Source organism: Agrobacterium sp. T29 (assembly GCF_006970545.1).
Taxonomy (GTDB): Bacteria; Pseudomonadota; Alphaproteobacteria; order Rhizobiales; family Rhizobiaceae; genus Agrobacterium; species Agrobacterium leguminum.
In genome coordinates this window covers 623,728-851,738 of record NZ_CP040640.1, presented here as the reverse complement: position 1 = coordinate 851,738, position 228,011 = coordinate 623,728, and the positions used below count along the sequence as shown (strand labels likewise).

Annotated in this window: 221 protein-coding genes, 1 tRNA gene and 2 pseudogenes (1 of these 224 running past the window's edge); 111 read left to right on the top strand and 113 right to left on the bottom strand. The window is 60.8% G+C overall.

Annotated elements, in window-relative coordinates:
- The 3 genes from FGF54_RS04365 to aspS form a co-directional block, all read right to left on the bottom strand.
- Positions 1-1,631, bottom strand: the 5' portion of a protein-coding gene (locus tag FGF54_RS04365) for a methyl-accepting chemotaxis protein (protein WP_142779024.1). Its footprint begins 475 nt before the window's first position; 1,631 of the gene's 2,106 nt are visible here — the first part of the coding sequence; the start codon lies at positions 1,629-1,631; the stop codon falls past the left edge of the window.
- A gap of 103 nt (positions 1,632-1,734) precedes the next feature.
- Complete coding sequence (locus FGF54_RS04360) at positions 1,735-2,211, bottom strand: aromatic acid exporter family protein (protein WP_125145901.1); 477 nt, start codon at positions 2,209-2,211, stop codon at positions 1,735-1,737.
- 1 nt (position 2,212) lies between these two features.
- Entirely contained in the window at positions 2,213-4,000 is a 1,788-nt protein-coding gene (aspS, locus tag FGF54_RS04355) for an aspartate--tRNA ligase (protein WP_142779023.1), read from the bottom strand.
- A 191-nt stretch (positions 4,001-4,191) separates the two neighbouring features.
- Here aspS and FGF54_RS04350 point away from each other — a divergent pair, with 191 nt between their 5' ends.
- From FGF54_RS04350 to FGF54_RS04315, 8 genes and pseudogenes are all read left to right on the top strand, one after another.
- Positions 4,192-5,463 carry an MFS transporter gene (locus FGF54_RS04350; RefSeq protein WP_142779022.1) on the top strand — a complete coding sequence of 424 codons (1,272 nt, stop codon included), beginning with the start codon at positions 4,192-4,194 and terminating at the stop codon, positions 5,461-5,463.
- Between the two features lie 82 nt (positions 5,464-5,545).
- Positions 5,546-6,706 (top strand): ribonuclease D, encoded by a 1,161-nt coding sequence (gene rnd / locus FGF54_RS04345; RefSeq protein WP_020808974.1) that lies wholly within the window; start codon positions 5,546-5,548, stop codon positions 6,704-6,706.
- A 30-nt stretch (positions 6,707-6,736) separates the two neighbouring features.
- Positions 6,737-6,994 (top strand): annotated as a pseudogene (locus tag FGF54_RS27785) (hypothetical protein); the annotation flags it as partial.
- 210 nt (positions 6,995-7,204) lie between these two features.
- The gene (locus FGF54_RS04335) at positions 7,205-8,233 is read left to right on the top strand and encodes an adenylate/guanylate cyclase domain-containing protein (RefSeq protein ID WP_059752500.1); all 1,029 of its coding nucleotides are present in this window, start codon (positions 7,205-7,207) and stop codon (positions 8,231-8,233) included.
- 154 nt (positions 8,234-8,387) lie between these two features.
- Positions 8,388-9,746, top strand: coding sequence for an esterase-like activity of phytase family protein (locus FGF54_RS04330; RefSeq protein ID WP_142779021.1), 1,359 nt, complete (start codon positions 8,388-8,390; stop codon positions 9,744-9,746).
- A gap of 124 nt (positions 9,747-9,870) precedes the next feature.
- The gene (locus FGF54_RS04325) at positions 9,871-10,218 is read left to right on the top strand and encodes a hypothetical protein (RefSeq protein WP_065654053.1); all 348 of its coding nucleotides are present in this window, start codon (positions 9,871-9,873) and stop codon (positions 10,216-10,218) included.
- Positions 10,219-10,392: 174 nt separating this feature from the next.
- Positions 10,393-10,740: a hypothetical protein gene (locus tag FGF54_RS04320; RefSeq protein ID WP_142779020.1), complete on the top strand. Its 348-nt coding sequence runs from the start codon at positions 10,393-10,395 to the stop codon at positions 10,738-10,740.
- Positions 10,741-10,895: 155 nt separating this feature from the next.
- Positions 10,896-11,528, top strand: a complete 633-nt coding sequence (locus tag FGF54_RS04315; protein ID WP_142779019.1) for a DapH/DapD/GlmU-related protein — start codon at positions 10,896-10,898, stop codon at positions 11,526-11,528.
- A gap of 47 nt (positions 11,529-11,575) precedes the next feature.
- On the opposite strand, the gene ppx is transcribed toward FGF54_RS04315, so the two are convergent.
- Genes ppx through FGF54_RS04295 form a run of 4 tightly spaced genes read right to left on the bottom strand, consistent with a single transcriptional unit; the run spans position 11,576 to position 17,284 of the window.
- Positions 11,576-13,099: an exopolyphosphatase gene (gene ppx, locus FGF54_RS04310; RefSeq protein ID WP_003520777.1), complete on the bottom strand. Its 1,524-nt coding sequence runs from the start codon at positions 13,097-13,099 to the stop codon at positions 11,576-11,578.
- Positions 13,096-15,399, bottom strand: a complete 2,304-nt coding sequence (locus FGF54_RS04305) for an RNA degradosome polyphosphate kinase (protein ID WP_371733923.1) — start codon at positions 15,397-15,399, stop codon at positions 13,096-13,098. Before FGF54_RS04305 ends, ppx begins: the two co-directional genes overlap by 4 nt.
- Positions 15,396-16,124, bottom strand: coding sequence for a DnaA regulatory inactivator HdaA (gene hdaA, locus FGF54_RS04300; RefSeq protein WP_080852290.1), 729 nt, complete (start codon positions 16,122-16,124; stop codon positions 15,396-15,398). Before hdaA ends, FGF54_RS04305 begins: the two co-directional genes overlap by 4 nt.
- Positions 16,125-16,126: 2 nt before the next feature.
- Positions 16,127-17,284, bottom strand: a complete 1,158-nt coding sequence (locus FGF54_RS04295; RefSeq protein ID WP_142779018.1) for an AI-2E family transporter — start codon at positions 17,282-17,284, stop codon at positions 16,127-16,129.
- Positions 17,285-17,527: 243 nt separating this feature from the next.
- On the opposite strand from FGF54_RS04295, the gene FGF54_RS04290 reads away from it, so the two are divergent.
- The 4 genes from FGF54_RS04290 to FGF54_RS04275 all read left to right on the top strand — a co-directional run bounded on the left by FGF54_RS04290 (position 17,528) and on the right by FGF54_RS04275 (position 21,257).
- Positions 17,528-18,322, top strand: a complete 795-nt coding sequence (locus FGF54_RS04290; RefSeq protein ID WP_142779017.1) for a class I SAM-dependent methyltransferase — start codon at positions 17,528-17,530, stop codon at positions 18,320-18,322.
- A 123-nt stretch (positions 18,323-18,445) separates the two neighbouring features.
- Positions 18,446-19,519: a phosphoribosylformylglycinamidine cyclo-ligase gene (purM, locus tag FGF54_RS04285; protein WP_142779016.1), complete on the top strand. Its 1,074-nt coding sequence runs from the start codon at positions 18,446-18,448 to the stop codon at positions 19,517-19,519.
- Positions 19,516-20,190 carry a phosphoribosylglycinamide formyltransferase gene (gene purN, locus FGF54_RS04280; RefSeq protein WP_142779015.1) on the top strand — a complete coding sequence of 225 codons (675 nt, stop codon included), beginning with the start codon at positions 19,516-19,518 and terminating at the stop codon, positions 20,188-20,190. Before purM ends, purN begins: the two co-directional genes overlap by 4 nt.
- 131 nt (positions 20,191-20,321) lie before the next feature.
- Complete coding sequence (locus tag FGF54_RS04275) at positions 20,322-21,257, top strand: omptin family outer membrane protease (protein WP_142779014.1); 936 nt, start codon at positions 20,322-20,324, stop codon at positions 21,255-21,257.
- A 57-nt stretch (positions 21,258-21,314) separates the two neighbouring features.
- On the opposite strand, the gene FGF54_RS04270 is transcribed toward FGF54_RS04275, so the two are convergent.
- On the bottom strand, positions 21,315-21,932 hold the full coding sequence (locus FGF54_RS04270; RefSeq protein WP_142779013.1) for an NUDIX domain-containing protein: 618 nt from the start codon (positions 21,930-21,932) through the stop codon (positions 21,315-21,317).
- A 55-nt stretch (positions 21,933-21,987) separates the two neighbouring features.
- Positions 21,988-24,210 carry a molybdopterin-dependent oxidoreductase gene (locus tag FGF54_RS04265; RefSeq protein ID WP_168208007.1) on the bottom strand — a complete coding sequence of 741 codons (2,223 nt, stop codon included), beginning with the start codon at positions 24,208-24,210 and terminating at the stop codon, positions 21,988-21,990.
- 41 nt (positions 24,211-24,251) lie between these two features.
- Here FGF54_RS04265 and FGF54_RS04260 point away from each other — a divergent pair, with 41 nt between their 5' ends.
- Positions 24,252-25,115 carry a 23S rRNA (adenine(2030)-N(6))-methyltransferase RlmJ gene (locus FGF54_RS04260; protein ID WP_137452099.1) on the top strand — a complete coding sequence of 288 codons (864 nt, stop codon included), beginning with the start codon at positions 24,252-24,254 and terminating at the stop codon, positions 25,113-25,115.
- Positions 25,116-25,119: 4 nt separating this feature from the next.
- On the opposite strand, the gene FGF54_RS04255 is transcribed toward FGF54_RS04260, so the two are convergent.
- Positions 25,120-26,067 (bottom strand): lysylphosphatidylglycerol synthase domain-containing protein, encoded by a 948-nt coding sequence (locus FGF54_RS04255; protein ID WP_003520764.1) that lies wholly within the window; start codon positions 26,065-26,067, stop codon positions 25,120-25,122.
- Positions 26,068-26,274: 207 nt separating this feature from the next.
- On the opposite strand from FGF54_RS04255, the gene FGF54_RS04250 reads away from it, so the two are divergent.
- Positions 26,275-27,048 carry a ribonuclease gene (locus FGF54_RS04250; protein ID WP_142779012.1) on the top strand — a complete coding sequence of 258 codons (774 nt, stop codon included), beginning with the start codon at positions 26,275-26,277 and terminating at the stop codon, positions 27,046-27,048.
- A 112-nt stretch (positions 27,049-27,160) separates the two neighbouring features.
- Entirely contained in the window at positions 27,161-27,757 is a 597-nt protein-coding gene (locus FGF54_RS04245; RefSeq protein ID WP_142779011.1) for a glutathione S-transferase, read from the top strand.
- A 117-nt stretch (positions 27,758-27,874) separates the two neighbouring features.
- Here FGF54_RS04245 and FGF54_RS04240 read toward each other — a convergent pair whose 3' ends face one another.
- Entirely contained in the window at positions 27,875-28,531 is a 657-nt protein-coding gene (locus FGF54_RS04240; protein WP_142779010.1) for an outer membrane protein, read from the bottom strand.
- Between the two features lie 348 nt (positions 28,532-28,879).
- Between FGF54_RS04240 and FGF54_RS04235 the strand changes: the two genes are divergently transcribed.
- The 5 genes from FGF54_RS04235 (at position 28,880) to FGF54_RS04215 (ending at position 33,115) form a co-directional block, all read left to right on the top strand.
- Positions 28,880-29,668, top strand: a complete 789-nt coding sequence (locus tag FGF54_RS04235) for an SDR family oxidoreductase (RefSeq protein ID WP_142779009.1) — start codon at positions 28,880-28,882, stop codon at positions 29,666-29,668.
- A complete protein-coding gene (gene uvrC, locus FGF54_RS04230; RefSeq protein ID WP_168208006.1) occupies positions 29,665-31,710 on the top strand; it encodes an excinuclease ABC subunit UvrC in 2,046 nt (681 codons plus the stop codon). Before FGF54_RS04235 ends, uvrC begins: the two co-directional genes overlap by 4 nt.
- Before the next feature lie 103 nt (positions 31,711-31,813).
- Positions 31,814-32,401, top strand: coding sequence for a CDP-diacylglycerol--glycerol-3-phosphate 3-phosphatidyltransferase (gene pgsA / locus FGF54_RS04225; protein WP_003520759.1), 588 nt, complete (start codon positions 31,814-31,816; stop codon positions 32,399-32,401).
- Entirely contained in the window at positions 32,401-32,655 is a 255-nt protein-coding gene (gene moaD / locus FGF54_RS04220; RefSeq protein WP_078054084.1) for a molybdopterin converting factor subunit 1, read from the top strand. The genes pgsA and moaD overlap by 1 nt, the downstream gene beginning before the upstream one ends.
- A gap of 4 nt (positions 32,656-32,659) precedes the next feature.
- Complete coding sequence (locus tag FGF54_RS04215; protein ID WP_142779008.1) at positions 32,660-33,115, top strand: molybdenum cofactor biosynthesis protein MoaE; 456 nt, start codon at positions 32,660-32,662, stop codon at positions 33,113-33,115.
- A 111-nt stretch (positions 33,116-33,226) separates the two neighbouring features.
- On the opposite strand, the gene FGF54_RS04210 is transcribed toward FGF54_RS04215, so the two are convergent.
- Positions 33,227-34,123, bottom strand: a complete 897-nt coding sequence (locus FGF54_RS04210) for a branched-chain amino acid ABC transporter permease (RefSeq protein ID WP_142779007.1) — start codon at positions 34,121-34,123, stop codon at positions 33,227-33,229.
- Between the two features lie 52 nt (positions 34,124-34,175).
- Here FGF54_RS04210 and FGF54_RS04205 point away from each other — a divergent pair, with 52 nt between their 5' ends.
- Together FGF54_RS04205 and FGF54_RS04200 are read left to right on the top strand one after the other, a co-directional pair.
- Positions 34,176-34,736: a CGNR zinc finger domain-containing protein gene (locus tag FGF54_RS04205; protein ID WP_210247426.1), complete on the top strand. Its 561-nt coding sequence runs from the start codon at positions 34,176-34,178 to the stop codon at positions 34,734-34,736.
- Positions 34,733-35,245 (top strand): hypothetical protein, encoded by a 513-nt coding sequence (locus tag FGF54_RS04200; RefSeq protein ID WP_142779005.1) that lies wholly within the window; start codon positions 34,733-34,735, stop codon positions 35,243-35,245. Before FGF54_RS04205 ends, FGF54_RS04200 begins: the two co-directional genes overlap by 4 nt.
- Positions 35,246-35,563: 318 nt before the next feature.
- Here the strand turns inward: FGF54_RS04200 and ndk are convergent, their stop codons facing one another.
- Together ndk and FGF54_RS04190 are read right to left on the bottom strand one after the other, a co-directional pair.
- Positions 35,564-35,986: a nucleoside-diphosphate kinase gene (gene ndk / locus FGF54_RS04195; RefSeq protein WP_003496769.1), complete on the bottom strand. Its 423-nt coding sequence runs from the start codon at positions 35,984-35,986 to the stop codon at positions 35,564-35,566.
- Between the two features lie 103 nt (positions 35,987-36,089).
- A complete protein-coding gene (locus FGF54_RS04190) occupies positions 36,090-36,785 on the bottom strand; it encodes a glutathione S-transferase family protein (RefSeq protein WP_142779004.1) in 696 nt (231 codons plus the stop codon).
- Between the two features lie 258 nt (positions 36,786-37,043).
- Here FGF54_RS04190 and FGF54_RS04185 point away from each other — a divergent pair, with 258 nt between their 5' ends.
- Together FGF54_RS04185 and FGF54_RS04180 are read left to right on the top strand one after the other, a co-directional pair.
- On the top strand, positions 37,044-38,090 hold the full coding sequence (locus FGF54_RS04185) for a GGDEF domain-containing protein (protein ID WP_168208005.1): 1,047 nt from the start codon (positions 37,044-37,046) through the stop codon (positions 38,088-38,090).
- A gap of 69 nt (positions 38,091-38,159) precedes the next feature.
- Positions 38,160-40,043 (top strand): ABC-F family ATP-binding cassette domain-containing protein, encoded by a 1,884-nt coding sequence (locus FGF54_RS04180; protein WP_142779003.1) that lies wholly within the window; start codon positions 38,160-38,162, stop codon positions 40,041-40,043.
- Between the two features lie 35 nt (positions 40,044-40,078).
- Here the strand turns inward: FGF54_RS04180 and FGF54_RS04175 are convergent, their stop codons facing one another.
- Positions 40,079-42,019, bottom strand: a complete 1,941-nt coding sequence (locus FGF54_RS04175; protein ID WP_142779002.1) for a bifunctional diguanylate cyclase/phosphodiesterase — start codon at positions 42,017-42,019, stop codon at positions 40,079-40,081.
- A 110-nt stretch (positions 42,020-42,129) separates the two neighbouring features.
- The gene (locus tag FGF54_RS04170) at positions 42,130-43,317 is read right to left on the bottom strand and encodes a GGDEF domain-containing protein (RefSeq protein ID WP_142779001.1); all 1,188 of its coding nucleotides are present in this window, start codon (positions 43,315-43,317) and stop codon (positions 42,130-42,132) included.
- 334 nt (positions 43,318-43,651) lie between these two features.
- On the opposite strand from FGF54_RS04170, the gene FGF54_RS04165 reads away from it, so the two are divergent.
- Positions 43,652-44,578, top strand: coding sequence for a Gfo/Idh/MocA family protein (locus FGF54_RS04165; protein ID WP_142779000.1), 927 nt, complete (start codon positions 43,652-43,654; stop codon positions 44,576-44,578).
- A 31-nt stretch (positions 44,579-44,609) separates the two neighbouring features.
- Here the strand turns inward: FGF54_RS04165 and FGF54_RS04160 are convergent, their stop codons facing one another.
- The 3 genes from FGF54_RS04160 to FGF54_RS04150 all read right to left on the bottom strand — a co-directional run bounded on the left by FGF54_RS04160 (position 44,610) and on the right by FGF54_RS04150 (position 47,812).
- A complete protein-coding gene (locus FGF54_RS04160; RefSeq protein ID WP_142780132.1) occupies positions 44,610-45,638 on the bottom strand; it encodes a sensor domain-containing diguanylate cyclase in 1,029 nt (342 codons plus the stop codon).
- A gap of 205 nt (positions 45,639-45,843) precedes the next feature.
- The gene (locus tag FGF54_RS04155; protein WP_003520745.1) at positions 45,844-46,293 is read right to left on the bottom strand and encodes a DNA polymerase III subunit chi; all 450 of its coding nucleotides are present in this window, start codon (positions 46,291-46,293) and stop codon (positions 45,844-45,846) included.
- 25 nt (positions 46,294-46,318) lie between these two features.
- The gene (locus FGF54_RS04150; protein ID WP_059753150.1) at positions 46,319-47,812 is read right to left on the bottom strand and encodes a leucyl aminopeptidase; all 1,494 of its coding nucleotides are present in this window, start codon (positions 47,810-47,812) and stop codon (positions 46,319-46,321) included.
- 298 nt (positions 47,813-48,110) lie between these two features.
- On the opposite strand from FGF54_RS04150, the gene FGF54_RS04145 reads away from it, so the two are divergent.
- The 7 genes from FGF54_RS04145 (at position 48,111) to FGF54_RS04115 (ending at position 56,594) form a co-directional block, all read left to right on the top strand.
- Entirely contained in the window at positions 48,111-49,280 is a 1,170-nt protein-coding gene (locus FGF54_RS04145) for an LptF/LptG family permease (RefSeq protein WP_142778999.1), read from the top strand.
- Complete coding sequence (lptG, locus tag FGF54_RS04140; protein WP_078054093.1) at positions 49,277-50,365, top strand: LPS export ABC transporter permease LptG; 1,089 nt, start codon at positions 49,277-49,279, stop codon at positions 50,363-50,365. Before FGF54_RS04145 ends, lptG begins: the two co-directional genes overlap by 4 nt.
- Complete coding sequence (locus FGF54_RS04135) at positions 50,365-52,746, top strand: LPS-assembly protein LptD (protein WP_142778998.1); 2,382 nt, start codon at positions 50,365-50,367, stop codon at positions 52,744-52,746. The genes lptG and FGF54_RS04135 overlap by 1 nt, the downstream gene beginning before the upstream one ends.
- A 297-nt stretch (positions 52,747-53,043) precedes the next feature.
- Positions 53,044-53,991 (top strand): peptidylprolyl isomerase, encoded by a 948-nt coding sequence (locus tag FGF54_RS04130; RefSeq protein WP_003520739.1) that lies wholly within the window; start codon positions 53,044-53,046, stop codon positions 53,989-53,991.
- A 26-nt stretch (positions 53,992-54,017) separates the two neighbouring features.
- Positions 54,018-55,040: a 4-hydroxythreonine-4-phosphate dehydrogenase PdxA gene (pdxA, locus tag FGF54_RS04125; RefSeq protein ID WP_142778997.1), complete on the top strand. Its 1,023-nt coding sequence runs from the start codon at positions 54,018-54,020 to the stop codon at positions 55,038-55,040.
- Positions 55,040-55,870, top strand: a complete 831-nt coding sequence (gene rsmA, locus FGF54_RS04120; protein ID WP_142778996.1) for a 16S rRNA (adenine(1518)-N(6)/adenine(1519)-N(6))-dimethyltransferase RsmA — start codon at positions 55,040-55,042, stop codon at positions 55,868-55,870. The genes pdxA and rsmA overlap by 1 nt, the downstream gene beginning before the upstream one ends.
- A 73-nt stretch (positions 55,871-55,943) precedes the next feature.
- Positions 55,944-56,594, top strand: a complete 651-nt coding sequence (locus tag FGF54_RS04115; RefSeq protein ID WP_142778995.1) for an alpha/beta hydrolase — start codon at positions 55,944-55,946, stop codon at positions 56,592-56,594.
- A gap of 32 nt (positions 56,595-56,626) precedes the next feature.
- Here FGF54_RS04115 and FGF54_RS04110 read toward each other — a convergent pair whose 3' ends face one another.
- The 9 genes from FGF54_RS04110 to fabD form a co-directional block, all read right to left on the bottom strand.
- Entirely contained in the window at positions 56,627-57,025 is a 399-nt protein-coding gene (locus tag FGF54_RS04110) for a type II toxin-antitoxin system VapC family toxin (protein WP_142778994.1), read from the bottom strand.
- Entirely contained in the window at positions 57,025-57,258 is a 234-nt protein-coding gene (gene vapB / locus FGF54_RS04105) for a type II toxin-antitoxin system VapB family antitoxin (RefSeq protein WP_031233980.1), read from the bottom strand. Before vapB ends, FGF54_RS04110 begins: the two co-directional genes overlap by 1 nt.
- 93 nt (positions 57,259-57,351) lie before the next feature.
- The gene (gene gmk / locus FGF54_RS04100) at positions 57,352-58,014 is read right to left on the bottom strand and encodes a guanylate kinase (protein ID WP_003502089.1); all 663 of its coding nucleotides are present in this window, start codon (positions 58,012-58,014) and stop codon (positions 57,352-57,354) included.
- Between the two features lie 5 nt (positions 58,015-58,019).
- Positions 58,020-58,907, bottom strand: a complete 888-nt coding sequence (locus FGF54_RS04095; RefSeq protein WP_003520732.1) for a YicC/YloC family endoribonuclease — start codon at positions 58,905-58,907, stop codon at positions 58,020-58,022.
- Between the two features lie 68 nt (positions 58,908-58,975).
- On the bottom strand, positions 58,976-60,196 hold the full coding sequence (gene mltG / locus FGF54_RS04090) for an endolytic transglycosylase MltG (RefSeq protein WP_142778993.1): 1,221 nt from the start codon (positions 60,194-60,196) through the stop codon (positions 58,976-58,978).
- Positions 60,197-60,525: 329 nt separating this feature from the next.
- Positions 60,526-61,788: a beta-ketoacyl-ACP synthase II gene (gene fabF, locus FGF54_RS04080; protein WP_142778992.1), complete on the bottom strand. Its 1,263-nt coding sequence runs from the start codon at positions 61,786-61,788 to the stop codon at positions 60,526-60,528.
- Between the two features lie 248 nt (positions 61,789-62,036).
- Positions 62,037-62,273 (bottom strand): acyl carrier protein, encoded by a 237-nt coding sequence (locus tag FGF54_RS04075; protein WP_003502080.1) that lies wholly within the window; start codon positions 62,271-62,273, stop codon positions 62,037-62,039.
- A 350-nt stretch (positions 62,274-62,623) separates the two neighbouring features.
- Entirely contained in the window at positions 62,624-63,361 is a 738-nt protein-coding gene (gene fabG / locus FGF54_RS04070) for a 3-oxoacyl-[acyl-carrier-protein] reductase (RefSeq protein ID WP_142778991.1), read from the bottom strand.
- A gap of 82 nt (positions 63,362-63,443) precedes the next feature.
- Positions 63,444-64,388, bottom strand: coding sequence for an ACP S-malonyltransferase (fabD, locus tag FGF54_RS04065; RefSeq protein WP_142778990.1), 945 nt, complete (start codon positions 64,386-64,388; stop codon positions 63,444-63,446).
- A gap of 224 nt (positions 64,389-64,612) precedes the next feature.
- Between fabD and FGF54_RS04060 the strand changes: the two genes are divergently transcribed.
- From FGF54_RS04060 to rplI, 5 genes are all read left to right on the top strand, one after another.
- Positions 64,613-65,656, top strand: coding sequence for an aldo/keto reductase (locus tag FGF54_RS04060; protein WP_142778989.1), 1,044 nt, complete (start codon positions 64,613-64,615; stop codon positions 65,654-65,656).
- A gap of 293 nt (positions 65,657-65,949) precedes the next feature.
- Positions 65,950-66,411, top strand: coding sequence for a 30S ribosomal protein S6 (gene rpsF / locus FGF54_RS04050; RefSeq protein ID WP_003520723.1), 462 nt, complete (start codon positions 65,950-65,952; stop codon positions 66,409-66,411).
- Positions 66,412-66,427: 16 nt separating this feature from the next.
- Positions 66,428-66,676 carry a 30S ribosomal protein S18 gene (gene rpsR, locus FGF54_RS04045; protein WP_003502063.1) on the top strand — a complete coding sequence of 83 codons (249 nt, stop codon included), beginning with the start codon at positions 66,428-66,430 and terminating at the stop codon, positions 66,674-66,676.
- A 187-nt stretch (positions 66,677-66,863) separates the two neighbouring features.
- Positions 66,864-67,838: a DUF2232 domain-containing protein gene (locus FGF54_RS04040; RefSeq protein ID WP_080852341.1), complete on the top strand. Its 975-nt coding sequence runs from the start codon at positions 66,864-66,866 to the stop codon at positions 67,836-67,838.
- Positions 67,839-67,852: 14 nt separating this feature from the next.
- Positions 67,853-68,428 (top strand): 50S ribosomal protein L9, encoded by a 576-nt coding sequence (gene rplI, locus FGF54_RS04035; RefSeq protein ID WP_142778988.1) that lies wholly within the window; start codon positions 67,853-67,855, stop codon positions 68,426-68,428.
- Between the two features lie 259 nt (positions 68,429-68,687).
- Here the strand turns inward: rplI and FGF54_RS04025 are convergent, their stop codons facing one another.
- Genes FGF54_RS04025 through FGF54_RS04015 form a run of 3 tightly spaced genes read right to left on the bottom strand, consistent with a single transcriptional unit; the run spans position 68,688 to position 71,972 of the window.
- On the bottom strand, positions 68,688-69,755 hold the full coding sequence (locus tag FGF54_RS04025; protein WP_142778987.1) for an HlyD family secretion protein: 1,068 nt from the start codon (positions 69,753-69,755) through the stop codon (positions 68,688-68,690).
- 19 nt (positions 69,756-69,774) lie between these two features.
- Complete coding sequence (locus tag FGF54_RS04020; RefSeq protein ID WP_168208004.1) at positions 69,775-71,520, bottom strand: MFS transporter; 1,746 nt, start codon at positions 71,518-71,520, stop codon at positions 69,775-69,777.
- Positions 71,517-71,972, bottom strand: coding sequence for a MarR family winged helix-turn-helix transcriptional regulator (locus tag FGF54_RS04015; protein ID WP_003520717.1), 456 nt, complete (start codon positions 71,970-71,972; stop codon positions 71,517-71,519). The genes FGF54_RS04020 and FGF54_RS04015 overlap by 4 nt, the downstream gene beginning before the upstream one ends.
- A 312-nt stretch (positions 71,973-72,284) precedes the next feature.
- Between FGF54_RS04015 and FGF54_RS04010 the strand changes: the two genes are divergently transcribed.
- On the top strand, positions 72,285-73,781 hold the full coding sequence (locus tag FGF54_RS04010; protein WP_003520716.1) for a replicative DNA helicase: 1,497 nt from the start codon (positions 72,285-72,287) through the stop codon (positions 73,779-73,781).
- Between the two features lie 43 nt (positions 73,782-73,824).
- Here FGF54_RS04010 and FGF54_RS04005 read toward each other — a convergent pair whose 3' ends face one another.
- From FGF54_RS04005 to FGF54_RS03990, 4 genes are all read right to left on the bottom strand, one after another.
- Entirely contained in the window at positions 73,825-75,540 is a 1,716-nt protein-coding gene (locus FGF54_RS04005; RefSeq protein ID WP_142778986.1) for an ABC transporter ATP-binding protein, read from the bottom strand.
- A 188-nt stretch (positions 75,541-75,728) separates the two neighbouring features.
- A complete protein-coding gene (locus FGF54_RS04000; RefSeq protein WP_142778985.1) occupies positions 75,729-76,031 on the bottom strand; it encodes an AzlD family protein in 303 nt (100 codons plus the stop codon).
- Positions 76,028-76,732 carry an AzlC family ABC transporter permease gene (locus FGF54_RS03995; protein ID WP_142778984.1) on the bottom strand — a complete coding sequence of 235 codons (705 nt, stop codon included), beginning with the start codon at positions 76,730-76,732 and terminating at the stop codon, positions 76,028-76,030. Before FGF54_RS03995 ends, FGF54_RS04000 begins: the two co-directional genes overlap by 4 nt.
- Before the next feature lie 135 nt (positions 76,733-76,867).
- Complete coding sequence (locus tag FGF54_RS03990) at positions 76,868-77,725, bottom strand: AraC family transcriptional regulator (RefSeq protein WP_065654096.1); 858 nt, start codon at positions 77,723-77,725, stop codon at positions 76,868-76,870.
- Positions 77,726-77,920: 195 nt separating this feature from the next.
- Here FGF54_RS03990 and alr point away from each other — a divergent pair, with 195 nt between their 5' ends.
- The 14 genes from alr (at position 77,921) to rarD (ending at position 90,098) form a co-directional block, all read left to right on the top strand.
- Positions 77,921-79,096 (top strand): alanine racemase, encoded by a 1,176-nt coding sequence (alr, locus tag FGF54_RS03985; RefSeq protein WP_142778983.1) that lies wholly within the window; start codon positions 77,921-77,923, stop codon positions 79,094-79,096.
- Positions 79,097-79,161: 65 nt separating this feature from the next.
- Entirely contained in the window at positions 79,162-79,431 is a 270-nt protein-coding gene (locus FGF54_RS03980) for a type II toxin-antitoxin system ParD family antitoxin (protein ID WP_127757618.1), read from the top strand.
- Positions 79,397-79,738 carry a type II toxin-antitoxin system RelE/ParE family toxin gene (locus FGF54_RS03975; RefSeq protein WP_246666954.1) on the top strand — a complete coding sequence of 114 codons (342 nt, stop codon included), beginning with the start codon at positions 79,397-79,399 and terminating at the stop codon, positions 79,736-79,738. The genes FGF54_RS03980 and FGF54_RS03975 overlap by 35 nt, the downstream gene beginning before the upstream one ends.
- 6 nt (positions 79,739-79,744) lie before the next feature.
- Positions 79,745-81,151, top strand: a complete 1,407-nt coding sequence (gene radA, locus FGF54_RS03970) for a DNA repair protein RadA (protein WP_003520708.1) — start codon at positions 79,745-79,747, stop codon at positions 81,149-81,151.
- Positions 81,152-81,240: 89 nt separating this feature from the next.
- The gene (locus FGF54_RS03965) at positions 81,241-81,828 is read left to right on the top strand and encodes a CvpA family protein (protein WP_035261832.1); all 588 of its coding nucleotides are present in this window, start codon (positions 81,241-81,243) and stop codon (positions 81,826-81,828) included.
- Positions 81,829-81,966: 138 nt separating this feature from the next.
- Entirely contained in the window at positions 81,967-83,475 is a 1,509-nt protein-coding gene (gene purF, locus FGF54_RS03960; RefSeq protein WP_003520704.1) for an amidophosphoribosyltransferase, read from the top strand.
- 146 nt (positions 83,476-83,621) lie between these two features.
- Entirely contained in the window at positions 83,622-84,380 is a 759-nt protein-coding gene (locus FGF54_RS03955) for an SDR family NAD(P)-dependent oxidoreductase (protein WP_142778982.1), read from the top strand.
- Between the two features lie 217 nt (positions 84,381-84,597).
- Positions 84,598-85,983, top strand: coding sequence for a cysteine--tRNA ligase (cysS, locus tag FGF54_RS03950; RefSeq protein WP_142778981.1), 1,386 nt, complete (start codon positions 84,598-84,600; stop codon positions 85,981-85,983).
- A 312-nt stretch (positions 85,984-86,295) separates the two neighbouring features.
- Complete coding sequence (locus FGF54_RS03940) at positions 86,296-86,604, top strand: endonuclease domain-containing protein (RefSeq protein ID WP_246666953.1); 309 nt, start codon at positions 86,296-86,298, stop codon at positions 86,602-86,604.
- A complete protein-coding gene (locus FGF54_RS03935; RefSeq protein WP_003520697.1) occupies positions 86,601-87,074 on the top strand; it encodes a GFA family protein in 474 nt (157 codons plus the stop codon). Before FGF54_RS03940 ends, FGF54_RS03935 begins: the two co-directional genes overlap by 4 nt.
- Positions 87,074-87,538, top strand: a complete 465-nt coding sequence (locus FGF54_RS03930) for a GFA family protein (RefSeq protein ID WP_142780128.1) — start codon at positions 87,074-87,076, stop codon at positions 87,536-87,538. The genes FGF54_RS03935 and FGF54_RS03930 overlap by 1 nt, the downstream gene beginning before the upstream one ends.
- Positions 87,535-88,020, top strand: coding sequence for a GFA family protein (locus FGF54_RS03925; protein WP_142778979.1), 486 nt, complete (start codon positions 87,535-87,537; stop codon positions 88,018-88,020). The genes FGF54_RS03930 and FGF54_RS03925 overlap by 4 nt, the downstream gene beginning before the upstream one ends.
- Positions 88,017-88,973: a prolyl aminopeptidase gene (gene pip / locus FGF54_RS03920; protein ID WP_142778978.1), complete on the top strand. Its 957-nt coding sequence runs from the start codon at positions 88,017-88,019 to the stop codon at positions 88,971-88,973. Before FGF54_RS03925 ends, pip begins: the two co-directional genes overlap by 4 nt.
- A 216-nt stretch (positions 88,974-89,189) precedes the next feature.
- The gene (gene rarD, locus FGF54_RS03915; protein ID WP_035237103.1) at positions 89,190-90,098 is read left to right on the top strand and encodes an EamA family transporter RarD; all 909 of its coding nucleotides are present in this window, start codon (positions 89,190-89,192) and stop codon (positions 90,096-90,098) included.
- Between the two features lie 54 nt (positions 90,099-90,152).
- Here the strand turns inward: rarD and FGF54_RS03910 are convergent, their stop codons facing one another.
- The gene (locus FGF54_RS03910) at positions 90,153-91,913 is read right to left on the bottom strand and encodes a penicillin-binding protein 2 (RefSeq protein ID WP_142778977.1); all 1,761 of its coding nucleotides are present in this window, start codon (positions 91,911-91,913) and stop codon (positions 90,153-90,155) included.
- A gap of 251 nt (positions 91,914-92,164) precedes the next feature.
- Positions 92,165-92,785, bottom strand: a complete 621-nt coding sequence (locus FGF54_RS03905) for a TIGR00730 family Rossman fold protein (protein ID WP_003520687.1) — start codon at positions 92,783-92,785, stop codon at positions 92,165-92,167.
- A gap of 156 nt (positions 92,786-92,941) precedes the next feature.
- On the opposite strand from FGF54_RS03905, the gene FGF54_RS03900 reads away from it, so the two are divergent.
- The 6 genes from FGF54_RS03900 (at position 92,942) to FGF54_RS03880 (ending at position 100,685) form a co-directional block, all read left to right on the top strand.
- Positions 92,942-94,948 (top strand): LysM peptidoglycan-binding domain-containing protein, encoded by a 2,007-nt coding sequence (locus FGF54_RS03900; protein WP_142778976.1) that lies wholly within the window; start codon positions 92,942-92,944, stop codon positions 94,946-94,948.
- Positions 94,949-95,058: 110 nt separating this feature from the next.
- Entirely contained in the window at positions 95,059-96,945 is a 1,887-nt protein-coding gene (locus FGF54_RS03895; RefSeq protein WP_142780127.1) for an ABC transporter ATP-binding protein/permease, read from the top strand.
- Between the two features lie 164 nt (positions 96,946-97,109).
- On the top strand, positions 97,110-97,808 hold the full coding sequence (locus FGF54_RS03890; RefSeq protein WP_003520681.1) for a phosphatidylserine decarboxylase: 699 nt from the start codon (positions 97,110-97,112) through the stop codon (positions 97,806-97,808).
- A 22-nt stretch (positions 97,809-97,830) separates the two neighbouring features.
- Positions 97,831-98,700: a CDP-diacylglycerol--serine O-phosphatidyltransferase gene (pssA, locus tag FGF54_RS03885; protein ID WP_035237101.1), complete on the top strand. Its 870-nt coding sequence runs from the start codon at positions 97,831-97,833 to the stop codon at positions 98,698-98,700.
- A gap of 172 nt (positions 98,701-98,872) precedes the next feature.
- Positions 98,873-99,004 (top strand): hypothetical protein, encoded by a 132-nt coding sequence (locus tag FGF54_RS27705; RefSeq protein ID WP_256366666.1) that lies wholly within the window; start codon positions 98,873-98,875, stop codon positions 99,002-99,004.
- Between the two features lie 388 nt (positions 99,005-99,392).
- Positions 99,393-100,685 (top strand): PleD family two-component system response regulator, encoded by a 1,293-nt coding sequence (locus FGF54_RS03880; protein WP_020811513.1) that lies wholly within the window; start codon positions 99,393-99,395, stop codon positions 100,683-100,685.
- Between the two features lie 224 nt (positions 100,686-100,909).
- Here the strand turns inward: FGF54_RS03880 and FGF54_RS03875 are convergent, their stop codons facing one another.
- Entirely contained in the window at positions 100,910-101,671 is a 762-nt protein-coding gene (locus FGF54_RS03875; RefSeq protein WP_142778975.1) for an SOS response-associated peptidase, read from the bottom strand.
- 35 nt (positions 101,672-101,706) lie between these two features.
- Positions 101,707-102,030 carry a YnfA family protein gene (locus FGF54_RS03870; RefSeq protein ID WP_059752367.1) on the bottom strand — a complete coding sequence of 108 codons (324 nt, stop codon included), beginning with the start codon at positions 102,028-102,030 and terminating at the stop codon, positions 101,707-101,709.
- A gap of 132 nt (positions 102,031-102,162) precedes the next feature.
- On the opposite strand from FGF54_RS03870, the gene FGF54_RS03865 reads away from it, so the two are divergent.
- The 9 genes from FGF54_RS03865 (at position 102,163) to FGF54_RS03825 (ending at position 108,122) form a co-directional block, all read left to right on the top strand.
- A complete protein-coding gene (locus FGF54_RS03865; protein WP_142778974.1) occupies positions 102,163-102,579 on the top strand; it encodes an NUDIX hydrolase in 417 nt (138 codons plus the stop codon).
- 98 nt (positions 102,580-102,677) lie between these two features.
- Positions 102,678-103,115, top strand: a complete 438-nt coding sequence (locus tag FGF54_RS03860) for a TIGR02301 family protein (protein WP_142778973.1) — start codon at positions 102,678-102,680, stop codon at positions 103,113-103,115.
- A 105-nt stretch (positions 103,116-103,220) separates the two neighbouring features.
- Positions 103,221-103,478, top strand: a complete 258-nt coding sequence (locus FGF54_RS03855; RefSeq protein WP_003501987.1) for a hypothetical protein — start codon at positions 103,221-103,223, stop codon at positions 103,476-103,478.
- Between the two features lie 14 nt (positions 103,479-103,492).
- Entirely contained in the window at positions 103,493-104,260 is a 768-nt protein-coding gene (locus tag FGF54_RS03850; RefSeq protein WP_142778972.1) for a hypothetical protein, read from the top strand.
- Between the two features lie 122 nt (positions 104,261-104,382).
- Positions 104,383-105,231, top strand: a complete 849-nt coding sequence (locus FGF54_RS03845) for a folate-binding protein YgfZ (RefSeq protein ID WP_142778971.1) — start codon at positions 104,383-104,385, stop codon at positions 105,229-105,231.
- 2 nt (positions 105,232-105,233) lie between these two features.
- Positions 105,234-105,857, top strand: coding sequence for a YfbR-like 5'-deoxynucleotidase (locus FGF54_RS03840; RefSeq protein ID WP_035260757.1), 624 nt, complete (start codon positions 105,234-105,236; stop codon positions 105,855-105,857).
- Positions 105,854-106,372: a tyrosine phosphatase family protein gene (locus tag FGF54_RS03835; protein ID WP_142778970.1), complete on the top strand. Its 519-nt coding sequence runs from the start codon at positions 105,854-105,856 to the stop codon at positions 106,370-106,372. Before FGF54_RS03840 ends, FGF54_RS03835 begins: the two co-directional genes overlap by 4 nt.
- Positions 106,373-106,447: 75 nt before the next feature.
- Positions 106,448-107,269, top strand: coding sequence for a mechanosensitive ion channel family protein (locus tag FGF54_RS03830; RefSeq protein WP_142778969.1), 822 nt, complete (start codon positions 106,448-106,450; stop codon positions 107,267-107,269).
- A gap of 166 nt (positions 107,270-107,435) precedes the next feature.
- Positions 107,436-108,122 (top strand): metal-binding protein ZinT, encoded by a 687-nt coding sequence (locus tag FGF54_RS03825; protein WP_003520665.1) that lies wholly within the window; start codon positions 107,436-107,438, stop codon positions 108,120-108,122.
- A gap of 52 nt (positions 108,123-108,174) precedes the next feature.
- Here FGF54_RS03825 and FGF54_RS03820 read toward each other — a convergent pair whose 3' ends face one another.
- The 3 genes from FGF54_RS03820 to FGF54_RS03810 all read right to left on the bottom strand — a co-directional run bounded on the left by FGF54_RS03820 (position 108,175) and on the right by FGF54_RS03810 (position 111,031).
- Complete coding sequence (locus FGF54_RS03820; RefSeq protein ID WP_142778968.1) at positions 108,175-108,993, bottom strand: ABC transporter permease; 819 nt, start codon at positions 108,991-108,993, stop codon at positions 108,175-108,177.
- Positions 108,990-109,778: an ABC transporter ATP-binding protein gene (locus FGF54_RS03815; RefSeq protein ID WP_003520663.1), complete on the bottom strand. Its 789-nt coding sequence runs from the start codon at positions 109,776-109,778 to the stop codon at positions 108,990-108,992. Before FGF54_RS03815 ends, FGF54_RS03820 begins: the two co-directional genes overlap by 4 nt.
- A gap of 209 nt (positions 109,779-109,987) precedes the next feature.
- Positions 109,988-111,031 (bottom strand): ABC transporter substrate-binding protein, encoded by a 1,044-nt coding sequence (locus FGF54_RS03810; protein ID WP_035259422.1) that lies wholly within the window; start codon positions 111,029-111,031, stop codon positions 109,988-109,990.
- 290 nt (positions 111,032-111,321) lie between these two features.
- On the opposite strand from FGF54_RS03810, the gene FGF54_RS03805 reads away from it, so the two are divergent.
- From FGF54_RS03805 to FGF54_RS03790, 4 genes are all read left to right on the top strand, one after another.
- On the top strand, positions 111,322-112,881 hold the full coding sequence (locus tag FGF54_RS03805; protein WP_142778967.1) for a VOC family protein: 1,560 nt from the start codon (positions 111,322-111,324) through the stop codon (positions 112,879-112,881).
- Positions 112,882-113,140: 259 nt separating this feature from the next.
- Positions 113,141-115,912 carry a DUF2339 domain-containing protein gene (locus FGF54_RS03800; RefSeq protein ID WP_168208003.1) on the top strand — a complete coding sequence of 924 codons (2,772 nt, stop codon included), beginning with the start codon at positions 113,141-113,143 and terminating at the stop codon, positions 115,910-115,912.
- The gene (locus FGF54_RS03795; RefSeq protein ID WP_142778966.1) at positions 115,909-116,553 is read left to right on the top strand and encodes an HD domain-containing protein; all 645 of its coding nucleotides are present in this window, start codon (positions 115,909-115,911) and stop codon (positions 116,551-116,553) included. The genes FGF54_RS03800 and FGF54_RS03795 overlap by 4 nt, the downstream gene beginning before the upstream one ends.
- Before the next feature lie 11 nt (positions 116,554-116,564).
- Positions 116,565-117,407 carry an MOSC domain-containing protein gene (locus tag FGF54_RS03790; protein ID WP_142778965.1) on the top strand — a complete coding sequence of 281 codons (843 nt, stop codon included), beginning with the start codon at positions 116,565-116,567 and terminating at the stop codon, positions 117,405-117,407.
- Between the two features lie 120 nt (positions 117,408-117,527).
- Here the strand turns inward: FGF54_RS03790 and FGF54_RS03785 are convergent, their stop codons facing one another.
- A complete protein-coding gene (locus FGF54_RS03785) occupies positions 117,528-118,262 on the bottom strand; it encodes a class I SAM-dependent methyltransferase (protein WP_142778964.1) in 735 nt (244 codons plus the stop codon).
- Positions 118,263-118,443: 181 nt separating this feature from the next.
- Between FGF54_RS03785 and FGF54_RS03780 the strand changes: the two genes are divergently transcribed.
- Complete coding sequence (locus FGF54_RS03780) at positions 118,444-119,658, top strand: MFS transporter (protein WP_168208002.1); 1,215 nt, start codon at positions 118,444-118,446, stop codon at positions 119,656-119,658.
- On the opposite strand, the gene recO is transcribed toward FGF54_RS03780, so the two are convergent.
- The 11 genes from recO to rpoZ all read right to left on the bottom strand — a co-directional run bounded on the left by recO (position 119,659) and on the right by rpoZ (position 129,330).
- On the bottom strand, positions 119,659-120,438 hold the full coding sequence (recO, locus tag FGF54_RS03775; protein WP_142778963.1) for a DNA repair protein RecO: 780 nt from the start codon (positions 120,436-120,438) through the stop codon (positions 119,659-119,661).
- A gap of 56 nt (positions 120,439-120,494) precedes the next feature.
- Positions 120,495-120,872 carry a response regulator gene (locus tag FGF54_RS03770; RefSeq protein ID WP_059752326.1) on the bottom strand — a complete coding sequence of 126 codons (378 nt, stop codon included), beginning with the start codon at positions 120,870-120,872 and terminating at the stop codon, positions 120,495-120,497.
- 138 nt (positions 120,873-121,010) lie between these two features.
- Positions 121,011-121,763: a Crp/Fnr family transcriptional regulator gene (locus FGF54_RS03765; protein WP_035262671.1), complete on the bottom strand. Its 753-nt coding sequence runs from the start codon at positions 121,761-121,763 to the stop codon at positions 121,011-121,013.
- A gap of 346 nt (positions 121,764-122,109) precedes the next feature.
- Positions 122,110-123,060, bottom strand: coding sequence for a GTPase Era (era, locus tag FGF54_RS03760; RefSeq protein WP_168208001.1), 951 nt, complete (start codon positions 123,058-123,060; stop codon positions 122,110-122,112).
- A 76-nt stretch (positions 123,061-123,136) separates the two neighbouring features.
- The gene (gene rnc, locus FGF54_RS03755) at positions 123,137-123,856 is read right to left on the bottom strand and encodes a ribonuclease III (RefSeq protein WP_035218055.1); all 720 of its coding nucleotides are present in this window, start codon (positions 123,854-123,856) and stop codon (positions 123,137-123,139) included.
- A complete protein-coding gene (gene lepB / locus FGF54_RS03750; RefSeq protein ID WP_003496938.1) occupies positions 123,853-124,599 on the bottom strand; it encodes a signal peptidase I in 747 nt (248 codons plus the stop codon). Before lepB ends, rnc begins: the two co-directional genes overlap by 4 nt.
- A 208-nt stretch (positions 124,600-124,807) precedes the next feature.
- Complete coding sequence (gene acpS / locus FGF54_RS03745; RefSeq protein ID WP_142778961.1) at positions 124,808-125,212, bottom strand: holo-ACP synthase; 405 nt, start codon at positions 125,210-125,212, stop codon at positions 124,808-124,810.
- The gene (locus tag FGF54_RS03740) at positions 125,209-125,787 is read right to left on the bottom strand and encodes a DUF2062 domain-containing protein (RefSeq protein WP_035262677.1); all 579 of its coding nucleotides are present in this window, start codon (positions 125,785-125,787) and stop codon (positions 125,209-125,211) included. The genes acpS and FGF54_RS03740 overlap by 4 nt, the downstream gene beginning before the upstream one ends.
- Before the next feature lie 439 nt (positions 125,788-126,226).
- Positions 126,227-126,373 (bottom strand): DUF3563 domain-containing protein, encoded by a 147-nt coding sequence (locus FGF54_RS03735; RefSeq protein ID WP_168208000.1) that lies wholly within the window; start codon positions 126,371-126,373, stop codon positions 126,227-126,229.
- A 197-nt stretch (positions 126,374-126,570) separates the two neighbouring features.
- Complete coding sequence (locus FGF54_RS03725; protein ID WP_065654813.1) at positions 126,571-128,805, bottom strand: bifunctional (p)ppGpp synthetase/guanosine-3',5'-bis(diphosphate) 3'-pyrophosphohydrolase; 2,235 nt, start codon at positions 128,803-128,805, stop codon at positions 126,571-126,573.
- Between the two features lie 132 nt (positions 128,806-128,937).
- The gene (rpoZ, locus tag FGF54_RS03720) at positions 128,938-129,330 is read right to left on the bottom strand and encodes a DNA-directed RNA polymerase subunit omega (protein WP_035262680.1); all 393 of its coding nucleotides are present in this window, start codon (positions 129,328-129,330) and stop codon (positions 128,938-128,940) included.
- Between the two features lie 392 nt (positions 129,331-129,722).
- Between rpoZ and FGF54_RS03715 the strand changes: the two genes are divergently transcribed.
- Positions 129,723-130,292 (top strand): NYN domain-containing protein, encoded by a 570-nt coding sequence (locus tag FGF54_RS03715; RefSeq protein WP_003521125.1) that lies wholly within the window; start codon positions 129,723-129,725, stop codon positions 130,290-130,292.
- Between the two features lie 217 nt (positions 130,293-130,509).
- Positions 130,510-132,009, top strand: coding sequence for a methyl-accepting chemotaxis protein (locus FGF54_RS03710; RefSeq protein WP_137452137.1), 1,500 nt, complete (start codon positions 130,510-130,512; stop codon positions 132,007-132,009).
- 194 nt (positions 132,010-132,203) lie between these two features.
- On the opposite strand, the gene smpB is transcribed toward FGF54_RS03710, so the two are convergent.
- A complete protein-coding gene (gene smpB / locus FGF54_RS03705; protein WP_142778958.1) occupies positions 132,204-132,686 on the bottom strand; it encodes an SsrA-binding protein SmpB in 483 nt (160 codons plus the stop codon).
- A 161-nt stretch (positions 132,687-132,847) separates the two neighbouring features.
- Positions 132,848-133,732, bottom strand: coding sequence for a 4-hydroxy-tetrahydrodipicolinate synthase (gene dapA, locus FGF54_RS03700; protein ID WP_142778957.1), 885 nt, complete (start codon positions 133,730-133,732; stop codon positions 132,848-132,850).
- 465 nt (positions 133,733-134,197) lie between these two features.
- On the opposite strand from dapA, the gene FGF54_RS03690 reads away from it, so the two are divergent.
- The gene (locus FGF54_RS03690; RefSeq protein WP_168207999.1) at positions 134,198-136,270 is read left to right on the top strand and encodes a lytic transglycosylase domain-containing protein; all 2,073 of its coding nucleotides are present in this window, start codon (positions 134,198-134,200) and stop codon (positions 136,268-136,270) included.
- A 333-nt stretch (positions 136,271-136,603) separates the two neighbouring features.
- Here FGF54_RS03690 and FGF54_RS03685 read toward each other — a convergent pair whose 3' ends face one another.
- Positions 136,604-137,650, bottom strand: coding sequence for a porin (locus FGF54_RS03685; RefSeq protein ID WP_142778956.1), 1,047 nt, complete (start codon positions 137,648-137,650; stop codon positions 136,604-136,606).
- A 604-nt stretch (positions 137,651-138,254) separates the two neighbouring features.
- On the bottom strand, positions 138,255-139,361 hold the full coding sequence (locus FGF54_RS03680; RefSeq protein ID WP_142778955.1) for a porin: 1,107 nt from the start codon (positions 139,359-139,361) through the stop codon (positions 138,255-138,257).
- 259 nt (positions 139,362-139,620) lie between these two features.
- Here FGF54_RS03680 and FGF54_RS03670 point away from each other — a divergent pair, with 259 nt between their 5' ends.
- Complete coding sequence (locus tag FGF54_RS03670) at positions 139,621-139,896, top strand: hypothetical protein (RefSeq protein WP_142778954.1); 276 nt, start codon at positions 139,621-139,623, stop codon at positions 139,894-139,896.
- An 83-nt stretch (positions 139,897-139,979) separates the two neighbouring features.
- Entirely contained in the window at positions 139,980-140,504 is a 525-nt protein-coding gene (locus FGF54_RS03665) for a chloramphenicol phosphotransferase CPT family protein (protein WP_142778953.1), read from the top strand.
- Positions 140,505-140,599: 95 nt separating this feature from the next.
- On the opposite strand, the gene FGF54_RS03660 is transcribed toward FGF54_RS03665, so the two are convergent.
- A tRNA-Ser gene (locus tag FGF54_RS03660) sits at positions 140,600-140,690 on the bottom strand.
- A 162-nt stretch (positions 140,691-140,852) separates the two neighbouring features.
- Here FGF54_RS03660 and FGF54_RS03655 point away from each other — a divergent pair.
- Together FGF54_RS03655 and FGF54_RS27155 are read left to right on the top strand one after the other, a co-directional pair.
- Positions 140,853-141,194 carry a hypothetical protein gene (locus FGF54_RS03655; protein ID WP_020812132.1) on the top strand — a complete coding sequence of 114 codons (342 nt, stop codon included), beginning with the start codon at positions 140,853-140,855 and terminating at the stop codon, positions 141,192-141,194.
- Positions 141,195-141,283: 89 nt separating this feature from the next.
- Positions 141,284-141,460: a hypothetical protein gene (locus tag FGF54_RS27155; RefSeq protein WP_003524115.1), complete on the top strand. Its 177-nt coding sequence runs from the start codon at positions 141,284-141,286 to the stop codon at positions 141,458-141,460.
- A gap of 1 nt (position 141,461) precedes the next feature.
- Here the strand turns inward: FGF54_RS27155 and FGF54_RS03650 are convergent, their stop codons facing one another.
- On the bottom strand, positions 141,462-142,262 hold the full coding sequence (locus tag FGF54_RS03650) for an aldolase/citrate lyase family protein (protein WP_142778952.1): 801 nt from the start codon (positions 142,260-142,262) through the stop codon (positions 141,462-141,464).
- Positions 142,263-142,269: 7 nt separating this feature from the next.
- The gene (locus FGF54_RS03645; RefSeq protein WP_142778951.1) at positions 142,270-143,487 is read right to left on the bottom strand and encodes an NAD(P)/FAD-dependent oxidoreductase; all 1,218 of its coding nucleotides are present in this window, start codon (positions 143,485-143,487) and stop codon (positions 142,270-142,272) included.
- A 306-nt stretch (positions 143,488-143,793) separates the two neighbouring features.
- Between FGF54_RS03645 and FGF54_RS03640 the strand changes: the two genes are divergently transcribed.
- Positions 143,794-144,141, top strand: coding sequence for a hypothetical protein (locus FGF54_RS03640; protein ID WP_035240153.1), 348 nt, complete (start codon positions 143,794-143,796; stop codon positions 144,139-144,141).
- A 156-nt stretch (positions 144,142-144,297) separates the two neighbouring features.
- Positions 144,298-145,410: a pyridoxal phosphate-dependent aminotransferase gene (locus FGF54_RS03635; RefSeq protein ID WP_142778950.1), complete on the top strand. Its 1,113-nt coding sequence runs from the start codon at positions 144,298-144,300 to the stop codon at positions 145,408-145,410.
- Positions 145,411-145,592: 182 nt separating this feature from the next.
- On the opposite strand, the gene FGF54_RS27415 is transcribed toward FGF54_RS03635, so the two are convergent.
- A complete protein-coding gene (locus FGF54_RS27415; protein WP_142778949.1) occupies positions 145,593-145,796 on the bottom strand; it encodes a hypothetical protein in 204 nt (67 codons plus the stop codon).
- A 49-nt stretch (positions 145,797-145,845) separates the two neighbouring features.
- Positions 145,846-146,109: a sel1 repeat family protein gene (locus FGF54_RS03625; protein WP_003524109.1), complete on the bottom strand. Its 264-nt coding sequence runs from the start codon at positions 146,107-146,109 to the stop codon at positions 145,846-145,848.
- A 599-nt stretch (positions 146,110-146,708) separates the two neighbouring features.
- On the opposite strand from FGF54_RS03625, the gene FGF54_RS03620 reads away from it, so the two are divergent.
- From FGF54_RS03620 to FGF54_RS03595, 7 genes are all read left to right on the top strand, one after another.
- Complete coding sequence (locus FGF54_RS03620) at positions 146,709-147,047, top strand: DUF2147 domain-containing protein (RefSeq protein WP_003524108.1); 339 nt, start codon at positions 146,709-146,711, stop codon at positions 147,045-147,047.
- Between the two features lie 161 nt (positions 147,048-147,208).
- Positions 147,209-147,805, top strand: a complete 597-nt coding sequence (locus FGF54_RS03615; protein ID WP_142778948.1) for a hypothetical protein — start codon at positions 147,209-147,211, stop codon at positions 147,803-147,805.
- Positions 147,806-147,964: 159 nt separating this feature from the next.
- Positions 147,965-148,147 (top strand): hypothetical protein, encoded by a 183-nt coding sequence (locus tag FGF54_RS27150; RefSeq protein ID WP_020809511.1) that lies wholly within the window; start codon positions 147,965-147,967, stop codon positions 148,145-148,147.
- Between the two features lie 10 nt (positions 148,148-148,157).
- Positions 148,158-148,331, top strand: coding sequence for a hypothetical protein (locus tag FGF54_RS27145; protein WP_003509979.1), 174 nt, complete (start codon positions 148,158-148,160; stop codon positions 148,329-148,331).
- A 105-nt stretch (positions 148,332-148,436) separates the two neighbouring features.
- The gene (amn, locus tag FGF54_RS03605; RefSeq protein ID WP_142778947.1) at positions 148,437-149,942 is read left to right on the top strand and encodes an AMP nucleosidase; all 1,506 of its coding nucleotides are present in this window, start codon (positions 148,437-148,439) and stop codon (positions 149,940-149,942) included.
- Positions 149,943-150,008: 66 nt separating this feature from the next.
- Positions 150,009-150,239: a type II toxin-antitoxin system VapB family antitoxin gene (locus FGF54_RS03600; RefSeq protein ID WP_035218145.1), complete on the top strand. Its 231-nt coding sequence runs from the start codon at positions 150,009-150,011 to the stop codon at positions 150,237-150,239.
- Positions 150,236-150,625, top strand: coding sequence for a PIN domain nuclease (locus FGF54_RS03595; protein WP_142778946.1), 390 nt, complete (start codon positions 150,236-150,238; stop codon positions 150,623-150,625). The genes FGF54_RS03600 and FGF54_RS03595 overlap by 4 nt, the downstream gene beginning before the upstream one ends.
- 3 nt (positions 150,626-150,628) lie before the next feature.
- Here FGF54_RS03595 and FGF54_RS03590 read toward each other — a convergent pair whose 3' ends face one another.
- From FGF54_RS03590 to FGF54_RS03580, 3 genes are all read right to left on the bottom strand, one after another.
- The gene (locus FGF54_RS03590; protein WP_035218150.1) at positions 150,629-151,099 is read right to left on the bottom strand and encodes an OsmC family protein; all 471 of its coding nucleotides are present in this window, start codon (positions 151,097-151,099) and stop codon (positions 150,629-150,631) included.
- 64 nt (positions 151,100-151,163) lie between these two features.
- Complete coding sequence (locus FGF54_RS03585; protein WP_168207998.1) at positions 151,164-152,537, bottom strand: aspartate aminotransferase family protein; 1,374 nt, start codon at positions 152,535-152,537, stop codon at positions 151,164-151,166.
- A gap of 284 nt (positions 152,538-152,821) precedes the next feature.
- Entirely contained in the window at positions 152,822-153,730 is a 909-nt protein-coding gene (locus FGF54_RS03580; RefSeq protein WP_142778944.1) for a diacylglycerol kinase family protein, read from the bottom strand.
- A gap of 235 nt (positions 153,731-153,965) precedes the next feature.
- Here FGF54_RS03580 and FGF54_RS03575 point away from each other — a divergent pair, with 235 nt between their 5' ends.
- Complete coding sequence (locus tag FGF54_RS03575; RefSeq protein ID WP_142778943.1) at positions 153,966-155,210, top strand: MFS transporter; 1,245 nt, start codon at positions 153,966-153,968, stop codon at positions 155,208-155,210.
- Positions 155,211-155,492: 282 nt separating this feature from the next.
- A complete protein-coding gene (gene mgtE, locus FGF54_RS03570; RefSeq protein ID WP_142778942.1) occupies positions 155,493-156,869 on the top strand; it encodes a magnesium transporter in 1,377 nt (458 codons plus the stop codon).
- A 232-nt stretch (positions 156,870-157,101) separates the two neighbouring features.
- Here mgtE and FGF54_RS03565 read toward each other — a convergent pair whose 3' ends face one another.
- Positions 157,102-157,938 carry an undecaprenyl-diphosphate phosphatase gene (locus FGF54_RS03565; protein WP_142778941.1) on the bottom strand — a complete coding sequence of 279 codons (837 nt, stop codon included), beginning with the start codon at positions 157,936-157,938 and terminating at the stop codon, positions 157,102-157,104.
- A gap of 120 nt (positions 157,939-158,058) precedes the next feature.
- Entirely contained in the window at positions 158,059-158,448 is a 390-nt protein-coding gene (locus tag FGF54_RS03560; RefSeq protein ID WP_003524094.1) for a helix-turn-helix domain-containing protein, read from the bottom strand.
- Positions 158,449-158,551: 103 nt separating this feature from the next.
- Between FGF54_RS03560 and FGF54_RS03555 the strand changes: the two genes are divergently transcribed.
- Entirely contained in the window at positions 158,552-159,568 is a 1,017-nt protein-coding gene (locus FGF54_RS03555; RefSeq protein WP_142778940.1) for a zinc-binding alcohol dehydrogenase family protein, read from the top strand.
- An 88-nt stretch (positions 159,569-159,656) separates the two neighbouring features.
- Here the strand turns inward: FGF54_RS03555 and FGF54_RS03550 are convergent, their stop codons facing one another.
- Both FGF54_RS03550 and FGF54_RS03545 read right to left on the bottom strand, forming a co-directional pair.
- Positions 159,657-160,397, bottom strand: a complete 741-nt coding sequence (locus FGF54_RS03550) for a pentapeptide repeat-containing protein (protein ID WP_142778939.1) — start codon at positions 160,395-160,397, stop codon at positions 159,657-159,659.
- Positions 160,398-160,854: 457 nt separating this feature from the next.
- Positions 160,855-162,519, bottom strand: coding sequence for an electron transfer flavoprotein-ubiquinone oxidoreductase (locus FGF54_RS03545; RefSeq protein WP_142778938.1), 1,665 nt, complete (start codon positions 162,517-162,519; stop codon positions 160,855-160,857).
- Between the two features lie 576 nt (positions 162,520-163,095).
- On the opposite strand from FGF54_RS03545, the gene FGF54_RS03540 reads away from it, so the two are divergent.
- Positions 163,096-163,671, top strand: a complete 576-nt coding sequence (locus tag FGF54_RS03540; protein ID WP_142778937.1) for a 3'-5' exoribonuclease domain-containing protein — start codon at positions 163,096-163,098, stop codon at positions 163,669-163,671.
- Positions 163,668-164,654, top strand: coding sequence for a nucleotidyltransferase domain-containing protein (locus FGF54_RS03535; protein WP_142778936.1), 987 nt, complete (start codon positions 163,668-163,670; stop codon positions 164,652-164,654). The genes FGF54_RS03540 and FGF54_RS03535 overlap by 4 nt, the downstream gene beginning before the upstream one ends.
- Before the next feature lie 105 nt (positions 164,655-164,759).
- Here FGF54_RS03535 and FGF54_RS03530 read toward each other — a convergent pair.
- Positions 164,760-165,060 (bottom strand): annotated as a pseudogene (locus FGF54_RS03530) (cation transporter); the annotation flags it as partial.
- A 122-nt stretch (positions 165,061-165,182) separates the two neighbouring features.
- Positions 165,183-165,896, bottom strand: coding sequence for a DNA helicase (locus FGF54_RS03525; RefSeq protein WP_142778935.1), 714 nt, complete (start codon positions 165,894-165,896; stop codon positions 165,183-165,185).
- Between the two features lie 382 nt (positions 165,897-166,278).
- Between FGF54_RS03525 and FGF54_RS03520 the strand changes: the two genes are divergently transcribed.
- The gene (locus tag FGF54_RS03520; protein WP_246666952.1) at positions 166,279-167,052 is read left to right on the top strand and encodes a hypothetical protein; all 774 of its coding nucleotides are present in this window, start codon (positions 166,279-166,281) and stop codon (positions 167,050-167,052) included.
- Between the two features lie 58 nt (positions 167,053-167,110).
- Here the strand turns inward: FGF54_RS03520 and FGF54_RS03515 are convergent, their stop codons facing one another.
- On the bottom strand, positions 167,111-168,031 hold the full coding sequence (locus tag FGF54_RS03515; RefSeq protein ID WP_003524087.1) for a cation diffusion facilitator family transporter: 921 nt from the start codon (positions 168,029-168,031) through the stop codon (positions 167,111-167,113).
- A 182-nt stretch (positions 168,032-168,213) separates the two neighbouring features.
- Between FGF54_RS03515 and FGF54_RS03510 the strand changes: the two genes are divergently transcribed.
- The gene (locus FGF54_RS03510; protein ID WP_142778934.1) at positions 168,214-169,002 is read left to right on the top strand and encodes an SDR family oxidoreductase; all 789 of its coding nucleotides are present in this window, start codon (positions 168,214-168,216) and stop codon (positions 169,000-169,002) included.
- 18 nt (positions 169,003-169,020) lie between these two features.
- On the opposite strand, the gene FGF54_RS03505 is transcribed toward FGF54_RS03510, so the two are convergent.
- Positions 169,021-169,998: a sensor domain-containing diguanylate cyclase gene (locus tag FGF54_RS03505; RefSeq protein ID WP_168207997.1), complete on the bottom strand. Its 978-nt coding sequence runs from the start codon at positions 169,996-169,998 to the stop codon at positions 169,021-169,023.
- A 405-nt stretch (positions 169,999-170,403) separates the two neighbouring features.
- On the opposite strand from FGF54_RS03505, the gene FGF54_RS03500 reads away from it, so the two are divergent.
- The 3 genes from FGF54_RS03500 (at position 170,404) to FGF54_RS03485 (ending at position 172,988) form a co-directional block, all read left to right on the top strand.
- Complete coding sequence (locus tag FGF54_RS03500; RefSeq protein ID WP_137452152.1) at positions 170,404-171,702, top strand: Hsp70 family protein; 1,299 nt, start codon at positions 170,404-170,406, stop codon at positions 171,700-171,702.
- Between the two features lie 43 nt (positions 171,703-171,745).
- On the top strand, positions 171,746-172,645 hold the full coding sequence (locus tag FGF54_RS03495; protein WP_142778933.1) for a uracil-DNA glycosylase family protein: 900 nt from the start codon (positions 171,746-171,748) through the stop codon (positions 172,643-172,645).
- 151 nt (positions 172,646-172,796) lie between these two features.
- A complete protein-coding gene (locus FGF54_RS03485) occupies positions 172,797-172,988 on the top strand; it encodes a hypothetical protein (RefSeq protein WP_003509784.1) in 192 nt (63 codons plus the stop codon).
- Positions 172,989-173,244: 256 nt separating this feature from the next.
- Here FGF54_RS03485 and FGF54_RS03480 read toward each other — a convergent pair whose 3' ends face one another.
- Entirely contained in the window at positions 173,245-174,180 is a 936-nt protein-coding gene (locus FGF54_RS03480) for a DMT family transporter (RefSeq protein WP_059753763.1), read from the bottom strand.
- 440 nt (positions 174,181-174,620) lie between these two features.
- Here FGF54_RS03480 and pepN point away from each other — a divergent pair, with 440 nt between their 5' ends.
- From pepN to FGF54_RS03465, 3 genes are all read left to right on the top strand, one after another.
- Positions 174,621-177,269, top strand: a complete 2,649-nt coding sequence (gene pepN / locus FGF54_RS03475) for an aminopeptidase N (RefSeq protein WP_142778932.1) — start codon at positions 174,621-174,623, stop codon at positions 177,267-177,269.
- Positions 177,270-177,401: 132 nt separating this feature from the next.
- Positions 177,402-177,722: a carboxymuconolactone decarboxylase family protein gene (locus FGF54_RS03470; RefSeq protein ID WP_142778931.1), complete on the top strand. Its 321-nt coding sequence runs from the start codon at positions 177,402-177,404 to the stop codon at positions 177,720-177,722.
- Between the two features lie 237 nt (positions 177,723-177,959).
- The gene (locus FGF54_RS03465; protein ID WP_142778930.1) at positions 177,960-180,296 is read left to right on the top strand and encodes a PAS domain-containing sensor histidine kinase; all 2,337 of its coding nucleotides are present in this window, start codon (positions 177,960-177,962) and stop codon (positions 180,294-180,296) included.
- Between the two features lie 216 nt (positions 180,297-180,512).
- Here FGF54_RS03465 and FGF54_RS03455 read toward each other — a convergent pair whose 3' ends face one another.
- Entirely contained in the window at positions 180,513-183,482 is a 2,970-nt protein-coding gene (locus tag FGF54_RS03455; protein ID WP_142778929.1) for a bifunctional [glutamine synthetase] adenylyltransferase/[glutamine synthetase]-adenylyl-L-tyrosine phosphorylase, read from the bottom strand.
- Positions 183,483-183,769: 287 nt separating this feature from the next.
- On the opposite strand from FGF54_RS03455, the gene FGF54_RS03450 reads away from it, so the two are divergent.
- Positions 183,770-184,633, top strand: coding sequence for a MipA/OmpV family protein (locus tag FGF54_RS03450; protein ID WP_168207996.1), 864 nt, complete (start codon positions 183,770-183,772; stop codon positions 184,631-184,633).
- A 75-nt stretch (positions 184,634-184,708) separates the two neighbouring features.
- On the opposite strand, the gene FGF54_RS03445 is transcribed toward FGF54_RS03450, so the two are convergent.
- The 19 genes from FGF54_RS03445 to FGF54_RS03355 all read right to left on the bottom strand — a co-directional run bounded on the left by FGF54_RS03445 (position 184,709) and on the right by FGF54_RS03355 (position 205,347).
- Positions 184,709-186,430, bottom strand: a complete 1,722-nt coding sequence (locus FGF54_RS03445) for an SDR family oxidoreductase (protein WP_142778928.1) — start codon at positions 186,428-186,430, stop codon at positions 184,709-184,711.
- Positions 186,431-186,491: 61 nt separating this feature from the next.
- Positions 186,492-186,917 carry a thiol-disulfide oxidoreductase DCC family protein gene (locus tag FGF54_RS03440; protein ID WP_142778927.1) on the bottom strand — a complete coding sequence of 142 codons (426 nt, stop codon included), beginning with the start codon at positions 186,915-186,917 and terminating at the stop codon, positions 186,492-186,494.
- Positions 186,918-187,120: 203 nt separating this feature from the next.
- A complete protein-coding gene (locus tag FGF54_RS03435; RefSeq protein ID WP_142780120.1) occupies positions 187,121-188,530 on the bottom strand; it encodes a HAMP domain-containing sensor histidine kinase in 1,410 nt (469 codons plus the stop codon).
- 9 nt (positions 188,531-188,539) lie between these two features.
- A complete protein-coding gene (locus FGF54_RS03430; RefSeq protein WP_031233368.1) occupies positions 188,540-189,298 on the bottom strand; it encodes a response regulator transcription factor in 759 nt (252 codons plus the stop codon).
- Between the two features lie 313 nt (positions 189,299-189,611).
- On the bottom strand, positions 189,612-191,180 hold the full coding sequence (locus tag FGF54_RS03425; protein WP_142778926.1) for a Do family serine endopeptidase: 1,569 nt from the start codon (positions 191,178-191,180) through the stop codon (positions 189,612-189,614).
- Positions 191,181-191,336: 156 nt separating this feature from the next.
- Positions 191,337-191,804 carry a cytochrome c-type biogenesis protein gene (locus FGF54_RS03420; RefSeq protein WP_142778925.1) on the bottom strand — a complete coding sequence of 156 codons (468 nt, stop codon included), beginning with the start codon at positions 191,802-191,804 and terminating at the stop codon, positions 191,337-191,339.
- Entirely contained in the window at positions 191,801-193,792 is a 1,992-nt protein-coding gene (locus tag FGF54_RS03415; protein WP_142778924.1) for a heme lyase CcmF/NrfE family subunit, read from the bottom strand. The genes FGF54_RS03420 and FGF54_RS03415 overlap by 4 nt, the downstream gene beginning before the upstream one ends.
- Positions 193,789-194,301: a cytochrome c maturation protein CcmE gene (gene ccmE / locus FGF54_RS03410; RefSeq protein WP_080817359.1), complete on the bottom strand. Its 513-nt coding sequence runs from the start codon at positions 194,299-194,301 to the stop codon at positions 193,789-193,791. Before ccmE ends, FGF54_RS03415 begins: the two co-directional genes overlap by 4 nt.
- Positions 194,298-195,461, bottom strand: a complete 1,164-nt coding sequence (gene ccmI / locus FGF54_RS03405) for a c-type cytochrome biogenesis protein CcmI (RefSeq protein ID WP_168207995.1) — start codon at positions 195,459-195,461, stop codon at positions 194,298-194,300. The genes ccmE and ccmI overlap by 4 nt, the downstream gene beginning before the upstream one ends.
- Positions 195,462-195,622: 161 nt before the next feature.
- Complete coding sequence (locus FGF54_RS03400; protein ID WP_031233367.1) at positions 195,623-196,051, bottom strand: membrane protein; 429 nt, start codon at positions 196,049-196,051, stop codon at positions 195,623-195,625.
- Positions 196,052-196,156: 105 nt separating this feature from the next.
- Complete coding sequence (locus FGF54_RS03395) at positions 196,157-197,557, bottom strand: HAMP domain-containing sensor histidine kinase (protein ID WP_003521230.1); 1,401 nt, start codon at positions 197,555-197,557, stop codon at positions 196,157-196,159.
- Positions 197,547-198,218, bottom strand: coding sequence for a response regulator transcription factor (locus FGF54_RS03390; RefSeq protein ID WP_003509815.1), 672 nt, complete (start codon positions 198,216-198,218; stop codon positions 197,547-197,549). The genes FGF54_RS03395 and FGF54_RS03390 overlap by 11 nt, the downstream gene beginning before the upstream one ends.
- 94 nt (positions 198,219-198,312) lie before the next feature.
- Positions 198,313-198,567 carry a hypothetical protein gene (locus FGF54_RS03385; protein ID WP_003497070.1) on the bottom strand — a complete coding sequence of 85 codons (255 nt, stop codon included), beginning with the start codon at positions 198,565-198,567 and terminating at the stop codon, positions 198,313-198,315.
- 137 nt (positions 198,568-198,704) lie between these two features.
- The gene (locus FGF54_RS03380) at positions 198,705-198,911 is read right to left on the bottom strand and encodes a hypothetical protein (protein ID WP_168207994.1); all 207 of its coding nucleotides are present in this window, start codon (positions 198,909-198,911) and stop codon (positions 198,705-198,707) included.
- A gap of 34 nt (positions 198,912-198,945) precedes the next feature.
- Positions 198,946-202,746 (bottom strand): glycoside hydrolase/phage tail family protein, encoded by a 3,801-nt coding sequence (locus tag FGF54_RS03375; RefSeq protein ID WP_142778921.1) that lies wholly within the window; start codon positions 202,744-202,746, stop codon positions 198,946-198,948.
- Between the two features lie 15 nt (positions 202,747-202,761).
- Positions 202,762-203,196, bottom strand: a complete 435-nt coding sequence (locus tag FGF54_RS03370) for an NlpC/P60 family protein (RefSeq protein ID WP_142778920.1) — start codon at positions 203,194-203,196, stop codon at positions 202,762-202,764.
- A complete protein-coding gene (locus FGF54_RS03365; RefSeq protein ID WP_142778919.1) occupies positions 203,193-204,077 on the bottom strand; it encodes a DUF2163 domain-containing protein in 885 nt (294 codons plus the stop codon). Before FGF54_RS03365 ends, FGF54_RS03370 begins: the two co-directional genes overlap by 4 nt.
- Complete coding sequence (locus FGF54_RS03360) at positions 204,074-204,712, bottom strand: TIGR02217 family protein (RefSeq protein WP_142778918.1); 639 nt, start codon at positions 204,710-204,712, stop codon at positions 204,074-204,076. Before FGF54_RS03360 ends, FGF54_RS03365 begins: the two co-directional genes overlap by 4 nt.
- Positions 204,713-204,768: 56 nt before the next feature.
- Positions 204,769-205,347 (bottom strand): phage tail tape measure protein, encoded by a 579-nt coding sequence (locus FGF54_RS03355; protein WP_142778917.1) that lies wholly within the window; start codon positions 205,345-205,347, stop codon positions 204,769-204,771.
- 111 nt (positions 205,348-205,458) lie between these two features.
- Here FGF54_RS03355 and FGF54_RS03350 point away from each other — a divergent pair, with 111 nt between their 5' ends.
- A complete protein-coding gene (locus FGF54_RS03350; protein ID WP_078054312.1) occupies positions 205,459-205,686 on the top strand; it encodes a DUF4160 domain-containing protein in 228 nt (75 codons plus the stop codon).
- Positions 205,679-206,083, top strand: a complete 405-nt coding sequence (locus FGF54_RS03345) for a DUF2442 domain-containing protein (protein WP_065654181.1) — start codon at positions 205,679-205,681, stop codon at positions 206,081-206,083. The genes FGF54_RS03350 and FGF54_RS03345 overlap by 8 nt, the downstream gene beginning before the upstream one ends.
- Before the next feature lie 5 nt (positions 206,084-206,088).
- Here the strand turns inward: FGF54_RS03345 and FGF54_RS03340 are convergent, their stop codons facing one another.
- Genes FGF54_RS03340 through FGF54_RS03330 form a run of 3 tightly spaced genes read right to left on the bottom strand, consistent with a single transcriptional unit; the run spans position 206,089 to position 207,061 of the window.
- Positions 206,089-206,298: a rcc01693 family protein gene (locus tag FGF54_RS03340; protein WP_125144629.1), complete on the bottom strand. Its 210-nt coding sequence runs from the start codon at positions 206,296-206,298 to the stop codon at positions 206,089-206,091.
- Positions 206,295-206,654, bottom strand: a complete 360-nt coding sequence (locus FGF54_RS03335) for a gene transfer agent family protein (protein ID WP_059753802.1) — start codon at positions 206,652-206,654, stop codon at positions 206,295-206,297. Before FGF54_RS03335 ends, FGF54_RS03340 begins: the two co-directional genes overlap by 4 nt.
- Positions 206,654-207,061 carry a phage major tail protein, TP901-1 family gene (locus tag FGF54_RS03330; RefSeq protein ID WP_003521219.1) on the bottom strand — a complete coding sequence of 136 codons (408 nt, stop codon included), beginning with the start codon at positions 207,059-207,061 and terminating at the stop codon, positions 206,654-206,656. The genes FGF54_RS03335 and FGF54_RS03330 overlap by 1 nt, the downstream gene beginning before the upstream one ends.
- Before the next feature lie 90 nt (positions 207,062-207,151).
- Here FGF54_RS03330 and FGF54_RS03325 point away from each other — a divergent pair, with 90 nt between their 5' ends.
- Positions 207,152-208,351, top strand: coding sequence for an MFS transporter (locus FGF54_RS03325; protein ID WP_168207993.1), 1,200 nt, complete (start codon positions 207,152-207,154; stop codon positions 208,349-208,351).
- A gap of 7 nt (positions 208,352-208,358) precedes the next feature.
- Here FGF54_RS03325 and FGF54_RS03320 read toward each other — a convergent pair whose 3' ends face one another.
- The 11 genes from FGF54_RS03320 to FGF54_RS03270 form a co-directional block, all read right to left on the bottom strand.
- Positions 208,359-208,754, bottom strand: a complete 396-nt coding sequence (locus tag FGF54_RS03320) for a DUF3168 domain-containing protein (protein WP_142778916.1) — start codon at positions 208,752-208,754, stop codon at positions 208,359-208,361.
- Positions 208,751-209,086 (bottom strand): phage head closure protein, encoded by a 336-nt coding sequence (locus FGF54_RS03315; protein ID WP_020808625.1) that lies wholly within the window; start codon positions 209,084-209,086, stop codon positions 208,751-208,753. Before FGF54_RS03315 ends, FGF54_RS03320 begins: the two co-directional genes overlap by 4 nt.
- Positions 209,087-209,089: 3 nt before the next feature.
- The gene (locus FGF54_RS03310) at positions 209,090-209,659 is read right to left on the bottom strand and encodes a head-tail connector protein (protein WP_142778915.1); all 570 of its coding nucleotides are present in this window, start codon (positions 209,657-209,659) and stop codon (positions 209,090-209,092) included.
- A 178-nt stretch (positions 209,660-209,837) separates the two neighbouring features.
- A complete protein-coding gene (locus FGF54_RS03305) occupies positions 209,838-211,106 on the bottom strand; it encodes a phage major capsid protein (protein ID WP_137003130.1) in 1,269 nt (422 codons plus the stop codon).
- Between the two features lie 30 nt (positions 211,107-211,136).
- Positions 211,137-211,709, bottom strand: coding sequence for an HK97 family phage prohead protease (locus tag FGF54_RS03300; RefSeq protein ID WP_142778914.1), 573 nt, complete (start codon positions 211,707-211,709; stop codon positions 211,137-211,139).
- A gap of 28 nt (positions 211,710-211,737) precedes the next feature.
- Complete coding sequence (locus FGF54_RS03295; RefSeq protein ID WP_020808622.1) at positions 211,738-212,058, bottom strand: DUF6107 family protein; 321 nt, start codon at positions 212,056-212,058, stop codon at positions 211,738-211,740.
- A gap of 195 nt (positions 212,059-212,253) precedes the next feature.
- Positions 212,254-213,420 carry a phage portal protein gene (locus FGF54_RS03290; protein WP_142778913.1) on the bottom strand — a complete coding sequence of 389 codons (1,167 nt, stop codon included), beginning with the start codon at positions 213,418-213,420 and terminating at the stop codon, positions 212,254-212,256.
- 255 nt (positions 213,421-213,675) lie between these two features.
- Positions 213,676-213,984, bottom strand: coding sequence for a Dabb family protein (locus FGF54_RS03285; RefSeq protein ID WP_003522330.1), 309 nt, complete (start codon positions 213,982-213,984; stop codon positions 213,676-213,678).
- 58 nt (positions 213,985-214,042) lie between these two features.
- Positions 214,043-214,681, bottom strand: a complete 639-nt coding sequence (locus FGF54_RS03280) for a hypothetical protein (RefSeq protein ID WP_142778912.1) — start codon at positions 214,679-214,681, stop codon at positions 214,043-214,045.
- A gap of 569 nt (positions 214,682-215,250) precedes the next feature.
- Positions 215,251-216,510 carry a DNA-packaging protein gene (locus tag FGF54_RS03275; RefSeq protein ID WP_168207992.1) on the bottom strand — a complete coding sequence of 420 codons (1,260 nt, stop codon included), beginning with the start codon at positions 216,508-216,510 and terminating at the stop codon, positions 215,251-215,253.
- Complete coding sequence (locus FGF54_RS03270; RefSeq protein WP_142778911.1) at positions 216,507-217,034, bottom strand: hypothetical protein; 528 nt, start codon at positions 217,032-217,034, stop codon at positions 216,507-216,509. The genes FGF54_RS03275 and FGF54_RS03270 overlap by 4 nt, the downstream gene beginning before the upstream one ends.
- Positions 217,035-217,518: 484 nt before the next feature.
- Between FGF54_RS03270 and FGF54_RS03265 the strand changes: the two genes are divergently transcribed.
- The gene (locus FGF54_RS03265) at positions 217,519-219,159 is read left to right on the top strand and encodes an alpha/beta-hydrolase family protein (RefSeq protein WP_168208116.1); all 1,641 of its coding nucleotides are present in this window, start codon (positions 217,519-217,521) and stop codon (positions 219,157-219,159) included.
- Positions 219,160-219,182: 23 nt separating this feature from the next.
- Here the strand turns inward: FGF54_RS03265 and FGF54_RS03260 are convergent, their stop codons facing one another.
- On the bottom strand, positions 219,183-220,022 hold the full coding sequence (locus tag FGF54_RS03260) for an SDR family oxidoreductase (RefSeq protein WP_142778909.1): 840 nt from the start codon (positions 220,020-220,022) through the stop codon (positions 219,183-219,185).
- 142 nt (positions 220,023-220,164) lie between these two features.
- Between FGF54_RS03260 and FGF54_RS03255 the strand changes: the two genes are divergently transcribed.
- Positions 220,165-220,533, top strand: a complete 369-nt coding sequence (locus FGF54_RS03255) for a helix-turn-helix domain-containing protein (protein ID WP_078051554.1) — start codon at positions 220,165-220,167, stop codon at positions 220,531-220,533.
- Between the two features lie 231 nt (positions 220,534-220,764).
- Here FGF54_RS03255 and FGF54_RS03250 read toward each other — a convergent pair whose 3' ends face one another.
- A complete protein-coding gene (locus FGF54_RS03250; RefSeq protein ID WP_003522324.1) occupies positions 220,765-221,196 on the bottom strand; it encodes an Lrp/AsnC family transcriptional regulator in 432 nt (143 codons plus the stop codon).
- 144 nt (positions 221,197-221,340) lie between these two features.
- On the opposite strand from FGF54_RS03250, the gene FGF54_RS03245 reads away from it, so the two are divergent.
- Positions 221,341-222,441 (top strand): saccharopine dehydrogenase family protein, encoded by a 1,101-nt coding sequence (locus tag FGF54_RS03245; protein WP_142778908.1) that lies wholly within the window; start codon positions 221,341-221,343, stop codon positions 222,439-222,441.
- 154 nt (positions 222,442-222,595) lie between these two features.
- On the opposite strand, the gene FGF54_RS03240 is transcribed toward FGF54_RS03245, so the two are convergent.
- Entirely contained in the window at positions 222,596-224,056 is a 1,461-nt protein-coding gene (locus FGF54_RS03240; RefSeq protein ID WP_142780117.1) for a YdiU family protein, read from the bottom strand.
- A 168-nt stretch (positions 224,057-224,224) separates the two neighbouring features.
- Here FGF54_RS03240 and FGF54_RS03235 point away from each other — a divergent pair, with 168 nt between their 5' ends.
- Both FGF54_RS03235 and FGF54_RS03230 read left to right on the top strand, forming a co-directional pair.
- A complete protein-coding gene (locus FGF54_RS03235; protein ID WP_142778907.1) occupies positions 224,225-225,940 on the top strand; it encodes a glycoside hydrolase family 32 protein in 1,716 nt (571 codons plus the stop codon).
- 68 nt (positions 225,941-226,008) lie between these two features.
- On the top strand, positions 226,009-226,182 hold the full coding sequence (locus tag FGF54_RS03230) for a hypothetical protein (RefSeq protein ID WP_078051557.1): 174 nt from the start codon (positions 226,009-226,011) through the stop codon (positions 226,180-226,182).
- On the opposite strand, the gene FGF54_RS03225 is transcribed toward FGF54_RS03230, so the two are convergent.
- On the bottom strand, positions 226,173-227,582 hold the full coding sequence (locus FGF54_RS03225; protein ID WP_210247430.1) for an MFS transporter: 1,410 nt from the start codon (positions 227,580-227,582) through the stop codon (positions 226,173-226,175). The genes FGF54_RS03230 and FGF54_RS03225 overlap by 10 nt on opposite strands.
- 179 nt (positions 227,583-227,761) lie before the next feature.
- On the opposite strand from FGF54_RS03225, the gene FGF54_RS03220 reads away from it, so the two are divergent.
- Complete coding sequence (locus FGF54_RS03220) at positions 227,762-228,010, top strand: hypothetical protein (protein WP_142778906.1); 249 nt, start codon at positions 227,762-227,764, stop codon at positions 228,008-228,010.
- Position 228,011 lies beyond the last annotated feature (1 nt).

Sequence of the window (228,011 nt, the reverse complement as noted above, 5' to 3'; positions counted from 1 at the left end):
TGGAAGGCAATCTCGTCGATGACGCCGATGATATTGCCGATACGGCCTGACGATTGCTCGATCTTCTCCATCGCCATGATCGTATCGACAACGAGGTCTGCCGTGCGGCTGGCGTCCTCGTCGGTCGAATGGGCGACCGCGCGGGCTTCCACCGCACGCTCCGCCGAAATGCGGATATTCGCCGTCAGTTCATCCAGCGCGGCGGCGGTTTCCTCCAGCGAGGCGGCCTGCTGCTCGGTGCGGCGCGCGAGATCGGCGGCACTCTGGCTGATTTCCTGACTGCCGCCATCAATCGCCACGCTAGACTGCACGACGCCGGACATGGCGGCATCGAGCTGGCGGATCGTACGGTTGAGATCGTGACGCAGGGCTTCGAAATCCGGGGCGAAAGGCTCGTTCAGTTCGAAGGAGAGATCGCCGTCGGCAAGGCGGCGAAGTGCGGCCGCAAGGCCGGTCGTCGCCTGCATCAGCCTTGCCTGCGCTTCGGTTTCCGCCTCGCGCTGGAACCGGGCCTTTTCGGCTTCGGCCTGCTGCCGGGCCGCGAGCGCCTGCGCCTCCAGTTCGATTTTTGCGATGGCCGCCTGCCGGAAGATTTCCAATGCGTGGGCCATGGCGCCGAATTCGTCCCGGCGGTGTAGACCGGGAACGGCAAATTCCGTTTCGCCCTCGGCCAGACGGCGCATCGCTCCGGTAATCGCGGTCGCCGGGCGGGTTATCGAACGGCCGATGAGATAGACCCCGACAAAAAGGCTCGCGACGGTGAGCGCGATAAGGGCGACGACAATCGAAACCGTTCTATCCGCCGCGGCGCTGTTCTCGAGAGCGCTTGCTTCCCGCTCCTGCCGGTAAATGGTGGAAATCTCTGCGACCACGGGCAGCAGCGCATTATAGGCGGAGGCGACGGTTTCGCGCGCCTTCTCCTCCTCCAGCACGGCCTGAGCATAAAAGCGGAAGGAGGCGGTGTATATTTCCAGTGCATCCATGATGCGCTGACGCTCGGCGCCCGGCCGATATTCCAGCTTCACCAGCGCCTTGAAGGTCTCCACCTCGGCCGCGTGTTTTGCGACATAGGCCTCATCCCGCCGCAGGATGAAATCCTTTTCGTGCCGGCGCATCATCAGCATGCTGGCGCGGATTTCGGCATTGGCGACGACGTCGATGATTTTTTCGATGGAATTCACGCCATTGCGCATGGCGCCCTCAAGGCCCTCGGCAGGCGTGAGGCCCAGTTCCGCGTTCTTGGCGACCAGCGCCTTCATGCGGTCGGAATAGGTCGAAGCACCCTGCGCGAGCGTTTCGAGCCGCGTCCGGGTCTGCGGTGTAGCCTCGTCTGCAAGATGGTTCAAAGATTGCCGAACCTGGCCCATCGTCTGGTCAAACCGCGCAACGGATTTCATATCGCGGGTCAGCAGAAAATCTCTCTGGTGAAGACGGCTTTCATGCAAGCCGTCCTCCAGCGCCGCCAGCACCCCGTCCCGCTCGATCAGCGTCTCTTCGGCGACGCGATAACGCGCCTCCATCTGTCTTTGCCAGAGCAGCATGCCCGCGATGACGGCGATCCCGCACAGCGCAGCCAGTGCGAGCATGGATACGCGATGCGCAATTTTAAACGTCGAGATCAGCGAAAACATTCAACCCTCGTTTGCAGATTTCACGATGGGATGAATGATTGAGAAGGTTTAAGAACTCCTCTACCGGATTTGTCAGTTTAATTAAGGTTTTATGACAAGACCGCTAGAGCTTCAGCCGCTCGCGAAAGAAGACGAGCGCTACGGCCACACCGGTCGCCACACCCACGATCACATCGACAAAACGGACAAAACCGGCAGCCTGCGGCCCCATCAAAAGCACCAGCATGGCCGAGGCACCAGCCTGTATCGGCACGACCGGCGGCAGACCGAACATGGACGCAAGAATCATGGCGATGAAGGTCGCCGAGGCCAACCGGATTTCAGCGAAGTCATGCGGGACAAGGAGCGCAATCTCTCCGACGAGAATGCCGATGGTGACACCGACCATCAGGCCAAGGCCCTGACGAACATGGCTTGGAATTCCCGGAGCAAGGCAGATAAGCGCGCTGATTGCGGCAAAGACGGGTTGCGGGTGGCCCAGCCACCGGTGCGCGACCCAGAACGCAAAAGCGGCCGCAAGTGCGGCCGCCAATGCACGGGTGAAGGCTGCACGAACGCGGTCGAGCAGCGTCTTCACCATATCAGTCTTTCTTGGACGGAACGACGCGCAGCGCCAGCTCACGAAGCTGGGTCGGCGTTGCTGGCGACGGCGCGTTCATCAGGAGGTCCTGCGCCTGCTGGTTCATCGGGAACAGCGTGATTTCGCGCAGGTTCTTCGCGCCGACCAGCAGCATGACGACGCGGTCGATGCCGAATGCGCAGCCACCATGCGGCGGCGCACCATACTGGAAGGCGCGGTAGAGACCGCCGAAGCGCTCTTCCACATCGCTCTGCGACAGGCCAACCTTTTCGAAGGCCTTGACCATCAGCTCAGGCGACTGGTTACGGATCGAGCCGGAGGCGATTTCGAAGCCGTTGCAGACCGCGTCATACTGGAACGCCTTGATGGAGAGCGGATCCTGCCCTTCCAGCGCTTCCAGACCGCCCTGCGGCATCGAGAAGGGGTTATGGGCGAAATCGATCTTCTTTTCTTCCTCGTTATATTCGAAGAAGGGGAAGTCGACGATCCAGCACATTTCGAAGCGGTCGCGGTTGATCAGGTTCAGTTCGTCGGCAGCGCGGGTGCGCGCCTCGCCTGCGAATTTGTAGAACTTGGCCGGATCGCCGGCGACGAAGAAGCAGGCATCACCCGCCTCAAGGCCGAGCTGCGTGCGCAGCGCCTCAGTGCGTTCTTCGCCGATGTTCTTGGCGAGCGGACCGGAACCGCCGACCTTGCCGTCCTCTTCCTTCCAGAAGATGTAGCCGAGGCCGGGCTGGCCCTGAGACTGTGCCCATGCGTTCATGCGGTCGCAGAAAGCGCGCGAGCCGCCGGTCTTGGCCGGAATGGCCCAGACCTGAACCTTGGGGTTGGAAGCGATCATGTTGGCGAAGACCTTGAAGCCCGAACCGTCGAAATGTTCGGTCACGGCTTCCATGACGATCGGGTTGCGCAGGTCCGGCTTGTCGGAACCATATTTGCGGATCGCCTCGTCATAGGGAATGCGCGGCCACTGTTTCGTAACCGGCTTGCCTTCGGCGAATTTCTCGAACACGGCCGTCATCATCGGCTCCATCGTGGTCCAGACATCTTCCTGGGTCACGAAGCTCATTTCGACGTCGAGCTGGTAGAATTCGCCCGGCAGGCGGTCGGCGCGCGGGTCTTCATCGCGGAAGCACGGCGCGATCTGGAAATAACGGTCGAAACCGGCCACCATCAGAAGCTGCTTATACTGCTGCGGCGCCTGCGGCAGCGCGAAGAACTTGCCTTCATGGATACGCGACGGCACGAGGAAGTCGCGCGCGCCTTCCGGCGAGGAAGCGGTGAGGATCGGCGTCGTATATTCGGCAAAGCCGGCATCGGCCATGCCGGTGCGCATGGCGGAGATGATCTGCGTGCGCTTGACGATGTTCTTGTGCAGCGTTTCGCGGCGAAGATCGAGGAAGCGGTATTTCAGGCGAACGTCTTCAGGATAGTCAGGCTCGCCGAAGACCGGCAGCGGCAGTTCCTTGGCAACGCCGAGAACCTCGATTTCCTGCGCGTAAAGCTCGATCTCGCCGGTCGCCATGCCCTTGTTGACGGTGTCTTCCGAGCGCGCCTTGACGAGGCCGTCGATGCGGATGACCCATTCGCCGCGCACGGTTTCGGCAACCTTGAAGGCCGGGCTGTCCGGATCGGCGACGACCTGGGTGATGCCGTAATGGTCGCGAAGGTCGATGAAGAGAACGCCGCCATGATCTCGCACGCGATGAACCCAACCGGAAAGGCGAACGGTTTCGCCGACGTCGGACTTGCGGAGAGCGGCACAGGTGTGGCTGCGGTAACGATGCATTTTTTTATCCTGGAACGTGTCGTGGGCCCGATGGAGGCCAGATGGGCGGCACTGTCGAAATTTGCCGGAAAAGCGCATGGCCAGCCTGATTTGTCAAGGCAAAGCACAACAATGTCGCCTTCAGCCTGTCCTTTCCCCTGCCTTCGCTTTAGATAGGACTAATCCAGCCCGCCAAACCGAGTCGGCCCGCAATGAGCCAGATCAGACCTCTTATCCCGCTTCTCGTCACCGCCGGTATCCTGATCGGCGGCAACGGCCTGCAGGGAACCTATATAGCACTGCGCGGTCTCTCCGAAGGGTTTTCCGCCAGCACCATCGGCCTCATCAGCGCCGCCTACAGCTTCGGTTTCGCGCTTGGCTGCATTTCGGTGACACGGCTTCTGCGCAAGATCGGCCACATCCGCACCTTCGCCACCATGGCGGCCGTCGCATCCGCCGCAGCGATCGCCATGCCGCTCCTCATCCATCCCCTGTTCTGGATGCTGATGCGCTTCGTCACCGGCATTGCCGTCGCCTGTCTTTTCGCGGCCATCGAAAGCTGGATCAACGCGCAGGTCACCAATTCCAATCGGGCGCGCACGCTCTCCATCTATCGTTTCGTCGATCTCGGCTCCGTCACGCTTGCGCAATATATCATTCCCGTCGCCGGCATCGACGGACCGGTGGTGTTTTCGCTGATCGCCATGGCGCTGACGCTGTCACTGGTGCCTATCTCGCTTGCCGACAAATCCAACCCTGCGCCGCCGAAACAGATACCCTTCAATCTCTTCGCGGTGTGGCGCATCTCGCCGCTTGCCGTGGTCGGCTGCGTGGCCGTCGGTCTCAGCATGGCGGCGTTTCGCAATATCGGCCCGATCTATGCCGAACAGATCGGGCTTTCCGTCACCGCCATCGCCACCTTCATGAGCGCCGGCATCATTGGCGGCGTGGTGTTGCAATATCCGCTCGGCGTCTATTCCGACCGTTATGACCGGCGCATCATCATTCTCGCCACCACGGCGGGCTCGGTCGTCGTCGGCCTGTTTCTCGCCTTCTTCGCCGGAACCGATGAGTGGAGCAACATCATCGGCGTCTTCATCTTCGGCGCCTTCGCCCTGCCGCTTTATTCGCTGAGTTCCGCCCATGGCAACGACCATGCCAGGGAAGGCGAACACGCGATGATGTCGGCCGGACTGCTGTTCTTCTGGTCGGTGGGCGCAACCGTCGGGCCGCTGCTCGCCTCCGTGCTGATCGACCAGTTCGGCCCGAAGGCGCTGTTCAGTTATACGGCCGCGATCCAGATCGTTTTCATCGCCTATACAATCTACCGGCTGCAGGTGCGCGAAGGTGTGCCCGTGGAGGAGCGGAACTGGCGGTTCAGCTCGCTTTTGCGCACCTCAGCCTATTTCCAGAAGCTCGCCGCGTCTCCGCCACCCAAAAAGGATGAACCGGAGCCCCATCCGCCCGAGAAAAACGATCCTTGAGCCTTCAAAAGCGGGCTTTGTATTGACATGCGCCCGGCAAAGGGAAAGTAAGACGGATAATTTTCACGATTGGCCAATAACAATGATTGAAACGACTGCCGCCCTCGCCGAAGCCTGCACGGAACTGGCGAAATCGGAATTCATCACCATCGACACCGAATTTCTGCGGGAAACGACCTTCTGGCCGGAACTCTGCCTCGTGCAGATGGCAAGCCCGACGCTCGAAGTGCTGGTCGATCCGCTGGCCAAGGGTCTCGACCTGACCCCGCTTTTCGAACTGATGGCCAATCCTGCCGTCGTGAAGGTTTTCCACGCGGCGCGACAGGATATCGAGATCATCTACCATCTCGGCGGGCTTATTCCGCACCCGATCTTCGACACGCAGGTCGCCGCCATGGTCTGCGGTTTCGGCGATTCGATCTCCTACGACCAGCTGGTGCAGAAGATCAAAAACGTACAGATCGACAAATCCTCGCGTTTCACCGACTGGAGCCGCCGTCCGCTGACCGAAAAGCAGCTGGATTACGCGCTGGCTGACGTGACCCATCTGCGCGATGTCTATCTCTCGCTGAAAGCCCAGCTCGAGCGCGAAGGCCGCTCGCTGTGGCTGACCGAAGAGATGGATATTCTCGAGTCTCGCGACACCTATGACATGCATCCCGACGATGCCTGGCTCAGGCTGAAATCGCGCCTGCGCAAACCGACGGAACTTGCGATCCTCAAATTCATCGCCGCCTGGCGCGAGCGTGAGGCGCGCTCCCGCAACGTGCCGCGCTCGCGCGTCCTGAAGGACGATGCGATCTTCGAAATCGCCCAGCAGCAGCCGAAGGACGCCGAGGCGCTGTCGCGGCTTCGCACCATTCCCAAGGGCTGGGAGCGCTCCGCCTCCGGCACCGCCATCGTCGAAACGGTGAATGCGGCGCTGGCGCTGCCGAAAGAGGAAATGCCGAAGGCGCCGCGTCACAGCCACGCACCGGAAGGCTCCGGCGCTGCCGTGGAACTTTTGAAAGTTCTGCTGAAGCTGACGGCGGACAAGCATGGCGTCGCCGCCAAGGTCATCGCCAATAGCGACGATCTGGACAAGATCGCCGCCGAGGGCGAAAAGGCAACCGTGGCGGCGCTGACCGGCTGGCGGCGGGAACTCTTCGGCGATGTGGCCCTGAAGCTCATCAATGGCGAAGTGGCCCTGCGTTTCGCTGGCAAGAAGGTCGAGGCGGTGGAGGTTGCGGCAAGCGAGCCGTAACCGCCCGCCGCTTTCCACCCCAACGGCGACGTCGTCGACCGCTATAATCGCGACCCGAAAGGCATGGGCTGCGGCTTGAGCGGCTGGAAGGAGAACATTCCCTTCGATGTCGACGGCCGCACCTGCGCCGCCATCACCTTCGCCCGTAAGGGAGAAACCCTGTTCGGCCGGGCCTGGATCGACGGCAACCGGCTGCGTTTTTCCGCCTTCCCCGTCCAATGGTCGAACCGCTCGCCGGATGACCGGCCGCAATCCCCGCTTGAAACCGTCTATTACCGAACATCCTATCAGGCGTATAAGGGCGGCAATGCCGATTTTGCGGCAACAGCGCAACAGCCTTACCAATCCTTCATGCAACCTTACCGATTGCTCACTTTTTGCGGCGCTTTTTCCACATTAATGTCGCATATGACCTGAACAGAAGCTTCGCCCGAAGGGAGCGGCCTGCCCTTCTTTCCCAAGACCAAAGCCTTCCCTTCCCGAGACCCAAGAACCGACATGAGAAAATTGCTGCCCATTCTGGATTACGTGGTGCTCTTCGTTGCCGTGGCCGGCAGCGGCGTGGCCTACGCCTTTCTGGAATATGGCGGCGGCGCATTGATCGGCGCGACCTATGCGCTGTTTGCCTGCGCACCCATCCTCGCCTTCGAGCGCGGTTACATCATGCCCGGCCTGTCGCGGCAGGTGAGCGCCCTGCCGACACCGGCCTATATCGCTGTCGGCCTCGTCATCTACGCCATCCTCGTCTTTTGCGGCTTCGGGCTTGGCGGCACGATCCTGTGGTTGAGCGGGATATTTCCAGGCACCTGGAAGCGCGCCGTCCATGCCGAGGTGCAGACGCTGATCTTCACCCTCATTGTCTGCGGCATCATCGTCTTCATCATGCGGGTGCGCGAGCTTCTCGGCCGCGATATCTTCATCGACCTCATCCTGGGGCGTTATCGCCGGCCGGTCAGCGAAGACCGCGTCTTCATCTTCATCGATCTCGTCGGCTCCACCTCCTTCGCCGAGACCCATGGCGACCTGAAGGCCCAGGAATTTCTCGGCGAAATTTTTGCAAGCTATGCCGCACCGGTCAGAAAACACGGCGGCGTCATCGACGACTATATCGGCGACGCCGCCATCATCACCTGGCCCTATCACATGGCGATAAGGCGGGCGGCCTGCGTGCGCTGCGTCTTCGATATTCAGGCGACCATTGAAAACACCCGCGACATGTGGCTCTCCCGCTTCGGCGAGGTGCCGCGCCTGCGCTTCGCCATCCATGGTGGGCCGGTCATCACCGCGGAAATCGGTGTCGATCACCACAAGATCACCTATTTCGGCGATACGGTGAACACGACCTCGCGGCTCGAATCGCTGAGCAAGATGCTCGGCCACCCGGTGCTGATTTCCGCCGACCTTGCCCATCAGCTGGTGCTTCCGAAGGGCGTGCGCAGTGAATATCTGGGCGAACATGCGGTGAAGGGCCGTGGCCAGACGCTCGGCGTCTGCACGCTCAGCCAATATCAGGCGCCCGCCGCATAAGGGCCATCGACGAAAAAAAAGCCGTGCGGCCCGTTTGCCGATGATGGCCGTCATCAAAATTCATCAAAGCTTCAAACGGCAATCACCTGCCTGTCATGCGACGCCCCTATCGCGTCAATCCTGTCTTCAACAGGTATTGAGAGGGGTCTCCATCATGAAGCACATTCTTTTCGCACCTTTCGCGGTTCTCGCGCTCGCCGCCGCGGCGCATGCGGCAGAAAAGGAATTTCCGGCAAAGCTTGTTTCGCACGCCATTCTGCCTGCCAACACCATGATCGCCGCACCCGCCGATGCGCCGGAGCACCTCAAGACCTCCGCCAAATTCACCACGGCCGACCGCAAGCGCGCCGAGGGCCTCGGTACCGTGCCCGGCAAGGACGGCGTGCGTCTGACCGGCCTTTCCATGCCGTTCAACGGCCAGCCGATGCAGGGCTTTTCCGGCATCAGGGCGATGCCGGACGGCAGCTTCTGGAGCCTTTCCGACAACGGTTTCGGTTCCAAGCTCAATTCCAGCGACGCCATGCTGATGCTTCACCATCTGAAGTTCGACTGGGACGCCGGCAAGGTCAACGCGCTTGAAACCGTGTTCCTCTCCGATCCCGACATGAAGGCGCCCTTCCCCATCGTTCTGGAAGGCTCGAGCAAGCGTTACCTGACGGGCGCGGATTTCGACGTCGAATCCATTCAGCCGGTCGCTGACGGTTTCTGGGTCGGCGAGGAATTCGGCCCCTACATTCTGAAATTCACCCGCGACGGCAAGCTGACCGATGTGATCTCGACCAAGGCCGGCGACATCGAGGTGAAATCTCCCGACCATCCGGCTCTTGCCCTGCCCGGCAATCCCACGCAGAAAATGCCCGCTTTCAACCTGAAGCGTTCCGGCGGTTATGAGGGCATGGCGCTCTCCAAGGACGGCTCGAAGCTCTACGGCCTGCTGGAAGGCCCGCTCTACATGGCCGACGGCCAGGTGGAAAAAACCGAAGACGGCGCGACCGCGCTGCGCATCATCGAACTCGACACCGCCAAGAAGGCGTGGACCGGCCGCAGCTGGCTTTATCCGCTGGCGGAAGGCGGCGAGGCAATCGGCGACTTCAACATGCTGGATGACACCACCGCCCTCGTCATCGAGCGCGACAACGGCGCCGGCACGGCCGACAAGGCCTGCGCCGACCCCAAGGCTCCGGCTGCGGATTGCTTCGCCCGCCCTGCCAAGCTGAAGCGCATCTACAAGATCGAATTCAACGACGCCAATGTCGGCAAGGCCGCCCGCAAGATCGGCTATATCGACCTGATGAAGATTTCCGACCCGGATAACAAGAAACGTCAGGGCGGCGGCAACGGCTATTACGACATGCCTTTTGTCACCATCGAGAATGTCGACCGCGTCGATGCCACCCATATCGTCGTCGGCAACGACAACAACCTGCCTTTCTCGGCCGGCCGTGCGCTGGACAAGGCTGACGACAACGAATTCGTCCTGCTGGAGGTCAAGGACCTGCTCGAGGCGAAATAAGACGAAGGCTGCTGTCACTTGCTTTGACGGCTGCGAATGATCCGGACGGAGCGCCCGGCAGACACAAATGTCTGCATGGCGCTCCGTTCCGATTTTCCAGAGCTAACGGAAAAGAAGACGTTTCATGCAGGACCATGCAGAAAGACTTTATTACGCCCTGAAGAAAAGCTGGTCGGGCGAGACGAGCGGCCTCTGGTCCCGCGAAAACCCCGCCAAGGGCCAAGGCAGCGTCACCGCGCTGGTGGTGCAAGATATTTTCGGCGGCGAGCTTGCCAAAACTGCTGTCAGCGGGGCCGATCATTTTTACAATATCGTCGAAGGCACCCGCTGGGATTTCACCTTCAGCCAGTTCGATATTCCGGTCGGCTATCAGGACAGGCTTGCCAGCCGCACGGAGGCCATGGCGACGATAACGCCGCTGCAATATGCCTATCTCAGCGCCTGCATCCGCAAGGCGCTCGGGCACGGCTGAGCCGTTTGCAAAGCAGTGCCAGCCCATTGCCGTTTCGATCCGCGCATCGCGGCACGGTGGTCAATCAGGCTGTTGCGTTTCAGGACCACGATGTCAATCTTTCCCGCAAAGCGAACACAATCCTTGCGATAATATCGCCCGGTGGAATGGTTGCACCGACAGGAGAGATATTCGATGAGTGAGAGTTGCCCGGTCCTGACACCGGCGGAACGGCAGGTACAGGCCATATTGGAGCGCACGGAAGCAGCGATGATGGCCACTATTCACGCAGCGCTCGAACGTGCCAGCAAAGAGGTCACTGAGGCGTTCCGGGCCGTCGATTCAGACATGCAGCCACCGCCCCACGACTATTTTGCCGCTGTCGCCCATCAGCAGCTCTTCCTGATGTTATGCGGAGCCGACCCAAAAACCTTCGAGGGCGGAAACCCCGAAATCGCCGGCCACATCATTCGGAACGCTCAAAACATATCCGACCACTACTGGAAGAAAACGCCTGCCGCGGCGGATGTCCCCGACAAGTGATACATTCCGCGTGAAGACAGGATTTTGCGTCACGCGGCATCGCGCGCGACCTGCGTTTTAGAAAGGAGGCCCGGCCCGGCCGGACCCCTTTGGCCATTCCACGTCACAGCACCTTCATCATCGCCGATTAAGCAGGCGCAAATCCGGAGGCTGGAATGGATTCGACCGCACAGATCAAGCGCCCGAAAATCGCGGAGACCGTCATCCATGCGACGGCGGGCATAAGAGATTCCAATATCGGCGAATGCTGCGAAATTCTGGCTGACACCTCCCTGCACAATGCCGAACTCGGCAATTACTCCTATCTTGGACCCCGTTGCATGGTGGGCGATGCAACGATCGGAAAATTCTGCGCCATCGCCGCAGAGGTCAGGATAGGCGCTCCGAACCATCCGATGGACCGGCCATCCATGCACCGTTTCAGCTATTGCCCTGAATATTATTCTGCGGATGCCGTGCGCGATGACGCCTTTTTCGACCGGCGCAGGGAGGACCGCGCCGTCATCGGTCACGATGTCTGGATCGGTCACGGGGTTATCGTCTTGCCGGGTGTCACGGTTGGAGACGGGGCAGTGCTCGCCGCCGGCGCGGTCGTCACCAAAGATGTGCCGCCCTACACCATCGTCGGCGGCGTTCCCGCAAAGATCATTCGCGAACGATTTTCGCGGCCCATCGCAGAAAAGCTTGCATCAATCGCATGGTGGGACTGGCCATTCGAAACGATCATGGCGCGGCTTTCCGACTTTCAGTCGAGCGACATAGAAGCCTTTTGCGAGCGCTGGTCCTAGCGGACACAAGAGCCGTTCCTGTCACAAAACGGAAACATCGCCGTTCGTTACTCGAACACGAACGCCAGCCGCTTGCCCGTCAGCTTCGCCAGTTGCTGCAAACGCCCGTCCAGTCGCTCGCCGGCGAAATCGCAATAATCGTGCGGCACGACGAATTCCAGATCGAGATCGGGATTGCCGGATTTGCGGAATTTGAGGTGGTCGACGACGCCCGGCATCGAAGCCGAAAAGAGATAGACGACGCGCAGCAGGCCGCCGAGCAATTTACCAAGCTCCTGCAACCGGTCGCCCGCCATGGCGGCGAGCGGCTGCGTGGTGCCGTTGTCGTTCAGACCTTCGAAACGATAATAATTGGCGAGCGCAATATAGGCGCGGCCGGGATGGGTGATCGCCACGAAAGAAGAGTGGGCGATGATGTTGAGCGCCTGCAATCCGCGATAGTCGGGATGGGCGCGCCAGCTGATATCGGCGAGAAGGCAGGCCGCCTGCCGGTAACGGCTCTCCTCTTCGGTCTCGTCAACACCGAAGACCGGGAAGGTGCGGCCGCTCCAGTCCGCCAGTTCGCGCGCATGTTCCGGCGAGCGGGCGCGCAGAATGGCAAGTTCATCGGCGGCAACCAGCAGCGGATCGGAATCCCGCTCTTCTTCCGTCAACAGCGAATAGAGATAACCTTCGCGCACGCCCTGCGCCGAGAAGGCGATCCTGGCCGGCTTCATCATTTTCAGAACTTCGCGCATGGCGATGGCGCCGAAGGGCAGAAGCGAGCGGCGGTTCTTGGAGACCGCCTGCCAGGCTGGATCCTTGCTATCCCGGGAGACGATGACCTCCTCGAGAAAATTCAGCATTTCCTCCAGCGGCAATTCGTAGCCCTGCATCATATGCAGCGGATAGCCCGATATCTCCATATGCAGCTTGGCGATGTTTCGCCAGGTGCCGCCCACCGCGTAAAAGGTGCGCCCCTCACCCGCCGCCAGAAGCTTGGCGAAGGATTTGACGTGTTTTCTGGCAATCGTCGCCGCTTTTTCCAGCGAGCCGTCCGACTGCTCCGACAGCCGCAGGCCGCCGAGCGGCAGGGTGATGCCCTCGCCGCAGCTCTTGCCCTTGATATCGATGAGTTCGAGCGAACCGCCGCCCAAATCGCCGGCGATGCCGTCTGGATCATGGAAACCACTGATCACGCCATACGCAGAATAAAGAGCTTCCTTTTCGCCTGATAGCACCTCGATCTCGCAGCCGAGAATGGCTTCGGCCTCGCGGATGAAATCCGGGCCGTTTTCCGCCTCACGCGCCGCAGCCGTCGCCAGCACATAGAGCTTCTGCGCCTGCGCCTGCTCGGAAAGGACATGGAAACGCCGAAGCGCCATCAGCGCCCGGCTCACGCCTTCCTCATGCATGCGGCCCGTCAGCGCCAGTCCCTTGCCAAGGCCGCACAGGACCTTTTCATTGAACAGCACCGCAGGCGCGCGGGAAAGACCTTCATATACGACGAGACGAACGGAGTTCGAACCAATATCTATGACGGAAACGGGGGCAAGGCCGGTCAGCCGCCCCTGTGCTTCTGATCGAGTCATTCAGCCTGTTTCTTGCGGGACGAAATCAACCCGGCAATCAATTTGGGCGCACTGGATTTCAAGGCTTCACCACGTCCGGAAAGGCTGGGATTGGTCATGAAATAGTGCTGCGCGTTGAACGGTTCTTCGCCTTTACGCACCTCGATGCGCCTCGACGTTCCGTCCGCAAGTATCTCGTAGCTCTGCTGGTTGTCAATGAGATTGCCGAGCATAATCTGTGAAAGAACCTGCTCATGCACGGTGGGATTGGTGAGCGGAACCAGCGTTTCCACGCGCCGATCAAGGTTGCGCGGCATCATGTCGGCCGAGCCGATATAGACCAGCGCCTTGTCCGACGGCAGACCGAAACCATTGCCGAAGCAGAAGATGCGGCTGTGTTCGAGGAAGCGTCCGACAATGGATTTGACGCGGATATTATCCGACAGACCGGGCACCTGCGGGCGCAGGCAGCAGATGCCGCGCACGACGAGATCGACCTCCACGCCCGCCGCGCTGGCGCGATAGAGCGTATCGATGATTTCAGGATCGACCAGCGAATTCATCTTCATCCAGATCGCCGCCGGCGCGCCGCGCTTGGCATGTTCGATCTCTTCGTTGATGTGCTTCACGATGCGGGCGCGCAGCGTATAGGGCGAAACGGCCAGCTTCATGCCCTCTTCCGGTTCGCCGTAACCCGTGATGAAGTTGAAGATATTCGCCATGTCATGGGCGATCTTCGGGTTGCAGGTGAAGAAGGACAGGTCGGTATAGATCTTGGCGGTGATCGGGTGATAGTTGCCGGTGCCGAGGTGGCAATAGGTTCTGAGCTTGCCATCCTCGCGGCGCACAACCATCGACATCTTGGCGTGGGTCTTGAGCTCGATGAAGCCGAAGACGACCTGCACGCCGGCGCGCTCCAGATCGCGCGCCCAGCGGATATTCGCCTCTTCGTCGAAACGCGCCTTCAGCTCGACCAGCGCGGTGACGGATTTGCCGGCTTCGGCCGCATCGATCAGCGCGCGAACGATCGGGCTGTCATTGGAGGTGCGGTAAAGCGTCTGCTTGATGGCGAGCACTTCGGGATCGCGCGCGGCCTGCAGCAGGAACTGCACGACCACGTCGAAGCTTTCATAGGGGTGGTGAACCACCATGTCCTTTTCGCGGATGGCGGCGAGGCAATCGCCGGCATGTTCGCGCACGCGCTCGGGGAAACGGGCGTTGTATGGTTCGAATTTCAGGTCGTCGCGCGGCGCGCGGACGATTTCGGAGATGGTGTTGAGCGCGAGAAGACCGGGCAGAACGGCAACACGATTATCAGGCACGCCAAGCTCATGCACGACGAACTGGCGCAGCGACTGCGGCATTTCGCTGTCAGTCTCGATGCGGATAACGGAACCCCGGCGGCGGCGCTTCAGCGCGCTCTCGAAGAAACGGACCAGATCTTCCGCCTCTTCTTCGACTTCGATATCGCTGTCGCGGATGATGCGGAACGTGCCGAATCCCTTGACGCTATAGCCGGGATAAAGCCGGTGAATGAACAGGCCGACCACATCTTCCAGCGTGATGTAACGGATGGCGTTCTTGTCATCCGGCAGGCGCACGAAACGGTCGAGCGCCGGCGGCAGGCGCAAGAGCGCCGTCATCGGCTCGCGGCCGTTGACGCTATCGAGCTGGAGGCCCATGGAAAAGCCGAGATTGGGAATGAAGGGGAACGGGTGCGCCGGGTCGATGGAGAGCGGCGTCAGAACGGGGAACATACGTTCCTCGAACTCCGTTTCCAGCCAGGTGCGGTCCGCATCCGAAAGTGCGGCGGGGCGCACGATGAAGATTTCTTCCTTGGCGAGATATTGTTGCAGAACGGCAAGCGATGCCTGCTGCTCCATCTGCAGATTGTCGATTTCCTTCAGAATATCTTCGAGCTGCTCGGCCGGCGTCTTGCCGTCCGGCGTTTTGACGGTGATCTTCTGGCGCACCTGCCCTTCGAGGCCGGCGACGCGGACCATGAAGAATTCATCGAGGTTGGCGGCCGAGATGGAGAGGAAACGCAGCCGCTCCAGCAGCGGGTGATCCGTGTTCAGCGTTTCTTCGAGGACGCGGCGGTTGAACTGGAGCCAGGAGAATTCGCGGTTGATGAAACGCGCCGGGCTGTCCCACAGGCTCTCGCCTTCGGTCACCGGCTGAACCTTGTTTAAGTCTTCCTGCGCGATAGCGTCCATTCCCTGTTCCATCCCCTGACCGATTTCCGTCCCGTGATCCTGCTGCATCGCGCGATCGTCCTTCTTGCCCGTATAACAGTTTGACGACGGAACTGTGACAGTCAATCGACATCCAGTCCGCTGCCCGCCGCTGCGTTGTCCATCGCATTGAGGACCTCCGCCACCAGAGGACGTGTAATTCTCGTTCCACGCGAAAGCGCCAGCCTGTCGATCCGGTCCACGATCGTCTGCGCCGTATCGAGCGAACGCTCCATTCTATTGACGATGTAACCTATGAGTTTGTCATCCATGTAAAGCTGTCGGTCGGCGAAGAGTTTCACCAGCACCTGCGCCAGCAGCCCCTCGTCCGGCTCACCGGTTTCCACCACCGTTACCGCTTTGAGGCGCGAACGCAGATCGGGCAGCGTCACCGGCCATGCGGCCGGCCATTGCCGGCTCGTCATCAAAAGCGTGGTGCCGTGCTGGCGAACGCTGTTGATGACATGGAAAAGTTCCGTTTCGTCAAAACCGCGCCGGTCGGCGTCCTCGAAAAGAACCGGTCCCGTTTCGGCAGCACGCGCGGCATCGGAGCCCGTCTCGGGGTGAATGTCGCGCGCATCGCTGATATTTTTCCAGATATTGGCGAGATGCGATTTTCCCGAACCCGGTGGCCCGGCCAGCACGACGACGGGCGAGCGCCAGTTCGGCCATTCATCGATGAGGCTGACGGCAGCCGCAAGCGAAGCGGAAACGAGGAGATCATCCCTGCCGGAAGCGGATTGGTGCGAGAATGCGAGCGGCAGCTGCTCGGCCTTCGACCGGGCGTTGTCGGTTTTGATTTGGTCAGTCATCGTCAGCTCTGAGAGTCAACCTTGCCGGAGGACGTTTCCCCTTCTTCCAGGGCAGGATTTGTGTCCCAGGGAAGGTTGGCGGCATGCCCGTGGTAAAGATCGCTTTCAAGATACCGCGACAAGGCGAAGCGGACAAGCACGCCGACCGCCGCCGCCGCCGGCACCGCGACGAGAAGCCCGACGAAACCGAAAAGCGCACCGAAGGCAAAAAGGGCGAACATCAGCCAGACCGGATGCAGGCCGACGCTTTTGCCGACAAGCTTCGGCTGCAGGATGTTGCCTTCGATGAATTGGCCGGAAAAGAACACGACGAGCGTCAGAAACACATAGATATAATCCGGCCAGAACTGCACGATGGCGACGCCGACGGCGAGGATGAGGCCAACCATGGAGCCGATATAGGGAATGAAGCTGATGAGGCCTGAGAAAAGGCCGATCAGCAGGCCGAAATTCAAACCCACCAGCGACAGGCCGACGGCGTAATAAACGCCGAGAATGATGCAGAGCGACCCCTGCCCGCGCACGAAACCGGCGATGGTCTTGTCCATGTCGCGGGCGATCTGGCGGACGGTATGGACATAATCGCGCGGTATCCAGCTATCGACCTTGTCGATCATCCGATCCCAGTCGAGCAGCAGATAGAAGGCGACCACCGGCGTGACGACCAGCAGCGACATGACATCGACCAGCGATTTGCCGGAATTCCAGATCTGCGTCAAAAGCGTGCCGATGAAACCCGCGCCTTCGGTCAAAAGCTTCGAAAAATTCTCCTTCACGGCGTCGATCTGGCTGCTCACCCAGTCCGGCAGGAGATTGGTGTCGGCGCCGGCAATCAGCTGCTGCAATGACGAGATATATTGCGGAATGCGTGTGATGAATTCCGAGGCCTGGGCGGCGATCAGCGGAATGATGATGATGAGCGACAGCGCGAAGAGCAGCACGAAGGAGACGAGGATGACGACGGTGGCCATCAACCGGCTAAGGCCACGCCGTTCCAGCCAGTCGGCAACCGGGTCGAGAAAATAGGCAAGCGCCATGCCCGCCACGAAAGGCAGGAGAATGGAGCTGAAGACCATCAGGAAAAGGACAAAGACGGCAAGCACGCCGATCCAGAAAAACACCTGCCGGCGCAGGCTCGTACCGCTTACATGGGGTTGCATCCGTTCATCCTTTATCGCCGCACCGTCACCGCCCATGATGGAGATAGGATGCGCATATGCACATGGTCAAGACCGGCGCTTTCGCGCGCAGGCAGAAGGAGTCTGCCCGCACAGCGGCAAAATCCCTCATTTCCGGCCAACCCATCGCAACGGCAGGTTGACCGACGGTAAATATTAGACAACTATCAAATATTGCCGGGCGGGCCAGCGGCGCTCCTTCATGTCCGGCGGCCGGGGGGCACGATGCAGAGCACCAGTGAAAATGGCATCGCGGAATATAATGCCGGTCTCTTCGATAATCCCGAAGTTGCCGAATGGTATGACAACCAGCAGCTTTACCCGGCCGAACGCATCATTCTCGATCAGTTCCGCCATGCCTATGCGGGCAAGCGGCTGCTTGACCTCGGCGTCGGCACCGGCCGAACGACGAAGCCGCTTCTGCCGCTGGTGGGAGACTATATCGGCATTGACCGTTCGCAGCCGATGCTTGCGCTGGCGCGGCGCAATTTTCCAGCCGCCACGTTTCTCGATATGGATGTGCGGGCGGTCGGCCAGTTCGGCGCGGAACGTTTCGATTGCGTGCTCGGCGCGCTCGCGATTCTAAGCGCCTTCGACCATGAGGACCGGCTTGCCATCATCCATGCCGTGCGAAGCATTCTCGCTCCCGGCGGATATTTCATCTTTTCGTTTCACAATCGCCAATGGAAACGGGCCGGCGGCATGCCGCTGCACCGCCGCTCCTGGCACCCGCGCGAGGTGGTGAATTCGCTGCATCCGCAAAGCTGGATCAACTATCTGCGACTGCAACCTTCGACACGGCGGACGCCGGAATATGCCATTCTCGCGGATCAGGCGCATCGCTGGAGCGGCCTGTTTTATTTCATCGACCTTGCCGCCCAGACCCGCCAGCTGGAAGCGGCGGGCTTTGAGATCGCCGCACGTTACGGCGAGAACGGACGGCCGATAGAGGAAAATTCCGATACGTCCAATGACGGCCTGCTCAATCTCGTCTGTCGCGCCGCGCCGCAGCCATCGTGAGCACCCAATCCGGCAAGCCCCGCCAAAGCCGTTAAAAACCGGAGCTTTTGCCACTCAAACCCTTGCATCAGGCCCCGTCCCGTGCGAATGGCGACGCCAAAGGAACCAGCGGAGACGAGAGCCATGAGCCAGTCGGGCAAGAACGGTCTTACCTATAGTGATGCAGGTGTGGATATCGACGCCGGCAACCTGATGGTCGAAAAGATCAAACCGGCGGTGCGTTCGACGCGGCGTCCCGGCGCGGATGGCGAAATCGGCGGCTTCGGCGGCCTGTTCGATCTGAAAGCCGCGGGCTTCACCGATCCGGTTCTGGTGGCCGCCAATGACGGCGTCGGCACCAAGCTGAAGATCGCCATCGACGCTGACTATCACGACACGGTCGGCATCGATCTCGTCGCCATGTGCGTCAACGATCTCGTCGTCCAGGGCGCAGAACCGCTGTTCTTCCTCGATTATTTCGCCACCGGCAAGCTGGACCCGGACCAGGGTGCGGCCATCGTTTCCGGCATTGCCGCCGGCTGCCGCGAATCCGGCTGTGCGCTGATCGGCGGCGAAACCGCTGAAATGCCCGGCATGTACTCCGATGGCGACTACGATCTCGCCGGTTTTGCCGTGGGTGCGGCCGAACGCGGCCAGCTTCTGCCGGCCGGCGATATTGCCGAAGGCGACGTCATTCTCGGCCTCTCCTCCTCCGGCGTCCACTCCAACGGCTTTTCGCTGGTGCGCAAGATCGTATCGATCTCCGGCCTCGACTGGAGCGCTGCCGCTCCATTCGCCGACGGCAAGAAGCTCGGCGAAGCGCTGCTGACGCCGACCCGCATCTATGTGAAGCCGCTTCTGAAGGCGATCCGCGAAACCGGTGCACTGAAGGCGCTGGCGCACATTACCGGCGGCGGTTTCCCGGAGAATATTCCGCGCGTTTTGCCCAAGCATCTCGCTGCCGAAATCGATCTCGACGCGATCAAGGTTCCCGCCGTCTTCTCGTGGCTGGCGAAAACCGGCGGCGTCGAAGCGAAGGAAATGCTGCGCACCTTCAATTGCGGCGTCGGCATGATCGTCGTCGTTTCGGCTGAAAATGCCGAAAAGGTCACCGATGTTCTGACTGCCGAAGGCGAGACCGTCTTCCCGCTCGGCCGCATGGTCGCCCGCAAAGAAGGCGCGCATGGCACCATCTACAAGGGCGCTCTCGGCCTATGATGAGCGCCGCCATCCCGTCCGGCCGCAAACGCGTCGTCGTTTTCATTTCCGGCAGCGGCTCCAACATGGTGTCGCTGGCCAAGGCCTGTCAGGCGGCGGATTTTCCGGCGGAAATCGTCTGCGTCATCTCGGACAAGGCGTCTGCGGGCGGGCTGGAAAAGGCACGGGGCATGGGCATTCCCACGTTGGTCTTCGAGCGCAAGACCTATGCCAGCAAGGCCGAGCATGAGGGCGCCATTCTGGCCGCACTTGGTGAAATCGCGCCCGATATCATTTGTCTCGCCGGTTACATGCGGCTGATATCGGGGAATTTCATTGCTCCCTATGAAGGGCGCATCATCAATATCCACCCTTCCCTGCTGCCGCTTTTCCCCGGCCTCAACACCCATCAGCGCGCCATCGACAGCGGCATGAAGATTTCCGGCTGCACCGTGCATTTCGTCACCGAAGGCATGGATGAAGGCCCGACCATCGCGCAGGGTGCGGTGCCGGTCATTTCCGGCGATACGGCCGACACGCTGGCGGCGCGGATCCTGACAGTCGAGCACCAGCTCTACCCGCTTACCCTGAAGCGGCTTGCCGAAGGCAAGGTTCGAATGGAAGACGGCAAGGCGATCTTCACGGATGACGAAAGTAATACTGAGTATTCCAACCTCATCTCCGCCTCCTGATAAAGCTATAACTAAAGTACAAAAACACCAATAATGGTATTTTTCGGAAAATAAACCGATCGTTTACCATAATCATCTTTAATGCCCGCAACGGCCCTTATTTCGGGCCCTCCGGTCATTCAGGAGCGATTATGCCATTTTCGAGATTTTCCCTGCCGCTTTCGGTTGTCCTGCTGGCGGGCGCCAGCCTGCCCGTCGCGGCTGAGCAAAGCGGCATTACAGCCTCAGTGGATGCCGGCGTTCTCAATCTTCGAGCGACGGAAACCGTCCATATCGGTGGGCGCAAATTGAGCGAACTCGAGTGGGAAACCAAAAACGCGGTGGCATTGCGCGGCTCGCTCGGGCTTGAACTTGCGCCCGGCTGGCGCGTGAAGGCGGAAGGCCGCGTCGGCTTCGAGGGCGACGGCTATATGACCGACTATGACTGGGTTTGGCCTTTTTCCAGAGATAGCTCCAAGGACAATTGGAGCCACCGTTCCCAGCATGACGACACGCGGCTCGACCATTATTTTTCGGGAAGCCTCGAACTCAATCGCATGTTGCTGGACGATCCGCAGCAATATCTCAGCGCCGGCGTCGGTTTTCGTTATACGGATGTTCAATGGTCGGCTTATGGCGGCAACGCGGTTTACAGCGTTTTCTCCCCCCGCGATTTCTCCGGCAAATTCAAGGATGGCCTCAAGGGGATCACCTATCGCCAGCAAATCCCGGTTTTCTACGGCAACCTGACGGGCGGCCAGAGGTTCGGCAAGTGGTCGCTCAATCTGGGCCTCGAAGGCGGCGCCATGGTCTACGGCAAGGCAACGGACGATCACTGGCTGCGCGACATGCGCTTTACCGACAAATTCGACGTCGCCGGCATGTTCGGGGTGAAGGCCGGCGTCGCCTATGACCTGACCGAGAATGCCTCGATCTATCTCGACGGCGCATATGACTACACCAGCCTCGGGCGCGGAGACACCCACTATAGCGGCGCAGGCGCCGGCGACCTGTCATCGGAAAAGAATGCCGGCGGCGGCGATTTGCAGTCGATTTTCGTGGGGATGGGTGTGAGAGGACGCTTCTAGTATCGACAGTTTCACTCGAATTACGAGTTTACCAGATGCGCTCGAATAACCCTGCCCTCAAAGCCGGGCGCGATTTAACATCGCCCATTGCAGCAGAATGATCGTCTTGGAATCGGTAATTTCACCCGATGCGATCATCGCGAAGGCTTCATCCAACCGGTAGGTCAGAACCTCCAGATCCTCGCCTTCGTCCTCCAGTCCGCCGCCGCTGCCGGCCTGCACGTCAAGATCGATGCGGGCGACGAAGAGGCTGACCTTTTCCGTCAGCGTGCCGGGGCTGGCATACATATCGAACAGATAGTCGACCTTTTCGACCGCGTAGCCTGATTCTTCCATCGCCTCACGGCGGATGGCGACGGCCGCGTCGTCGTCGTCGAGAAGCCCCGCCGGCACCTCGATCATGAAGCTTGGATCGCCGTTCACGAAGGCGGCGGGGCGGAACTGGCGCACCATCACCACGCTGTCGCGCTTCGGGTCATAAAGAAGAATGGCGGCGGCGCTGCCATGGTCGTGGACTTCCCGGACGATGCGGATGGTTTTGCCATCCGGCATGCGCTGGTCGAAAACGAGCTTCTGCATATGCACGAAGCCCTTCCAGACGGTTTCTTTTTCCACCAGCCGGATTCTGCCCGCATCCGTGTCGGCCGGAATGTTTTTCGCCTGCGTCTGTGTCACCGGATATATCCTTGCCTGTCGTGGGATTTCAGCCTGCCCGTGTTGCGGCGCAATATCAAGCCTCGCGGGTCCCGTCATCGCGGCGGAGCCACACCTTGTTGTCGTGAAAAGCCGCACCGCCATAGGGGGCGACCGCATCGGCGCCGGTCAGTACATTGATGCCTTCGCCATCCAGATGCGCCCTGTTTGGCCACAGCCCTTCGGCGATCAGCACACCCGGTCTTGCACCCTCCACGATTTTCGCATGGAGGCGCACTTCGCCGCGCGCATTGCCGATGCGGACGATGTCGCCATCGGCAATGCCGTTGCCGCTCGCATCTTCGGGACAGATCATCAATTCCGGACGGCCTTCCTTCTGCACGGAGGTCTTGGTTTCCGCGAAGGTGGAGTTCAGGAAATTGCGCGCCGGCGATGTCGCCAGCCGGAAGGGATGGTCACCGTCCACGGTTTCGATAACGTCGACCTGATCCGGGAATTTCGGAAATTGCGCAACAGGCCCCATCACACCGATATTTTTCGGCGGCTTGTTCGGAGAGGGTCCGGTTGCCCATTCGGGACTGAAGCGGAATTTGCCATCGCCGTAACCGAATCCTTCGAGATAATGCGCCACCTCGAAGGAGGGTTGCGCATCGATCCACTTCTCTTCAGCCAGCGTGTCGAAATCGCCCCAACCGCTGACTTTGAGCATACGGTCGACATGATCGCGGGCCGAAAGGCCGAAGCCCGGCATATGGTCGACGCCGAGGCGTTTTGCCAGTTCCTCGATGACGAAGAGATTGGTGCGCACCGTTTCCGGCGGCTCCACCAGTTTGGGCCCAAGCAGAATGTGGTTCTGGCCGCCGGCGCGGTAGATGTCGTCATGTTCGAGGAACATGGTGGCGGGCAGCACGATATCGGCCACATCGGCCGTCTCGGTCATGAACTGCTCATGCACGGCGACGAAGATATCGTCGCGCAGGAAGCCCTGTTTCACCAGCCGCTGTTCGGGCGCGACATTGACGGGATTGGTGTTCTGGATGAGCAGCGCCGTCACCGGGCCGCCGTGGCGCAGCGCTTCCGCGTCCCCCGTCAGCACGCGGCCGATCTGCGACTGGTCGAGTTGGCGCACCTCGGGGTCGGCGTAAGAACTGCCCATCAGCTCCGCCTTGTTGAGCCGGAAGATGTCACCATTGTTATGGAACGCGCCTCCGCCCTCATATTGCCAGGAGCCGAGAACCGTGGCGATGGAAAGCGCAGCATGCATGGCGACCGCGCCGTTGCGCTGGCGGGCAAAACCATATCCGAGCCGGAAGAAGGTCTTCTTCGTGGCGCCGACTAGCCTTGCGAAATCCTCGATCTCATTGACCGAAAGGCCGGTGATTTCGGATGCCCATTGCGGCGTCTTCGTCTTCAGATGCGCCTCGAGCCCCGCCGGATCGTCGGCAAAGCGCGCCATATAATCACGGTCGGCGTAACCGTCGCGGAAGGCGATGTGCATGACGGCGCAGGCAAGTGCGGCATCCGTGCCGGGGCGGACGACGAGGCGCATATCCGCCTGCTTCATGGTCGGATTGTCGTAGATATCGACGACGACGATCTTCGCGCCGCGTTCCTTGCGGGCTTTCACCGCATGGGTCATGACATTGACCTGGGTGGCGACCGCGTTGGTGCCCCAGATGACGACGACATCGGCCTTGGCGATCTCGCGCGGATCCGGGCCGCGCAGTGCGCCGGTGCCCATCACATAACCGGTCCAGGCCATGTTGGTGCAGATCGATCCGAAGAAACCGGAATATTTCTTGGCGTGGCGCAGGCGCTCGATGGAATCCCGCTGCACCTGCCCCATGGTGCCGGCATAGAAATAGGGCCAGATGGCCTCAGTACCATGCCGCGCCTCGGCCTTGACGAAAGCGTCCGCCACCTCATCCAGAGCCACTTCCCAGGAAATCTCCTGCCAGTCGCCGGCGCCCTTCGCACCCTTGCGGCGCTTCGGGGTCAGAAGACGGCCGGGATGATAGATGCGCTCAGAGTAACGCGCCACCTTGGCGCAGATCACGCCGGCGGTATAAGTATTGGCGTTAGCCCCGCGCACGCGGCCGATGCGGCCATCGGCATTGATGTCGACCTCGAGCGCGCAGGCGCTCGGACAGTCATGCGGGCAGACCGTGTGTCCGATACGGACTTCGGACTTCGGGGCGGCTTTTTCAGCGGAAATCGGGGTCGCAACGTTCATGTCTTTTGTATATTGCATCAACGATGCGGCAAAAAGGCCGAAGTGACGTCCATCAAGAATATTCATCCTGACCATTCATCCGGATAAACGGCAAGCGAGACACATCCATGAACTACCGCCACATCTATCACGCCGGCAATTTCGCGGATGTCCTCAAACATGCCGTTCTCGCCCGCCTCGTGCGCTACCTGCAGAACAAGGACAAGGCCTTTCGGGTGCTGGACACCCATGCCGGCATCGGGCTTTACGACCTGACCTCGGAAGAGGCGCAGAAGACCGGCGAATGGCAGACCGGTATCGGCAAGCTGATGGAGGCCGATCTGCCCGCCCCCATCGCCGAACTGCTGGAGCCCTATCTTGACGCCGTGAAGGAACTCAATCCGGACGGTGGCGTGAAATTCTACCCCGGCTCACCGAAACTCGCGCGCATGCTGTTTCGCCCGCAGGACCGGCTTTCGGCCATGGAACTGCACCCGGATGACAGCCGGGCGCTCGCGCGCCTGTTCGAGGGGGACTACCAGGTGCGTGTCACCGAGCTGGATGGCTGGCTGTCGCTCGGCGCGCATCTGCCGCCGAAGGAAAAGCGCGGCCTCATCCTCGTCGATCCGCCTTTCGAGCTTGAGAATGAATATCAGCGTCTGGCCGATGGTTTGAACAAGGCCTATCGGCGTTTTTCCACCGGCACCTATTGCCTGTGGTATCCCTTGAAGAAAGGCGCACCGATCAAGGACTTCCACGAGCGGCTGCAATCCTTCGACATTCCGAAGATGCTGTGTGCGGAGCTTTCCGTCAGAAGCGACCGGCTGGATGGCCTGAGCGGCTCCGGCCTCATCATCGTCAATCCGCCCTATACGCTGAAGGACGAGTTGCACACGCTGCTGCCCTACCTGAAGACAACGCTGGCGCAGGACAGGTTCGCCTCGCAGCGCGCCTTCTGGCTGCGCGGCGAGGAAAAATCGGAAGATAATTGAGGGGCTATCTCAGCCCTTCCCGCCTCTGCGCCTGCGCCAGCTGTGACCGTTCGAAGAACAGGATCACGAACAGGGCCATGATGAAGGGAATGATGAGGTAGAACAGCCTGAAGACCAGAAGCGCCGCGATGACATCCGCCGGGTTCATGTCCGGCAGGCCGGTGACGAAGACCAGTTCCAGCACCCCCAGGCCGCCCGGCGCATGCGAGATGAGCGCAGCCGAGAAAGAAACCAGAAATATGCCGAGAATGACCATATAACCGGGATTTCCGGCTTCCGGCAGCGCGAAATAGATGATGCCCGCCGCGCCGATCAGCTCAATCGGGCCGATGACGAGTTGCTGCGCAACAAGCTTCGGCGCGGGGTACGGCAGCACGAAAGAGCCGATTTTCAGGGGTTTCAGCCTGAGCAGGCTGCCAAGAATATAAAGGCCGACGAAAAGGAGCAGCAGCACGCCTGTGGTGGTGGAGGCTTCGACGGGCAGAATGCCGGTAAACCGTTCGGTGATGTCAGGCTCGTAAAGCAGCACCAGCCCGATGAGCATGATCGTGCCGATGAGGAAGGTGAAGGAGCAGAGGCCGACAAGCACGCCCACTTCCGCTACACTCAGCCCCTTGGACGTATAGGCCCGATATCGCACCACGGCACCCGAGAATACCGAGGCCCCGACATTGTGGGACAGCGCATAGGTGGTGAAAGAGGTAAGCGTGATGAAGAACCAGTTCACTTTGCGGCCAAGATGCTGCAACGCGATGCGGTCGTAACCGGCGAGCGCGGCATAGGCCAGCAGGGTTGCAAGGCCCGAACACAGCCAGTCCCGCACGCGAATGGCTTTCAGACTGTCCCAGAGATCATCGAGCGACAGGCCGCGCAGTTCGTGAAAGAGCAACCATGCGGAAAAACCGATCGTCGCGAAGCCAACGACGGGCCAGATATATTTCTTGAATTTCATGCGGTCATGCCCGCCTATTTCCTCCAGCCTCACCCCAGCCCTGTTCCGTCTTTGCGGAAGATTCGTTCGACTTTATTCGTTATGCGGCAAAGCTTTCAACCTTTTCATCAAAGATTGGCGGTTTGCCCCGTTCACAAGTTGATGTAAGACCGGATCGTCGCCCGCCGGCGATGTGAGGTCGTCCATTTTCCGGAGAACGTACACGGAATGAAGCGTTATGCCGGTTTCATCGCCCTGGGCCTTCTGTCGCTCGGCGCATTGTGGTTCGCGCGGGAAAATCCGGCACCGCCCGACCCCGCCGGCAACCGGCAGACACAAGCCCAATCGCAGGCCGCCGGCAACTCCCGGCCGGACGCTTCAGGGCGCGACGTTTCCCGACAGGAGACGGGCAAAAACCCTGCGCCGCGCGGAAACGGTTTCGATTTTTACGTGCTGTCGCTCTCCTGGTCACCGGCATTCTGCGCCAGTTCCGAAGGCTCGGGCAACCGCCAGCAATGCGGCAGCGACAGGCGTTACGGTTTCGTGGTGCATGGGCTGTGGCCGCAGAACGAAAACGGCTATCCGGAATTCTGCCAAAGCGGCGAGCCCGACCGTGTTCCGGACGCGATCGGCCGCACCATGTTCGATATCATGCCGTCCATGGGCCTGATCGGCCACCAGTGGCGCAAGCACGGCTCCTGCTCCGGCCTGTCGCAGAGGGACTATTTCTCGGCAACACGCGCCGCCTTCGAAGCCATCCGGCTGCCGGGAAAGATCGCCTCGGGCGCCGAAGCCGCCACTCTTTCCGCCGACGCCATAGAAACCGCCTTCACCGACGCCAATCCCGGCCTGTCGAAACGCGGCATCTCCATCAGCTGCGACGGCAGGCGCCTTGAGGAAGTGCGCATCTGCCTCAACAGGGACATGACATTCCGCGACTGCCCCGAGCTTGACCGCAAGGGCTGCCGCGCCAACGCCACGGAAATCGTCCCCATTCGCTAGAGCGCATCGAATGTTCCCTTTTGCGTTCTTCTACACATTTTCCAGACATAAAACCGCTATGCAGTTTTATTGACTATTCCAGTCCCCAGACGACAACCCACAGGACCCGACCATGGAACTGCTCTACTCGCCCGCCTCCCCCTACTCCGCCAAGGTACGTATGGCCGCGCGCCATCTCGGCATCGACATTACCTCCGTGCGCGTCGATACCAGTGCCGAACCTGCAACGCTGATGGACAACAATCCGCTCGGCAAGATTCCGGTCCTGCTTCTGGATGAAGGCGGCTCGGTCTATGACAGCGTGGCGATCATGCATTATCTCGACCGTCTTTCGGGCGGCAAGCTCTACCCGAAAAAGAACGGCAAGCGCACGGATGTGGAAATTCTGGAAGCGCTGTGCGACGGCATCATGGATTGCCTGCTCGCCATCGTTTACGAGCGTCGTTTTCGCCCGGAAGACAAGATCCACCAGCCATGGATAGAAAAGCAGTGGAGCAAGGTGGTCCGCGGGCTTGATTATCTCAACACCAACCTGCCGAAAACCGGCAAGAAGCTGCATGGCGGCCATTTCGCCCTTGCCGCAATGATCGGTTATCTCGACCTGCGTTTCGCCGGCGAGTGGGCCGAAGGGCGCGATGCGCTGGCCGGCTGGCCGGAAACCTTCGGCAAGCGTTTTGAAGCCTATGCGGAAATGAAGGCCGCCGCCTGAGGCGAATGCAGAAGGACGCCTGGCCGGAAGGCCGGGCATTCATGCCGACACATAACACCGAAAAACAAAAAAGCCGGGGCGAAAACCCCGGCTTTTCCAATAGCGATCCTTGAGGGATCAGAACTTGACGCCGATACCGGCCTTGACGGAGTGGTCGTCATAACCACGCGAGAAGGCGTCGTTGCCGAGCGTGTAGTCCTTCTTCTGGTAGTCGCTGTAGCGATATTCCAGACGAGCGGTGATGTTGTCGGTAACCATGGCTTCTACACCGGCACCAACCGTGTAACCGAGAGCCGTGGCACTATCCTTGTTGACGCCGTCACGAACCTTGTTGTCGGAAACAGCAAGACCGGCCGTACCGTAGAGCAGGAACGGGTTCATGTCGTAACCGACGCGGCCACGCAGCGAGCCGTTGACGCCCTGCTTGCCTTCGACGGCGCGACCTGCGACCGTACCGGCAGAACCGCGCTCGTCGCCGAGATTGATGTCGGCTTCACCACCGTAAACGATCTGGCCGTTCTGCATGTTGTAACCGCCGTACAGACCGCCGCCGAAGCCCTTGGCATCGCGACCGTTGTCGCTGGAGCTGAAACGGCCCCAGTCATAGTTGACGGTACCACCGAGGTAGGCGCCGGACCAATCCTTGACTGCGGCGGGCTGGTCGTAGGCTACCGGTGCCTGCGGCACTTCATTTACGGCATCAGCGGCGTGAGCAGCCGAAAAGCCGGCGGCTGCAATGGTCGAAGCCATAAGGGTTGCTACGAAAATACGCATGTTATTCTCCTTTCAGGGCCGCTCTGCACTCAAAACATTGTTTTCAGACGCGGCATAATTCGTCGGGTTAATCGCCCCTCTGGAAACCGAATTTGATGGGAGAATGCGGAGATCAAAGAGCCAAAATGTGAATTGTTTGAGGCAGCGACGTGACTAGAATTAGACGTTGCCTAATTGCCACAACGGTTTTATTAACCCTAACAGAAGCCTAATCAGCAATATATCGACTTTAAACTTAATTATATTCAAATTAAACCGAAATTACATTGCGAATAAAAAATCGCCCAATTCTTTTGGGGCTGCGTGACAGCTTGCGATTTGCATCTATATCCAGCACATAGGGAATATATGAGCAAATGCAGGTCCGCCGTGAGAGAAAATATACAAAAGACCGTCTTGATAACAGGAGCCGCCCGCAGGCTCGGCCGGGCAATCGCCACCGATCTTGCCGCACACGGCTTTGCGATTGCGGTACATGCCAATGAATCCATGGCACAGGCGGAGGAATTCGCTAACGAAATAAGGCAGAAAGGTGGCAGGGCCGCAGCCGTTCAGGCGGACCTGACACAATCGGCGTCAACAATGGCGCTTGTCGAAAAGGCCGCTTCAGCCCTCGGGCCTATCGGCGTCGTTATCAACAATGCGTCGGTTTTTCTCGACGACTCGGCGGACAAGCCCGATCCGGCGATCTTCGACGCGCATTTCGCCGTGCATGTGCGGGCGCCCTCCCTCATCGCCGCCGCCTTTGTCGAGCAACTGCCTGCCGATAAATCCGGGCTGATCGTCAATATCATCGACCAGCGCGTGCTTGCGCTCACGCCAAGGTTTTATTCCTATACGCTTTCGAAATCGGCGCTCTGGACGGCCACGCGGACGATGGCGCAGAGCTTTGCGCCGCGTGTGCGGGTCAATGCCATCGGGCCGGGTCCCACCTTCAAAAGCGAAAGACAGGCGCCCGAGGACTTTCAGGCGCAGATCGACGGCCTTATATTAAAGCGTGGTCCCGCACCGGACGAGTTCGGGCGGACGATTCGCTTTCTTTTCGACACGCCGTCGGTCACCGGACAAATGATCGCGCTCGACGGCGGCCAGCATCTTGGCTGGGAAACCCCTGACGTGGCGGAGATAAATGAATGAACGGAAAGAAGCTGCCTGATGGCGGTATTCTCTTCGATGAAACCGACGACGAAGACGACGATGCAAACCTTGCCGCGACCGATGCGGCCGAGGCATCGAGCGACGTTGCCGGCATGGACTGGAATGCGGGCTGGAAGAACGAATCCGGCCTGAAGGGCATGGATCTGATCGGCGAATTCGTCAAACACCTGCCGAATGCGCCGGGCGTCTATCGCATGTTCAACGAGGCGAACGACGTTCTTTATGTCGGCAAGGCGCGCTCGTTGAAGAAGCGTGTCGGCAATTACGCGCAGGGCCGCGTGCATTCCAACCGCATTGCCCAGATGGTGCGGCTGACTGCCCATATGGAATTCGTCACCACCCGCACGGAAACAGAGGCGCTTCTGCTGGAAGCGAATCTCATCAAGCGCTTGCGGCCGCGCTTTAATGTGCTTTTGCGCGACGACAAGTCTTTCCCCTATATTCTCATTACCGCAGACAATCGCGCGCCGGCGATTTTCAAGCACCGTGGAGCGCGGGCGCGCAAGGGCGATTATTTCGGCCCCTTTGCGTCGGCCGGCGCGGTCGGCCGCACGATCAATTCGCTGCAACGCGCCTTTTTGATCCGCACCTGCACCGACAGCGTGTTCGAAACCCGCACGCGTCCCTGTCTTCTTTACCAGATCAAGCGCTGTTCCGGCCCCTGCACGCATGAGATCAGCGATCAGGGGTATGAAGAACTCGTCAAGGAAGCCAAGGATTTCCTGTCCGGCAAGAGCCAGAGCGTCAAGACCGCGATTGCGCGGCAGATGAACGAGGCTGCCGAGGACCTCGATTTCGAGCGCGCCGCGGTCTATCGCGACCGGCTGGCCGCACTTTCGCATGTCCAGAGCCATCAGGGCATCAACCCCGCCGGCATCGAGGAGGCGGATGTCTTCGCCATCCACCATGAAGGCGGCATCTCCTGCATTCAGGTGTTCTTTTTCCGCACCGGGCAGAACTGGGGCAACCGCGCCTATTTTCCGAAGGCCGACCCATCGCTCGCCGGCTCGGAAATCCTCAATGCATTCCTGGCGCAATTTTACGACGACAAGCCGGTGCCGAAACAAATCCTGCTGTCCGAAACGGTGGAGGAACAGGAACTTCTAGCGGCTGCCCTCGGTGAAAAAGCCGGACACAAGGTGACAATCAGCGTGCCGCAACGCGGCGAGAAGAAGGACATCACCGACCATGTGCTTGCCAATGCCCGCGAGGCGCATGGCCGCAAACTAGCGGAAACCTCGTCTCAGGCGCGGCTGCTGAAAGGTTTTGCGGAAACCTTCGGTCTTTCCTATGTGCCGCGCCGGATCGAGATTTACGATAACTCCCATATCATGGGCACCAATGCCGTGGGCGGCATGGTGGTGGCGGGGCCGGAAGGTTTCGTGAAGAACCAATACCGCAAGTTCAACATCAAATCGACCGACATCACCCCCGGTGACGACTTCGGCATGATGCGCGAGGTGATGACCCGTCGCTTCTCGCGCCTGCTGAAGGAAGAGGGAAAGCCCGACCGTGGGCAGACGCCGACGCCGGAGGAAGCCGCCGATATGCCCTTCCCCGCCTGGCCCGATGTGATCCTGATCGATGGCGGTCAGGGCCAGATGACGGCGGTACGGGCCATTCTCGACGAACTCGGCATTCGCGACTGTGTGACCGCCATCGGTGTCGCCAAGGGCGTGGACCGCGAGGCGGGCCGCGAACGCTTCTTTGCGGATGGGCGCAGCGATTTTTCGCTGCCGCCGCGCGATCCCGTGCTCTATTTCATCCAGCGCATGCGCGATGAAGCGCACCGCTTCGCCATCGGCTCGCACCGGGCGCGGCGCAAGAAGGAAATGGTGCGCAATCCGCTCGACGAAATCTCGGGAATCGGTCCGGGCCGCAAGCGCTCCCTGCTGCAGCATTTCGGCACGGCCAAGGCGGTTTCCCGCGCCGGCCTCAACGACCTGATGGCTGTCAGCGGCATTTCGGAGACGGTTGCGCGGCAAATCTACAATCACTTCCACGAGAGCGGCAGCGATTGACGCCGCGCCGTCGTGGCGAACTGCTAAAAAAACATAATCACGTGTTGACGCTATGCCCTGGCGGCGGCATCAAGGCAGCTAATCTTAGACTGACAGGTTTCCCATGGCTTCGCGCGCATACAGCATTCCCAACCTCCTCACCTATGGCCGCATCCTCGCGGTTCCTGTCATCGTTTTGTGCTTTTACATCGAAGGGAAACTGGAAAGCTCGGATTTCGCGCGCTGGACGGCATTATGGCTGTTCATCATCGCCTCGCTGACCGATTTCCTCGATGGTTATCTCGCGCGTATCTGGAACCAGACGTCGAATATCGGCCGCATGCTGGACCCGATCGCCGACAAGCTGCTGGTCGCCTCCGTCCTGCTTCTGATGGCGGCGGATGGCACCATTGCCGGCTGGTCGCTCTGGGCGGCCATCACCATTCTCTGCCGCGAAATTCTGGTCTCGGGCCTGCGAGAGTATCTGGCGGCGCTGAAGGTCAGCGTTCCCGTCACCCGCATCGCCAAATGGAAGACCACCATCCAGATGGTCGCCATCGCCTTCCTGCTCGCGGGTCCTGCGGGCGACAAGGTTCTGCCCTACACGACCGAAATGGGCATTACCCTGCTGTGGATCGCGGCGGCGCTGACCATGTATACCGGCTATGATTACTTCAAGGCCGGCCTGAAGCACATCGTGGACGAAGACTGATGACACGGATCGTTTATTTCGCCTGGGTTCGCGAGAAGATCGGCACGGATGAAGAAGAGCTGGACATCCCCTCCTCCGTCACCACCGCCGGCGAGCTGATCGCCTGGCTTGCGACGCGCGGCGAGAATTACGAAGCTGCCTTCGAGTTTCCCAATGTGATCCGCGTCGCCGTCAATCAGGAGCATGTCGAGCATGATGAAAGCATCCTCGGCGCGCGCGAGATCGGCATTTTCCCGCCGATGACGGGGGGATGAGCGGATGCAGCCGACGGTCCGCGTGCAGGCAGAGGATTTCGACGCTGCGGAGGAAACCCGCCGGCTGACGGAAGGGGACAGGAGCATCGGCGCGGTCGTGGCCTTCACCGGGCTCTGTCGGGATGATGGCGGCACGCTTGCGGCGCTGGAGCTTGAACACTATCCCGGCATGGCGGAGGCGGAAATAACCCGCATCGCCAGACTTGCCATGGAGCGTTTCGGCCTTCTCGGCCTCACCGCCATCCACCGCCACGGCAAGATCGCCACCGGCGAAAACATCGTGCTCGTCATCGCAGCTTCATCGCATCGACAGGCCGCCTTCGATGGCGCCAATTTCGTGATGGATTATCTCAAGACATCCGCCCCGTTCTGGAAAAAGGAACATGGCAAGGATGGCTCGGCGGGCGACTGGGTTGCGTCAAAAACAACCGACGACGCGGCCAAGGACAAGTGGCGATAGAGCATTTCCAGGAAAAGTGGAGCCCGGTTTTCCGTCCGGAAATGCGACGGAACAAAGAGTTGGAGCGCTTTCGCCATTCGAAGAAACGCGAAAGCGCTCTAGGGGCCATACTCAGGGCGCTTCCACCCTGCTACGCATGACAATCAGCCAGCCGACCAGCATCGCCAGAACCACCGCATCGCGCCAGGCGGCGGGTCCGTAACCGACCCAGAAAGTTTCCGCAAAGCCGACGGCGGCGGCCCCAAGGCCGCAGATGAGCGGACTGGCATAACCGCCCGCCGCCGAAATCAGCACCACCTTCAGGCCAAAGACCAGACCAGCGCCGAAATCCATGGTGCCGTAATAAAATGTGGCCAGCACGCCGGCGATGGCGGCAACGAGGCCTGCTGCACAATAGGAGACGAGAAATATCCGGCCCGCATTCACCCCGCATAATGCGGCGGCGAAAGCATCGTCCGAGACCGATTTCCAGCGCCTGCCGAAAGCGGAACGGCCAAGATAAAGCGACCCTGCGAGAATGAGCAGGCAGAACGCCGCCGTGTTCAGCATCTGCATCGGCGTCAGGGTCACGGCAAAGCCGCCATCGGCCCAGAAGCGCACCGGCTGAGACAGAAGCGGCGGCAGCCATAACTGCCTTGTGTCGGCGGCCAGCCTCGCGCTTTCGGTCAGCGCAATCAGCACGCCGACAGAGGCGACGGTCACGGCATTGGGAGAGGCTTTCGCCAGCGGGCGCATCACCGCCCGGCCGACAAAACCCGCCGCCCACAGCCCGCCGAACAGGCCCGCCCCTGCCCCGAGCGCCAATGTTGCCGGCAAAACCAACCACAGCCGGTTCCAGCCAAAATCCGCAAATAACAGGCAGGTCTGGCCGGCAAAGGCGAATATGGCGCCATAGGTGACATCGGCGCGTTTGGTGACCGAAAAGGCGATGGCATAACCAAAGGCCAGAACCGCATAAAGCGAGGCGACCGGCACGGCATTCAGCAATTGTTGCAGGAAATAGGCCAAGCGCGTCCTCCCGCCATGATTATAACTGTTAAAACTCATTTTGACAGTTATAATGTGCAGCATGACCTTTCGCTGGACGCAACATCGTTTCGCAGGCGGCGCATTGGCGCTGGATGTCGCCAATAGCGTGATCCTGCGCTCGGATGCGGCAAAATCAGTCGACCGTTTTGCCGTGCCGGCGCAGATCGCGGCCTTTGCCGAAGCGGCCACAAGGCTCGGCGCGGAACGTGACAGGTTTCCCACGCTCATTGCGCCCGAGGCGGAAAAGCAGGCGGTTTTTCTCGATCTTCGCGAGGCTGTCGACGATTATTTCCGCGCCTCCATTGCCGGCGGCGACGATGGCGACGGCAGGCTGGCCAGGCTTCTCTTCGCCTGCGGCACGGCGCTGCGGACGTTTCCGCTTGCCGAAAGCATCGGCAACGCCACCGCCCATTCCGCCCTCTTGCTGCTTGCCGGCGAGACAAAGGAGCGGCTGCGGATCTGCGGCAATTGCGGCTGGCTTTTCATCGACCGCAGCAAGAACAGAAGCCGTATCTGGTGCGATATGGCTGTGTGCGGCAACCGGCAGAAAGCCAGCCGGCACTATCACCGGAAGAAGGACGTGCGATCATGAGAAGAATTGCCCTTCCCTTGCTGGCGATTGCGGGAATGCTCGCTCTTTCAGGCTGCCAGCGGGACGAACCGCGCGAAGTGGCGAAGGTTTCCGGCCGGATGTTCGTTTTCAACTATCGCGTCGCCATCGCCACCTATCTGGTAACGCTTCAGCGCATCGCCCCCATTCGCGATGGCAGCACGGTGGAAGCGACGTTCGAAAACCCGCGCGGCGGTCCAGACCTCACCAGCCGCGAGAAGATTTTCCCGAAAGACGAAAAGATCACGGTTCAGAGCCCACCGGTGGAATGCGTGAAGCAGGACCGGCCCTATAAGGTCACCATCCGCATCAAGGGGCCGGAAGGCGACATTCTCCAGACGATCGAAACCACGATCCGCTCCGACACCGACCAGTCGCTTCTTCCCGCCAAGCCGCTGGTGGTCGGCCCGCTTTATACGCCCAATCCGGAGGTGTTCAAACCGGATGGCACGACGGATATGCGGCCGGTTCAGGGGTGTCCGGCGTCCTAACAAAAAATTGCAGCCTTAGGCTCAGTTCTCTGTAGGGGGTGGCAAACCTCTCTTCCGTCATGCCGGGCTTGACCCGGTATCCAGCCGCCGCGCGTCTGCGTGGCGTAAGAGTCTTTGCGATCAAGGACTTGATCGCGCTGGACCCCGGATTCAGTCCGGGGTGACGGAGTATGAAGCGAGGTCTCCGCAGAAACGCACCGTCTTGCAGGCAGCGCTCCAAAACAAAAAAACGGAGCCTTTCGGCTCCGTTTCTTCGAGTCTTTTCAGCAGCTTCGTGTAATCGCCTGCAACAGCGATTCAAGCCGTTGAGATTTTGAATCAGCCGACGATTTCGGTTTCGGCGAACCAGTAGGCGATTTCCTGTGCGGCGGTTTCCGGAGCGTCGGAGCCGTGAACGGAGTTTTCGCCGATGGAGAGCGCGAAGGTCTTGCGGATGGTGCCTTCAGCGGCCTGGGCCGGGTTGGTGGCGCCCATGATTTCGCGGTTCTTGAGGATGGCGTTTTCGCCTTCCAGAACCTGAACGATGGTCGGGCCGGAAGTCATGCCTTCAACGAGTTCGCCGAAGAAGGGACGCTCTTTGTGAACGGCGTAGAAGCCTTCGGCTTCGCGCTTGCTCATCCAGACGCGCTTGGAGGCGACGACGCGCAGGCCGTTGTCTTCAAATACCTTGGTGATCGCGCCCGTCAGGTTACGCTTGGTTGCGTCCGGCTTGATCATCGAAAATGTGCGTTCAATCGCCATATGTCCGTTTCCTTTTCCTTCAGAGAAAGTGGGCGGTCTTTACCCGCCCAAAGGCCCGAAAACAAGGGGGATCGACGAGATTGCGACGATGATGCCAGACATTTCACGCCGCTGTCACACTGCGGCCTCTCGCATCGTAGAGATCGAGGCAGCCTTCGAACCAGTCCCGCACGGGGTCGTTATCGGCGAACAAATCCGCCCCGGTGGTGATCCGCGCCCATTGCAGCGCGCCGAACACGATGTAATCCGCAAAAAGCGGCGATGTGCCGCCGATGAAAGGCTGAAAGCTCAGCATACGCCGGATCGGCGCAAGCAATGCCGGAAAGGCTGCGATTTCCGCCTCGCGGTTCGCCACCACATCCTCGAGCGGACGACCGAGCGCTTTCGTGCGGCTGTCGCGGAAATAACGGCGGTCCGGCTCGTCCAGCATATTGTGGATATCGAGCACGGCAATGCGCACGATGGCCGGGTGAAGCAACGTCTGCGACCAGCTTTCGACGAAACGGGCCATGGCCTTGCCGCCCTCGCCGTTGAACAGCGAAGGGCGCTCCGGGTAAGCCTCGTCCAGGTAAAGCGCGATTTCGAAACTGTCGCTTATCAGCTCGTCGCCATCGCGCAGGATCGGCACGGTCTTCGAAAAACCGTCCTCCACCGTCGGGATCACCGTGAAGGGTAAAGGCCGCTCCTCGAAATCCAGCCCCTTATGCGCCAGCGAAAGCACGGTTTTCCAGCAATGGGGAGAAAATGGCCGGGAAGTATCGCTTCCGCATAGCGAATAGAGCGTTCTGGAAGTCGTCATGGGCTGCCCCTCTTCTGCAACATCGATGGAGCGATATAAAAACGGTCGCCGCCCGAAATCAAATCAGGATTTGTCATATTATCGATCAAGGAACGCTTGGGGCACACCCGCCTTCCGCAACGCGGAATTCATGCTTCGTGACGGCAAAATTCTTTGTGGATTTATTCTATTTTAAACCGTCGCTTGTAAGAATAACGCCGTTCAACAATCGGTTATCGCCGGTCCATTCATAATAATCCATTGCTATTGGGGCTGTCAGTGACGACATCGGCGGGCGATAAAAAACGCGAACAGGCAAGAAGCGCTCTGGTCGTTACCAAGATCACGCAGTTCATCGCCAAGATGAACATTGCACCTTTGCCGCGCAATTATGAATTGATCTATGAAATATTGTCCGGACACAATCCGGCCATGGGCCGTGACATTCTCGCGCTTGGCAATGCGCCGCAGCAGCATGAAATCGACCTCATCGGCCAGCGGCACAATCTGCCCGGCTTTTCGCGCATCGAAGCCGAACAGATGGCAAGCGCGGCCTTCGATACACTGACGCAGATTTCCGCGCGGCTGGATGCAAGCCTTCAGCGCACCGAGACTTTCCTGGCCAGCCTTGAGCAGGATGAGGATGGCGAGCCGCCCGCAACGGAGCGCTTCGTGGAGTTGCTGGGCGATATCCACGAAGAACAGACGAGCCTTCGGCATTTCATCGCCATGGGGCTGGTGAAAATCCGCGAGGTTGAAAGAAACCGCGCGGAGCTTCAGGCCGCCTCGCTTCGCGATGCGCTGACGGCCCTGCCAAACCGGGCCGCCTTTCTCGAAAAGCTTGGCGCTCTTTTTGCACGGGACCGGGCGGCCTCAGCCACCTCGCTGGTGCTGCTGGATATTGACCATTTCCGCGAAATCAACGGCAAATATGGCTCGTCTGCCGGCAACAAGGCGTTGCGACGTCTCGCCGCCCTGTTTCGCAAGACCATCAAGAAGGACGATTTCGTCGCCCGTATCGGCGGCGATGAATTCGCCTTCCTGTTTGCCGGCGTGCCGCAGAACACGGCCGAGGCCATTGCCGAGCGGTTGCGGCAAAGCGTGGAGGCGCTGCGTTTCGTGACGCAGGAAGGAGACGGTGAACATCTGACCGTTTCAATCGGCGTCGCCGCGGTGGATGGAACCGCAACGCCCGCCGAATTTTTCAGCCATGCCGAACTCGCTCTGCTTTCAGCCCGCTGCGGCACGCGCAACTGCGTCGTCGGTTATTCGCGGGAGGTGGCGCAGCATAGCCGCAGCAGCTATCTGGCGCAGCTCGGCAATTGACACCTTAATCTCGCCCGATGTGGCGCGGGCGCTCTTGCCTTGGCCAGACAGTTCGGCCAAAACGGCGCCATGATTACGATTACCGATCTTTCCGCCCGTATCGCCGGGCGTCTGCTTCTCGACCATGCCAGCGTGACGCTTCCCGCCGGTGTGAAGGCGGGCCTTGTTGGCCGCAATGGCGCCGGCAAATCCACCCTGTTCCGGGTCATCACCGGCGATTTCTCGGCGGAAAGCGGTTCGGTGACAATCCCGAAACAGGCGCGCATCGGCCAGGTGGCGCAGGAAGCCCCAGGCACCGAGGAATCGCTGATTTCCATCGTGCTTTCGGCCGACAGGGAGCGCAGCGCGCTTTTGGCCGAGGCGGAAACCGCAACCGATCCGCACCGTATCGCGGAAATCCAGATGCGGCTCGTCGATATCGACGCTCATTCGGCGGAAGCGCGCGCCTCCAGCATTCTTGCCGGCCTCGGTTTCGATCACGAAGCGCAGCTTCGCCCGGCCTCCTCCTTCTCCGGCGGCTGGCGTATGCGCGTGGCGCTCGCCTCCGTGCTGTTTGCAGAGCCCGACCTTTTGCTGCTCGACGAGCCGACCAACTATCTCGACCTCGAAGGCACGCTCTGGCTGGAGGACTATATCCGGCGTTATCCGCATACCGTCATCATCATCAGCCACGACCGCGACCTTCTCAACAATGCCGTCAACTCCATCGTGCATCTGGACCAGAAGAAGCTGACCTTCTATCGCGGCGGTTACGACCAGTTCGAGCGGCAGAAGGCCGAGGCCGACGAATTGCAGATGAAGGCGAAGGCGAAGAACGACGCCGCGCGCAAACACCTGCAAAGCTTCATCGACCGTTTCCGCGCCAAGGCCACCAAGGCGCGGCAGGCGCAGAGCCGCATCAAGGCGCTGGAGCGCATGGGCACTGTCGCCGCCGTGATCGAGGATCACGTCCAGCCGATCACCTTCCCGGAGCCGGAAAAGCAGCCTGCCTCGCCCATCGTCGCCATCAATGGCGGGGCTGTGGGTTACGAGCCGGGCAAATCCATTCTGAAGCAGCTCAATCTCAGGATCGACAATGACGACCGTATTGCGCTGCTCGGCTCCAACGGCAACGGCAAATCCACCTTCGCGAAATTCATCTCCGGCCGGCTTGCGCCGCAGGCGGGCGATCTTCGCGTCGCCCCTGGCCTCAAGATCGGTTTCTTCGCGCAGCATCAGCTCGATGACCTCGTGCCGGATGAAACGCCGGTCGAACATGTGCGCAAGCTGATGCCGCTGGCCCCGGAGGCGCAGGTGCGCTCCCGCGTGGCGCAGATGGGTCTCGCGACCGAAAAGATGGCGACGGCGGCAAAGGACCTTTCCGGTGGCGAAAAGGCCCGGCTTCTGATGGGACTTGCGGCCTTCCATGCGCCGAACCTGCTCATCCTCGACGAACCGACCAACCATCTCGATATCGACAGCCGCCGTGCGCTGATCGAGGCGCTGAACGATTACAGCGGCGCGGTTATCCTCATCTCGCACGACCGCCATCTCATCGAGGCGACAGTGGACCGGCTGTGGCTGGTGGCTAACGGCACGGTCAAGACCTTCGAAGGCGACATGGAGGAATATCGCGATCTCGTCGTTTCCTCCGGTAAAAAGAAGGAAGACAAGACCGACGCTGTGGCCGATCAGGCTTCCAAAGCCGATCAACGCAAGGCAAGCGCGGAAAAGCGCGCCCAGCTCGCGCCGCTCAAGAAAAAGATCAATGAAATCGAATCCCTGACGGCAAAGCTTGAGAAAACGATTCAGTCGCTCGACGCCGAGCTGGCAGATCCCGTCCTATACGAAAAAGCGCCCGCCAAGGCCGCACAAAAAGTGAAGGAGCGCGGCGAGGCCGCCGCGAAGCTTTCGGATGCGGAGGAGCAATGGCTGCTGCTTTCGAGCGAATATGAAGAAGCAATGGCGGGGTGATGCGCGACTGCGCTTTCGGTTAAACTGGATATGTCCTAGGCGCATGCCCTGCGCGGTTGCAGGCGGTCTAGCGGTACGGCGGGGGAGTAAAGATAACCCTGCCCGAAGCGAATGCCCATCTGCATGAGGAGCCGGCTCTGCTCCTCGGTTTCTATGCCTTCCGTCACCAGCTTTGCGCCGTAACGCTCCGCACTCTCGAAGGCGAGCGCAATGGCCTCCCTGAACCGCGACTGGTCGAGCCTCGATGTCATCCAGTGATCGATCTTGACCTCTTCGAACGGGAACCGCGCCAGCAAAGTGAGGGCGGCATAACCGGTACCGAAATCATCGAGCGCCAGCCGAACGCCTGCGGCAATCAGCGTATCGAAATTTTGCTGTACAACATCGGTGGTCGGTATCCTGCTCATCTCCGTCACTTCGATCGAGAGGCGATGCGCCGGCACCGCCATTTCGTGCAGCAGCGCCACGACCCGGTCTGCGAAATGCGCGCTCGCAAAGGACGAAGCGGAAATATTCACCGCCAGATGAAAATCCGCCTCGAGGCCGTGCAGGTCGCGAAGATCGCGCACGACGGCCTCGATCGTCGACCATTCGAATTCCACCAGCAGCCGATGGCGTTCGGCGATCTCCAGCACATAATAAGGCGAAAGTGCCTGCCCCCGCGCGTCGACCGCGCGCAGGAGCGCTTCGGCGCCGATCATGCGGCGATTGCGCATTTCGAATTTCGGCTGGTAACAAATGGGCGGCGTGCCGGATTTGATCCAGTTGACCAGCATCTGCCGCACCGCCTCGTCCCGTGTCGCTTTCTCGGCAAAGGAGAAGGGGAAAATCTGCACCGGATGATCGCTTCCTTTCAGCGCGAGGCTGAGGTGCCTGAGGAAAGAGGCTACGTTTTGCCGGGAAAGCCTGTCCAGATTCGCCGCTCCGATTTTGAGATGCGGCACCGGCCCCGCCTCCGCCGAGCGGCAAAATGCGCTCAACCCGTCATGCAGATGCATCATGAGTTTCGCACTTTCGGACTTCTCCAGCGAAATCCCCCGCATGACGACCGCAAGTGTCGTATCGCCGAACATGAAGCTGCGGGGCGTAGTGGACCTGCATAGCAGGCCGTCTTCCCCGTCGCAGATTTCCCGCGCCAGCCTCGGCCAGAAAAGATCGCTCCAGTCCTCGCCCTCGCAGGCGGCGACATCGGCAATATTGACTATCTCGATCAGAATGAGGGCGTGCGGAATGGCCGGCTCCTGCCGCATCGTCGCTTCTATATGGTCCTTGAGGGCGCGTCTGTTGGGCAGGCCGGTCAATGCATCCGTCCGCGCCGCCACCTCGCGTTTCCTTGTCTCTTCCCGCGCCCGCGCTTCGCTGCGCAGAAGGATGAACAGGCAGAAGATCATCGGCAGGCCGACGGCGACCGCGCCCAGCGTTCGGCGGCCCACTGCACTCAAAAACAGTGCCTGGTCGACCAGCCCAAAAGCGAATGAGATCGAGATGGCAAGCAGCACGGCGATGAACCTGACCGCGAAGACGGTGAGAATATCCCGAATTCCCAGATTGGCGAGGCGGCGCTTGCGCATCCAGCCATACATGATGATGCCGCAGGCCGAAATGACGACCATGTCCTGCAGGGCCGCAAAAAACAGCACGGGACCGCCGAACACGAAACGCCCGGCCGCCACGAGGGACAGGCTGATCAGCCCGCCCTGCCAGGACCCCAGCACCCCGGCCAGAAACAGCAGGTCGGAGCGGATATAGGGTTTGGAAGGCAGCTTGATGAACTCGGACACCAGCAGCGTCAGCAGAAAGCCCGCCATTCCGAAAATGATGCCGTAATAGACTTTGTAGCGAGGATCCTCGAGCGCAATGTTTCGCCGCAGAAGGATAAGCACGGACACCATGCCAACCACGGCGGCCGCCTGAAGCAGCAGGAATGGAAGCTCGGCAGCCGACGCTGCCGCTTGTGCGGCGATCAATTCCATCATCTGCGTTCCCCGGTTATTATGTGTTCTGGCGCCGGAATTCCGACACATGGCTCAAAAATCCCGCTTCCCGCGGGACAGAATTTATAGCGCGCCGCCAAGCCCTTAGTATCCTATGCCGACATCGCGGCTTCGATGCCGTAAAGTTCCGCCGGCCCGACAATCGTTCCCATATGCCCGGAGGCGAGCACCAGCCGGTCGCGTCCCTGACGCTTCGCCTCGTAGAGCGCCATATCGGCCCGGTTCACCATCTCGTATATGATTTCCCTGCCGTCACCGGAAACGGCAACGCCGAGGCTGACCGTGACTATTTCCCGCCCGTCGGGACGGTTGAGATGGGGTATGGCCTCATCGATCACAGCCAATCTCAGTCTTTCGCCGATGGCGAGCGCGGCGGAAACAACGCAATTGTCGAGCAGAACCACAAATTCCTCGCCACCATAACGCGCGACGAAACTTCTGTCGCCATCGTCCCTGCGAAGCGCGCTACGCAGCCTGCCGGCGATCCTGCGCAGGCAGTCATCGCCGGCTACATGACCCTCCGAGTCATTGTAGTTCTTGAAATAGTCGACATCGAGAAGGATGAGCGCCCGCGGCCTGCCGCTGCCGCCCGAAGCCTCGCTCGCCGCCTCGTCAAAGCTGCGGCGATTGCGGATGCCGGTGAGCTGGTCGGTATTGGAAAGCTGCTGAAGTTCGTGATTTGCGGTTTGAATCCGCTGCACCAGGGTCTTCTCACGTAGCGACGCCAGATAGTCCCGCCTTTCCACCTGCTCGATACGATAGGCCGCAAACAGCGAGACGGCGCTGATTCCGACGGAACACATGATCGCCGGCAGCTTGGCTACCTCGCTCGTCACCGTGACATATTCCATGCCGACGATGAAAACCGCCATGCAGCCGACCGTGCCCATAACCGCAAGCGGAAACGGTTTGCGATGTATCGTATTCATATAAAGGACGACGGTGACGATGCCCATGTAATATTCGCTCGCCGACGAGGTTTGCGCGTTGGCATAGATGAACATGATCGATGCGACGACCAACATGCAGCCCAGCCCGTGAAGGACCTCGTGCGCCACGGCATCCGGCCGCATCCTGAACGCATAATATCGCGCAGGAAAATAAAGAAACAGAAGCGGCGTGATGACAAACAGGCGGACTGTCAGATCCAGCCAGATGATCTCCGGGACCAGACTTATGTCCACAAACACGTAGAGATTGTAGAGGATGACACCGAAAATCAATCCGTATGTATTGAATTGCCGGCTGCTTTCGTTGACTTTCTGAACGAAGCCAGACAAACGGTCATCTTTAAATAAAATCACCACACACCTGCCACTCAAAATATATTAAAGTAAAATACGAAATTGGCATCAATAATTACGGAACATACCTTAAAAAATTAACATTAAAACCGCCGAACAACAAAAAATATCACTTAAAGATTCAAAATAGTATTTTTTATTCTCAAATACTACACAATAAAAGAATACACATGCGAAATTTGTTATGACGTTACAGCTTGAAAAAAGACGTGCCGTATGGAAACGATCACCTTGCTCCTTTGATCGTTTCTGCTAAAAACTTGTAAAAATCACACTTTATCCCATGCAGCACTCACACGGGTTCCACTTCATGTCAGCCACCAAGCTTGCCATCGTCGGCGTCGGCAAAATCGTTCGCGACCAGCATCTTCCCGCCATTGCAGGCAATCCGGATTTTGAATTGATCTGCACCGCAAGCCGTCACGGCACCGTGGACGGCGTCGCTTCCTATGGCACCATCGAAGCCATGCTGGAGGCTGTGCCCGATATCGATGCGGTATCGCTGTGCATGCCGCCGCAATATCGTTACGAGGCGGCTTACGCGGCGCTGAATGCCGGCAAGCACGTCTTCCTCGAAAAGCCGCCGGGCGCCACCCTTTCGGAAGTGCAGGATCTCGTCCGGCTGGCGGACAAGAAGGGCCTTTCGCTGTTTGCAAGCTGGCATTCGCGTTATGCGCCGGCGGTCGAGGCTGCGAAGGCGTTCCTGGCTTCCACGAAAATCGACAGCGTGCATGTCATCTGGAAAGAGGATGTGCGCCACTGGCACCCGAACCAGGCCTGGATCTGGCAGGCGGGCGGTCTCGGCGTGTTCGACCCCGGCATCAACGCGCTTTCGATCATCACCCATATCCTGCCGCGCGCGCTGTTTCTGACCAAGGCGACGCTGGAGTTCCCGGAAAACCGCGACGCCCCGATCGCCGCCGACCTGCATTTTTCCGATGTGACGAAAACGCCCGTCCATGCCGAATTCGACTGGCGCCAGACCGGCAAGCAGAGCTGGGATATCGTTGCCGAGACGGCGGCGGGACGGATGGTGCTTTCGGAAGGCGGCGCAAAGCTCTCGATCAACGGCGAGGAAAAACTCTCCCAGCCCGAGCGGGAATATCCGGCGCTTTACGAGCGTTTCTCGGAGATCATCAAGGCTGGCCGTTCCGATGTCGATCTCGCGCCGCTGACCCACGTGGCCGACGCCTTCCTGCTCGGCCGCCACAAATTCGTGGATTCTTTCTACGACTGAGAGGCAGAAACGCTTCCCGAAGGACAATGCCTCAAAGGGCGCGGCTGACGAAACGGTCGCGCCCTGATTTTTTGGCCTGATACAACGCTTCGTCGACACTCCGCAGAAGCGTCGCGCGGTCCGCACCCGCCTGCGGGGCAAGTGCGCCACCTATGCTGAGACGGGCGCTGACCTCCTGCCCGTCCACGTCAAACGGGTTCCGGAAAGCGGCCAGAAGCCGGTCCGCCAGCCCGTTCATGACATCGGGGCTGCGGGGCCGCGGTATAAAAATCGCGAATTCATCGCCGCCCATGCGCACGACGATGTCCTCCTTGCGGATTGCCTTGCGGATGCGTCCGGCGGCGGCGGCCAGAACCCGGTCACCGGCAGGATGGCCGAACGTGTCGTTGATGGTCTTGAAACCGTCCAGATCAAGATAGAGGACACCGAAGGCCTCGTTTGCACGCAGGGCCGCGCCGAGCTGGCCATCGACAATCGCCTCCAGCGCCTTGCGATTGTAAAAACCGGTCAGCGGATCGGTCATCGCCGCATCGCGCAATTCGCGTTCGGCCAGACTCATGGTGAAATTGGCTTTCTGAAGCCGCAGCAATGCAGCCGCCAGCAACGCGAAGTGCCTGAGATTGTCGATTTCGATGCGGGAAAAATTTCTCGGCACCGTATCGACCAGGCAAAAGGCGCCAACAACAAGACCGGGCTCAAGTTCGATCGGCGCACCCGCATAGGAACGCAGCTCCGGGCCCCCTTTGACATAGGACATGAAGCGGAAATGCGGATGCTCGGTCAGATCGGAAATCACCACCACATCCTGCTTGGCGATGACGCGGTTGCAGATCGACAGATCGCGCGGGCATTCCGACAGCTGCATTCCCGCTTGCTCGGCGATATGAAGCCAATCCTCATCGACGATATTGACCGCCGCACGCGCCACGCCAAAAACCCCCTGCCCCAGTTGCGACAGCACTTTCAGCTCCGGCATCTCGGCATTCTTGAAAGACATGATCGACCGCACCGCGACCAGACGCTCGGTTTCTCCCTCCGGTCGCGATATCGCCTGTCCCATACTCATGTCCTTCTGCTGTTGCGCTACAGGAAGCCGCCCGAGGCAGAGCAGGTCAAACCAGCCCCCTCGATCGAAGCAGAAGCCTATTCCGCTACGTTTCCTTTGGGCGCATAATGCAAAAACCGGCAATTGGCGCCACGTGCGAATTTTTGCCGGTCTGTTTGCGTATGGAACCAATCTTTGGGACACCCAATCGGCGGTGCGATCAGGCCTTCTTCTGCCAGCGGCCTTCAGGCGACTGCTGCCAGTAGGTCAGGGAATGTCCCTCTGTTTTCAGCCTTTTCCAGTGATTCCGCGCCATTTCGAGCTGGTAGGCATCGTATCCGTCGAACATGAACACGATACGTTCATAAGCCTCGACCGCCGGCGGCTCGGCGCCATCGACGAGAAAGCGGACACTTGCCGCGTTGGCGTTCTCGTCGGACGCCGTCAGGAGAATCGGCTGGTTTTGCGGTGCGGGCGAAGTATCGGTGGCGTGCGGCAGGAAACTGTCGTCACGAAAGGTCCACAAATGCGTATCGAGGAAATCACGGCGCTCTTCGCCCACCGTCTGGATCGCGACTTTCCAGCCGCGTTCCAGCGATTTTTCGAGCAAGGGCGGCAACGCATCCTCCAGCTTCGATTCCGTCAGATGGTAAAACAGAATTTCAGTCATCCGCAGACGTGCCGCTCCGCTCGCTTCAATCTTCGTAATGGGCACGAACGAGTTCGTTCAGCAGCCGGACGCCGTAGCCCGATCCCCATGACTGGTTGATCTCGGTCAGCGGCGAACCCATGGCTGTGCCGGCGATATCGAGATGCGCCCAGGAGGTTTCACCCACGAAACGCTTGAGGAACTGCGCGGCGGTGACGGAACCCGCCAGACGGCCCGAGCTGTTCTTCATGTCGGCGAATTTGGAATCGATGATCTTGTCGTAATCCTTGCCGAGTGGCATGCGCCACAGTTTTTCGGCCGTCACATCGCCCGCCTGTGTGAGGCGCGCTGCAAGCTCGTCGTCATTGGAGAATAGACCGGCCTGAAGATTGCCGAGCGCCACCGTGATCGCGCCCGTCAGCGTGGCAAGGTTCACCATGAATTTCGGGTTGAAGCGATCCTTGGTGTACCAGAGCGCGTCGGCCAGAACCAGCCGGCCTTCGGCATCGGTATTGATGATCTCGATGGTCTGGCCGGACATGGAGGTGACGATATCGCCTGGACGCTGGGCATTGCCGTCAGGCATGTTTTCCACAAGGCCGATGACGCCGATTACATTCGCCTTGGCCTTGCGGGCGGCCAGCGCATGCATCAGGCCGGTCACGGCCGCCGCCCCGCCCATGTCGCCTTTCATATCCTCCATATTGAGGCCGGGCTTCAGCGAAATGCCGCCGGTATCGAAAACGACGCCCTTGCCGACGAAGGCAATCGGCTCATCCTTCTTGTTGCCGCCGTTCCACTGCATCACCGCAAGTCTGGGCGGGCGCGCCGACCCCTGCGCCACACCGAGAAGCGCATTCATGCCGAGCTTCTTCAGCTCCTTCTCGCCGAGGACTTCCACCTCGACGCCGAGCTTGCGCAGCTCCTCCGCCTTCTCGGCAAATTCGACGGGACCGAGAGCGTTCGGCGGCAGGTTGACGAGATCGCGCGCCAGGGTAACACCGCCCGCAACGGCCTCGGAGACGGCAAAAGCCTTTTCCGCTTCCTGATGGGCGGCCGTGACGATGACGATCTCCACCTTCTTCGGCGTCTTCTCTTCGTCGGACTTTTTCTTGGTCTTGTAGGCATCGAAGCTATAGGCGCGCAGCAGCAGGCCAAGCGCGAAATCCGCAGCAGCCTGCGCACCGACCTCTACGCCCGGCGCATCGAGATAGATGACGACCCTGTCCGCCTTCTTGAAACTGGCGGCGGCGGTGCCGCCGGCGCGCAGCCAGTCATGGGCGACCAGCTTCGAGGGCTTGCCGAGGCCGATGACGAGCAGCCTGTCGGCGGCGGAACCCTGCGGCGCGATCACGTCGAGCGTCGTCATGGACTTTGCGGAAAAGCCCGAAATCTTCGCCGCCCTTTCGATCACACCGCCCGGATCGGCCTCGGAGGCGCCGGCGACGGCCTGCGCCTCACCCGAGGCCTGCAGCACAACGGCGAGCGCGTTTTCAAGCGCGGCGGAATTGGCGAAAGAAATATCGAATTTGGCGGACATGTTTTCCTGCTCTTCTTCTACGACTTGCACGATGCGCATGATCATGGCCTTTTCGGCCCCGGGCGCAACCCCGCATTCTTTAAAGGCCTACAGTCGTTAAAGGAAAGGCATTTTTGTGGAATGCGAAATCGCGTCATGAAACCGACAGCTTGTTCCACAAAAAGACACAGGCGATGGAAAAATCATCGCGCAAAACATATTTGTGAGCACGCCGGAATAGCCAATTGCAAACGATGCGATTAGATAGGCGGAAATTCGGCGAGCGATCGCACGGAAAAACAATGTCGAACAGGGCCGTATGAAGCTTCTCGAGAACTATATCCTGCGGCGGACAACGCAGATGTTTCTGGTCGCGCTGCTGCCGGTGCTGGCCATCATCTGGACCATCCAGGTTCTCCAGAGAATCAATCTCGTCACCGATACCGGCCAGTCGATGGGTTCCTTCATGGCGCTCGCGACGATGATCCTGCCGACGCTGATCCCGGTCGTCCTGCCTTTCGCGCTGGTGATCGGCATCACCCAGATCTTCACCACGATGAACAACGATTCCGAGCTTGCCATCATCGATGCGGCCGGATCGCCCCGGTCGATCATGTATCGCCCGGTTCTCATTCTGGCCGCCATTCTGAGCGCGTTTTCCTTCACCATCACCAATTTCATCGAGCCGCCCGCCCGCAGCTCCGCCCGGCAGATGGTGGCCGCCGCCTATGCCGACCTTCTGTCCTCGGTGATCGAAGAAAAGACTTTCCGTACCATTCAGGACGGTCTTTACGTGCAGATCGCCCAGCGGCAGGGCCGTATCCTCAAGGGCCTGTTCGTCGCCGACCGCCGCGATCCGAATTTCGATCTCATTTATTATGCCAAGGAAGGCATGATCGATGAAAGCGGCACGTCGCTGACCATGCGCGACGGGGAAGTGCAGCAGAAGACGCCGGACGGCAAGGTTTCGATCGTCAAGTTCCTGTCCTATGCCTTCGACCTTTCGACCATGTCGGAAAAGCAGGATTCCGAGCCGTCGCTCTCGCCGGGCGATGCCAGCCTCGGTTTCCTTCTCTCGCCCGACGAGAACAATGCGAGCTACAAGCGCTCACCGGAAGCCTTCCGCAGCGAGCTGCACAAGCGCCTGTCGGACTGGATGTTCGCCCTTTCCTTCGCGCTGATTTCGCTGGTCATCGCCGCCGATGCCCGTTCGCACCGCGAAGCGCGCCTGCATCCGATGGTCGCCGCACTGGTGACGGCCTTCATGCTGCGGTGGCTTGGTTTTTACGTCACCAATCAGATCAAGCAGAGCGCGGCCTTCATTCCGCTGGTCTATGCCGTTCCGGGCCTCAGCGGCGGGGCCGCCGCCTTCATTCTGCTGACCGGTCGCAAGCCGAAAATGCCGAAAATCATCGCCGATGCGATGGGTCGTCTGCGCCGTCTCTTCTCCAGCCGGATGGCGAAAAGCTCAGGGAGCGGCAACGCATGATTTTCAACACGCTCTCCCGGTATTTCCTGAAGCGATATCTGATCACCGCCATCTGGTTCCTGCTCGGCGTATCTTCGATCATTTATCTTGCAGACTTCAGCGAAACGGCACGGCGCATGTCCGGCCTGCCGGGCTATTCCGTTCCGGCCGCCCTTGGCCTGACGGCGCTTCGCCTGCCGCTGATCCTGCAACAGACCGTGCCCTTCATTGCGCTTTTCGTCGGCATGACGACGCTGATCTCGCTCAACCGGCGTTACGAACTGGTGGTGACGCGCGCCGCCGGCATTTCCGCCTGGCAGTTCATCCTTCCCTTCGTGCTCGGCGCGGTTTTCATCGGCATCCTGTCGGTCACCATCCTCAACCCCATTGCGGCATGGGGCCAGAACAAGTCGCTGGCGATGGAAGCCGGCCTGCGCAATGAAGCGGGCGGCGGCCGCCAGCAGGAGATCATTCCGTGGATGCGCCAAGCAAGCGGCGGCCAGGATACGATCATCGGCGCCAAGAGCTTCGAGGACAATGGAACGCTGCTTCTCGACGTGGTTCTGATCGACATCGACAAGGACGGAAACATCGTCTCCCGTAAGGATGCGAAGTCGGCTAAATTGGAAGATGGTTACTGGCTTCTTAACGGCGTTTCGGAAACGCGCGCCGGGCATGTGCCAGTTCGGCAAGAAAGCACGCGGATCAGTACCAATCTGAGACGGGAATTCGTTCAGGAGCGCATGACGCAGACGGAAACCGTTGCTTTCTTTGACCTTTCTCACAAGATCGAAGTTGCAAAGTCCTTTGGACTATCTTCGAAGGCGCTTGAGACGCAGTATCATTTCCTGCTATCGACGCCCCTGCTTCTGGTCGCGATGACCTTGATCGCCGCGACCGTTTCATTAAAGTTCAGCCGCTTCGCCCAATCGCGCTCCGTGATTCTGGGTGGAATCGTTTCCGGCTTCGTGCTTTATGTAGTAACCGTGCTCGTAAGGGCATTCGGGAGTGGTGGTGTTGTCCCTCCCACCGTCGCGGTCTGGGTTCCAGTCATCGTGGCGTTGGCTTTGGGGGCAACCATTCTGCTTCATCAGGAGGACGGCTAGTGGCGGTATATGACCGCGGGAATATCAGGCGGCTTTGGACGGCCCTTCTGACAGGTGCCGCTGTGTGCGCGTATTTGGCATCCAGCCCGGTCGCTTTCGGCCAGGATGGTTTGCTTGCGTCGGCAAGCCAAGACGATTCGAAACTCCTGCTTACAGCAAATGAACTGACCTATAATCGCGATTCCCAGCGCGTGATCGCGAAGGGCGTGGTTCGCATGAAATATTCGGGCTACCGCATGGTGGCCCAGCAAGTGGAATATAATCAGCAGACCGGCCGCGTGATCGCCCATGGCAACATCGAGCTGATCGAGCCGGGCGGCAACAAGATCTATGCCGACGAGATGGACGTGACCGACGATTTCGGTCAGGGCTTCGTCAATGCGCTGCGCGTCGAGACCACGGACAATACCCGTATTGCCGGTGAAAGCGCCGAGCGTCTCGAAGGCGACCTGATGGTGCTCAACAACGGTGTCTACACCGCGTGTCTGCCCTGCGCCGAGCGGCCCGAAAAAGCGCCGTTGTGGCAGGTCAAGGCCGAGCGCGTCGTTCAGGACGGCAAGACCCATACGGTGCGGCTGGAAAAGGCCCGCCTGCAGCTTTTCGGCCATTCGATCGCCTATCTGCCGTTCCTTACGGTTCCGGACAATACGGTAAAGCGTAAATCCGGCTTCCTGTTCCCGCAGATGAGCATTACCGACAATCTCGGTTTCGGTATCGGTGTCCCCTATTTCCACGTCCTGTCCGACACCTCGGACGTGACCGTCACGCCGACCTATTACACGACGCAGGGTCTGCTGCTGCAGGCGGAATTGCGCCAGCGCTTCGAAACCGGCATGCACACGGTCACGATCGCAGGCATCAGCCAGCAGAAGTCCGAAACCTTCACGGCCGGCACCAGCGATGCCCTCAACGACAATCGCGGCATGATCGCAAGCAAGGGTGATTTCTCGATCAACCCGCGCTGGGCTTTCGGCTGGGATGCCATGGTGCAGACCGACAATAACTTTTCGCGCACCTATGGGCTGAAGGGTTATAAAAACGACGTTCAGACCAACCAGATCTATCTGACCGGTGCGAGTGAGCGTAACAGCTTCGAAGCCCGCGGTTATTATTTCAACGTTCAGGACACGGACAATACCGAAACCAAGGAACGCAAACAGGCGATCGTCCATCCGGTCGTCGATTACCGTTATTTCGTGCCGGATCCGGTTTATGGCGGCGAACTTTCGCTGACCACCAACCTGACGAGCATCACGCGCCTGAAGCAGGATGCTTACGCGCTCGGCGGTTATCCGCGTTTCAGCGGGCTTGAGGGCGACTATACGCGCCTTTCCACCGAAGCCGAGTGGAAGCGCACCTTCACGATGGATAGCGGCCTGCAGATCACGCCGATATTCGCCGCACGCGGCGACGCGCTCTGGACGGACATGTCTCCTGCGGCCTTCACCTCGGGCGGGACCTCCTATGCCTATGAGGGCATGATGCATGACGGCGCGGCTTTCCGCGGCATGGTCACCGGTGGTCTGGAAGTGCGTTATCCCTGGCTGTTCACGGCGCTCAACAGCAGCCACGTGATCGAGCCCATTGCACAGATTTTCGTGCGCCCGAACGAACAATATGCCGGCCGCCTTCCGAACGAGGACGCACAGGCATTCGTGTTCGACGCGACCAATCTGTTCGAACGCGACAAATTCTCCGGTTTCGACCGGATCGAAGGCGGCACGCGCGCCAATATCGGCTTCCGCTATAACGGTACGTTCGACAACGGCTACGGCGTTCGCGCCATTGCCGGCCAGTCCTTCCATCTGGCGGGCGACAATTCCTTCGCCTCCTACGATCTCGTCAATGCAGGCGCCAATTCGGGCCTCGAATCCGACCGTTCGGATTACGTCGCCATGGCCGCTTTCGATGCGCCGATCGGACTTTCGCTGTCGTCGAGCCTGCGTCTCGACAAGGACGATTTCGACATCAACCGCTCGGAAACCGGTATCAGCTATTCGGACCGTCGCCTTACCGGCAAGCTCAGCTATACGCAGGTCAAGGCACAGCCGAAATACGGCTATAACGAAGACCGCGATATCATCCAGGCGTCCGGTTCGCTGCGCATGGACGACAATTGGTCGCTGTTCGGTTCGATCAATTACGATCTGAACGGGAAGTTTGCCGCCGAACGCCGCATCGGCATTGCCTATCAGGATGAATGCACGATCCTGACGGTCAGCTATTCCGACGAAGGCAATATCAATTCCAGCCGCCAGGCCGCCAATGACTGGTCGATCAATGCCCGTCTGGCCTTCCGTACGCTCGGCGATATCAGTGTCGGCTCAGCCAATGAGGACTGGAACGACATGGATATTGGCTGGAAGCCAAACAACTACTGAGTTTAGAGGCAGGTTACGCAGCATCGTGACCTGCCTTTTTACCATTTGGCCAGTAAAGCCACGGTTTCGCCGCAACAACACGCCAATGTCGGCCGCGCATGGAACCTATCGGGTTTTCTTTCAACAAACCGACACATTGCCGTCTTGCGGATCGCGATGATATATACGTGGCAAATTCGCGGTGCGGATGCACAGTTGCAGGTCTGAAAAGCGGGAGAGTTCAATATTCCCCTCATCAGGCAGAACAGATTGGCGGGACAGGGCAACAGGACCCTGCCCGACGAAAGGGAGAAGGATATGATGAATTTCGGAAAGACGGCTTTGCGTGGCGCTGCTTTCGCCTTTGCGATATTCGCCGTTCCCATGGCCGTTGTGCCCTATGCCGGCCAGGCCTTCGCCGATAGCACCGTCAAGATCGTCGTCAACAAGACACCCATCACCAATGACGATATTGCCAAGCGCGTCGCCTTCCTCAAGCTGCAGCGCCAGTCCGGTAATCTCAATGAAAAGGCGCGCGAGCAGCTTGTCGATGAAGCGCTGAAGCGCGAGGAAATCGGCCGCGTTAAAATGTCGGTCAGCACCGACGATGTCGATGCGGCCTTCGCACGCTTTGCCGGCAACAACAAGATGACCCCGCAGCAATTGACGAAGGTGCTTGCGCAGGCGGGTGTCGGAGCCGACCATTTCAAGGCCTTCATCGCCGTTCAGATGAGCTGGCCGCGCCTTGTCAACGCCCGTTATGGCGCACGCGGCAAGATGTCGACGCAGGATCTCGTTACCCGACTGAAGGAACGCGGCGACAAGCCCGTCACCACGGAATATTTCCTGCAGCAGGTCATCTTCGTTATCCCGGAATCGAAACGCAACGCCATTACCGGCAAGCGCAAGGCCGAGGCTGAAGCCTCGCGCAAGCGTTACCCCGGCTGCGACCAGGCGATGAGCTTCGCCGCGACCATGCGTGATGTGGCGATCAAGGACCTTGGCCGCATTCTGGCGCCGGAGCTGCCGGAAGACTGGAAGGCGCTGGTGGAGAAGACCAAGGAAGGCGGCACCACCGGCACGCGCGTCACCGAAAAGGGCGTCGAATATCTGGCCATCTGCAAGCAGCGCCAAGTTTCCGACGATTATGCGGCGGAAATGGTGTTCAAGTCCGAAGATCTGATGAAGGCCAAGGACGGCGAAAACCCGAACGAAAAGAAATATATGGATGAGCTGCGCAAGAAGGCGCAGATCGTCAACACCTGATATTGATACGAGAGCCGGGTCTTTCCGTGACATATGCATCCCTGCCGCTTGCCCTGACACAGGGAGATCCAGCCGGTATCGGCCCCGACATCGCCATCACCGCCTGGGCTAAGCGCCGGGAGAACGGCGTGCCGCCCTTCATCTTCATCGGCGACCCCGATGTGGTGGCGAGCCGTGCGGCGCTGATCGGCGTGCCGGTCAATATCGAGACCTGCGATGCGGAAAGCGCCGTCGGCCTGTTCGAACACGCCTTCCCCATTCTCTCCCTTCCTGTCGGCTTCGAAGTGCAGGCGGGTCAGCCGCATGTCGGAGCGGCGCACGCGACGATCAAGGCCATCGAGACCGCCGTTTCCCTTACGGTCGAGGGCAAGGCTGCGGCCGTCGTCACCAATCCGATCGCGAAATCGGTGCTTTATGAGGCGGGTTTCGGCTTCCCCGGCCATACGGAATTTCTCGCCGATCTCGCCCTGCGCCAGACCGGCGAGCACGTCATCCCGGTGATGATGATTGCCGGCCCCAAGGTCCGCGTCGTCCCGGTGACGATCCATATCCCTGTGAAAGACGTACCGGCCGCTCTCACCGAAGATTTGATCGTCACGACCTGCCGGATCATCGATGCCGATCTCCGGCAGAAATTCGGCATCGAGGCGCCGCGTCTGGCGGTTGCCGGCCTCAACCCGCATGCGGGTGAAGATGGCGCACTCGGCACCGAGGATCGCGATATCGTTCACCCGGCGACCATGCGGTTGCGGAAGGACGGGATCGATGCCTTCGGCCCCCTGCCCGCCGACACCATGTTCCACGATGCCGCCCGCAAGCGTTATGACGTGGCGGTGTGCATGTATCACGATCAGGCGCTCATTCCGGCAAAGGCGCTCGGCTTTGACGATTCCGTCAATGTCACGCTCGGCCTGCCCTTCATCCGCACCTCGCCCGACCATGGCACCGCCTTCGGTATTGCCGGCCAGGGCATAGCCAATGAAGCGAGCCTTGTCGCGGCGCTGAAGATGGCGGCGGACATTTCCCTCCGCAGCCGGGCCAACGCATAATGGCGGCCATCGACGGACTACCGCCGCTGCGCGATGTCATCCAGCGTCACGGGCTCGATGCGAAGAAATCGCTCGGCCAGAACTTCCTGTTCGACCTCAACCTAACCCAGAAGATCGCAAGGACAGCAGGACCGCTAGACGGCGTGACGGTGATAGAGGTCGGCCCCGGTCCCGGCGGCCTCACCCGCGCCATTCTGTCGCTCGGGGCGAAAAAGGTCATCGCCGTCGAACGCGACAGCCGCTGCCTGCCGGCGCTGGCGGAAATCGAAGCGCATTATCCCGGACGGCTCGAAGTCATCGAGGGCGACGCCCTCAAGACCGATTTCGAGGCTCTGGTTCCCGCCGGCGAACCGGTGCGGATCATCGCCAACCTGCCCTACAATGTCGGCACGCAATTGCTGGTCAACTGGCTGCTGCCGAAACAATGGCCGCCCTTCTGGCTCTCCATGACGCTGATGTTCCAGAAGGAGGTCGGCCAGCGCATCGTGGCCGAAGAAGGCGATAACCATTATGGCCGGCTGGGCGTTCTCGCCGGCTGGCGCACGGTTTCCGAAATGGCCTTCGACGTTCCGCCACAGGCCTTCAGCCCGCCGCCGAAAGTAACCTCCACCGTCGTGCACCTACTGCCGAAGGACAAGCCGCTACCCTGCGATGTCGCCAAGCTTGAAAAGGTGACGGAAGCGGCCTTCGGCCAACGCCGCAAGATGCTGCGCCAGAGCGTGAAAAGCCTTGGCGGCGAAACGCTGCTGGAAAGAGCGGGGATCGATCCCACACGGCGAGCGGAAACGCTATCGGTGAAGGAATTCATCACTTTGGCGAACTGCCTGTAAATCCGTCATGTAATGTGCCATTCCGAGCGGCGGGACACGGGTTCGTGGAGACTGCAAATAAAGGAACAAGCGCGTGGAGAGTGCCGGTTTTCATTACAAGCTCGACATTCCCGTTGAAACGCCCGACTGCGCGGTTGTCTTGCTGCATGGATCGGGGCGAACGGAAGACGACCTCATTTCTTTTGGCCGTGCCGTCTTTCCCAAGAGCGTTCTATATGCTCCGAGAGGCACTGTTCCTTGGGAGAATGGATTCGCGTTTTTCCGCCGAAAGCCCGACAGACAGCTTGATATTGACGACCTCAAACATCGAGCGACCAGCCTCTGCCAGTTCATCGACTTTGTGTTTCATGAGACCGGGCAGAGACCCCTTCTCGTTGGATATTCGAACGGCGCGATCATAGCGGCTGAAACCATATGCCTGAATCGGAATCTGTCGAGGGGAGCCATTCTGCTTCGCCCGCTTTCTCCAAGAACGCATCAGGCCCTCCCAAACCTCTCAGGATACCCCATACTTCTGCTCGCCAGCGCCTACGACGAAAGGCGTCACCCCACCGATGCGCCGCATTTGGCCAACCAACTGGCATCGGCCGGTGCGGATGTTGTTCTGCAGACAGTTAATACGGGCCACGGCTGGGCCGAAGACGCCGCAGACGAGCGGCTATCTCGCCAATGGGCGGCAAGTGAACCTATCGCCCAGATAACAGCAGCGACTCCCATCGGTTAGCCGAACGTTTTGGAATAGGACGAGGCCGAGGACTAAACCCAGTTTTCAACTCGCAAACCGGGCATCCGGACAAACTCGCGCATATTATTGGTTACGACGATCAGCCCCTCGCTACGGGCGTGACCACCAATCTGCATATCATGAACGCCGCATGGCGTTCCAGCCTTGGCAAGTTCGGCCCTGATCTGTCCGTAATGTGCGGCGCCTTTGTCGGCGAAAGGCAGAACGTCCAAACGCGCAGTAAAATTTTCAATGGCGTTGATGTTTTCCTGGCGCCGGATGGATTTTTCAGCACCATAATAAAGCTCGCCAAGTGTGATGCTCGAAATACACAGTTGATCTGCCAGAGCGTTGAATTTCTCCCGCAGCTCCGGAGGATAAGTCTTCATCACATAGATACATATGTTGGTATCGAGCATATATGTAAGCATCAGAAGGGCTCGCGCTCATCCAATGCAGGCTCTTCGCGAACGGAAAGAAAATCATCCGTTGCACGTGGGCCGGTCAGAAAAAGGTCGTCCCAGCGCTTTCCCTGCGGCACTATAACACGCGCGAGACCGATTTTCAGAACATCGACCTTATGCACGTCATCAGGAAAAGCCACGGCCTTCGGTAGCCTTACAGCTTGACTGCGATTGCTTATAAAAACCGTTGACGTAGCCATTGTCAGAGCCTCGTATATCCTGCCGGGATATACATAACGCCTAACCGCTTCAATTTCAAGATTTTGGGGCCGGTAGCCAGACGCTACCTTCCATCAAAGCTTCGGCTCTTCCTCGAGCAACGCCCGCACGAAATCGAACATGCCATGGCGGCGGTCGCGGCGGACGCGTTCGGCCTTCACGATGGCTTCGACCGCCTCGAAGGCGGCCTGCAGGTCGTCATTGAGGATGACATAGTCATAGTCGCGCCAGTGCTCGATTTCGGCACGGGAATTAAGGAGCCGGGTCTTGATGACCTCTTCGGTGTCTTCGGCGCGGCGATGCAGGCGCGATTGAAGTTCAGTCATGGTCGGCGGCAGGATGAAGATCGAAACGACGTCCGCCTTCATCTTGTCCTGAAGCTGCTCGGCGCCCTGCCAGTCGATATCGAACAGCATGTCGCGGCCGGCAGCCATGGCATCTTCCACCGGTCCACGCGGGGTGCCGTAAAAATTGCCGTGAACTTCAGCCCATTCCAGCAGCGCATCGCTATCCCGCAGGCGCTCGAAGTCCCGCTTGGAAATGAAATGGTAGTGGATGCCGTCAATCTCGCTCTGGCGGCGCGGACGCGTCGTGACGCTGACGGACAGACCGATATTCTTGTCCTTGTCGAGCAGGTTGCGCGCAATCGTGGATTTGCCCGCGCCGGATGGCGAAGAAATCACCAGCATCAACCCTCTGCGGGCAATCGTGACGGGAGAATTATTCACCGGGACCATGGGGTCTACTCCAGATTTTGGACCTGCTCGCGGAACTGGTCGATCACCACTTTCAGCTCTATGCCTGCTGCGGTTACCGCACTGGCGTTCGATTTGGAACAGATTGTATTCGACTCGCGGTTAAATTCCTGTGCAAGAAAATCGAGCTTGCGTCCTACCGGCCCGCCATTGGCCAAAAGCTCCCGCGACGCCTGAACATGGGCGTGCAGCCGGTCGATCTCTTCGCGCAGATCCGCCTTGGTGGCGAGCAGCGCAGCCTCGGCATGCAGCCGGTCACGGTCGAGACCATGCAAGCCGTCGCCGATGAGGGCGATTTGTTGGGCGAGCCGTGCCGCGATCTGTTCCGGCTGGCGGGAAGGATCGCTTTCAATGATGTCCGCGAGCTGCTCGATCCGGTTGATATGACCGGACAGAATGGCAAACAGCGACGCCCCTTCCCGCTCGCGCATATCCTTCAGCTTCTCGACGGCGGCGGCGAAGCCGGCAAGCACATCGCCGTTGCGCGCGGCCTGCGCCTCCGCGTCATCTTCCGCCTCGCGAAAATCGACGAGCCCGCGCAGCGTGAGCAGCGTGTCGAAGCTCAGCGGCTTGTCTTCCACGACATCGCCAAGCTCCTTCTTCAGCGCCAGAACCGCCGCCAGAGCATCGCGGTTGATCACCGCCTCCAACCGGTTTTCCGCAATCGCCAGCGTCAGGCCCGCCTGGATATTGCCGCGGGAAAGATGCTCGCCTGCGATTTCGCGCAGGGCCGTTTCCAGCGCTTCAAGACCGGTCGGCAGACGCAGGCGCACATCGAGCCCCTTGCCGTTCACCGAACGCAATTCCCACGCCCAGCGGTAACGGCCGGAGGTTCCTTCGCTGCGTGCGAAGCCGGTCATCGATTGCAATGTCATATCTGGAAGCCCCCCGTCATGCCGTGCAAAACCGGGCCCGTGCGGATCGCAAGGCCCGGTCAGGATTTTCAATTGTCGGCCGGCTTTTCCGCCTCGGCCCCGCCCGGCTGGCCATCCACGACAATATCGGGATTGGCGCCGGAGGCCGCCTTTTCGGCCTCTATCTTGCGCCAGCGGCGCACATTGGCGTTATGCTCTTCAAGCGTCTTCGCAAACACATGGCCGCCGGTGCCATCGGCAACGAAATAAAGGTCATCCGTGCGCCATGGATTGGCCACGGCCTCAAGCGCCGCCCGGCCCGGATTGGCGATGGGCGACGGCGGCAGGCCCTTGATGACATAGGTGTTGAACGGCGTCTGCTTCTGCAGGTCCGACTGGTAGATCGGGCGGTCCGACGGTTTGCCGTCGCCACCGAACAGGCCGTAGATGATCGTCGGGTCGGATTGCAGGCGCATGCCCTTCTTCAGACGGTTGTAGAACACAGAAGCGACATGGGCGCGCTCGTCATCCTTGCCGGTTTCCTTCTCGACAATCGAGGCAAGCGTCACGAATTCTTCGACGGTCTTGATCGGCAGGTCGGGATCGCGCCGTTCCCAGATCATGTCGATCAGCTTGTCCTGCGCCGCACTCATCTGGTTGATGATTTCTTCGCGCTTGGTGCCGCGGGTGAAGCGATAGGTATCGGGGCGCAGGCTGCCTTCCGGCGGCAGCGCCGAGGGCAATTCGCCATCCAGCACTTCATCCGCTCCAAGACGCGCGAACATCTGCTTCACGGTCAGGCCTTCCGGCAGCGACACCGAATAAAGGATCGACTTGCCGGACTCCAGCAGCATCATGATGTCCTTCATCGATGCGCCGGCCTTGATCTCATATTCGCCGGCCTTCAGCGTCTGGTCCTTTTGCAGGTAGCTGCCGGTCATCAGGCGGAAGACACGGGCGTTGGAGATGACCTCGTTACGCTCGAGATTATTGGCAATCTCGATAATGCCGGCGCCGTTGCGCACTGTGAAATGCGTGTTCGTCTGGAGCGGACCGGGCTCCTGAAACGCATCGATCATGTAATAGAAAGCGGCAATGGCCAGCACACAGACGGCAACCGCGAGCGTCATCAGAAAATTCAGAAAGATCACAAGCTGGCCGTGGGCCTTGCGGGAGCGCTTGGGCGGAGCCGGCACTTTTTCCGGCCGCAGGGCTTCCGTCGGGGATTTCGGAATGATCGGGCCGCGATTGCCTTCGCCCGTGCCGTTTTGTCCGTATGGTCCCTGGCTGTTCTGGTTCGTGTCGCTCACCGTCGGTCCTTTTCAGTTCGGCGTTGTCAGCGCTTTTTGCGCAGGTAATGCGGCAAAAACAGGTTCGGAATGTCTTCCTGCACCACATAGAGATATCGTGAAGCCTTGCTATTCCGCTTCACGAACATCGTTTCGGACAAAGCCGATGGAGGAAGCAGCCTGCGGCCGGAAATTACCCCGAACCGGCAAACGCTTCCCATAAACGACTACAATATCGGCGCGAAAACCGGAATGGCCTTCGCAAGCCGCAATGCGTTCTTCAAAGGAAAGAACGTCCTTTGTCAGCACCCGGTGGGAGGGCGCCAGCGGCGGCAGAGCCGCCGCCGCAATTATGCTTCGTAACGACGCAGCACGAGGGAGGCGTTGGTACCGCCGAAGCCGAAGGAGTTCGAGAGCGCCACATCGACCTGCCGCTTGCGCGCCTTGTGCGGCACGAGATCGATCTTCGTCTCCACATCGGGATTGTCGAGGTTCAGCGTCGGCGGAACGACGTTGTCGCGGATCGCAAGCGTCGCGAAGATCGCCTCGATAGCGCCCGCCGCACCGAGAAGATGGCCGGTGGCCGACTTGGTGGAGGACATGGAAATCTTCGAGGCCGATTCGCCGACAAGCCGCTCGACCGCGCCAAGCTCGATCGTATCGGCCATGGTCGAGGTGCCGTGGGCGTTGATGTAGTCGATATCGTCAGGCGTGAGACCTGCGCGCTTCAGCGCCATCGACATGCAGCGATAGGCGCCTTCACCGTCCTCGGACGGTGCGGTGATGTGATAGGCATCGCCCGAAAGGCCGTAACCGACGACTTCCGCATAAATCTTCGCACCGCGCGCCTTGGCATGTTCCAGCTCTTCCAGAACGACGATGCCCGCACCTTCACCCATGACGAAACCGTCGCGGTCACGATCATAGGGGCGCGAGGCCTTTTCCGGATTGTCATTGTGCTGGGTGGAGAGCGCCTTGCAGGCGGCGAAGCCGGCAAGCGCGATGCGGCAGACCGGCGATTCGGCGCCACCGGCGACCATGACGTCGGCATCGCCGAGCGCGATCAGACGGGCAGCGTCGCCAATGGCGTGCGCGCCGGTCGAGCAGGCCGTCACCACGGCATGGTTCGGTCCGCGCAGCTTGTGGCGGATGGAAACCTGGCCTGATACGAGGTTGATCAGGCGGCCGGGAATGAAGAATGGAGAAATGCGCCGAGGGCCCTTGTCGCGCAGCGTATAGCCCGCCTCGACAATGCCCTCAAGGCCGCCGATGCCGGAACCGATCAGAACGCCGGTGGCAATCTGGTCCTCGTCCGTTTCCGGATGCCAGTCCGCGTCGGCAAGCGCCATGTCGGCGGCAGCCATGCCGTACAGGATGAAAGGATCGATCTTGCGCTGTTCCTTGGGTTCCATCCAGTCATCGGCATTGAAGGTGCCGTTGGAACCATCGCCCACGGGAATACGGCAGGCGATCTTTGCCGGAAGGTCTTCGACTTCGAATTCAGTCACGAGACGGGCGCCGTTCTGGCCGGCCAGCAGCCGCTCCCAGGTCACTTCCGTCCCACATCCAAGAGGAGATACCATGCCGGTACCGGTGATAACGACACGCCTCATCGCCAATGCTCCGCCCTTATCCAAATCATCGGTCTTCATGCAACGCCGGACATCAGGAGATGTTCATCGGATGCTGCAGTATTTCAAATCTCAGCATGACGGTTGTGGGCGCCGTTTCCGGCCCATGACCCCATGCATTGCCCGGAACAAGCACCGTCAGGGGCATGTTACCGTCTGCCTATAAAACATTGGCCCGGACGAGCCGGGCCAAGGACGGGAGGATATTGCACCTCCCCCATCAAGGTCGATCAGGCCTGGGCCTTCTCGATGAACTTTACGGCGTCGCCGACGGTCAGGATCGAGTCAGCTGCGTCGTCGGGGATTTCAACGCCGAATTCTTCTTCGAAAGCCATGACCAGTTCAACGGTGTCGAGCGAATCAGCGCCCAGATCGTCAATGAAGCTGGCGCCTTCGACAACCTTGTCGGCGTCAACGCCAAGATGATCAATTACAATTTTCTTTACGCGTTCTGCGATATCGCTCATGTCGGTTTCCTCGACCTTTATTTTGAAGGGAATGCCTTGCGGCACCCTGCCCTGTTAGAAGCCCTCATGCGCCGTTCAAATCCGGCACTGCTGGCAAACCCGTTCAACCCGGTCCAAGCTAGACATCGTCACGCAAAATCGCAACGGCTTCCTGTCTCTCCGGGACGACTGTTCACAGTCTTGGCCCGCTTAACATGGTTTCAATCGGTCGAAAAGCCTGAAAACGCGCTAAGCACAGCGTATGACAGGCAATTTCGCCGAAAACCAGTTGGCGGGGCCTTGCGGCGCCAGCTACCCAAGAAGGTGCTTAAACAGCGCCGCAATCTTTTTCATGACGGCCTCAGGCGCCGTCAGATCATCGCCATGCCGCCGTTGACGTGCAGGGTCTGGCCGGTCATGTAGCCCGCCTCGTTGGAGGCGAGGTAAAGAACGGCCGAGGCGACCTCAGCACCGGTTCCCATGCGCTTCATGGGAATGGCGCCCATGATGGCGTCTTTCTGCTTGTCGTTCAGCTTGCCGGTCATGGCGCTTTCGATGAAGCCCGGCGCCACGCAGTTGACGGTGACGTTGCGGGTGGCGATTTCCTGGGCCAGCGACTTCGAAAAACCGATCATGCCGGCCTTGGAGGCGCAGTAGTTGGCCTGGCCGGGATTGCCGGTAACGCCGACGATGGAAGTGATGTTGATGATGCGGCCGAAACGGCGGCGCATCATCGGATGCGTCAGCTCGCGCGTCAGGCGGAACATTGCCGTCAGGTTCACTTCGATGACCTTGTCCCAGTCCTCGTCGCTCATGCGCACGAAGAGGCCGTCCTTGGTGATACCGGCATTGTTAACGAGGATATCGACGCCTTCCAGTTCGGCTTCGGCCTTTTCGCCGAGCGCCTTGACTTCGGCACGGTCGGCAAGGTTAGCCGGGAAAATCTTGACGCGTTCGCCAAGTTCCGCCGCCAGCGCTTCGAGCTTTTCAACGCGCGTGCCGTGCAGGCCGACGGTTGCGCCCTGGCTGTGCAGAAGGCGGGCGATTTCTTCGCCGATGCCGCCGGTCGCGCCGGTTACGAGAGCCTTGCGGCCTGTCAGATCAAACATGTCCTATTCCTTCTTTAGAGCTTCGGACTGAAAATGTTCAGCGCAGTTGCGCCCGATGAATGCCGCAGCCGGAGTATCCGTCTCAGCCGATGAGGGTGGCAAGAAGCTGGTCGATATCGGCAGCGCCGTTGACGGCAACGCCGTTCACCGTCTTGTCGATGCGGCGGGCAAGGCCCGTCAGCACCTTGCCGGAGCCGATCTCGTAAAGCTGCGTGACATTGTTGGCGGCGAACCATTCCACCGTCTCGCGCCAACGCACCTGACCCGTCACCTGCTCGACCAGCAGGGCGGCGATCTCATTGGCATCGGAAACGGGGGCGGCGCGCACATTGGCGATAACCGGCACGACCGGGTTGTGCTTTTCAACGGCCGCCAGCGCCTCGCGCATGGCTTCCGCCGCCGGCGCCATCAGCGCGGAGTGGAAGGGGGCGGAAACCGGCAGCATGATGGCGCGCTTGGCGCCCTTTTCGGAAGCGATCGCCGCAGCCTTTTCGACGGCGACCTTGCCGCCGGAGATGACGAGCTGACCGCCGCCATTGTCGTTGGCGATCTGGCAGACGCCGAGAATGGCCGCCTCTTCGCAGATTGCCGAAACGGCGTCGTGTTCAAGCCCGATGATCGCCGCCATGGCGCCCTCGCCCACCGGCACGGCGGCCTGCATGGCGTTGCCGCGGATGCGCAGAAGACGGGCGGTATCGGCAACCGAGAAGGTGCCGGCGGCACAGAGCGCCGAATATTCGCCGAGCGAGTGGCCCGCGATATAAGAAACCGTATCGGACAGTTTGAAACCGCGCGCTTCGAGAACCCGCATGACCGCCATGGACACCGCCATGAGGGCCGGCTGGGCGTTGGCGGTCAGCGTCAGCGTCTCTTCCGGGCCGTTCCACATGATATCGGAAAGCTTCTGGTCGAGCGCCTCGTCGACTTCCTGAAACACGGCGCGCGCTTCCGGATAGGTATCCGCCAGCTCCTTGCCCATGCCGACGGCCTGGCTTCCCTGTCCGGGAAATGTGAATGCAATACCCATGGGATGTCGTCCTTCTTGTCTGGCCTTGCCTTTATTCTTTCGGACTTCCATTCACATTCCCGCCAGCGAAGTCAAGGCTTGAAGCCCCATGGCAGGCGCATGTCAGGGGTTTTGCCGTCCTGTTTTCCCCTTTCTTTTCATCATATTTTTTCTTGCACTGCGGCAATTCCCCATTACTTTCACACCACCTTCCAAACTATCTGGCCAAGCACCGGGACATTTCCATGAAACAGAGACTATTGGGCCGCACGGGTATTTCCGTGTCTGAAATCTGCCTCGGCACGATGACGTGGGGCACGCAGAACACCGAAGCCGACGCGCATGCGCAGATGGATTACGCCGTCGAAAACGGCGTCAATTTCTTCGATACGGCAGAACTTTACCCCACCACCCCCGTTTCCGCCGAGACCCAGGGGCGCACCGAAGATTATATCGGCACATGGTTCGAAAAGACCGGCAAGCGCGATCAGGTCGTGCTCGCCACCAAGGTCGCCGGTTCGGGACGCGATTATATTCGCGGCGGCCGCGATATCGACGCCGCCGCCATCCGCGAGGCGGTGGATACCAGCCTCAAGCGCCTGAAGACGGACTACATCGACCTCTACCAGATTCACTGGCCGAACCGCGGCACCTATCATTTCCGCGGCGTCTGGAGCTTCGACGCTTCAGGTCAGGAAAAGCAGCGCACGCTCGCCGAAATCACCGAAAAGCTCGAAACGCTCGGCGAACTGGTGAAGGCCGGCAAGATCCGCGCCATCGGCCTTTCCAACGAGAGCGCCTGGGGCACGCAGAAATATATCGACATTGCCGAGGCCAACGGCCTGCCGCGCGTCGCCACCATTCAGAATGAATATAACCTGCTCTACCGCAGCTTCGATCTCGACATGGCGGAAGTCGCCCATCACGAGGACGTCGGCCTGCTCGCCTATTCGCCGCTGGCGGCAGGTCTGCTCACCGGTAAATACCAGAACGGCGCGCGCCCGGCGGGATCGCGCGGCACCATCAACAGAGACCTCGGCGGCCGCCTGCAGCCGCTTCAGGAAGCGCCCGTCAAGGCCTATCTGGAGCTTGCCGCGCAGCATGGAATCGATCCGGCAAAGCTCGCCATCGCCTTCTGCCTGACACGTCCCTTCATGGCCTCGGCCATCATCGGCGCGACGACGATCGAACAGTTGAAGGTGGATATTGCGGCTGCGGATGTGACGTTGTCGGAAGAGGTACTAAAAGCCATTGCGGCGATCCATCGCCAATATCCGATGGCGATCTGACGGCTTTACAGCGCGCTTTTTCACCGCTTGCCCTTGCATTCCGGGCAAAATTGCGTATAAGCGCGCTGTTCACAACACCCGGTCCAATTGGCTGGTGGCTGAACGGAGGGCTGGTTCCGGTAACGGAACAGCAGGAACCATAAGGTTTTTCCGGCCTCCCGTGTCTCCGCTCTCGACCGTCTCGAACAACGCTTTTCTTGCTTCAAGGCCTTACCCGCCTCACCCAAGAGCAGTCGTTGAGGCTTAGCGCCGTTGCCGGGTGAAGGACGAAACGCAAGAAAGGCAAAGCTTAAATGGCTCTTTACGAACACATCTTCCTTGCCCGGCAGGATATTTCTGCCCAGCAGGTCGACGCACTTGTCGAGCAGTACAAGGGCGTTATCGAATCGTTCGGCGGCAAAGTCGGACGCATCGAGAACTGGGGTCTGAAGTCCCTCACCTACCGCATCAAGAAGAACCGCAAGGCTCACTACGCTCTCATGGACATCGACGCTCCGGCGGCTGCCATCCATGAAGTCGAGCGCCAGATGCGCATCAACGAAGACGTTCTTCGCTACATGACCATCGCCGTCGAAGCCCACGAAGAAGGCCCGTCCGCGATGATGCAGAAGCGCGACCGTGACGACCGTCCGCGCCGCGATGGCGACCGTCCGGACCGTGGCCCGCGTGAAGATCGTGGCCCGCGCGCACCGCGCGAAGGTGGCTTCGGCGACCGCGAAGACCGTCCGCGCCGTCCGCGCGAAGACCGTGCATAAGAAGGAGTTTTGACCAATGGCTGACGCATCCTCTTCCCAGGCACGCCGCCCGTTCCACCGCCGTCGCAAGACGTGCCCCTTCTCCGGCGCAAACGCTCCGAAGATCGACTACAAGGACGTACGTCTGCTGCAGCGCTACATTTCCGAGCGCGGCAAGATCGTTCCGTCCCGCATCACGGCCGTTTCCCAGAAGAAGCAGCGCGAACTCGCCCAGGCGATCAAGCGCGCCCGTTTCCTCGGCCTGCTGCCCTACGTCGTAGCGTAATGAATTGAAGCGAGGCTGCGTTTCGGTGCGGCCTCGTTTTCTCCTTTGAAGCAACTGACTTTTAATCAGTAGGTTGCGAGTTCAAATCCTTTCGCGTTGGGCGCGGATCGATACCATAAAACCCATGTTGGGGATGAGGCTCCAGGGAGCGATCCTCTAACTGCTTTCGTTTCAGCAGGACAGCGAAGTGCAAAAGTTGAACCAGACAGTGCTGATCACCGGCGTTCTCGCCGGCATATGCGCCGCGTTTTTGACGCTTGGCGCAACGGCACAGTCGTCCTTTTCCTTCCTGCTCTATGCCGGTTCCGCCATGCCGATCCTGATCGCCGGCATGGGCTGGGGCAATCGCGCCGCCATCGTCGCGATCATCACCACGGCCATCATCGGCGCTCTCGTCATGTCGCCGCTGTTTGCGCTGACCATCGCGATCTTCACGCTGATCCCGGCGGGCTGGCTTTCGCATCTCGCCAATCTGGCGCGCCCGGCTTCCGAACTCGGCGGCCCGGACGATCTACTCGCCTGGTATCCGCTCTCCGGCATCGTCCTGCACCTGTGCATTCTGGTCTCCATCGCCGTCGTCATTCTCGGCTGGATGATCGGTTACGGTCCCGATCTGGTCGCCCGCATGGTCGATATCATGATGACCTCGGTGCAGAACCGTGAGCCGCTGTTCGAACCCAATGCCGAGGCGCTCGCCCAGACGAAATCGCTGCTGGTGCTGATGCTGCCGATCGTGCAGGGCGGCCTGTGGGTCATCCTTCTGTTTGCGGCCTATTATTTCGCGACCCGGCTGGTCGGCTCCTTCGGCAAGGGCCTTCGCCCGCGTGAGGATATCGCCTCCGCGCTGCGCATGCACCGCAACGCCATCTTCATTTTTCTGGCCGGCATCGTCGCCATGTTCCTCGGCGGCGTCGCGGCCATGGTCGGCGCGGTTATCTGCGGCACCTTCGGCGCGGGCTTCCTGATGGCGGGTTATGCCTCGCTGCACAAACGCGCCCGCGGCAAGGACTGGCGGCTGCCGGTTCTTATCCTCGCTTATCTCTCGGCGGTCTTTGTCTTTCCGCTGTTCATCATTCTCGTGTTCGGCCTGAGCGACGTGCGCAGCACGATCTCTCTTACTCCGACGCGGAAAACCGACAATACGAACGAAACCAAACCATAGAAAGGATCAAGAAGATGGACGTCATTCTTCTCGAACGCATCAACAAGCTCGGCCAGATGGGCGAAACCGTAAAGGTTCGCGATGGCTACGCCCGTAACTTCCTGCTGCCGCAGGGCAAGGCGCTGCGCGCCAACGCTGCCAACAAGGCACGTTTCGAAACCGAGCGCGCAACGCTCGAAGCCCGTAACCTCGAGCGCAAGTCGGAAGCCCAGAAGGTTGCCGAGGCTCTGGAAGGCAAGTCCTTCATCGTCGTCCGTTCGGCTGGCGAAACCGGCCAGCTCTACGGCTCTGTCGCCGCTCGCGACGTCGTTGAAATCCTGGCTGCCGAAGGCTTCAGCATCGGCCGTAACCAGGTTGAACTGAACACGCCGATCAAGACCATCGGCCTGCACAACGTTACCCTTCACCTGCATGCCGAAGTCGAGCTGCAGGTTGAGCTGAACGTTGCCCGTTCGGCTGAAGAAGCTGAGCGTCAGGCCAAGGGCGAAAGCCTCACCTCCGCTGACGCCATCTACGGCGTTGACGAAGACGCGCTGCGTCCGGAGGACTTCTTCGACCCGGAAGCCGATCGCGACGGCGACGACGAATAAGATTTGGCTTAACGGTCAAAAGAAAACCCCGGATGGAAACATCCGGGGTTTTTTGTTGGGTTGAATTCGCGGAGGAATACCCCCCTCTGCCCTGCCGGGCATCTCCCCCTCAAGGGGGGAGATCGGCAGGAAGCGCTACCGCCACTCCATTCGCAAACGTTGAGATGGGCGAGACCTAACCGCGAGTCGATCTCCCCCCTTGAGGGGGAGATGCCCGGCAGGACAGAGGGGGGTGCCTCTCGGCAAACTCCACGCCCGACTACTTCTCCGCCGTCTCCGCCCCCTCCGGCGCCACGCTCTTGTCCACATGCACCACCACCGACATGCCGGGCGACAGATCCGCGGCGAGCGGTTGATCGGCATCGATGGCGATACGCACGCCGAGACGCTGGGCGATCTTCACGAAATTGCCCGTCGCATTATCCGGCTTGATGACGGCGAATTCCGAGCCGGTGGCGGGCGAAAACCGTTCCACATGGCCGGTAAGCTTGCGGCGATGCAGCGCATCCACGGCGATCGTCACCGGCTGGCCGACCTGCATGCCGGCAAGCTGGGTTTCCTTGAAATTAGCGATGACCCAGACATCATGCGGCACCACGGCCATCAGTTGCGTTCCGGCGGTGACATATTGGCCGGTGCGGACGCCGACTTCGCCGAGCCTGCCATCCACCGGCGCGTGGATTTCGGTATTGGCAAGGTCGATCCGGGCAAGCTCGACGGCCGCTTCAGCATTGGCGACGGCCGCCTGCAGCGAGCTGCGGTTGACGATGATGGTTTGCAGATCCTGCCGCGAAACTTCAAGCGCCGCCTTGGCCTGCGAGAGCGACGCCCGCGCCTTTTCGAGCGCGGCATGGGCCTCTTCCTGAAGGCTGGAGGTTCCCGCACCGCTCTTGATGAGGTTATCCTGACGGTCGGATGCGAGCTGCGCCTGTTTCAGCGAGGCCTGCGCGCTGTCGACCGCCGCCTGGCTGGAAAGAATATTGGCGTTGGCCGCATTTTCCTGCTGGCGGGAATTATCGAGCGCCGCCTTCTGCGTATCGAGCGTTGCCTCCGCCTGTGCCTGCTTCTGGCGGTAGATGCGGTCGTCGATCTTCGCCAGCAGCGCGCCTTGGCTGACCTCCTGATAGTCCTTCACCGGTACGTCCACGACATAGCCGCTCACCTGCGGGCTCATCGTCGTGACATAACCACGCACGAAGGCGTTGTCGGTCATTTCGACGGTGGAAAGGAACGGCGGCAGCCGCCAGGCGTAAAGCACCAGCGCCACGCCGGCGAGACCGCCGAGCAGCACGAGAATGGAAACGGGGGTAAAAAACTTCTTCAGCATTTTGTCACTCTTGGAATGTTCAAGACTGTGGTGCCGGTGCGGCATCGATTTCTTCCCGGAAAAGGAAAGGACGGATGCGCAGCCATGCAAGGTGGATCAAAAGCGTGGCCAGCGCCAGCGCAGAGACGACGGAGATCAGCAGGAACGTATCATTATAGGCAAGCACATAGGCCTCCTTGCTGACCTGCTGGCCAAGCAGCGACAGTCCCTCGGCCTTCAGCAATGCCGGATCGGTGATGACATGGCTGTAAGCGCCGGAAAGCTGCGAGACGCGCTGGGCGACCATCGGATTGGTGAGCAGGATATTTTCCACCAGAATATTGGAGTGGAATTTCTCCCGCAGCGTCACGAAACTGCCGAGCAGGCCGGTCATCAGCATCGAACCCGTGATCTGGGTAAACAGGAAGATGGTGATGAAATTCACCAGATAGGGTGCACCCCGGGCCAGAGCGGCGGCAAAACCCTTGGCCATGACGGGCGGCAGGAACATGGCCGCGCCAAAGGCAATCATCATCTGGCTGAGATACATCTCACCCGGCCGTGTCAGATTGTTGGACTGGCTATCCATGAACGAACCGGCGGCGATCAGCGCCAGCGCAATCACGTGGGCGGTATCGACGTATTTCGTGAGCATCAGCCACGCACAGGCCGCACCGCCGAGAATAGTCGCCAACAGCACAAGTGCATAAAGTGTCGTCGTCTGTTCGTTCAGCAGGCCGAGTTGCTGGTAAAAGCTGACCGCCGTTGAAGATTGCTCGGAGGAAACCGCACGGTAGACGAGCAGGACCGCAATAATGTGCAGGTTGGTTTTCGAGAAAATCCAGCGCAGGTCGAGCAGCGGGTTCTTGCGCGGCAATTCGATGAAAGCCATGAGGGTCAGAAGTGCGATCGACGTCGCGAGAAGGACGCCCAGCCACCAGGTTTCGAACCACCAGTAGAACCGGCCGAGCGTGAGCATGACCGCCAGACAGCCGAGACCACCCGCAAACAGAAGATAGCTCAGAATATCCATGCGCTCGATAACTTTCGCGCGCGGCGGTGGGGTGACTTTCAGCACATAGATCATGGCGAAAGCGACCAGCGCGAATCCCACTTCCATGGAATAGAGCGCATTCCAGCCGTCGATTTCCAGCAGGGATGGCGAGACGATGCGCGCGAGCGGCGCCGACAGCAACGTACCGGTCAGCGCTATGCTGAAACCGAGCGAGAATTTCCGCGCAGGCGGAAAGGCCTCCAGAATATAGAGAAAGCCGAGCGACGAGATCGGTGCGGCGGCCATGCCACTGACAAAACGGATAACGATTGCCGAGTGCAGGTCTGTCACGAACAGGTTGAGACAGGAAGCGACGACAAACACGATAATCGAAACTTCGGCGAAAGGCCGCAGGCCATATTGCGCCCGGACCTTGAACAGCGCGATGGAAAAGGTGGCATAGGGCGCCATATAGGCGGCGGAGAGCCAGGCGACCTCGGCCACGGTGGCGGAAAACTCACCCTGCAACTGGTAGATATTGGCCATGACGAGGTTCATGCCCAGGCCCTGGGTAATGAAGAACGACAGGCCCGCGAAGATGAAGCACAGCCGCAGCCATAGCGGCCGCTCGACCGGCTGAGGTGCGGCGGCGGCAGGCTCTGTCACTGTTTCAGCCGCGCCCGAAGCACTCATCGGCGTCACAGCCTCTTCGGGAAGGTCGGCGGGTTTGGAGACCGCCTCAGCATTTGGGGCAGCGGCCTCATCTGAGGTTTGTGGCACCGGGGTACTCACGACTGCGCCCTCCCCGCCGCCAGATTTTGCAGATTGGCCGAAAGCCGGCGCATGACATCGAGCGCCATGGCCAGTTCCTGCGAGGAAATATCGGCGGCAATCTCGGAGCGCAGCGACTTCGCCATCGCCTGCACCGTCTCGGAGGTTTTCTCCCCTTCCGCCGTCATGTGGATGCGTTTGGCGCGGCGGTCGTTCTCATCGGAACGGCGTTCGATGAGGTTCTGTTTCTCCATGCCATCGAGCACCCGCACCAGCGTCGGCGTTTCGATTTCCATTTCCTCGGCAAGCTCGGTCTGCGTCAGCGGTCCACGACGCGAGAGCGCAAAGAGCGCCCGCGCCCGTGCAAGCGTCAGCCCGCTCTCTCCCACCCGCGCATCGAAAAACGCGCGCAGTTTGCGGGTGAAAGCGGAGACTTCATCCAGAAGCTGTTCCTTGTCGGTCTCGCGGGACATATCAGCAAGCCTTATAATTAGCACACTACTTATTTTCTGCCTATTTATTCGTAAGACTGACGATTTTCAAGTTTCTTTCGCGCCGGGTCTGCCATGCGATAAACTCATGGCAGCGAATCACCTTGCCGGAAGGATCCGGCGCCTTGTCCCCAACCCGCCTGTGGATTGCTGGGGACAACTGAAGAAGTGATCGAGCTTCGCAGAGCGGACGTCAGCCTGCCATAGAGTGTTGCAACATTATCATTGACTGCCATGCCCCAGGAAGCCAAACCCGAGGTTCAAGGACAAAGGCAAAGGGAGATCGCGCAAACCATGAACGACGCTGTGAGAAAGATCACCCCCGCGCAGCCGGCGGAACCGCACTACCGCGAAGCGCCGAACAACATCGAGGCCGAACAGGCGCTGCTCGGCGCCATCCTCGTCAATAACGACGCCTATTACCGCGTGTCGGACTTTCTGAAGCCCGTGCATCTTTACGAACCGCTGCACCGCAAGATTTTCGAGGTGGCGGGCGATATCATCCGCATGGGCAAGACCGCCAATCCGGTGACGATCAAGACCTTCCTGCCCGCCGACGACAAGATCGGCGATCTGACGGTGGCGCAGTATCTCGCACGTCTGGCAGCGGAAGCCGTATCGATCATCAATGCGGAAGATTACGGCCGCGCGATCTACGATCTGGCGCTGCGTCGCGCGCTGATCCAGATCGGCGAGGATGTCGTCAATATCGCCTATGATGCGCCGCTCGACATGCCGCCGCAGGCGCAGATCGAAGACACCGAACGCCGCCTGTTCGAACTGGCGGAAACCGGCCGTTACGATGGCGGTTTCCAGTCCTTCAACGATGCCGTGGCATTGGCGATCGACATGGCGGGCGCCGCCTTCGAACGCGACGGCAATCTCTCCGGCATCTCCACCGGCATTCATTCGCTCGACGCCCGCATGGGCGGGTTGCAGCGTTCCGACCTTATCGTGCTTGCCGGTCGTCCGGGTATGGGCAAGACCTCGCTTGCGACCAACATCGCCTACAATATCGCCGCATCCTATGAGCAGGAAGTGCAGCCGGACGGGTCGTACAAGGCGAAGAACGGCGGCGTCGTCGGCTTCTACTCGCTCGAAATGTCGTCAGAACAGCTCGCCACCCGTATCATTTCCGAGCAGACCGAAGTGTCTTCCTCGAAAATCCGCCGCGGTGACATTACCGAGGCCGATTTCGAAAAGCTCGTCGCCTGCTCCCAGATGATGCAGAAGGTGCCGCTTTATATCGACCAGACCGGTGGTATCTCGATTGCCCAGCTTTCCGCCCGCGCCCGCCGCCTGAAGCGCCAGCGCGGCCTCGATGTTCTGGTGGTCGACTACGTTCAGCTGATGACCGGCTCCGGCAAGAGCGGCGAAAACCGCGTGCAGGAAATCACCCAGATCACCACGGGTCTGAAAGCGCTCGGCAAGGAACTCAACGTTCCGATCATCGCACTGTCACAGCTCTCCCGTGCCGTGGAAAGCCGCGAAGACAAACGCCCGCAGCTTTCCGACCTGCGTGAATCCGGCTCCATCGAGCAGGACGCGGACGTGGTGCTTTTCGTGTTCCGCGAGGAATATTACGTCAAGAACATGGAGCCGCGCGATATTTCCGATCCCAAATACGCCGAATGGGAGGCCCTGTTCGACAAGGTGAAAGGCACGGCCGACGTCATCATCGCCAAGCAGCGTCACGGACCGACCGGCACGGTGAAGCTCGCCTTCCAGTCCGAATTCACCCGCTTTACGGATCTGGCCGATCCGAGCTTCAGCCAGTACGAAGAACATTGAGGCGTAGCCACGCCGACCATCGATAAAAACGCTCCGTCCTGCTTCAGGATGGCGCGGAATCTTTTAAATGGCTTGGGACTGACACCTCAGAAGCCGATTCATCGATTGTACCGCTCGGCAATGCAATGACCTGATCGCCCGTGCGGATGCTGCTCTGGCGATGGGTGATGGCGATGATGGTTATATCGCTGTCGACCCGTCTTAACTGATCCATGATTTCCCGCTCTGTCTCCTCGTCCAGCGCCGAGCTTGCCTCATCGAGCAGCAGAATGGACGGTTCGCCGTAAAGCGCACGGGCAATGGCAACCCGCTGGCGCTCGCCGCCGGAAAGCTTCAGCCCCCTTTCCCCGACAATCGTATCGAAACCCTCCGGCATCGCCTCTATCCTGTCGAGTATCGCGGCGCGCTCGGCCGAGCGGCGCAGTTTTTCCTCATCCAGCACCCGCCCGAGCACGACATTGCTGCGCAGCGTATCGTTCAGCAATTGCACCTCCTGCGGTACGATGCCGGCAACGGCAAACCAGTCGTCGCGGCCGATTGCGGTCAGATCGGTGCCATCGATGGTGATACGACCCGATTGCGGCGCCATGGTTTTCTGCAGAAGCCGGAAAAGTGTCGATTTGCCGGAACCGGTCTCGCCGATAATGAAGGTCATACGTCCCGGCGTTGCAGTGAAAGAAACACCCTCGACGCCGCGACCGTTTTCGTAGCGAAACCCCACATCGTCGAATTCTATCGCTTTGCCCGATAGCCGCAGCGGGTTGACATGGGGCGGTTCCTCCTCTTCCGGCGCATTCCACATGCGGGCATAGGGCGCGAAGTGGGCGAAGGAACGGACCGCCTCGCTGATCGATTGCCCGATCAGTTCAAATGGCATGTTGAGCTGAAGCAGAAGCGTGTTGAAGAGAACGATATCGCCTATCGACAGGGCTCCCGCCTCGTAACGCGGCAACAGGAGATAAAAGCCGATGACCATCTGCATGGCGAGTGCCAGCGATATGGTGAAGACGAAGCCGATCCGGCGCAGGGAATAAAGCCGCCAGTTATGATAGATAGAGCCCGCATTATCCGCAAAGCGACGCTTCATCCATGCCGTGCTGCCCGTGTGCCGCAAAGGCTCGATCATGCCGATGGCGTTTCCGACAAAACCGGCATTCTCCTGCCCGGCCTCGATGGCCTTTTCCAGAAAAGGCGTGGTCAGGCGGTTCGAGGCAAGCGTGAGCGCGATGAAGGCCGCGCCGTAAACGACGACGATGGCGACCAGATCCGCACTGAGGACCGTTCCCAGCAACAGGGTGCTGAACAGGAACGTCGCGATGCCCGGCACGAAATAAATAAGGCCGATCTGCATGATCGCCGAGGCGGCCGAAGCGCCCCTTGTCTGCGCAGCCTGAATTTCCGCCGGGTTGTGATCGTTGAAGAAGGACGGTTTTTTATGGACGATGCGCTCGAAAAAGCGCGTCGTCGCGACATATTCCAGCCGCTCCGAATGGATGACCGACATATATTGCGTGGAGCGCTGAATACCCGTCGCCAGTGCCGTCAGGCCCGCATAGAGCGAAAAACCGAGCATCCATTGCAGCGGCGCATCCGGCAGATCGTCGATCAGGCGGGAAAACACGTAAGGCCCTGCGGTGGCGAGAACAGACCCGAGCAGGATCGTCAGCAGCAAAAAGGTGATGGACGGCCATGACGTCTTCAGGTCTTCGGCATAGATTCGGGAAAGCGGTCCGAATGCAACTTCGCGATAGCCTGTCATCACTCTCTCCCGCCCGGCGCTGCTTGAAAGATGCGGCAGGCATTGGATAACGGCTTGGAAGCGCTTGCTCAAGTCCGGACTATCGTTCTCAGTTCACATTCAATATTCCGCATGCAACGGGCCTCAGCCCTATCCCGCCCGTTCTGTTCCCAAGGAAGGAGTCTTTTCAACGGTTTGACCGGATTGTCTCACAATCCGATTCCGCGCAGCAGCGCCACGGCGGCAACACCGAGAGTTGCAGCTGGCAGAAGGCTGAGGCGCAGCGCCGCGATGGCGGTTATCGCGCAGGCGATGGTTTCCGCCGGTCCGCTGGCGAGCGCCGTCGGCGTCACCACGGCCATCAGGACGGCGGGCGGCACCACGCCGAGCGCCTTTTTCAGGCGTGGTGTCAGCGAAAAATGAGTGACCAGCAACAGGCCGCCAAGGCGCGTGGCGACGGTTGCCGCCATCATGGCAAGGATTGTCAGCAGCGTATTCGGGTCGAGCGTCATGCCGGCTGCTCCGCCTGTTCCTCGTGGCCGAAGGCGGCGACCGCCAGACCCGCCAGCGCGCCGGCGGCGATATACCAGGCGCCGGGAACCAGCGCGTGGGTAAGACAGGCAGCGGCAGCGCTTGCCAGAAGCACGAAACCGGTTTCCCTGCCCTTCCAGAACCCCATGAGAAGCACGATGAAGACGGCGGGAAAGGCGAAATCCAGACCGATGACCGACATGTCCCCCACCACCGAGCCGAGCAGCGCACCGGTAAGGGTTGCGAGGTTCCAGACGAGATAGATCGAGAGCGCGGCGCCGGTGAAGAAACCCGCCGTCAGCCTGCCGGCGATGACACGGAATTCCGACAATGCCCAGGATTCATCCGTCAGCACCAGCATGGCGGCATATTTGCGCCAGCCCCTGAAATCATCCAGCTTGCCGGCTATAGAGGCGCTCATCAGCACATGGCGCAGATTGACCAGCAGCGCCGCAAAGCCGAGTGCGCTCCAGCTTGCCGGATGCGTCCATAGATCCATCGCCACGAATTGCGAACCGCCGGCAAAGACCAGCAGCGACATTAGCGAGGCTTCGAGCGGTGACAGACCCTTGCCGATGGCGACCGCACCGAACACCACGCCGATGGGCACCATGGCGACCAGCAACGGCGCGGCTGCCCGCAATCCCGCGCTGAATTCCGTGCCTTTTCCCGATATGGACATCGCATTCTCCCTTTCGAAAGAGAGGGATTACGCTTGCGACATTGTTCGGTCTTGAACGAAAGTGATGTCAGGCGGTTTTCTGCTGAAGCGCCGCTTTTTTTGTCGCATTTCCGAACGGAAATGCGGGGTTTGAACTCAGGCTACCCGAAACTGCCCCGGTGTGACACCGGTGCGGGCCTTGAAATGTCGGGTGAAATGCGCCTGGTCGGCAAAACCGCACATCGCCGCCACCTCGGCCGGCATCTCGCCGGCGCGCAGAAGCCGGCGCGCCCTGCGGATGCGCACATCCGTCAGATAGGCATGCGGGGTGATGTGAAACTCTTTCCTGAAAGCGCGAATGAGGTGCGCACGGCTGAGACCGGCGATGGAGGCCAGTTCCTCAAGGCCGATATCGGTCTCGTAATTGTCGGAAAGATAGTCGCGGGCGGTATAAACCGCCGTTTTCTCGCGTGTTTCGACGGGCAGGATAATGGCGCTGCCGTGCCTGCCGAACAGGGCGGCGAGAACAGAGAACATGCCCTCATCCGCCTCCAGAGCGCCGGATTTCTCCTCCAGCCGCCGGTGCGCCATCTGGAAAGCCGCCGCCATCTGCGGATCGCGCGGCAGGAATCTTGGAAAGGAGGGCGTGCCGTGAAAGGCTCTGCCCGTCACATCCTCGATAATATCGCGCAGCAGGACGATATCGGGATAGATCATCCGATAGCGATAACCGCCGCCGCCCGGTGCGCCATCGTGAACCTCATCCGGGTTGATGAGATAAAGATGCCCCGGCCCCGTCTGCTCGGTGGTGCCCTGAATGGTGGAAATCTGCGAACCGCTTTCGATTGCGCCGATCGAGAAGGTATCATGCGCATGCGGCGAATATTCATGGGTCAGAAAAGTCGCGCTCAGGCACTCCATGCCGCCAAAACGCCTGTCGCGCCAGAAACGGGTGGTTTCCGTCGTCGCAATCGGCATGACATCTATGGCCTGTTCCTGCGAAACATTGTGCATGGAACGAGTTTAAACCAATCGGCCATTACCGTCTTGAACAAAAGTGCCCCAGCTTCATTCCCGCGCATTTCCACAAATGTGCGGGAATGAAGCTCTAACACTTTGAATCTACGCATCGTGCTTTGCAAAAATCGATAACGATTTTTGCGCCGATGCTGTAGGGTCCGCGAGGTTCCAATCAACCGGACGCATGGCATGACAGACGACTTCGAAGACAGCTTTCCCGAAAACGAAACCGACATTTTCGAGCACGCGCCGCTGAGGCTGACCGTCGATCTCGGCGCGCTCGCCGATAATTGGCGGGACATGAAAAAGCGGTCCGGCAAGGCGCGGACGGCGGCTGTCGTCAAGGCCGATGCCTATGGTCTCGGTATCGAGGATTGCGGAGCGACGCTTTACCATGCCGGTGCGCGGGATTTCTTCGTGGCGACGGTGGCTGAGGGTGCGACCCTGCGCTCCTATGCCCCGGAAGCGCGCATCTTCGTGCTGTCAGGCATATGGCAGGGTCAGGAACGGCAGGTCTTCGACAACGATCTGGTGCCGATTCTGGCTTCCGAGGAGCAGCTGTCCTTCTGGATGGCGACGGTTGCCGAGCGCGGCGACCACCCCTGCGCGCTGCATGTCGATACCGGTTTCAACCGGCTCGGACTGCCACTCGAGGACGCGCTGTTTCTGGCCGACGACGTGACGCGGCCGGCGAGTTTCGATCCGGTTCTGGTGCTGTCGCACCTCGCCTGCGCCGACACGCCCTCCTCGCCAATGAACAGGGTTCAGCTCGAATCATTCCGGAAGGTTAGCGCCGCTTTCGAAGGCATCGAATCAAGCCTCTCGGCTTCCGCCGGTATCTTCCTCGGCTCGGACTATCATTTCGACCTCACCCGTCCCGGCATCGCCCTTTATGGCGGCGAAGCGGTCAACGGCATGGCGAACCCGATGCGGCCCGTCGCCACAGCCGAAGCGCGGATCATCCAGATTCGCGAAGCGGGCGAAGGTCAGACCGTGAGTTATGGCGGCACCTTCCTGCTGAAACGCGCAAGCCGCCTTGCCATCGCGTCCGTAGGTTATGCCGATGGATATCAGCGTTCGCTTTCCGGTTCCGGCATTCCGCTGCGCGAAATGGGCCATGGCGGCGCCTATGGCGTCGTCAACGGCCACAGGGTGCCGGTCGCTGGCCGTGTGACCATGGACCTCACCATTTTCGACGTGACGGATATTCCGGCCAATGCCATCCGTGCCGGCGACTATATCGAGCTTTTCGGCCCCAATGTGCCGGTCGATGAGACCGCGCGGGCGGCCGGCACCATCGGTTACGAGATGCTGACGGGGCTCGGCCTGCGTTACGAGCGGCAATATCTGATGGCCGACGACTGAGCCACGCCTTTGGCCCTTGGAAAGCTGCGGCGACCTGTGCTAGAAGAGAACAAAAGGAGATCGAAATGCCCGAAATCCATTTGAGCGAGCAGGACGAAAAGTTCATCGAGGAGCAGGTGGCGGCGGGCATCTACAGCGATGCGGACGCGGTTATTCATGCGAGCCTGCAATTGCTGAGCAGTGACGAAGGCAAGAGAGCCGCCCTTAAATTGCTGATACAGGAGGGCATTGATGATGCGGAAGCCGGACGGGTTCACCGTTATGCCTCCCAAGACGACTTTCTGAGCGATATCAAACGCGTTGCTGCGCAACAAAAAACGGGGATCGATCATTAAGATTCGGATCCCTGTATGGACCACGAGGGCGAGGCGCGATCTCGTTGACGATCATGCCTATATCGAGACTGAAAATCCCCTTGCTGCGGATCGCCTCGTTCTCGATATCTACAATAAAATCGAATCGACGGCGGCACTTGGTTTGACCGGCGTTTCAAGAAGCGGATACGGCGTTGGGATTCGCAGTATTCCGTACCGGGAGCGCGTAATTTTCTTTCGTGTCAGCGATAGCGAGCTTACCGTCATGCGCGTGCTTCACGGCCATCAGGACATCTCCGCCGACCATTTCAAACAAGAAGAAAACTGACACAAGATGGCCAAAGCCAAGACCCAATTTGTGTGCCAGAACTGCGGCACGGTTCACACCCGCTGGGCGGGAAAATGCGAAGGCTGCGGCGAATGGAACACCATCGTCGAGGAAGACCCGATGGGCGGCATCGGCTCCGGGCCGGGCAAGACACCCAAGAAGGGTCGGCCTGTCACCCTCACCTCGCTTTCCGGCGAGATCGAAGAGGCGCCGCGTATCCCGACCGGTATCAGCGAACTCGACCGGGCGACCGGCGGCGGTTTCGTGCGCGGTTCGGCGGTTCTGATCGGCGGCGATCCAGGCATCGGCAAATCGACGCTCCTCATGCAGGCAGCGGCGGCTCTTTCGCGGCGCGGGCATCGCATCATCTATGTCTCTGGTGAAGAGGCGGTGGCGCAGGTGCGCCTGCGCGCGCAGCGTCTCGGGGCTGCGGAAACCGATGTGCTGCTGGCGGCGGAAACCAATGTCGAGGATATTCTGGCGACGATTTCCGAAGGCAAGCGGCCTGATCTCGTCATCATCGATTCCATTCAGACGCTGTGGAGCGATACGGCCGATTCCGCCCCCGGCACGGTGACGCAGGTGCGTACCGGCGTGCAGGCGATGATCCGTTTCGCCAAGCAGACCGGCGCGACCATGGTGCTCGTCGGCCATGTCACCAAGGAAGGCCAGATCGCCGGTCCGCGCGTGGTCGAGCACATGGTCGATGCCGTGCTTTATTTCGAAGGCGACCGCGGACATCACCATCGCATTCTGCGCACCGTCAAGAATCGCTTCGGGCCGACCGATGAAATCGGTGTTTTCGAAATGTCGGATCGCGGCCTTCGGGAAGTCTCCAACCCCTCCGAACTGTTTCTCGGCGAGCGCAACGAAAAGTCGCCGGGTGCTGCGGTTTTTGCCGGCATCGAGGGCACGCGGCCCGTGCTTGTCGAGGTGCAGGCACTAGTCGCTGCCACTTCGCTGGGTACGCCGCGTCGCGCCGTGGTAGGTTGGGACAGTTCACGGCTCGCGATGATTCTGGCCGTGCTGGAGGCCCATTGCGGCGTGAAACTCGGCCAGCATGATGTCTATCTGAATGTCGCCGGCGGCTACCGCATTTCCGAACCGGCCGCCGATATGGCGATTGCCTCGGCGCTGGTTTCATCGCTTGCCGGGCTTGCCCTGCCCGCCGATTGTGTTTATTTCGGCGAAATCAGCCTGTCGGGTGCGGTTCGGCCGGTCTCGCATACGGGCCAGCGATTGAAAGAAGCTGAAAAACTCGGCTTTTCCGCCGCACTTCTGCCTTCTGCTTCGGCTGAATTGCCGAAAGGCGGCAAGGGACGCTGGACGGAAATCGAAAGCCTTCCGGACCTCGTGGCCCGCATCGCCGGCTCCGGCAACCGGTTCAAACAGGTTGAGGACGACGAATATTGATCCTTTCGCCAAGGGAAACAGTGGTGTAAGAGGATCGCAAAATTGGCAAGGCAGCGTCTGACAAGGCGTCGCACCTCCGGAGTTGGTATATGCCCATTACAATTTTCGACGGCATCGTCATCGCCGTTGTTCTTTTCTCCGCCCTTCTTGCAATGGTGCGCGGTTTTTCACGCGAGATTCTGTCGATTGCGAGCTGGGGCGGTTCGGTCGCCGCTGCCTATTATCTCTATCCGGTCCTGCTGCCCTATGCGCGCAACTATACCGATGACGACAAGATCGCCATTGCCGGTTCGGCAGGCGTGGTCTTCCTCGTCTCGCTGATCGTGATTTCCTTCATCACCTCGCGCATTGCCGATTTCATCATCGACAGCCGCATCGGCGCTTTGGATCGCACGCTCGGTTTCCTGTTCGGCGCGGCGCGCGGCATTCTGCTGCTTGTCGTCGCGGTCGCCTTCTGGAACTGGCTGGTGGATGTGAAGACGCAGCCGGAATGGGTGACACAGGCGAAGTCCAAGCCCTTCCTCGACGGGCTGGTGGGCAAGCTGGAGGCGGTTCTGCCTGACGATATCGAACCGCAGATCCGCGCCCGTATTCTCGGAAAACCGCAGGAGCCGGCGGCCACGCAGGCGCCTGCGGAAGATGTGCCGGCAACAAATCCGCCGGCAACGAATAATTGACACAGTGTCGCGCCTTGCAATGCATGCAAGGCGCGCTATTTGTGCTAAATATCAAGCACGACACAGACGGACCGACCGGGGGAAATACTCACCGGAGAGGTCTTTCTTTTTTCTCGGTAGAGAGCAAGGGCAAGCCGGATGATTGAGCCGCTTTCGCATTCCCCGTTCCCTGGGGCCACTTTCAAGGAAGAGATCGACGGCGACACGCTGCATGAAGAATGCGGCGTGTTCGGCATTCTCGGCCATGCCGACGCCTCGGCGCTGACCGCTCTCGGCCTGCATGCGCTTCAGCATCGCGGCCAGGAAGCAGCAGGCATCGTCTCCTTCGACGGCAAGCGTTTCCATCAGGAACGCCATATGGGCCTCGTCGGCGATCATTATACCGATCCGGCAACCCTTGCCCGCCTGCCCGGCTCCATCGCGATTGGCCACACCCGTTATTCCACGACCGGCGAAGTGGCGATGCGCAACGTGCAGCCGCTATTTGCCGAGCTGGAAGAAGGCGGCATTTCCATTGCCCATAACGGCAACTTCACCAACGGCCTGACGCTGCGCCGCCAGATCATCGCCACCGGCGCCATCTGTCAGTCTACCTCCGATACCGAAGTCGTCCTTCACCTCATCGCCCGCTCGCGCCACTCCTCCACAGCCGATCGTTTCATCGACGCCATCAGGCAGATGGAAGGCGGTTATTCGATGCTGGCGATGACGCGCACCAAGCTGATAGCTGCCCGCGACCCGATCGGCATCCGCCCGCTGGTCATGGGCGAGCTTGATGGCAAGCCGATCTTCTGCTCGGAAACCTGCGCTCTCGACATCATCGGTGCGAAGTTCGTGCGCGACGTGGAAAACGGCGAAGTCATCATCTGCGAAATCCAGCCTGATGGTTCGATCACCATCGATGCGCGCAAGCCCTCGAAGCCGCAGCCGGAGCGTCTCTGCCTGTTCGAATATGTCTATTTCGCCCGCCCCGATTCCGTCGTCGGCGGCCGCAACGTCTATACGACGCGCAAGAACATGGGCATGAACCTGGCCAAGGAAGCCCCGCTGGAAGCCGATGTGGTGGTTCCGGTTCCCGATGGCGGCACGCCGGCAGCACTCGGTTTTGCGCAGGAAAGCGGTATTCCTTTCGAATACGGCATCATCCGCAACCATTATGTCGGCCGCACCTTCATCGAGCCGACGCAGCAGATCCGCGCTTTCGGCGTCAAGCTCAAGCATTCCGCCAACCGGGCGATGATCGAGGGCAAGCGCGTGGTGCTGGTGGATGATTCCATCGTGCGCGGCACGACCTCGGTGAAGATCGTGCAGATGATCCGTGAGGCGGGCGCCAAGGAAGTTCATATCCGCGTCGCCAGCCCGATGATCTTCCATCCGGACTTCTACGGCATCGACACGCCGGACGCAGACAAGCTGCTCGCCAACCAATATGCCGATGTCGAGGCGATGGCGAAATATATCGGCGCCGATTCGCTGGCCTTCCTGTCCATCGACGGACTTTACCGCGCCGTTGGCGGCGAAAACCGCAACCCGGCCCGTCCGCAGTTCACGGACCATTATTTTACCGGCGATTATCCGACCCGCCTTCTCGACCAGAACGGCGAGGCGATGGGAAGCAAGATTTCCATGCTGGCCAGCAACGGCTGATACGCCTCACACAAAGCGGCCATCCGGCTTCCGGTGGCCGCTTTTTTCTTGCCTTTTGTTCAGGCCCTAGCATGCGACGATATGATCGCTTGCGGAAAGCCAGCGGCGCTTCGTAGAAGGAAGCGCAATCAATTCCGGGGGAGACAATGACTACCGATCTGAAGGGGACTATCGATCTCAAGGGCCGCATCGCTCTCGTTACCGGCGCATCGCGCGGCATCGGCTATTTCACGGCGCTGGAGCTGGCCAAGGCCGGGGCGCATGTCATCGCCTGCGCCCGCACGCTGGGCGGCCTTGAGGAGCTGGACGACGCCATAAAGGCCGTCGGCGGCACGGCGACGCTCGTTCCCTTCGATCTCTCCGACATGAAAGCCATCGATGCGCTGGGCGCGAATATCTTCGAGCGCTGGGGCAAGCTCGATATTCTCGTCGCCAATGCCGGCGTTCTCGGCGTCATCTCGCCGGTCGGCCATATCGAGGCGAAAGTCTTCGAAAGGGTCATGAACATCAACGTCACCGCCACCTGGCGGCTGATCCGCTCGGTCGAGCCGCTGCTTCTGAAGTCGGATGCCGGCCGCGCGCTGATCCTGTCTTCGGGCGCCGCCCATAGCTGTCGCCCCTTCTGGGGCGTCTATTCTACCTCCAAGGCGGCAGTCGAAGCGCTGGCCCGCACCTGGGCGGCGGAAACGCAGAAGAGCGCCCTTCGCGTCAACAGCATCAATCCCGGTGCGACACGCACGGCGATGCGTGCGCAGGCCATGCCCGGCGAAGACCCGGCCACCGTGCCGCATCCATCAGAGGTGGCCGCGGCCATTCTTCCGCTCGCCTCGCCCGATCTGACCGAAACCGGCAAGCTCTTCCTCGTGCGCGAGGGAAAATTCGTGGACTACCGCCAGCCGGAGTGAATATTTTCCGCTCGGAGCGGCGATTTGGCCACCACGGTTGCTCTTGACCGGGCCGCACCGCCGCGCCATAAAGCAAGATATGAGAACGATGATCTGCACCTGCTGCTGAGATTTTTTTTGCTGGTTCGCCACCGGCCAGATCGTTTTCGTCTCCCGCAAGGTCAAGAAAGATAAACGTTCCGGCCAGGATAATATTCTGCCTTTAGGGAACTGCCGCATGTCCTTGCGCCTGAAATTTCACAATACACTCACACGCGAAAAAGCGGAATTTGCACCGATCGACGCTGACAATGTGCGCATGTATGTCTGCGGCCCGACGGTTTATGATTTTGCCCATATCGGCAATGCGCGCCCGGTCATCGTGTTCGATGTTCTCTACCGGCTGCTGTGCCACGTCTTTGGCGAAGACCATGTGACCTATGCCCGCAACATCACCGACCTCGACGACAAGATCAATGCGCGGGCGCTGAGGGATTATCCGCATCTGCCGCTGAACGACGCCATCCATGCGGTGACGAAAAAGACCGCCGACCAGTTCCATGAGGATGTGGCCACGCTCGGCTGCCTTCCGCCGACCGTCGAACCGCGCGCCACCGACTATATCGCGGAAATGATCGACCTCATCGAGAAGCTGATCGCCCGCGGCCATGCCTATACGGCCGGCGGTGAGGTGTTGTTCGACACCCGCTCGATGACCGATTACGGCCAGCTTTCCAAGCGGCCGCTGGACGAGCAGCAGGCCGGCGCGCGCGTGGCGGTGGAAGCCCACAAGAAGACCCCCGGCGATTTCGTGCTGTGGAAACTGTCCTCGGATAATGAGCCCGGCTGGGAAAGCCCGTGGGGGCGCGGCCGTCCGGGCTGGCACATCGAATGCTCGGCCATGGCCGGTCGCTACCTCGGCGAGGTCTTCGATATTCACGGCGGCGGGCTCGACCTCATCTTCCCGCACCATGAGAACGAAATTGCGCAATCGCGTTGCGCCAATGGCACGCATGTCATGGCCAATGTGTGGATGCATAACGGCTTCGTGCAGGTGGAAGGCCGCAAGATGTCGAAGTCCGAGGGCAACTTCGTGACGATCTACGAATTGCTGCACACGGAGAAATTCGGCGGCCGGAAATGGCCCGGCGAGGTTCTGCGCCTTGCCATGCTGATGACGCATTATCGCGAGCCGATCGATTTTTCGGTGAAGCGTCTGGAAGAAGCCGAACGCCTGCTCGCCAAATGGCCAGCGGCGGAAGCCTCCGATGCTGCACCGGATGAAACCGTGCTCGAAGCGCTTGCCGACGATCTCAATACCGTTGCGGCCGTGCAGGCGCTGCATGCGCTGGCGCATGCCGCCAACACCGATCCATCGAGGCTGCCCGCCTTTGCGGCTAGTGCTGCCCTGCTGGGTGTCCTGCCGAAGAAGGCGGAAATGGACGAGGCCATCGTTTCGGCCGTCGATGCGCTGGTGCAGCTGCGTCTGGAAATGTTGAAGGCGAAGAACTTTGCGGAAGCGGATCGTTTGCGCGATGAGCTTTCTGAGAAGGGCATTCAGTTGAAGGATGGCAAGGACAAGGAGACCGGGGAGCGGACGACGACGTGGGAGTTGAAGCGGTAGGCTCCGCGTTCGAGGCTCACCCCCCCTCTGCCCTGCCGGGCATCTCCCCCTCAAGGGGGGAGATCGGCAGGAGGCGCTACGATCACTTCATTCTCAAGCTCCGAGATGGGTGAGACCTTGCCGCAGATCGATCTCCCCCCTTGAGGGGGAGATGCCCGGCAGGGCAGAGGGGGGTAAGCCCCACGACACGCCCTTGCTTTCGACCACGCCATACTCCAATCTCGCGGCGCCCCATCAAGCCGCGAGCATCCTGTGCCCCACGCCAAGGTCAATCCTCAACATCGGTCACACGCCCGACAGATGCGAAAGGCCATGACCGACGCAGAACTGAAGTTCTGGAACGCCGTCCGCGCTCACCGCCTTGACGGCATGTCTTTCAGACGCCAGCTACCGGTCGCCGGATATATCGTTGATTTCGCTTGCCCCTCGCATAAGATCATTGTCGAACTGGACGGGTTTCAGCACGCGGACGACGCTGCGGCAGCCTATGACCGAGAGAGAACACGCACGTTTGAGGAACTTGGCTGGACAGTCCTCCGTTTCTGGAACGAGGATATCCTCAGAGACATCGACAATGTCTGTCTCCACATTATCCGAACGGTGAAGGAGGACCGAGCATGACGACATATACCGGCGGATGCCAGTGCGGCGCGATCCGTTTTCGCGCCTCCGGTGAACTGAAAGACAGTTCCATATGCCATTGCCGCATGTGCCAGAAGGCTTTCGGGGCCTATTACGCGCCGCTGGTTTCGGTGCGCGGCGTGGAATTCGAATGGACGCGGGGAGAGCCGAAACGCTTCCAGTCCTCCAGCGTCGTCAAGCGCGGTTTCTGCCCTGAATGCGGAACTCCGCTGACTTATGAAGCGCCTGACGGTGTGGCGGTGGCGGCCGGGGCCTTTGACGATCCCGCCGCGTTGCCGCCGACCATTCAGTGGGGAGTGGAACGCAAGATCGATTTCGTCGACACGCTTCACACGCTGCCTGCCGTTGCCACCGAAGACGACCTGACGCAGGTGGATTACCTCGCCGATCTCGTTTCCTACCAGCATCCCGACCACGACACTGAAAACTGGCCACCGGAGAACAGATGATGAGCGAAGCGGAATTTTCCGGCGGATGCCAGTGCGGCGCCGTGCGTTTCCATGCGGGCAAGCTTGGCCGGGCCTCCATCTGCCATTGCCGCATGTGCCAGAAACATTTCGGCAATTTCTTCGGCGCGCTGGTCAGCGCCGATCAGGCGCATCTGATCTGGACGCGCGGCCAGCCGTCCCTCTTCCGCTCCTCGGCAAAAATCCATCGCGGTTTCTGCAACAAATGCGGCACGCCGCTGACCTATCATTATCCCGGCGGCGTGGAGATAGCCATCGGCGCTTTCGATGAGCCCGAGCGGATCGAGCCGCAGGTGCAGGTCAATTTCCACAAGCGCATGCCGTGGATCGAGCAGCTGTTCGGCAAACCGGCCGTGGAACAGGGCGTAGACGAGGCGGAGATCACCTCCTATCAGCACCCGGATCACGACACGCAGGTCTGGCCGCCGGAAGACGGTCGCGCATGAGCGGGGCCGAGGGTTTCAGCGGCGGATGCCAATGCGGCGCGGTGCGTTATCGGATAGAAGGCGGTCTTCGTTATCCGCATCTGTGCCATTGCCGCATGTGCCAGAAGGCATCGGGCAATTATTTCATGCCGCTTGCCGCAAGTACGCTTACGCAGTTTGAAATGACCCGTGGCGAAGCGGCGTGGTTCCAGTCCTCCGATCACGTGCGCCGCGGTTTCTGCGGCCGATGCGGCACGCCGCTGTTCTACGACATGCCAGGCGCCGATTTCATCAATATCACCCTCGGTTCTCTGGACGAACCCCAGCGGGTAAGACCCGAGGCGCAATCCAATCTCGCCGGCAAAATGCACTGGTTCGGCGCACTCGATGGCTTGCCGGTCGAGCCGGAACCTGCAACGGATAGCCCTCCCCCTCGGGTGAAAAATTGCCAGCACCCGGACCATGATACGGCCGAATGGCCAGCGAAGGACGATGACCCATGACCGAAGAATTGCGCGGCCTTTACCCCGAGATCGAACCCTTCGAGACAGGCATGCTCGATGTCGGGGACGGCCACACGATTTATTGGGAACGGGTGGGCACGCGCGGTGGAAAACCGGCGGTATTCCTGCATGGCGGTCCGGGCGGCGGGGTGAACCCCACGCATCGCCGCGTTTTCGATCCCGCCCTTTACGACGTCATCCTGTTCGATCAGCGCGGCTGCGGCCGCTCCACGCCGCATGCGGAGCTTGAAGCCAACACCACATGGCATCTCGTTGCCGATATCGAAAGGCTGCGCGAACTCTGCGGCTTCGAAAAATGGCTGGTTTTCGGCGGTTCCTGGGGCTCGACGCTGGCGCTCGCCTATGCCGAGACCCATCCCGACCGCGTCAGCGAGCTGGTTCTGCGCGGCATCTACACCGTCACCAGGCCGGAACTGGACTGGTACTACCAGTTCGGCGTTTCCGAAATGTATCCGGATCAGTGGGAAAAATTCATCGCACCCATCCCGCAGGCCGAACGCGGCGAGATGATGCAGGCCTATAACCGCTATCTCACCGGCACCGACGAGGCGAAGAAACTCGAATGCGCCAAGGCATGGAGCCAGTGGGAAGGGGCGACCATCTCGCTCGTCAGCGATCCCGACCGGGTCGAGGATTTCGGCGAGGATAAATACGCCATCGCTTTCGCCCGCATCGAGAACCACTTCTTCGTCAATGGCAGCTGGCTGGAGGAAGGGCAATTGCTGCGCGACGCCGGCAAACTGAAAGATATCCCCGGCGTCATCGTTCATGGGCGTTATGACATGCCCTGCCCGCTGAAATATGCCTGGCAGCTGGCCAAGGCCTGGCCGAAGGCGGATTTCCATATCGTCGAGGCGGCCGGACACGCGATGAGCGAGCCGGGCATTCTTGACCAACTGATCCGCGCCAACGACCGTTTTGCCGGGAAATAACCAGTCCTTTCAGCGCCTTGCGACGGCCGGATAAGACAATGATTCACGCGGGGCTTCCTGCGTGAATCATGTCCTCCCGTCGCGGGGCAGCCCATTTCAAGGGCAGCGCGCCTTTTATTCATGCAGTTTTTCTCATGGACCCTTCACGGAAATGAATTGGCCGCCACTGTGGCGATCCGTTATAAAACGCTATCCGAACAATTGGCGGTACTCCCCATGGCACTCGACAAATCGCTCCCGGCCCAGGAGGGCGGCGACAGCGCGCGCGGTTTTGCTTTCGCGCTTTCCGCTTATCTGCTCTGGGGGTTTCTTCCCTTTTACATGAAGGCGGTTGCGCATATTTCGCCGATCGAGGTCATCGTCCATCGCGTCGTCTGGTCGGTGCCGATTGCGGCGGTCGTGCTGATTGCGCTCGGGCGCACGGCGGAAATCAGAACCGCGCTCAGAACCCCGAAGATGCTGGCGATGGCCAGCCTGACGGCCATCCTCATCAGCATCAACTGGGGCGTCTATATCTGGGCGATTGGCGCAGGTCGCGCGCTCGATGCCGCGCTTGGCTACTTCATCAATCCGCTGTTCAGCATTTTCCTCGGTGCGGTTCTGCTCAAGGAAAAGCTTTATCCGGCGCAGATCGCCGCCATCGGCCTCGTGGCGCTGGCGGTGGCCATCCTCACCTGGCATGCGGGCAGCCTGCCCTGGGTGTCCATCGCACTCACCGTGTCCTGGGGTTTTTACGCCTTTTTCCGCAAGACTTTGCCGATTGGCGCGACGCAGGGCTTCCTGCTGGAAGTCATGCTTCTGTCCATCCCCGCTGTGCTGGTGATGATCTGGCTTGCCTTCAACGGACAGGCGCATTTCATGGGCGGCAATTCCGCCGATACCTGGCTTCTGGCGACAAGCGGGCTCATCACGGCCGTGCCGCTCATCCTCTATGGCAATGGCGCGAAACTGCTGCGGCTGTCGACCATCGGCATCATGCAATATATCGCGCCGACGATGATCTTCCTCATCGCCATCTTCGTCTTCAAGGAGCCGTTCGACATGGTGCGCATGGCCGCCTTTGCGATGATCTGGGTGGCGCTGGCGATCTATACCGGCTCCAGCCTGCTGCGGCTCAAGCGGTAATCCGGGCTGCGTCCCTCATTCCTTTGCTCATCACGGGAATGGGGAGAAGTGGCGTCAATAATCCACCAGCAATTGCGGGTTGGCATCGTAACCGAAACGCGGTTTGACGCCGAGAAGGCCCGCTGTCTGGGCGATGATTTCGCGGGTCATGGGGGCTGCGGTGGAGGCCGCCGTGCGCCCGCCGTTCACGCCGGTCCTCGGGGCGTCGATCATCGTCAGCACGACATATTTCGGCTTGTGCATGGGAAAACCGGCCACGAAGGCGTTGAAATTGATATCCTTGGCGTAACGGCCATTGATCACCTTGTCGGCGGTTCCGGTCTTGCCGCCCACATGAAATCCTTCCACCTGCGCGCCACGGCCGGAACCCTTGATGCCGTTCCAGTTGAACAGGTAGCGCATATCGGCGCTCGTCCTGTCGTTGATGACGGTGCGCGCGACCGATGCGGCAGCCTCTTTCGAACGCGGCAGGAAGGTCGGCGAAATCAGGTTGCCGCCATTGATCAGCGCGGCAGCGGCCACCGCCGTCTGCAACGGCGTGGTGGCGACGCCATGGCCGAAGGAGATGGTGACGGAATTGATCTTCTTCCAGTTTTTCGGCTGGGTGGGTGTCGCCACCCCCGGCATTTCCGTGTCCATTCTGGTAAGCAGCCCGAGCTTCGTCAGGAACTGCTGGTGGCCTTCGACACCGACCTTGTCGGCCACCGCCGCCGTGCCGATATTCGATGAATATTGAAACACTTCCGGAATGGAGAGCGGCCGGTTCCGGCCTTTGAAGTCCTTGATGGTGAAGCCGCCCATGCGGATCGGCCGCGACGCATCCACCACCGAACCCAGCGTGATCGCTCCGGCATCCAGCCCCATGGCGAGCGTAAAGCTCTTGAAGGTGGAGCCCATCTCGAAGGTGGCGTTGCTCATCCGGTTGAACCAGCCCTTTTCGTACTCCTTGTCGATGCTGCCATCGGCAAGGGTGCGGGAAGGCTCGTTCGGATCGTAATCCGGCACGGAGGCCATGGCCAGCACTTCGCCTGTCTCGACATCGAGGATCACCGAACCTGCCGCTTCGGCCTGATAGGCGCTTTTCGCCTTCACGACCACTTCGCGGACGATGTTCTGTACCCTGAGATCGATGGAGAGCCGCACCGGCTCCAGCGGCGCGCCGCTGGCAAGACCCACGGCGCGCAGATCGGCCAGGCCCTGCTGGTCGAGGTAACGCTCCATGCCGGCAAGCCCCTGATTGTCGACATTGACGTGGCCGATAATGTGCGAAGCGGTGGGGCCGCCCGGATAAAACCTTCGCTTTTCCGGCCGGAAGCCGATGCCCGGTATTCCGAGATTGAGAATATCCGCCTGCTGCCGCGGCGTCAGCTGCCGTCGCAGCCACTGAAAACCGGTATCCGAGCGCAACCGGCGATGCGTTTCACGCCAGTCGAGATTGGGGATAACGGTCGCGAGTTTCTCCACCACCTCATCCGGATCGACGATCCGGCGCGGATCCGCATAGAGCGAGACCATGTTGAGGTCAGTCGCCAGAAGCGTGCCGTTGCGATCGACAATATCCGGCCGGGAGGCGACGGCGTTTGCGCCGGTATTGATCCATGCGGTCGCCACCGGTTCGGCAAGACCGTATTGGACGAGACGCGCGGCGACGACGCCATAGATGGCGACGAAGACGGCGATCAGGATGCCGAGCCTCATGCGCGCATCGACCCTGCGGCGGGCGGCGGAACCGAGGAGCGCCTCCCTGCCCTTCGCGGAATTTCTCTGAATAATAAAATGCGCCCGGCTTTTGAGCCGCACCACAAAAGCAATCATTTCCCGATGACACCCACTCTCATGGCGGCGAAACGAATTCCGCGACAACCAACGCCTTATTGAGGCTGGCACATGATCAGTCGTGGGGCCATGAAAAGAGCGGGCGGAACGATGCCGCCGTTAAATCTGTATTAATATACATTTAAAATTGTAACGAGCCGCCCGGGCGGCCGTTAACAATCGTCGCGCCGATCAGGATGAACAGACCGGAATTTAAGGCGAAAACCGCTTACGCTTTTCGCCGTCCCGGCCTAGAGGCGGGAAATCACCGAAGGATCGCCTTCCGGGTTCTGCTGCGCCAGCGCCCGGTCGATGATGGCGGGCACGATATCCTTCACCTCGTCGATGACGAGCGGGTTGAGAAGATGCGCGCGGTGGATGAAACCCTGATCGCGCATGTGCTGCACCAGTTCCAGCATCGGGTTCCAGAAACCGTTGATATTGGCGAAGACCATCGGCTTGGCATGGCGGCCGAGCTGCGCCCAGGTCATGATCTCGACGATCTCCTCCAGCGTGCCGACACCGCCCGGCAATGTCACGAAGGCATCGGAGCGCTCGAACATCATATGTTTGCGCTCATGCATGTCCTTGGTGATGACAAGCTCGTTCAATTGTCCGAGAGAATGGCGCGTCGCCTCCATATCGACCAGAAATTCCGGTATGATGCCGGTCACTTCGCCGCCATTGGAAAGAACGCCGCTGGCAACTGCGCCCATGATGCCCTTGGTGCCGCCGCCATAGACGAGGCGAATGCCGTTTTCGGCAATGGATTTCCCAAGCGCGCGGCCCGCTTCCATATGGGCCGGATCACGTCCGGGCTGGGAGCCGCAATAAACGCAGATGGATCGAATCGCTGTATTTTTGTCCGTCATGAAGGGAAGGAACTATGTGCGATGCGGCACGTCAAGAAAATTTGGGAAATCCCTTGCAAATATGGCCTTTTGGCCACTCGCCGCTTGTCTGGCGCAAGGTAAGACGCTAGCAATCTCAACTCGTGTGAAAAGCTTGAAATACCCGGAGATTCCAGGATGAAAAACAATAAGGCCGGTTTGCTGGCGCTGATCGTGCTGGGCGTTGCGTCCCTGCTCATGATCTTTTTCGTCCTGCCGCGGATTTCAAACGACGGCAAACCGATCGGCGACGCCATCAACGAAGCCGGCAACGCCGTGAAGAACAGCGTTGAAATGGGCGCCGACAAGGCGGGCGACATCCTCTCCGACGCCGCCGAGGAAACCGCCAATATCGCCGACAAGGTGGGGCGGCTGGCGGCTTCCGCCACCCAGTCGATCAAGGATCTGACGACGCTTTTCGCCGATAGCAAGGTTCCCTCCGACGCTGATTTCGCGGCGGCGCGCAAGAAGGTCGAGACCTCGCTCAAGGAACTGACGAATATCGAAATCCCAGAGTCGCTGGACGAAACGACGTCGCGCCTCATCACCACCGCCCGCACGGCCGCCGAGCGCACCACGGCGTTCCTGCGCGGCCTGCCCGACAATGCGGCGGCGGCAGCGGCACAGGTGCGTCGTCTGGCAGGCGTTTTCGCCGGCACCGACGACGGCGCGCCCGAACCGGCAAAACCGGCCGCAGCACCCGCCGATGCGGCACAATCGTCTGCCGCCACGCCGACTTTCGACGTGCTGCGCGTCGAGCCGGACGGTTCGGCCGTGATTGCCGGCAAGGCACAGCCCGGCGCAAAGCTCGAAATCTTGAGCAACGGCAAGGTGGTCGCCCAGACGACCATCGACGGCACCGGCGATTTCGCCGCCGTTTTCGACAATCCGCTCCCCCCGGGCGATCACGAGCTGGTGCTGCGTTCGACCGATGCCAGCGGCAAGGCGACGCAATCCGAAGAAGTGGCAACGGTTTCCGTGCCTGACGGCAAGACGGGCGAACTTCTGGCCATGGTTTCCAAGCCCGGCAAGGCAAGCCGCGTGCTGGCCATGCCGGAGGCGGCTCCTCCGGCGCTTCAGCCGCAAGCCGCGCCGTCGCAACAGCCTGCGGCAACGTCCGAAACCAGCGCCAACACCGCTTCCGCACCGCTCGCCGGTACTGCGGCTCCGTCCGCTACGGCCCCGCTGACGTCGAGCGTTCAGGTCACCGCCGTCGAGTTCGAGGGATCGAAGATTTTCGTCGCGGGTTCCGCGCCCGCCGGTTCGACGGTGCGCGCGCTGGTCGATGACAGGGAAATCGGCAAGAGCATCACGGAAGCCTCCGGCCATTTCGTCGTCGAAGGCGATGTCGATCTTAGCGTCGGCAGCCACATCATCACCGTCGAGGAACTGAATGCCGACGGCACCGCGAAGGTGCGCGTGCGCGTTCCCTTCGAGCGGCCGCAGACCGATCAGGCTACCGTCGCCATGCAGACACCGTCCGCTTCGTCGTCAGCGACCACGACTGCGGCGCCGGCCGAAAACCAGAGCACGGCAAGCGACCGCGCCGCTTTCGAAAAGCTGCGCACCGATGTCGCCAAGGCCTTCGGCATTCTTTCCAATCTTTACAAGGATCAGGCCACGCCGGCGCTCGATCAGGCCATTGCCGGCCGCTCCGCCGTCGTCATCGGTCTCAAGTCGCTTTCGGAATTCCGCACCGCAGCCGCGACCGAACCCGCCTTCACCGCTTTTGCGGGCGATATCACCGCCAAGGCGCGTCAGTTGCTGACATCCGTTGAAGCATGGCCGAACGATGTGACGGCAATCGGCAAGGGTATCGCCTCGCTGGCAAGCCGGTTGGCCGAACTCCACATCACGGCACCCGCTGCTCCCGCGCCACAGGCGCCCGCCGGCCCGCAGACCTTCGAGCAGGCACCGCTTGCCGAGAGCCAGAACAGCGTCATCATTCGCCGTGGCGATACGCTGTGGCAGATTTCCCGTCGCGTCTACGGTCAGGGCGTGCGTTACACCACGATCTACCTCGCCAACGAAGATCAGATCAAAAACCCCGATCTGATCGAGCCCGGCCAGATTTTCGGCGTGCCGAAAGAGGCGCTGCCGAATGCGGAAGAACTTCACCGCAAGCGGCTGAAGGGCGGCTCCTGAGCATTTGAAGCGTTGCGGTGAACCCGCAACGACCCTATCTGTGACACGCGCGGCGGCTTGACCAAAGCCGCCGCCCTGCTGTCGGCTTCCGGCAGTGACCGGAGCGAATGATGGCCACGAAGAAAAAAACCATTTCGGCGGATTCCAGCAATCCCACCCAGACGCTGATCAATCTCTGGCCCTATATGTGGCCGGAGGGACGGTGGGACCTGAAGATGCGGGTGATCTGGGCCACAGTGTACCTGATCGTCGCCAAGCTGGTGCTGATCTCCGTTCCCTATTTCTTCAAATGGGCGACCGATGCGCTGAACGGCCGACTGGACATGGCAGGGCTTGTTCCCGCCGTCCTGCTCGGCGCCGTCGCGCTGGTGATCGCCTATAATCTGACGCGGCTGATACAGGTGGGGCTCAACCAGCTGCGCGATTCGCTTTTCGCCAGCGTCGGCCAGCATGCGGTGCGCCAGCTCGCCTACAGGACCTTCGTGCACATGCACCGGCTTTCTTTGCGTTTCCATCTGGAGCGCAAGACCGGCGGACTGTCGCGGGTCATCGAGCGCGGCACCAAGGGCATCGAAACCATTGTCCGCTTCACCATTCTCAACACCGCGCCGACCTTCATCGAATTCCTGCTGACGGCGATCATCTTCTGGGCCTCCTACGGTTTTTCCTATGTGCTCGTCACGGTCATCACGGTCTGGGCCTATATCTGGTTCACCGTGCGGGCCAGCAACTGGCGTATCGGCATTCGCCGGGCCATGAACGACAGCGACACCGACGCCAATACCAAGGCGATCGACTCGCTTCTGAATTTCGAGACCGTCAAATATTTCGGCAACGAGGAGATGGAGGCGCGGCGTTTCGACGTCGCCATGGAGCGTTACGAAAAATCGGCGATTTCGATCTGGACCTCGCTCGGCTGGCTGAACTTCGGCCAGGGCGTGATCTTCGGCATCGGCTCCACCGTCATGATGGTGATGTCGGCGCTTGCCGTGCAGCGCGGCGAACAGACCATCGGCGATTTCGTCTTCGTCAATGCGCTGCTGTTGCAGCTTTCGGTGCCGCTCAATTTCATCGGTTTCGTCTATCGCGAAATCCGCCAGGGCCTGACCGACATCGAACAGATGTTCGATCTTCTCGAAGTGGAGGCGGAAGTCACAGACAGGCCGGATGCAAAACCGCTCGCAGCCGGACCCGGCGCGATCTCCTTCCGCGACGTGCATTTCGCCTATGACCCCGAACGACCGATCCTGAAGGGTGTTTCCTTTGACGTGCCGGCCGGCAAGACGGTGGCCATCGTCGGCCCTTCGGGTGCGGGAAAATCGACGATCTCGCGGCTGCTTTATCGTTTCTACGATATTCAGGAAGGCTCCGTCACCGTCGATGGGCAGGATATTCGCGATGTGACGCAGAAGAGCCTGCGCTCGGTGATCGGCATGGTGCCGCAGGATACCGTGCTTTTCAACGACACGCTCGCCTACAACATCCGTTATGGCCGTCCCTCGGCCACCGACGAGGAACTGAGGGCGGCGGCGGATGCGGCGCAGATCAGCGCCTTCATCGGCAAGCTGCCGGAAGGTTACGCCACCATGGTCGGCGAACGCGGCCTGAAGCTTTCCGGCGGGGAAAAACAGCGCGTGGCGATTGCCCGCACCATCCTCAAGGCGCCGCCGATCCTCATTCTCGACGAGGCGACTTCGGCGCTCGATACGCATACGGAACAGGAAATCCAGAGCGCGCTTGACATCGTCTCGAAGAACCGCACCACGCTGGTCATCGCCCACCGCCTTTCCACCGTCATCGGCGCGGATGAGATCATCGTATTGAAGGAAGGGCAGATCGCCGAACGCGGCACGCACAGCTCGCTGATGGGGCAGAACGGCCTCTACGCTTCGATGTGGAGCCGCCAGCGCGAGGCGATCCGGGCGGAGGAAATGCTGCGCCATGTGCGCGAAACCGACGATCTGGGTGTCATCGACCGCGGGGAACCCGCCCATTGATGGCTGTACCCCGGGGTAACAGGGCCGACGGGCGAACCCCACCATTGCCGGGCGGCCCTTTTGGCTGTAACCAGCTAGGCAAAATTTGTCGCATTGCCGTTTGGATCGTGTCGTATCACGACCACATATAGACGCGACAGACGGAAACCGGAGCAAGGAATCTCATGAATCTGTTCGACACCATTCGCAACACCATCGTACCGATCCACAAGGAAGGTTATGTCTTTGTGGCGGCCTTCTTCGTCGCATCGCTGGTGCTCGGCTGGATCGCCGAACCGCTGTTCTGGGTCGGTCTGGTGCTGACGGCCTGGTGCGCCTATTTCTTCCGCGATCCCGAGCGCGTCACGCCGCAGGATGACGACCTCATCATCAGCCCGGCCGATGGCAAGGTTTCCGCCGTGCAGAGCGTCGTTCCGCCGCTGGAGCTGGAACTCGGCAAGGAGCCGCTGGTGCGCATCTCGGTGTTCATGAACGTGTTCAACTGCCATGTGAACCGTTCGCCGGTGCGCGGCCGCATCGTCAATGTCGCCTACCGTCCCGGCCTCTTTCTCAATGCCGAAGTAGACAAGGCTTCCGAAGACAATGAGCGCAACGGCCTCGTCATCGAAACGTCGCACGGCAAGGTCGGCGTGGTGCAGATCGCCGGCATGGTTGCACGCCGCATCGTCTGCTGGGTAAAGCCGAATGAACCAGTCGATGCCGGTGAGCGTTTCGGTCTTATCCGTTTCGGTTCGCGCCTCGATATCTTCCTTCCCGCAGGTTTCGAGCCGCGTGTATCGGTCGGCCAGACGGCGATTGCCGGTGAAACCGTGCTCGCCGAATTCGGCTCCGCCAAGGGTCCGGTCGTCAGCCGTCGCGGCTGACGGAAACAGGAAGGGCATGCGCATGGAAACGCCGATCGCCGAGCCGCAACAGAACGGCAAACCAGAGGGCCGCAGCGACAGCGGCCGTGGACCGCGGCTGAGGGAAATTCCCTTTCGCCTCGTCGTTCCCAATCTCATCACCGTTCTGGCCATCTGTGCGGGCCTGAGCGGCGTGCGTCTCGCCATCGAGGGTCGCTTCGAGCTGGCCGTCGGCATGGTGCTGCTCGCCGCCTTCCTCGACGGCATAGACGGGCGCATCGCCCGCATGATGAAGGCGACATCCAAATTCGGCGAGCAGATGGATTCGCTGGCCGATATCGTCAATTTCGGCGTCGCCCCTGCGCTGGTGGTCTATGCCTACCTTCTCGACCAGGCGCGCTCCATCGGCTGGATCGCCGCCCTGATTTACGTCATCGCCGCCGGCCTGCGCCTGGCGCGTTTCAACGTCATGATCGAGCGGCCGGTGAAGGCGCCCTGGCAGAATGAGTTCTTCGTGGGCGTTCCCGCCCCGATGGGCGCCATGCTGGTGCTGCTGCCGGTTTATCTCGGTTTCCTCGGCGTCGAGCCGGACAAGCCCTTCGCTTATGTCGCCGCCGCCTATACGGTGCTGATCGGTTATCTCCTCATCAGCCGCCTGCCGGTCTGGTCGGGGAAATCGGGCACCAGCCGCATTCGCCGCGATCTGGTGCTGCCGATGATCCTCGTCGTCGTGCTCTATGTGGCCATGCTGATGAGCTTCACCTGGGAAGTTCTGGTTCTGACGGTTGCCGCCTATCTCGTCTTCATTCCCATCAGCGCCCGCCTCTGGCACCGCCGCTACGGCACGCTGACCATCGAGGAAGACGTGCATGACGACGCCAATGGCGGCAACGGCCTCGACCGCGGCATTTAAAACCGCAGGTTTATTTTTTCTCGCACAAGCCGGCGCAGGATGTGACGCAAAATGTCGCAGCCTGAAAAGCCGGCTTCGTTTTTCTTCGCCTCGAATCCGTCAAGATTAGCCGCGAAAGAAGTGGCTCACACGCATCGCAACGGCGATTGGCGTGAATTGTGGAGAGAGAGAAATGACGAACGAGACGAAGGCGCAGCCGCAGGCGAAGCCCGACCTCAACAGCCACTACCGCCCGCTCGGACTGAAGGCCGTTGCGGCCGCAGCCCTGATGCTGAAGCGCAAGCCTACCGCCAAAACCGCCTGAAAATATTCGATTTTTTGATTTTTCGAATTTTGCGGACTGCCCGGAAAATGGAACGTTCCCAACGGAAAATCGACAATCACGCGGCGCCTTTTCCGGGCGCCGTTTTTGTTTCAAGCACTGCCGCTAAACCGCAGAGCGTCAGTCATTCATAAAATCGGCAGCCTTCTGTAACGAAGCTGCAACGAAAGTGTAGTAAAAAGCTCGCCTTCCACAAGAAGGCTATACGAACACCGACGTATAGATTAGTGAATACAAAAGAACTTTTCTATTCCGCATTTTTTTCCACAACAATGCATAAGCCGGCTTTCGAATCCGCAGACATGCGGATGACGAATATTCGGCGTTGAGGGAAGATTGTGAAGACAGGCCAGGGGGGCTTGGGACGGCCATGCAGGATAAAATCCTTCTGATTGAAGATTCCGTTGCTCTTTCCATGCTGCTGAAGACGCGGCTTTCGGAAGAAACGGAAGCCGAGGTCGTCCATTGCGACAGCATGGCCGCGGCCGATACCCTCATGCAGGCCCATAATTTCACGCTGGCGCTGACGGGCCTTAACCTGCCCGATGCACCGAAGGGCGAAATTCTCGCACTTCTATCCGAGCGTAAGGTGCCGGCCATCGTTTTCACCGCCACGGTGGATGAGGAGGCGCGCAAGCGCTACGCTGAAAAGAAGATCATCGATTACATCGTCAAGGACGGCCATCGCACCGTCGATGCGGTGGTCAGAACGGTCCAGCGGATTTTGAGCAACAAGCTCTTCTCCGTTCTGGTCGTCGATGATGTGCGCACGGCCCGTTCCGGTCTCGTGGAAATTCTGGAGCGGCAAAATTTCAGGGTCAGCGAGGCCCATTCCGGCAAGCAGGCGCTGGAAATTCTATCGCAGGATCCGACGATCCAGCTTGTCATCACCGACTACCATATGCCCGATATGGACGGCTATGAGCTGACGCGCCGCATCCGCGACAGCCGCTCATCCGAAGATTTGCGGGTGATTGGCATATCGTCCTCCACAGACCGGTTGCTTTCGGCAAGCTTCCTGAAGGCCGGCGCTTCGGATTTCGTCTACCGCCCCTTCGTGCCGGAAGAATTGCAGTGCCGCATCGATAACAATATCGAGACGTTGAAGCAGCTCAAACGCCTGCGCGAACTGGCCGAACGCGACCATCTTACCGGCCTGCCGAACCGCCGCTCCTTCTTCGAGCGCACGCGGGCGCTGATGGATGTCATCAACGGCAATGACGAAAGCGGCGCCGTCGCCATTCTCGACATCGACCATTTCAAGAAGATCAACGACACGCTGGGCCACGATGCCGGCGACAGGGCGCTGAAAAAACTGGCAGAACTGCTGCATGACATGTGCGGCGAGCAACGCCACATTCCCGCCCGCCTTGGCGGCGAGGAGTTTGCCGTGTTCCTGCGCGGGCTGGATGCACGCGCCGCCTATCAGTTCTGCGAGGAGCTGCGCGGACAGGTGGAAAAGAACGGCCGGCAGCTGAGCGGCAGCAGCCTCGCCCTGACGATTTCGCTCGGCGTCGTGGAGATCGAAAAGGGCGAACCCTTCGACAACCAGTTGAATGCGGCGGACCAGCTGCTTTATCTCGCCAAGGCGAATGGCCGCAATCGCGTTTATTCCGACATCATGATTCAGGAAGGCCTGCAGAAGATCGGGCGGAACGGCTAAGTTTTCTGAACAAGATAGTCTTGTGTGGGATCGAGCGCGTGCCGCTTGTTTCTTCTCCCCGCCGGGGAGAAGGTCGCGGCAGCGGGATGAGGGGGCAAGCTCTCCGCATGTCTGTTCCGTAGCCCCCTCATCTGACCCTTCGGGCCATCTTCTCCCCGGCGGGGAGAAGAAATATGCGGCGACTTCCAGCTCAAACGATTATGCGCAAATGCGCAGGCCATTCTTCAAAACAATGACATCTGCCCTTCGTCCTTTGCCGGCTTGATCTTCGCCAGCGGCGCGCTTTCCGGCACCGGTTCGATGAGATCCGCGCCGACATTGGCGACCTTGTTGACCTTGTCCGATACCGGGATCATCTCGAAAAAATCATCCTGAGCCGGCCTCATCAGATCGGCGACCTCGCGCGGCTCCTGGGTTTTGCAATCCAGCCAGCGGCTGAAATCCTCGGGCGCGATGACAACAGGCATGCGGTCGTGAATACGGCCGATCGCGGCATTGGCGGCGGTGGTGAGGATCGCACCGGTATCGACCTCCGAACCATCGGCGGAAGACCAGGTTTCCATGAGACCGGCGAAGGCGACGATGCCGCCGCTTTTCGGGCGGATGAAATAGGGCTGCGGTTTGCCGCCCTCCTCCTTCGGCGGGCGTCGCCATTCGTAAAAGCCGGTAGCCGGAACGAGAACGCGGCGATGGCGCATGGCGGCGCGGAAGGAGGCCTTGCCGATTGCGGTTTCCGACCGCGCATTGATGAGCAGCGGAAAATCCTTCGGGTCCTTCACCCAGCCCGGCAGAAAACCCCAGCGGACCAGCACGGCCCGGCGATTGGGCAGGTTGCTGCCGCGCTCCTGCCGCTCCCCCTCCATCACGACCAGAATGGGCTGCGTCGGCGCGATGTTGAAACGGGCGGGAAATTCCTCAAGGCCGATCAGATCGAGATAATCGGCGATCTCTTCCGGCGTCGCCTTCAGCACGAAACGTCCGCACATGGCCTTCTCCTTGAGCATTGTTCACCGGAAATCTTCTAGGCCCTTGGCCCGAACAGGATGATGGCGGTACCGGCAAGGCAGACGGCGCCGCCGGCAATATCCCACCGGTCCGGCGCATGGCCTTCCACGCTCCAGAGCCAGAAGAGCGAAGCGGCAATGTAAATCCCGCCATAGGCGGCATAGGCCCTGCCCGCCGCCTCTGTCGGAACCAGAGTCAGAAGCCACGCGAAAGCGGCCAGCGCCACCATGCCGGGCAGCAATATCCACCCGGTCTTGCCGAGTTTCAGCCAGGCCCAGAAGGAAAAGCAGCCGGCAATTTCGGCAAGAGCCGCCAGAACATAGATGAGATAGACCTTCATTCCACCGTCTTTAGCATGCACAATCGCGCCAGTTCCGGACTATAAGCATCGGCACGGAAACCGGAATCGATTTTTCCGAGCCACGTACCACTATAGACAGGCCAGCAACGGCCGAAACAAGCGAAACCATTCATGACCCTCCGTATCAAGCCCCGCCCCGCCTCCTCCGCCATCGTCAGGAACGGCGACCGGCTGCTTCTCGTGCGCCGCACCAACCCGCCTTCGAAGGACATGTTCGCCTTTCCGGGCGGTCGCGGCGAAGACGGCGAAACGCCGGCCGAAACGGCGCTGCGCGAATTGCACGAGGAAACCGGTATCGTGGCGCGCAGACCGCAGCTTTTCGCGACATACGATCTTCCCTCCCGCGACGCCGAAGGGGTGCTGACGAGCCATTATTTCCTGTCGGTCTTCACCGTGGAGACCGATGCCGATCCGCTCGTGACTGTCGGCGACGATGCGGCGGATGCGGGCTGGTACACATTGGCGGAAATCCGCCTTCTGCCGGCGCCGGAAAGCGTCGTCGAATGCGCCGAACGCCTGCTTGCATGATTGCCAGCCAGCCAGAATCGCTATTATCTAGGGCTGATCCGCCCGCCGGATGGTCACGAGCCAATAGTTCACGAGTATGTGTGGGGCAGAATAGAATTTTGATACGGCCAACCATCTTCCTGTCTCTTTTTCTGACAATGCTTGCCATCGCCGGACAGCAGGGCGTCGCTTATGCGCAGCCTTCGAAATCCGGTTCCGAGGTGCGTCCGGCGGAAGCCGCGCCGCCCAAGCCCGCCCCTTATGACGACAAGCTCGCACGGCTGTCGGAGATACTGGGCGCGGTGCAATATCTCAGAACCCTGTGCCCTTCTTCCGGACCGGAGGACTGGCGCAGATCGATGAGCGATCTTCTGGCTGCGGACACGGCCAACGAACCTGAACGACGTCAGCGCATGACGGCTGCATTCAACCGTGGATACCGCTCCTTTGCGGCCATCCACACCAGTTGCACACGCGCCGCCATCATGGCAGAAGAGAACTACCGTAACGAAGGGGCAACACTCGCGCAGGAAATCGCGTCCCGGTTCGGAAATTAGAGGATTATTAACCTCTTTTCGCCGCAGGCCGTGCCGTTTTGATAAAAGGCTGCTAGTGTTGTTAACAGGGTGGTAAGGACTTGCCCGCCCTGTCGAGGATGAAAGATGCAGACAAGCCGTAACGAAATCGACGATATGATCGTGCATGAAAAGATGCAGGTCGCTCTGGAACACCAGAACGAGGCATGGGCTGACGGCATGGCCGACGGCATCGAGCCGGAGATCATCGCCGATGCCGCCATCGCTCTGGCCATGCGCGAAACCATCCGTATCCATGGCGAGGCCGGCGCTGAAGCAATGCTGGAATCGCTGCGCCAGCGCATGCTTCAGGGCGAATTTTCGCCGCAGCGGGTAATACAGTAAAGCCGGGGTCTATCATGTCTTGCCTGAGCAAGGGGCTTTTGCGCTCTTCCGCCCTGCTGTCCATCCTGCTTGCCCTGACCGCCGGGCCGATTGGCATGCCAGGCCGCGCCTTTGCCCTTTCCGAGCTGAAGCCGGCGCAGAACACCGAAAGCGAGCCGAAGGCTGAGAATGGCGGTGAGCCGCAGCAGGCCCAGCCTGCCGAGCCGGACGAGATCGAAGGCGATTCGGAAGGCATTCCCCTGCCCGACCCGCTGGTGGACCGTTCCGCCAATCAGGCGAACCAGCAGTCCTCCAAGCCCGACAACACGCCTGAAATGTCCGTTGTGATCGAGCACGACATTTCCAAGGCGCCGGAACCCGTGCGCAAGCTGCGCCAGCAGATCATCGATGCCGCCGCCTCCGGCGATATCGAAAAGCTGCGGCCCTTCATCGCCGCCGGCCAGAAAGAATTCCGCATCGACGGCAATGACGGCGAAGACCCGATTGCGGCGCTGAAAAGCTATTCCGGCGATCCTGACGGGCTGGAAGTGCTGGCGATCATCATCGACCTGCTATCGACCGGTTATGCCCATATCGATGCCGGCACGCCTGACGAAGCCTATGTTTTCCCTTATTTCGCCGGAAAGCCGCTGAATACGCTGACTGCGCCGGAAAAGGTGGAGCTTTTGCGCATCATCACGGCGGGCGATCTGGCCGACATGCAGGAATATGGCAATTACAGCTTCTACCGGGTCGGCATTTCGCCCGATGGCAAGTGGAAGTTCTTCACCGCCGGCGATTGATCGCATCGCGGTGCTTGCCGTTCTCTGGCAAAAATCCTAACTGTGCGGAATGAGCATTCCGGCAAAGCGCATCTGCTTCTTGCCGGAGATCACAGAGTCTCGACGAACCGAACGGTGACGCCATGCCTTCCGCCCTTCTTGCCGACCGCCGCCTGATCCGGGTTTCCGGCACCGGCGCCGAGGAATTTCTGAACAACCTCATCACCGCAGATGTTGAAAACCTGCCGGAAGGCGAAGCACGGGCCGCAGCCCTTCTGACGCCGCAGGGCAAGATCCTGTTCGATTTCCTGATCTGGCGCGATGGTGAGGATTATCTGATCGAGACGGGCGCCGCCGAACAGGACGCGCTGCTGCGCCGCCTGACCATGTACAAGCTGCGCGCACCGGTCGATCTCAAAGCCGAGACGGTCGAAGGCGTGAGCGTTTTCTGGAACGGGACTGCGCCGACGGTAGGCATCAAAGACGGCCGTTTCGCCAAGGCCGGCATCGATCTTTACCGTATACCGGGCGCGTCCGCATCCGGCGACATCGCGGGCTATGATGCGCTCCGTATCGAGCATGGGATTGCCGAATCCGGCCGGGACTATGCGCTGCAGGATGCTTTTCCGCATGATGTGCTGATGGATGTGAATGACGGCGTTTCCTTTAAGAAGGGCTGCTTTGTCGGTCAGGAAGTCGTCTCGCGCATGAAACATCGCGGTACGGCAAGACGCCGCGTCGTCACCGTTTCGGCCGAAGGCGCGCTTCCCGCCAGTGGGACGGAGATTACCGCCGATGGAAAACCGGTCGGCACGCTCGGAACCGTTTCCGGCAACAGGGCGCTTGCCATCGTTCGGATCGACCGCATTGCCGATGCGCTCGCATCCGGCACGCCGCTTCTGGCGGAGACTGTTCCCGTGACCGTGGCCCTGCCCGCCTGGAGCGGCCTTTCCTTCCCGGCGGCCGATCCGGCAGCGCGGGCGGAGGACTGAGAGTGGCTCCTGCAAAAAGCCCGCGCGCCTGGCAGCGCATGCTGTCCGGCCGGCGGCTCGATCTGCTCGATCCTTCGCCGCTCGATGTGGAAATCGCCGATATCGCCCATGGCCTTGCCCGTGTCGCCCGCTGGAACGGCCAGACGCGCGGCGACCACGCCTTTTCCGTCGCTCAGCATTGCCTCATCGTCGAGACCATCTTCTGCCGCATGTGCACAGGCGCGACGCCTGATGACATGCAGATGGCGCTTCTGCACGATGCGCCGGAATATGTCATCGGCGACATGATCTCGCCGTTCAAATCCGTGGTCGGCGGCGGTTACAAGACCGTGGAAAAACGGCTGGAAGCCGCCGTGCATCTGCGTTTCGGCCTGCCGCCGCATGCATCGCGCGAATTGAAGGACCGCATCAAGAAGGCCGATACGGTCGCCGCCTTTTTCGAGGCGACGGAGCTTGCCGGTTTTTCCACCGCCGAGGCGCAGAAGTTCTTCGGCCTGCCGCGCGGCATTACCCGCGACATGTTCGACATGACGCCCCTGCCCTCAACCGAAGCGCAAAAGCTGTTCATCGAACGTTTCGAGGCGATCGAGGCGATGCGTGCCGTCAAAACGGGGAGTGCGACATGACGGCCATTGTCGTATCGCCACTGTCGCGGATCGCGGAGATGGCCGTCAAACACAAGGCCCGCGAAATGGTGACGCTGATCGCCAAAGAGCAGTCCTTTCACCGCCCCGCCGTCATTGCCGCAGACCGGCATCTGACGCTTGCCATGAACGACATCGCATTCAAGGGCACCGCCGATCTCATCGCGCCTGACGATGCACATGTGCTGAAACTGATCGATTTTGCCCGCGAATGGGACCAGTCCGCGCCGCTGCTCATCCATTGCTGGATGGGCGTTTCCCGCTCACCCGCCGCCGCCGTCATCGCCGCGCTCAGCCTTTATCCGGATCAGGATGAGATGGAGCTTGCGCTGCGCCTGCGCGCCGTCTCGCCCTATGCCACGCCCAATGCCCGCATCATCGCCATCGGCGACCGTCTGCTCGGGCGCGAGGGCAGGCTGGTGGCGGCGATCAAAAAAATCGGCAGGGGCGCGGATACGGATGGTAACGTGCCCTTCGTGCTGCCGCTTGGCGGCTGAGGCCGTTTTGGCGGAACCCTCACGGCGTCCAGTCGTTACCAACCCTGAAGAGCAATGAAAATCACAGGATAATTCATGGAACAACAGGCAACGGATATCATCGTCGCATCGCAGGCGGCGTTGCAGCAGGCAAGCGCGCTTGCGGTGCAATATTCCTTCTCGGTAGTCGGTGCGCTTCTGCTGCTGATCATCGGCTGGCTGGCCGCCACCTTCCTGCAACGCTGGGCATTTCAGGGCCTGTCGCGCATTCGCGGTTTCGATGCGACGCTTGCCGGTTTCTTCGCCGGCGCCATCCGCTATTTGGTTCTCATTCTGGTGCTGGTCATGGTGCTTGGCCAGTTCGGGGTGCAGACCGCCTCCATCCTCGCCGCCCTTGGCGCCGCCGGTCTGGCCATTGGCCTTGCGTTGCAGGGCACGCTGCAGAATATTGCCGCCGGCATCATGCTTCTGGTGCTGCGCCCCTTCCGCGTCGGCGAATATATCGAGACCAGCACGGTCAGCGGCACGGTGATCGAGATCGGGCTGTTTGCGACCGAGCTGAAGACCAGCGACGGACTTTACCGTCTCGCGCCCAACTCCACGCTCTGGAACGTGCCGATCACCAATTACAGCCGCTTTCCCTCGCGCCGTCACGAACTGAGCCTGACGGTCAAGAATGACGAGGATCTGGCGGCCGCACAGGATATGCTGATGAAAGTCGTGCGCTCGGAGAGCCGGGTTTTGCTGGACCCCGCCCCCGTCACCTTCGTCGATTCGGTCAGCGCCGACAGCGCCACCGTCAAATTGCGCTACTGGGTGCGCAGCGACACTTATTTCGCGACGACCCGCGATGTGACGAAAGCCATGAAACTCGCCTTCGACGAGCGCAAGGCGGAATTGAGCGCCCAGCCAGCCTGAGACCTCACGTCTCCCCTTTTTTCAAGCGCGGTGGCCGCAACAGCCATCGCGCTTTTTCGTTGCGCCACGTGGGAGCGCGCACTTGCATCCCGCGAATGCGGCCTCTATAGGTCGGTACGTAATGTTATTACGTAACTATCTTTATCGATATGAGAGGGCCGAAACAATGCAGAAGATACTCACCCGCGTCACCGGCGCCGTCGCACTTGGTTCCCTGCTGCTGGCGGCGACCGCGGCAATGGCTGCCGGTGGCGACAAATCCGCTGCCCACAGCCACGACCATGGGCACGATCACGGCCACCAGATGACCGAGGCTGAAAAGCAGATCTACAAGGGTTATTTCGAGGATGCGCAGGTGAAGACACGCACGCTTTCCGACTGGGAAGGCGACTGGCAGTCGGTCTATCCCTACCTGCTGAACGGCTCGCTCGATTCCGTCATGGCCGAAAAGGCGGCGCATGGCGACAAGACGGCGGCGGAGTACCGCGCCTATTACGAAATCGGTTACAAAACCGATGTGAACCGCATCGTCATCAAGAGCGACAGCGTGGCGTTTTATAAGGACGGCAAACCCGCTGAAGGCACCTATGTCAGCGATGGCCATGAAATCCTGACCTACAAGAAGGGCAATCGCGGTGTCCGCTACATCTTCAAGAAAACCGGCGGCGACGAGGCCGCACCGCAATTTATCCAGTTCAGCGACCACTCCATCGCCCCGGTCAAGGCGGGCCATTACCATCTCTACTGGGGCAACGACCGCAAGGCATTGCTGGACGAAGTGACCAATTGGCCGACCTATTACCCGTTCCTGATGGACGGCGGCGATATCGTGGAAGAAATGGCGGCGCATTAACTTCGCACGACATTCCGGCACGGGCATATTCTTCATGCCCGTGCTGCATTCCTTATTGCCCCATGGTGGAGCGATGCGCCCAGCCGGTCATGCGCTTTTCAAGCCAGGCCATGATCGCATACATGACGATGCCTTCCACCGCGAGCATCAGCAGGCCGGCAAAGACGAGCGGCACATTGAACTGGCTCTGCGCCGAACTCATCATGTTGCCGAGGCCGTAATTGGAGGCGACGGTTTCCGACACCACCGAGCCGACAAAAGCGAGCGTGATGGCGATTTTCAGCGAGCCGAAGAAATAGGGCATGGAGCGCGGAATGCCGACCTTCAGCATGATGTCCATCTTCTTTGCGCCAAGCGCCCGCAGCACATCTTCCGTTTCCGGCTCTATGGTGGCAAGCCCGGTCGCGACGTTGACGACGATGGGGAAGAAAGAGATCAGGAAGGCGGTCAACACGGCAGGCACCGTGCCGATGCCGAACCAGATGACGAGGATCGGCACCAGCGCCACTTTCGGGATGGCGTTGAAGCCGATCATCAGCGGATAGAGCCCGGCATAGATGGTTTTGGACCAGCCGATGAACAGGCCGATGGCGAGACCGGCGGCCACCGCAATGGCGAAACCCAGCGTCGTGGTATAAAGCGTCTGCAGCGAATTCTTACAGATCGGCGACCAATATTGCACGATGGCCTGTCCGACCCTTACCGGTGACGGCAGAATGGTCGGCGGCATTTTCAGCGCGTAGACCAACAGTTCCCACAACACGAAAAGCGCCAGCGTATAAAGCCAGGGGGCGGCTTTCACCCAGTTGACGCGGGCAATCAGCGGCTTGCGCGGCTCGGCCGCAACGGTGCCTTCCATGATCGCGCTCATGCCGCCACCCTCGCCTGCGCGATCTCGCCATGCAGTTCCTGCACCATGTCGTTGAAACCCTTGTCATACATGATATCGAGCTGGCGCGGGCGGGCAAACGGCACGCGGTGTTCCGCCAGCACCCGGCCCGGCCTTGCGCTCATCACGAAAATCTTGTCGGCCAGAAATGTCGCCTCGCGCAGATCATGGGTCACGAGGATGATGGTGACGCGCTGCGCGGCGTGCAGGTCGCGGATGACGCACCATAATTCCTCGCGGGTGAAGGCATCGAGCGCGCCGAAAGGCTCGTCCAGCATCAGCAGTTCCGGCTCATGGATCAAGGCCCGGCAAAGATTGGCGCGCTGCTGCATACCGCCGGAAAGCTGCCACGGATACTTCGAGCCAAAACCCTTCAGGCCGACGATTTCCAGAAGGCGCTCGGCTTTCGCGACATATTCCGCTTTATGGGCGCGCAGGCGTCGGCGATGTTTCTCGACGATCTCCAGCGGCAGCAGGATGTTCTCAAGCGTGGTGCGCCAGGGCAGCATCGTCGGATTCTGAAACGCCATGCCGACGATGGAAACCGGCTCCGTGACCTGCCGCCCGGCAACGATGACATTGCCCTTCTGCGGAATGTGCAGTCCCGTCACCAGCTTCATCAGGGTCGACTTGCCGCAGCCGGAGGGTCCGACCACGGCCGCAAATTCGCCCTTGTCGACCGTCAGGTTCAAACCGGATACGGCCAGCGTGCCGGCGGAGCCGCCATAGCGCATGTCCACACTGTCTATTTCCACGAGATGTGACATTGCTGTTCCTGTTTTAAGTTGCAGATCGGGCGGCTGAACCCTGCAGCGTTGCGGCTTGTTTCTTCTCCCCGCCGGGGAGAAGGTGGCCCGAAGGGTCGGATGAGGGGGCAGCGCCAGCGATAGACCGAGAGCTTGCCCCCTCATCCCGCTGCCGCGGACTTCTCCCCGCCGGGGAGAAGAAGCATGCCGCACCCGCTCAACTCCGTCCATTACGGAAGCATGCGCTCTTCCTTGGCCGGCAGATAGGTCGCGTCGAACACCTGCTCCGCCTTGACGTTGCCCTTCAGGCCGAGGGAAACCTTCAACGTCTCGATGGAGGCGGAAAGCCGGGCCGGATCGACGCCGCCCATGCCGTTTTCCACCACATAGGGCGTCTTGATATTCATGCTGTTGGCCATGTTGAGGCGTTCAAGCTCGATGGCGCTGTCGAGCGTCTCGTTGCGCTTGAGCACGGCCGCCACGCCCTCTTCGGGGTTCTTGACGGAATCGGCGAAGCCCTTGGCCAGCGCTTTCAGGAAGCCCTTCACGGCATCCGGGTTTTTCTCTGCGAAATCAGTGTTCACCAGCACCGCATTGCCATAGAGATTCAAGCCGTGCTCGGCCATCAGGATGGTCGAGATATCGTCATCGGCGATGCCCTGTTTCTTGAGGTTGAGGATCACCGAAAAGGCAAAGCCGAAAACGGCATCGACATCGCCCTTGGCGAGCATCGGTTCACGCACCGGAAAACCGATCGATTCGATCTTGATCTTGCTGTCATCGAGACCTGCGACCTGCTTGAAAGCGGGCCATTGCGCAAAGGCGCCATCCGGCGGCGGCGCGCCGAGCTTCTTGCCTTCCAGCGACTTCGGATCGCCGGTGACACCGAGCGACTTGCGGCCCACCACGGCAAAAGTCGGGCGCTCATAGACCATATAAACGGCCTTGATCTTCTGGCTCGGATCTTCGTCGAGGAACTTCATCACCGAGTTGATATCACCGAAACCCATCTGGTAGGCGCCGGTCGCCACGCGCGGAATGGCTTCCACCGAGCCGTTGCCGCTATCGATGGTGACATCGAGGCCTTCAGCCTTGAAGTAACCCTTGTCGAGCGCCAGCAGGAAACCGGCGGCGGGGCCTTCGAACTTCCAGTCGAGCGTGAATTTCACCGGCGTTTCGGCCCGCGCCTCGACGACCGGCAGCGAAAAACCAGCGGTTACACCGATGGCGGCAATGGCCAGAGCCCTGGTCAACAACCTGCGCGTTAAAATCATCTATTCCCCCTGATGGTTTTGTTGGATTGGTTGCATAAGACCCAATTCCAGCCCTCAAGGCAAGATAAAATTGCATACAAAATAGCCGTTATTTTGTATGCTTATTTTATATGCACAAACACGCACAAGACAGGCAAAAAGCCGGCATTTTGCCCATCGCGCATGCAACGAAGCGAAAGCGGGATCGTTCACGCAGAGAACACAGCGTTCTCATTTGCCGGGGTTGCGGATCAGGGGCAGCGTGCGACAAATAGGGCCACGAACAGCAGGCGAAACAGCGGGACGGCAAGATGAATTCTGCACTGGGCATACACCACATCACCATGATTACCCGGAAGGTGCAGGCGAATGTGGATTTTTACGCCGGCTTTCTGGGCCTGAGGCTTGCCAAACGCACGGCCGGCTTCGAAGACGCCATGCAGCTGCACCTGCTTTATGGCGACGATATCGCCTCGCCCGGCTCGCTTCTCACCTTTCTCGTCTGGGAAGATGGCGGCCAGGGCCGTGTCGGTTACGGCCAGACGCTGGAGATTTCCGTGGCTATCGATCCCGCCGCCATCGGCTTCTGGCTGACACGGGCGCTGAAATTCGGCATCCGGGCGGAAGGCCCCTCCGATGAGTTCGGCGCTCCGGTCATCCGGCTGAAGGATCCTGACGGCCTGATCGTCAAACTGGTCGGCACCCACGCCTTTGCCGATGCGACGCCGCATGTGACGGACGATATTTCCGCGGAGGACGCCATTCGCCGAATCTATGGCGCAACGGTGCTGAGCGAAGTGCCGGAAGAAACCGTGGCGTTTCTGGAGAAACATTTCGGTTACCGGCAGGAAAGCCAGGCAGGCGCAATCCGCCGGCTTGTTTCCGAAAGCGGCGACATTATCGACGTGCGCGACGCCACCGGCTTCTGGTCGAGCGCGCCGGGCACCGGCACCGTCGATCATATCGCCTTCCGGGCGAAGGACATGGATGAGCTGAACGCGGTTCATACCGGGCTGAAATCGCTGAATTCCAGCACCACCAACGCCCATGACCGCAAATATTTCCACTCGCTCTATGTCCGCGAACCGGGCGGCGTGCTGATCGAAATGGCGACCGACGGGCCGGGCATGACGGTGGACGAACCGCTGGAATCACTTGGGGAACAACTGTTCATCCCACCGCTCTTCATGAAGGACGAGGCGGATGTGCGTGTCGCCCTGCCGCAATTTGCAATGCCGGGCGAAGAGCGCATCGTCTATCGCGACCTGCCCTTCGTGCACCGTTTCTATACGCCCGAGGAGCCGGATGGCAGCACCATCATCCTGCTGCACGGTTCCGGCGGCAGCGAAACGAGCCTGATGCCGCTGGCGCATCGGGCAGCGCCGCGCGCCACCCTTCTCGGCGTGCGCGGCCGCAGCACGGAGGAAGACATCGCCCGCTGGTTCCGCCGCAATCCCGATTTCAGCTTCGACCAGAAGGATATCGTCGCAGAAGCGGAAGCCTTCGCCGCCTTCGTGGAAGGGGCGATACGGTCCTATGGTCTCGACCGTTCGAAACTGAAGTTTATCGGCCATTCCAATGGCGCGAATTTCTACGCGGCCTTTGCAGCACTTTATCCCGAACTTGCCGGAGACGCCCTGCTCTATCGCCCGATGCCGGTTCTGGAAACATGGCCGCAGACCGATCTTTCCGGCCGCAATGTCCTGCTTGTGGCGGGAGAGCGCGACAAATATCTCGACAAGGCGCACGAATTGCAGGTCCGGCTGGCGGCGAGCGGAGCAAGAGCCGAGATGGAAACGGTTGAGGATGGGCATGAGCTCGGGCTTGCCGATATCGAAGCGGCGCGGCGCTGGCTGGCGGCTGCTTCCTGATTTAAATGCGCAGTGGGCACGCGGGGGCCTCCCGTTTCTTCTCCCCGCCGGGGAGAAGGTGGCCCGAAGGGTCGGATGAGGGGGCTAGCTATCGGTCTATCGCTACCATTGCCCCCTCATCCCGCTGCCGCGGACTTCTCCCCGGCGGGGAGAAGAAACAAGCGGCTTACTCCCTCGCCAGCCGCATCCGTCATCAACCGGGCCTTGCATAAATTCACCAAAAGGGCTTTAAAAACAGCTTCGTAATTGGAGAGTCCGTTTGGAAATCCCGCTGTTTATCCTCGCCCTCGTCGCGGCCTTCATCTACACGCTTGTCGCGAGCATCCGCAATTCAAGTCGAATCAAGTCGCTGGAACGGGAAGTTCTCAGTCTCAAGCGGCTGATCGCTGCGGGCGTCACGTCGCCTGTGGCGGCGCAGGCGGAGAGCGCGGAATCCACGGTAAAACCGGATTTCGAGACGGAAGAGGAAAGCAGGACGCCTGCGGAAGACGCAGCCTCCCAGGCTGAATACGCCTCCGAGCCGCAGGAAGCCGCCGCCATGGCGCAGGCGGAAGACGCCGTCCGCGAGGAAGCACCTTCCGCTCCTGCGAGCGATACGGCATCAGCACCGGCGACGAAGGAAAGCTTCGAAAGCCTGCTCGGCGCGCGCTGGGCCGTCTGGGCAGGCGGGTTGGCGCTGGCGCTCGGCGGTATTTTCCTCGTCAAATATTCGATCGAATCGGGGCTGCTCAGCCCGGCGGTCAGGCTGTCGCTCGCCGCCATTTTCGGCCTCGTCCTCGGACTTGCAGGCGAGGCTGTCCGCCGCAAGGCGGTGCCGGGTATCGCCGCCACCTATTCCAATGCCATGATACCGGGCGTGCTGACGGCGGCCGGCGCCTTGACGCTGTTCGGGGTCGTCTACGCCGCCTATGGCATTTACGGCTATATCGGCCCCGGCATGGCTTTTGGCCTGCTTGGGCTCGTCGCCTTCGCCACCATCGGGCTTTCGCTGCTGCACGGGCAGGCGCTGGCCGGTCTCGGCCTTCTCGGTTCGATGCTGACGCCGGCGCTGATTTCCACCGAAACGCCGAATATCTGGGCGCTCTTTGTGTTCCTCACCATCTCCTGGCTGGCAACGGCGGCCGCGGCGCGCAGGCAGGGCTGGACCGTGGTTCCCTCTCTCGCCAATGCCGGCCTCGGCCTCTGGACGCTCGGCTATATCGGATTTTCCGAAACGATCAGCGCCGAACCGCCAACGCTTGCCCTGCTCGTTATGCTGGCGGGAACCATATTCCTCTGGCCCGGCAAGACATTCGACACGCCGCCTGCCGAGGCCGGCGAAACCGCCGCTCCCGAGCGGCGCGCCATCCGCGCCATGCGGCTTCTGCTGCGCCCGTCGCTCGCCCTCAATCTCACCGTGTCGATGGCCGTGATCCTGCCGGCCATCGGTTTCCTCTTTGCCGATGGCGGTATCGACACCCATCCGGCGCTCATCGTTTCAGCGCTCATCGCCGCCCTTGCAGCGCTTGGCGCCGCCCGCCACTATGCGGTCTGGCCCGCCATTATCGCAGCGCTCGGTGCGCAGGCTGCCGTGTCGCTGATGTCGCGGCAGGGCATCGATTTTATCGGCCTCATCAACGATACGTCCGTGTCCCTTCCGCCCGTATCGGTCGGCTACACGGCGGAAATCGCCATGGCGCTCGGCCTCGGAGCCGTCTTCGTGCTCTGCGCCTTCTCCTTCCTGAAACGCAAGGGCGCTGACGATGCGGATTTCGGCCAGCTCTGGGCCGGTATCGCAGCACTTTTCCCCGTCTGGCTCGCCACCGCAAGCTTTGTCGAATACGGCAATCTCGGCCGCGACTGGCTGCACGCCGCCTATGGCCTTGGCCTCGGGCTGGTGTTGCTTGCAGGCGCCGAGTGGCTGCACCGGCAGAACGACGAGGCCTATCGCAAGCCGCTGAACATCCTCGTGCTCGGCTCCTTCGCCGCCTTCGCGCTTTGCCTGCACACGCTGACGCAGGGGCTTGCGACGACCGTGCTGCTCTCCGTCATCGGTTTTGTTTATGTGCTCGCGACACGTTACCGCAACTGGGATGTGCTGCCATGGGTGATGGCGGTGGCAAGCGTTGCCGTTCTCGGCCGCATCGCCTGGGAACCCACCATTGTCGGGCCGCAAAATCTTGGGACCACACCAGTCTTCAACGCGCTTCTGCCGGGTTACGGCATTCCCGCACTGCTGGCCGTCGCCTCGGCATGGCTGCTGCGCGACTGGCCGGGGGTCAGGGCGAAGAACTTCCTGCAGGCGATCGCCAGCGTCATGGGCCTTCTCGCCGTCGCCATCCTCATCCGCCACGCGATGAATGGCGGCACGCTGGATGACAGCGTGCCGACGCTTGGCGAACAGTCGATCTACACGCTGCTGACCATCGGCTTCTCGGGCGTCTTGATGACGCTGGACCTGAAGAGCCCGAGCCCCGTCTTCCGTTACGGCTCGATGATTGCCGGCGTGATTGCCGTCATCAACGTGCTGACGATGCATTTCTTCACGCTCAACCCCTATTTCACCGGCGAAAATACCGGCAGCATCCCGTTCCTCAACCTGCTGCTGATCGGTTACCTGTTGCCGGCGCTCGCCTATGGCGGCCTTGCCTATTATGCGCGCGGAAAACGTCCGCCGCCCTATGTCAGCATGCTGGCGGTGGCCGGTGCGGCACTCGGCTTTGCCTGGGCCACGCTTTCCGTGCGCCGTTTCTGGCAGGGCGAGAACATTGCCGACTGGAAGGGCTTCCTGCAGGGCGAGACCTATAGCTATTCGGTGGTCTGGCTGCTGATCGGCGTGTTGCTGCTCGTGCTCGGTTCGCGCTTCAATGCCCGCAGCCTGCGTCTTGCATCGGCCGCCTTCGTGCTGATCTCGGTTGCCAAGGCCTTCCTGATCGACATGAGCAATCTAGAAGGCGTGCTTCGGGCGCTATCCTTCATCGGTCTCGGCGCGGTGCTGATCGGCATCGGCCTGTTCTACCAGAAAATCCTCACCCGGAAGCCGCAGGCATGATCGCGGCCGAGGCTTTCGCACCCTTTGCGGCGCTTGCGCAGGATTTGATACCGCACGCCGCCGATACGGGCGACGGCTCGCATGATCTTGCCCATATTCACCGCGTCTTCCGCAATGCCATGCGCATCCATGCGGGCGAAGGCGGCGATGGCACCGTGCTGGCCGCCAGCGTGCTGTTGCATGATTGCGTGGCGGTGGAGAAGAACTCGCCGCTCCGCGCGCAGGCCTCACGGCTCGCGGCAGAAAAAGCCGCAGGTATTCTCGAGGCGCTCGGCTGGCAACAGGCGGATATCGACGCCGCCGCCCATGCCATCACCACCCACAGCTTTTCCGCCAATATCGAGCCGCAGACGCTGGAGGCGAAAATCCTTCAGGACGCCGACCGGCTGGACGCCATCGGTATGGTGGGGGCGGCGCGCTGCTTTTATATTGCCGGACGCATGGGTTCGGCTCTCTACGACCCGGTCGACCCGCTGGCGAAGGAGCGGCCGCTTGACGACCGCGCCTTTGCCATCGACCATTTCGAAACCAAGCTGTTCAAGTTGGCCGACGGCTTTCGCACCGAGACGGGCCGGCAGATGGCCAAGGCCCGCCATGAGCGGCTGAAACAGGTGCTGGACCTGTTTCTCGACGAGATTTGAGGAGACCCGAGATGCGTGTGACCGAACTCAACATCTATCCGCTGAAAAGCGCGCGCGGCATTCCCCTCTCCGAAAGCATTGTTTCGGCAGAAGGCCTGCCGGGCGACCGTCGCGCCATGCTCATCGATCCCACAGGCCATTTCATCACCCAGCGCGAATTGCCGGCCATCGCCACGGTTCTGGCGCGGCACGAGGATGGCGGCATGGCGCTTTCTCGGGAAAAGGGCGGCGAGGTTTTCGCAAGGCCTTCCGGAGAGCGCATGGATGTGGCGGTGTGGAAATCGATCGTCAGCGCCAATATCGCCGATGGCGAGACCAACGACACGCTCTCGGCATGGCTGGGGCGCGAGGTGAAGCTGGTGTTCTTCGACGACGCCTCGAAACGCATTTCAAGCCTCGAATGGACCGGCAACGAAACGCCCGTCACCTTTGCGGACGGTTACCAGATTCTCGTCACCACCACCGCCTCGCTTGCCGCGCTGAACGACAATATGCGCGCCAATGGCGAGGACGCGGTCGGCATGGAGCGCTTCCGACCTAATATCGTGCTTGATACGGACGAGCCATGGGCCGAGGACCGCTGGGCGGCCATCGAGATCGGCGGCATTCGCTTCGATCTCGTCAAACCCTGCGCCCGCTGCATCATGACCACGCAGGACCAGACGACCGGCTCCCGCGATGTGCCCTCCCCCATGAAAGCCATGGGCCGCATCCGCATGTCCGGAGACCGTCGCGTGCCCGGCCCGCTGTTCGGCTGGAACGTGACGCCGCGTGGCGAAGGCAGGCTGTCCGTCGGTGATGTGGCGAAGGTGATCGAGGAAAGGCCGGAAGGCTGGGCGATCAAGCGGCGGTAAGCGACTGGTTCGGTCAAACCGAACCCACAGCCCACGGCGAAAAGTTTCATAGGCTGGCGCACCCTCTCTCCCTCATTCCTGTGCTTGTCACAGGAATGAGTAGACGGAGGGTTCATCGCCTCACGGCTTGCGCGCCCCGACGATCAGAAAAATCGGGCGGCGATCTTCGTGCCTGAGTTCCGGCCGCTCGGCCATCAAAGCGGGATCCGGCCTCGGTTCCGCCAGCCGCTTCAAAACGAATCCGGCGGCCAAGAGACCGTTGAGAATGCCTGACACCGTGCGGTGATATTTGACCACATCGTCCGCCATCCAGTTGGAATGGCGCACGCCCTCGCTTTGATAATTATCGAGCGGCCAGTGCAGGATTTCACCATCCTCGCCATAAAACCAGTCCTGTTTTTCCAGCGCCGTGAAAACGGGATGTTCGATGGAAAAGATGAAATCACCGCCGGATTTCAGCACGGCGAAAATCTTTTCGAATGCCATGTCGAGATCGCGAACGTAATGCAGGGCGAGAGAACTCAGCACCACATCGAAACTTTCCTGCGGAAAATCGATGTCTTCGATAGCGGCGCGACGGTATTCGATGCCGGGCCCGCCATTTATCTCGGCGGCGCGGCGCAGCATATTCTCCGACAGATCGACGCCAACGATATGGGCCGCCCCCTGCTCTGCGGCATAACGGCAATGCCAGCCGAAACCACAGCCGAGATCGAGAAAATCCGTGCCTTTCAGCTCCGGCAGCATGGCGCGCAATTCATGCCACTCGCCGGCCTGACGCAGACCTTCCACAGAGCGCGGCATGGCGCTGTAACGCTCGAAAAACCCGGGATCGTCGTAGATATTCTGTTTCATCGTCGTCTCTCCGGTGGCCGGCATGCGAGGGCATTCCATCAATCCCATGAATAGTGGCCGTCAAGAAAAGTCGCTAGTGGGACCGGCTGACAAAAGATAATATTCATCCCATCGTAGCGGAATCTGCGGCAAGCCATGTCCCTCTTTTTTGGGGACGCGGCGCCGCGATGGGGGAATATTCATGTCGCAAGCCACACGCCAGACCATGCCCTGGCTGATTATCGCCGCCGGGTCGCTGATCGCGGTCATGACCTTCGGCCCCCGTTCCGCCATGGGCTTTTTCCAGCTGCCGATGCTCGCCGATACCGGCTGGGACCGTTCCACCTTCGGTCTCGCCATGGCCCTGCAGAACCTCTTCTGGGGGCTCGGCCAGCCCTTCTTCGGTGCCATCGCCGATAAATACGGCACGGGCCGCGTGCTGGTGCTTTCCGGCCTGCTTTATGCCGCCGGCCTCATCTGCATGTCCTTCGGCACCTCGCCCTTCTGGCTGCATTTCGGCGGCGGCGTTCTCGTCGGGCTCGGCATTGCCGCCGGCTCCTTCAGCGTCATCCTTTCGGCCTTTGCGCGCCATGTCACGCCGCAGCAGCGTTCGCTCGCCTTCGGCATCGGCACGGCGGCGGGCTCAGCCGGCATGTTCCTGTTTGCGCCGATCAGCCAGGGCCTGATTTCCACCTATGGCTGGTCGGACAGCCTCGTCTGGCTTGCCGCGATGATGATGCTCGTGCCGCTGCTCGCCTTTCCGATGCGCGGCAATTCCTCTTCCGGCAGCCAGTCGCAGGCGCAGTTCCAGCAGACGGCGGGCGAAGCGCTGAAAGAAGCGCTCGGCCATAAAAGCTACCTGCTTTTGACCACGGGCTTTTTCGTCTGCGGTTTTCAGGTGGCCTTCATCACCGCGCATTTCCCGGCCTATCTCGGCGATATCGGCATCGAACCGCGCTACGCCGTCATCGCCATGGCGCTGATCGGCTTCTTCAACATCATCGGGTCGCTTGCCGCCGGCGTCATCGCCCAGCGTTATTCGAAGCCCTATCTGCTGGCCTATATTTATCTCGCCCGTTCGGTTGCCGTCACCGCTTTCCTGCTTCTGCCGCAATCGCCGGTTTCGGTCATCATCTTTGCGGCCGTGATGGGCATTCTCTGGCTTTCCACCGTGCCGCCGACCAATGCGCTGGTGGCGATCATGTTCGGCACGCGCCATCTCGGCATGCTCGGCGGCGTCGTGTTCCTGTCGCACCAGATCGGCTCGTTCCTCGGCGTCTGGCTCGGCGGCTTCCTTTACGACAGGCTGGGTTCCTATGATCTCGTCTGGTGGCTGGGCGTCGGCATGGGGATTTTCGCGGCCATCGTGCATTGGCCCATTCAGGAGCGACCGGCTCCGAGGCCTGCAATGGCCTAGTCAGACAGCCTTATCGAGGGCGGGCGGCATCGCCCTGCCCTCCGTTGCCCTGCGCTCAAGCGCCTTCAGCGCCGCCTGCACGAAACCGTCGCGGGCGGCGTTTTCGTTGAAGCCACGCGGATCGTAGACATGCCGATTGAGGAAATGAGCGGTGAGGCGGAAAGCCGCCGCAAGGCTGTCAGGATCGGCGGCCTTCGACTGGCCTTCGCTTAAGAAAGCCGGAAGCGACAGCATCCGCTCCGCATAGGGCGCACCTGCCGTGCGGCAAACCGCCCTGCCCGTTTTCGGCGATACATAGATGAGATCGGTGCGCAGCCCCGTCGCCGCGCATTCGGTAAGATCGAGCCCGAAACCGAGTTCGTTCAGCACCGCCAGTTCGAAGCGCACGAATAACTCCCCGGCATCGACGGGGTCATGCAGATTGTCGAGAATGATATCCAGCGCCTGATAGAGATGCGGGTGCGGATCGCGCTCCGGCAGAAGCCTGAGCAACGCGCCCATGGCCTGTACGCCATAAACGGCGGTCGCCGTTTCCATCAACTGCGCAGCGCGCAATTGCAGCGGCTCAATGCGGAATTCACCCAGATGATCGTGAAGGCGCGCCCGCCAGATGACATCCACCCGGTTGCCCGCCTGAAGCACGGGCTGCATGCTGCGGGAACGGCCGGAACGCACCAGCCCCAGATGGCGGCCACGCGAAGGGGTCATCACCTCGGCGATGACACTCGTCTCGCCATGGCGTTTGACGCCGAGAATGATTGCCTCTTCCTGCCACTGCATGAAACGCGTCCGAATTTCGATTCAGGCCCGATCATACCCGATCTGGCGGCAAAACGTTATTCTTTTACGGTATCGTCGACCGCGCCGACGAGGTTGAGAACGAAATCGATAATTTCGTTTTCCCCGAAGGGTTTGCCGAGCAACGGCGCGTGCATGAGATCTTCCGGAAAACCCGTCGTGTCGCCATAACCGCTGACAAAACCGAAGGGAATGCCCGCATCGCGCAGCCCGCGCGCGAAATCGTAGCTCTTGCCGTCGGTGAGGCTGACATCGAGAAGCACGCAATCGGCGCCGTCCTCTTCGACAGCCTGCCTCGCCTGCGCAAGCGTGGTGGCGATGGCGACGGATTCCACCCCCATGGACTGGAGAACCGCTTCGACATCGAGCGCCACCAGATATTCATCCTCAACGATGATAACCCGTTGTGGCACCATATGTTTTCTTCTTCCCAAAAAAAGACGACCGCACGGCTCGAAGCTGCGGTCTCCGACATGATTCTCCCGTGAGATATCACGACAGGAGTCGCAAATTACGGCTCCACCGTCATTTAAAAAAGACATGTCAAAGGAAGATCAGATGAAGGGTCTTTGCCGCTTTTCATCGCTTTCCCAGCCCGCCACGTTGGTCAAGCCCGCATCGTCAAGCACCAGACAGCCCTTGTCCGTCCAACGGATGAGACCGCGATCGACGAGCTTTCTCAAGGTCTTGTTGGTGTGAACGATGGACAGGCCAAGCGTGTCGGCAACGTGTTGCTGGGTGACCGGGATCGGTGTTTCGCCGGGGATGAGGTTGACCGCTTTCGCCTTGCGATAAAGAAACGCGATCAGATAGGCGGCGCGTTCCAGCGCGGTGCGGCGGCCGATGCTGAGGAGATGGCTGTCCAGCATGCGTTCCTCACTCGCCGCGATCCAGGTGAGGTCATAGGCAAGCGTCGGATGATCGGTGAAGAGGTTGTTGAGGCGGGACCGCTCGAAAACGCAGAGCGTCACCGGAGACAGCGCCTCCACCGAATGCTGCATTTCCCCCATCACCGTGCCCTGCAGACCGACGAGATCGCCGGGCATGACATAGTTGAGGATTTGCCGCCGGCCGTCCTCCAGCGTCTTGTAACGGAAAGCCCAGCCCTGCAAAACGGTGTAAAGATGGGCGCTGTGCGAGCCTTCCATCAGGATCACGGAGCCGCTTTCCACCGCAAGTTCCCCCGTTTTGAAACGCGAGACGAAATCCAGTTCGGAAGAGGAAAAATCCCGGAAATGCGGCAGGTCGCGCAGGGGACATTGCTGGCACGGGGTGGTGGAAATTCCGTTCGGTTTTTTTGGCGACATGAATATCCGTCATCGAAAAAGGTTGCGCCCAATTGTTTTGGAACAACCCGCCCGAAGGGTATTCGGTTCCCGATGGTGGGTGAAGATATTCAGTTCGTTCAAGGATTGCGTCGCGTCCCCCCCCTCGAACACACAAAAGCGAAGGGCTTGGGCAATCTCGACGTTCGCGTTGGTTCGCGACATTTCCCGCCCGTCATTCCGGCCTTGAGCCGGAATCCAGTCGACGCGCGTCGGCGCGGCGAGAGGCCTCTTTTCAGCCCAAGGACTTGGGCTGGCTGGATTCCGGCTCAAGGCCGGAATGACGGAAGCGGGTGTGTTTCCGCATCGCGCATATCGCGCCTGCGCGTTAACCCCGCGGGAACTCCAGTCCCATTTCACGGAAACGCTCGGGGTCGTCGCCCCAGTTCTCGCGCACCTTGACGAACAGGAAGAGATGCACCGGCTGTTCGAGGATTTCAGACAGCTCCTTGCGCGAGGCGGTGGAGATGGCCTTGATCGCATCGCCGTTCTTGCCGAGCGCGATCTTCTTCTGGCTGTCGCGCTCGACATAGATCACCTGCTCGATGCGCACGGAGCCGTCCTTGCGTTCTTCCCACTTTTCGGTCTCGACGTGCGAGGCGTAGGGAAGCTCCTGATGCAGACGCAGGAACAGTTTTTCGCGGGTGATTTCGGCGGCGAGCTGGCGCATCGGCAGATCGGAAATCTGGTCTTCCGGATAATACCACGGGCCTTCCGGCAGTTCGGCGGCCAGATAGTTCATCAGGTCCTCGCAGCCCGAACCGTTGGTCGCCGAGATCATGAAGGTGCGGTCGAAGGCGACCGCTTCATTGGCGGCGGCGGCGAGCTTCAGCAGGTCTTCACGCTTCACCTGGTCGATCTTGTTGAGGCAGAGGATTTTCTTCTGCGGGACATCCTTCAGACCTTCGAGGATGGTCTCCGCATCGCCCTTCAGGCCACGTTCGCTGTCGATCAGCAGCAGGATGAGATCGGCATCCTTCGCGCCGCCCCAGGCGGAGGTGACCATGGCGCGGTCCAGGCGGCGGCGCGGCTTGAAGATGCCGGGCGTGTCCATGAAAACGATCTGGGCATTGTCGTGAATGGCGATGCCGCGCATCACGGCGCGCGTCGTCTGCACCTTGTGGCTGACGATCGAAACCTTGGCGCCCACCAGCCGGTTCACCAGCGTCGACTTGCCGGCATTTGTGGGGCCGATGAGGGCCACGAAGCCGGAGCGGGTCGGAAGGGCTGCATCTTCGCCAGTCATGGCGGGGTTTTCGTGATCGGTCATGATATCCATTCAAGGTCAGAGGTATTCAACATGCGGCCCGCGGGTCCGCCATGCGCTCGATTTTGGCACCCGGCTCGCCGGGCGCTCAGTTCCGGGTGGAGGTCTTCTGCCAGACGCCTTCGCGTTCCAGCAATCTTGTTGCCGCCACCTGCTCGGCCGCGCGCTTGGAGCGCTCGACACCGGTTTCCGGCTTTACGCCGGGAATTTCGACAGTCACCGTAAAGCGTGGATCGTGATCCGGTCCGGAGCGATCGTCAACCCGGTAAGAGGGCGTGGTCGCAAATCTGGCATGCGCCCATTCCTGCAACTCGGTCTTGGCGTCGCGCCGCCCGGCATCCACGCTGGTTGCGCGGCCCTGCCAGTATTTCAGAATGAATTTGCGCGATGCTTCCAGCCCGCCATCCAGATAGATGGTGGCGATCAGGCTTTCGACCACATCGGCGCGCACGTTCAGCATCGCCTTGCCAGTCAGCTTCTTCACATCCGAGCCGGTGCGGATGAAATTATGCAGCCCCATCTCGTCGCCGATCGCGGCGCAGGATTCGGCGCTGACGAGCTGGTTCAGACGGACCGAAAGCTCGCCTTCGGTGGCGTTGCGGAAGGTGGAGAATAGCAATTCGGCGACGCAGAGACCGAGGACACGGTCCCCTAAAAATTCCAGCCGCTCGTAATTGCCGGCCGCCGCCGAGCGGGCGCTGGCATGGGTCAAGGCCCGGTCGAGCCGGGCCTTTTCCTTGAACTCATATCCGATCAACGCTTCCAGACGGGAAATCTCGTCCGCCGAAAGCGGCTTGGTCTTGCTCATTCCACAACCTTGAAGAGGCGGTCCCAACGCATGTTGGCCGGCCATTCCCAAATGCGGCTGAACGGCGTGTCATTGCCCAGCGAGAAGAAGATGACGCTGGCGCGGCCGATCAGGTTTTCTTCCGGTACGAAACCGACATCGAAACGGCTATCGAGCGAATTGTCGCGATTGTCGCCCATCATGAAATAATGGCCTTCCGGCACCACGAATTCGCGGGTGTTGTCGCCGCGCGAGTCGGGCGATTGATCGAGCGTGTCGTAGGTGACGCCATTGTCGAGCGTTTCGCGGAAGACAGGCACATTGGCGCCCGGATCGGCGCGGTAATCGGAGGTGAAGGTGCCATCGGGCTGCTTCGGCACCGGCTGGCCGTTGATGAACAGCACGCCGTTCGTCACCTGGATGCGGTCGCCCGGCAGGCCGACGAGACGCTTGATGTAATCGACTTCAGGATTGGGCGGCAGGCGGAAGACCACGACATCGCCGCGCTTCGGCTTGCTGAATTCGAGAATGCGGCCCGAAAACAGGTTCGGCGAAAAGGGCAGCGAATATTTCGAATAGCCGTAGGAGAACTTATTGACGAAAAGATAGTCGCCAACCAGAAGCGTCGGCATCATCGAGCCGGACGGGATCGTGAAGGGCTGAAACAGCACGGTGCGGATGACCATGGCCAGCAGCAGCGCCTGAATGATGACCTTGACGTTCTCCCAGAGGGCGTTCTGCTTCTTTTCAGCTTTTTCGGACACTTAAAGACCTGCCTGATTGTTTCCCGGCTTCTTCGGTTTCACGAAGGCCTCCGGGCCGTTGTTTGTCGCGCCTGCGGCGGGTGAAGCGGTTTCACGCAGCCGGCAACGCTTTCATATTTCTGCGACTTCTCTAGAACCTTTCCAGCCCGAAGGGAAGCGCTTCTGTGACACGTCCGCAAATAGGACGCCAATGCGGCTTCACCGGGTCTTACCCGTTCACGGGAAGCGCCTCGATAATCACGAATGCCTGAGCGTAAGGAAAATCGTCCGTGATCGTCAGGTGAATAGTGGCGCGGTGGCCGGCGGGCAGCAGCGCCGCCAACCTTTCCCCTGCCCCATTGGTCAACACCATGGTCGGCTTGCCGCCCGGCAGGTTGACGACGCCCATATCCTTCCAGAATACGCCGTTCGCAAGGCCGGTTCCCAGCGCCTTGGAACAGGCTTCCTTGGCGGCGAAACGCTTGGCATAGGAAGCGGCGCGGTTCTTGCGGCCATCGGACTTGGCCCGCTCGATATCGGTGAAACAGCGATGGGTGAAGCGCTCGCCGAAACGTTCGATCGATTTTTCAACACGGCGGATGTCGATCAGGTCGCTGCCCAATCCAATGATCATTTCAACATCTCCAGAGAAGCATTCTTGTTGGCGGCGCGATGCGCGAGATTTTCCATCTTGCGGCGCTGGAAACCGCTGATGAGACCATAAACGGCGATATAGGCGATGACCGCGCTGATAACGGCAGGAAGCAGCGCGCCGATGGTCATGGGTTCCAGCACCGGCGTCCAAATTTGCCGGAATTCGAGATGGCTGAACAGCGCCACGAAATCCACGTGCGCAGCGCTTTCCGTCTTCTGCCGGCCGAGGATGAAGTGCCCCAGCTCCCAGGTGGATGCCCAGATGAAGGGAAATGTCAGCGGATTGGCGAAGGTGGTGCCAAGCGCCGCCGCCACGAGATTGACGCGCATGAGAAAACCCAGCGCCATGGCGATGATGATATGTACGCCGAGAAACGGCGTCCACGCCACGCCGACACCGAGAGCGACACCGGCGGCAACCGAATGCGGAGAGGCGGAAAGCCGCAGAAGGCGCAGCTTCATATAGCGCAACGAACGGGAAAAACCCGTGCGCGGCCAGAAGAGGTCGCGAATCTTCTCTGAAAAACCAACGGGTTCACGGCGGCGAAACGGCATGGCGGCAGTCTATTTCATCGCCCGGGCTGAGCCAAGAGCATCATAGATGACGCAGGGATTTCTTTTGCAGGTGTATTCTCCGCGTCCGTCATTCCGGCCTTGGGCCGGAATCCAGCCGACGTGCGTCTGCGCGGCGAGAAGACTCTTTCCAGCCCAAGGACTTGGGCTGGCTGGATGCCGGATCAAGTCCGGCATGACGGACGCGGGATATCACGAATACAGTGAATATCGAGCCTTCGATATCAGTCCCAATTTAGTGTCGCCTATTGCGACAGGGGACTGAGCCGGAATTTTTTGCGGCGTATTGGTCAACCAGTTTGGGACAACCGCTTGAAGCGCGCATTCACATAGTTTTGCGAGACACAGCAATACACAGGCCGATACGGCTGCACCTGCTGGCTCCATACGCACGGCGACGGGCTGCCATGCGCTGAGTGCATTACCGGCGGAACAGGCCGCGGTCGATTTCGCGCTGGCGAAATTCCAGGTCGACATTCGACACGGAAGCGCTGAGATATTCGAATTCGCGTTCCTGGGCGGTCTTGCCACGAACGGCACGGGCGATCTTGCGAAGCGGAGTAAACATGATTTTCGGTCCTTTCGGTTTGGAACTGGCGTTTCTCATCGGTGTTCATCCACCGGCACGCCGCGTTTCCTTCTCTTCAATTTCTGAGATGAAAATAGTCGCAAACCGCCTCCACGACCAGAGACAGGAAAAGGCCGCTGCCATGCATTTAATGCATAACAGCGGCCTTTTAGTATTTGCAAAGGATCAAAAATGCCTCAATCGAAGGCACGCGTCACTGTCGAGACGCAATCGAGATCCTTGAGCTGCGACAGAAGCTGGTTCAGCTGCCTGAGATCCCAGACTTCGACATCCAGCGCCAGCTCGGAGAAATCCGTGCCGATGCGGACCATGTTGAGGCCGCGAATATTGACGTCCAGCGTGGCGATGGACTGCGCCACCGAGGCGAGCGTGCCCGGCTCGTTCAGCGCATTGATCATCACCCGCGCCATGAAACGCGACTTGTTCGCCTCATCAAGATCCCAGCGCACATCGATCCAGCGCTCCGGCTCGTCGTCGAAGCGTTGCAGCGCCGGCGCCTGAATCGGATAGATGGTGATGCCCTTGCCTTTTTCCATGATGCCGACAATGCGGTCACCCGGAACCGCGCCGGCGGCACCGAAATGCACATCGACATTGCCGGAAAGGCCACGGATGGGCAGCGGGTCCGGTCCATCCAGCATCTCGGCCGCACCGTCGTCCTCAAGCACCGAGCGCGACTTGCCGGGGATCTTGAAGACCATGCCGGAGGCGCTGCGCATGTTGAACCAGCCATCGTCGCCGGTCATCTTCACCGTCACGCGCTCGTCCTGATAATCCGGGAACACCGCGCGCAGGACATCGAGCGAGGAAACCTCGCCACGGCCGACGGCGGCAATGGCATCTTCCACGTCCTTCTGCGCCAGACGATGCAGCACGGGCTTCAGCGCTTCCCGCGAGAAGGCCTTGCCGGCACGTTCGAAGGTGCGTTCCAGAATGCGATAACCGAGACCGGAATATTGCTTGCGGATGGCCATGCGAGTGGCGCGACGAATGGCCGAGCGGGCCTTGCCCGTCACCACCACCTCTTCCCATGCGGCCGGCGGCACCTGCACGCCGGAGCGGATGATCTCCACCTCGTCGCCGTTGTTCAGACGGGTGACGAGCGGCATGATCCGCCCGTTGATCTTCGCGCCAACCGTCGTATCGCCGATATTGGTGTGAACGGCATAGGCGAAATCGATGGGCGTCGCGCCGCGCGGCAGGGCAATCAGCTTGCCCTTCGGCGTAAAGCAGAACACCTGATCCTGGAAAAGTTCGAGCTTGGTGTGCTCGAGGAATTCTTCCGGGCTGTCGCCTTCGGCCAGCGATTCGATGGTGTGGCGCAGCCAGGAATAGGCGTTCGATTCCGGCGAGAGCAGATCGCCCTCCCCGTTTTCGCCATCCTTGTAAAGCGCATGGGCGGCGATACCGAATTCGGCGATCTCATGCATGCGCTTGGTGCGGATCTGCAGCTCGATACGCTGGCGCGACGGGCCAACGATGGTGGTGTGGATGGAACGATAGTCGTTCTGCTTGGGTGTCGAGATATAATCCTTGAAGCGGCCCGGCACGACGCGCCAGCGGGTATGCACGACACCCAGCGCCCGATAGCAGGACGGAATATCATCCACCAGAATGCGGAAACCGTAGACATCGGAAAGCTGCTCGAAGGAAAGCGACTTCGACTGCATCTTGCGGAACACCGAATAGGGTTTCTTCTGCCGCCCTTTGACATTGGCGCCGACCAGACCATTCGCCACGAGAAGCTCGCGCAGCTCGTCCTCGATCTTTTTGATCAGCCCTTCATTGCGCGTTTCCAGTTCCTGCAGGCGGTTCGTCACCGTGCCATAGGCTTCCGGGTTAAGATAGCGGAAGGACAGGTCCTCCAGTTCGTCGCGCATATCCTGCATGCCCATGCGGCCGGCGAGCGGCGCATAGATTTCCATGGTTTCTTCGGAAATGCGGCTGCGCTTGTCGGCCGGCATATATTCCATGGTGCGCATATTGTGCAGACGGTCTGCGAGCTTCACCAGAAGAACGCGCACGTCGTCGGAAATGGCGAGCAGCAGCTTGCGCAGGTTTTCCGCCTGCTTGGCCTTGCGGGTGACGAGGTCGAGCTTCTTGAGCTTGGTCAGCCCCTCCACCAGCCGGCCGATATCTTCGCCGAAGAGCTCGTCGATTTCGGCGCGGGTGGCGGTGGTGTCCTCGATCGTATCGTGCAGCAACGCCACCGCGATGGTCGATTCGTCGAGATGCATTTCGGTGAGGATCGCGGCAACTTCGAGCGGATGCGAAATATAGGGGTCGCCATTGGCCCGCTTCTGCTGGCCGTGTTTCTGCATGGCGTAAACATAGGCCTTGTTCAGCAGGGCCTCATTCGCATCCGGTTTATATTTTTGAACCCGCTCAACGAGTTCGTATTGCCGCATCATGCGATATTCCACAAAAAGAAAGCGCGCCAACCTGAGGGTCGGCGCACAATGCTGCATCAATAGGGATCAGATTATGACGGCAACTATTGACAGACGGTAACCGCCGCCTGCCAAAGGCATCATAAAATCCTATCAATAGTCGTCATTTTTTTCCGGCGGCACAAGGCCTTCGATACCGGCCAGCAGTTCTTCTTCCGACATCTGGTCGAAAGTAACGGTTTCCGGCTGGTCGTCTTCTTCGCCATCGGCAATGGCGGAGGCGGCGAGCGTGACCGGATCGGGCTCGGGCTCGTCCACTTCCACATGCTTTTGCAGCGAGTGGATCAGGTCTTCCTTCAGATCGTCGGGAGACAGCGTCTCGTCGGCGATTTCGCGCAGCGCCACAACCGGGTTCTTGTCGTTGTCGCGGTCAACCGTGATGGAAGACCCTTGAGAAATCTGGCGCGCACGGTGGCTGGCGAGAAGCACCAGCTCGAAACGGTTGTCTACTTTATCAATGCAATCTTCAACTGTGACGCGGGCCATTGCCTGTCCTTTGCGGGTCGTAATGTCGTGGATCAGAGCGCCGTGCGATGTTCGGGGTGCACAAGGGTTGCTCTAACCTATTGAATCTGCGCTTCGTGCCTTGCGAAAAACATTCAAGATTTCTCGCGACGATGCTTTCCAGCTTCCGATACAGCCATTGGCCGCGGAATTCAAGTTTTTCCTGTCTTTGGCGTCTTTTGGCACCTTATTGCCCACCTTTGGCGTCTGATGAACAAAATGTCTAGAAGAATTGTCTTGGAATAAGGGGGAAGGTAGCTTACTTAAAACGCAACGGCGATACGCAAAGCTCGTTGATACGACATGTTTTTTTGCGTTATCGACCGGATATAAAAGCCAGATAATGGCCTTTCCAAAAAAAGGAATGGGATGGAATGTTCGATCCACGGGAGAAAATTGCGCTCTTCATAGACGGAGCCAATCTTTATGCAGCATCGAAAAGCCTGGGATTCGATATCGACTACCGCAAGCTCCTGAAGGCGTTTCAAAAGCGTGGATACCTGCTGCGCGCCTATTATTACACCGCGCTCATCGAGGATCAGGAATATTCCTCGATCCGCCCGCTGATCGACTGGCTGGATTATAACGGCTACAAGGTCGTGACGAAGCCAGCGAAGGAATTCACCGACGCTCTCGGCCGCCGCAAGATCAAGGGCAACATGGATATCGAACTGGCAGTCGATGCCATGGAACAGTCCGAGACGGTCGATCATCTGGTGCTCTTCTCCGGCGACGGCGATTTCACCACGCTGGTAGATGCGCTGCAGCGCAAGGGCCGCAAGGTTTCCGTGGTTTCCACCATGGCCACGCAGCCCGCCATGATCGCCGACGACCTGCGTCGCCAGGCCGATCACTTCATCGATCTGATGACGCTGAAGGCCGAGATCGGGCGCGACCCGAACGAGCGCCCTGCCCGGCACGCCGAAAGCCCGGAAACGATCTGATCCTAGCTTTCGCATCGCTGATATTTCAGAAACGCGCCCATCGCAAAGACGGGCGCGTTTTTGTTTGACACCCTGTCGGCAGGGCAAAAATTCCCTTTGGAATTAACAACCGTCAAATCCGGCCAGTCGAAATTATATCTTGGTTAATTTTAGACGTGTCTAAATCACGCAACGGCACCAGCGACGTGATTTGGGTGTCAAAGCAGGATGACTAGACATGCATGGCCAGACAAAAACCGACCGACAGCTCGATGAAAGACTGAATTTTCTGGGGCTCGGCCACGAGCAACGGCAAAATCTTTCAGACATGAAGGGCGTCATCACCGGCTCTCTCGATGCGTCTCTGGATCGTTTTTACGCGAAGGTTCGCTCAGTGCCGGAGACGGCGAAATTCTTCGCCAACGACGCGCATGTGCAGCACGCCAAGGGCATGCAGCTCAAACACTGGGCAAGGATCGCTTCCGGCACCTTCAACGCGGATTATACCGATGCCGTAACCGCCATCGGCCGCACCCATGCGAGACTGGGGCTGGAGCCGAGATGGTACATCGGCGGTTATGCCCTGATGCTCGACGGCATCGTCAAGGCCCTGATCGAGTCCGAGTTGAAGGGCTTTTTCATGGAGAAGAAGGCCAAGAAGGTGAAGGACGCCTTGTCGGCCACCATCAAGGCCGCCCTTCTCGACATGGATTATTCGATCTCCGTCTATCTCGACGTGCTGGCCGCCGAGCGGCAGAAGGTGGAAGCCGAACAGGCGCAGATGAAGAAGGAACAGGAGCACGTTCTCGCACTGCTCAACAGCGCCCTCGACAGGCTGGCGAATGGCGACCTCACCTCCAGTATCGGCGAAAAGACCGCACCGCAATTCGAAGGGCTGGTCGCCAATTTCAACGCTGCGGTCGGCAATCTCTCCGGCGCATTCGCGCAGATCGTCGAAGAGGCGAACAAGATTTCCGGCAATACGCGCGAGCTGACTTCCGCGACCGACGACATGGCCCGCCGCACGGAGCAGCAGGCCGCCGCCCTTGAGGAAACCGCCGCCGCCGTCGAGGAAATCACCACCATTTCCAAATTGTCGGCGCAGCGTTCCGAAGAGGCCAAGGCCATTGTCGAAAGTTCGGCCGTTGAAGCCGCGCGCTCGCGCGATGTGGTGACGGAAGCGGTGAAGGCGATGGGGGCCATCGAGGACTCATCGCAGAAGATCACTCAGATCATCTCCGTCATCGACGAGATTTCGTTCCAGACCAACCTTCTGGCGCTGAATGCCGGTGTGGAGGCCGCGCGCGCCGGCGAGGCCGGCAAGGGGTTCGCCGTCGTCGCACAGGAAGTGCGTGAACTCGCACAGCGCTCCGCCACCGCCGCGAAGGAAATCAAGACGCTGATCGCCAAGTCTTCCGAAGACGTGATGCAGGGTGTCTCACTGGTCAACAAGACGGGCGAATCCTTGAATACGATCGGCAACAAGGTGGATCACATCCAGGAACATATCGCCTCGCTGACCAAGGCGGCGCAGGAACAGTCCGTCGGCATTCAGGAAATCAATGCCGCCATCAACAGCATGGACAATCTGACCCAGAAGAATGCGGCCATGGTGGAAGAGACGAATGCGGCGACGCATAATCTGAGCGATGTCAGCGCCAATCTGGCGGCGCTTGTCAGCCGGTTCAGCGTTTCGACGACGAAGGCGCATGTGGAGCGGACGTACCGGGCGGCGTGACGGGCGCAGCGGGCAGCAACACACTCCCGTCATCCCGGCCTTGAGCCGGGATCCAGCCAGCCCAAGTCCTTGGGCTGAAAGGACTCTTTCCACGGCGCAGACGCGCCGTGGCTGGATGCCGGATCAAGTCCGGCATGACGGAAGAACAAGTGGCGAAAGGCCGCTACCCTCTACGCCGCGAAATCTCCTGCCGCTCAGGCGTTGCCACCCTTCAGCAACCGCGATTTCTGCCGGTTCCAGTCGCGTTCCTTCTCCGTCTCGCGCTTGTCGTGCAACTTCTTGCCCTTGGCGAGCGCCAGTTCCAGCTTCGCGCGGCCCCTGTCGTTGAAATAGATCTTCAAGGGCACCAGCGTCATGCCTTCACGGTTGATGCCGGCGCGCAGGCGGTTGATCTCGCGCTTGCTCAGGAGCAGCTTGCGGCGGCGGCGCGGCTCGTGGTTGAAGCGGTTGGCCTGCAGATATTCCGGCAGGTGGGAATTGATGAGCCAGATTTCTTCGCCCTCGTCCGAGGCGTAGGATTCGGCGATATTCGCCTTGCCTTCGCGCAGCGACTTGACCTCGGTGCCGGTCAGCACGAGCCCTGCCTCATAGGTGTCGATGATTTCGTAGTTGAAACGAGCCTTGCGGTTTTCCGCAACGATCTTGTTCACCACGCGCTGGCTGCCTTTGGGGGCCATGATATTTCAATCCCTTGTTTTTCTTATTGCGCCTTCGGCTTACCGCCGAGAGCGGTTTTCGAACCCCTATTTAATGTTGTCGCCGCGAAAAGAAAAGGCGCGCCGAACGGCTTCTGTTGCGAAGCGGTTCATGGCGCGCCTTAAACGCTTTAAGGCGTGTCTCAGTTCATCAGGCCGGCGTGCTTCAGCGCCGCGTCGATGGCCGCTTCCGTTGCCGGTTCCAGCGTGCTCATCAAGGGCGAGCGGACCCGGCGGTTGCCGCCGCGCGTCTTCGACAGTGCGTATTTCGTGCCGCAGACACCGGGCTCCATGAAGATCGCCTTGTGCAGCGGCATCAGGCGATCCTGATAATCCAGCGCCTTGGCATAATCGCCGGCGAGCATCGCCGCCTGGAACTCCGAACAGAGGCGCGGCGCGACATTGGCGGTGACGGAAATGCAGCCGACGCCGCCATGGGCGTTGAAACCGAGCGCCGTGCCATCCTCGCCCGAAAGCTGGATGAAGTCCTTGCCGCAGGAAATGCGCTGTTCGGAAACGCGGTCGATCTTGCCGGTCGCGTCCTTGACGCCGACGATGTTCCTGTGCGCCTTGACCAGTGCGCCCATGGTTTCCGGCGACATATCCACCACCGAGCGCGGCGGGATATTGTAGATGACGATAGGCAGCTTCACCGCTTCGGCAATGGCGGAAAAATGCGCGAACAGGCCCTTCTGGGTCGGCTTGTTGTAATAAGGAGTGACAACCAAGAGCGCATCCGCGCCGGCTTCCTGCGCATGCAGCGCAAGCTCGATCGCCTCATCGGTATTGTTGGAGCCAGCGCCCGCAATGACCGGAACCCGTTTCGCCGCTACCTCGATGCACAGCTCGACGACACGTTTGTGCTCGTCGTGGGACAGGGTTGGAGATTCCCCCGTCGTGCCCACCGGCACAAGTCCGTTGCTGCCTTCGGCGATCTGCCATTCCACATGGGCGGCAAATGCCTGTTCGTCCACGGCGCCATTGTCCGTGAACGGGGTAATGAGGGCGGGAATTGATCCCTTGAACATGCAAAGCTCCTGGCGCCGAGCCGGTTCATGCTTCGGCCGCATTCGATGGTTAAAACCGGCACACATTAGTGCCAGCCCTTGGCGCCGACAAGCGCAAAGGCAGGGTATTTTGTCCGAAATTGTCGGAAGTGTGACAGTCTCCGGGCTGCAATCGGCAAGCATAAAAAGCAGGCGCCGAAATGAGACGCCGCTCGCGGGACGGTGAATAAAAGTTGATTGAATTGCAGGGCGGCGATTAACATTTCATTAAGCCTGAAATCCCAAGATTTCCGGGTGGGACATCAGACCGTTTTCGGCAATCCCGCTGCAATGAAATGATATTAGAGCATTTCCAGTAAAAGTGCGTAGCGGTTTTACGTCCGGAAAATGCGGAAAAGCAAAGAGCCAGAGCATGTCGAACGATTCCGGTTAACAGGACGTGCTCTGAAAGAAAGTCGGCAACTCCGTTACACGATGAAGAACGGCATGAAAAAGACAGTCTGGGGATTGATGGCGGCGGGCCTTGCCGCAACCGTTTGGAACGCATTGGCCGGGCCGCTGCCGGAAGGTGCGGCGCCGCTTCCCTATGTCAAGCCGAATGCGCCGACCGTTCCGGCCTTCATGCCGGCCTCGCCCGAGATCACCGGCGCCATACCGCGCCTCGACCGCCCCGACGATACAAGCCAGTTGAAGGCCGGCCTCGATGCGCTCTCCAGCCGGGATGCGGCGCGCGCGATTGCGTTGCGCAACACCATGCCGACCGGCAGTCTCGACCGCCATATCCTCACCTGGGCAATCGCCGTTTCCGGCCAGAAGGACGTCGCTTCCGCCGAAATCGCCGCCGCCCAACGCGAGCTCTCCGGCTGGCCGGGTGCCGCCACCCTGCGCGCCAATTCCGAAAAAGCGCTTTACCGAGAAGATCCGCCGGCGTCCCAGGTGCTTGCCGCCTTCGGCAATAGCCGGCCGGAAACTGCGGAAGGCAGCGTGGTGCTCGCCAAGGCGCTCGCTTCCTCCGACAAGGGTACGGAATCGCAGCGTCTCATTCGCCAGCTCTGGGTGAGCGAAGGCATGGACAAGGACATGGAAGACCGTGTGCTTGCCGAGTTTCCCACCTATCTGACGCCCGCCGATCACAAGGCGCGCATGGATTATCTGATGTATCGCAGCCGCATCGGCCAGGCGAAGCGTTTCGGCGATCTCGGCAAGGCGCAGTCGCTTTACAATGCCTGGGCGGCCGTGCTGCAGCGATCCACTACTGCGACTGCGCTGCTCGGCAAGGTCGACGCCTCCTGGCGCGGCGACCCCGCCTATCTTTTCGCGCGGGTGGAAAACCTGCGCAACCAGCAGAAATATTCCGAAGCCGCCGTGCTTTTGCGGCAGGCCCCGAAGGAAGCGGCCAAGCTCGTCAATCCGGGCGAATGGTGGAACGAGCGACGCATCATTGCGCGCGGCGTCGCCGATCTCGGCGATTTCGCCGAGGCCTATCGCATCGTCGCCAATCATTCGGCCACCTCCGCCGTCGATACCGCCGATGCGGAATTCCATGCCGGCTGGTATGCGCTAAGAGCGCTGCGCGATCCCGCCACGGCTTCGCGTCACTTCAACACGCTGCTTCAGACTTCGAACCGACCGCTTTCGGCGTCGCGCGCCTATTATTGGCTCGGGCGGACGGCGGAAGCGGGCGGACCGGGGGATGCCCGCGACTTTTTCACCAAAGCCGCCGCTCATCCCGGCACGTTTTATGGCCAGCTCGCTGCTGCACGAATCGGCGCCAAGACGCTGAATGTCACCTATCCTAGCCCCAGCAGCGGCGACCGCGAACGTTTCGCCGGCCGCGAAGCCGTGCGCGCCATCGACCGGCTGGAAGCAGCCGGTTACGGCTGGCGGGCCGATAGCCTTTACCGGTCGCTGGCGGAACAACTCGACAGCCCCGGCGAGCTTGCCATTTTGGCGGCAAGGGCGGAGGGCAACGGCAACCATCAGGTTTCGCTGCAAATCGGCAAGACGGCTTTCAGCCGCGGCATCGATGCCGCAGCGCTCGCCTATCCGCTCGGCGTCATTCCCGCCAGCGCCAATATTGCCGGCTCCGGCAAGGCGCTTGCTTACGCGATTGCCCGGCAGGAAAGCGCCTTCAACCCGGCTGCCATCTCCGCCGCCAATGCGCGCGGCCTGCTGCAACTGCTGCCCGGAACCGCCAAGGGCGTGGCCGGACGCCATGGCCTGCCCTACACCCAGGCACGGCTGACCACCGATGCGGGCTATAACGCCACGCTCGGCGCGCATTATCTCGGCGAGCAGATCGACAGTTTCGGCGGCTCCTACATCCTCACCTTCATCGCCTATAATGCCGGGCCAAAGCGCGTGCCGGAATGGATCGCCCGCTATGGCGACCCGCGCGGCAAGCCGATCGACGAGGTGGTCGACTGGATCGAGCGCATCCCCTTCCCCGAAACCCGCAATTACGTGCAGCGGGTGATGGAGAATTATCAGGTCTACAAGACGAGGCTCGGACAACAGGCCGATATCGTTGACGACCTGCGCCATGGGCGTGCGGGGTAAAGCCGGCTTCCTCAGGTGACGAGCGGAGCATTCAAGCACCTGCCGGCCAGCGCTCCAGACCGCTGAAAAAGCCTGAAGTTCTCTTCCGTTATGCTCGGGCCTGTCCCGAGCATCTGCGACGTTTAGATTTTATGCGACGTGGCTGGATCACTGGGACAAGTCCCGGGGATAAGGTCGACGGCTTGGGCAGATTTGCCGATAAGCGAGAGGCCAGCTGACCGATGCTGCAAAGCACAAGCAATTCCCGAAAGACTTATATTTCCACCCGAGCTTCAAAACGAAAAACCCCGGCATTTCTGCCGGGGTTTCCATCACTGACAATGTCAGATCAGATTAGAACGAACGCTGAAGGCGAACGAAACCGGTCCAGCTGTCGCCATTCGGACCATCGATGTCCTGATAGTTTGCAGCAACCTTGGCATCCAGACCCTGGGTGATCTTGTAATCAACCGTCAGACCAGCGCGCCATGCATCGCGGTCGCCAGTGAAGTCACCGTCCGGAGCGATATCGATCGTGCCGAGGTACTGAGCGCCGGGGGTGATGGTCAGCTTGTCGGTAGCCTTGATGGCGTATTCAGCAGCAACAGCCCACTCGGATTCTTCGTAGTAGTAGTTTGCGCCGGAAGCCCAAACACCGGAGATACCGAAGGTGCCCGGACCGATGTCAGCCGTGACGATTGCACGGATAGCACCATTTTCCTGGTCGGTGTCGTAGGAGCCGAGCAGGTTTGCGCTGACAGCACCGAACTTGGCACCGATGATACCGCTTACACCAACGTTGTTCGGGCCTTCAAAGACGCCGCCCTTGGCAATGCCGAGGTTCGACGTAGCGTCGCGGGTAGCGTCAAGCTCTTCAACGCTGATGCCGGCATAGAAGGAACCAGCGTCGTAGGTGTAACGCAGAGCGTTGCCACGGGTGGTGTTCGAAGACAGGATATCGGTTTCGCCGGAGAGATCGTCATCCCACCAGGTGTACATGTAACCGACCTTCAGGCCGCCGAGTTCGATGAAAGCCTGGTCGACGTTGACGCCACGGTCGCTGTCGTTGTTGGCTTCGCCACGCAGACCGATGTAACCGCGCAGAGCGCCGAGCTCGGTGTCGGTGCGGGTGTCGATGTTGAACTGGGCGCGCGTGAACGAGTTCCAGTCAGACGTGCCGGACTTGTTACGGCCGAAGTCGGTCTGGAAACGGATGTAACCGTCGAACTTCAGGCAGGTTTCGGTGCCGGGGATGTAGAAGAAGCCGGTGCCGAAAGCGTCGCAAACGCGAACGTATTCCAGGGGCTCGGGCTCGGCAGCGACGATAGCGTCAGCGGCCTGTGCGCCGGATACTGCTGCGAGAGCCGCAGCGGAGCCGATGAGAAGGCTCTTGATGTTCATGGTTGACCTCCAGTCAAACGCTTAATCTTCTAAGCAGCGGGTGGGAAAGCACTTCAGAAATGCGTGCCGCTTATGAAGCTGATTAGAGCCAAAACGGGCCGCACAGGCAATCGCAATCGTGACAGAAGGAAGACAGTAAGGTGTCCTTAGTTTTTCATTGTTGCGAAATAGCTACAATTCTAACCGACGGGACCCCATTCGTTAAAAAATCGTTAATAACCTATGCTTTTCAGTCACTTAACAAGAGGCTCGAAAAATCCGCCGTGAGAAAACCCACGAGATCACCTGAATCTGGACACGATCAGGCCACCGGAAATTGTTCAAAAGACGATTGCAATCTGCAGAGGACCCTACTTCTGCAAGAAAAAACTGACCGAAAAGCAAAAACCCGCAGCTTCGGATTCCTTAAACGACTCAAGGCTCCCGATACCGAGCGAATCGATGGGCATGTGTAGCGGTCTGCTCCGAGTATAAACCTGCGGAAAATCGGAACGCCGCCACGATCTCCTCACCTGTGGCGATGCCTGCCCTATCAAGATGCCATTCAAACAAAAAAGCCCGGCTCGAGAGCCGGGCTTTCCATCACTGACAATGTCAGATCAGATTAGAACGAACGCTGAAGGCGAACGAAACCGGTCCAGCTGTCGCCACCGCCGTTAACACCTTCGGTGCCGTCGACGTCCTGGTAGTTAACCGAGACGAGCGTGGAAAGGCCCGAGGTGATCTTGTAGCCAACAGCTACACCAGCGCGCCATGCATCGCGGTCACCCGTGAAGTCGCCATCGGTGCCGATGTCCAGCGTACGGAAGTACTGGAAGCCGGGGGTGATGGTCAGCTTTTCGGTTGCCTTGATTGCGTATTCAGCAGCAACGGTCCACTCAGACTCTTCGTAGTAAGCGTTAGCGCCAGAAGCCCATACGCCGGAGAGGCCGAGGGTGCCCGGGCCGATGTCAGCCGTGACGATTGCGCGGATAGCACCGTTTTCAGCGTCGGTGTCGTAACCGCCGAGCAGGTTAGCCTTAACGGCGCCGAAGTTACCGCCGATGATAGCGCTGATACCAACGTTGTTGTCGCGCTGACCGTTCAGAACGGTCCAGTTGAGCTGCGAAACGCCGAGGTTGTTGGTGAGGTTCAGACCACCGTCAACGGTCGTGCCGTTACCAGCAACAACGCGCTCGAGTTCTTCAACTGCAACACCAGCGTAGAAGGAGCCAGCGTCGTAGGTGTAACGGATAGCGTTCAGACGCGTGTTGTTCGAGCTGAGCTGATCAACTTCGCCAGACAGGCCGTCATCCCACCAGTTGTAGTAGTAACCGACCTTCAGGCCGCCGAGTTCGATGAAAGCCTGGTCGACGTTAACGCCACGGCTGGAATCGTTGCTGGCATCGCCACGGAAGCCGATGTAGCCGCGCAGAGCGCCAAGCTCGGTGTCGGTGCGGGTGTCGATGTTGAACTGAGCGCGCGTGAACGAGTTCCAGTCAGACGTGCCGGACTTGTTACGGCCGAAGTCGGTCTGGAAACGGATGTAACCGTCGAACTTCAGGCAGGTTTCGGTGCCGGGGATGTAGAAGAAGCCGGTGCCGAAAGCGTCGCAAACGCGAACGTATTCCAGGGGCTCAGGCTCAGCAGCGACGATAGCGTCGGCAGCGTGAGCGCCGGATACTGCTGCGAGAGCCGCAGCGGAGCCGATCAGAAGGCTCTTGATGTTCATGGTTGACCTCCAGTCAAAGTTTTTAAGTGGGTCTGGGTACTTTCGCTGAAGGACAGCATTCCCTGCCCCATTCCCGTGTTCTTAGAAGCCAAACGATCCACCGCCTCGCTTCTGGTGGTGAAAATACAAAAGGTTTCGCCGCTTGCAATCGCCAACATCCGATAAATAGCATTTACGTATATGCTTCATTTCGGTTTGTTGCGGAAACAACACACAGTGCTTAGCCGGTCCGCAGGCGGCTTTACCATGCGTTAAGAAATTGCTTGAAAATCCGTTAGTTAGCGAGGTTAACAAGGTCTTTCTAAACTACCGGCTTTTTCAGCGAAACCTTGCCTCGCCGGGCAAGGATGATGGAAACTTTTGCTTCGTTCCCGCCTGCATCTGTCACGTCCGCGACAGCGCGTATGAAGAAACAGCGGAAAAAACCATACCTTTTGCCAACGATTCCTCGCGCAACGATTCGAAGGGCCAGCTCCGGACTGGTTACGGCACCGACATGCCGCCACCGACCCGTATCGACTGGAGACTTGATTGACGACGCGACATCGCGCTTGAAACACTATCCTTTAATATCGATTCACGAGTGCCAATTCGAAACAGACGGAAGAACAGATCGACATGCGGAATGGTCGTATTATTTTATTGAACGGCACCTCGAGCGCCGGCAAATCGACACTCGCCAAGGCGCTCAGAGAGGCGCTGACGGAACCCTTTTGTTATTACGCGTCGGATCAGCTTGCCGATGGCGGCTTTCGTGCCATCAAACAAAAGACGCCGCATGCCGGCCTGAGTAATGAGCGCGCCAGGTTCTTTGACGGTTTTCACCGCTCCATCGTGTCGTTTGCCGAAGCGGGCAACGATATTATTGTCGAGCACATCGTTGAAGAGGCAGGCTGGGCACGGCAATTGCGGGCGTTGTTCGCGCATCTGGACACGTTCTGGGTCGGCGTGCACGCTCCCCTCGCGGAAATGGAACGACGCGAGCGGGAACGCGGGGACAGGACAATCGGGGAAGCGCGGTATCATCTGAAAACACATGATTATTGCCGGTACGACATCGAAGTCGACACCACCGAGCCTCTTCACTCGCTCGTTTCTTCCATAATCGAGACCTGGCGGGCGCGACCATCCGCGACTTCATAGTGCGCACGGCTGCGCGCATTTACAAACATGCGTGCGGTTGTGATCTGGAACTGGTGGGATCGATGGGGCTGGGATTTTCCGGTCTTGTGCCGAAGTGGCGGAGAGGATGGGATTCGAACCCACGATACGCTTTTGACGTATACTCCCTTAGCAGGGGAGCGCCTTCGACCACTCGGCCACCTCTCCGGTGCGGCCTGATTATTGCGTAAAAAAAATGATTGCAAGGCTTTTTCGCCAAGAAGCACAAAAACCTGTTGGCTGAACATCGTCCTGCGAAACTTTGCGTGCCTTTTGGGAACTTCTTGCAGGCCGGCACGTTCTGCCTTCGGTAACAAAAGAGGTGTTCTAATGGCTCAGACCAAACTGAATGTTGTCGAAGACACGATCGAAAACCAGATTGCGGAGCTGCGTTCGCAGATCGCATCCCTCTCCAAATCCGTATCCGCCCGCGCGGAAGGCGTGAGCGAGGATGCGTCCGAATTTCTGGATGAGGCGCGCGGACGCGTTCGCAAGGCCGCGCATAATGTCCGTGCCCAGGGCCAGAATGTCGTGGAAGCCGTCAAAGAAAATCCCGGCACGGCGACCTCCCTGCTGACGATCGTTGGCGCACTCGGTTTTGCCATCGGTTATGCGGTTGGTGCGAGCACGCAGCAGAACTCGTCGAACAGCAGCCTTTATCGCTGGCGCTAATCGCCGCATCGAATTAAAATTGAGGCAAGGCGGGTCAATCCTGCCTTGCCTTTTCGTATGGGTTTGAAATGTGATGAATGGGGGCGGATATGCGGTTTAGCGACGATCTTGAAGCGGCTTTGTCGGATTTTGCAAGGGATCACGGCGTCGACAGGGATGAGGCCATCCAGCGCATCATTCGCGCCGCCCTTATCAATACCGGTTATCTCGCCTCCGGCGAAGAAGGCATTCCGCCGGAAAAGCTGAACGCCAGCAACGACGACTGAATTAATAGCCAGACCGGGATGGCGCAGGCGCTGCCCCGCCCTTGTAACGGGCCGAGAGCGCACGCAGGGTGCTGGCGAATTCGGTCACATCCGCACCGACGGCCACGAAGGACGCGCCAAGTTCGAGATAGCGGCGATTATAGGTTTCGTTGAAGGTGAGAATGCCGGCGGCCTTGCCCGCCTTGACGATCTTGACGATGGCCGCCTCGATCACCGCCTGCACTTCCGGCTCGTCGATCCGGCCGAGATAGCCCATATCGGCGGCCAGATCCGCCGGGCCGATAAAGACGCCGTCCACGCCCTCCACCGCAAGAATATTATCGAGATCGTTGATCGCTGAGCGCGTTTCGGCCTGCACCAGCAGGCAGACGCTGTCCGAGGCGCTGTCGGCATAGTCGGTTATCGTGTTGAAGGCGGAAGCGCGGGCAACGGCAGCGCCCATGCCGCGAATACCGCGCGGCGGATAATGCATGGCGCTGACCAGATTTTTCGCCTGGTCGGCCGAATCGACCATCGGCACCAGAAGCGTGCGCGCACCCGCATCCAGAAGCTGCTTGATCATCCAGCTTTCACCGACCGGCACGCGCACCACGGGCTCCGCAGACGATGTGGCAAGGGCGCGCAGCTGATCGATGATGCTGCGCAGATCGTTCGGCCCATGCTCGCCGTCGATCACCAGCCAGTCGAACCCCGCCGTACCGGCGATTTCCGCCGTGATGGCCTCGCCCATATCGAGCCAGAGGCCGATCTGCGGCTTGCCGGCATGGATGGCGGTTTTGAAACGGTTTTCGGGAGCAGGCATGATATCCTCAGGAAAGCAGTAATTTCAGATCGGCGGAAGCATCCGCCAGGATGGCGCGATCCGGCTCCGCGCCGGTATCGAGCAGTTTCTTGCCCGCGACATAGGCCTTGGCATCGTTGACGGCATCCACCGCCACGAATCGCCCATCGCGGAAATACCAGACGGACCAGCTGCCCTCACGCGCACCCTGCCTCCGCATCGTCTCGTCGTAACCGAGATTGAAGCCGGCGATCTGCAGCTTGGTGTCATATTGATCCGACCAGAACCATGGCTTCGGATCATAGGCGACTTCAGCCCCGGTGAGCACGGCAGCGGCCGCCTCGGCCTGATCAACCGCGTTCTGTACCGATTCGAGACGCACATGCTGGCCGCGCCAGGGCAGCAGCGCGCAGTCGCCCACGGCATGAATGGCGCTGTCGGAGGTGCGGGTATGGTCATCCACCACGATGCCATTGCCGACATCAAGGCCCGATTCGCGAGCGAGGCGATCATTCGGCGTCACGCCGATGCCGACAATCACAAAGTCCACATCCAGCGTCGAGCCGTCGGAGAGTTCGGCAGCGGCCACCCGGCCATCCATGCCGACAAGACGCACAAGGCCGGTCTTTTCGCGAATGGAAACGCCGTGGGCCTGATGGATGCCGCGCATGATATCGGCGGTTTCCTTCGCCGCGACACGCTGGAGAATGCGGTCGGCCATTTCGATCAAGGTCACTTCGAGGCCTAGCTTGCGGGCGACGGCCGCTGCTTCGAGACCGATATAACCGCCGCCGATTACCAGCAGCCTGCGGCCCGGCTTCATCTCCTCCATAAGCCGGTCGGCATCGCGCTTGTCGCGCACGGTCAGAACGCCTTCCAGATCGCCGCCAATGCTGGCGGGCAGCAGGCGGGGAGCCGCCCCGGTCGCCAGCACCAGCCTGTCATAGGAAAGCGTGCTGCCGTCCTGCATGCGCAGGGATTTGGCGGCGCGGTCTATCTCCTCCACCCAGGTGGAAAGCCGGATATCGACATTGTTCTCCGCGTACCATTCTTCCGGCCGGAACATCAGCCGGTCGAAGCTCATCTCGCCGAGGAGGTATTTTTTGGAGAGCGGCGGCCTCTGGTAAGGATAGGCATCCTCGGAACCGACGATGGTGATGGGGCGCTCGTCCTTCAGCGCCCGAAGCTTCGACGCCAGCGCGAAAGCGGCCTGCCCCGCCCCGACGATTACCAGCCTTCCCGTCACAGTCCACTCCCAGAAGAATCACGAAGCGCCGGTCCTGCCGGGCCTCGCGAAGCGATATTGCAAGGCTCAGGCGTAACGCCAAGTACGGCCCTAGTCAACACCAGCCCCGTGCAAGCGTGACGCAGTATCAGCACAGGCTGCAACCGGATGGGACCGAGCGCATTTCCATAGCGGAAACATCGGCTTCCGAAGGGAAGATTGGTCGAGATCGAGACAAAGAACAGACAATTGCGCGCATTTCCTTCATGCCCTGGCAAGGAAGCGGCGTTAAAATCGGCATCAAAAGAGGCAATCCGGGAGGTTGTCATGGCTTTGCATATGGATCCCCGTCAGAACGTCCCCCAGGACGAGATGTACGAGAAATTTCAGATCGACCGGCCCGGCAAGATCACCTTCATCGGGCATCATCTCAGCGCCAAGGACACCATGCGCTGCCTGGTGCGGACCATTTCCCTTTACGGCGCGGAACTGGATGTCAGCCCCGATCTGGAAATGCCGGCCAATTTCTATCTGGAAATTCTCGGTATCCGCGATGAGATCGGCTGCACGCTGATCCGCCGCGAAGAGGAAAAAGTGACGATCGGCTTCAATATGCTGATCGATGCGGAGTTCCTGCACCATGTGCGACGCCTGAGCTTCGAGACCAACGCGTGACCCCGACATAACGGGCCAATGGCTTTTCCGTCTCCTCGCCGGGACGTAAAATTCTGTTCCAAAACAGTCGCCCCGGGACCGGCTGCGCCTTGCGTCCGGTTTTTTTGCACCTATTGTGAGCCGGGTTTTAAACACAGGTACCGGAACTCTCAGCCAATGTCAGCCTTTTCCCGCCTCACGCCGCTTGCCGCTTCGCTTCCCTCAACCGTTCCCTTCGTCGGCCCCGAAGCCATCGAGCGCAACCGCGGCCTGAAGGTTGAAGCGCGTATCGGCGCCAATGAGAGCGGCTTCGGCCCCGCCCCTTCCGTGCTTCTGGCCATGCGCGATGCGGCGGCGGAGACATGGATGTACAGCGATCCGGAAAATTATGAGCTGAAGGAAGCACTTGCCATCCACCATGGCGTTGCACGCGGCAATATCGCGATCGGCAGCGGCGTCGATGGGCTACTGGGTGAGATCGCCAGGCTGATCGTCGAGCCGGGCACGCCTGTCGTCACCTCTTTTGGCGGCTACCCAACGTTCAATTACCATGTGAACGGTTTTGGCGGGAAACTCGTGACCACGCCCTATGTCGACGACCACGAAGACCTTGACGGGCTTCTCGATCTCGTCATCCGGGAAAATGCGCCGCTCGTTTATTTCGCCAATCCCGACAATCCGATGGGAAGCTGGTGGGAAGCGAGCGAAGTCGTCGCCTTTGCCCGCGCATTGCCGGAAACCTGCCTGCTCATTCTGGATGAGGCCTATTGCGAAACCGCGCCGGCCAGCGCCGTCCCGGCCATCGACGCGCTGATCGGCCAGCCGAACATTCTGCGCATGCGCACCTTCTCGAAAGCCTATGGGCTGGCGGGTGCGCGCGTGGGTTACGCCATCGGCACGCTCGGCAATGTCGAAGCCTTCGACAAGATCCGCAACCATTTCGGCATGGCGCGCATTTCGGTCGCCGGCGCTTTGGCGGCGCTGAAGGATCAGGCCTATCTGCATGAAGTCGTTGGTAAAATTTCTGACGCCCGTGAGCGGATTTCGGCAATCGCCCGCAATAACGGCCTTTCACCGCTCCCCTCCGCCACCAATTTCGTCACCATCGATTGCCATCGCGACGGGGCTTATGCCCGCGCCATCGTCGATGGGCTGATGGAACATGGCGTCTTCATCCGCATGCCGGGCGTCGCGCCGCTCAACCGCTGCATTCGCGTGAGCGTGGGGCCGGGCGACAAGCTCGATCTGTTCGAACAGGCGCTGCCGAAGGTCCTCAAGGCGATCGGCTGATATCGAGTGCCGTCATTCCGGCCTTGAGCCGGAATCCAGCGCGATCAAGTCCTTGATCGCGAAAGACCCTTTCACGCCGCAGACGCGGCGTGGCTGGATGCCGGATCAGGTCCGGCATGACGGAAGAAGGAAGCGATTCGAAAACCGCACCTGTCATGCCTGCCGTAGCGGTTTCATCCTCATCACAGGGTGATGCGAATGCGATTCAATATCCTCCCGCAAGCCCCTGCCCGCGAATCGTTTTCCGGCGAAGAGACATCGCCAAACATAAGAAAACCGCGCCGGCCTTGTTCCTGCCGGTCGCGGTTTGATGTGTCAGCGCAAAAGCCCTTTTCAAAGCCCTCGCCGCGTTCCCCTTCGGGTTTACTTTCCTTTGCGCCGGTCATCGGGACTGGAGGGAACCGGACCGGAAATCTCAATAAAAGCTTGGGTAAATCAGTGCATCGTCATCCAGTCGCGGGCGGCGCGCAGCGCTTCGGCCAGTTCCGATTTCGTCATGTTGCGGGCGAGATCGGCGCGCAGCGAAGCGGCTCTTTCCGATCCGCGGATCGCGGCGATGTTGAGCCATTTATGGGCGGCGATCAGGTCCACCTTGCAGCCCCGGCCGGTCGCATAGACCAGGCCGAGATTGCAAAGAGTGTCGGCGCGGGTTTCGCCACCGGCAGCCATTTCGATATCGCGAATTTCAAAGCGTGCCATTGTTTTAATCCCTGTCCTTCTGCCTGTTTCATCATTCGCCTTCTTGTCGAGGCTATCGTCCGGACCTGCCGTCTTTTGCGGCTTTTTTGTCCTTTCGTCCGGCAGGTTTTCCCTGCGCTTTTGATGAGTTCACTATGCCACGGGGCCTTCAACGGTCGCTTAAAAGGCATGATTAATGCGCCGCAAACAAACTGCAAACGATTGGTAAAATTGGGTTTTCGTTAAATATCACGAGCCGCGGAAATTAAGGACTTTGCGGCGAATTTTACGAAAAGTTTAGAATTGGATTTAAACCCTTCCTTCACCACGATCAAAACAGCGATTTTCCAATTCTCCCTCTTTCGCTCCTCCCGCCGCTGCAAATGCCGCGCCGGGGCCGCAAATTTCTGTTTCCTTTTACGTGAACGTCAAATACTATCCGCCCTGCCCGTCATGAGGATGAAACGGGCACAGGATAGCGCGGTGCAAGGAGCGATCGTTGCGCCGCAGGCGGCTTGGGCCAGAGATGGCGCATTCGCACGCCAAAAGGGTTTGATCTGCGCATCGCGTCTTTGGGCCGCCGGCTCGAGAAAGCCTGCGCGAATTTCGGGAGGAATTTTATGAAGCGTATAATGACGATTGCCGCCGCCCTCATGCTGAGCGGCAACCTTGCCTTCGCCGCCGAGGCAATCGAAGGCAACTGGAAGACCGCCAGCGGCGAAACCGCCGTGATCGGCCCCTGCGGCGGCGCCTTCTGCGTGACGCTGAAGACCGGCAAACACGCCGGAAAACAGATCGGCAAGCTTTCCGGCAAGGGAAACAGCTATTCGGGTGAAATCACCGATCCCGCCAATGACAAGACCTATAGCGGCTCCGGCACCGTTTCCGGCAACTCGCTGAGCATGAAGGGCTGCGTGCTGAAGGTTCTGTGCAAATCGCAGACCTGGACGCGGCTGTAATCGACAGGGCGGCGGGCGGGCCTCTGTCCTGCCGCCTGCGGTCCCGCGCCTGACGGCGCGGTGCGCTGCCAAGGATTTCACCTGAGACTGCGGACGCACGCCGCATGGAAGCCATATATCCGTTGATGTATCGTTGCGCCCAACACCAACGAGAGCGACGCATGCACCCCACCCTTTCAACAATCCTGATTGCGGGCACCTCGCATGTCGGCAAAAGCACCCTTGCCGGCCTGCTGAGCGAAAGGCTGCGCTGCGAGGCAATATCGACCGACAGTCTCGCCCGTCATCCGGGCAGGCCATGGCCGGGCAGTCCGGCACCGGTGGAAGAATATTACGCACGGCTCTCGGCGGAAACGATCCACTGGTTCCTGAAGATACATCATCAGAACATCTGGCCGCTGATCCGCACGATGATCGACAGCAGGTCCGGCACCGGCACTCCCGCAATCTTCGAGGGCGCGGCCCTGCGGCCGGAATTGATTTCGCCCCTACTCGGCGGCGAAGTCGCCGGTGTCTTTCTCCATGCCGGCAATGATTTTCTTCTCGAGAGAATGCGCTCTCACGCCCGCTATGAAGATGCAACGGCTGAGAGGCGGCGGATCATCGACGCCTTCATCGAGCGTTCGTTGCGGGAAAACACGGACATGCTGGCATCCGCGCAGGAGCACCGCTTACCGGTTGTCGATGTGACCCAGCCTCAGGCATTCGAGACCCTGCTGACCGATCTTGCGGCACGTGCGGAAGCCCCTCTGTCCTGATCGAAAAGCGGGAGGGCCCGCGAGATGCCCGGCGCCATTGCGGCATCAATCTGTCATGTCACCACCCGTTAACATCCCTGAATGCCATATGAACCGGGGTCTCAGGGTCCGTTCAGTCCGAGTGTGGCAAAACTCTGTCCATCAACTCCAATAAGGGGAATGGACATGGCAAAGCTGATCAGCCGACTGGCAATCTTCGCGTTTCTCATGGCGATCTTCGCCATGTCCTTCGCCTCGCTCGTCGTTAATCCGAACCGCAGTTTCCAGCGGGTGAATGCGGGCGCGGCAATCGCCTGCCAGCATAGCCCCTCGCCCGCCGCCAATTGCCCCGTCGTGTTGTGAGGACAGGCCGATGACGACAAGTTTTTCCAACGGCCTGTTTTCCGCGCTGCGGCTGGTGCTGATGGCCTCGATCTTTCTCGGTCCGGTCGCGGGACTTGCGGTTTACAAGGCCGACCCCCGCCCCGCCTCCAAGGGCGCCGGCTTCGTGCTTTTGATGAGCCTGCAGCGTGGCGCGCTCGGCTGAAATTTCCGCCGCCCCGCTGTTATTCGAACTGCCTTTTTGCGTTTCTTTTCAGTTTCTTCGTATTTCTGTCGCTTGCCTGTCGAAATTGCCCTCTTATAATGGGCCATGACAATAGCAAAACCAACGATTCCGCCCCTCACCTTCGTCACTCCTGAGCCTTTCGCGCCGCAGTCCTTCACGGACCCGAAACAAGCTGTGGCGGCTTTGACCGCGCTTTACGAACGCAATACGGCGTTCCTGATCAATTCCTTCACCGAGCTTGCCAAGGGCGCGCCGATTGCCGGGCGCTACCGCGCCTGCTATCCGCAGGTGAGCCTCGAGACCGCCACCTTCGGCCATGTCGATTCGCGTCTCTCCTACGGCCATGTCACCGCCCCCGGCGTTTACACGACGACCATCACCCGGCCGGAGCTTTTCCGCCATTACCTCAAGGAACAGCTCGGGCTTCTGATGAAGAACCACGGCGTTCCGGTCACGGTTTCGGAATCGGCCACGCCCATTCCGCTGCATTTCGCTTTCGGCGAAGGCGCTTATGTCGAGGCGGCGGCGGCCTCCTCGCTGTCTGACGTGCCGCTGCGCGATCTGTTCGATACGCCCGATCTCAACAACACCGACGATCTCATCGCCAATGGCGAATATGATCAGGTGCCCGGCGAACCGGCACCGCTTGCGCCCTTTACCGCGCAGCGCATCGATTATTCGCTGGCCCGCCTCAGCCACTATACGGCGACCAGCGCCAGCCATTTCCAGAACTTCGTGCTGTTTACCAACTACCAGTTCTATATCGATGAATTCGCCGCATGGGCGCGTCAGTTGATGAAGAATGGCGGCGAGGGTTACACCGCCTTCGTGGAGCCCGGCAACATCGTCACCCCTGCCGGTTGCGACAAGCCGGAAACGGATGCCGTGCTCGCACGCCTGCCGCAGATGCCCGCCTATCACCTGAAGAAGAAGGGCCATGCCGGCATCACGCTCGTCAATATCGGCGTCGGCCCCTCCAACGCCAAGACGATCACCGACCACATCGCCGTGCTGCGCCCGCATGCCTGGCTGATGGTCGGCCATTGCGCCGGCCTGCGCAACAGCCAGCGGCTTGGCGACTATGTTCTGGCGCATGCCTATGTGCGCGAAGATCACGTGCTTGATGACGATCTGCCCGTCTGGGTGCCGATCCCGGCTCTGGCCGAAGTGCAAGTGGCGCTGGAAGGTGCCGTCGCGGAAGTCACCGGTTACGAGGGCTTCGAGCTGAAACGCATCATGCGCACCGGCACCGTCGCCACCATCGACAACCGCAACTGGGAACTTCGCGACCAGGCCGGCCCCGTCAAGCGTCTGTCGCAGTCCCGCGCCATAGCGCTCGACATGGAATCGGCGACCATTGCCGCCAACGGCTTCCGCTTCCGCGTGCCCTACGGCACCCTCCTCTGCGTTTCCGACAAGCCGCTGCATGGCGAACTGAAACTGCCCGGCATGGCGACGGAGTTCTATCGCACCCAGGTCGCCCAGCATCTGCAGATCGGCATCCGCGCCGTGCAGAAGCTTGCCGCCATGCCGACGGAAACGTTGCATTCGCGCAAGCTTCGAAGCTTTTACGAGACGGCGTTCCAGTAAAAACAGATATCGCGGAAAGCGTCCTTGGTGTATTGTTTCGAAAATCGATACACCAAGGAGTTTTCGATGCGCACCAACATTGAACTCGATGACGCCTTGATCGCCGAGGCGATGGAAATCACCGGCCTTTCGACAAAAAAGGCGACAGTGGAAAAGGCGTTGCGCGATCTGGTGGAAAATCTCGGGCGACGCAAAGCGTTGCAGGAACTGAGAGGCATCGGCTGGAGTGGCGATCTGGAAGATGTGCGCAATAGCTGGAGCGCAGAAGATACCAAGTCGCAAGACGCCGCAGAATGATTGTTGTCGATACATCTGTCTGGATTGACTGGTTCCAGAATAAATCTACACCGCAAGTCGCAACGCTCGACAATATTCGCGATCTTACCGACGTCATCATCGGCGACATTATTCTCCTCGAAATCCTGCAGGGAGAACGCAACGACAAACTGGCGGCGGCGATACATGATCGACTGAAGCGCTTCGGGTTCGTATCGATGCTGACACCCGAGCTTGCCGTGAAAGCCGCCGCCAACTACCGAAAACTTCGCGGTGTAGGGAAAACCGTGCGTAAAACCGCTGACCTCATTATCGGTACCTACTGTATCGAGCACGGGCACAAGCTGTTGCAAAACGACCGAGACTTTCAGCCGATGGCCGATCATCTCGGTCTGCGACTGGCGTGAGCCTCAAACCACCTTCACCGTCCCCTCCACGCGGATGGGAAAATTCACCGAGCGTGCGATGAAGCATTTCTCGTGTGCATCATGGTGCAGCTCATCCGCTCTGGCCGGATCGCCTTTCGAAATGGTGATGACCGGTTTCAGCACCACTTCGCTGAATTGCCCCGCGCCATCCTTTTCCATCACCAGCGTGCCTTCGGCATTGTCGACATAGTCTTCGACGATGATGCCGTTGACCGAGCAGAAATGCAGGTACCAGAGCTTGTGGCAGGCCGAGAGCGAGGCGACAAGCAGGTCTTCCGGGTTCCAGCGGGCGGGATCGCCGCGGAAGGCGGGGTCGGAGGAGCCGGCTATGTCAGCTTTTCCCGACGTGGAAATCGTGTAGTCGCGTTCATAATCGCGGTAGCCGGATGTGCCCTTGCCGCGATTGCCGGTCCATTTCACCTGCACGGCGTAATGATGTTCCTGTCCTGCCATCTGATTATTCCTCCCTTGGAGACTTTTTTCGCATTCTCTAACGGAAAACCGGTGTCCACTTTTCCTAGAAATGCTCTCGCGTATCGCGCAAGTGATCGAGCCCCTTGCGCAGCGTTTCTATGATCTCATCCACTTCCGAGCGGCTGATCGTCAGCGCCGGTGAGGCCAGCATGCGGTCGCCGGTGGCGCGCATCACAAGGCCGTTTGCCAGGCAATGGTTGCGCACCGCGGTTCCGATGTCGTCCGGCTTGGCGAAACGCCGGCGCATCGCCTTGTCGGCCGTTATCTGCAGGCCGCCCATCAGGCCGACATTCACCGCCTCGCCGACCAGTTCGTGATCCGTCAGACTTTTCCAGCCCTCGGAAAAATAAGGGCCGATATCGTCGCGCACCCGTTCCACCAGTCCCTCCTCCTCGATGATACGGAGGTTTTCCAGGGCGGCAGCGGCGCAGACGGGATGGCCGGAATAGGTGAAGCCGTGGTTGAAGTCACCGACCTTGGACAACATCACCTCCGCCACCCGATCCGAGACGATGACGCCGCCAATCGGCAGGTAACCGGAAGACAGGCCCTTGGCGACGGGCGCAAAATCCGGCTCCACGCCGAAATGCTGGTAACCGAACCAGGAACCGAGACGGCCGAAACCGCAGATCACCTCATCGGAGACGAGCAGGATGTTGCGCGCCTTGCAGATGCGGGCGATTTCCGGCCAGTAGGTTTCCGGCGGCACGATGACGCCGCCGGCGCCCTGAATGGGTTCGGCCACGAAAGCGGCGACATTTTCCTCGCCGAGTTCATCGATCTTCGCTTCCAGTTCGCGCGCCACCTTCAGGCCGAATTCGGCCGGCGAAAGATCGCCGCCCTCGGCATACCAATAGGGCTGGCCGATATGGGCCACGCCCTCGATCGGCAGGTTGCCCTGCTCGTGCATCCATTTCATGCCGCCGAGCGAAGCACCCGCCACCGTCGAGCCGTGATAGCCGTTGCGGCGGGCAATCACCTTGGTTTTCGTCGGATGGCCGAGCGCCTTCCAGTAGACCCGCGCCATGCGGAACCAGGTATCGGTGGCTTCCGAGCCGGAATTGGTGAAGAACACATGGTTCATCTTCGGCCCGGCGCGCGAGGCGATCTTCTGCGCCAGAAGCGTCGCGGGCGGCGTGGTGGTGCCGAAAAAGGCATTGTAATAGGGCAGTTCGTTCATCTGGCGCTGCACGACATCGGCGATCTCGCGGCGTCCGTAACCGATATTCACGCACCAGAGGCCGGCAAAGGCGTCGAGATATTTCTTGCCGGTGCTGTCATAGATGAACACCCCTTCGGCGCGCTCGATGATGCGGGTGCCGGCGGCGTTGAGCTTGCCCATGTCGGAAAAGGGGTGAAGGTGATGGGCGGCATCGATGGCGGCGAGATTGGACATCGGCTTGGAGATTTCATTCATGACAGATCGCACTCCCATAAAGGCAACGGCGCTCACGCCACCGCGCCTGCCGAACATGGCCGGGCGGCTCCGATTTGGCAAGGCTGGCGTTTTTTAGGGGGCGGCTTGGACGAACGGAGGCGGCCGGGTCTCTTCTCCCCGACGGGGAGAAGGTGGCCCGAAGGGTCGGATGAGGGGGCTAGCTCTCCGAATATCTCGACGCTTGCCCCCCATCCCGCTGCCGCGGACTTCTCCCCCTCGGGGAGAAGAAACAAGCGGCAACCGCCAATTCGCAGTCAGTTGCGCTATGCGAAAAACAACCGACCCACCAGCACCTTCAATTCGCCGGCGTGAACCTCCAGCGCCACATCCCGCTCCATGGGCAGCAATTCGCCATCGATGACGCAGCGCAGGTCATGGCGTTTCTTGGGAAAATGCAGCTCCACATCTGTCACCGTCATGGCGGTCACGGCGGCGTTTTCTTTCAGCCTGCCGCGCAGAATGTCGAAAGCGAGTTTCGCGACGCCGGAAGGCCGCAACGGATCGGCGAGATAGAAGCCGAGATGGCCGCCCGAGACATTGTCCGCGACCATCAATGCGCTCTGGCCGAATTCATTGTTGGAGACGGAAATGGCCGAGACCTTGCGGTGCTGCGTTTTGCCGTTGACGGTATATTCCACCTCGAACACCGGCGGATTGAGGATAACGCTGATGGCCGCGCGGATGCTTGCCTTGATCTTGCCGAGCCGGGAGGCAAAAGCGAGATTGTTGCGATAGCGCACCATGCGCGAATGCAGGCCCGCAGAAAACTGGTGGACGAAGAGGCGGCCATTGGCGCTGGCGATGTCGACACTGGCAATCTCGCCATTCGCCAGCGTTTCCAGCGCCTGGCGAATATCGAGCGGCAGCTTCAGCGAGCGGGCGAAGAGGTTCATGGTGCCGGCCGGAACGATGCCGAGCGCTATGCCATGCTTCCAGGCGATGGCGGCTGCTGCGGAAATCGTGCCGTCGCCGCCGCCGGCAATGATGCCTTCAATGCCCGGCTCATCGGCGGCGCGTTCCATTTCCTCGACGACATCCTTTCCGGAGACCAGACGGCAATCGATGGCGTGACCGGCGCGGGTGAAAACCTCGCGGGCATGGTCGCAATAGGCCTCCATGTCGGTGGTGCGAAAGGTGCCGCCGTCACGATTGAAAATTGCAATGAGCTTCATGTTTCCAACCCGATCCAGTGAGGCAGCCGCGCGTAAATGCCTGACCCTATATAGGGTTCCGAACACCATCGCGTGAAGATGCTCTTTTGCCGAGAATCGCTCTACCGCAACGCATCATTTCATGTTAGGGATCACTTAAGGTCATTTTCATGACCGCGCATCTCCAGTCAGGGCAGACCGCTCCCATACGGTCTTGCCCTTTTTTCTGTGGGCCCTTCCCGCTTTTCAGGTCACGATGAGCCAGTCGAATATTTCCGAAGCCCGCCTTGGCGCGGAGAATGAAACCGTTTACACGGCCGCCCCTGCCGTGGCCCTCTCCCCGCTTGCCATCGCGCTCATCGAACTGGCGCTTGCCGCCGGCGGCTTCGGCATCGGCACTGGCGAATTCGCCATCATGGGCCTGCTTCCCGACGTCGCCACCACCTATGGCGTCACCGTTCCGCAGGCGGGTTATGTCATCACGGCCTATGCGCTCGGCGTCGTCATCGGCGCGCCGATCATCGCGGTTCTCGCCGCGCGCATGACGCGCCGCACATTGCTTCTCGGCCTGATGGGGCTTTTTGCGGCCGGTAATATCTTGAGCGCCGTCGCGCCGGATTTCCTCAGTTTCACCGTTCTGCGCTTCATCACCGGCCTGCCGCATGGAGCCTATTTCGGGGTTGCGGCGCTGGTGGCGGCCTCCATGGCGCCGATCCACAAGCGCGCCCGCGCCGTTGGCCGCGTCATGCTCGGCCTCACCATCGCCACCCTGCTCGGCACGCCGCTCGCCACCTTCTTCGGCCAGCTTCTTTCCTGGCGTGCGGCCTTCATGCTGGTCGGCGGCATCGCGCTTCTGACGGTGGCCCTGCTCTGGTTCTTCCAGCCGCGTGATCGGGTGGAGGAAGGCGCGAGCGTCTGGCGCGAACTCGGCGCTTTCCGCCGCGTGCAGGTGTGGCTGACGCTCGCCATCGCCGCGGTCGGCTTCGGCGGCATGTTCTCGGTCTTCAGCTATATCGCCAAGACCACCACCGATGTGGCGATGATGCCGGTTTCCACCGTCTCCATGGTGCTGGCGCTGTTCGGCATCGGCATGAATGTCGGCAATGTGGTCGGCTCGCGCCTGGCCGATATCTCGCTCAACGGCACGATTGGCGGCATGCTTGCCTTCAACGTGCTTGTCATGACCGTGTTCGGCATGACGGCGGACAATCCTTTCATGCTCTGCCTCTGCGTCTTCCTGATCGGCTGCGGTTTCGCCGCCTGTCCTGCCGTGCAGACGCGGCTGATGGATGTGGCGCAGGATGCGCAAACGCTGGCCGCCGCCTCCAACCATTCCGCCTTCAACATCGCCAATGCGCTCGGCGCCTGGCTCGGCGGCCTCGTCATCGCCATGGGTTTCGGTTACGCCTCCACCGGTTATGTTGGCGCGGTTCTTTCCCTTCTTGGGCTTGGCGTTTTCCTCGTTTCCGTCACCGTCGAACGGCGCGAAAAGGCGGCTTGAAGCCGCCTTTTTTACAGCCTGCATCGCCGCCCCTCGCCTCGGTGCAGAACCTTGCGGAAATTTCATGATCGGGCGCTTGACTCTTTTCGGTTTCAGGCGCAACACGGCCTTACGCGCATGCCGACCGGCACGGCGCGGATTTCAACGGAGCATCATTGGATGTCTAGCGACAGTAGCAGTCGATTGCCTTTGCCGAGACCGGCGAACGTGAACTGATCCGACCGCTGTCGGCTCACCACCGCGTTCGCCGTGATCGGCGAATCGACGGAAAGGTGAGCAATCATGAACTTCCACAACCTCTCCCAGAGGGCCAGCAAGGCCGCACGTCTTCTTCGTAGCGGAAACGCCGGTTCCTCCACCACCATTGCCGAACGCGTCGAGCACCTCAACACGCTGGATGTCACCGAGGCCGTAACCGCCCTCCTCGCCATGCCGCAGGCAAAAGCCGTCGCCATTCTCGACCGGCCCGAACTGCATGGCGCCGCCGCCATCATCGCCGATATTCCGGTCGAACAGGCCGCCCGCCTCGTCAACCTGATGTCCGACGACCGCGTGGCCGACGTCATGGCGGAAATGGCCGAAGAGCCGCGCGCAAAGCTGTTTTCCCGGCTGGACCGCACGACGGCGCTCTCCATCCAGCATCTGATGGGTTATCCGCCGCGTACTGCCGGCTCGATCATGACCACGGAATTCGTCAGCGTGCCGGACAATTGGACGGTGGAACAGACCCTTTCGCACATCCGCGTCGTCGAGCGGTCGCGTGAAACGGTCTATGCCATCTATGTGCTGGCGCAGGACGGAACGCTTTCCACCGTCGTGACGCTGCGCCGCCTGCTGACCGGCGAAGCCGGCGCCTCCATCCTCTCCGTCGCATCGAAGGAAGGTATCGTCTGCGCCAGCCCCCTGATGTCGCAGGAGGATGTCGCCCGACTGATCCGCAAGCACGACCTTCTGGCGCTGCCCGTCGTCGATGACCGCTCGCATATTCTCGGCATCGTCACCGTCGACGACGTGATCGACACCATGATCGCAGACACCACGGAAGACGCCCACAAGTTCGGCGGTATGGAGGCGCTCGGCAAGCCCTATATGACGATCGGCTTTCCGGACATGATCCGCAAGCGCGCCGGCTGGCTCGCAGCACTCTTCCTCGGTGAAATGCTGACGGCCAGCGCCATGCAGCATTTCGAGGGCGAGCTGGAAAAGGCCGTGGTGCTGACGCTGTTCATTCCGCTCATCATGTCGTCGGGCGGCAACTCCGGTTCGCAGGCCACCTCGCTCATCATCCGGGCGCTGGCGCTTGGCGAGCTGAAGCTTTCCGACTGGTGGCGGGTGCTGCTGCGGGAAATCCCGACGGGCCTGACGCTCGGCTGCATTCTGGGCGCCATCGGCTTCCTGCGTCTGACGGTCTGGCAGCAGGCGGGCTTTTATGACTATGGCGAGCACTGGCTGCTGGTGGGCGCCACCGTCTTTGCGGCGCTTGTCGGCATCGTCACCTTCGGTTCGCTCGCCGGCTCCATGCTGCCCTTCGTGCTGCAGCGCCTGCGGCTCGATCCCGCCAGCGCATCGGCCCCCTTCGTCGCCACGCTAGTGGATGTCAGCGGCCTCGTCATCTACTTCTCGGTGGCGCTGGTGATCTTGAGCGGTACGTTGCTCTAAAGACAAAAGGCCCGCTCGGAAGAGCGGGCCTTCAACTTTTTAGGGCACAGAATAATCTCTCCTCCGTCATGCCGGACTTGATCCGGCATCCAGCCACGGCGCGTCTGCGCCGTGAAAAGAGTCTATTGCGATTAAAGACTTGATCGCGCTGGACCCCGGATCAAGTCCGGGGTGACGAAGTGCGGATGATGCAACTTTGCCAAAAGCGTCGTTTCAATCGACAAAGCCCTAATCACCCACCCGCGTTGATCACGCCCGTTCCCAGCAGTCCAAGCAAAATAAAACCGACGACCACGCGGTACCAGACGAAGGGCATGTAGCTCTTGGTGGAGACGAGCTTGAGGAACACGACGATCACCGCATAGCCGACCACGAAGGCGATCAGGGTTGCGAGCCCCGTCGGGCCCCAGCCGACCGGATTGTCCTCGCCGATGCTTTTGAAGAGCTGGTAAAAACCGGAGCCGAAGACGGCGGGAACGGCGAGCAGGAAGGAATAACGCGCCGCCGCCTCGCGGGTATAGCCTAAAAGCAGGCCGGCGCTGATGGTGCCGCCCGAGCGCGAAACGCCGGGGATGAGCGCCATGGCCTGCGCGAAACCGAACAGGATGCCATCGCGCCAGATAAGCTGGTTCAGCTTGTAACGCTTCTCACCGATTTTATCGGCAACGCCGAGAACGATGCCGAATACGATCAGCATCACGGCGGTGATGTAGAGGTTGCGCAGCGAGTGCTCGATGGCATCTTTGAAGAACAGGCCAAGAAAGACGATCGGCACGGAACCGATGATGATGAGCCAGCCGAGCCGGGCATCGGCCTTGTTATAATCGCCGAGGCGAAGATTCTGCCGGAGCCAGGCGATGGCAATGCGCATGATATCCGACCAGAAATAGACCAGCACGGCCGCTTCGGTGCCGATCTGCGTAATCGCGGTGAAGGCGGCTCCCGGATCCGCGCCGGAGGGCAGGAACTCCCCGGCGATCCTCAGATGCGCGCTTGAAGAAATCGGAAGAAATTCCGTAAGCCCTTGCAAAAAGCCGAGAAATGCGGCCTCCAACCAACCGATGCTCATGTGTCCTGATGTCCCTGCTGCGAATCGAGATCGCAGCATTATGCATCAATCGGGGCAAATACATGTTGCATCGCACCATGAAAAAGGCGCGCGGAGGGGTGCGCTTTTACCCGTGATTTTTCAGGCGGCCTTTTCCTTCGCCTCGGGAAGACGGGTATATTTCTCGCCGTTCCTGCACACGACATGGGCGTCGCCCCAGCTTTTCAGCGCCGAAATCACCGGTATCATCGTCTCGCCAAGCGGCGTCAGCGCATAATCCACGCGTGGCGGCACCACCGGGAAAACGGTGCGGGAAATCAGGCCCGCCTCTTCCAGCTCCCTGAGCTGCTTGGTGAGCATGCGCTGGGTGACGCTCGGAATATGGCGGCGCAGCTCGTTGAAGCGCAGCGTGCCCTCATTGATGAGGTGATAGAGGATCACGCCCTTCCATTTGCCATCGAGGAAACTTAAAGCCGATTCCACCGGGCAGCCGGGAAAGTTGCCGGTGAGCTTGGCGCGCGGTCGCGACATCACAGTATCCTTTTTGTATGTATCATCACAAAATGTGCATTCTTGCGATCGATGTTCATATGTATCAAGTAAGAGGCACGCAAACAAGCAAAGGAGACTGTTCATGCGCGCCATCGGTTACAGGACCAGCCAGCCCATCACCGCGAAAGACGCCCTCGTCGATATCGACCTGCCCCAGCCGGAAGCGAAGGGGCATGATATTCTGGTGGAAGTGAAGGCCGTTTCGGTGAACCCCGTCGATACCAAGGTGCGCCGCAACCAGTCGCCGGAAAACGGCGAACCCCGCGTGCTCGGCTTCGATGCGGCGGGCGTGGTGAAGGCCGTCGGCGACAAGGTCTCGCTGTTCAAGCCGGGCGACGAGGTGTTTTACGCCGGTGTCATCAACCGCCCCGGCTCCAACAGCGAGTTCCATCTGGTCGATGAACGCATTGTGGGTGCAAAGCCGAAGTCCCTGAATTTCGAGGAGGCCGCCGCGCTGCCGCTGACCGCCATCACCGCTTACGAGACGCTGTTCGACCGGCTGCGGGTGAAGGAGCCGGTTCCGGGCGCGGCCAACGCCATTCTGGTCATCGGCGGCGCGGGCGGCGTCGGCTCCATCGCCGTCCAGCTTCTGCGGGCGCTGACCGATCTCACCGTCATTGCCACCGCTTCACGGCCCGAGACGATTGCGTGGGTGAAGGAACTCGGCGCGCATCACGTCATCGATCACAGCAAGCCGATCGCCCCGCAGGTGGAGGCGCTCGGTCTCGGTGCGCCGGGCTTTGTCTTCTCCACCACCCATAGCGACATCCATGCCGCCGACAGCGTGGCGACCATCGCACCGCAGGGCCGTTTCGCGCTGATCGACGATCCGGCCGGCGGTTTCGACGTCATGGCCTTCAAGCGCAAATGCGTATCGATCCATTGGGAAATGATGTTCGCCCGCGCCGTCTTCCAGACGCCTGACATGATCGAGCAGCACAGGCTGCTCAACCATGTGGCCGGGCTTGTCGATGCCGGCAAGATCAAGACGACGCTGACCGAGGTTTTCGGCACCATCAATGCCGCAAATCTCATCAAGGCGCATGCGCTGATCGAGAGCAACAGGGCCAAGGGCAAGATCGTGCTTTCGGGCTTCTGATCCGCCGATGAGGCGTCCGCATCGCGGACGCTTCTCTTCCGCTTATGGAAATGTTTGGGCCGAGCGCAAGACCGCGCGGCTATTCTTGTCAGTCGTCGTCCGGATCTTCCGGGCATGGCCAGGAGGCCGGCGCCGTGAGGCCGTTCGGCAATTTGGTCTTGGCGTCGCCGCAGGCAATGTCGATCTGCTTCTGATCAAGGCCGGTGGCCATGGAAAGATCGAGTCCTTCGATCCTCGTCAGCAGCAGGAATGCGCTGGTGAAATCCACCGGACCGCCGAGCTTGGCGCCGCCGAAACGGGCCCGCGACAGATTGGTCAGCGAGAATTTCGAGCCGTTCAGCGTCGCGCCCTCGAAATCGGCGCGGCCGAGTTCGGCCTTGGTGAAATCCGTGCCGTCCAGCTTGGTGTTTTCGAATTTGGTCCGCTGCATTTCAGCATTGACGAATTTGGCGTTGGTGGCGTCGGCGGCGGAAAAATCGCTGCGATAGGCTTCCACCTTGGTCAGATTGGCGCCCTGCAGGTTCGCCTCCCCAAGGGCGGTGCGGATGAGCTTGGCCTTCTCGAGATTGGCGCCCTTCAGCGACGAACCGCGCAGGTCGGTATAGGTGAAATCCGTGCCGTAAAGCATTGCCGAATCGAGATTGCTGCCGCTCAGCATCAGCAGGCGCTTGTTGCATTCGCGCCAGTCGATGCCAGCCATGGCGTCGGTACGGCAGCTTGCGGCCACCAGCGGACCGCCGCTGAAAGAAACGGCAATCATCGCAAGCGCTGCCACACCGGCAACGAACCCTGTCTTCCGCACGATATTCAGCCTTTGAAAGCCGGACATTCCTTCACTCCCTGCCGTCGGGCGACGGCACTTAGGACCATATGCACATTCAAGGCGTTACCGCATCGCTGAACCACAATCCACGGACCACGCGACCATGCAACACCCCAACATCCTATATGTAAGAAATCGAAGAGCAATCCACAAATACTGACGGGGAGACGGGCTGTGGACGCTGCTTTTCCGTCATGCCGGACTTGGGTACTGGCATCCAATCACGGGCGTCTGCGTCGTGGGAAATGCGTCCTTCGATCAGAGGTCTGCCCGTTCCGCAAATGCCGTCACTCTCGGCCGCATGACACAATGGCTGAGAGTGATTGCGAGCGATCTTCCCACGCTCGGCATCATCCTCGGGCCTGTCCCGAGGATCTATCCACGTATCGTAAAATCAATCCGTTGCAGATGCTCGGGACAGGCCCGAGCATGACGGAAGAGAAGGCTCCGCCCGTAATCGCCATCACATATTGGCGTAAACCGGCCCTTCGCCGCCCTGCGGCGGTACCCAGTTGATGTTCTGGTTGGGGTCCTTGATGTCGCAGGTCTTGCAGTGCACGCAGTTCTGGGCGTTGATGACGTAGACTTCTTCGCCGTCCTTCTCCACCCATTCGTAAACGCCGGCCGGACAATAACGCGTCGAAGGGCCGGCAAAGACATCGTGCTCAGACAGTTTTTGCAGCGCCATGTCCTTCACCTGAAGATGCACCGGCTGGTCCTCCTCATGGTTGGTGGAGGACAGGAACACCGACGACAGCCGGTCGAAGGTCAACACACCATCCGGTTTCGGATAGGCGATCGGCTTGTGCTTTGCGGCCGGCTCAAGGCTCTCCGCATCCGTCCTGCCATGCTTCAGCGTGCCGAAGAAGGAGAAGCCGAACAGCTGGTTCGTCCACATGTCGAGACCGCCGAGACCGACGCCGATGAGCGTGCCGAACTTCGACCACAGCGGCTTGACGTTTCTGACCCGCTTCAGATCCTTGCCGATATCGCCGTCGCGCCATTCGGCTTCGATCTCCGCCACCTCGTCATGGGCGCGGCCGGCGGAAATCGCTGCGGCGATCTTTTCCGCCGCCAGCATGCCCGACAGCACCGCATTATGGCTGCCCTTGATACGCGGCACATTGACGAAACCGGCGGAACAGCCGATCAGCGCGCCGCCGGGGAAGGTCAGCTTCGGCACCGACTGGTAGCCGCCTTCGGTGATGGCGCGCGCACCATAGGAAATGCGCTTGCCGCCCTCGAAGGTCTCGCGAATGGCCGGATGCGTCTTGAAGCGCTGGAATTCCTCGAAGGGATAAAGATAGGGGTTCTTGTAGTTGAGGTGCACCACGAAGCCGACGGCGACGAGATTATCCTCGAGATGATAGAGGAAGGAACCGCCGCCCGTCTTGAAACCGAGCGGCCAGCCGAAGGAATGCTGCACGAGACCCTGTTTGTGCTTCTCCGGCTTGACCTGCCAGAGTTCCTTGATGCCGATGCCGAATTTCTGCGGCTCGCGATCCCTGGACAAATCGAATTTGGAAATCAGCTGCTTGGCGAGCGAACCGCGCACGCCCTCGCCGATCAGCACATATTTGCCGTGCAGCTCCATGCCGCGGGTGAAGTTCGGGCCCGGCTCGCCGTTCTTTTCGATGCCCATATCGCCGGTGGCGACACCGATGACGGCGCCCTCGTCGTCATAGAGCACTTCGGTTGCGGCAAAGCCCGGATAGATCTCGACGCCGAGCCCTTCCGCCTTTTCCGCCAGCCAGCGACAGACCAGCCCAAGCGAGACGATGTAATTGCCGTGATTGTTCATCAGCGGCGGCATCATGAAATTCGGCAGGCGGATGGAGCCGGCCGGGCCTAAGAACATGAACTGGTCGTCCTTGACCTCGGTTTTGAAGGGATGCCCCTCCTCTTCGCGCCAGCCCGGCAGCAGCCTGTCGATGCCAATCGGATCGACCACCGCGCCGGAGAGAATGTGCGCACCGACTTCCGCGCCCTTTTCGAGAACGACGACCGAAAGCTCCGGCTCCACCTGCTTCAGCCGGATCGCGGCGGCAAGGCCCGCAGGACCCGCGCCAACGATCACAACGTCGAATTCCATCGCTTCGCGTTCGGGCAGTTCCATCGCTTCCGTCATCTCATCCTCTCCGCATCGCCGGTCCCATCCGGCTGTTGTTATATCCGCTTTCCGGCATTCCCGGCGCATCGCCTGCGCCGGCCAAAAAACCATCCGCGACACCGCATCCACCAGCGCCTGTCTTCGCAAAGCCGGACGCCTTTGTCGAGCTTCTATAGCGGCAAAACATGTCGCACGCCAGTCAATTGTCAGACAACCTGATGATTGCTTTATTACTTTTACGTTCACGTAAGATTTATAATATAACTGGGAAAGAAAAGCGTCAAGGGTTGTGGATATTTGGGGCCGTGTCTGTATTCGATATTAAATAGTGACCCCGTATTGAGAGCGTTTTCCAATATCAATCAGAACTTCCATTTACGGTCAGAAACAGGCCCGGATTACTCTATGCATTCTTTGGCTTGAAGACCGAGACCATGGCGCGCCCTGCAATCTGGAAAGGGTAGACAGATTTGGGCCAGCCTGTATGTAAGGCTTGGGCAAGGTCCAAAGCGCACTGATGATTCATCAGTCGGGAACGTCAGACAGGCACCTAATGGGCACGCCCTAATCTTTGCAACAGATTGATAGGATAATATGGTGGATGTTTTCTTTTCGGCAGACGTTGAAACAGATGGCGCCATTCCTGGTCCCTATTCTATGTTGTCTTTCGCCTTAGTTTACGCCGGGACGTATGACGGCAACACGTTCTCCCGCCCCCAAGAATTTACGCGCTCCTTCTATCGCGAACTTAAACCCATTTCAGACGCTTTCGACCCCGAAGCCTTAGCGATCAATGGCCTTGATCGAACACAACTTTTACTACATGGCGCGTCACCCGATAAAGCGATGGATGAAGCTTTTGATTGGATTCAGGAATTCTCCGGTGCAGGAAAGCCGGTGCTGGTAGCCTATCCACTCTCCTTCGACTGGACGTGGCTCTATTGGTATTTTATTCGATATTCTAAGCGCGGCTCGCCTTTTGGGCATTCGCGCTGTTTCGATCTAAAAACTGCGGTTGCCATCAAAACCGGTCGAACCATTAGCTCATCCAGCAGAACAAAGCTTCCCATTCGCTTCACTTCCGATCGACCGCATACCCACCACGCCGTCGATGACGCGATAGAGCAGGCAGAGATATTTGCAAATATTTTCGAGAGTGGAAACGAATGAGTTATATTAGCGAAAGAAAAAAAGCCACAGTAGAACGCTTCACCGAACTACAGACACATCTGACGAAAGCGAGTGAAATATTATCGGGGACCGCCTGTGTCTATGCTACAGGCTCTTTTGGCCGCCTCGAAGCAGGTGAGCAAAGCGACTTAGATGTTTTCATAGTGAGTAAGACGGCAGAAATTGATCGAGACGACAAAAAGCTTATGTTTAATCAGCTGTCTAATCTTGATACTATTCTTGTGAAGGCCGAACTTATTAAGGCTATCAATACGCTAAATATGCCGAAATTCGATGCAGACGGAAAATATCTCGCAAGTCATTCGATCCATGATCTCAAAGCGCATCTGGGTACGGCAGAAGACGACTATCGCAACACCCTAACTGGACGATTGCTTCTTTTCCTCGAGAGTCGCCCCCTTATTGGTGAAGAAGTGTATGAGGAAATCATCGATGAAGTGATCGCTGCATATTGGGGTGACTACGGAGATCATTCCTCTGATTTCATTCCCGCTTTTCTTACAAATGATATCCTCCGACTCTGGCGAACTTTCTGCGTTAACTACGAATCCGGCCGCCGCTCGCAGAAGGGCAACGCAAAAATCAAGAACCACAAGCTAAAACATAGTCGAATGTTAACGTGCTACTCTGCACTACTTTTTCTTCTAGCAGTATATAAATTGGATGGCACAGTTTCTCCGGAACGAGCCAAAGAAATGACGAAAATGACACCCACTGATCGTTTGCAATGGCTTCTACAGGAGCAATCTTTCAGTGACGTCCATGATAAGATTTCGGATCTTCTTGAAAAATACGGTGACTTTTTAAAGAGAATGGATCAGCCAAAGGAAAAGCTCAAAGAGCTTTTTGAAAGCAACAGCAAAGATTGGGTTCAAAAATCATATGAGTTTGGCGATACACTTTTTGAGATATTATCAGCACTAGGCAAGGATACGAAATTTTTTAGACTGATTGCGGTTTAACGACTGCTTTTGCTGCCCTGATTGAATTGTGCGCTTCTTCCAAAGCACTGAAATCAGGGGGGGCCGCATTTAGTCTTTGATAAATTTAACCAACCCATACTTCTGCTAGATCGCCCATTCCTCATCCGTCGTGAACACGATCGTCAGCCAGCGGTCGCTCCCCTCCCGTCCAGCGCATCGCCGATCTCGTCGCGGACCGTGTCCCATTCCTCCAGACGCCGGGGCGGCCATTTCTTCGGCACGATGAAAAAGAGTTCGATCTGACGGCCGCGGCTGACGCGGGCGACATAGGAATAGTGGGAGGAGAAGCCGAATTTCTCCACCGTCTCGGCCGCCACCCGGTCCACATGCTGCCTGAATTCCAGCGGGCCATCAGAAGTATGCCCGCCAGCGCCTGTTTCACATTGCTTCTACAGCGACGTGGCATTTTGCTGCCGTCTTCTCATCGTTTCACGTACCTGTCCGCGCTATGTCGCAACCAGATTTCAGGAGAGTGACTGCCGCGACCCGTCAAGCCGCGGCAGGCAATCAGGCAACGTCCTGAAGTTGCGCTTCGCCGTCGTGGAGGAAGCACGCCCGGTTAAAAAGGCCGAGATCGACGAAGTTCGGAAGACGAATATCGCGGATGTCGGGAAGCCGCTTGCTTTCCGGATCGAACGATCTGTCGATTTGCGAAATGAAGACCAGAATACAACCTGACCGTCGCGCAAAATCACCGAGGGCTCGTAGCTGCTCGGAAAGAACGGGCTTGCTCCGCTGTTGATCCAGCGCCTGGAGATAGTCGATCACCGCGACTGTTCCCGGTCGCGACCCCGACATCCGATCGATGATGTAGTCCGCACTAATTTCATCGGAAGTGACAATCTGAACTTGGTTGGCGAAGCCGTCAGTCTCCCTTTCTAGCGATTGGAGATATTTTCCCGCCTGTTTTTCGGTCAGTTCCAACGTAAACAGAAACGCCTTGCGGCCGTCCCGGGCCGCATCGATCAGAAGCTGGAGACCAAGCATGGTCTTGCCCTGCCCCGGTCGGCCAGCGAGCAATAACAGGTCGCCGGCATCGAGACGGGAAAGTACCGTTTCGGAAAGCGGCCCGGAAGACATCCGGGACGACAGCATGCTCCACCTTGCAAAGCCCTCTTCTTGCGCGATCTGATCCAGCGCTTCATTCAGCGGAACATCATTGTTTCGCGCCATCAGCTTTGCACGGCGTTTAAGCTGAAATATCGGTGCAGAAAGTTTCATCAAAGACCTCCATTGCGAGCCGAAACGCAACCCCTCCTCATGCGATGCTCGAACAGATGGTTCGATGATTTGGCGTCACCCTGCATGTGCGATGCTTTCCCGAAAGGAGGGGGGAGGCTTGGGTCTAGCCTGCGGTTGAAAGCTAGCGGGTTGCGCGATTCGCAGCAAGGGGCGCAAGCCATTCGCCACATCGCAGTTACCGGATCCTGTCCTCATAAAGCAGGGCGCCTTTGTCGAACTTCTTGAGCGGCAAAACAGGCCACTATAACCGGCCGGCAGGTCGTCGGAATTGCTACCTGATGTTGCGCTCGAGTTGCGGGCACCATAAAACCTGTCATGCACCGTGAAAAAGAACGTCAGTTCAATTGAGGAGAACGCCACCTTGAAGCGATTGATTCCCGCGCTGTTGCTGTTGTCGTGGTTTGGCGCGATGCCCTTGGTGGCAAAGGCCGATGTCTCTTCCGCCAATCAAAACGAATCGGCCGCAGCATTTCAGGGCCTCGACACGCTCGCGCGGGAAACGCGCGCGCAGGGGGATTTACCGCGATTGTCCAACCCCGCTCATGCGAAGGTGCTGGACCGGCTCTGGAATGTGGAGGGAACCCTGGGCAGGCAGCCATACCGGTCCGCCGATGTTCCGGCGCTCATCGCCATCGGCGCGAATGCGGGCGCCGTTCTTAAAACCTATGCACTGTTTACCCCACAGAACGGCAGTCTTCCGGACACAGCGGCAAATACGTTCAAATACCAGGACGAAATCGCACGCGCCGGAGCCTATCTATTACATGTCCAGGCGGCTCAGCTGGAGGCGATTACCGATTTTGTCGCCGTGCTTCCTGCCGATCAGATGAACAAGGCGCGCCGCGATGGCCTGCACCAGATGCGCCTTGGCATCATGGAGCAGTTTACCGGACTGGCCCTTATGCTGCGCTCACCGAATCTGCGATCCGAGAACCGGCTCATTTTGCTGAACGCCCTCAATGCCAGCGCCATTCCCGTGGTCGCCGCGACCTCCCTTGCCGACCGAACCGCCATGGCCACCCAAATCGACACGATCTTGCCGGAACTGTCCGGGCTTGAACGCGACAAGGCGCAGGCGCTGAAATCGCTCTTCATGAACCAGAATTGCGACGGGCTTTGCGCGATGGATCGGTAGCCGTTCAATACCCGGTTGACGCAAAGGGGCTGCAACCCCGCCCCTCAGACTTCCCCACTCAAACCGCCCATTCCTCATCCGTCGTGAACACGATCGTCAGCCAGCGGTCGCTCCCCTCGCCGCCCAGCGCATCGCCGATCTCGTCGCGGATCGCGTCCCATTCCTCCAGACGCCGGGGCGGCCAGTTTTTCGGCACGATGAAAAAGAGTTCGATCTGACGGCCGCGGCCGACGCGGGCGACATAGGAATAGTGCGAGGAGAAGCCGAATTTCTCCACCGTCTCGGCGGCCACCCGGTCCACATGCTGCTTGAATTCCAGCGGGGTCACCAGAAGGATGTCCGCGAGCGCCTGCTTCACATTGCCGAGCGGCATGGGGATGATGACGAGGCAGACCAGCGCCAGAACGGCCGGGTCGATATAGGGTGCGAGCCATGCCTGCGCCGTTCCCGTGAGCCCGTAACCCACGGCGAAGGCGACGAAGAGCGCCATGCTCAGAAGCGCGCTCATCAGCCAGCTTTTGGCGTCCAGCGCCACGAAGGCGGATTTCAGCCGGCGGTTCTGCCGTTTGACGAACCATGCCATGGCGAGTGAGACGGCGAAGCTGACGAAGGTAACGACGATGGCGTAATCGAACTCGATCGATCTGCCGCCATCCATCAGGCTGTCGACGGCATTGATGAGGGCGTAGATCGCCGCCCCCATCAGGAGCGTGCCGTTAAGCCCGAGCACCATCGGCTCCAGATGCCAGAAGCCCATGGTGAAACGTTCCACCAGCCGGCCGCCGGGCTTGGGCGCGGCGGAAGCGGCGATCAGCCGCGCGACAAGCAGCGCCAGCACCGTCATGAAAGCATCCGTCAGCGCATAGACACCATCGAAAACCACGGCGAAGGAGCCGGAGAACAGGCCTGCGCCGATGCCGAAGAGCGCCAGGAGAACCGTGACGGCAATAGAGAATTTGAGCAGGGATTGTTCTGTCATGACGTGTATTTTACCTTCAAAACCGGACGCCGCCTTGGCGGAGCGTTTTCTCTTTTCCTCGAATCGAGAAAACGCTCTAACTCTTTGTTTTGTAGCATTTCCAGACGGAAAACCGGGGTCCACTTTTCCTGGAAATGCTCTATAAACAGCACATTGAGCACTCACAAGACAGGACAAAACCCATGGATCTCGGCATTTCCGGCAAACGCGCCCTCGTTCTCGCCTCCTCTCGCGGCCTTGGGCTGGGCATTGCCACCGCGCTGGCGAAAGAAGGCGCACATGTCCTTCTTGTCGGCAGAAGCGGGGAGAAGCTGGAGGCGAATTGCAAGGCGATCAATGCGCTTGGCAAGGGTAAGGCCGACTGGGTCTGGGGCGATCTGGCCGAGGATAATTTCGTCGAGGCCATGGTTCAGGCCGTCAGGGAAAAGCTCGGCGGCATCGATATTCTCGTCAACAACACCGGCGGCCCGACACCGGGCCTTGCGCAGGAGATAACCGCCGACAAGCTGGATACCTTCTTCCAGTCGATGGTGATGCGCGTCATCACGCTTACCAATGCGCTTTTGCCGCAAATGAAGGAACAGGGTTTCGGCCGCATCCTGACCGTCGCTTCCTCCGGCGTGTTCGAGCCGATCGCCAATCTGGCGCTGTCCAATACGCTGCGCGGCGCACTGGTCGGCTGGAGCAAGACGCTATCCTCCGAAGTGGCCGGTTTCGGCATCACCTCCAACCTGCTGCTGCCCGGCCGTATCCATACCGACCGCATCGATGAACTCGATGGCGCCAACGCCAAGCGTCTGGGCAAAAGCGTCGAGGAAATTCGCGAGGCTTCCGTCAAGAGCATTCCGGCCGGCCGCCTCGGCACGGTGGAGGAATTCGGCGCCGCCGGCGCTTTCCTCTGCTCGGTGCCGGCAAGCTACATCACCGGCACAATGCTGCGGGTGGATGGCGGTGCGGCGAAGTCGAATTAAGGCCGCGACGGCGCGTTATCAAACGGGCGCATCGTGGATGACGAAGCGGTTGCGCCCCGTATTCTTGGCCCGATAAAGCGCCGTATCCGCCCGACGCAGCGCTTCCGCGGCGCAATCGCCCGGGCGCACGAAGGCAATGCCCGCCGAACAGGTATAACGGAAATCCGGGACCTGTTCGAGCGGCGAGGCTTCCCGCAGCGACGCAAACAGGGCTTCGACGACGCTTTCGGCGTTGTGCATTCGCGCGCCGCTCAGCCCCAGCAGAAACTCCTCGCCGCCGATACGCCCGATGAGATCGTCGCGACCGGCGGCGGCGCATAGTTTTTCGGCGAAATGTTTCAGCACCCTGTCGCCCGATGCATGACCGAAGCGATCGTTGATACTCTTGAAATGATCGATATCGAGCAGCACCAGCGCCAGCGCCTGCGCCTTGTGGGGGCCGAGGCTGTGACCCAGATTGTCCATCAGGTAACGGCGATTGCCGAGCCCCGTCAACTCGTCGCAGAGGGCGGATTTGAGCGCCCTGTCGCGCTCCTGCCTGAGGTCGCGAAGCTCTATGCCGAGTTCGGAAATATCGGTGATGACACACAACATCCAGCCGCCCGGCAACGTCGTTTCCGTCGTCAATACCCAGCGCCCGTCATTGAGGCTGGTCTCGATGGTGCGGAAAGGCAGCTTGCCGCGTCTCGTCCTGGCGGAGCGCAACCAGACCTCGAAGTCGGAAGTCTCGATTGCGGTGCCGGTGGAGTTGCCGTAGCCGCTGCGCATCAACTCGACCCAGTTTGGGAATTCATCCGGCGCGACATCCAGCGCCTTGCGGAAAGCCGCATTCGCAAAACACAGCCTGTCCTCGCCATCGAACAGCGCATAACCCTGCTGCGATGCCTCAAGAAGGTTCATGAGCTGACGGTTGAAAACGCCGGCATCTCCCCGAACGAGGCCGGGATGATCCGGCGATACATTGTCGAAGTTGGAACTGGTCGTCTTGCGGGACATAGAGTTTTCCAGATGACAAAGCGACAGGCAAAACCGAAGGGAGCGTTGAGTTAAACCCTTATCGTCCGGCTCCGCCAGTACAAAAACAATGCATGCGCGCCGGTTGCCATTGCGCTGTTCCACGGCAGCGGCTTCGTACCAGCATAGCCGCAAACCCCTAAGAACATTCTCAAAAAACTGCCGTGCTCTTTCACGAGTGCGGAGGCGGATCGTTTACCATCTTCCCTCCCCGGCAGACGCTGCCGTCATTCTCCGGAAAACAGCGGGGAAAAGCTTGCCATTCCATCGGGCCTGTGCAATCAACCGCCCTCCTCTGACATCGGGGTGCCAAAGGCATCCCTTATTTTCACGCCGGGCCGCCTTTCAGGCCGGGCGGGTGTTTCTATCGGCAACAAGGATATGGCGATGACGCAAAAGCGGGCTCTCGGCCTCGATTTCGGCACGACCAACACGGTCATGGCTCTTTCCGACACGGGCGGCGCCAGCCGTTCCATGCGCTTCACCAGCAGCGCGGGCACGGATGACAGCATGCGCACAGCGCTCTCCTTCATGAAGGATGCCGGCCTTGGTGCGGCCGCCCTGCATGTGGAAGCCGGCCATGCCGCCATCCGGCAATTCATCGACAATGCCGGTGACTGCCGTTTCCTGCAATCGATCAAGACATTCGCGGCCTCGCCGCTGTTTCAGGGCACGCTGATCTTCGCCAAGCGCCAGAGCTTCGAGGATCTGATGGACGTGTTCCTGCGCAAGCTGAAGACCTATGCGGGCGAGGAATGGCCGGGGGACGTCTCCACCGTCATCGCCGGCCGGCCGGTGCGTTTCGCCGGCAGCAATCCGGATGAAACACTGGCGCTCGCCCGTTACAACGAGGCGCTCACCCGCGCCGGATTCCCGGAAATCCACTATGTCTACGAGCCGGTGGCGGCCGCCTATTATTTCGCCCAGAGCCTGAAGAAGGACGCCAATGTGCTGGTGGCGGATTTCGGCGGCGGCACGACGGACTATTCACTGATCCGTTTCGAAACCCATGCCGGCAAGCTTTCCGCCACCCCCATCGGCCATTCCGGCGTCGGCGTGGCGGGCGATCATTTCGACTTCCGCATGATCGACAATCTGGTCTCGCCGGAAATCGGCAAGGGCAGCAAGTTCAAGAGCTTCGACAAGGTGCTGGACGTGCCCTCCGGCTATTACGTGAATTTCGGCCGCTGGAATCAGCTGTCGATCTTCAAGACCTCGAAGGAATTCACCGACCTCAAATCGCTGGTGCGCTCGGCGCTGGAGCCGGAAAAGCTCGAGCTCTTCATCGACCTGGTCGAACATGACGAGGGTTACCCGCTCTATCAGGCGATTTCCGCCACCAAGATGGCGCTCTCCTCGGCGGAAGAAGCCGAATTCAACTTCGCACCATTGGGCAAGGCCGGCCGCAAGATGGTGAAGCGCAGCGATTTCAACAACTGGATCGCCGAAGACCTCGCCAAGATAGAAGAAGCGCTCGACGAGGTTCTGGAAAAAACGAAAGTCGCGCCCGAAGCCATCGACAAGGTGTTCCTGACCGGCGGCACCTCCTTCGTGCCGGCGGTTCGGGAGCTTTTCACCCGCCGTTTCGACGCCGACCGCATCGAAAGCGGCGGCGAGTTGCTCTCGATTGCCCATGGTCTGGCAATGATCGGCGAAAGCGGCGATATTCAGCGCTGGACAGTGTGATTTGCGGGTTCCCCGGGCGGGGAACATGGGGTAATTTCCGCCCATGATCGCCGCTCACGACCTCTCCCCGGCCGAACTCGCCGCCCTCCTGCATTTCCATGCGGATGCGGGCGTGGACTGGCTGCTGGAAGACCAGCCGGTCGATCGTTTCGCCGAGTTTGCCGCCGCCCGCCCGGCCCGATCCGCACCTGCGCAGGAGGCCGCAGCAGCTTCACGCCAGATGGAAAGGCCGGCGGACCGCCGTGCCGATGCGCCTCAGCGGCAGGCGGCGACGCGCAGCGCCCCGGCGCGCGGCGCACCGGCGGCCCCCGCCATTCAGCAGAATGTCGCCATGCCGGACGAGCAGGCCGTGGCGGCGGCGCGTTTTGCAGCCGAAAGCGCGCGGTCGCTTGCCGAGCTGAAAACCGCGCTCGACGGTTTCAGCGGCTGCAACCTCAAGAACAGCGCGCGCAACACGATTTTTACCGAAGGCGACCCCGCCTCCACCATCATGGTCATCGGCCCGATGCCGGATGCCGATGACGACCGCGAAGGCCTGCCCTTCGCCGGCAAGACCGGGCTGTTGCTCGACCGCATGCTGGCGGCCATCGGCCTTGAACGCGGCGCCATCATGCTTGGCAATGTCGTGCCCTGGCGGCCGCCGGGCAACCGCCCGCCGACTCAAGCCGAAATGGATATCTGCCGCCCCTTCATCGAGCGTCAGATCGCCCTTGCGGAGCCGAAACACCTGTTGCTTCTCGGCAACTTTACCGCACGTTTCTTCTTTGGCGGCACCGGCACGATCCATACGCTGCGCGGACAGTGGCGTGATGTCGCAGCCGGACACCTGATTTTGCCGGCTTTGGCCAGCCTGCATCCGCAGGAACTTTTGAATGCGCCGGCCAGCAAGTCATTGGCATGGCAGGATTTATTGGCTTTTCAGGCAAAGATTGCCGAAGGCTGATTGCCTTATTCTTGCTCAATGTAAATGAATTATGAAAAAAGCCATGCACAATGCGCATAACAGCGGCGCATTTGCTCAGCTTGCCGAATCCATGCTGCGCTGCGATATAGGCCCCATGTCTTGGGAGGAATAGGTTTAAGGAACCAAGGCAATGACCACTCGCTTCCGTCCGGTACATTCCGGCTTTGAAACGCTCCGCCTGGCGGGCCTCGGCCCTCGCTCCAGTCAGGGCTACCATCGTTTCGGCGCTGCCGCAAACGAACAGATGACCGCACGCGCTGCCATGCAGCAGGTCCGCGTGACGCGTCCCTCGGCAGTCTTCGCGGATTTCCGCGAGCGCTGAGAAGCACTCAGGCCAGTCTAGCGCTGGTCCACAGATATGATTGCGCGCTGGCGTCTTTCTTCGGGAAGGCGCCTTTTGCTTTTGCGGTTTTTACGATCATAAGTCTCCGTCATGCCGGACCTGATCCGGCATCCAGCCAGCCCAAGTCCTTGGGCTGAAAGAACTCTTTTCGCCGCGCGGACGCGCGTCGGCTGGATCCCGGCTCAAGGCCGGGATGACGGAAGCGGTTGCCATGAAACACCGGCAATAACATCCCTCACCCCTGCGGTGTCGAGGCCTTGCGGGCCGCCCGTCTTGCCAGACCCAGCTGATGCTCGCGAAAGATGATGAAGATGCCGGCGAGGATAACGATCGCCGTGCCGATCAGCATTGTCACCGTGGGAATATCTCCGAACAGAATGTAGGAGACCGCGATGCCGAAGATGATGGAGCTGTATTCGAAGGGCGCGATGACCGAGACTTCGGCGTGCCGATAACTCTCCGTCAGGAAGATTTGCGCAACGCCGCCGCAAATGCCGCTGGTGATCAGCAGCATGGCCTGCGTCATGCTCAGCGCGCTCCAGCCGAAAGGCACGCTGACAAGCGACAGCAGGGTGGCGGTAAGCGAAAAATAGAGCACGATGGTCGGCGTCTTTTCCGTCTCCACCAGTTGCCGCACCTGGATCATCGCCAGACCGCCGAGCGCCGCACCGCACAATACGGCAATGGCCCCCAGCCCCTCGCCCGCGGCAAAACCGCCTTCCCTCAGCAGCGTCATCTTCGGCCAGAGAATCACCAGCACGCCCGTCATGCCGACGAAGACCGCGCTCCAGCGATAGATGCGCACCTTTTCATGCAGGATGACGGCGGCAAAAACGACCGCCAGAAGCGGCGAGGCATAACCGATGGCGATGAATTCCGGCAGCGGCAGCATGGTCAGCCCGTAAAAGCCGCAGGCCATGGACAGGATGCCCAGAAAACCGCGCTTGAAATGGCCGAAAAGATTATTGGTGTGCAGCGCGCTGGTCAGCGCATGCAGCCACGCCAGATAGACGACAATAGGGAGAATGGCGAAAGCGGAACGGAAGAAGGTGATCTGGCCGGCAGGCACATCGCCTGCGGCCTTGATACAGGTCTGCATAACAAGAAAAAAGCCAACCGAAATCAGCTTCAGGCTAATCCCGCGAAAGGGATTCATCGGTTCGGCGTTCATTGGCAACTACTCATATCGGCTGCGCAAACACGCCATCGGGAGATTTTTCATGCGGGGAAGACGACGCAGGGGAATTGGATTTGCGCAAGGCTAGAGCATTCCCCCGGCGCTTTACAACAAAAAATGTGATTTACCCGTGAATTCCGTTGATTTGGGGAGGTATTGTTTTCGTGGCTACGGAAATGATGCAAACCAAAAGCGACGCGCGCTAAAATTTGAAGAAAATAAAATATAATTTCAGCAATCGTTCAACATTTGCTGCCATGGTCCACAGGTCCGGCGGCGGGAGGATTGTCTGCACGGCCGGCAAAGCCTTCCATGGCGGGACAGAACGTCCTCCGACGCGCACATGAACGTGACGAATATTCTACCCATTTTACATCCGGGCCTTATGACGACATGATGCCGGGAAGACCACGCAAAGTTATTCAGGGACAGTCATGCGAACAGACACGGGCCAGATCGTTCACCTGGCAGATTACCGCCCCACCGATTTCGTTCTGGAGCGGGTGGATCTCACCTTCGAACTCGACCCTAAGAATACCAAGGTCGAAGCCCGTCTGATCTTTCACCGGCGCGAAGGTGCTGAGCGGCAGGCGCCGCTGGTTCTGGATGGCGACGAGCTGAAGCTTTCCAGCCTGCTGCTCGACCAGGTGGAACTTCCCGCCGGTCAATATGAGGCGACGCCGGAGAGCCTGACCATCCGCGACCTGCCGGCGGAGGCGCCCTTCGAAATCTGCGTCACCAATTATATCAATCCGCAGGTCAATACGCAGCTTATGGGGCTTTACCGCACCAATGGCGTCTATTGCACCCAATGCGAGGCGGAAGGTTTCCGCCGCATCACCTATTTCCCCGACCGTCCCGATGTTCTGGCGCCCTATACGGTGACGATCATCGCGGCGAAGGAAGGCAATCCCCTGCTGCTCTCGAACGGCAATTTCCTCGGCGGCGGCAATTACGATGAAGGCCGTCACTTCGCGGCATGGTTCGATCCGCATCCGAAGCCCAGCTATCTTTTCGCACTCGTCGCCGGCGATCTCGGCGTGGTCGAAGACACATTCACCACCATGTCCGGCCGCGACGTGGCGCTGAAGATTTACGTCGAGCACGGCAAGGAGCCGCGTGCGGCCTATGCCATGGACGCGCTGAAGCGTTCGATGAAGTGGGACGAAGAGCGCTTCGGCCGCGAATACGACCTCGATATCTTCATGATCGTCGCCGTATCGGATTTCAACATGGGCGCGATGGAGAACAAGGGTCTCAACGTCTTCAACGACAAATTCGTGCTGGCCGACCCGGAAACCGCTTCCGATGCTGACTACGCCAATATCGAGCGCATCATCGCGCATGAATATTTCCACAATTGGACCGGCAACCGCATCACCTGCCGCGACTGGTTCCAGCTCTGCCTGAAGGAAGGCCTGACGGTCTATCGCGATCAGGAATTTTCCGCCGACATGCGCTCGCGGCCGGTCAAGCGCATTGCCGATGTGCGCCATCTGAAATCGGAGCAGTTTCCCGAGGATTCCGGCCCGCTGGCGCATCCGCCGCGCCCCGATACCTATCGTGAAATCAACAACTTCTACACGACGACCGTTTATGAAAAGGGTGCCGAAGTTACCCGCATGATCGCCACGATCCTCGGCGCGGACGACTTCAAGAAGGGTATGGACCTCTATTTCGAGCGCCATGACGGCGAAGCCGCAACCGTCGAGGATTTCGTCAGGAGCTTCGCGGATGCCAGCGGCCGTGACCTTTCGCAGTTTTCTCTGTGGTACACCGAAGCGGGCACGCCGCTCGTCTCCGTCTCCTCGGCCTACGACGCCGGCAACGCCACCTTCAGGCTGACGCTGGAACAGACGACCGCGCCGACGCCCGGCCAGCCGGTAAAACAGCCGCGTCACATTCCGCTGTCGCTGGCGCTGATCCTCGACAATGGCCAGATCGCCGAGCCTCAAACCGTCGAAGGCGGCGACTATCGCGACGGCGTGCTGCACCTGACGGAACGTAACCAGACATTCTCCTTCTCCGGCATTTCCTCGCGGCCGGTGCTGTCGATCAACCGCAGCTTCTCGGCGCCGATCAATCTGGATTTCGAGCAGAATGCGGCCGATCTGGTGCAGATCGCCCGGCATGAGACGGATATGTTCGCCCGTTTCCAGGCGCTGACCGATCTTGCCCTACCGGCGCTGATTGCCGCCACCAGGGCCGTGCAGGACGGCAAGGACGTTCAAACGGATGCGGAACTGACCGCAACGCTCATCGAAATCATCGGCAACGACGCCCTTGAGCCCGCCTTCCGGGCGCAGGCGCTGGCCTTGCCGAGCGAAACGGATATCGCTCGCGAAATGGGCGGCGACAACGATCCGGACGCCATCCACAGGGCGCGCAACGCCACCATCAAGGCCATTGCGACGGCCGGGCTCGAAACGCTGCGGCGGCTTGCCGACAGCACGGCTGACGGCGAGGCCTACAGCCCGGACGCGGAAAGCGCTGGACGCCGTTCGCTGCGCAACGGCGCGCTTACCTATCTCGCCTTTGCCGAGGAGACACCGGCCCGCGCGGCGAAGGCCTTTACTGAGGCCACCAACATGACCGATCTTGCCCATGCGCTCAGCGTGCTTACCCAGCGTTTCCCGGAAAGCACGGAAACAAAGGAAGCGCTTGCCGCCTTCGAAACGCGCTTTGCTGACAATGCGCTGGTGCTAGACAAGTGGTTCTCGCTGCAGGCCGCCATTCCCGGCGACGGTGCGCTCGACCGGATCAAGGCGCTGATGAAATCCAAACATTTCATCTCCACCAATCCGAACCGTGTACGCTCGCTCGTCGGCACGCTTGCCTTCGCCAACCCCACCGGCTTCCACCGTGCCGATGGCGCCGCCTACCGGTTCCTGGCCGAGCAGATCATCGCCATCGACAAGCGCAATCCGCAGCTTGCCGCCCGCATTCTCACATCCATGCGCTCCTGGCGGTCGCTGGAGGCAAGCCGTGCCGAACACGCCAAGTCGGCGCTTTCGACGATCGCCGACGCCAAGGGACTGTCGACGGATGTAAGCGATATCGTCGGGCGTATCCTGAAGGGCTGACCGCCCCACGCCAAAACTCCGGACAATGCCGATACGCCGTCTTGATCGCCATCAAGGCGGCGTATCGCGTTGCGCGACAGGATGGTTCGCGAGAGGCCGGGAACGGCTGAAGAGACCGGAAAGGAATTTCAGATGACGGACATGTCCAGGACCAGCGCTTCGTTTCAGCGCTTCATGACCGATGCTCCGGCCCACAAGGCGGCATGGTTTCAGGCCGTGCAGGGTCTAGGGGCGGCGTCCACGCTCGATGTGAAAACGCAGAGCCTGATCTATATCGGCATTCTTGCCGCCCTGCGTCTGGAAAGCGGTCTCGCCTTTCACGTGATGGAAGCCAAGGTGCGGGGCGCAAGCCGCGACGATATCATCAGTGCGGTGCTGACCGGTCTTCCCGCTGCGGGCAATGGCGTGATCAGCGCGCTTGGCCCGGCTCTCGAGGCCTTCGACGGAGCCTGACGCCTGTTCCAGCGACGTTCCGCAACGACCGGATCGGATTGCCGGCTCACTGATTTCGTTCATAATTCCCGCCTTCGCCAAAGCGGAAACAGACCGTCCCGAAAAAATACGGAGTCGGTTCAAGGGGTTAAAATTCTTTTAACTTTTGCCTCTGGACACGGCGAATCGCATTTGATTCACTAGTCATATTCGAGCGGCGGCGCTTCGAATCACTGGGGACATCTTGAAGGCGGGACAATGACGAACGTGCGGCGGGCGACTGCGGGCGATGAGCGGCCGTATGCCAAATTTTCTGATCTTGCGGCCTGGGGCGAAAGGCTTTCCAGCGACCTGATGGGTTTGATGAATGGCTCCGACCGCCCGATGCCGCAGGTCGAGACCCTGCTGAAACGTCTCATTCCCATTCTCATCCTCGCCTTTCTCGTCGTCGTCGCAGCCTCGCGCATGCTGGGCATCGTTGCCGAATATAGCCGCATGGAAGAGGCCGCCCGCCATTCCACGGCGCTGACGGCGCTGACGGCCAAAGCAGCCCTTCTCAACAACGATACGGTCTTCACCGCGCAGGATCGCGCCCGCGCCGAAGCCAACCTCGTCGCGGCGCTGCCGTCCGGCAGCCTCGCCGACGGTACGATGGTGCTTCTTTCGGGCAGCAATGGCCGCATTTTCGCCGGCGCCGGCAAGGAAGCGATGCTTTATATCGGCACGTCGCTGCCGGCTTTGCTTCCTGAAATCGCCATCGTGCAGCGTTTCCCCGGCGCGCCCGGCACCATCGAGACCAATATCGACGGCCAGCAGCACTATGCGACGATGATCCCCTTCGGCGACGACGGCGCGATGGTGATCGCGGCCCGCTCGCTACAGCCGATCCGTTCCTTCTGGCGCAGCGAAATCGCCATGAACGTGACGCTGTTTGCCGGCATCTCCTCGATCCTGCTGGTCGTGCTCTATGCCTATTACATGCAGGTGAAGCGCGCCCGCGACGCCGACGACATCTTCGCCGAATCCAACCTGCGGGTCGAAACCGCGCTGTCTCGCGGCCGCTGCGGCTTGTGGGATTTCGATCTTTCCACCCGACGCATGTTCTGGTCGGGTTCGCTCTACGAAATTCTCGGGCTGCCGCCCAAAGCAGCGCCGCTTTCCTTCTCCGACGCCGCCCGCATGATGCATTCCGAAGACGGCAATCTCTATGAGCTTGCCCGCGCCGTCGGCTGCGGCAATCTGCGCCAGATCGACCAGATCTTCCGCATGCGCCATGCCAAGGGCCATTATGTCTGGCTGCGCGCCCGCGCCCAGGTCATCCGCACCAATAACGGCCCGCGCGTCATCGGCATCGCCATGGATGTGACCGAACAACACCGCCTTGCGCAACGCTACGCCGAAGCCGACCAGCGCCTTGCCGACGCCATTGAATCCACCTCGGAAGCCTTCGTGCTGTGGGACAAGAACGACCGTCTGGTGATGTGCAACACCCACTACCAGAAGGCCTATGGCCTGCCGGACAGCGTGCTGGTGGCAGGCACGGAAAAAAGCACCGTCTATGCCGCAGCCGCCCGCCCCGTCGTTGAACGTCGCGTTGCCGATCCGGACCAGTCCGGCCTGTCGCGCACCACCGAAGTGCAGCTTGCCGATGACCGCTGGCTGCAGATCAACGAGCGCCGCACCCGCGATGGCGGCCTCGTCGCGGTCGGCACCGATATCACCCTTCTGAAACGTCATCAGGAGCGCCTGCGCGATTCAGAACGTCGGCTGATGGCCACCATCGGCGATCTCTCCGCCTCGCAGCACAAGCTGGAGCGGCAGAAGACCGAGCTTTCCGACGCCAACGCCAATTATCTCGCCGAAAAAGAACGCGCCCAGGCCGCCAACCGGGCGAAATCCGAATTCCTCGCCAATATGAGCCATGAGCTGCGCACGCCGCTCAACGCCATCCTCGGCTTTTCCGACATCCTGCAAAACGAAATGTTCGGACCGGTCGGCTCGCCGAAATATTCCGAATATGCGCGCGATATTCACGATAGCGGCAAACACCTGCTCAACGTCATCAACGATATTCTCGACATGTCGAAGATCGAGGCGGGCCATATGCGCATCAACCGCGAGACCATCGATCTCGCGCCGCTGATCGAGGAGACCCTGCGCCTGACGGCCATTCAGGCGGAACAGAAGAACATCACCGTGCAGCAGAAGGTTTGCGCCGGGTTGACCATGCAGGGCGACCGCCGCGCCATGAAGCAGATCATGCTCAACCTGCTCTCCAACGCCGTGAAATTTACCGGCGACGGCGGCCGCATCGCGCTGCGCACCCATGTGCATCAGGCCGCGATGATCCTCACCATCGCAGACACCGGCATCGGCATTCCCGCCCAGGCGCTCAACAAGATCGGCCAGCCTTTCGAACAGGTGCAAAGCCAATATGCCAAGAGCCAGGGCGGCTCCGGCCTCGGGCTCGCCATTTCCCGCTCGCTGGTGAAGCTGCATGGCGGCACGATGAAAATCCGCTCGTGTGAGGGCCGTGGCACGGTGGTGACGATCATCATTCCGCATGCGGCGGGGTGCTGCGGGACGGTGCATTGAGGTGGCGTCGGGCGCGCTGACTTTCCTGCAATACGTAGAGGTCGAGTGCGCGATACCCCCCTCTGCCCTGCCGGGCATCTCCCCCTCAAGGGGGGAGATCAGCTAGACGGATGCTCCCCGCCAAATTCGCAACATTTGAGATGATCGCGCCGTTGCCGCATACCGATCTCCCCCCTTGAGGGGGAGATGCCCGGCAGGGCAGAGGGGGGTGAAGCCTCACCCACCATTCTTCACCGTCCCCACAAACGCCTTCCGCACCGCCTTCGCCAGCCGCTTCACCTCTCCCTCCAGTGTGGGAATGTCAGGGCAGTCCCCCGCCCGGCAAACGAGATCGGTGAGGCCCGCCGGCGCTTCCTTCGGGTTGAAGGCGCCGTCGATACACAGCCGCACGATCTGCGAGATTTCGGTGTAGAGCGCCATCGCCGCCATGCAGTCATCAAATGCCTGCGGCTCCATCACCGGGGCGGCGAGCGCCTGCAGCGCCTCGGCCGTGTTGCGCCCCGGTTCATGCGCGGCAAGCCCCTTCACCGGCCCCACCAGCGCCAGATATTGGGCGATGAATTCGAGGTCGATCAGCCCGCCATTGATGAGCTTGAAGTCCCAGTTGTTTTCCGGTGGCTTTTCCTGCTCGATCAGGCTGCGCATTTCCAGCACATCGGTGGAGACCTTCGCCACATCGCGCTTTTGCGACAGGATGGAAGCGATGATGCGGCGCGCATCCTCCATCAGCGAGGCATCGCCGCAGATCAGGCGGGCGCGGGAGAGCGCCATATGTTCCCAGGTCCAGGCTTCCTCGCGCTGGTATTTCTCGAAGGCGGAAATGCGGGTCGCCACCGGGCCCTTGTTGCCGGAGGGGCGAAGCCGCATGTCCACCTCGTAAAGCACGCCTTCCGCCGTCGGCGCGGAAAGCGCGGCAATCAGCCTTTGCGTGACGCGGGTGAAATAACGCACGACATCAAGCGGCTTTGCGCCGGTCGATTCATGGGCGGCATCGTCATAGTCATAAAGCAGGATGAGATCGACATCCGAACCGGCCGTCAGCTCAAAGGAGCCGAGCTTGCCCATGCCCATGACGGCGACGCGCCCGCCGGGATAAAGCCCATGCGCCGCTTCCATTTCCGCCAGAACGGCATTCAGCGCCGCCTCGATCACCAGATCGGCAAGATGGGTGAAGGCGCGGGCGGCGACTTCACCGCGGATCGCACCGGTGAGAAGCCGAACGCCGATGAGGAAGCGTTGTTCGGCAGCGAAAATACGCAGCCGGTCGAGAATATCCTCATAATGCCGGGCATTGGAGAGAAAGCTTCCCATGCGGTGTGCGAGATAGTCGCGCGTCGGCACGTCACTCATCAATGCCGGGTCAAGCATGCCGTCGAAGACATGCGGACGGGCGGCGATGATTTCGGCAAGGCGCGGTGCGGACGACATGATCGTCACCAGCAGGTCAAGCAGCGCCGGGTTGTTGCCGAGCAGCGAAAAGAGCTGGATGCCGGCCGGCAGGCCGGAGAGGAAATTGTCGAAACGCAGCAACGCCTCATCGGCCCGCTTGCTTTCACCGAAGGCCCTGAGCAGGTCAGGCGTCAGCTCCGTCAACCGCTCGCGCGCCTCGACGGATTGCGTCGCCCGGTAGCGGCCATTGTGCCAGGTGCGGATGACGCGGGAAATATCCTCCGGCCGCTCGAAGCCGAGGGCGGAGAGCGTCTTTAACGTATCGGGATCGTCCTTCTGGCCGGTGAAGACCAGATTGCCGGCCTCGCCAGACAGTTTCACCTCCTGCTCGAACAGCGCCGAATAACGCCGCTCCACCAGCCGCAGCACCTGTTCCAGCTTTTCCGAAAAGGCCTTGGTGTCCTCGAAACCGAGCATGAAGGCGATGCGCTTCAATTCGGCTTCGGTGTCCGGCAGCACATGGGTCTGCTCGTCGCGCACCATCTGGATGCGGTGCTCCACCTCGCGCAGGAACCAATAGGCGTCCGTCAGGCTGTCACGCGTTTCGGCGTCGATCCATTTCGCGTCGGTCAGCGCCGCAAGCGCCTCCTGCGTTGCGCGGACCCTGAGCGCCGGCATGCGGCCGCCGGCAATGAGCTGCTGTGTCTGCGCGAAGAATTCGATCTCGCGGATGCCGCCGCGCCCGAGCTTGACATTGTGGCCCTTCACCGCAATCGCGCCATGGCCCTTATGGGCGTGGATCTGCCGCTTGATGGAATGAATATCGGCAATCGCCGCATAATCGAGATATTTGCGGAAGATGAAGGGCGTCAGCTCGCGCAGGAAATTCTCACCCGCCCTGATATCGCCGGCCACCGGCCGCGCCTTGATATAGGCGGCGCGTTCCCAGTTCTGGCCCCTGCCCTCGTAATAAAGCAGCGCCGCCTCCACGGGGATGGCGAGCGGCGTCGAGCCGGGATCGGGCCGCAGCCTAAGATCGGTGCGGAAGACGTAACCATCGGCCGTGCGCTCCTGCATGATGCGGACCAGACGGCGCATCATGCGGCCGAAATTCTCCGTCGCATCATAGGGATCGTCCATGATGCCGGCTGAGGGTTCGAAGAACACCACGGCGTCGATATCGGAAGAATAGTTCAGCTCCCGCGCGCCGAGCTTGCCCATGCCGAGCACGATGAGGCCCGACCCGTCGCTGGGGGCTGCGACATTTTTCAGTTTCAGCTTGCCGCTCTCATGGGCGGCGAGCAGCAGGTGATCGATGGCGGCGGAAAGCGATGCATCCGCCATGTCGCTCAGCCAGCGTGTCGTATCGCGCGCGGTGAAGATGCGCGCCAGATCGGCAAGTGCCGCGATGAAAGAGAGCCGCCGTTTGGCTACCCTCAGCCGCGACATCACCTCGTTTTCGCTCGGCACCCCGCCTTCTTCGCCCGGCTTCCAGCAATCGCGCGCCTCATGGACAAGACCCGCCAGCAGCGGCTCGAGCGGTTTCGACATCGCCAGCGACAAAAGCCCCTCATCCGCAGACGCCATGTCACGCAGATAGGGGGACAGCGTGAAAGCCGCGGCGATAAACTCTTTGAGTGCACTTTCCCCGGCAAGCAGCGCGGCCACCGCCGGCTCGCTTTTGCCGATATCCTTCAGCGTCGAAAGAACGGATTTCAGTTCCGTCTGCGTATAGGGGCGGATCACGCCCGGCAGGACCTCGCTCAGCCGCCTTTCGGCGGTTTCCCGTTTCGTCACTGTGTCTCTCCCTCTTCCGACTATCCTCTCGCCGCTCCCCGACATGCGGCTTTCAGGACCGGATGCGCCGCACCCGAAACGTCCCTGCCGCCACACCTCTTAGAATCCTCCCGGCGCATGCATCTGGCGTTGTAACAAATGCAGGCCGCTTTGCGATCATAAAACCGCCGATGGCGATGTTTTCCAAAGCGCCATCCCCCGTAATGTCTCCGCAATTGTGCCCGCGTAGCGTCAGCCTCAACGAAACCCGACTCCCCGGTTTTCCAACGCTCGATGTTGCAACGGATATGATCATGAAACAGATTTTTACAGTGAAATTGCACAAGAACCTGCGCGCGATTGCCCTTTGCCTGACGGCGCTGCCCATGGCGCAAGCCGTCTGCACGCCCGTTTTTGCCGCCGATATCGGCAAATCGGACCGGGTGGCCGATCCGCAGGGCAATTTCGACAATGCCCGCTACAGCAGCTCCAGCGACTGGAAGATCACGCTCGGTGTCGGTGCCGCCTACGCCCCGAAATATGAGGGTTCGGACAAGCTGGAAGCAGGCGCCGTGCCGCTGGTTTCCATCGAATATGGAGATACGCTGAGCATCGATTTCAGCGGCGTCACCGTCAACCTGCTGAACCACAACGGCTTCAGGCTGGGTGTGAAGGGCGGCTGGGAAGCCGGGCGCAAGGAAAAGGACGACAGGAAAAACCTGCGCGGAATGGGCGATATCAAGGCGGCCGGCGTGGTCGGCGGCGTCATCGCCTATGGCGTGGACCCCTTCGAAATCTACGCCAAGGTGGACAAGACCATCGACGGCAGCGAAGGCCTGACCGCGACCATCGGCGCCAGCGTCTCGCACAAGGTCGATCAGTTCATCCTGGGCGCCGACCTCTCCGCCACCTGGGCGGACGACAAGCACATGAAATCCTATTTCGGCGTCACCTCGGCCCAGTCCGCCCGCTCGGGCCTGCGCCGCTTCGACGCGAAATCGGGCTTCAAGCGCGTCGACGCCAGCGCCTCCGTCACTTACCTCCTCACCGAGAACTGGTCGATCACCGGCGCGGGCGGCGTCGGTTTCCTGCTGGGCGATGCCAAGGACAGCCCCCTGTCGAAGAAGGATATTCAGCCGTTTGCGATGGTGGGCGTCGCTTACACGTTCTAAACCGCGAGCAGGAGAACCGCGCGGCCACGGATGCGCGCTCCGGCACGTCCCCGATGAGGAAAGGCGTCCCTGCCCTCACGCCTCCTCACCCGGTGAAGCGCCGCAAAGCGTTTCACCGGGGCCGCGATGTTTCGCAGAACGGGCGGCCGGTTCCAGCGCGCCCTTATAAGCGACGACGAGATCGACGAAGGGCAGAGAAATTTCCACATCGAAGCAGAACCGACCGTTTTTCTCGGACTCGAAACTCTCACCCTTCGGCAGAAGAAAGCCGGGCAGCGGTATGCCCAGAACATGCCATCGCCGGGGGATGAGAGCCAGCTGACCGCCATCGAGCACCAGCGCCAGAGCGACGGTGACGATGCCGAAGCGCTCCGCCAGCAGATATCGATCCTTGCCCATGCCTGCCGACTGTGTGGACGAGAAACGCCGCCCGCCGAAATTCCGCGTCCAGCGCTCCTTGCCCTTTTCCGGCGTGAAGGTGACGCTGACGGGAACCTGCTTTCCCGCCTGCGGAAAGCCGACGAGCGCGGAAATCATGCGGGCCAGCATGCCCTGTCCGCGGCGTATCTCGGCGACCCCGCTCCATTGCCGAACATCCTTGCTGTCGTGAAGTTCCCGCAGGCGCGGCGGCAAGTCATCGAAGGCCGGGCCGAGAAGCTGGCGGAACAGCGGGACGTCGAGTTCCTCGCGGCGGAACCCCGTGTAGATCGTCTTGCTGCGGAAAAGCCGGTCGTAATCGGCAAGGTTCAGCGCATCCGTGCCGGCGCGTGCGCCGGGCAACGGGCGCTCGCCGCTCAGCATCTTGCGGACAAGAGCCTCGATCGCCATGGAGGGGATGTAGGGGCCGTCATCGCCTTCGGCCAGCAAATGCCAGCTCATCTCCATCGGCCTGCCCGCTGCACGCCCCTGCGCGCGGACGAACATGCCGCCGCGATGTTCGCCAAAGCGCATCCGGTTCAGCACGGCATGAAACAGCGGCGATAGCGGCGCGAATGAGGGAAGGCCGAACCGCGCCCGCGCTTTCGCCAGAAGGTTCAACATACGGTGCAGAAACTCCGGCACGGGACCGGCCCCCATCCATATATCGGTCATCGACGGGTGTTCCGGTGGAATCACCTGTAAATCCGGCACATCGACCAACGAAAAGTGAATATTGCGCAACGGCAGCCTGCCGGGCACGGCAACGGTGAAGCGCCTGCTTTCCGCAAGGCCAACGCCGTGCGCCGGCCTGCCATGCCGCCAGAGCTTGACCGCCGCGCCGGCATAACCCACCACCGCCCGCATGACGTTGAGGCCGATCCCGGCATAAGGAGACGGCGCTATTCCGCCCTCGACGGTGAGAATGTCCATGGTCCTTTCCATTTCGCGCAGGACGGCGGCCGTCAGGACGGGGAAACTGCTGACGCCTGACAGGACGAAAACACCGGCGGCTTTTGCCCGCTCGTCGAATTGGCTAACGCCGAAAACGAAATCGGCGGCATCGGCGAAATCGAGATAGTCTATCCCGGCGTCGATGCATGCCGTTATCACGCCGTAACATGCGCTGCCATAGGTCTGGAACGGCCCGGACGCATCGACGACAAGATCGGGCTTGTGGATGCGCAGGGCGTCTGTGATATCGCGGCGATCGAGCATCAGCGGGCGCAATTGCGCCTGTCCGCGCCAGGCTGCGCAAAAGGCCTCCGCCCGTGCGAGGCTGCGGCCGCAGACGAGAATTTCAAGGCTGGACATATCGGCAAGCAGTTCCGCCAGCCGGCCGCCGAACACACCATAACCGCCGAGGATCAATATTTTCATTACCCTGCCGACGCCTCTGTGCCGATGCCCGGTTTACCTGAACGGGTGGCCATTGCCATGGTCAAAGGATTCTCTCCCGGTACTCCGGCGGCGCCACCCAGCATTCTTCGCGTTTTCCAAACCAGCGGTAGCGATTGCGGGCGACAAAGCGATAAACGGGATCGCGCAGGAATGCGGGAACGATGCGCAATATGGTGATCAGCCGCCAGGGTAGGCCCAGCGCTTCATATATGCTCAGCACGGCATCGCTGTCCTGCCGCACCCTGCCGCCCTCCACGACCAGCATGCTGACCGGATCTTTCGGGTCCATGCCGCAACGTCGGTAAATTTCCGCGCCGATATCGCCCTGCATGGATGCCAGGCGGAAATGTCCGGCCCTGTCATGCCGCAGCACGAATTGCGCATTCACGGAGCACAGCACACATTCGGCATCGAACAGAATGATCGGGCCGTGCCCGTCGTCGGTCAAGGGAACCGTAGCTGCCACCCGTCACACATCCTTTCGTCCATCGCACGCGATTTCCGAACAGAGCCATTGCCGTCAATCAACCGGACTATTCTTCAGATCATCTTGCAATACAATCTTGAAAAACAGTCATTTTCCGGATGGCGAAGACTTTGCGCACAAATCCCGGTGATCCGCCGAACCTCGCCGGTCTGGATATCGCTGGCGGCGTCAGGAAGTGGTGCTTATGCCTTAGGGACGGGAAACACCATCGAAACGGTCAGCCCCGGACAGGCGGCATTCGCGGCATCCGTGTCCGACAGCATCAGCGATCCGCCATGCAGCTCCATCACGGCCTCCACCAGCGACAGGCCGAGCCCGGTTCCGGGTTTCGAGCGGCTTTCATCCAGCCTGACGAAGCGTTTCAGCACCTCACCGCGTTTATCGGCGGGAATGCCGGGGCCGTTATCGGCGACGGAGAGCACGATGGCCTCCGGTTCCCTTGCCAGACGCACAACGAGCTTTTTGTCGCCTTCACCCTCGCAGGCATATTTCATGGCGTTGTCGATGAGGTTGGAGAGCGCCTGTCCGATCAGCTCGCGGTTGCCCTTTACCGACAGGTCAGCCTCTATTTCGGCCTCCAGCACAAGCCCGGCATCCTCGGCCACCGGCTCGTAGAGTTCGGCGCTGTCGGCGGCAATCGCCGAGACGTCCACATCGGTCATTTCTGCTGCAATTGAGCCGGCCTCGACGCGGGAAATCATCAGCAGCGCATTGAAGGTGCGGATAAGCTGGTCGGATTCGGCGATGATGCCTTCAAGCGCTGCGCGCCGTTTCGTCTCGTCATTGTCGTCAAGCGCTGCGGCCGCCTTGTTGCGCAGCCGCGTCAGCGGCGTCTTCAGATCATGGGCGATATTGTCGGAGACCTGCCGCAGACCTTCATTCAGCTTTTCGATGCGGCCGAGCATGGCGTTGAGCGAGCCGGACAGGCGGTCGAATTCATCGCCGGAGCGGCCCTGCGGCAGTCGCTGCGAAAGGTCGCCCGCCATGATCTTCTTGGTCGCCGCCGACATGCGGTCGATGCGTTTCAGCGCGTTGCGGCCGATGCCGAACCAGATGAGCAGCGCGCCGCCGCCCATGATGGCGAGCGCCACCATCAGTGCGTTGCGCACCAGTGCCCGAAACTTGGTGGGTTCGCCGAGGTCGCGGCCGATCAGGATGCGCAGGCCATTATCCAGCATGAAGACATTGGCGGTGGCCAGATGCTGCACGCTGTCGCCGCTTTCGGAGTAACGCTCGTAACGGAAAGGAAAACCGGTCCAGCCTTCCTTGTCGAAAACGCCCGGCTGCACGGAAGCGACGTTGCCGGCAAGGATTTCGCCATTCGGCCCGGCGATGACGTAAAGGCTCGCCCCCGGCTGGCGGGCGCGGCGTTCCATCATCCGCAGCAGCGGGTTGATGCCGCCGCGATTATAGATGCGCTGCACATCCGAGACTTCCTGAAGCACGGCATCGCGCGTCTGCTGGTTCAGCAGCCGTTCGGAAAGGGCGGTGACATAGAAGACCAGGAAGGCGGCGCAGAGCGCAAACAGCAGGATATAGAGCGCCGAAAGGCGCACCGCTGTCGACCGGAACACTATTCTGAGGCGGGCCATTTTCGCCAATCAGCCCTCGTCCTTCATCATGTAGCCAGCGCCGCGAATGGTCTTCAGCAGCGGTTTCTCGAAGTCCTTCTCGATCTTCGAGCGCAGGCGGGACACATGCACGTCGATGACATTGGTCTGCGGGTCGAAATGATAGTCCCAGACGTTTTCGAGAAGCATGGTGCGGGTCACGACCTGACCTGCATTCTTCATCAGATATTCGAGCAGGCGGAATTCGCGCGGCTGCAGCAGGATTTCCTTGCCGTTGCGGCGGACATCGTGGGAGAGCCGGTCGAGTTCGAGATCGCCGACCCGATAGATCATGTCCTGCTCGGGCTTGCCCTTGCGGCGGCCCAGCACCTCGATACGGGCGAGCAGTTCGGAAAAGGCATAGGGTTTCGGCAGATAATCGTCGCCGCCGGCGCGCAGGCCGGTGACGCGGTCATCCACCTGCCCCAGCGCGGAAAGGATCAGAACCGGCGTCTCGATGCCGCGGCGGCGCAGCTCGCTGATGACGGAAAGTCCGTCGCGGCGCGGCAACATACGGTCGATCACCATCACGTCGTAAGCGTTCTCGCAACCCATGAACAGGCCGCTTTCGCCATCGCTCGCATGGTCGGCGACGATCCCGGCTTCGCGGAACGCCTTGGTCATATAGGCCGCAGCCTCGAGGTCGTCTTCAATGACAAGAATCTTCATGTGCGGGACAATAGCGCCCTCGCCCTTTTCCGCACAACCGGAAACAGATGCGACAGACATTTCCTGAACCTTGTTTTCCATGAGGTTTCCTCCGAAGACCTGGTCTCTGGCACCTTTGCGCTTCAAGACGGAGCGAGCGCCCAGGGACTGGGCGAGTGCGGCTGGGTTTCTTCTCCCCGCCGGGGAGAAGGTGGCCCGAAGGGTCGGATGAGGGGGCAAGCGCGCAGTCTCTAGCTACCCTTGCCCCCTCATCCCGCTGCCGCGACCTTCTCCCCCACGGGGAGAAGAAACAAGTGGCACGCGCTCGTTCCATATGTTCTGTCCCGTCCTACAGGCGAGACACATTCCTTGACGACGCCGGCTCCCGAAAGAACCGGCATCGCCTTTCAACCTATCAACCCTGATCGATATCCAGAGCGATGAAGCGGCTGCCATCGTCCGTCTGGATCTGGAACAGCGCCTTGGAGCGACCGTCCTTCTTGGCCTGTTCGAGGATCTTCTCGATATCGGCGGCGGAAGCGACCTGCTGGTTGTTGACCGAGGTGATCTTCTCACCCGTCTTCAGGCCACGGGCGGCGGCATCGCTGTCGGGGTCGACATCGGTGATGGCAAGGCCGTTGCCGTCATCGGCGGGCGCAACCGTCAGGCCGAGGCTGGAGAGCACCTTCTCGCTGGAGGACTGGCCGCCCTTGTCCTCGTTCTGGGCAGGCGTCGCCTTGGAAGCATCGTCGCTGGCGAGATCGCCGAGCGTCACCGTGACAGGCTGCGACTTGCCGCCGCGCCACAGCGAGATTTCAACCTTGGTGTTGGGCGCCATGCCGCCGATGCGGCGCGACAGGTCGCGGGCATCCTTGACGGGCTCGCCATTGACGGCGGTGATGATGTCGCCCTGCTTGATACCGGCCTTGTCGCCCGGCGAGCCGGCCTGTGGCGAAACGACAAGCGCGCCGCTGGCTTCGGAAAGGCCGAGCGATTCGGCGATATCCTTGCTGACGGGCTGGATCTGCACGCCGAGCCAGCCGCGTTCGACCTTGCCGTCCTTCTGCAGGTCGGCGATCACGTCCTTGGCGACCGATGCCGGAATGGCGAAGGCGATGCCGACATTGCCGCCGGACGGCGAGAAGATGGCGGTGTTGATGCCGACCACTTCGCCGTTGAGGTTGAAGGCGGGACCGCCCGAGTTACCACGGTTCACGGCGGCGTCGATCTGCAGGTAGTCGTCATAGGGGCCGGAGCCGATATCACGGCCGCGGGCCGAGATAATGCCGGACGTCACCGTACCGCCGAGACCGAAGGGGTTGCCGACGGCGACGACCCAGTCACCGACGCGGATCTTGCTGTCATCGGCGAACTGGACATAGGTGAACTTGCGATTCACATCGACCTTCAGCAGTGCCAGATCGGTGCGCGGATCGCGGCCGACGAGCTTGGCGTCGAGTTCGGTGCCGTCATTCATCACGATCGTATAGGCAGAGCCGTCATCGACGACGTGGTTGTTGGTGACGATGTAACCGTCTTCGGAAATGAAGAAGCCGGAGCCCTGAGCGACGGGGCGCAGCGGACCCTTGCCGTCACGGTGGCGGTTCGGGCCACGGTCGGAGCGATCCTGGTTGGGGCCGCCGAATTCCTTGAAGAAGCGCTTCAGCGGATGGTCGTCCGGCAGCTGGTCGAGGCCACGGCCGCCGAAATTGAAGGAGAAATTGCTGGAGTCATCGGAAGCGGGCTGCACGTTCGACTGCACGCGAACGGAGACGACGGCGGGCGACACCGCATCGACCACATTGGCGAAGCTCGGAACCTGCGGCGCATTCACCTCGACGGGAGCGGCAAACGAATGGAGGATCGGTGCGGCGATGCCGGTGGAAAGCATCAGCGCCGCAAGGCCGCCAACGGTCGTGGCCTTCAAAGCCGTCTTCAGCGAGGCCGTCTTCAGCGAGGAATGGCCGTTTTGCGAATGAGACATGGTGTACCTTCTTTCTTCATTCAGACTGGAGCCCGTTTGACCGGGGGAGAAGCGGTGGATGATGAAGATATAGGAGGCGACACCTTACGGCGAAGTGTCTGACGAATGAAAAATCCGTAATGTTGAAAAAGAACCGGGGAGAAAAATGAAAACCGGTTATTTTTCAATGAGATTGCGAATTCGTTCTTCTTCGTCCGCACTCAGTTTCTGCGGCTGTTCCTGGCTTGCGCGGCGGCGCGAAAAGACGAAGACGGCGAAAATTCCCGCAAGGGTGAGACCGATGGGCGCACCCCACAAAAGCACGGTGCGCAGGCTGAGGCGCGGTTTCAGGAGCACGAACTCGCCGTAACGCGACACGACATAATCGATGACGGCCTTGTCGCTGTCACCCTCGACCAGCCGTTCGCGCACCAGAACCCGCAGGTCACGCGCCAGCTCGGCATTGCTGTCGTCGATGGACTGGTTCTGGCAGACCATGCAGCGGAGCTGAGACGTGAGGTTGCGGGCGCGCTGCTCCAGCACGGGGTCTTTGAGCACTTCGTCCGGATTGAACGCGGAAGCGGGAAGTGCTGCGACAAACATGAGGGTAAGAAGCAGAGCGAGCCTCACTACAACTTCCCTCATTCCGCCGCCTCCGGCATTGCAGCCCGCACCGGCTTCGCCTTGCGATTCGGCGCTCCGACCCGCAAACGTCTGTCCGAGAGCGAGATGAAACCGCCCGCCATCATGAACAGCGTGCCGCCCCAGATGCACAGGATGAAGGGTTTCCACCAGATGCGCACCACCATGCCGCCATCGGCCATGGGGTCACCCAGCGAGACATAAAGCTGGCTGAGGCCGAAGGTCAGGATGCCGGCTTCCGTCGTCGGCATGCGCCGCGCGGTATAGAGCCGCTTGGACGACCAGACATCAGCCACCTCCACCCCCGCCTTGCGCACGGTGAAATGGCCGCGATCCTCGGTGAAATTCGGGCCGACGGCGTGGCGGACGCCATCGAAGGTCAGGCTGTAACCGCCCGCTTCCGCCGCCATGCCCTCTTTCATTTCCAAGACCGTCTCGGTCTCGAAAGTGGTGACGATGACGATGCCGAGCACGGTGATGCCAAGCCCCATATGCGCCAGCGCCGTACCGAAGGCCGAACGCGGCAGGCCCTTCAGGCGGCGGAACGCAATACCGAAGGCGAGCTTGCCGAAATTGGCGCGATACCAGAGATCGGCGAAAGCGCCGAAGATCAGCCAGAAACCGGCAGCGATGCCGAGTGCGGCCAGCACGGGACCGCCATTTTGAATGTACCAGAGCGTCAGCCCGGCAAGGGCCGCAAGCGCTGCCGCCACATAAAGCCGCTGGAAGGCTCCGAGAAGATCGCCGCGCTTCCAGGCGAGCATCGGGCCAAACGGCGTGACGATCAGGATCGGGATCATCAGCAGGCCGAACGTAAGATTGAAGAAGGGCGCACCGACAGAGATTTTTTCGCCCGTCAGCGTTTCCAGAATGAGCGGATAGAGCGTGCCGATCAGCACGGTCGCCGTGGACACAGTGAGGATGAGGTTGTTGAGGACGAGCGATCCTTCGCGCGAGATCGGCGCGAACAGGCCGCCGGCCTTCAGGGAAGGTGCACGCCATGCGAAAAGCGCGAAAGCGCCGCCGATGAAGACGGTCAGAATGCCGAGAATGAAGATGCCGCGGCTCGGATCGGTGGCGAAGGCATGCACCGAGGTGAGCACGCCGGAGCGGACGAGGAAGGTGCCGAGCAGCGAGAGCGAAAAGGTCATGATCGCCAGAAGCACGGTCCAGATCTTCAGCGCCTCGCGCTTTTCCATGACGAGCGCCGAATGCAGCAGCGCGGTGCCGGCAAGCCATGGCATGAAGGAAGCGTTTTCCACCGGGTCCCAGAACCACCAGCCGCCCCAGCCGAGTTCATAATAGGCCCAGTAGGAGCCCATGGAGATGCCGGCGGTGAGGAAGGTCCATGCGGCGAGCGTCCATGGCCGCACCCAGCGCGCCCAGGCGGCGTCGATGCGTCCTTCCAGCAGCGCCGCAACGGCAAAGGAGAAGCAGACGGAAAAGCCGACATAACCGAGATAGAGCAGCGGCGGATGGATGGCGAGGCCGAAATCCTGCAGGATCGGATTGAGGTCCTGCCCCTCGGCGGGAACCGGCTCCAGCCGCAGGAACGGGTTGGAGGTGAGCAGGATGAACAGCAGGAAGGCGACCGAAATCCATGCCTGCACCGCAAGAACATTGGCTTTGAGCGTTTCCGGCAGGTTGCGGCCGAAGGCGGCGACGAGCGCGCTGAAAAACACCAGGATGAGCAGCCACAGCAGCATGGAGCCTTCGTGGTTGCCCCAAACGCCGGTCAGCTTGTAGATCATCGGCATCAGCGAATGGGAGTTTTCCCAGACATTGCGCACGGAAAAATCCGAGACGGCATAAGCCCGCGTCAGCGCCGCGAAGGAGAAGGCGACCAGCAGGAACATCAGGACCGAGCCGAGCGAGGCGACATCCATCAGCGCCCGGTCGTTACGGCGCGCGCCGATGACCGGCAGCGTCGAGACGATCAGCCCCACACCGAGCGCCAGAACAAGAACATAATGGCCGATCTCGTTGATCATCTGGTCGCTCCGGTCTTGTCGGAAGAAGGTGCGCTGGCCGCTGGCGTTGCGGCGGCTGGTTCCTCGCCGTCTCCGGCATGCTGCCACAGGCCCTTGTCCTTCAGCCGGTCGGCCACTTCTTTCGGCATGTAGTTCTCGTCGTGCTTGGCCAGCACGCTGTCGGCCACGAAACCGTGGGTCGCGGCATCGAACATGCCTTCGGTCACAACGCCCTGCCCTTCGCGGAAAAGATCGGGCAGGATGCCGGTATAGCTGACCGGCACGTTCGCTTCACCGTCGGTCACCGTGAAGCTCACCGTGCGGCCCTCGCCGCGCTTGATCGAGCCTTCCGCCACCAGCCCGCCGAGGCGGATGCGGGTGCCGGGGTTGACGGGCGTTTTCTCCAGATCGGCCGGCATGTAAAAATAGGCAATGGACTGGCCGAAGGCGAACATGACCAGCAGCACGGCTGCAACGATGAAGCTCATGCCGCCGCCGATGATCACTAGGCGTTTCTGTTTGCGGGTCATTGCGTCACTCCCTGCGGCGCGGCATCCTGCTGCCCGTTCATGCGGATCGGTCCGGCGGAAACGCCCAGCTCCTTGGCCAGCGCCAGAAGCTGCCTGCCCTGCTCGCCCTCCGGCGGGAAGGCCTTCAGCCCCGCCCGCAGGGCCTCTCCGGCCTTGGCTTCGTCCTTCAGCACGGAATAGGCGCGAACGAGACGCATCCAGCCTTCGAAATCGGCCGGGTTTTCCTTCAGCTTGGCGTCGAGACTCGCCACCATGCCCTCGATCATCGCCTGCCGGTCGGTCGCCGTCATGTCTTTTGCCGCCGCCATGTCCTCAGCGGTCGGGCCGGGTGCGGCAGGGGTCGCCGCGCCGCCGGTCCGGGCGATATGTTCGCGCACCAGCGGCAGCCACGGCGCGCCGGCCGGTGCATCGGCCGCCAGCGCGGTGAAGGCGGCGCGTGCTTCCTCGGCCTTGCCGGCCTGTTCCAGCGACAGCGCCAGATAGAAGCGGGCGCGCGGATTGCCGGGCTTCAGCTCTTCGGCCTCAGCAAAAGCAGCACGCGCGGCCTCGATGACGATGCCGTCATTGCCGGCCACCAGCGTTTCGCCAAGGCCCGTCAGCCGTTCCGGGCTCGGTCCCAGAATACGAAGCGCATTGCGATAGGCAAGCTCGGCATCGCCAAGCCGCAATGTCTTGAAATAGATCGGTGCGAGAATATCCCAGCCGGCGCCGTCCTCCGGGTTCTGCGCCAGATGCCGTTCCGCCCGGGCGACCAGCAGGTTCATGTCGTTACCGGGCTTTTCAAGACGCGCCTCGAGCGGCATGTCCGGCACTTCCGGACTGCCGTTCCAGATGTAAAGACAGAGACCGAGCGCGGGCAGCAGAACCGTGATGAGGCTGGCGGCGAGATTGTGCCGGCGCGGCCGGGTTTCTTTGCCGGATTGCTCTTCCGCTTCGGCGGCGGCGAGAAGCCGGCGGCCGATTTCGGCGCGGGCATAATCCGCCTCTGTGTCGCCGATCAGGCCGGCGGCGCGTTCGCGGTCCAGTTCGGCCAGCTGATCGCGATAAACGGCGACCTCACCGTCGCGGCGCGTCTGCGGCGCCTCGGTCTTCCGCATCAGCGGGTACATCAGGACGATGGCGACAGCCGCCGTCAATATCGCAACGACAATCCAGAACATAAGGCTCAATTACTCGAATGCGCGGCACATGGAAACATGAAGCGCGGGGATGACGTGAATTTGAGACATCACGCCGCACCGCAGGCCATCTCCCGGCTGCACCGCCATGCCTCTTCTTGTCATCGCAAAAGGCCCGTGACCTTGATTTACGTCAAACTATTTCAAGTCAGCGGCGACCAGCTTCCATCGGCATTGCGGCAGGCTGCGCCGCGCGCCCTGGTTTCGCGTCCGTCGACCGTCAGGGTGTGCGAATATTGCCGGCAATTCTGGTTGCCGACCTGATAGGGCGCATTGGCGACCACCTGCCCCTTGGCGTCATCGCCGGTCCAGGAAACCGGCGTGCCGACGGGGGCCGTTTCCAGCGCCTTGTATTCGGCTTCCAGCGCCTTGGTCTGGTCACCCCTGTCGAGCTGCACGCCGCTTCGCCCGACAATGCCGCCTTCCAGATTGGCAAGGAAAGGCGTCGAGGGCTGCGCAGAGCGGCCGAACAGACCGCCGCCCGCCGGGCGGGTGCCCGTGGTGGTGCAGGCGCTCAGCATCGATACGCACAGGATCGAGAGAAGTGCCGGGCGTGACACCAGCGAACGCATTGTCACGGAGCGGCAGCCATCATACACGTCAACCAAACCCTGTCCTCTTTCCTACCGCATTGCACCCAATATAGTGCCATTGAATTTCTTGCCTTTTTTCTTGCCTCACGCAAGCTCTTTCGAAAGGCCCGGCAAAATCAGATCGGCTTTCAGCCCGCCAATGGCGCTGCGCGACAGCGAAAAGCGGCCATGGTACTCTGACACCACCTCGGAAACGATCGACAATCCGAGGCCCGTGCCCGGACGGCTTTCGTCAAGCCGTCTGCCGCGCTTCATCGCCTCGCTGATCTGTTCCGGCTCAAGCCCCGGCCCGTCGTCCTCCACCGTCAGCTCCACCCAGGAGCGACGGGCGATTTCCGCATCGGAGGATGGGTGCGTGCCGGTCGCAAGCGTGATGACCACACGCGTCTGCGCAAAACGCGCGGCATTTTCCAGAAGATTGCCGACGACCTCTTCCAGATCCTGCTGCTCCATACCGAGGACGGCGCCGGGTTGCTCAAAATTCAGCACGAACTGCTTGTCGGGGTTCAGGCGGCGCATCACGCGCACAAGCCGTTCCAGCGCCGGCTCCGCTTCCACGCGGGCAAGGATCGAGCCGCGCTGGGCGGCGATGCGGGCGCGGGAGAGATAGGATTGCACCTGCGCCTGCATGGCGTCGGCCTGCGCCCGCACCAGATCGCCATGCTGCGGCTCCAGCGTGCGGGCCTCGTTCAGAAGAACGGCGATCGGCGTCTTCAGCGAATGCGCGAGATTGCCGACCTGCATGCGAGCGCGCTCCACGAGGCGGCGATTGCTGTCGATCAGCGCATTGACCTCATTGGCAAGCGGCTGGATTTCACGCGGGAATTCGCCTTCGAGGCTTTCCGCCTCCCCGCCCCTGATCTTGCCAAGCGCGACGCGAGCCTGATCGAGCGGTCGCAGACTGTAGAGAATGGCAAGACCGTTGACGACGAGACTGCCGACACCGAAAACGGCGAGCGCCAGATAAAGGCTGTTGGAGAAATCGCGCACATCGTCTTCCACGACGTTCAGATTGCCGGAGACACGGAAACGCGCCGCGCGCCCCTCGCCATCCAGCACCACTTCCGTTTCCGCCACGCGCACCTGATTGCCCGCCTCGTCGGTGACGGCATAAAAGCGCTCATAGCGGTTGTCGAAGGGCGCATCGAGAATGCTCGGCACCGGCAAAGTGGAGACGCCGAGCGACGATGACACCAATGGCGCGGTCTGGAAATTGCCGAGCGGCTCGACAACCCAGTACCAGCCGGTATCGGGCTGCGAAAAGCGCAGATCGCCGAGCTGCGGGCTGCCGGCCAGCGTATTCTCATTGGAAATCGTCACGGAATTGATGACGTTATAAAGCTGCGCCCTCAGAAGATCGGTGAAGCTGCGCTCCACCCCTTGCCGGTAAAGCGTCGAGATCACGACGGCGATCACCACCAGCGCCAGCACCGACCAGAGCGAGGCGAGCAGCAGAACGCGGGCGGTGAGGGAATTACTTCGCATCTGCCGGCGCTTGCATCCGGTAACCGAGACCGCGGATCGTTTCGATCAGATCAACCCCGAGCTTCTTGCGCAGACGGCCGACAAACACCTCGATGGTATTGGAATCGCGGTCGAAATCCTGATCGTACATATGTTCGACCAGCTCCGTGCGCGAGACGACCTCGCCCATGTGGTGCATGAGATAGGACAGCAGCCGGAATTCGTGCGAGGTGAGCTTCAGCGTCGTACCGTTGACGGTCGCCTTGGAAGACTTGGTGTCGAGCCGGACCGGGCCGCACACCAGTTCGGAAGAGGCGTGGCCGGCGGCGCGGCGGATGAGCGCGCGCACGCGGGCAAGCACTTCTTCGACATGGAAAGGCTTCGTCACATAATCGTCGGCACCGGCGTCGATGCCGGCGACCTTGTCGCTCCAGCGGTCGCGGGCGGTGAGGATGAGCACCGGCATGGCCTTGCCGGCCGCACGCCATTTTTCAACGACGGTGATGCCGTCGAGCTGCGGCAGGCCGATATCGAGGACGATGGCGTCATAGGGCTCGGTATCGCCGAGATAATGGCCTTCCTCGCCGTCGAATGCCTGATCGACGACATAACCGGCTTCTTTCAGCGCATCGGTCAGCTGACGATTGAGATTGGCATCGTCCTCAACAACGAGAATACGCATTGTCCGCCCTTTCCTGTATCCCGGCCCGCAGGCGCGTCGCCGGTCATGCTAAATGTGTCGGATTGTTTTCCGATATTTCGGCGATGCGGGCAAGCTACATCGGCACGCGCATCGTCACCTTGCGCGGGCGTTCGCCATTGCCCTGGACGAGAACGGTGACGACACAGGACTGACCGTCGCCGGAAGGATAGACCGAAAGCAGCTGACCGCCGGTTTCGCGCACGACGCGGGCGACGGCTGCGCCGCAATCGCTCGCCGCCAGAATGTAATGGCCCTGCAGATCAGCCTCGGGCGCCGTGAAACCGGAAAGCCCGGCTGCAAGCGTCGCGATGATGAGAGGTGATGCCATTCTACAAACTTCCAAAAAATCGGGTGCGTCTCGAACCGTATTCTGACCGAATATGTAGCGCAAAGCGTCTGAATGGCAAATGAATGCCGCCCCCGCCGCATGGGCGCAAGGCGGGAACGGCATCGTCGCGGGCGCTGTCAGCGAATGGCACTGGTCGCCGAAAGACGGCCGTAAAGTGCGACCAGACCACCGATTCCGCCCGCAACCGTCACCAGCCCGTCCGCAAATTCTCCTTGCAGACCGGCGGGCAGATCAAGGCCGGCGATGCTGAAAAGCGGTGCGAAAACCGCGACCAGGGCGCCCCAGATCGTGCGCGATTGATACCATGCTTTGGTACTGTCCATAGTCTCATCCTTTGCGTTGTTTTTCAGGCACATGTCAGATCGGAAGGGTGGCCTGCACCACCACGCCCGAAGGCACCGCACGGCCGAGCATTCGGACACGCACGGAAATGTGATCCCGCAATGCCGGGAAATCTGTGAGTTCGTCCGCTGCGGGGTAAAACCAGAAGGGACGCGAAACCTCCGCCATGCGCCGCACGGTCTCGCCGTCCAGCACCTCGATGCGATAAAGCTCGAAGGGCTCGTCCAGCGGAATGTCGCTCGCATCCCAGCCGTCGGCCTCCACCCGGCCCCGTCGTTTCCACCTGATGAAAACGCCGTCGCCGCGCCGCTCGGCGGCAAGATGCACCGGCGCGAGCGGTGTCAGCGCCCGCAGGCCGCCCTCGAAGGCAAAAGGACCGCTCGGCGCGCCCGCCATTCCGGCCGCTTCCGCAATCCAGTTCAGGCGACGCCCTCGCTCGTTCGCGGCAAGACCGAGCGGCTGCACCGCCGCATCCAGAACCACCACCGGCGCACCTTTTGGCGCGCCTGCGGCAAGCGCGTCTTCCGTGCCGGCCAGTCCCCGCAGAAGAGCGGAGAGCCGCCAGCGCGAGGGTGCGATTTCCTCGGCTTTTGCGAAAGCGACGATCTCCCACACGCCGTTCGCCGCCTTGATGGCGAGACGGTTCTCGCCGTTCAGCACCGGAAGCTCCCCGGCCGACGATACCTCGCCGAAGGGCAGATCGACGACAACGGTGTTTTTCCGGTCGAAGCGGCCGGAAGGACCTGATGTCAGCGGCATTGCCAGCGCGCCGATCATCGCCGGCCGGTCCAGCACCACGCGCTGCCGGTAGCCTTCCCTGCCCGGCGACGCGGAAATGATGATTGGCCGCCAGGGCTTTGCAAGCGCCGCACTCCGCGCCGAATCCTCCGGCGCGGTGCCGTCATGGTAGGGCAGATCGAGAAACAGCACTTCCGGCGCGAAACCTTCGGCTCCGCTTGCGCCGCTGCTGCGCCGTTCCTCCGCGCCGCCGGCAAAGATCGGAAAGGCAGCGGAAAAGGCCCGCGCCTCCACCTGCCGCACCGCGCCGTCCTCGATCCGGCTGACCAGAAACCGCCCTGCCGGCGCCTGCGGAAAGGTCCCTTCCGGCAGGCGGATACAATCACCCGGTTCAAGCGCGATATCGCAAGGCGGCAGAGCAAAGCGCAGGCTGCGCCGCGCCTGCCGGTTGTCGCGCAACAACGCCTCGACGGCGGCTTCCGCCGTTTCCGCAGGCAGGGCAGCGTTGAGATCGAGCCGCATCACCCGGCTGCCGGCATTGTCGATGCGGCGGGACCGTACACTTGCCTGCTCGTAATCCAGCGCCGGGTTGAAGGACGTCAGCACGGCTTCAGCCGCGAAATCGCTGTCATGGCCGCGATTTTCCGACCAGAGCGGCTCGTCCTCCAGATCGGCCAGCACGGCAATATCCCGCACCGGCAAGACGGCTGTATTGCGGGAGCGGAAACGCAGGGTTCCGCCATCTTCCGTCACATCCACCTGAAACGCCGCCATCAGCGGCTCCAAGAGGTTGCGGGCCGAAGTCACGTCGCCCTGCACATAACCTCCCAGATCGCCGCTGACGGCCGAAACGTCGAAGTCTGAAAAGCCGTGATCGGTGAGGATGGCGGCGATGGCATCGGCGAGCGTTGCCGTGCCCAGCCTCCCGTTCAGCCAGTGGCCGGTGCGCCAGTTCGCCCCATCGCTCCATGCCGCGCCATTCTGCGGAAAGGCCGGAAAGGGCCGTGCATCCCAGGTCCATAGATAGACCCGGTTTGCATCGACCATCGCCGTATCGCCCTTTCCCCAATGGTCGAGATGCGCCTCCAGAAACCGTCGCTGCTGGCTGTCGGCGCGGTTGCGGCGGGAAAAATAGGGAAAGGCGTTTTCCGCCGATTTCGGATCGGGAAAGACATTGGGGCGCGTCGCACTCTTGTCCACCGCCGGGCAGCCGAGTTCGGTGAACCAGATGGGCTTCGAGCGCGGCGCCCATGCCGTCGGCGTTGTTTTTTCCACACCCCGCACCCGGTCGTAGTGGAGGTTTCCCCACCAGTTGCGCAAGTCCTTGTAACGGAACACCCACGGCTTGCCCTTCAACCCGTCGGTAATCGGCGTGCGCCGCCGCGCGGCGCGGTCCGCATCGCTGGCATAATACCAGTCGAAACCCTCCCCCGCCGTGATGGCGCGGCGGAAGGCACCGGCATCGTCCGGGCCGATCATGCCGTCAGGATTGCCGTTTGCGGCATCCTCGTCGCGCCAGTCGGAAAGCGGCATGTAATTGTCGATACCAATGGCATCGATATCAGGGCTCGCCCAGAGCGGATCGAGGTTGTAGAAGACATCGCCCGAGCCATCGGCCGGCTGGTAGCCGAAATATTCGCTCCAGTCCGCCGCATAGGTCAGCTTCACCGCCGGCCCCAATATCGCCCGCACATCACCCGCCAGCCGCAGCAATTCCCCGACAAAGGGAAAGGCGTCGTTCTGGTCCCTGAGCGAGGTCAGCCCGCGCAGCTCCGAGCCGATCAGGAAAGCATCCACTCCCCCCGCCTGGGCCGCCAGCGCCGCATAGTGCAGCACCATGCGACGATAGCCTTCGTCACGGTTGCAGAAGGCGGAAACCTGCGCCCTTGCGCCCGCGCTGCGATCCGCAGAGCCGGCCCTGCCGGGGGCGGGAAAGCAGGTGATGCGCCCGCGCCAGGCATAGGCGTCCTGCTCGCTTTTGCCATAGGGGTCCGGCAGCCCATTGCCGATGGGAACATCCATCATCACGAAGGGGTAAAGGCACACCCGAAGGCCGCGCGCCCTGAGATCGGCTATCGCCTGCAACACGCTTTCGTCGTTCGGCGTGCCGCCATAGGCCGGGCCGCCGCCATGATGGCTGACAGGATGCGCCTCATCGCGCGAAAGGCCGGCGACGGACCATGGCATGGTTTCCCCATCCCGGCCGGCCACTTCCACGCCCGGCAGAATGCGGCATTCCCCCGCCCGCATATCCGTGCCGAACCAGCTCACCACCAGCGCCACGCTCTCAAGATTGGGGCACAGATCCAGCAACTCGTCGATCGCAGCAGCCCAGTCGGTCGACGCGGTCAGGCCGTTGCGGTTCATAATGCGGCTTTGGCCGATCCCCGTCCTTTCGCAAACCTGCGCGGTGGCGTAACCGTGCTCGGTGGCGCCCGGAATGACTGTGATGGCGCGGATGGATTTTTCCAGCCGGCCGACCGGCCGCACCACTTCGAACTGCATGAGCGGAATGCGGTTGCCGAAGCCGTCGAGCGGCAGGCGTTCGAACACCACATAGGCCAGTCCGCGAAAGGCCGGCGCATTGCCCGCCCCCTGCTTCGCCTCGATCAGCGGGTCGGGCAATTGCGTCTCGCTGCCGGGATAAAAGCGCATCTCCACGGCACTCAGGTCCAGTTCCCGCCCATCGGCCCAGACGCGCCGCACCCTTGCCGCCTCGCCTTCGCACAGGCCGATGGCAAAGCTGGCGAAATACCGAAAGGTCTCCACTTTCGGGCCGCGATTGCCCTTGCCGCCACGCCGCTCCACTTCCACGCTTTCTTCGAAACGCGTCGCCCAGATCAGCGTGCCGCCGATCCGTGCTGCGCCGTAAAGCCGGTTGATCGCCGCTCCCTCATCCGCGCCGGGAATGCGCGCCGTCGAGAGCCGCGCGCCCGTTACCGTCCGCCCGTTCGAAAGCAGCGTGCGGTCGATGGCATTGCCCGCCAGCGCCCCGGCCGCCCGGCCGATCACCGCGCCCAAAGGACCGAAAATGCCGCCGAGTGCCGCGCCCGCCGCCTGAAAAACGATTGTCGCCATGCTTGCCTCGAAAAATCAGGGATCGGGAAAACGGAAGACGCCGGCGATGCGCCGCCGCCAGCCGGGCACCAGCGCCGAACGCACCACCGCCGCCTGTTCATAGGCGTGGATGAAATGCTGCGGACCGGCCAGAATGCCCAGATGTTTAGCGGCCGCATCGGCCCGCCAGCGGAATAGCAGCAGGTCTCCCGGCCTTGCCTCTTCCAGGCCCGCCACCGCCGGAAAATGGCGTTTTGCGGCCGCCATCAGCCGGTCCTCGCCGCCGCGTTCGGCCCAATCGGGCGCATAGGGCGGCGGCAATTCCGGTTCGTGGCCGTAAAGGTCCCGCCAGATGCCGCGAATGAGGCCGAGGCAATCGCAGCCGACACCCTTCAACGAGGCCTGATGCCGATAGGGCGTGCCGATCCAGCCTTCGGCGAGCGCCAGCACTCTTTCGCCGGGATCGCTCATGAAAACAGCGCCCCGCCGTCATGGCTCTCGCCGCCCGCCGCATAGGAATAGGCGAAATCCGCCCCCGGCAGATGCGGAAAGCCGCGGAAATTCAGATGATTGGCGAATTTCGCCCGGCAGGTGGAAAAACTCTTGTCGCAGCCGGCGGTGACGGAAAACGTATCTCCCGGCGAAGGCGTCTGTTCCGGCGGCAGCCAGAAGGACAGAAGCATCCCGCCGTCACGCCGCTCCTGCCCGTCGAGATCGAACCCCTTGCCGGCGAGCGGGCCGGTCAGAAAACGCAGCTTCCCCCGGCTGAAAAAACCATCGGCAAAGGCATCGAGCCCGGAGACGATCAGGCTACCCGAAGCATCCACCGCCGCCACGCTGCCATGCCCGGTGAAGCGCGCCAGATCGACACCGCAACGCCTGTCGCCAAGGGCGGCGTCGCAGCGCCGCCCATAGACCCGGCCCTGTGGCTGGCCGAGGCGATGGGCAAGGCTGCGCAGCTCCGCGCGAAATGCGCCGCCGGCCCGTGTCACCTCGCCAATCTCGCGCCTGTTCAGCAGCACATGCTGGTCAGGCGCCTGCCAGTTGACGAGGAAAAGCTCCACCCTCGCCCCATCGAAACGCCCGGCGGCCAGATCGCCCTCCGCAATCGCCTCGCTCGAAAAACCGCCAGCCACCTCCCCGGCGCCAGCGCCCAGCCCTGTTTCGCCGTCGCTATCGCTGGCAGAAAAGCCGCTGGCGGCAAGGTAGGACAGACCGCCGAGTGATATCGCCTCGTCATGATCGGTAAAACCGATCACCGCACCGTCCTTCAGTGTCACCTTCCAGCAATGGCATGTCGTCGTCGCATCTTGCGAGAGATGCCCGGCAAGGGCGGCGGGAATGTTTTTCATGGCAGGATTTCCATCAGTGGAATGGAGGGAATACGGCCCGCCTCGAAAGCGGTCAGGTTCACGTCGATACGGTCGATCCCGAAGCGGACCGGCACGTCGAATTCGAAACCGGCGCGGATCGCGGCTCCGGCGGGCGGCACCCGCCCCGCACGGAACACGATCATGCCGGTTACATGATCGACCGCCACATCAGCCGCTTCGACCTTTACCCCTTCAACCGAAACCATGACCGAACCTTCGACCGGTTTCTCGATCCGCCGCACGAAGGAGCCGCCCGCATCAGCATAGGTCTTCCGCAACTGAAAACCCGCTGTCACGCCGTCGCCGGTGCCGATCCTCTGATCGGTCGCGGCGGGCGTCTCCCCCGGCGGGCAGGATTTGAAATCCACCGGATCGCGAAAACGAAAGCCGTAAAGCTCGCCGCGCCGCGCCTCGAAAAAGGCGAGCACCTCATAAAGATCGGCGACGGAGCGGATACCGGATCCGGCGTCATAGCTGCGTCTGGCGTTCCTCCAGCGCTGGTTGCGGCTTTCGCGGCCATTGCACAGGTTGACGATGTCCGTCCGCCGCACCGGCCCGCCGCTCACTCCGAGCGCGAGCCGTAGCGGAAACCGCACTTCATGAAATGCCGCCATGTCGTTGTTCCTGGATTCTTTTCGATGGTCTTGAAACGTGGGAGGATGCGCGTGCGTCACAATCCGCGCTGGCCGCGCCCGACGCTGCGCGCCAGCATGGCCGCGATCTGGCCTTCGCTTTTCCGAAAGCTCGCAGCATCCGTGGCCGTCACGTTAAAAACGATCTGCGCCCCGCCGCCGGACGGCGTGGCAACGCCGAGAGCGCCATCCGAACCGCGCTTCAGCGGCAGGATCGCTTCCGCCCCCGCCTCGCCCATCAGCCCAAGCCCGCCGCCCATAGGAAAAAAGGCGGGACTGGAAACGACGCCGCCATCGGCAAAGGGCGTGATGCTGCGTCCCGGCACACCGCCATCGGCAAAGGCGAACAGCGAACCGCCGCCGTTCAAAAGCCCACTGACGGCATTGCCGATCATGCCCTCCAGCGGTTTCAGACCGGCCGAAAGTGCGATGCCGGACAGCCGCTGCCCCAACCCGCGCAACACATCGTCCAGCCCTTTGCCGCCCGCCGTCGCCGCCTGCAGGGCCGAGGTCAGGGCCGTGCCGAACCGCTCGGACCGGCGCTCAAGATCGCCCATCACCTCGGACAGCGCCTCCGCCTCTTCCCGGTTCTCCGCCATCGATCCTTCGCCCGCCATCGCGCTTGCCTTTCTGATTCAACTGGGGAATGCATGATGCTGAAACAGCTCTCAAAACCGCTGCTTCAACCCACACTCTTTTAAAACCCAACTTCTTGGGTTATGGTTCTCATGGTCACGATTCTCCGCCAGCATGGCATGCGTTTTGTCATCTACACGGCCGATCACGAGCCGCCGCATGCTCATGTTTATGGAGAGGGTGAAGCCCGTATCGACATCGTCAGCCTCGTCGTTCTCACGCAGGGCGGCATGTCGGACCGGGATGTGCGGCGCGCCGTCGCCGTCATCGAGGAAAACCGGAAGCTGTTTATGGAAACCTGGAGACGATATCATGGTTGAGGTCAGCGATGCCGAACTCGCCGCCGCCAAGGAACGCTGGCAAAAAGAGCGCGCCGAGCGCCCCATTCCGGTTTCCGTGCGTTTCGAAACGGCCTCGGCCCGTGTCATCGTCGATTTCGCCAACGGCGCCTGCTTCATGTTTCCCGCGCGGGCGCTCGAAGGCTTGCAGGACGCGACCGCCGAACAGCTTGCGGATGTCGAACTGCTCGGCGAGACGGGTCTGCATTGGGAAACCCTCGATGTCGATTATACGATCAGCGGCCTGATGAACGGTATTTTCGGCAGCCGCACATTCATGGAAACGCAGCGCAAGGGCGGGCAATCCCGCTCTCCGGCCAAGGCAGCAGCCAGTCGCGCGAACGGTGCCAAGGGCGGCCGCCCACGAAAAATGCCCTGACGCCGTCACCCATCCGGAAACCGCCGCATCATCGCTTCCATCGCCTGACGGTCGGGGCCGCGGAGAAGGGCGTTGCCGCCCGTCATCGCGAAGAATTCCCGCGGGGTCAGCCGCCAGAAGGTTTCGGAGGAGAGCCGCAGCAGGCAGAAGCCGGCATGGATCGCCGCCTCCCAGGGGAACGGGCGCGGCGTCGCTTCGCCTGCTGCGGCGCTCAAGGGTCCGGCGGCGTCTCGCCTTTCAGGCCGCCGAAGGTGGCGGTCAGAAGATCGGCAACGATGGCGGCATGGCCGGCAATGCCGCCTTCCACCGTGGCGGCGGCCACATCCTCGTCGGAAAAGACATTGCCCGCGCCTCGCAGGCCCGCGCCGATCACCCTTATCATGTCGACCGCCTTCATGCGGCCGCTCGCGAAACGTTCGGCGAGCGCGGTGAGGTCGTCGGCTGCAAAGGCGGTTTCGAGTTCGGCCAAGGCCCCGAGCGTCAGGCAGAGAACGCGCCTTTCGCCGTCGATCAGCGCTTCGATCTCGCCGCGATGGCGGTTCGCCCGCCCGTAACGCAAACGCTCAGCCATCACAGCGCTCCGAATGTGAGAAGACCGGCCGATTCCAGCGCGATCTCGAACTGCACCTCGCCATCGTGACGGCCGGAATATTCGAGCGCCACGATCTGGAACGGCCCGGTAACGATGCCGAAACCGGGAATGACGATCTGCCAGCCGGGAATGCTGCCCGCAAAAAATGCGCCGCGCACCAGCGCATCGCTCGCCTGATCCTTGAAGATGCCGGAGGCCGTGAGCGATGCCCGCTGCACGCCGGCGCCGGCAAGAAGCTCCCGCCAGCGCCCCGCACTTTCGGCATCCGTCACATCGACGGCCTGCGCATTGAAGGCCAGCCGTTTTGTCCTCAGCCCCGCAACGGTTGCATAGGAACCGGCATTGTCGATCTTCAGCAGCAGGTCCTTGCCCTTCTGCGCCACCATGTTGTTTCCTTTCGTCTCGATTGCTGTTGCGGGGTCGCGAAGGGCCTGCTACCAAAAGCATTCCTGCACCTCGCACCCCGCGATCTCACCATGTCCGACGCTGCCCCCCTGACGTCTCGCGCGCGCCTTATCGGCGTGCTTGCGGTCGGGCAGATCGTGAGCTGGGGTAGCGGTTTCGATATGCTGGCCGTTCTGGGGCCACGGATCGGCCAGGAGCTGGCCATCACCAATGGCGTGGTTTTCGCCGGCCTCACGATCATGATGACCATCAGCGCCCTGTGCGGCCCGCTGCTTGGAAGAATGCTGATGCGCCACGGCGCGGCGCCGGTGCTGGCGGCCGGTTCGGTATTCTTCGCGGCCGGCTTTGCCGTGCTCGCCCTCGCGGGCGGGGCGGTGAGCTATCTCTTCGGCTGGGCCGTGATGGGTTTTGCCGCCACCTGCGGCCTGACGACGGCGGCCCATGCGGCCGTGGTGGAACGCGTGGGCGCGGAAAGCGGCCGGCTTTTGACGCTGCTGATGCTGTTCACCGGGCTTTCGGCGGCGGTTTTCCTGCCGGTCACTACCATTGCCGATCAGCATCTCGGCTGGCGCGGCACGCTTGCCGCCTATGCCTGTCTGCAAATCTTCATCCTGCTGCCGCTCTATCTTTTCGTGCTTCCCGGCCGTCCGGCCCGAAAAGAGGCAAAGCCGAAAGAAGAGACGGCGATGTCGCCCTCACCGGTCGATACGCGGCGCGCCTTCGTGCTGCTGGCCGCCATGACGACGATCAGCGCGTTTACGACCTTCGGCCTCTCACCGCTCCTGCCGCTGCTTCTGGTTCAGGCCGGCGCAACGCAGTCGCTTGCGGTGCAACTGGCATCGGCACGCAGCGTCCTTGCGATTACGGCGCGCGGGCTGGATTTCCTGCTCGGGAAGCGCGGGAATCCCTTCCTCACCGCCATGATCGGCTTCTGTCTGCTGCTCTTTTCCCTGCTACTGTTGCTCGTTTTTGCTCCGGCCATGCCCGCCTTCATCGGTTTCATCGTTTTCTTCGGCTTTGGCGCCGGCGTGCTCACCGTCAGCCGGGCCGTGTTGCCGCTGGCTGTGTTTTCGCCGGAAGAATATGGGCTTCAGGCCGCGCGCATCTCCCTGCCGCAGAACCTCGCCATTGCCGTGGCGCCGGTCGTCTTCACCGTGGCGCTCGATCGCGGCGGCGTATCCGCCATGCTCACCATCGCCTCCGTGCTGATCGGCATTTCGTTTCTGCTGCTGATCGTTCTGTGGAAAACCGTGCGCAGGCAGGGCTCCTGAAACGGCGCTACTCCGTCACCGCCCTGAAGCGCATTTCCGCGATGAAATTCCGTGTCTTCGCCTCGCGCCGCGAACGGCTGGAAAGAAGATGCAGATTGACGAGAGAAACGCCGGCAATCGGCAGCGCGGCATCATCGAGCAGGATTTTCACCCGGTCGACGATTTCGTCTGCGCCCCTGCGGCCATTGGCGTCGCTCCATATCTGCAGCGACAGAAAATGCTCCTCGGCTCTTTCCGTCGCCGTCGAATAGTCCCGGCTTTCGAGATCATCGATAACTATGCACGGCAGAACCGGGCGCGGCAGAAGCCGGTCGACAATGCCGCCGGGGATAAGCGCCATCAGCGCCGCATCGCTGCCGAGCCTTGCGAAAATTGCCTGCAGAAGCAGATTTGCGGCGCTCATCGGCTCTCCTCCTCGCAGCGGCAGACGATGAAGCGACGCGTCTCATCCGGGTCCATCACCGCCCGGATCGCCAGAATACGGCGGCCCTTGCGAAAGCGCATGCCGGCGGCAATGTCGCCGCGATAAGCCAGCCAGACGCGGTGGGTGATCGTCACGCCCTCGGCAGAGGCACGTTCATGGGATGCCTCCGAAACGGGTTCGATCGCAGCCCAGAGCGACCGCAGGAAATTCCAGCTTTCCGCAGCACCGCCCTGCCCGTCCGGCGTTTCGGTCCGCACGTCCAGTTCCAGCCGCGCCGTCAACTTACCGGGATCGAGAAAAACAAGGTTCATCTCTCAAAGCCCCAGACGGCAGAAAGGCGCCACCAGCCGCTCGTAACCGGCGGGAATGGCGGCGGGCTGGTTTTCCGGGGCGACAGCACCGCGAAAGGCGAACATCTGCGCCACATGCATCAGCATGGCGCGTTTCAGCGTGTCGGGCACATCCGTTCCCGCTTCACCGTAGCCGGCAATGAAATCGATCTCGATGCCGTTCATCGCCCGTCCGGGGGCGGGAGGATCGCGCAGCCACAGCCTTGCGGGACGCGCCGCGCCATCGAGCAATTTTTCCCCGGCGGTGATGTCTGCCGCACGCCCGTCACCGTCAAAAACCAGAATCGTTTCGATGGCTTGCACCGGTGTCCTGCCAATCAGAATCACGCCGTTCTCAGGCCACCGGTCGAGATAAAGCCGCCAGGTCTGGCGGATGAGGCAAAGCCCGGTCGTGCGTTCCAGATGCTCGCGGGCGGTGCGGATGAGCGCGGCAAGAAGCGCGTCCTCATCGCCGCTGTCGAGACGCAGATGCGCCTTCACCTCGGCAAGTGTCAGCGGCTCCGCCTGCGGCGGATGAATGAGGGCATAGGTCATGGGGTCTCCGGAAGGAAGGTAATCGCATTAGCGAGCGGGCACCGCTTGTTTCTTCTCCCCGAGGGGGAGAAGTCCGCGGCAGCGGGATGAGGGGGCAAGGGTAGATGTGTTCGGAGAGCTTGCCCCCTCATCTGCCCCTTCGGGGCATCTTCTCCCCGGCGGGGAGAAGAAAGGGCGGTCAATTCACCCCGAATTTCACCAGCTTGATCGCCTCGAAATTCTGCACGCCGCCGCCCACGCGTTTGGTGGTGTAGAACAGCACATAGGGTTTGGCCGAATAGGGATCGCGCAGGATGCGCACGCCGGTACGGTCGACGACGAGGTAGCCGGCGCGGAAATCGCCAAAGGCGATGGCGAAGCTGTTGGCCGCCACATTCGGCATGTCCTCCGCCTCCGTCACCGGAAAGCCCATCAGCGAGGCCGGCTGGCCGGCGGCGGCGGGCGGGTGCCACAGATAGGCGCCGCTGGTATCCTTGAAGCGGCGCAACGCCCCTTGCGTCTTGCGGTTCATCAGGAAGGTTCCGTTCTGGCGGTGGCCGGCCTTCAGCGCATAAACAGCATCGAGCAGCACATCCATCGGCCCGGCGGAGGCGAATCCGGCCGAAACGCCGGTCGCGACATAACCGATATTGCCCCAGCTCCAGCCATCATTGGCGACGGCGGTATAGGAGAGGAAACCCCTGGGTTTGTTGACGCCATCGCCGGCGATGAAGGCGGCGGCCTCCTGTTCGGCGAAAGCGATATCCACTTCGGAAGCGATCCAGGCTTCGATATCGACTGCCGCATCATCCAGCAACCCTTGAGTCGCGGCCGGCATGGCGTAAAGCTCCATGGTCGGGAAGGAAAGCTCGGCGAGCTGCGGCGTTGCCGTTTGCGGACGCGCCGCCGTCTCAGAAACCCAGCCGGTCGTCATGCCGCCGGGCGAGAAGGGTTTCTTCAGCACGGCGGCGGAAACCTGCCGCACGGTCGCCAGCGCGCGGATCGGCGAAATCGCCGTCATGCGCCGGCCGATCTCGCCATCCGTCTCGTTCGGCAGCAGAAAACCGCCATCGGCACCGGTCGAGCCGGCAAAGGCCTTGGCCTCCAGATCGCGCAGCGCGCCCTCCTCGCCGCGACGGATATAGGCCTCGAAAGCAGCCTTGTGCTCTTCGGCATCGTGGGAAAGCGCATCCTTGCGGCCAAGCGCGGGGCGCGCTTTCTTGAGCGCCAGATCGTCCATGATCCGGCGGTTGTCGTCGAGCGCCCTGTCGATACGGTCGAGCTTGTCGCGGGTCACGACATCCGCGCCCATCTTGCGCTCGATATCGGCAAGCCGCTGGTCGTTGGTCTCGCGAAAGGCCTCGAAGGCCTCCATGAACTCGTCGAAGGCGGCAGTCACCGTATCGGGCACGGCCTTCACCTGCGGCGCGACGGTCATCGGGGCCGGTTTCGTCATCTGGTCTGTCATGTCGTTTCCTTGTTGGTGATTGTCCGGAAGTCAGCGTTTGGGTGTCGTGTCGAACAGCGCGCGGGCGGCGCGGCGCATGGTGCGCACCAGCTCGGTCTCGCCGTCGCGGAAGAAGCGGGCGTGCTTGACGTCGGAAACGCGCGCCGAAGGCAGCATCGGGAAGGTCACGACCGAGATTTCCCACAGATCGGCTTCCAGAATGCGCCGGACGCCTTGGCTGGCCGCCTTGCCGGAACGTACGGTGCGAAAGCCGATGGACAGCCCGTCCAGCGCGCCGGTCTTCATCAGCGAATGCACCTCGCGGGAGCGAGCGACGCCGGGGGCGAGAACGCCCTCGACATAAAGCCCGCGCTCGTCCTCGCGGATGGTGCGCCAGGCGCCGATGGGCTCGGCCGGATCGTGCTGGTAGAGCATGCGGATACCGGCCGCTCCCCGCTCCTCGATGGAGCGGCGGAAAGCACCGCGCTCGATGACATCCTGACCGAGATCGACCTCGCCGAAAACGCTGGCATAACCGGAAAAGGTGCCGTCGCTGGCAATGCCGCGCAGTTCCAGATTGGCGAATTTGCGCGTGGCGGGACGCGGCCCGCGATAAACGTGCATGGAAAACTCCTGCGATGTGAAGGAAGTGTCAGGCGCGCGGGCGCGCACCGTAACGGTCGGCGATGCGCACCAGCACGCCCAGCCCCCACCACGCGCCCATGCTGGCGGCGGCGGAACCCGCCACCATGATTTCCCGGCCCGAAAGCGCGCCGGCGATATCGAGCTGCTGCACGATCCACAGGCCGATAGGCCCGCCGAAGATCATGCCGCAGGAAACGCCGGTGATGAAACGGCTCGCGGCCTCGCGTTTGCTTTTCGGCAGGAGATAAACGAGCGATACACCCGCGCCCGCCACGGCGCCGGTGATGCGGGCGGCCCAGATGCCGGCCTCATTGGCGAATTCAGACATGGGTAATCATTCCGTTCTAGGATGTGGTTATCGGGCGGACGCGCCGCGTCGCACGCGGGCGCTTCCTGCGCGCCTGCGCGGGGTGATTTTGCGAATCTTCGGAATCGCTTGGGCGGAAGAGCTCACAAAGAGAGTCCGCTTCTTCAGAAAATGATTGAACGGAACACCGGGGTTTCGATCCCGCCGGGGCGGCGATCAATAACCGACGGCTTCGCGCTTTTCCTCGTCGCTCAGGAACGAGGCCGCACCGATGCGTGCCCAGAGCGCATCCCGCTCGCCGGCAAGCCCGGCAATCCGGTCGAGATCGGGTTCGAGCCTCAGCCCAGAGCCGAAGACCGGAGAAAGCCAGCCGCAGAGCCTCGCCGCCGTGCGATAAACGAGCGGCAGGACGGTAAGACGATAAAAGGCGCGGTTCGCCTCCTGGTAATTGGCATAGGTATTGTCGCCGGGAATGCCGATCAGCATCGGCGGCACGCCGAGCGAAAGCGCGATATCGCGCGCCGCCCCATTGCGGGCCTCGAGAAAATCCATGTCGCGCGGCGAAAGACCCATGGCCTTCCAGTCCAGCCCGCCTTCCAGCAGCAGCGGGCGGCCGGCATTCATCGCCCCCTGATAGCCTTCCTCCAGCTCACGCTTCAGCCGCTCATATTGTTCGGTGGAGAGATTACCGCCCTCCTTCGGCTGGTAGACCAGCGCGCCGGATGGCCGGGCGGAATTGTCGAGCAGGCGCTTGTTCCACTGGCTTGCGGCATTGTGCAGATCGAGCGCGGCCCCTGCGGAGGCGAGCGGCGCAAAACCCGCCCGGTCATCCAGCGGATGGAAAAGTTTCAGATGCAGCAGCCCCAGCCCGTCGCGCTCGGCGGCGATGCGCCGGGAGGCGCGGCCCTCGGCACGGTAATCATAGGCCACCGGCCAGCCATCCGGCCCTTCGACGATGCTGACCCTGTCTGGCCGCAGCAGATGCAGCTCGCGCAGCCGCCCGCCCACCGTGAGCGGCTCGATATAGGCATTTCCGGCGAGCATGAGGTGGCCATAAAGCGCCTCGAAGAAATCCGGCCCACCCATATGGGCGCCCGGTTTTGAGAGCAGCGCCAGGAGCGGGTGATCGGCGAGTTCCTCTTCGCCATCATAAAGCAGCCAGCTGACCGAGGCGGACGCCTCCGCCACCATGCGGGCGGCCCGGTGCGCCACCGGGTTCTTCATGAAGCCCTCGCGGGCAAGTGCGGCATAGGACCGGCCCGACCAGAAGGCCTGCCCGCCCTGCACGGCAACCGCCATAAAGCCATCGGCCATTTTCCGGCTTTCAGGCACGGCTCTGCCATCCGCCGGGCGCAGCCACGGCAGGGAAAAGGGAAATCGCATGGAGTTGTCCTTGTTTTGATGGCGGCTCGGGCGCCGATGCCCTCATCCCTGTGCCTGTCACAGGGATCCAGCCAGCCCAAGTCCTTGGGCTGAGAGGACTCTTCCCGCCGCGCAGACGCGCGGCGGCTGGATTCCTGTGACGAGCACAGGAATGAGGGTACAGGGGCCTCAGCACCTACGACGGAGGAAAGGCTTTCTTCCGTTCTCAGCAGAATACGTGCGGATGCACGTCACTTTCGCAACCGAAATGGGTCGTTACCGGATCGGCGCTTTCACCGCCGTATCGCTGTCGAAATCGGCAGCAACGCGGGTTTCGCGCAGCGGCTTTACCGTGCGGGTCGAAAGATCATAAGCGGGATCGGCCTTGTAAGCGGCGAGCGCCGCCTCGTTTTCGAACTCGCCATAGACGATGAAATCGACCGAATTGCCCCATTGGTCCTTCTTCACGTTCTCGCCGATTTCCAGCTTCAGCGAATGCGGTATTGCGGTGAGGCCGGAAAGCCCCCTGCGCACGGCGTCGCGGTTTTCCTCGGGAACGGTGAAAAAGACGATATGGCGGATCACGGTGTCACCTGTCATGCAGAATTCGGAGGCAGCCTTTTCGGCACCGGGTAACGGGTTATCATCTGGCCCGCCCGGGTTCAATCCGCGCCGCGACAAGCGCATGATGAAATGCGCGCCCGTAACCGCCCACCAGCCGCGCCCGGTCGCTGCCATTGATGATGGCGCGGGCGCCGTCCCAATCCTCGCGCCTGTCGCTGAAGAAATCGGAGAGCCTGCGGCCGGTAAAGCCGCCGACCGCCATGCCGTGGATCAGGATCGCGGTGGCCACCTCCGCCTCCATGGCCCGTTCCGGCCGTTCCAGGAGATCGACGCCGGTCAGCGCCGACATGGCCTCGTAATTGCGCCGATGCGTCAGTTGCACGAAGCCGCGCCCCAGCCAGCTCTTACCCTCCGTGTCCGGCCGCCAATAGGGCTTGCGCACCATGGGCAGCCTGCCCGCCGCAAAGGCGCGGTCGAGCCTTGCCATCGCCTCGGCATCGCTTGCCGCCAATGTCTCGCGCACCGGCTGCATGGTCGCCGCCGTCTCGTGAAAGGCCGTCGCCAGCATATAGGCGAGCCAGCGCGGATCGCCGCCCGGCATCGACTTTTCAAATCCTGCCAGCAGCGTTTTCGTGCCGGCAAGCTGGGCCGCGCGCAGGCGACCGCCAAAAATGGAAATCCGCGCCGACGCGAAGAATCGCGCCTCGTCATAGGCCATGATGGCTCCTGAAAATAATGGGCGATACGACGCCCGGTTTTTCCACATGCAGGCCGCCGGAACTAAATCGATTTGAAAAAACCTTAATCGATTTTAATCCGCGCCCCGGGGTTTTGGGGTAAAAAATTCCTTGAATTCCGGAACCTTAGCGCGCTAACTCCATTCACCGCGCAATCCCGCAGCGTTAACCATTCAAGGAGGAATGCCACCATGACAGCGACAATCCCCCAGACCGTTTATGACCGTCTCGAAAACGAGTGGCGCCAGATGCGTGAAACCGGCTCCCAGCCGAAACCGGCGCAATCCCCGAAGAAATAATATCCGCCAGACGCCCGATTTCGGGCGTTGACGGTGCCTCACTTTTCTTCTCCCCGCCGGGGAGAAGATGGCCCGACGGGTCAGATGAGGGGGCAAGTTCTCCGCATCTCTCTACTCTCTCAGCACATCTTGACCGTGGCCCCCTCATCCGGCGCTGCGCGCCACCTTCTCCCCGCTCGGGGAGAAGAAGCCGGGGGCATCCGCTCAACCGGTAATTGGCTCTCCTTCGCGGGAGCCAATAATCAGCCAACTCACATCCCCCGCACTTTCGGTTCACTCACCACCATCGTCGTCAGCGCCGTGATCGCCCAGACGAGCGCATCCAGCCTGTCCGGCGAGCGCCCTGACGAAAGACCATCCGGCCCGAAATCGGTCATCTGGTCTTCCAGCTTTTCAAACCGCGCGGCGTGGCGCACCCTGCCCTGCTCGTAGAGTGCGGCAACCGGCTCGGCGCGGGTGAATTTGCCGCGGCTCGCCCGCACCAGGGTCAGCGGCAGATTGGCCTCGATGCTCTGCAGCATGGCGCGCACCATCTCGCCGCCCTGATTGACCTCCGCCACCACCCGGTCCGCCTCGTGGCGACGAAAGGCGGCGACCACGGCGCGGGCCCAGCCGGCCGGCGTTTCGCCTTCCACCGAACAATCCGCCAGCACGGTAAGCCGCCCGGACATGCCGAGCCCTGCCACGACAATGCCGCAGCAGGAATGTTCGCCGACACCGGCGGGCGGGTCTACCGCCACCACGATGCGCGCCAGCGGTTCATGCGCCTCTTCTATGATCGCTTCCAGATCGGTGCGTTTCCACAGCGCGCCCTCGCGCTCGTCGATCAATTCACCACCGATTTCCTGACGCCCCAGCCGCGTGCCGCCATAACGGTCCTGCATGGCTTTCAGAAAACCGGGCGAGAGATTGCGCGCATTCATGGCCGTCGGCATCCGCGCCACCCGTGTCGTGGGATCGGCGAGAAGCGCCTTTAAAAGCGGAATGGGGCGTGGCGTGGTGGTCACCAGTTGCCGGGGCGTTTCACCCAGACGCAGGCCGAATTGCAGCATGTCCCAGGTTTCCTGCGGATATTTCCATTTGCCCAGCTCATCCGCCCAGGCCATGTGAAATTGCGGGCCGCGCAGGCTTTCCGGGTCTTCCGAAGAAAACACCTGCGCCATCGCGCCATTCGGCCAGAGGAGCCGCCGGCGCGATACCTCGAAGGCGGGGCGATGGCGGTGGGCGATGCGGCAGATGCCGGAAATGCCGTCGATCATCACCTCGCGGGCGTCGCCCAGCGTTTCGGCCACGAGCGCGATGCGCAAATCCGACTGCTTGCCGGCGGACGCGACACGATGCACCCATTCCGCCCCGGCCCGCGTCTTGCCGGAACCGCGCCCGCCGATCAGCAGCCATGTCCGCCAGTCGCCCTCCGGCGGCTGCTGCGGCAAGTTGCCGATGAAACGCCAGTCGCGCAGGAGGTTGAAGACCTGCGCCGGCAGATGGGGTCCGGTCGACATATCCGTCATGTGTCGGCTTCTGCGGAGGGGCTGCGGGCGGGATCGGCCGCCATCTTCGCGCGGCATTTCTGTTCAGCCAGTTCGTCGATGCGGTTGAGGAAATGCGCCACCGCCGCTTCGTAATCCCCGGCCTCGGTTTCGTCTTCGCTGAAAAGAGCCTCCCTCTCTTCCGCCAGCACCCGTTGCAGGGCGTCGATCCGCTCCAGCGTGCGGACGATCAGCGAAAGCTGGTCCGTCGCAGCCTTCACATCGGCGCGCGCCAGCTTGCCCGAAGCGTCCTCCGCCGTCGCCAGAAAGGCCGCTTCGCTCGCCTGGCGGAGATTGCGGTACAGGCAGAACTGCTCGCGCATCTCCTCCGTCAGCTCGTTCAGCAATTGCCGCAGGCTGCCGTTGCGCGCCGCATCTTCGGCGGCCAGCCTGTCGGCCCGCGACTTCGTCTCCGGTGCGGCTTCAAGCGCGTCCTCAGCCGCATAGGCGGGCGTTTCCGGCCAGACGCCGTAGAGCGCCGGATCGCAATTGCTGGACATTGTCATGGGATTGGCCTGCGAGAGAAATGGCAGCGATTGCGGTTATGCGACGGAACATCTTTTCCCGTCATTCCGGCCCTGAGCCGGAATCCAGCCAGCCCAGGTCATTGGGCTGAAAAAAGTCTTTTCGCCGCGCAGACGCGCGCCGGCTGGATGCCGGGTCAAGCCCGGCATGACGAGGAGAAGGGCTCTGGCCCAGAGAACAAAACTGGACGGTGGCTGGATGGGCAACAATATGGCACCGACTATAAGGGAAGCTTGCCATCAAACCGGAGACAACCCTTTGGACCGTGCGCCGTCTTCAGCCGCAAATCTCCGACTGTAGCCAAACACTATCAAACCACCGTCACGCTGTAAAGGATTATTTTCCTATCTTTGTGATTTTTATCCTGATCGCAGGATTTGCACCCTCGTCCGTCACATATTACACTCCGCACCACGCGGTGAGTACAAGGGGCAAGTCAAGTTGGTGAAACAATGGGTTGAGCGGTTGTTTGCAGGTCTTTCGGCAACCGGCATCGTCTTCGGCACTATCCTGTTCTGCGCTTCGCTCACGCCCTCGCTCCTGCCGCGCACATGGCTGATGCAGGGGGTGCTGTGCGGTTTCTCCTTCGCCATCGGTTATCTGATCGGTGTCGCTTTGCACGCCATCTGGGCCTATCTGGAGCTGCCTGAACCTTCACGCCACAATGCGCGCGGCATTCGTTTTCTCATTGCGCTCGCCGCCGCCATCACGGCCATCGCGTTTTTATGGCAGGCGAAGGACTGGCAGAATTCCATCCGCGTTTTGATGGAGCTCGATCCGCTGCCAAGCGCCCACCCCACCAAGACCGGCGGCCTTGCGGTGCTGGTCGCCGCCATCCTCATCGGCGCCGGCCGGCTGTTCCAGCTTATCCGCCGGTTCTTTGCCGCGCGCAGCCGCCATTTCCTGCCGCGCCGCCTTGCCAATGTGCTCGGTATCGCGGCGGCAATCATCGTTTCTTGGATGCTGCTCAATGGGCTGATCTTCGATATCGGCCTCAGATTTGCCGATTCCTCGCTGAAGCAGGTGGATGCGCTGATCGAACCCGATGTGCCGCGCCCGTCAGATGCGCTCAAGACCGGCAGCAGCGCCTCGCTGATGACATGGGAATCGCTCGGCAGGCGCGGGCGTGAATTCGTCGCCGAAGGTCCGGCGGCCACCGAAATATCCGCCTTCACCCATCGCCCGGCAAAGGAGCCGCTCAGGGTCTATGCAGGCCTCAACTCGGCTTCGACGCCGGAAGAAAGAGCGGCCTTGGCGCTGGAGGAGCTGAAACGGGTCGGCGGTTTCGAGCGCAAGGTGCTTCTGGTGGTCATTCCCACCGGGACCGGCTGGATCGACCCGGAAGCGCTCGATACGGTCGAATATCTGCATGACGGCGATATCGCCAGCGTCGCCGTGCAATATTCCTATCTCTCGAGCTGGATCGCGCTGCTGACGGAGCCGGATTACGGTGTCGAGACGGCACGCGCTTTGTTCGAGGCCGTCTATGGCTACTGGACCACGCTGCCGAAGGAAACGCGGCCGAAGCTTTACCTGCATGGCCTCAGCCTCGGTTCGCTCAACTCGCAAAAATCCTCGGATCTCTACGATGTGCTCTCAGATCCGTTCCAGGGCGCGCTGTGGAGCGGCCCGCCCTTTTCCAGCCCGACATGGCGCATGGCCACCAATGGCCGGGTGAAGGGCACGCCGGAATGGCTGCCGCGCTTCCGCGATTCCTCCGTCATCCGCTTCGCCAACCAATATACGACCGCCCATATGGCCGATGCGGCATGGGGGCCGATGCGGATCGTCTATCTGCAATATGCCAGCGACCCGATCACCTTCTTCGAGGCCGCCTCGCTTTACCGGCGGCCGCAATGGATGGCGCATCACGGGCCTGACGTTTCCACATCCTTCCGCTGGTTCCCGGTCGTCACCCTGCTGCAGCTCGGCCTCGATGTCGCCGCAGCCACCACCGCGCCCATCGGTTATGGCCATGTCTATGCGCCGGAACATTATATCGATGCATGGACGGAGGTGACCGAGCCGCAGGGCTGGAACCCCGAGGAGATCCAGCGGCTGAAGATGTTCTTCAAGGCCCGCCGCGGCTCCACCGATCCGGCGTGAGCGCGGCAGGCTCGCCTGGAGCCTCAGCCCTTCAGCCGGTCCAGATTGTCGGCGATATAGGTCTCCAGTGAACGCGGCGCGTGGCCGGTCAGCGTCTCGACATCGCCGGTCACCACCGCTGTCCAGCCTTCGCGCACGGGATAGAAGATCGAAGCGAGGAACGAGGCATAGTCCTGCGGCACACCCGCACCGGTGAGGATGCCGATGAAGACCTCATCCGAAACGGCAGTGTAAGAAACCGGCTTGCCGATCGCCTGCGATATCAGCGCGGCCGCTTCGCCGTAACCAAGGGCTTTCGGACCCGTCAGGTTAAAAGCCTTGCCGTTAAAGGCGTCGGAGGTCAGGGCGGCGGCAGCGCTGCCGGCGATGTCGCGCACGTCGATGAAGCTCGACTTGCCCTCGCCGGCCGGCACGGCGATCTGGCCGTGGTCGATGCCCGCCTTCCAGTAGCTGTGGAAATTATCGGCAAACCAGTTGGGGCGCAGGATGACGTAAGGCGTGCCCGAAGCGATGATCTTCAGCTCGATCTGGCGATAGGGAATGGAATCATCGGCATCGACGCCGAGGACGCTGAGGAACACGATCTTCACCTTGCGGCGCGCCGCCTCCTCGACCACAGGCGTCAGCGCGTCGATGGCATCCAGACGCCCACCCGCAAGGATGAGGAACAGACGGTCAACACCGTCGAAGGCATCCGCGTAAGTCGATGCGTCGGTATAATCGAAACGCACGCCTTCCGCGCCGTCCGTGGCGTTGCCGCTGCGGGAGGCGGCCTTCACACTTTCGCCCTTCGAAAGGAGCGCTTTTACCAGCGGCGTGCCGATGGTGCCGGTGGAACCGATTACGAGTATCTTGCCTGTCATCTCAAATCTCCGTAGTATCTAATGGAAACCATGTTTCGAAAAGACAGGTACTGCGTTTGCGAAATCATGAAAAGAGAGCACTTTTCGGTTATCTGGTTTCCTTTCGGAAACCGGCATGGCCCTGAAACGACGGAACAAACCCATGGAACGCATCTATGACGTCTATGAAGACCGCTGCCCCACCCGCATGGTGCTGGACAGGATTGCCGACAAATGGGCGCTGCTGATCCTCGACCGGCTGCGGGTGGAAGCGGTGCGCTTCAATCTGCTGCGCCGGGAGATCAAGGGCATTTCGCAAAAAGTCCTGTCGCAGACGCTGAAGAAGCTCGAGCGCGACGGGCTGATTTCGAGGCAGGTGTTCCCGACCGTGCCGGTGACGGTCGAATATTCGCTGACGCCGCTGGGGCGGACGCTGACCGACACGGTGGCGGCGCTTGCCCATTGGGCGGAGGGCAATATCGAGGCGGTGATGGCGGCGCAGCGGGCTTATGATGAGCGGGCGGTGGTTTAGAGGGTTTTCGCGCCCGCGTAGCGACGGAAACATGGGAGCGGCAAGCTCCTTGCTGCTTCGTTTTGCAGGCCATCGCTTCCGTCATACCGGACTTGATCCGGTATCCAGCGAGCCCAAGTCCTTGGGCTGAAAAGACTCCTCTCGCCGCGCAGACGCGCGTCGGCTGGATGCCGGATCAAGTCCGGCATGACGGAAGTGGGTTTCGCGTATCTTCCACTCCCTCAAACGCTCCTACCTCGAAATCCGCGTCGACAGAATGATCGACGACAGCGTGCGCTCCACGCCGTCAAGCGCGCCGATGCGGTCTATCAACCGGTCGAGATCGAGGATCGAAGGTGCGGCCAGAATGGCGATGAGGTCGAAAGTGCCGCTCACCGAATGCAGCGTCGTCACCTCCTTGATGGCGGCAAGCGCCGCCGTCACGCCGGGCAGCGCCTTCGGCCCGATGGTGATCAGCACATGGGCGCGCACCAGCCCGGAAAGATAGCTTTCCGAAAGCCTGAGGCCATAACCCGCGATCACCCCGTCAGCCTCCAGCCGCTCGATTCGGGCCTGTACCGTGGTGCGCGAAAGGCCGAGTTTGCGCGCCAGTTCCGCCACCGGCATGCGGGCATTTTCGGAAAGCAGGGCGAGCAGCGCCCGGTCCTTGTCGGCAATCGTCATAGTGACCAATCCTGTCGTCTTATTGCCTAATATTAACCCGCTATCCGCACATAGTGAAGCTGCGAATCGTCAATAAAAACTGGCATTCTGTTGTCGAAGCGCATCTGCGCTGACACATTTGCATTCACTGCGGGGAACAAAAACATGAAAAACATTGTCGTCATCGGCGCGGGCAATATCGGTTCGGCCATCGCCTGGATGCTGGCCGCATCAGGCGATTATCGCATCACCGTCGCCGACCGTTCGGCCGATCAGCTGGCCAATGTGCCGGCGCATGAACGGGTCGATACCGAAATTGTCGACATCACCGACCGTCCCGCTCTGGAAGCACTGCTGAAAGGCAAATTCGCCGTGCTCTCCGCCGCCCCGTTCCACCTGACGGCGGGCATTGCCGAAGCGGCCGTTACCGTCGGCACGCATTATCTCGATCTCACCGAAGACGTCGAATCCACCCGCAAGGTCAAGGCTTTGGCGGAAACGGCCGAGACGGCGCTCATTCCGCAATGCGGCCTCGCGCCCGGCTTCATCTCCATCGTCGCTGCCGATCTTGCCGCCAAGTTCGACAAGCTGGACAGCGTGCGCATGCGCGTCGGCGCGCTGCCGCAATATCCGTCCAATGCGCTCAACTACAACCTCACCTGGAGCACGGACGGGCTGATCAACGAATATATCGAGCCCTGCGAAGCGATCGTCGAAGGCCGCCTTACCGCCGTTCCGGCTCTGGAAGAGCGCGAGGAATTTTCGCTCGACGGCGTTACCTATGAGGCCTTCAACACGTCAGGCGGTCTCGGCACTTTGTGCGCGACGCTGGAAGGCAAGGTGCGGACGATGAATTACCGCACCATCCGTTACCCCGGCCATGTGGCGATCATGAAGGCGCTCTTGAACGACCTCAACCTGCGCAATCGCCGCGATGTGCTGAAGGACCTGTTCGAAAACGCCCTGCCCGGCACCATGCAGGATGTGGTCATCGTCTTCGTCACCGTCTGCGGCACCCGCAACGGCCGTTTCCTGCAGGAAACCTATGCCAACAAGGTCTATGCCGGCCCGGTTTCCGGCCGGATGATGAGCGCCATCCAGATCACCACCGCCGCCGGCATCTGCACGGTTCTCGATCTGCTCGCCGAAGGCGCCCTGCCGCAGAAGGGCTTCGTGCGACAGGAGGAAGTGGCCCTGCCGAAGTTCCTCGAAAACCGGTTCGGCCACTATTATGGTTCGCATGAGCCGCTGGCGCGGGTTGGTTGAAAGAACATCTCCTCCATTCCTCCGTCATACCGGCCTCGAGCCGGTATCCAGCCAGCCCAAGTCCTTGGGCTGGAAAGACTTCTCTCGCCGCGCAGACGCGCGGCGGCTGGATGCCGAATCAAGTCCGGCATGACGGCGAGGATTGACGAACCGGTTACGTCCCGCAAAACGTCCTGAACACGCGCTCATGGCTCATCGGCGGCTGCATATAGACGAAATTGTCCGGCCGCTCCTCGAAAGGCGTGGCGATTGCTCTCAGCATGGCGTGGAAGGGCTCGAAATCCCCCTCTTCCACCGCTGCTTCGATCAGTTCCTCGATGCGGTGGTTGCGCGGGATGATGGCGGGATTGACGGAGAGCATCGCCGCTGATCGTTCGGAATCGGAAATCCCCTCGCGACCGGCTCTTTCCCGCCAGCGCGCCAGAAATTCGTCCGCCCCCGCAATATCGATGAACATGCCGCGAAACGGTTCGGCATCGCCATTGGCCGCATGGGAAAGACGCCGGAAGGTCAGCGTATAATCCGCTTCCGATGCCTGCATCAGCGCCAGCAGCGCCTGCACCAGATCGATGTCGCCCTCTTCCACCACCGTCAGGCCAAGCTTTTCGCGCATGCCGGTAAGCCAGCGTTTGGGAAAGGCGGCGGCGAAATCGGCGAGAACGGCATTGGCGAGTTCGGCGGCTTTTTCCACCTGCGGATCGAGCAGCGGCAGCAGGCATTCCGCCAGCCTTGCAATGTTCCATTGCGCAATGCCCGGCTGGTTGTTGAAGGCATAACGGCCCTGCGCATCGATGGAGGAAAAGACCTTGTTCGGGTGATATTCGTCAAGGAAGGCGCAGGGGCCGAAATCGATGGTTTCGCCGGAGACCGCCATATTGTCGGTATTCATCACGCCATGGATGAAGCCCACCATCATCCAGCGGGCGATGAGGTCGCATTGCCTCTCGGCGATGCCGCGCAGCAAGGCGAGGTAAGGATTATCAGCGCCTTTCGCCTCGGGATAATGACGGTCGATCACATAGTCGGCAAGGTTCCTGATCGCCTCCTCATCCTCGCGCGCGGCGAAGAACTGGAACGTGCCGACACGGATATGGCTTGCCGCAACGCGGGTGAAAACACCGCCCGGCAGGCCGACTTCGCGCTGCACCCTTTCGCCGGAAAGGACGGCCGCCAGCGCCCGCGTGGCGGGAATGCCGAGCGCAAACATCGCCTCCGACACGATATATTCGCGCAGCACCGGGCCAAGGGCCGCACGCCCGTCGCCCCGGCGCGAAAACGGCGTCGGGCCGGAGCCCTTGAGCTGGATATCGCGGCGCTTGCCATTCCTGTCGATCACCTCGCCGAGCAGAATGGCGCGGCCATCGCCCAGCTGCGGCACGAAACCGCCGAACTGGTGGCCGGCATAGGCCATGGCCAGCGGCTCGGCCCCCGGCGGCACGACATTGCCGGAAAAGATCGCCGCCAGCCTTTCATCGTCAAGGCCGGCCACATCGAGAAGGAGTTCATCGGCCAGCCCACGATTGAAGGCGATGAGCCGCGGCGCCTTAACCGGCGTCGGCAGCACGGCCGCGCTGAAGCGTTCCGGCAGGCGGGCATAGGAATTGTCGAATTTCATCACGGGTAAACTCCCTGCTTTGCCCCTATATGGGGCCGGAAGGCGGCGGATGCGAGCGATAAATGCCCAACCTCCGCGATCGCCTCATTCAATTTTGCGCAATGAACTTTCCCGCGCCATCATCGTTCCTATGCTTGACCCGCAGAATGCCGAAGGAAAGGAAAAGCAATGACCGTCGTTGAAGCCGTAGCCGAGCCGGAAAGCGCCATCCGCACCATTCATACTGATCTGCCCGTCAACGCCACCTTCCATGTCTGGCTGAAGGCGAAGAAAGACGCCGAGCCCGGTGCCGTCTCCTTTTCCAATCAGAACGGAAAATTCGCTGAGGTTTCAAGCGTCAACACGGAAGAGTTCGGTTTTCGAATCTATCAGGTTTTCGGCGGCGGCCATGTGGAGCTGAGTTACGACACGGTCACGACCGCCGTTTCCGTCATCTACTGGTTCACCGCGTCGGATGTGCTCGAAACCGGCATCACCGTCGTCCATACCAAGCCGGACAATGCCGCACCCGAACTTCCCGGCAGCTATCACTTCCGCCCGCCCTTCGGCTGGATGAACGACCCCAACGGTTTCGGTCGTTTCGAGGGGCGGCCGCATCTGTTCTATCAGCATTATTCGCACGGGCTGCGCTGGAACACCATGCATTGGGGCCATGCCGTCTCCTCGGATTATCTGCGCTGGCGGCACCTGCCGATCTTCCTTTTCCCTTCCGAGGATCTGACGACGCGGCCGGACAAGCGCGGCGGCGCTTATTCCGGTTCCACCATTCCGCTGGTTGAAGGAACGGGCATCCGCGTCTTCTTCACCGAGCAGGTGCAGGATCGCATTCCCGAGCAGCAGATACAGCTGACCGCCACCTCCTCCGACCTCATCATGGCCGGGCAGGCGGAGGTCATTCTCGGCACTCGTCCGGACGGACAGGGGCTGACGCCGGATTTCCGCGATCCTTACGTCTTTCGCGGTCCCGACGGCCTGTGGAAAATGGTGCTCGGCAGCCAGAGCGATGGCGGCGGCGTCATCCTGCTTTACGAGACGCTGGACCCCACCGCCGCATCGGGCTGGACCTATGTGGGCAAGCTGTGGGTGGAAACGCGTTATAAAACCACGGCCGTCGAATGCCCATGCCTGCTGCCGCTCGATGGCCCTGCCAATGCCCGTTCCACCCGCTGGGTGCTGGTCTATGGGCTGATGCATTCGGAAGACCCGGAGACCGGCCGCAAGAACCTCACCATGGCCGATGTCGGCTGGTTCGACGGCAAGGTCTTCACCAAGGAATCCGGGCAGGAGCTGGATTTCGGCACCGACAATTACGCCTTCCAGGCCTTTCTGGATGGCGACAGCATCATCGGCATCGGCTGGCTGGCCAATTGGGCGGATGCCAATCCGGAGATCGATTTCCCCACCTCCATGACGCTGCCGCGCCGGATTCACTATGCGAACGGCGAGCTTCTGACCCCGCCCATCGGTGCGGCGGAAAGCCTGCGAAGCCATATTCTCGACCGCACGCGGCTTGCCGCCGGCGAACGCGTTACCTTCATCAACGGCGCGGTGGAAATATTGTTCGAGCTTGCCTCGCCCGGCGCGCCCTTCGAACTGGTGCTCGATCATCCGGCGGTCAGGCTGGGCGTCGTTTCCGATGAAACGGGCCTGTGGATCCGCCACGAGGATGGGCGTGACGGCCCCTCGCCGCATTATATCGCCAGGGGAGCCAAGGCATCCCGCATCCGCATCTTTCTCGATTACGGCTCCATCGAAGTCTTCGCCAATCGCGGCCGATATGTGGGCACCAAGCGCCTCGAAGGTTTCGAACCGGTGCGCTCGGCGCTGCTGAAGGCCGCCCCCGGGGCGGTGGTACATGCCACCAGCTGGGCGCTGAAACCGTGAGGAACCTTTTGGCGGATTGGGCGGTTGATAGACCGAAACCGCCCATTCCACGGATAAGGAGAAACGGCATGACCAAAATCCGCGACACCAGCGATCCGATCCTGTTTCCGACCGAAGCCAATGAAAACAAGGCCGAGAAAAAACGCGCCGGCAAGGGCATCGTCGTCATCATCGGCGCGATCGCGATCATGGCCTTCGTCGTCTATCTGGCGGCGATCACCATCGCCACCACTCAGTCGTGACGGCGGCGGAAGAGCCGCCTTTCGCCCCGCAAGCCGCTGGCGGTCATGATCGCCAGCAGCGATACGGCCACACCCAGCCCATAGAGATAAACCATCGGCATCGTCACATCCGCCCGCTCGATCTGCCCTACCAGATCGGTCGCAGCGGCGACGGTGCCGCTGGCGCCCGCACCGGCGGCGGCGCCCAGCGTCGCGACCGTCGGTAGCAGCGCGCCCGTCATCTTGCGTTCCTCTTCCGGCGCGGCCTCCATGGCGGCCTGGCTGATACCGGCCCATGACATGCCGAAGGCGGAGCCGATCAGGATTTGCCCGGCGAGCATTTCTCCCCAGTTACCGGTCGCAAGCCCGAGCCCCAGCAGCGCGCAGCCGGGCACCATCTGGTAAGGACCGTAATGCAGGCAAATCTCCCGGAGCCGGGCAGAACGCAGACTGCCGATCAGCATCGCCACGAAGCTCCAGGCAAGCGGCATCGTCACCACGATGAAACCGGCAAAGGTCGGTTCATGCTGCCAGAGATTGATGGCGACATAAGCGAGATAGACGCTGCCCAGCGCATGGGCGTAGGACATCAGGAACAGCACCCAGAAACCGCTGCCGAGCACCGTCTTCAGCCGAAAGGAATCCTTCGGGAAAAGACCGATTGAAGGCCGGATGCCCGCACGCAGCGAAGCCCACAGCATCGCCGCGCCCACCAGCAGGGAAAGGGCGCGCAGGCTCGCATCCTCGAAGGCGGAAGGCGCGGAAAATGCCAATGCGCCGACAAGGCAAAGAGCCAACGGCACCAGCGGTTTGCGCGTCGCCGCCACCGACCGCTCGGCGGAGACGGCAATGGTGGTGTAGGCCAGAAGCAGCAGGATCAGCGGTGCCGACAGCAGGAAAGTGGCGCGCCAGGAAATGTGTTCAGTGGCGAAACCGCCGGTCAGCGGGCCAATGAAGGAGGCCACCGCCCAGATCGCCGCCTCGATGGCGAAGACCTTCGGCAGCAGGCCGGAGCGGAAGCCGGCTGGAATGAGGCTGTAGCACACGGCAACGATCAGCCCGTCGGCCAGCCCCTGCAGGGCGCGGCCGACGACGACCCACAAAAAGTCGCCGGCGATTGCCGAGAGGACCGAACCGAGCGAGAAGATCAGGCAGCACAGAAGCAGGACGGCGCGCGCGCCGAAACGCTCGCGAAACAGGACGGCGGTGACGCCGCCCGCGACGGAGCCGACGAAATAGAGACTATAGGCCCAGCTATAGAAAGCAGCGCCGCCGATTTCATTGACGGCCACGGGCAAGGCCGTCACCACCGCGAACTGGTTGAAAGCGTGCAGGCCGATACCGGCGGAGATAACGGTCAGAAGCGAGAGATTCGCCCCGCTCAGCAATTCGCTCCAGCCGTTTTTCTCCGCCATTTCCATACTCGACAAAGCCGTATCCTTTCCATTTTTTCGGGTACGGCGGGCAAACTAGAACCTCAAGCGCCATTGAGGTCAAGATGGCTTTTTCACGTAATCCGGCCTGACGGAATTCAGCGGCGGCAGGAACCCTTAGCGCCTCCGGGCCGTTTGTGAAATGAACGGACAGAAAGGACACCGTCATGGACCGCAAGAAAATCCTGCCCCGCAACGAAGACGCCATGGACGAGGACTTGCTCGATCTTGATATCGAGGCCCTTCCCGCCAGGGGAGAAATTCCGCAATCCATCGAGCAGGAAATCGAGGAAGAAGAGGCAGAGAGCGAGGACGATCCCTATCAGGAAAGCGACGAGGCCCTGCCCGACGATGCCGAAGAACGGGTGATCGACCGCAATCCTTCGCGGGAGGGCGGGGCTTTCGACGAGGTTTAGG

Coding starts and splice junctions, on each gene's coding strand:
- FGF54_RS04360 (WP_125145901.1), bottom strand. CDS start 2,211: ATGGTGAAGACGCTGCTCGACCGCGTTCGTGCAGCCTTCACCCGTGCA.
- aspS (WP_142779023.1), bottom strand. CDS start 4,000: ATGCATCGTTACCGCAGCCACACCTGTGCCGCTCTCCGCAAGTCCGAC.
- FGF54_RS04350 (WP_142779022.1), top strand. CDS start 4,192: ATGAGCCAGATCAGACCTCTTATCCCGCTTCTCGTCACCGCCGGTATC.
- rnd (WP_020808974.1), top strand. CDS start 5,546: ATGATTGAAACGACTGCCGCCCTCGCCGAAGCCTGCACGGAACTGGCG.
- FGF54_RS04335 (WP_059752500.1), top strand. CDS start 7,205: ATGAGAAAATTGCTGCCCATTCTGGATTACGTGGTGCTCTTCGTTGCC.
- FGF54_RS04330 (WP_142779021.1), top strand. CDS start 8,388: ATGAAGCACATTCTTTTCGCACCTTTCGCGGTTCTCGCGCTCGCCGCC.
- FGF54_RS04325 (WP_065654053.1), top strand. CDS start 9,871: ATGCAGGACCATGCAGAAAGACTTTATTACGCCCTGAAGAAAAGCTGG.
- FGF54_RS04320 (WP_142779020.1), top strand. CDS start 10,393: ATGAGTGAGAGTTGCCCGGTCCTGACACCGGCGGAACGGCAGGTACAG.
- FGF54_RS04315 (WP_142779019.1), top strand. CDS start 10,896: ATGGATTCGACCGCACAGATCAAGCGCCCGAAAATCGCGGAGACCGTC.
- ppx (WP_003520777.1), bottom strand. CDS start 13,099: ATGACTCGATCAGAAGCACAGGGGCGGCTGACCGGCCTTGCCCCCGTT.
- hdaA (WP_080852290.1), bottom strand. CDS start 16,124: ATGACTGACCAAATCAAAACCGACAACGCCCGGTCGAAGGCCGAGCAG.
- FGF54_RS04295 (WP_142779018.1), bottom strand. CDS start 17,284: ATGCAACCCCATGTAAGCGGTACGAGCCTGCGCCGGCAGGTGTTTTTC.
- FGF54_RS04290 (WP_142779017.1), top strand. CDS start 17,528: ATGCAGAGCACCAGTGAAAATGGCATCGCGGAATATAATGCCGGTCTC.
- purM (WP_142779016.1), top strand. CDS start 18,446: ATGAGCCAGTCGGGCAAGAACGGTCTTACCTATAGTGATGCAGGTGTG.
- purN (WP_142779015.1), top strand. CDS start 19,516: ATGATGAGCGCCGCCATCCCGTCCGGCCGCAAACGCGTCGTCGTTTTC.
- FGF54_RS04275 (WP_142779014.1), top strand. CDS start 20,322: ATGCCATTTTCGAGATTTTCCCTGCCGCTTTCGGTTGTCCTGCTGGCG.
- FGF54_RS04265 (WP_168208007.1), bottom strand. CDS start 24,210: ATGAATATTCTTGATGGACGTCACTTCGGCCTTTTTGCCGCATCGTTG.
- FGF54_RS04260 (WP_137452099.1), top strand. CDS start 24,252: ATGAACTACCGCCACATCTATCACGCCGGCAATTTCGCGGATGTCCTC.
- FGF54_RS04255 (WP_003520764.1), bottom strand. CDS start 26,067: ATGAAATTCAAGAAATATATCTGGCCCGTCGTTGGCTTCGCGACGATC.
- FGF54_RS04250 (WP_142779012.1), top strand. CDS start 26,275: ATGAAGCGTTATGCCGGTTTCATCGCCCTGGGCCTTCTGTCGCTCGGC.
- FGF54_RS04245 (WP_142779011.1), top strand. CDS start 27,161: ATGGAACTGCTCTACTCGCCCGCCTCCCCCTACTCCGCCAAGGTACGT.
- FGF54_RS04240 (WP_142779010.1), bottom strand. CDS start 28,531: ATGCGTATTTTCGTAGCAACCCTTATGGCTTCGACCATTGCAGCCGCC.
- FGF54_RS04235 (WP_142779009.1), top strand. CDS start 28,880: ATGAGCAAATGCAGGTCCGCCGTGAGAGAAAATATACAAAAGACCGTC.
- uvrC (WP_168208006.1), top strand. CDS start 29,665: ATGAACGGAAAGAAGCTGCCTGATGGCGGTATTCTCTTCGATGAAACC.
- pgsA (WP_003520759.1), top strand. CDS start 31,814: ATGGCTTCGCGCGCATACAGCATTCCCAACCTCCTCACCTATGGCCGC.
- moaD (WP_078054084.1), top strand. CDS start 32,401: ATGACACGGATCGTTTATTTCGCCTGGGTTCGCGAGAAGATCGGCACG.
- FGF54_RS04215 (WP_142779008.1), top strand. CDS start 32,660: ATGCAGCCGACGGTCCGCGTGCAGGCAGAGGATTTCGACGCTGCGGAG.
- FGF54_RS04205 (WP_210247426.1), top strand. CDS start 34,176: ATGTGCAGCATGACCTTTCGCTGGACGCAACATCGTTTCGCAGGCGGC.
- FGF54_RS04200 (WP_142779005.1), top strand. CDS start 34,733: ATGAGAAGAATTGCCCTTCCCTTGCTGGCGATTGCGGGAATGCTCGCT.
- ndk (WP_003496769.1), bottom strand. CDS start 35,986: ATGGCGATTGAACGCACATTTTCGATGATCAAGCCGGACGCAACCAAG.
- FGF54_RS04190 (WP_142779004.1), bottom strand. CDS start 36,785: ATGACGACTTCCAGAACGCTCTATTCGCTATGCGGAAGCGATACTTCC.
- FGF54_RS04180 (WP_142779003.1), top strand. CDS start 38,160: ATGATTACGATTACCGATCTTTCCGCCCGTATCGCCGGGCGTCTGCTT.
- FGF54_RS04175 (WP_142779002.1), bottom strand. CDS start 42,019: ATGATGGAATTGATCGCCGCACAAGCGGCAGCGTCGGCTGCCGAGCTT.
- FGF54_RS04165 (WP_142779000.1), top strand. CDS start 43,652: ATGTCAGCCACCAAGCTTGCCATCGTCGGCGTCGGCAAAATCGTTCGC.
- FGF54_RS04160 (WP_142780132.1), bottom strand. CDS start 45,638: ATGGGACAGGCGATATCGCGACCGGAGGGAGAAACCGAGCGTCTGGTC.
- FGF54_RS04155 (WP_003520745.1), bottom strand. CDS start 46,293: ATGACTGAAATTCTGTTTTACCATCTGACGGAATCGAAGCTGGAGGAT.
- FGF54_RS04150 (WP_059753150.1), bottom strand. CDS start 47,812: ATGTCCGCCAAATTCGATATTTCTTTCGCCAATTCCGCCGCGCTTGAA.
- FGF54_RS04145 (WP_142778999.1), top strand. CDS start 48,111: ATGAAGCTTCTCGAGAACTATATCCTGCGGCGGACAACGCAGATGTTT.
- lptG (WP_078054093.1), top strand. CDS start 49,277: ATGATTTTCAACACGCTCTCCCGGTATTTCCTGAAGCGATATCTGATC.
- FGF54_RS04130 (WP_003520739.1), top strand. CDS start 53,044: ATGATGAATTTCGGAAAGACGGCTTTGCGTGGCGCTGCTTTCGCCTTT.
- rsmA (WP_142778996.1), top strand. CDS start 55,040: ATGGCGGCCATCGACGGACTACCGCCGCTGCGCGATGTCATCCAGCGT.
- FGF54_RS04110 (WP_142778994.1), bottom strand. CDS start 57,025: ATGCTTACATATATGCTCGATACCAACATATGTATCTATGTGATGAAG.
- vapB (WP_031233980.1), bottom strand. CDS start 57,258: ATGGCTACGTCAACGGTTTTTATAAGCAATCGCAGTCAAGCTGTAAGG.
- gmk (WP_003502089.1), bottom strand. CDS start 58,014: ATGGTCCCGGTGAATAATTCTCCCGTCACGATTGCCCGCAGAGGGTTG.
- FGF54_RS04095 (WP_003520732.1), bottom strand. CDS start 58,907: ATGACATTGCAATCGATGACCGGCTTCGCACGCAGCGAAGGAACCTCC.
- fabF (WP_142778992.1), bottom strand. CDS start 61,788: ATGAGGCGTGTCGTTATCACCGGTACCGGCATGGTATCTCCTCTTGGA.
- FGF54_RS04075 (WP_003502080.1), bottom strand. CDS start 62,273: ATGAGCGATATCGCAGAACGCGTAAAGAAAATTGTAATTGATCATCTT.
- fabG (WP_142778991.1), bottom strand. CDS start 63,361: ATGTTTGATCTGACAGGCCGCAAGGCTCTCGTAACCGGCGCGACCGGC.
- fabD (WP_142778990.1), bottom strand. CDS start 64,388: ATGGGTATTGCATTCACATTTCCCGGACAGGGAAGCCAGGCCGTCGGC.
- FGF54_RS04060 (WP_142778989.1), top strand. CDS start 64,613: ATGAAACAGAGACTATTGGGCCGCACGGGTATTTCCGTGTCTGAAATC.
- rpsF (WP_003520723.1), top strand. CDS start 65,950: ATGGCTCTTTACGAACACATCTTCCTTGCCCGGCAGGATATTTCTGCC.
- rpsR (WP_003502063.1), top strand. CDS start 66,428: ATGGCTGACGCATCCTCTTCCCAGGCACGCCGCCCGTTCCACCGCCGT.
- rplI (WP_142778988.1), top strand. CDS start 67,853: ATGGACGTCATTCTTCTCGAACGCATCAACAAGCTCGGCCAGATGGGC.
- FGF54_RS04025 (WP_142778987.1), bottom strand. CDS start 69,755: ATGCTGAAGAAGTTTTTTACCCCCGTTTCCATTCTCGTGCTGCTCGGC.
- FGF54_RS04015 (WP_003520717.1), bottom strand. CDS start 71,972: ATGTCCCGCGAGACCGACAAGGAACAGCTTCTGGATGAAGTCTCCGCT.
- FGF54_RS04010 (WP_003520716.1), top strand. CDS start 72,285: ATGAACGACGCTGTGAGAAAGATCACCCCCGCGCAGCCGGCGGAACCG.
- FGF54_RS04005 (WP_142778986.1), bottom strand. CDS start 75,540: ATGACAGGCTATCGCGAAGTTGCATTCGGACCGCTTTCCCGAATCTAT.
- FGF54_RS04000 (WP_142778985.1), bottom strand. CDS start 76,031: ATGACGCTCGACCCGAATACGCTGCTGACAATCCTTGCCATGATGGCG.
- FGF54_RS03995 (WP_142778984.1), bottom strand. CDS start 76,732: ATGTCCATATCGGGAAAAGGCACGGAATTCAGCGCGGGATTGCGGGCA.
- FGF54_RS03990 (WP_065654096.1), bottom strand. CDS start 77,725: ATGCACAATGTTTCGCAGGAACAGGCCATAGATGTCATGCCGATTGCG.
- alr (WP_142778983.1), top strand. CDS start 77,921: ATGACAGACGACTTCGAAGACAGCTTTCCCGAAAACGAAACCGACATT.
- FGF54_RS03980 (WP_127757618.1), top strand. CDS start 79,162: ATGCCCGAAATCCATTTGAGCGAGCAGGACGAAAAGTTCATCGAGGAG.
- radA (WP_003520708.1), top strand. CDS start 79,745: ATGGCCAAAGCCAAGACCCAATTTGTGTGCCAGAACTGCGGCACGGTT.
- FGF54_RS03965 (WP_035261832.1), top strand. CDS start 81,241: ATGCCCATTACAATTTTCGACGGCATCGTCATCGCCGTTGTTCTTTTC.
- purF (WP_003520704.1), top strand. CDS start 81,967: ATGATTGAGCCGCTTTCGCATTCCCCGTTCCCTGGGGCCACTTTCAAG.
- FGF54_RS03955 (WP_142778982.1), top strand. CDS start 83,622: ATGACTACCGATCTGAAGGGGACTATCGATCTCAAGGGCCGCATCGCT.
- cysS (WP_142778981.1), top strand. CDS start 84,598: ATGTCCTTGCGCCTGAAATTTCACAATACACTCACACGCGAAAAAGCG.
- FGF54_RS03940 (WP_246666953.1), top strand. CDS start 86,296: ATGACCGACGCAGAACTGAAGTTCTGGAACGCCGTCCGCGCTCACCGC.
- FGF54_RS03935 (WP_003520697.1), top strand. CDS start 86,601: ATGACGACATATACCGGCGGATGCCAGTGCGGCGCGATCCGTTTTCGC.
- FGF54_RS03930 (WP_142780128.1), top strand. CDS start 87,074: ATGAGCGAAGCGGAATTTTCCGGCGGATGCCAGTGCGGCGCCGTGCGT.
- FGF54_RS03925 (WP_142778979.1), top strand. CDS start 87,535: ATGAGCGGGGCCGAGGGTTTCAGCGGCGGATGCCAATGCGGCGCGGTG.
- pip (WP_142778978.1), top strand. CDS start 88,017: ATGACCGAAGAATTGCGCGGCCTTTACCCCGAGATCGAACCCTTCGAG.
- rarD (WP_035237103.1), top strand. CDS start 89,190: ATGGCACTCGACAAATCGCTCCCGGCCCAGGAGGGCGGCGACAGCGCG.
- FGF54_RS03910 (WP_142778977.1), bottom strand. CDS start 91,913: ATGATTGCTTTTGTGGTGCGGCTCAAAAGCCGGGCGCATTTTATTATT.
- FGF54_RS03905 (WP_003520687.1), bottom strand. CDS start 92,785: ATGACGGACAAAAATACAGCGATTCGATCCATCTGCGTTTATTGCGGC.
- FGF54_RS03900 (WP_142778976.1), top strand. CDS start 92,942: ATGAAAAACAATAAGGCCGGTTTGCTGGCGCTGATCGTGCTGGGCGTT.
- FGF54_RS03895 (WP_142780127.1), top strand. CDS start 95,059: ATGGCCACGAAGAAAAAAACCATTTCGGCGGATTCCAGCAATCCCACC.
- FGF54_RS03890 (WP_003520681.1), top strand. CDS start 97,110: ATGAATCTGTTCGACACCATTCGCAACACCATCGTACCGATCCACAAG.
- pssA (WP_035237101.1), top strand. CDS start 97,831: ATGGAAACGCCGATCGCCGAGCCGCAACAGAACGGCAAACCAGAGGGC.
- FGF54_RS27705 (WP_256366666.1), top strand. CDS start 98,873: ATGACGAACGAGACGAAGGCGCAGCCGCAGGCGAAGCCCGACCTCAAC.
- FGF54_RS03880 (WP_020811513.1), top strand. CDS start 99,393: ATGCAGGATAAAATCCTTCTGATTGAAGATTCCGTTGCTCTTTCCATG.
- FGF54_RS03875 (WP_142778975.1), bottom strand. CDS start 101,671: ATGTGCGGACGTTTCGTGCTGAAGGCGACGCCGGAAGAGATCGCCGAT.
- FGF54_RS03870 (WP_059752367.1), bottom strand. CDS start 102,030: ATGAAGGTCTATCTCATCTATGTTCTGGCGGCTCTTGCCGAAATTGCC.
- FGF54_RS03865 (WP_142778974.1), top strand. CDS start 102,163: ATGACCCTCCGTATCAAGCCCCGCCCCGCCTCCTCCGCCATCGTCAGG.
- FGF54_RS03855 (WP_003501987.1), top strand. CDS start 103,221: ATGCAGACAAGCCGTAACGAAATCGACGATATGATCGTGCATGAAAAG.
- FGF54_RS03850 (WP_142778972.1), top strand. CDS start 103,493: ATGTCTTGCCTGAGCAAGGGGCTTTTGCGCTCTTCCGCCCTGCTGTCC.
- FGF54_RS03845 (WP_142778971.1), top strand. CDS start 104,383: ATGCCTTCCGCCCTTCTTGCCGACCGCCGCCTGATCCGGGTTTCCGGC.
- FGF54_RS03835 (WP_142778970.1), top strand. CDS start 105,854: ATGACGGCCATTGTCGTATCGCCACTGTCGCGGATCGCGGAGATGGCC.
- FGF54_RS03830 (WP_142778969.1), top strand. CDS start 106,448: ATGGAACAACAGGCAACGGATATCATCGTCGCATCGCAGGCGGCGTTG.
- FGF54_RS03825 (WP_003520665.1), top strand. CDS start 107,436: ATGCAGAAGATACTCACCCGCGTCACCGGCGCCGTCGCACTTGGTTCC.
- FGF54_RS03820 (WP_142778968.1), bottom strand. CDS start 108,993: ATGAGCGCGATCATGGAAGGCACCGTTGCGGCCGAGCCGCGCAAGCCG.
- FGF54_RS03815 (WP_003520663.1), bottom strand. CDS start 109,778: ATGTCACATCTCGTGGAAATAGACAGTGTGGACATGCGCTATGGCGGC.
- FGF54_RS03810 (WP_035259422.1), bottom strand. CDS start 111,031: ATGATTTTAACGCGCAGGTTGTTGACCAGGGCTCTGGCCATTGCCGCC.
- FGF54_RS03805 (WP_142778967.1), top strand. CDS start 111,322: ATGAATTCTGCACTGGGCATACACCACATCACCATGATTACCCGGAAG.
- FGF54_RS03795 (WP_142778966.1), top strand. CDS start 115,909: ATGATCGCGGCCGAGGCTTTCGCACCCTTTGCGGCGCTTGCGCAGGAT.
- FGF54_RS03790 (WP_142778965.1), top strand. CDS start 116,565: ATGCGTGTGACCGAACTCAACATCTATCCGCTGAAAAGCGCGCGCGGC.
- FGF54_RS03785 (WP_142778964.1), bottom strand. CDS start 118,262: ATGAAACAGAATATCTACGACGATCCCGGGTTTTTCGAGCGTTACAGC.
- FGF54_RS03780 (WP_168208002.1), top strand. CDS start 118,444: ATGTCGCAAGCCACACGCCAGACCATGCCCTGGCTGATTATCGCCGCC.
- recO (WP_142778963.1), bottom strand. CDS start 120,438: ATGCAGTGGCAGGAAGAGGCAATCATTCTCGGCGTCAAACGCCATGGC.
- FGF54_RS03770 (WP_059752326.1), bottom strand. CDS start 120,872: ATGGTGCCACAACGGGTTATCATCGTTGAGGATGAATATCTGGTGGCG.
- FGF54_RS03765 (WP_035262671.1), bottom strand. CDS start 121,763: ATGTCGCCAAAAAAACCGAACGGAATTTCCACCACCCCGTGCCAGCAA.
- era (WP_168208001.1), bottom strand. CDS start 123,060: ATGGATATCATGACCGATCACGAAAACCCCGCCATGACTGGCGAAGAT.
- rnc (WP_035218055.1), bottom strand. CDS start 123,856: ATGAGCAAGACCAAGCCGCTTTCGGCGGACGAGATTTCCCGTCTGGAA.
- acpS (WP_142778961.1), bottom strand. CDS start 125,212: ATGATCATTGGATTGGGCAGCGACCTGATCGACATCCGCCGTGTTGAA.
- FGF54_RS03740 (WP_035262677.1), bottom strand. CDS start 125,787: ATGCCGTTTCGCCGCCGTGAACCCGTTGGTTTTTCAGAGAAGATTCGC.
- FGF54_RS03735 (WP_168208000.1), bottom strand. CDS start 126,373: ATGTTTACTCCGCTTCGCAAGATCGCCCGTGCCGTTCGTGGCAAGACC.
- FGF54_RS03725 (WP_065654813.1), bottom strand. CDS start 128,805: ATGATGCGGCAATACGAACTCGTTGAGCGGGTTCAAAAATATAAACCG.
- rpoZ (WP_035262680.1), bottom strand. CDS start 129,330: ATGGCCCGCGTCACAGTTGAAGATTGCATTGATAAAGTAGACAACCGT.
- FGF54_RS03715 (WP_003521125.1), top strand. CDS start 129,723: ATGTTCGATCCACGGGAGAAAATTGCGCTCTTCATAGACGGAGCCAAT.
- FGF54_RS03710 (WP_137452137.1), top strand. CDS start 130,510: ATGCATGGCCAGACAAAAACCGACCGACAGCTCGATGAAAGACTGAAT.
- smpB (WP_142778958.1), bottom strand. CDS start 132,686: ATGGCCCCCAAAGGCAGCCAGCGCGTGGTGAACAAGATCGTTGCGGAA.
- dapA (WP_142778957.1), bottom strand. CDS start 133,732: ATGTTCAAGGGATCAATTCCCGCCCTCATTACCCCGTTCACGGACAAT.
- FGF54_RS03690 (WP_168207999.1), top strand. CDS start 134,198: ATGAAAAAGACAGTCTGGGGATTGATGGCGGCGGGCCTTGCCGCAACC.
- FGF54_RS03685 (WP_142778956.1), bottom strand. CDS start 137,650: ATGAACATCAAGAGCCTTCTCATCGGCTCCGCTGCGGCTCTCGCAGCA.
- FGF54_RS03680 (WP_142778955.1), bottom strand. CDS start 139,361: ATGAACATCAAGAGCCTTCTGATCGGCTCCGCTGCGGCTCTCGCAGCA.
- FGF54_RS03665 (WP_142778953.1), top strand. CDS start 139,980: ATGCGGAATGGTCGTATTATTTTATTGAACGGCACCTCGAGCGCCGGC.
- FGF54_RS03655 (WP_020812132.1), top strand. CDS start 140,853: ATGGCTCAGACCAAACTGAATGTTGTCGAAGACACGATCGAAAACCAG.
- FGF54_RS27155 (WP_003524115.1), top strand. CDS start 141,284: ATGCGGTTTAGCGACGATCTTGAAGCGGCTTTGTCGGATTTTGCAAGG.
- FGF54_RS03650 (WP_142778952.1), bottom strand. CDS start 142,262: ATGCCTGCTCCCGAAAACCGTTTCAAAACCGCCATCCATGCCGGCAAG.
- FGF54_RS03640 (WP_035240153.1), top strand. CDS start 143,794: ATGGCTTTGCATATGGATCCCCGTCAGAACGTCCCCCAGGACGAGATG.
- FGF54_RS03635 (WP_142778950.1), top strand. CDS start 144,298: ATGTCAGCCTTTTCCCGCCTCACGCCGCTTGCCGCTTCGCTTCCCTCA.
- FGF54_RS27415 (WP_142778949.1), bottom strand. CDS start 145,796: ATGACCGGCGCAAAGGAAAGTAAACCCGAAGGGGAACGCGGCGAGGGC.
- FGF54_RS03625 (WP_003524109.1), bottom strand. CDS start 146,109: ATGGCACGCTTTGAAATTCGCGATATCGAAATGGCTGCCGGTGGCGAA.
- FGF54_RS03620 (WP_003524108.1), top strand. CDS start 146,709: ATGAAGCGTATAATGACGATTGCCGCCGCCCTCATGCTGAGCGGCAAC.
- FGF54_RS03615 (WP_142778948.1), top strand. CDS start 147,209: ATGCACCCCACCCTTTCAACAATCCTGATTGCGGGCACCTCGCATGTC.
- FGF54_RS27150 (WP_020809511.1), top strand. CDS start 147,965: ATGGACATGGCAAAGCTGATCAGCCGACTGGCAATCTTCGCGTTTCTC.
- FGF54_RS27145 (WP_003509979.1), top strand. CDS start 148,158: ATGACGACAAGTTTTTCCAACGGCCTGTTTTCCGCGCTGCGGCTGGTG.
- amn (WP_142778947.1), top strand. CDS start 148,437: ATGACAATAGCAAAACCAACGATTCCGCCCCTCACCTTCGTCACTCCT.
- FGF54_RS03600 (WP_035218145.1), top strand. CDS start 150,009: ATGCGCACCAACATTGAACTCGATGACGCCTTGATCGCCGAGGCGATG.
- FGF54_RS03595 (WP_142778946.1), top strand. CDS start 150,236: ATGATTGTTGTCGATACATCTGTCTGGATTGACTGGTTCCAGAATAAA.
- FGF54_RS03590 (WP_035218150.1), bottom strand. CDS start 151,099: ATGGCAGGACAGGAACATCATTACGCCGTGCAGGTGAAATGGACCGGC.
- FGF54_RS03585 (WP_168207998.1), bottom strand. CDS start 152,537: ATGAATGAAATCTCCAAGCCGATGTCCAATCTCGCCGCCATCGATGCC.
- FGF54_RS03580 (WP_142778944.1), bottom strand. CDS start 153,730: ATGAAGCTCATTGCAATTTTCAATCGTGACGGCGGCACCTTTCGCACC.
- FGF54_RS03575 (WP_142778943.1), top strand. CDS start 153,966: ATGAGCCAGTCGAATATTTCCGAAGCCCGCCTTGGCGCGGAGAATGAA.
- mgtE (WP_142778942.1), top strand. CDS start 155,493: ATGAACTTCCACAACCTCTCCCAGAGGGCCAGCAAGGCCGCACGTCTT.
- FGF54_RS03565 (WP_142778941.1), bottom strand. CDS start 157,938: ATGAGCATCGGTTGGTTGGAGGCCGCATTTCTCGGCTTTTTGCAAGGG.
- FGF54_RS03560 (WP_003524094.1), bottom strand. CDS start 158,448: ATGTCGCGACCGCGCGCCAAGCTCACCGGCAACTTTCCCGGCTGCCCG.
- FGF54_RS03555 (WP_142778940.1), top strand. CDS start 158,552: ATGCGCGCCATCGGTTACAGGACCAGCCAGCCCATCACCGCGAAAGAC.
- FGF54_RS03550 (WP_142778939.1), bottom strand. CDS start 160,397: ATGTCCGGCTTTCAAAGGCTGAATATCGTGCGGAAGACAGGGTTCGTT.
- FGF54_RS03545 (WP_142778938.1), bottom strand. CDS start 162,519: ATGACGGAAGCGATGGAACTGCCCGAACGCGAAGCGATGGAATTCGAC.
- FGF54_RS03540 (WP_142778937.1), top strand. CDS start 163,096: ATGGTGGATGTTTTCTTTTCGGCAGACGTTGAAACAGATGGCGCCATT.
- FGF54_RS03535 (WP_142778936.1), top strand. CDS start 163,668: ATGAGTTATATTAGCGAAAGAAAAAAAGCCACAGTAGAACGCTTCACC.
- FGF54_RS03525 (WP_142778935.1), bottom strand. CDS start 165,896: ATGAAACTTTCTGCACCGATATTTCAGCTTAAACGCCGTGCAAAGCTG.
- FGF54_RS03515 (WP_003524087.1), bottom strand. CDS start 168,031: ATGACAGAACAATCCCTGCTCAAATTCTCTATTGCCGTCACGGTTCTC.
- FGF54_RS03510 (WP_142778934.1), top strand. CDS start 168,214: ATGGATCTCGGCATTTCCGGCAAACGCGCCCTCGTTCTCGCCTCCTCT.
- FGF54_RS03505 (WP_168207997.1), bottom strand. CDS start 169,998: ATGTCCCGCAAGACGACCAGTTCCAACTTCGACAATGTATCGCCGGAT.
- FGF54_RS03500 (WP_137452152.1), top strand. CDS start 170,404: ATGACGCAAAAGCGGGCTCTCGGCCTCGATTTCGGCACGACCAACACG.
- FGF54_RS03495 (WP_142778933.1), top strand. CDS start 171,746: ATGATCGCCGCTCACGACCTCTCCCCGGCCGAACTCGCCGCCCTCCTG.
- FGF54_RS03485 (WP_003509784.1), top strand. CDS start 172,797: ATGACCACTCGCTTCCGTCCGGTACATTCCGGCTTTGAAACGCTCCGC.
- FGF54_RS03480 (WP_059753763.1), bottom strand. CDS start 174,180: ATGAACGCCGAACCGATGAATCCCTTTCGCGGGATTAGCCTGAAGCTG.
- pepN (WP_142778932.1), top strand. CDS start 174,621: ATGCGAACAGACACGGGCCAGATCGTTCACCTGGCAGATTACCGCCCC.
- FGF54_RS03470 (WP_142778931.1), top strand. CDS start 177,402: ATGACGGACATGTCCAGGACCAGCGCTTCGTTTCAGCGCTTCATGACC.
- FGF54_RS03465 (WP_142778930.1), top strand. CDS start 177,960: ATGACGAACGTGCGGCGGGCGACTGCGGGCGATGAGCGGCCGTATGCC.
- FGF54_RS03450 (WP_168207996.1), top strand. CDS start 183,770: ATGATCATGAAACAGATTTTTACAGTGAAATTGCACAAGAACCTGCGC.
- FGF54_RS03445 (WP_142778928.1), bottom strand. CDS start 186,430: ATGAAAATATTGATCCTCGGCGGTTATGGTGTGTTCGGCGGCCGGCTG.
- FGF54_RS03435 (WP_142780120.1), bottom strand. CDS start 188,530: ATGGCCCGCCTCAGAATAGTGTTCCGGTCGACAGCGGTGCGCCTTTCG.
- FGF54_RS03430 (WP_031233368.1), bottom strand. CDS start 189,298: ATGGAAAACAAGGTTCAGGAAATGTCTGTCGCATCTGTTTCCGGTTGT.
- FGF54_RS03425 (WP_142778926.1), bottom strand. CDS start 191,180: ATGTCTCATTCGCAAAACGGCCATTCCTCGCTGAAGACGGCCTCGCTG.
- FGF54_RS03420 (WP_142778925.1), bottom strand. CDS start 191,804: ATGAGGGAAGTTGTAGTGAGGCTCGCTCTGCTTCTTACCCTCATGTTT.
- FGF54_RS03415 (WP_142778924.1), bottom strand. CDS start 193,792: ATGATCAACGAGATCGGCCATTATGTTCTTGTTCTGGCGCTCGGTGTG.
- ccmE (WP_080817359.1), bottom strand. CDS start 194,301: ATGACCCGCAAACAGAAACGCCTAGTGATCATCGGCGGCGGCATGAGC.
- ccmI (WP_168207995.1), bottom strand. CDS start 195,461: ATGTTCTGGATTGTCGTTGCGATATTGACGGCGGCTGTCGCCATCGTC.
- FGF54_RS03400 (WP_031233367.1), bottom strand. CDS start 196,051: ATGCGTTCGCTGGTGTCACGCCCGGCACTTCTCTCGATCCTGTGCGTA.
- FGF54_RS03395 (WP_003521230.1), bottom strand. CDS start 197,557: ATGCGAAGTAATTCCCTCACCGCCCGCGTTCTGCTGCTCGCCTCGCTC.
- FGF54_RS03390 (WP_003509815.1), bottom strand. CDS start 198,218: ATGCGTATTCTCGTTGTTGAGGACGATGCCAATCTCAATCGTCAGCTG.
- FGF54_RS03385 (WP_003497070.1), bottom strand. CDS start 198,567: ATGGCATCACCTCTCATCATCGCGACGCTTGCAGCCGGGCTTTCCGGT.
- FGF54_RS03380 (WP_168207994.1), bottom strand. CDS start 198,911: ATGGACAGTACCAAAGCATGGTATCAATCGCGCACGATCTGGGGCGCC.
- FGF54_RS03375 (WP_142778921.1), bottom strand. CDS start 202,746: ATGGCGACAATCGTTTTTCAGGCGGCGGGCGCGGCACTCGGCGGCATT.
- FGF54_RS03370 (WP_142778920.1), bottom strand. CDS start 203,196: ATGAGCGATCCCGGCGAAAGAGTGCTGGCGCTCGCCGAAGGCTGGATC.
- FGF54_RS03365 (WP_142778919.1), bottom strand. CDS start 204,077: ATGAAAAACATTCCCGCCGCCCTTGCCGGGCATCTCTCGCAAGATGCG.
- FGF54_RS03360 (WP_142778918.1), bottom strand. CDS start 204,712: ATGGCGGCATTTCATGAAGTGCGGTTTCCGCTACGGCTCGCGCTCGGA.
- FGF54_RS03355 (WP_142778917.1), bottom strand. CDS start 205,347: ATGGCGGGCGAAGGATCGATGGCGGAGAACCGGGAAGAGGCGGAGGCG.
- FGF54_RS03350 (WP_078054312.1), top strand. CDS start 205,459: ATGGTCACGATTCTCCGCCAGCATGGCATGCGTTTTGTCATCTACACG.
- FGF54_RS03345 (WP_065654181.1), top strand. CDS start 205,679: ATGGTTGAGGTCAGCGATGCCGAACTCGCCGCCGCCAAGGAACGCTGG.
- FGF54_RS03335 (WP_059753802.1), bottom strand. CDS start 206,654: ATGGCTGAGCGTTTGCGTTACGGGCGGGCGAACCGCCATCGCGGCGAG.
- FGF54_RS03330 (WP_003521219.1), bottom strand. CDS start 207,061: ATGGTGGCGCAGAAGGGCAAGGACCTGCTGCTGAAGATCGACAATGCC.
- FGF54_RS03325 (WP_168207993.1), top strand. CDS start 207,152: ATGTCCGACGCTGCCCCCCTGACGTCTCGCGCGCGCCTTATCGGCGTG.
- FGF54_RS03320 (WP_142778916.1), bottom strand. CDS start 208,754: ATGAGCGCCGCAAATCTGCTTCTGCAGGCAATTTTCGCAAGGCTCGGC.
- FGF54_RS03315 (WP_020808625.1), bottom strand. CDS start 209,086: ATGAACCTTGTTTTTCTCGATCCCGGTAAGTTGACGGCGCGGCTGGAA.
- FGF54_RS03310 (WP_142778915.1), bottom strand. CDS start 209,659: ATGACCTATGCCCTCATTCATCCGCCGCAGGCGGAGCCGCTGACACTT.
- FGF54_RS03305 (WP_137003130.1), bottom strand. CDS start 211,106: ATGACAGACCAGATGACGAAACCGGCCCCGATGACCGTCGCGCCGCAG.
- FGF54_RS03300 (WP_142778914.1), bottom strand. CDS start 211,709: ATGCACGTTTATCGCGGGCCGCGTCCCGCCACGCGCAAATTCGCCAAT.
- FGF54_RS03295 (WP_020808622.1), bottom strand. CDS start 212,058: ATGTCTGAATTCGCCAATGAGGCCGGCATCTGGGCCGCCCGCATCACC.
- FGF54_RS03290 (WP_142778913.1), bottom strand. CDS start 213,420: ATGCGATTTCCCTTTTCCCTGCCGTGGCTGCGCCCGGCGGATGGCAGA.
- FGF54_RS03280 (WP_142778912.1), bottom strand. CDS start 214,681: ATGGCCTATGACGAGGCGCGATTCTTCGCGTCGGCGCGGATTTCCATT.
- FGF54_RS03275 (WP_168207992.1), bottom strand. CDS start 216,510: ATGACGGATATGTCGACCGGACCCCATCTGCCGGCGCAGGTCTTCAAC.
- FGF54_RS03270 (WP_142778911.1), bottom strand. CDS start 217,034: ATGACAATGTCCAGCAATTGCGATCCGGCGCTCTACGGCGTCTGGCCG.
- FGF54_RS03260 (WP_142778909.1), bottom strand. CDS start 220,022: ATGACAGGCAAGATACTCGTAATCGGTTCCACCGGCACCATCGGCACG.
- FGF54_RS03255 (WP_078051554.1), top strand. CDS start 220,165: ATGGAACGCATCTATGACGTCTATGAAGACCGCTGCCCCACCCGCATG.
- FGF54_RS03250 (WP_003522324.1), bottom strand. CDS start 221,196: ATGACGATTGCCGACAAGGACCGGGCGCTGCTCGCCCTGCTTTCCGAA.
- FGF54_RS03245 (WP_142778908.1), top strand. CDS start 221,341: ATGAAAAACATTGTCGTCATCGGCGCGGGCAATATCGGTTCGGCCATC.
- FGF54_RS03240 (WP_142780117.1), bottom strand. CDS start 224,056: ATGAAATTCGACAATTCCTATGCCCGCCTGCCGGAACGCTTCAGCGCG.
- FGF54_RS03235 (WP_142778907.1), top strand. CDS start 224,225: ATGACCGTCGTTGAAGCCGTAGCCGAGCCGGAAAGCGCCATCCGCACC.
- FGF54_RS03230 (WP_078051557.1), top strand. CDS start 226,009: ATGACCAAAATCCGCGACACCAGCGATCCGATCCTGTTTCCGACCGAA.
- FGF54_RS03225 (WP_210247430.1), bottom strand. CDS start 227,582: ATGGAAATGGCGGAGAAAAACGGCTGGAGCGAATTGCTGAGCGGGGCG.
- FGF54_RS03220 (WP_142778906.1), top strand. CDS start 227,762: ATGGACCGCAAGAAAATCCTGCCCCGCAACGAAGACGCCATGGACGAG.